Source organism: Ensifer sp. Root423 (assembly GCF_001426275.1).
In the GTDB taxonomy this organism is placed as follows: domain Bacteria; phylum Pseudomonadota; class Alphaproteobacteria; order Rhizobiales; family Rhizobiaceae; genus Ensifer; species Ensifer adhaerens.
Map to the genome: position 1 here is coordinate 114,481 of NZ_LMEG01000023.1, position 228,733 is coordinate 343,213.

At 63.1% G+C, this 228,733-nt stretch carries 205 protein-coding genes and 5 pseudogenes; 114 read left to right on the plus strand and 96 right to left on the minus strand.

Annotated elements, in window-relative coordinates; genetic code table 11:
- Window positions 1-74 precede the first annotated feature (74 nt).
- The 8 genes from ASD01_RS19995 to ASD01_RS20030 form a co-directional block, all read right to left on the minus strand.
- Window positions 75-365 carry a copper-binding protein gene (locus ASD01_RS19995; RefSeq protein WP_060644311.1) on the minus strand — a complete coding sequence of 97 codons (291 nt, stop codon included), beginning with the start codon at window positions 363-365 and terminating at the stop codon, window positions 75-77.
- A 27-nt stretch (window positions 366-392) separates the two neighbouring features.
- Window positions 393-878 carry a cupredoxin domain-containing protein gene (locus tag ASD01_RS20000; protein ID WP_034799273.1) on the minus strand — a complete coding sequence of 162 codons (486 nt, stop codon included), beginning with the start codon at window positions 876-878 and terminating at the stop codon, window positions 393-395.
- A 50-nt stretch (window positions 879-928) separates the two neighbouring features.
- The gene (locus ASD01_RS20005) at window positions 929-2,266 is read right to left on the minus strand and encodes a multicopper oxidase family protein (protein ID WP_060644312.1); all 1,338 of its coding nucleotides are present in this window, start codon (window positions 2,264-2,266) and stop codon (window positions 929-931) included.
- 68 nt (window positions 2,267-2,334) lie between these two features.
- Window positions 2,335-3,789 carry a TolC family protein gene (locus ASD01_RS20010; RefSeq protein WP_060644313.1) on the minus strand — a complete coding sequence of 485 codons (1,455 nt, stop codon included), beginning with the start codon at window positions 3,787-3,789 and terminating at the stop codon, window positions 2,335-2,337.
- Entirely contained in the window at window positions 3,786-4,016 is a 231-nt protein-coding gene (locus tag ASD01_RS20015; RefSeq protein WP_060644314.1) for a hypothetical protein, read from the minus strand. Before ASD01_RS20015 ends, ASD01_RS20010 begins: the two co-directional genes overlap by 4 nt.
- A 198-nt stretch (window positions 4,017-4,214) precedes the next feature.
- The gene (locus tag ASD01_RS20020; RefSeq protein WP_060644315.1) at window positions 4,215-4,604 is read right to left on the minus strand and encodes a hypothetical protein; all 390 of its coding nucleotides are present in this window, start codon (window positions 4,602-4,604) and stop codon (window positions 4,215-4,217) included.
- A 93-nt stretch (window positions 4,605-4,697) separates the two neighbouring features.
- Window positions 4,698-5,168, minus strand: coding sequence for a Cu(I)-responsive transcriptional regulator (gene cueR / locus ASD01_RS20025; protein WP_034799282.1), 471 nt, complete (start codon window positions 5,166-5,168; stop codon window positions 4,698-4,700).
- A gap of 99 nt (window positions 5,169-5,267) precedes the next feature.
- A complete protein-coding gene (locus ASD01_RS20030; protein WP_060644316.1) occupies window positions 5,268-7,742 on the minus strand; it encodes a heavy metal translocating P-type ATPase in 2,475 nt (824 codons plus the stop codon).
- A gap of 362 nt (window positions 7,743-8,104) precedes the next feature.
- Between ASD01_RS20030 and ASD01_RS20035 the strand changes: the two genes are divergently transcribed.
- Together ASD01_RS20035 and ASD01_RS20040 are read left to right on the plus strand one after the other, a co-directional pair.
- Window positions 8,105-8,404, plus strand: a complete 300-nt coding sequence (locus tag ASD01_RS20035) for an antibiotic biosynthesis monooxygenase family protein (RefSeq protein WP_060644317.1) — start codon at window positions 8,105-8,107, stop codon at window positions 8,402-8,404.
- A 276-nt stretch (window positions 8,405-8,680) separates the two neighbouring features.
- The gene (locus ASD01_RS20040; RefSeq protein WP_060644318.1) at window positions 8,681-9,619 is read left to right on the plus strand and encodes an MYG1 family protein; all 939 of its coding nucleotides are present in this window, start codon (window positions 8,681-8,683) and stop codon (window positions 9,617-9,619) included.
- A gap of 66 nt (window positions 9,620-9,685) precedes the next feature.
- Here the strand turns inward: ASD01_RS20040 and ASD01_RS20045 are convergent.
- Window positions 9,686-10,682, minus strand: a pseudogene (locus ASD01_RS20045) (GlxA family transcriptional regulator).
- A gap of 627 nt (window positions 10,683-11,309) precedes the next feature.
- On the opposite strand from ASD01_RS20045, the gene ASD01_RS20050 reads away from it, so the two are divergent.
- On the plus strand, window positions 11,310-11,507 hold the full coding sequence (locus ASD01_RS20050) for a hypothetical protein (RefSeq protein WP_034799295.1): 198 nt from the start codon (window positions 11,310-11,312) through the stop codon (window positions 11,505-11,507).
- Window positions 11,508-11,690: 183 nt separating this feature from the next.
- Here the strand turns inward: ASD01_RS20050 and ASD01_RS20055 are convergent, their stop codons facing one another.
- Window positions 11,691-12,713, minus strand: coding sequence for a LacI family DNA-binding transcriptional regulator (locus ASD01_RS20055; protein ID WP_060644319.1), 1,023 nt, complete (start codon window positions 12,711-12,713; stop codon window positions 11,691-11,693).
- Window positions 12,714-12,968: 255 nt separating this feature from the next.
- On the opposite strand from ASD01_RS20055, the gene ASD01_RS20060 reads away from it, so the two are divergent.
- From ASD01_RS20060 to ASD01_RS20090, 7 genes are all read left to right on the plus strand, one after another.
- Window positions 12,969-14,303, plus strand: a complete 1,335-nt coding sequence (locus ASD01_RS20060) for an ABC transporter substrate-binding protein (protein WP_034799738.1) — start codon at window positions 12,969-12,971, stop codon at window positions 14,301-14,303.
- Between the two features lie 105 nt (window positions 14,304-14,408).
- Window positions 14,409-15,356, plus strand: coding sequence for a carbohydrate ABC transporter permease (locus tag ASD01_RS20065; protein ID WP_043613808.1), 948 nt, complete (start codon window positions 14,409-14,411; stop codon window positions 15,354-15,356).
- The gene (locus ASD01_RS20070) at window positions 15,353-16,294 is read left to right on the plus strand and encodes a carbohydrate ABC transporter permease (protein ID WP_043613810.1); all 942 of its coding nucleotides are present in this window, start codon (window positions 15,353-15,355) and stop codon (window positions 16,292-16,294) included. The genes ASD01_RS20065 and ASD01_RS20070 overlap by 4 nt, the downstream gene beginning before the upstream one ends.
- On the plus strand, window positions 16,291-16,479 hold the full coding sequence (locus ASD01_RS20075) for a hypothetical protein (protein WP_034799314.1): 189 nt from the start codon (window positions 16,291-16,293) through the stop codon (window positions 16,477-16,479). Before ASD01_RS20070 ends, ASD01_RS20075 begins: the two co-directional genes overlap by 4 nt.
- 3 nt (window positions 16,480-16,482) lie before the next feature.
- Window positions 16,483-17,580 (plus strand): ABC transporter ATP-binding protein, encoded by a 1,098-nt coding sequence (locus ASD01_RS20080; RefSeq protein ID WP_060601486.1) that lies wholly within the window; start codon window positions 16,483-16,485, stop codon window positions 17,578-17,580.
- Entirely contained in the window at window positions 17,573-18,568 is a 996-nt protein-coding gene (locus tag ASD01_RS20085; RefSeq protein ID WP_060644320.1) for an ABC transporter ATP-binding protein, read from the plus strand. Before ASD01_RS20080 ends, ASD01_RS20085 begins: the two co-directional genes overlap by 8 nt.
- A 9-nt stretch (window positions 18,569-18,577) precedes the next feature.
- Complete coding sequence (locus ASD01_RS20090) at window positions 18,578-20,248, plus strand: dihydroxyacetone kinase subunit DhaK (protein WP_060644321.1); 1,671 nt, start codon at window positions 18,578-18,580, stop codon at window positions 20,246-20,248.
- A gap of 86 nt (window positions 20,249-20,334) precedes the next feature.
- Here the strand turns inward: ASD01_RS20090 and ASD01_RS20095 are convergent, their stop codons facing one another.
- Entirely contained in the window at window positions 20,335-20,532 is a 198-nt protein-coding gene (locus ASD01_RS20095; protein WP_034799336.1) for a heavy-metal-associated domain-containing protein, read from the minus strand.
- Between the two features lie 421 nt (window positions 20,533-20,953).
- On the opposite strand from ASD01_RS20095, the gene ASD01_RS20100 reads away from it, so the two are divergent.
- Entirely contained in the window at window positions 20,954-22,246 is a 1,293-nt protein-coding gene (locus ASD01_RS20100; RefSeq protein ID WP_034799339.1) for an NCS2 family permease, read from the plus strand.
- A 155-nt stretch (window positions 22,247-22,401) separates the two neighbouring features.
- On the opposite strand, the gene ASD01_RS20105 is transcribed toward ASD01_RS20100, so the two are convergent.
- Window positions 22,402-22,722, minus strand: a complete 321-nt coding sequence (locus ASD01_RS20105; RefSeq protein WP_043613820.1) for a 2Fe-2S iron-sulfur cluster-binding protein — start codon at window positions 22,720-22,722, stop codon at window positions 22,402-22,404.
- A gap of 42 nt (window positions 22,723-22,764) precedes the next feature.
- A complete protein-coding gene (locus ASD01_RS20110) occupies window positions 22,765-24,018 on the minus strand; it encodes a cytochrome P450 (RefSeq protein WP_156623669.1) in 1,254 nt (417 codons plus the stop codon).
- A gap of 111 nt (window positions 24,019-24,129) precedes the next feature.
- Here ASD01_RS20110 and ASD01_RS20115 point away from each other — a divergent pair, with 111 nt between their 5' ends.
- Window positions 24,130-24,978, plus strand: coding sequence for a helix-turn-helix transcriptional regulator (locus tag ASD01_RS20115; RefSeq protein ID WP_162251020.1), 849 nt, complete (start codon window positions 24,130-24,132; stop codon window positions 24,976-24,978).
- A gap of 84 nt (window positions 24,979-25,062) precedes the next feature.
- Here the strand turns inward: ASD01_RS20115 and ASD01_RS20120 are convergent, their stop codons facing one another.
- The 3 genes from ASD01_RS20120 to puuE all read right to left on the minus strand — a co-directional run bounded on the left by ASD01_RS20120 (window position 25,063) and on the right by puuE (window position 28,065).
- Window positions 25,063-25,548, minus strand: coding sequence for an ureidoglycolate lyase (locus ASD01_RS20120; protein ID WP_034799348.1), 486 nt, complete (start codon window positions 25,546-25,548; stop codon window positions 25,063-25,065).
- A 71-nt stretch (window positions 25,549-25,619) separates the two neighbouring features.
- Window positions 25,620-26,639 (minus strand): allantoicase, encoded by a 1,020-nt coding sequence (gene alc, locus ASD01_RS20125; protein WP_060644323.1) that lies wholly within the window; start codon window positions 26,637-26,639, stop codon window positions 25,620-25,622.
- A 10-nt stretch (window positions 26,640-26,649) separates the two neighbouring features.
- Window positions 26,650-28,065, minus strand: coding sequence for an allantoinase PuuE (gene puuE, locus ASD01_RS20130; RefSeq protein ID WP_060644324.1), 1,416 nt, complete (start codon window positions 28,063-28,065; stop codon window positions 26,650-26,652).
- A 172-nt stretch (window positions 28,066-28,237) separates the two neighbouring features.
- Between puuE and uraH the strand changes: the two genes are divergently transcribed.
- Genes uraH through xdhC form a run of 4 tightly spaced genes read left to right on the plus strand, consistent with a single transcriptional unit; the run spans window position 28,238 to window position 33,330 of the window.
- Complete coding sequence (gene uraH, locus ASD01_RS20135) at window positions 28,238-28,609, plus strand: hydroxyisourate hydrolase (protein WP_034799357.1); 372 nt, start codon at window positions 28,238-28,240, stop codon at window positions 28,607-28,609.
- A 3-nt stretch (window positions 28,610-28,612) separates the two neighbouring features.
- Window positions 28,613-30,094: a xanthine dehydrogenase small subunit gene (gene xdhA, locus ASD01_RS20140; protein WP_060530276.1), complete on the plus strand. Its 1,482-nt coding sequence runs from the start codon at window positions 28,613-28,615 to the stop codon at window positions 30,092-30,094.
- An 11-nt stretch (window positions 30,095-30,105) separates the two neighbouring features.
- Entirely contained in the window at window positions 30,106-32,445 is a 2,340-nt protein-coding gene (gene xdhB / locus ASD01_RS20145; protein ID WP_060644325.1) for a xanthine dehydrogenase molybdopterin binding subunit, read from the plus strand.
- A gap of 18 nt (window positions 32,446-32,463) precedes the next feature.
- Window positions 32,464-33,330 carry a xanthine dehydrogenase accessory protein XdhC gene (gene xdhC, locus ASD01_RS20150; protein WP_082584672.1) on the plus strand — a complete coding sequence of 289 codons (867 nt, stop codon included), beginning with the start codon at window positions 32,464-32,466 and terminating at the stop codon, window positions 33,328-33,330.
- Between the two features lie 12 nt (window positions 33,331-33,342).
- Here xdhC and ASD01_RS20155 read toward each other — a convergent pair whose 3' ends face one another.
- Entirely contained in the window at window positions 33,343-34,152 is an 810-nt protein-coding gene (locus ASD01_RS20155) for an NAD(P)H-dependent oxidoreductase (RefSeq protein WP_060644327.1), read from the minus strand.
- 94 nt (window positions 34,153-34,246) lie between these two features.
- Between ASD01_RS20155 and ASD01_RS20160 the strand changes: the two genes are divergently transcribed.
- Together ASD01_RS20160 and ASD01_RS34865 are read left to right on the plus strand one after the other, a co-directional pair.
- Window positions 34,247-35,173 (plus strand): LysR family transcriptional regulator, encoded by a 927-nt coding sequence (locus tag ASD01_RS20160; RefSeq protein WP_060644328.1) that lies wholly within the window; start codon window positions 34,247-34,249, stop codon window positions 35,171-35,173.
- Window positions 35,174-35,442: 269 nt separating this feature from the next.
- Complete coding sequence (locus tag ASD01_RS34865; protein WP_200954160.1) at window positions 35,443-36,084, plus strand: hypothetical protein; 642 nt, start codon at window positions 35,443-35,445, stop codon at window positions 36,082-36,084.
- A gap of 189 nt (window positions 36,085-36,273) precedes the next feature.
- Here ASD01_RS34865 and ASD01_RS20170 read toward each other — a convergent pair whose 3' ends face one another.
- Window positions 36,274-37,188: a LysR family transcriptional regulator gene (locus tag ASD01_RS20170; RefSeq protein ID WP_034799367.1), complete on the minus strand. Its 915-nt coding sequence runs from the start codon at window positions 37,186-37,188 to the stop codon at window positions 36,274-36,276.
- Between the two features lie 147 nt (window positions 37,189-37,335).
- Between ASD01_RS20170 and ASD01_RS20175 the strand changes: the two genes are divergently transcribed.
- The gene (locus tag ASD01_RS20175; RefSeq protein ID WP_034799370.1) at window positions 37,336-38,574 is read left to right on the plus strand and encodes a urate hydroxylase PuuD; all 1,239 of its coding nucleotides are present in this window, start codon (window positions 37,336-37,338) and stop codon (window positions 38,572-38,574) included.
- Window positions 38,571-39,923, plus strand: a complete 1,353-nt coding sequence (gene guaD / locus ASD01_RS20180; RefSeq protein WP_060644330.1) for a guanine deaminase — start codon at window positions 38,571-38,573, stop codon at window positions 39,921-39,923. The genes ASD01_RS20175 and guaD overlap by 4 nt, the downstream gene beginning before the upstream one ends.
- A gap of 89 nt (window positions 39,924-40,012) precedes the next feature.
- Here the strand turns inward: guaD and ASD01_RS20185 are convergent, their stop codons facing one another.
- Complete coding sequence (locus ASD01_RS20185; protein ID WP_034799375.1) at window positions 40,013-40,834, minus strand: IclR family transcriptional regulator; 822 nt, start codon at window positions 40,832-40,834, stop codon at window positions 40,013-40,015.
- 171 nt (window positions 40,835-41,005) lie between these two features.
- Here ASD01_RS20185 and gcl point away from each other — a divergent pair, with 171 nt between their 5' ends.
- The 4 genes from gcl (at window position 41,006) to ASD01_RS20205 (ending at window position 46,080) form a co-directional block, all read left to right on the plus strand.
- The gene (gene gcl, locus ASD01_RS20190; protein WP_060644331.1) at window positions 41,006-42,790 is read left to right on the plus strand and encodes a glyoxylate carboligase; all 1,785 of its coding nucleotides are present in this window, start codon (window positions 41,006-41,008) and stop codon (window positions 42,788-42,790) included.
- 77 nt (window positions 42,791-42,867) lie between these two features.
- The gene (gene hyi / locus ASD01_RS20195) at window positions 42,868-43,683 is read left to right on the plus strand and encodes a hydroxypyruvate isomerase (protein WP_060530281.1); all 816 of its coding nucleotides are present in this window, start codon (window positions 42,868-42,870) and stop codon (window positions 43,681-43,683) included.
- 5 nt (window positions 43,684-43,688) lie between these two features.
- Window positions 43,689-44,573, plus strand: coding sequence for a 2-hydroxy-3-oxopropionate reductase (locus ASD01_RS20200; RefSeq protein WP_034799385.1), 885 nt, complete (start codon window positions 43,689-43,691; stop codon window positions 44,571-44,573).
- 238 nt (window positions 44,574-44,811) lie between these two features.
- Window positions 44,812-46,080 (plus strand): glycerate kinase type-2 family protein, encoded by a 1,269-nt coding sequence (locus ASD01_RS20205; RefSeq protein WP_060644332.1) that lies wholly within the window; start codon window positions 44,812-44,814, stop codon window positions 46,078-46,080.
- Between the two features lie 42 nt (window positions 46,081-46,122).
- Here the strand turns inward: ASD01_RS20205 and hpaH are convergent, their stop codons facing one another.
- The 3 genes from hpaH to ASD01_RS20220 all read right to left on the minus strand — a co-directional run bounded on the left by hpaH (window position 46,123) and on the right by ASD01_RS20220 (window position 48,480).
- The gene (gene hpaH / locus ASD01_RS20210) at window positions 46,123-46,926 is read right to left on the minus strand and encodes a 2-oxo-hept-4-ene-1,7-dioate hydratase (protein ID WP_060644333.1); all 804 of its coding nucleotides are present in this window, start codon (window positions 46,924-46,926) and stop codon (window positions 46,123-46,125) included.
- Between the two features lie 72 nt (window positions 46,927-46,998).
- On the minus strand, window positions 46,999-47,613 hold the full coding sequence (locus tag ASD01_RS20215) for a LysE family translocator (RefSeq protein ID WP_060644334.1): 615 nt from the start codon (window positions 47,611-47,613) through the stop codon (window positions 46,999-47,001).
- A 207-nt stretch (window positions 47,614-47,820) separates the two neighbouring features.
- Window positions 47,821-48,480, minus strand: a complete 660-nt coding sequence (locus ASD01_RS20220; protein ID WP_060644335.1) for a response regulator — start codon at window positions 48,478-48,480, stop codon at window positions 47,821-47,823.
- Window positions 48,481-48,668: 188 nt separating this feature from the next.
- Between ASD01_RS20220 and ASD01_RS20225 the strand changes: the two genes are divergently transcribed.
- Window positions 48,669-50,345, plus strand: coding sequence for an ATP-binding protein (locus ASD01_RS20225; protein ID WP_244495273.1), 1,677 nt, complete (start codon window positions 48,669-48,671; stop codon window positions 50,343-50,345).
- Here ASD01_RS20225 and pbpC read toward each other — a convergent pair.
- The 3 genes from pbpC to ASD01_RS20240 all read right to left on the minus strand — a co-directional run bounded on the left by pbpC (window position 50,335) and on the right by ASD01_RS20240 (window position 58,759).
- On the minus strand, window positions 50,335-52,416 hold the full coding sequence (pbpC, locus tag ASD01_RS20230; RefSeq protein ID WP_060530286.1) for a penicillin-binding protein 1C: 2,082 nt from the start codon (window positions 52,414-52,416) through the stop codon (window positions 50,335-50,337). The two genes, ASD01_RS20225 and pbpC, sit on opposite strands and share 11 nt — an antisense overlap.
- Before the next feature lie 8 nt (window positions 52,417-52,424).
- Complete coding sequence (locus ASD01_RS20235; protein WP_458574504.1) at window positions 52,425-57,881, minus strand: alpha-2-macroglobulin family protein; 5,457 nt, start codon at window positions 57,879-57,881, stop codon at window positions 52,425-52,427.
- A 212-nt stretch (window positions 57,882-58,093) separates the two neighbouring features.
- Window positions 58,094-58,759, minus strand: a complete 666-nt coding sequence (locus ASD01_RS20240; protein ID WP_051659493.1) for a GntR family transcriptional regulator — start codon at window positions 58,757-58,759, stop codon at window positions 58,094-58,096.
- A 253-nt stretch (window positions 58,760-59,012) separates the two neighbouring features.
- Here ASD01_RS20240 and ASD01_RS20245 point away from each other — a divergent pair, with 253 nt between their 5' ends.
- Window positions 59,013-59,912 carry a GNAT family N-acetyltransferase gene (locus ASD01_RS20245; protein WP_060530287.1) on the plus strand — a complete coding sequence of 300 codons (900 nt, stop codon included), beginning with the start codon at window positions 59,013-59,015 and terminating at the stop codon, window positions 59,910-59,912.
- Window positions 59,913-60,205: 293 nt separating this feature from the next.
- Window positions 60,206-61,237, plus strand: coding sequence for a trans-3-hydroxy-L-proline dehydratase (locus ASD01_RS20250; RefSeq protein WP_034799409.1), 1,032 nt, complete (start codon window positions 60,206-60,208; stop codon window positions 61,235-61,237).
- Between the two features lie 71 nt (window positions 61,238-61,308).
- Here ASD01_RS20250 and ASD01_RS20255 read toward each other — a convergent pair whose 3' ends face one another.
- Complete coding sequence (locus tag ASD01_RS20255) at window positions 61,309-61,929, minus strand: helix-turn-helix domain-containing protein (protein ID WP_082566307.1); 621 nt, start codon at window positions 61,927-61,929, stop codon at window positions 61,309-61,311.
- Window positions 61,930-62,156: 227 nt separating this feature from the next.
- Between ASD01_RS20255 and ASD01_RS20260 the strand changes: the two genes are divergently transcribed.
- From ASD01_RS20260 to ASD01_RS20330, 15 genes are all read left to right on the plus strand, one after another.
- Window positions 62,157-63,734: an ABC transporter substrate-binding protein gene (locus ASD01_RS20260; RefSeq protein ID WP_060530288.1), complete on the plus strand. Its 1,578-nt coding sequence runs from the start codon at window positions 62,157-62,159 to the stop codon at window positions 63,732-63,734.
- A gap of 63 nt (window positions 63,735-63,797) precedes the next feature.
- The gene (locus tag ASD01_RS20265) at window positions 63,798-64,739 is read left to right on the plus strand and encodes an ABC transporter permease (protein ID WP_060518297.1); all 942 of its coding nucleotides are present in this window, start codon (window positions 63,798-63,800) and stop codon (window positions 64,737-64,739) included.
- Window positions 64,736-65,605, plus strand: coding sequence for an ABC transporter permease (locus ASD01_RS20270; protein WP_082584662.1), 870 nt, complete (start codon window positions 64,736-64,738; stop codon window positions 65,603-65,605). The genes ASD01_RS20265 and ASD01_RS20270 overlap by 4 nt, the downstream gene beginning before the upstream one ends.
- A 1-nt stretch (window position 65,606) precedes the next feature.
- The gene (locus tag ASD01_RS20275; protein ID WP_060530290.1) at window positions 65,607-66,620 is read left to right on the plus strand and encodes an ABC transporter ATP-binding protein; all 1,014 of its coding nucleotides are present in this window, start codon (window positions 65,607-65,609) and stop codon (window positions 66,618-66,620) included.
- A gap of 2 nt (window positions 66,621-66,622) precedes the next feature.
- On the plus strand, window positions 66,623-67,645 hold the full coding sequence (locus ASD01_RS20280) for an ABC transporter ATP-binding protein (protein WP_063894882.1): 1,023 nt from the start codon (window positions 66,623-66,625) through the stop codon (window positions 67,643-67,645).
- 10 nt (window positions 67,646-67,655) lie between these two features.
- Window positions 67,656-69,461, plus strand: coding sequence for an aminopeptidase P family protein (locus ASD01_RS20285; protein WP_082584663.1), 1,806 nt, complete (start codon window positions 67,656-67,658; stop codon window positions 69,459-69,461).
- 220 nt (window positions 69,462-69,681) lie between these two features.
- Complete coding sequence (locus tag ASD01_RS20290) at window positions 69,682-70,413, plus strand: DeoR family transcriptional regulator (protein ID WP_060644418.1); 732 nt, start codon at window positions 69,682-69,684, stop codon at window positions 70,411-70,413.
- Window positions 70,414-70,586: 173 nt separating this feature from the next.
- Entirely contained in the window at window positions 70,587-71,600 is a 1,014-nt protein-coding gene (gene deoC, locus ASD01_RS20295) for a deoxyribose-phosphate aldolase (RefSeq protein ID WP_034799432.1), read from the plus strand.
- A gap of 5 nt (window positions 71,601-71,605) precedes the next feature.
- Window positions 71,606-73,990, plus strand: a complete 2,385-nt coding sequence (locus tag ASD01_RS20300; RefSeq protein WP_060644419.1) for an aldehyde dehydrogenase family protein — start codon at window positions 71,606-71,608, stop codon at window positions 73,988-73,990.
- A gap of 134 nt (window positions 73,991-74,124) precedes the next feature.
- Window positions 74,125-74,577 (plus strand): RbsD/FucU family protein, encoded by a 453-nt coding sequence (locus tag ASD01_RS20305; RefSeq protein ID WP_060518285.1) that lies wholly within the window; start codon window positions 74,125-74,127, stop codon window positions 74,575-74,577.
- A 103-nt stretch (window positions 74,578-74,680) separates the two neighbouring features.
- Window positions 74,681-75,613: a ribokinase gene (gene rbsK, locus ASD01_RS20310; RefSeq protein ID WP_060586191.1), complete on the plus strand. Its 933-nt coding sequence runs from the start codon at window positions 74,681-74,683 to the stop codon at window positions 75,611-75,613.
- Window positions 75,610-76,485: a carbohydrate ABC transporter permease gene (locus tag ASD01_RS20315; RefSeq protein WP_034799444.1), complete on the plus strand. Its 876-nt coding sequence runs from the start codon at window positions 75,610-75,612 to the stop codon at window positions 76,483-76,485. Before rbsK ends, ASD01_RS20315 begins: the two co-directional genes overlap by 4 nt.
- Window positions 76,482-77,510, plus strand: a complete 1,029-nt coding sequence (locus tag ASD01_RS20320; RefSeq protein ID WP_034799447.1) for a carbohydrate ABC transporter permease — start codon at window positions 76,482-76,484, stop codon at window positions 77,508-77,510. Before ASD01_RS20315 ends, ASD01_RS20320 begins: the two co-directional genes overlap by 4 nt.
- A 40-nt stretch (window positions 77,511-77,550) precedes the next feature.
- Window positions 77,551-79,005: an extracellular solute-binding protein gene (locus ASD01_RS20325; RefSeq protein ID WP_060644337.1), complete on the plus strand. Its 1,455-nt coding sequence runs from the start codon at window positions 77,551-77,553 to the stop codon at window positions 79,003-79,005.
- A gap of 85 nt (window positions 79,006-79,090) precedes the next feature.
- Window positions 79,091-80,182, plus strand: coding sequence for an ABC transporter ATP-binding protein (locus ASD01_RS20330; RefSeq protein WP_060644338.1), 1,092 nt, complete (start codon window positions 79,091-79,093; stop codon window positions 80,180-80,182).
- A 43-nt stretch (window positions 80,183-80,225) separates the two neighbouring features.
- Here the strand turns inward: ASD01_RS20330 and ASD01_RS20335 are convergent, their stop codons facing one another.
- From ASD01_RS20335 to ASD01_RS20355, 5 genes are all read right to left on the minus strand, one after another.
- Window positions 80,226-80,732 carry a GAF domain-containing protein gene (locus ASD01_RS20335; protein WP_034799456.1) on the minus strand — a complete coding sequence of 169 codons (507 nt, stop codon included), beginning with the start codon at window positions 80,730-80,732 and terminating at the stop codon, window positions 80,226-80,228.
- Between the two features lie 68 nt (window positions 80,733-80,800).
- The gene (locus tag ASD01_RS20340) at window positions 80,801-81,541 is read right to left on the minus strand and encodes an ABC transporter ATP-binding protein (RefSeq protein ID WP_060644420.1); all 741 of its coding nucleotides are present in this window, start codon (window positions 81,539-81,541) and stop codon (window positions 80,801-80,803) included.
- Window positions 81,538-82,371: an ABC transporter ATP-binding protein gene (locus ASD01_RS20345; RefSeq protein ID WP_034799458.1), complete on the minus strand. Its 834-nt coding sequence runs from the start codon at window positions 82,369-82,371 to the stop codon at window positions 81,538-81,540. Before ASD01_RS20345 ends, ASD01_RS20340 begins: the two co-directional genes overlap by 4 nt.
- A complete protein-coding gene (locus ASD01_RS20350) occupies window positions 82,371-83,276 on the minus strand; it encodes an ABC transporter permease (protein WP_034799460.1) in 906 nt (301 codons plus the stop codon). Before ASD01_RS20350 ends, ASD01_RS20345 begins: the two co-directional genes overlap by 1 nt.
- Before the next feature lie 13 nt (window positions 83,277-83,289).
- On the minus strand, window positions 83,290-84,363 hold the full coding sequence (locus tag ASD01_RS20355; RefSeq protein ID WP_051659494.1) for an ABC transporter permease: 1,074 nt from the start codon (window positions 84,361-84,363) through the stop codon (window positions 83,290-83,292).
- Window positions 84,364-84,492: 129 nt separating this feature from the next.
- Here ASD01_RS20355 and ASD01_RS20360 point away from each other — a divergent pair, with 129 nt between their 5' ends.
- The 3 genes from ASD01_RS20360 to ASD01_RS20370 all read left to right on the plus strand — a co-directional run bounded on the left by ASD01_RS20360 (window position 84,493) and on the right by ASD01_RS20370 (window position 87,330).
- A complete protein-coding gene (locus tag ASD01_RS20360) occupies window positions 84,493-85,176 on the plus strand; it encodes a helix-turn-helix domain-containing protein (protein ID WP_034799462.1) in 684 nt (227 codons plus the stop codon).
- 10 nt (window positions 85,177-85,186) lie between these two features.
- Window positions 85,187-86,776 (plus strand): ABC transporter substrate-binding protein, encoded by a 1,590-nt coding sequence (locus ASD01_RS20365; RefSeq protein ID WP_034799757.1) that lies wholly within the window; start codon window positions 85,187-85,189, stop codon window positions 86,774-86,776.
- A 125-nt stretch (window positions 86,777-86,901) separates the two neighbouring features.
- Window positions 86,902-87,330, plus strand: coding sequence for an OsmC family protein (locus ASD01_RS20370; RefSeq protein WP_060518277.1), 429 nt, complete (start codon window positions 86,902-86,904; stop codon window positions 87,328-87,330).
- Window positions 87,331-87,411: 81 nt separating this feature from the next.
- Here the strand turns inward: ASD01_RS20370 and ASD01_RS20375 are convergent, their stop codons facing one another.
- From ASD01_RS20375 to ASD01_RS20395, 5 genes are all read right to left on the minus strand, one after another.
- The gene (locus tag ASD01_RS20375) at window positions 87,412-88,707 is read right to left on the minus strand and encodes an MFS transporter (RefSeq protein ID WP_060644421.1); all 1,296 of its coding nucleotides are present in this window, start codon (window positions 88,705-88,707) and stop codon (window positions 87,412-87,414) included.
- Between the two features lie 185 nt (window positions 88,708-88,892).
- The gene (locus ASD01_RS20380; protein ID WP_060644339.1) at window positions 88,893-89,288 is read right to left on the minus strand and encodes a MarR family winged helix-turn-helix transcriptional regulator; all 396 of its coding nucleotides are present in this window, start codon (window positions 89,286-89,288) and stop codon (window positions 88,893-88,895) included.
- 69 nt (window positions 89,289-89,357) lie between these two features.
- Window positions 89,358-89,882 carry a GNAT family N-acetyltransferase gene (locus ASD01_RS20385; protein WP_060644422.1) on the minus strand — a complete coding sequence of 175 codons (525 nt, stop codon included), beginning with the start codon at window positions 89,880-89,882 and terminating at the stop codon, window positions 89,358-89,360.
- Between the two features lie 16 nt (window positions 89,883-89,898).
- On the minus strand, window positions 89,899-90,420 hold the full coding sequence (locus tag ASD01_RS20390) for a carboxymuconolactone decarboxylase family protein (protein WP_060644423.1): 522 nt from the start codon (window positions 90,418-90,420) through the stop codon (window positions 89,899-89,901).
- Between the two features lie 52 nt (window positions 90,421-90,472).
- Complete coding sequence (locus tag ASD01_RS20395; RefSeq protein WP_034799473.1) at window positions 90,473-90,898, minus strand: Lrp/AsnC family transcriptional regulator; 426 nt, start codon at window positions 90,896-90,898, stop codon at window positions 90,473-90,475.
- Between the two features lie 92 nt (window positions 90,899-90,990).
- On the opposite strand from ASD01_RS20395, the gene ASD01_RS20400 reads away from it, so the two are divergent.
- From ASD01_RS20400 to ASD01_RS20435, 8 genes are all read left to right on the plus strand, one after another.
- A complete protein-coding gene (locus ASD01_RS20400) occupies window positions 90,991-92,073 on the plus strand; it encodes an ornithine cyclodeaminase (RefSeq protein WP_060644340.1) in 1,083 nt (360 codons plus the stop codon).
- 1 nt (window position 92,074) lies between these two features.
- A complete protein-coding gene (gene ctlX / locus ASD01_RS20405; protein ID WP_034799479.1) occupies window positions 92,075-93,046 on the plus strand; it encodes a citrulline utilization hydrolase CtlX in 972 nt (323 codons plus the stop codon).
- Window positions 93,047-93,077: 31 nt separating this feature from the next.
- Window positions 93,078-93,881: a dimethylarginine dimethylaminohydrolase family protein gene (locus ASD01_RS20410; protein WP_060644341.1), complete on the plus strand. Its 804-nt coding sequence runs from the start codon at window positions 93,078-93,080 to the stop codon at window positions 93,879-93,881.
- A 27-nt stretch (window positions 93,882-93,908) separates the two neighbouring features.
- Window positions 93,909-94,709 (plus strand): transporter substrate-binding domain-containing protein, encoded by an 801-nt coding sequence (locus ASD01_RS20415; RefSeq protein ID WP_034799485.1) that lies wholly within the window; start codon window positions 93,909-93,911, stop codon window positions 94,707-94,709.
- Window positions 94,710-94,869: 160 nt separating this feature from the next.
- Window positions 94,870-95,583: an ABC transporter permease gene (locus ASD01_RS20420; protein WP_034799489.1), complete on the plus strand. Its 714-nt coding sequence runs from the start codon at window positions 94,870-94,872 to the stop codon at window positions 95,581-95,583.
- Window positions 95,583-96,284, plus strand: coding sequence for an ABC transporter permease (locus ASD01_RS20425; RefSeq protein ID WP_060530303.1), 702 nt, complete (start codon window positions 95,583-95,585; stop codon window positions 96,282-96,284). The genes ASD01_RS20420 and ASD01_RS20425 overlap by 1 nt, the downstream gene beginning before the upstream one ends.
- 14 nt (window positions 96,285-96,298) lie before the next feature.
- Window positions 96,299-97,063 carry an ABC transporter ATP-binding protein gene (locus ASD01_RS20430; protein WP_034799495.1) on the plus strand — a complete coding sequence of 255 codons (765 nt, stop codon included), beginning with the start codon at window positions 96,299-96,301 and terminating at the stop codon, window positions 97,061-97,063.
- A gap of 10 nt (window positions 97,064-97,073) precedes the next feature.
- Window positions 97,074-98,225: a M20 aminoacylase family protein gene (locus ASD01_RS20435; RefSeq protein ID WP_034799498.1), complete on the plus strand. Its 1,152-nt coding sequence runs from the start codon at window positions 97,074-97,076 to the stop codon at window positions 98,223-98,225.
- 26 nt (window positions 98,226-98,251) lie between these two features.
- On the opposite strand, the gene ASD01_RS20440 is transcribed toward ASD01_RS20435, so the two are convergent.
- A complete protein-coding gene (locus tag ASD01_RS20440; RefSeq protein ID WP_060644342.1) occupies window positions 98,252-99,628 on the minus strand; it encodes an FAD-containing oxidoreductase in 1,377 nt (458 codons plus the stop codon).
- Entirely contained in the window at window positions 99,625-100,092 is a 468-nt protein-coding gene (locus tag ASD01_RS20445; RefSeq protein WP_034799505.1) for a membrane protein, read from the minus strand. The genes ASD01_RS20440 and ASD01_RS20445 overlap by 4 nt, the downstream gene beginning before the upstream one ends.
- 335 nt (window positions 100,093-100,427) lie before the next feature.
- On the opposite strand from ASD01_RS20445, the gene osmF reads away from it, so the two are divergent.
- The 14 genes from osmF (at window position 100,428) to ASD01_RS20515 (ending at window position 113,084) form a co-directional block, all read left to right on the plus strand.
- The gene (osmF, locus tag ASD01_RS20450; RefSeq protein ID WP_060644343.1) at window positions 100,428-101,339 is read left to right on the plus strand and encodes a glycine betaine ABC transporter substrate-binding protein OsmF; all 912 of its coding nucleotides are present in this window, start codon (window positions 100,428-100,430) and stop codon (window positions 101,337-101,339) included.
- Window positions 101,340-101,438: 99 nt separating this feature from the next.
- On the plus strand, window positions 101,439-102,608 hold the full coding sequence (locus tag ASD01_RS20455; RefSeq protein ID WP_034799511.1) for an ABC transporter permease: 1,170 nt from the start codon (window positions 101,439-101,441) through the stop codon (window positions 102,606-102,608).
- Window positions 102,605-103,543 (plus strand): ABC transporter ATP-binding protein, encoded by a 939-nt coding sequence (locus ASD01_RS20460; RefSeq protein ID WP_034799514.1) that lies wholly within the window; start codon window positions 102,605-102,607, stop codon window positions 103,541-103,543. The genes ASD01_RS20455 and ASD01_RS20460 overlap by 4 nt, the downstream gene beginning before the upstream one ends.
- A complete protein-coding gene (locus ASD01_RS20465; RefSeq protein WP_034799517.1) occupies window positions 103,543-104,280 on the plus strand; it encodes an ABC transporter permease in 738 nt (245 codons plus the stop codon). Before ASD01_RS20460 ends, ASD01_RS20465 begins: the two co-directional genes overlap by 1 nt.
- A 79-nt stretch (window positions 104,281-104,359) precedes the next feature.
- Window positions 104,360-105,172, plus strand: a complete 813-nt coding sequence (locus tag ASD01_RS20470; RefSeq protein WP_060530304.1) for a pirin family protein — start codon at window positions 104,360-104,362, stop codon at window positions 105,170-105,172.
- Window positions 105,173-105,413: 241 nt separating this feature from the next.
- Window positions 105,414-106,571, plus strand: coding sequence for a Gfo/Idh/MocA family protein (locus ASD01_RS20475; protein ID WP_034799520.1), 1,158 nt, complete (start codon window positions 105,414-105,416; stop codon window positions 106,569-106,571).
- Between the two features lie 13 nt (window positions 106,572-106,584).
- The gene (locus ASD01_RS20480) at window positions 106,585-107,469 is read left to right on the plus strand and encodes a carbohydrate ABC transporter permease (protein ID WP_034799524.1); all 885 of its coding nucleotides are present in this window, start codon (window positions 106,585-106,587) and stop codon (window positions 107,467-107,469) included.
- Window positions 107,466-108,323, plus strand: a complete 858-nt coding sequence (locus ASD01_RS20485) for a carbohydrate ABC transporter permease (RefSeq protein ID WP_034799530.1) — start codon at window positions 107,466-107,468, stop codon at window positions 108,321-108,323. Before ASD01_RS20480 ends, ASD01_RS20485 begins: the two co-directional genes overlap by 4 nt.
- A 38-nt stretch (window positions 108,324-108,361) precedes the next feature.
- Entirely contained in the window at window positions 108,362-109,591 is a 1,230-nt protein-coding gene (locus ASD01_RS20490; RefSeq protein WP_034799533.1) for an ABC transporter substrate-binding protein, read from the plus strand.
- Between the two features lie 95 nt (window positions 109,592-109,686).
- Complete coding sequence (locus ASD01_RS20495; protein WP_034799536.1) at window positions 109,687-110,820, plus strand: ABC transporter ATP-binding protein; 1,134 nt, start codon at window positions 109,687-109,689, stop codon at window positions 110,818-110,820.
- Window positions 110,821-110,972: 152 nt separating this feature from the next.
- On the plus strand, window positions 110,973-111,749 hold the full coding sequence (locus ASD01_RS20500) for a helix-turn-helix transcriptional regulator (protein ID WP_034799539.1): 777 nt from the start codon (window positions 110,973-110,975) through the stop codon (window positions 111,747-111,749).
- Window positions 111,750-111,875: 126 nt separating this feature from the next.
- Window positions 111,876-112,271, plus strand: a complete 396-nt coding sequence (locus ASD01_RS20505) for a VOC family protein (protein ID WP_034799542.1) — start codon at window positions 111,876-111,878, stop codon at window positions 112,269-112,271.
- A gap of 55 nt (window positions 112,272-112,326) precedes the next feature.
- Window positions 112,327-112,731, plus strand: coding sequence for a VOC family protein (locus ASD01_RS20510; protein WP_060530306.1), 405 nt, complete (start codon window positions 112,327-112,329; stop codon window positions 112,729-112,731).
- Entirely contained in the window at window positions 112,728-113,084 is a 357-nt protein-coding gene (locus ASD01_RS20515; protein ID WP_034799548.1) for a DUF1801 domain-containing protein, read from the plus strand. Before ASD01_RS20510 ends, ASD01_RS20515 begins: the two co-directional genes overlap by 4 nt.
- Before the next feature lie 35 nt (window positions 113,085-113,119).
- Here the strand turns inward: ASD01_RS20515 and ASD01_RS20520 are convergent, their stop codons facing one another.
- Window positions 113,120-114,595: a M81 family metallopeptidase gene (locus ASD01_RS20520; protein WP_034799551.1), complete on the minus strand. Its 1,476-nt coding sequence runs from the start codon at window positions 114,593-114,595 to the stop codon at window positions 113,120-113,122.
- 122 nt (window positions 114,596-114,717) lie between these two features.
- Window positions 114,718-115,215, minus strand: coding sequence for a hypothetical protein (locus ASD01_RS20525; protein WP_034799555.1), 498 nt, complete (start codon window positions 115,213-115,215; stop codon window positions 114,718-114,720).
- Between the two features lie 114 nt (window positions 115,216-115,329).
- On the opposite strand from ASD01_RS20525, the gene ASD01_RS20530 reads away from it, so the two are divergent.
- From ASD01_RS20530 to ASD01_RS20555, 6 genes are all read left to right on the plus strand, one after another.
- Window positions 115,330-115,719 (plus strand): RidA family protein, encoded by a 390-nt coding sequence (locus tag ASD01_RS20530; protein WP_034799761.1) that lies wholly within the window; start codon window positions 115,330-115,332, stop codon window positions 115,717-115,719.
- 72 nt (window positions 115,720-115,791) lie between these two features.
- Entirely contained in the window at window positions 115,792-116,655 is an 864-nt protein-coding gene (locus tag ASD01_RS20535) for a MurR/RpiR family transcriptional regulator (protein ID WP_034799558.1), read from the plus strand.
- 21 nt (window positions 116,656-116,676) lie between these two features.
- Window positions 116,677-117,453, plus strand: coding sequence for an SDR family oxidoreductase (locus ASD01_RS20540; RefSeq protein WP_060644344.1), 777 nt, complete (start codon window positions 116,677-116,679; stop codon window positions 117,451-117,453).
- Window positions 117,454-117,477: 24 nt separating this feature from the next.
- Window positions 117,478-119,397, plus strand: coding sequence for a beta-N-acetylhexosaminidase (locus ASD01_RS20545; protein WP_060644345.1), 1,920 nt, complete (start codon window positions 117,478-117,480; stop codon window positions 119,395-119,397).
- Window positions 119,398-119,408: 11 nt separating this feature from the next.
- Window positions 119,409-120,851, plus strand: coding sequence for a M81 family metallopeptidase (locus tag ASD01_RS20550; protein WP_060530309.1), 1,443 nt, complete (start codon window positions 119,409-119,411; stop codon window positions 120,849-120,851).
- Window positions 120,852-121,032: 181 nt separating this feature from the next.
- Window positions 121,033-122,253, plus strand: a complete 1,221-nt coding sequence (locus tag ASD01_RS20555) for an MFS transporter (RefSeq protein ID WP_060644346.1) — start codon at window positions 121,033-121,035, stop codon at window positions 122,251-122,253.
- Window position 122,254: 1 nt separating this feature from the next.
- On the opposite strand, the gene ASD01_RS20560 is transcribed toward ASD01_RS20555, so the two are convergent.
- The 15 genes from ASD01_RS20560 to ASD01_RS20630 form a co-directional block, all read right to left on the minus strand.
- Entirely contained in the window at window positions 122,255-122,893 is a 639-nt protein-coding gene (locus ASD01_RS20560; protein WP_034799569.1) for a hypothetical protein, read from the minus strand.
- 268 nt (window positions 122,894-123,161) lie between these two features.
- The gene (gene hutU / locus ASD01_RS20565; RefSeq protein WP_060530375.1) at window positions 123,162-124,835 is read right to left on the minus strand and encodes a urocanate hydratase; all 1,674 of its coding nucleotides are present in this window, start codon (window positions 124,833-124,835) and stop codon (window positions 123,162-123,164) included.
- Between the two features lie 2 nt (window positions 124,836-124,837).
- Window positions 124,838-125,656 (minus strand): N-formylglutamate deformylase, encoded by an 819-nt coding sequence (hutG, locus tag ASD01_RS20570; RefSeq protein ID WP_034799571.1) that lies wholly within the window; start codon window positions 125,654-125,656, stop codon window positions 124,838-124,840.
- Window position 125,657: 1 nt separating this feature from the next.
- On the minus strand, window positions 125,658-127,193 hold the full coding sequence (gene hutH / locus ASD01_RS20575) for a histidine ammonia-lyase (RefSeq protein WP_060530312.1): 1,536 nt from the start codon (window positions 127,191-127,193) through the stop codon (window positions 125,658-125,660).
- Window positions 127,190-128,434, minus strand: coding sequence for an imidazolonepropionase (gene hutI / locus ASD01_RS20580; RefSeq protein WP_034799575.1), 1,245 nt, complete (start codon window positions 128,432-128,434; stop codon window positions 127,190-127,192). The genes hutH and hutI overlap by 4 nt, the downstream gene beginning before the upstream one ends.
- A 300-nt stretch (window positions 128,435-128,734) precedes the next feature.
- Entirely contained in the window at window positions 128,735-129,319 is a 585-nt protein-coding gene (gene phnN / locus ASD01_RS20585; protein ID WP_034799577.1) for a phosphonate metabolism protein/1,5-bisphosphokinase (PRPP-forming) PhnN, read from the minus strand.
- Window positions 129,316-130,455: an alpha-D-ribose 1-methylphosphonate 5-triphosphate diphosphatase gene (locus ASD01_RS20590; protein WP_060530314.1), complete on the minus strand. Its 1,140-nt coding sequence runs from the start codon at window positions 130,453-130,455 to the stop codon at window positions 129,316-129,318. The genes phnN and ASD01_RS20590 overlap by 4 nt, the downstream gene beginning before the upstream one ends.
- A gap of 1 nt (window position 130,456) precedes the next feature.
- Window positions 130,457-131,164, minus strand: a complete 708-nt coding sequence (locus ASD01_RS20595; protein WP_060518331.1) for a DUF1045 domain-containing protein — start codon at window positions 131,162-131,164, stop codon at window positions 130,457-130,459.
- A 127-nt stretch (window positions 131,165-131,291) separates the two neighbouring features.
- Window positions 131,292-132,809 carry a phosphonate ABC transporter, permease protein PhnE gene (gene phnE, locus ASD01_RS20600; protein WP_060586219.1) on the minus strand — a complete coding sequence of 506 codons (1,518 nt, stop codon included), beginning with the start codon at window positions 132,807-132,809 and terminating at the stop codon, window positions 131,292-131,294.
- A gap of 9 nt (window positions 132,810-132,818) precedes the next feature.
- Complete coding sequence (gene phnE, locus ASD01_RS20605; protein ID WP_060530376.1) at window positions 132,819-133,781, minus strand: phosphonate ABC transporter, permease protein PhnE; 963 nt, start codon at window positions 133,779-133,781, stop codon at window positions 132,819-132,821.
- 169 nt (window positions 133,782-133,950) lie between these two features.
- On the minus strand, window positions 133,951-134,856 hold the full coding sequence (gene phnD, locus ASD01_RS20610) for a phosphonate ABC transporter substrate-binding protein (protein WP_034799586.1): 906 nt from the start codon (window positions 134,854-134,856) through the stop codon (window positions 133,951-133,953).
- Window positions 134,857-134,940: 84 nt separating this feature from the next.
- The gene (gene phnC, locus ASD01_RS20615; RefSeq protein ID WP_034799588.1) at window positions 134,941-135,783 is read right to left on the minus strand and encodes a phosphonate ABC transporter ATP-binding protein; all 843 of its coding nucleotides are present in this window, start codon (window positions 135,781-135,783) and stop codon (window positions 134,941-134,943) included.
- A 247-nt stretch (window positions 135,784-136,030) separates the two neighbouring features.
- A complete protein-coding gene (locus ASD01_RS20620; protein WP_034799590.1) occupies window positions 136,031-136,414 on the minus strand; it encodes a YciI family protein in 384 nt (127 codons plus the stop codon).
- Between the two features lie 393 nt (window positions 136,415-136,807).
- Complete coding sequence (locus tag ASD01_RS20625; RefSeq protein WP_060530316.1) at window positions 136,808-137,935, minus strand: NAD(P)/FAD-dependent oxidoreductase; 1,128 nt, start codon at window positions 137,933-137,935, stop codon at window positions 136,808-136,810.
- Window positions 137,936-138,013: 78 nt separating this feature from the next.
- A complete protein-coding gene (locus ASD01_RS20630; RefSeq protein ID WP_060530317.1) occupies window positions 138,014-138,982 on the minus strand; it encodes a LysR family transcriptional regulator in 969 nt (322 codons plus the stop codon).
- A gap of 235 nt (window positions 138,983-139,217) precedes the next feature.
- On the opposite strand from ASD01_RS20630, the gene ASD01_RS20635 reads away from it, so the two are divergent.
- Both ASD01_RS20635 and ASD01_RS20640 read left to right on the plus strand, forming a co-directional pair.
- Entirely contained in the window at window positions 139,218-140,405 is a 1,188-nt protein-coding gene (locus ASD01_RS20635; RefSeq protein ID WP_060530318.1) for an acyl-CoA dehydrogenase, read from the plus strand.
- 11 nt (window positions 140,406-140,416) lie between these two features.
- Complete coding sequence (locus ASD01_RS20640; RefSeq protein WP_060530319.1) at window positions 140,417-141,601, plus strand: CaiB/BaiF CoA transferase family protein; 1,185 nt, start codon at window positions 140,417-140,419, stop codon at window positions 141,599-141,601.
- A 92-nt stretch (window positions 141,602-141,693) separates the two neighbouring features.
- On the opposite strand, the gene htpG is transcribed toward ASD01_RS20640, so the two are convergent.
- A complete protein-coding gene (gene htpG, locus ASD01_RS20645) occupies window positions 141,694-143,583 on the minus strand; it encodes a molecular chaperone HtpG (RefSeq protein ID WP_060530320.1) in 1,890 nt (629 codons plus the stop codon).
- A gap of 358 nt (window positions 143,584-143,941) precedes the next feature.
- Between htpG and ASD01_RS20650 the strand changes: the two genes are divergently transcribed.
- Genes ASD01_RS20650 through fabI form a run of 4 tightly spaced genes read left to right on the plus strand, consistent with a single transcriptional unit; the run spans window position 143,942 to window position 149,120 of the window.
- A complete protein-coding gene (locus tag ASD01_RS20650) occupies window positions 143,942-146,158 on the plus strand; it encodes a DUF3141 domain-containing protein (protein ID WP_060530321.1) in 2,217 nt (738 codons plus the stop codon).
- A gap of 15 nt (window positions 146,159-146,173) precedes the next feature.
- Entirely contained in the window at window positions 146,174-147,130 is a 957-nt protein-coding gene (locus ASD01_RS20655) for a phosphate acetyltransferase (RefSeq protein WP_060530322.1), read from the plus strand.
- A gap of 2 nt (window positions 147,131-147,132) precedes the next feature.
- Window positions 147,133-148,317 (plus strand): acetate/propionate family kinase, encoded by a 1,185-nt coding sequence (locus ASD01_RS20660; RefSeq protein ID WP_060530323.1) that lies wholly within the window; start codon window positions 147,133-147,135, stop codon window positions 148,315-148,317.
- 17 nt (window positions 148,318-148,334) lie between these two features.
- On the plus strand, window positions 148,335-149,120 hold the full coding sequence (gene fabI / locus ASD01_RS20665; protein ID WP_034799607.1) for an enoyl-ACP reductase FabI: 786 nt from the start codon (window positions 148,335-148,337) through the stop codon (window positions 149,118-149,120).
- A 20-nt stretch (window positions 149,121-149,140) separates the two neighbouring features.
- Here the strand turns inward: fabI and ASD01_RS20670 are convergent, their stop codons facing one another.
- Together ASD01_RS20670 and ASD01_RS20675 are read right to left on the minus strand one after the other, a co-directional pair.
- Window positions 149,141-150,616: an NAD-dependent succinate-semialdehyde dehydrogenase gene (locus tag ASD01_RS20670; RefSeq protein WP_060530324.1), complete on the minus strand. Its 1,476-nt coding sequence runs from the start codon at window positions 150,614-150,616 to the stop codon at window positions 149,141-149,143.
- A 257-nt stretch (window positions 150,617-150,873) separates the two neighbouring features.
- Window positions 150,874-152,142, minus strand: a complete 1,269-nt coding sequence (locus tag ASD01_RS20675; RefSeq protein ID WP_034799611.1) for a 4-aminobutyrate--2-oxoglutarate transaminase — start codon at window positions 152,140-152,142, stop codon at window positions 150,874-150,876.
- Between the two features lie 225 nt (window positions 152,143-152,367).
- Here ASD01_RS20675 and ASD01_RS20680 point away from each other — a divergent pair, with 225 nt between their 5' ends.
- On the plus strand, window positions 152,368-153,180 hold the full coding sequence (locus tag ASD01_RS20680; RefSeq protein ID WP_034799613.1) for a MerR family transcriptional regulator: 813 nt from the start codon (window positions 152,368-152,370) through the stop codon (window positions 153,178-153,180).
- 143 nt (window positions 153,181-153,323) lie between these two features.
- Here the strand turns inward: ASD01_RS20680 and fba are convergent, their stop codons facing one another.
- Window positions 153,324-154,367: a class II fructose-bisphosphate aldolase gene (gene fba, locus ASD01_RS20685; protein WP_034799614.1), complete on the minus strand. Its 1,044-nt coding sequence runs from the start codon at window positions 154,365-154,367 to the stop codon at window positions 153,324-153,326.
- 760 nt (window positions 154,368-155,127) lie between these two features.
- Between fba and ASD01_RS20690 the strand changes: the two genes are divergently transcribed.
- Genes ASD01_RS20690 through ASD01_RS20705 form a run of 4 tightly spaced genes read left to right on the plus strand, consistent with a single transcriptional unit; the run spans window position 155,128 to window position 160,430 of the window.
- Window positions 155,128-156,726, plus strand: a complete 1,599-nt coding sequence (locus tag ASD01_RS20690) for a peptide ABC transporter substrate-binding protein (protein ID WP_034799615.1) — start codon at window positions 155,128-155,130, stop codon at window positions 156,724-156,726.
- A 54-nt stretch (window positions 156,727-156,780) separates the two neighbouring features.
- The gene (oppB, locus tag ASD01_RS20695) at window positions 156,781-157,704 is read left to right on the plus strand and encodes an oligopeptide ABC transporter permease OppB (protein WP_034799616.1); all 924 of its coding nucleotides are present in this window, start codon (window positions 156,781-156,783) and stop codon (window positions 157,702-157,704) included.
- Entirely contained in the window at window positions 157,697-158,827 is a 1,131-nt protein-coding gene (locus ASD01_RS20700) for an ABC transporter permease (protein ID WP_034799617.1), read from the plus strand. Before oppB ends, ASD01_RS20700 begins: the two co-directional genes overlap by 8 nt.
- A 1-nt stretch (window position 158,828) precedes the next feature.
- Entirely contained in the window at window positions 158,829-160,430 is a 1,602-nt protein-coding gene (locus ASD01_RS20705) for an ABC transporter ATP-binding protein (protein WP_060530325.1), read from the plus strand.
- Between the two features lie 75 nt (window positions 160,431-160,505).
- On the opposite strand, the gene ASD01_RS20710 is transcribed toward ASD01_RS20705, so the two are convergent.
- A complete protein-coding gene (locus ASD01_RS20710) occupies window positions 160,506-161,867 on the minus strand; it encodes a sigma-54-dependent transcriptional regulator (RefSeq protein ID WP_034799619.1) in 1,362 nt (453 codons plus the stop codon).
- Window positions 161,864-163,690, minus strand: a complete 1,827-nt coding sequence (locus ASD01_RS20715) for a sensor histidine kinase (protein WP_034799620.1) — start codon at window positions 163,688-163,690, stop codon at window positions 161,864-161,866. Before ASD01_RS20715 ends, ASD01_RS20710 begins: the two co-directional genes overlap by 4 nt.
- Window positions 163,691-163,924: 234 nt before the next feature.
- Here ASD01_RS20715 and ASD01_RS20720 point away from each other — a divergent pair, with 234 nt between their 5' ends.
- Window positions 163,925-164,854 carry a VOC family protein gene (locus tag ASD01_RS20720; protein ID WP_034799621.1) on the plus strand — a complete coding sequence of 310 codons (930 nt, stop codon included), beginning with the start codon at window positions 163,925-163,927 and terminating at the stop codon, window positions 164,852-164,854.
- 155 nt (window positions 164,855-165,009) lie between these two features.
- Window positions 165,010-165,612, plus strand: a complete 603-nt coding sequence (locus ASD01_RS20725; RefSeq protein WP_034799622.1) for an alpha/beta hydrolase — start codon at window positions 165,010-165,012, stop codon at window positions 165,610-165,612.
- Here the strand turns inward: ASD01_RS20725 and ASD01_RS20730 are convergent, their stop codons facing one another.
- From ASD01_RS20730 to ASD01_RS20765, 8 genes are all read right to left on the minus strand, one after another.
- Window positions 165,613-166,725, minus strand: a complete 1,113-nt coding sequence (locus ASD01_RS20730) for an ABC transporter permease (RefSeq protein WP_060644347.1) — start codon at window positions 166,723-166,725, stop codon at window positions 165,613-165,615.
- Between the two features lies 1 nt (window position 166,726).
- The gene (locus ASD01_RS20735; RefSeq protein ID WP_034799624.1) at window positions 166,727-167,875 is read right to left on the minus strand and encodes an ABC transporter permease; all 1,149 of its coding nucleotides are present in this window, start codon (window positions 167,873-167,875) and stop codon (window positions 166,727-166,729) included.
- Window positions 167,872-169,602 (minus strand): ATP-binding cassette domain-containing protein, encoded by a 1,731-nt coding sequence (locus tag ASD01_RS20740; RefSeq protein ID WP_034799625.1) that lies wholly within the window; start codon window positions 169,600-169,602, stop codon window positions 167,872-167,874. Before ASD01_RS20740 ends, ASD01_RS20735 begins: the two co-directional genes overlap by 4 nt.
- On the minus strand, window positions 169,599-170,606 hold the full coding sequence (gene hlyD / locus ASD01_RS20745; RefSeq protein WP_034799626.1) for a secretion protein HlyD: 1,008 nt from the start codon (window positions 170,604-170,606) through the stop codon (window positions 169,599-169,601). The genes ASD01_RS20740 and hlyD overlap by 4 nt, the downstream gene beginning before the upstream one ends.
- Window positions 170,603-171,304: a CerR family C-terminal domain-containing protein gene (locus ASD01_RS20750; RefSeq protein ID WP_060530327.1), complete on the minus strand. Its 702-nt coding sequence runs from the start codon at window positions 171,302-171,304 to the stop codon at window positions 170,603-170,605. Before ASD01_RS20750 ends, hlyD begins: the two co-directional genes overlap by 4 nt.
- Before the next feature lie 180 nt (window positions 171,305-171,484).
- The gene (locus ASD01_RS20755) at window positions 171,485-172,651 is read right to left on the minus strand and encodes an HPP family protein (protein ID WP_034799628.1); all 1,167 of its coding nucleotides are present in this window, start codon (window positions 172,649-172,651) and stop codon (window positions 171,485-171,487) included.
- A gap of 169 nt (window positions 172,652-172,820) precedes the next feature.
- The gene (locus tag ASD01_RS20760) at window positions 172,821-174,179 is read right to left on the minus strand and encodes a sensor histidine kinase (RefSeq protein ID WP_060530328.1); all 1,359 of its coding nucleotides are present in this window, start codon (window positions 174,177-174,179) and stop codon (window positions 172,821-172,823) included.
- Window positions 174,176-174,850, minus strand: a complete 675-nt coding sequence (locus tag ASD01_RS20765) for a response regulator transcription factor (protein ID WP_034799630.1) — start codon at window positions 174,848-174,850, stop codon at window positions 174,176-174,178. Before ASD01_RS20765 ends, ASD01_RS20760 begins: the two co-directional genes overlap by 4 nt.
- A 270-nt stretch (window positions 174,851-175,120) precedes the next feature.
- Between ASD01_RS20765 and ASD01_RS20770 the strand changes: the two genes are divergently transcribed.
- From ASD01_RS20770 to ASD01_RS20785, 4 genes are all read left to right on the plus strand, one after another.
- Complete coding sequence (locus tag ASD01_RS20770) at window positions 175,121-176,833, plus strand: phosphoethanolamine transferase (protein WP_060530329.1); 1,713 nt, start codon at window positions 175,121-175,123, stop codon at window positions 176,831-176,833.
- A gap of 142 nt (window positions 176,834-176,975) precedes the next feature.
- On the plus strand, window positions 176,976-177,347 hold the full coding sequence (locus ASD01_RS20775; RefSeq protein ID WP_034799632.1) for a hypothetical protein: 372 nt from the start codon (window positions 176,976-176,978) through the stop codon (window positions 177,345-177,347).
- Window positions 177,348-177,561: 214 nt separating this feature from the next.
- Window positions 177,562-178,233, plus strand: coding sequence for a metallophosphoesterase family protein (locus ASD01_RS20780; RefSeq protein WP_034799633.1), 672 nt, complete (start codon window positions 177,562-177,564; stop codon window positions 178,231-178,233).
- 113 nt (window positions 178,234-178,346) lie between these two features.
- Window positions 178,347-179,021: an HAD family hydrolase gene (locus tag ASD01_RS20785; protein WP_034799634.1), complete on the plus strand. Its 675-nt coding sequence runs from the start codon at window positions 178,347-178,349 to the stop codon at window positions 179,019-179,021.
- 59 nt (window positions 179,022-179,080) lie between these two features.
- Here ASD01_RS20785 and ASD01_RS20790 read toward each other — a convergent pair whose 3' ends face one another.
- Window positions 179,081-180,670: an ABC transporter substrate-binding protein gene (locus tag ASD01_RS20790; protein WP_060530330.1), complete on the minus strand. Its 1,590-nt coding sequence runs from the start codon at window positions 180,668-180,670 to the stop codon at window positions 179,081-179,083.
- 154 nt (window positions 180,671-180,824) lie between these two features.
- A complete protein-coding gene (locus tag ASD01_RS20795; protein WP_034799636.1) occupies window positions 180,825-181,511 on the minus strand; it encodes a GntR family transcriptional regulator in 687 nt (228 codons plus the stop codon).
- A gap of 240 nt (window positions 181,512-181,751) precedes the next feature.
- Here ASD01_RS20795 and ASD01_RS20800 point away from each other — a divergent pair, with 240 nt between their 5' ends.
- The 4 genes from ASD01_RS20800 (at window position 181,752) to ASD01_RS20815 (ending at window position 186,645) form a co-directional block, all read left to right on the plus strand.
- The gene (locus tag ASD01_RS20800) at window positions 181,752-182,783 is read left to right on the plus strand and encodes an amino acid ABC transporter substrate-binding protein (protein WP_060530331.1); all 1,032 of its coding nucleotides are present in this window, start codon (window positions 181,752-181,754) and stop codon (window positions 182,781-182,783) included.
- 171 nt (window positions 182,784-182,954) lie between these two features.
- Window positions 182,955-184,103: an amino acid ABC transporter permease gene (locus tag ASD01_RS20805; RefSeq protein ID WP_060644348.1), complete on the plus strand. Its 1,149-nt coding sequence runs from the start codon at window positions 182,955-182,957 to the stop codon at window positions 184,101-184,103.
- A 3-nt stretch (window positions 184,104-184,106) separates the two neighbouring features.
- Window positions 184,107-185,213 (plus strand): amino acid ABC transporter permease, encoded by a 1,107-nt coding sequence (locus tag ASD01_RS20810; protein WP_082566304.1) that lies wholly within the window; start codon window positions 184,107-184,109, stop codon window positions 185,211-185,213.
- Window positions 185,206-186,645 (plus strand): amidohydrolase family protein, encoded by a 1,440-nt coding sequence (locus ASD01_RS20815; protein ID WP_060530333.1) that lies wholly within the window; start codon window positions 185,206-185,208, stop codon window positions 186,643-186,645. Before ASD01_RS20810 ends, ASD01_RS20815 begins: the two co-directional genes overlap by 8 nt.
- Window positions 186,646-186,661: 16 nt before the next feature.
- Here the strand turns inward: ASD01_RS20815 and ASD01_RS20820 are convergent, their stop codons facing one another.
- Window positions 186,662-187,249 carry a YqaA family protein gene (locus tag ASD01_RS20820; RefSeq protein WP_060530334.1) on the minus strand — a complete coding sequence of 196 codons (588 nt, stop codon included), beginning with the start codon at window positions 187,247-187,249 and terminating at the stop codon, window positions 186,662-186,664.
- A gap of 129 nt (window positions 187,250-187,378) precedes the next feature.
- Complete coding sequence (locus tag ASD01_RS20825) at window positions 187,379-188,284, minus strand: AraC family transcriptional regulator (RefSeq protein WP_060530335.1); 906 nt, start codon at window positions 188,282-188,284, stop codon at window positions 187,379-187,381.
- Window positions 188,285-188,381: 97 nt separating this feature from the next.
- Between ASD01_RS20825 and ASD01_RS20830 the strand changes: the two genes are divergently transcribed.
- A complete protein-coding gene (locus tag ASD01_RS20830) occupies window positions 188,382-189,125 on the plus strand; it encodes an SDR family oxidoreductase (RefSeq protein WP_034799642.1) in 744 nt (247 codons plus the stop codon).
- A 25-nt stretch (window positions 189,126-189,150) separates the two neighbouring features.
- On the opposite strand, the gene ASD01_RS20835 is transcribed toward ASD01_RS20830, so the two are convergent.
- The 3 genes from ASD01_RS20835 to ASD01_RS20845 all read right to left on the minus strand — a co-directional run bounded on the left by ASD01_RS20835 (window position 189,151) and on the right by ASD01_RS20845 (window position 193,179).
- On the minus strand, window positions 189,151-189,960 hold the full coding sequence (locus ASD01_RS20835) for a phosphate/phosphite/phosphonate ABC transporter substrate-binding protein (RefSeq protein WP_034799769.1): 810 nt from the start codon (window positions 189,958-189,960) through the stop codon (window positions 189,151-189,153).
- 127 nt (window positions 189,961-190,087) lie between these two features.
- Window positions 190,088-192,367, minus strand: a complete 2,280-nt coding sequence (locus ASD01_RS20840; protein WP_060644349.1) for a methyl-accepting chemotaxis protein — start codon at window positions 192,365-192,367, stop codon at window positions 190,088-190,090.
- A gap of 164 nt (window positions 192,368-192,531) precedes the next feature.
- On the minus strand, window positions 192,532-193,179 hold the full coding sequence (locus tag ASD01_RS20845) for a TetR/AcrR family transcriptional regulator (protein WP_060644350.1): 648 nt from the start codon (window positions 193,177-193,179) through the stop codon (window positions 192,532-192,534).
- Between the two features lie 133 nt (window positions 193,180-193,312).
- On the opposite strand from ASD01_RS20845, the gene ligD reads away from it, so the two are divergent.
- The 6 genes from ligD to ASD01_RS20875 all read left to right on the plus strand — a co-directional run bounded on the left by ligD (window position 193,313) and on the right by ASD01_RS20875 (window position 199,583).
- The gene (gene ligD / locus ASD01_RS20850) at window positions 193,313-195,790 is read left to right on the plus strand and encodes a DNA ligase D (RefSeq protein WP_060530338.1); all 2,478 of its coding nucleotides are present in this window, start codon (window positions 193,313-193,315) and stop codon (window positions 195,788-195,790) included.
- 26 nt (window positions 195,791-195,816) lie between these two features.
- Window positions 195,817-196,701: a non-homologous end joining protein Ku gene (ku, locus tag ASD01_RS20855; protein ID WP_034799645.1), complete on the plus strand. Its 885-nt coding sequence runs from the start codon at window positions 195,817-195,819 to the stop codon at window positions 196,699-196,701.
- Window positions 196,701-197,783, plus strand: a complete 1,083-nt coding sequence (locus ASD01_RS20860) for a tetratricopeptide repeat protein (RefSeq protein ID WP_060530339.1) — start codon at window positions 196,701-196,703, stop codon at window positions 197,781-197,783. The genes ku and ASD01_RS20860 overlap by 1 nt, the downstream gene beginning before the upstream one ends.
- A 1-nt stretch (window position 197,784) precedes the next feature.
- Window positions 197,785-198,426 carry an alpha/beta hydrolase family protein gene (locus ASD01_RS20865; RefSeq protein ID WP_060530340.1) on the plus strand — a complete coding sequence of 214 codons (642 nt, stop codon included), beginning with the start codon at window positions 197,785-197,787 and terminating at the stop codon, window positions 198,424-198,426.
- Between the two features lie 13 nt (window positions 198,427-198,439).
- Window positions 198,440-199,213, plus strand: a complete 774-nt coding sequence (gene xth, locus ASD01_RS20870) for an exodeoxyribonuclease III (protein ID WP_034799648.1) — start codon at window positions 198,440-198,442, stop codon at window positions 199,211-199,213.
- A gap of 163 nt (window positions 199,214-199,376) precedes the next feature.
- Window positions 199,377-199,583 carry a TOBE domain-containing protein gene (locus tag ASD01_RS20875; protein ID WP_034799649.1) on the plus strand — a complete coding sequence of 69 codons (207 nt, stop codon included), beginning with the start codon at window positions 199,377-199,379 and terminating at the stop codon, window positions 199,581-199,583.
- A 58-nt stretch (window positions 199,584-199,641) separates the two neighbouring features.
- On the opposite strand, the gene tsaA is transcribed toward ASD01_RS20875, so the two are convergent.
- The 4 genes and pseudogenes from tsaA to ASD01_RS20895 form a co-directional block, all read right to left on the minus strand.
- Window positions 199,642-200,163, minus strand: coding sequence for a tRNA (N6-threonylcarbamoyladenosine(37)-N6)-methyltransferase TrmO (gene tsaA, locus ASD01_RS20880; RefSeq protein WP_034799650.1), 522 nt, complete (start codon window positions 200,161-200,163; stop codon window positions 199,642-199,644).
- A complete protein-coding gene (locus ASD01_RS20885) occupies window positions 200,138-200,962 on the minus strand; it encodes an ABC transporter ATP-binding protein (RefSeq protein ID WP_060644351.1) in 825 nt (274 codons plus the stop codon). Before ASD01_RS20885 ends, tsaA begins: the two co-directional genes overlap by 26 nt.
- A complete protein-coding gene (locus ASD01_RS20890) occupies window positions 200,959-201,966 on the minus strand; it encodes a FecCD family ABC transporter permease (RefSeq protein WP_060530343.1) in 1,008 nt (335 codons plus the stop codon). The genes ASD01_RS20885 and ASD01_RS20890 overlap by 4 nt, the downstream gene beginning before the upstream one ends.
- Window positions 201,967-201,989: 23 nt before the next feature.
- Window positions 201,990-203,025 (minus strand): annotated as a pseudogene (locus tag ASD01_RS20895) (iron ABC transporter substrate-binding protein).
- A 225-nt stretch (window positions 203,026-203,250) separates the two neighbouring features.
- Between ASD01_RS20895 and ASD01_RS20900 the strand changes: the two are divergent.
- From ASD01_RS20900 to ASD01_RS20945, 10 genes are all read left to right on the plus strand, one after another.
- The gene (locus tag ASD01_RS20900; RefSeq protein ID WP_060644352.1) at window positions 203,251-205,020 is read left to right on the plus strand and encodes a cytochrome c biogenesis protein DipZ; all 1,770 of its coding nucleotides are present in this window, start codon (window positions 203,251-203,253) and stop codon (window positions 205,018-205,020) included.
- Between the two features lie 9 nt (window positions 205,021-205,029).
- On the plus strand, window positions 205,030-205,770 hold the full coding sequence (msrA, locus tag ASD01_RS20905) for a peptide-methionine (S)-S-oxide reductase MsrA (RefSeq protein WP_082573031.1): 741 nt from the start codon (window positions 205,030-205,032) through the stop codon (window positions 205,768-205,770).
- Between the two features lie 181 nt (window positions 205,771-205,951).
- Entirely contained in the window at window positions 205,952-206,146 is a 195-nt protein-coding gene (locus ASD01_RS20910) for a hypothetical protein (RefSeq protein ID WP_060530346.1), read from the plus strand.
- Window positions 206,147-206,209: 63 nt separating this feature from the next.
- Entirely contained in the window at window positions 206,210-207,535 is a 1,326-nt protein-coding gene (locus tag ASD01_RS20915) for an acetamidase/formamidase family protein (RefSeq protein WP_060530347.1), read from the plus strand.
- Between the two features lie 328 nt (window positions 207,536-207,863).
- Window positions 207,864-208,661: an SDR family NAD(P)-dependent oxidoreductase gene (locus ASD01_RS20920; RefSeq protein ID WP_060644353.1), complete on the plus strand. Its 798-nt coding sequence runs from the start codon at window positions 207,864-207,866 to the stop codon at window positions 208,659-208,661.
- 82 nt (window positions 208,662-208,743) lie between these two features.
- Window positions 208,744-210,087 (plus strand): epoxide hydrolase family protein, encoded by a 1,344-nt coding sequence (locus ASD01_RS20925; RefSeq protein ID WP_034799663.1) that lies wholly within the window; start codon window positions 208,744-208,746, stop codon window positions 210,085-210,087.
- 53 nt (window positions 210,088-210,140) lie between these two features.
- Entirely contained in the window at window positions 210,141-210,779 is a 639-nt protein-coding gene (locus ASD01_RS20930) for a VOC family protein (protein ID WP_060530350.1), read from the plus strand.
- Between the two features lie 88 nt (window positions 210,780-210,867).
- Window positions 210,868-211,809, plus strand: coding sequence for a GlxA family transcriptional regulator (locus ASD01_RS20935; protein ID WP_034799667.1), 942 nt, complete (start codon window positions 210,868-210,870; stop codon window positions 211,807-211,809).
- Between the two features lie 154 nt (window positions 211,810-211,963).
- Window positions 211,964-213,016 (plus strand): alpha/beta fold hydrolase, encoded by a 1,053-nt coding sequence (locus ASD01_RS20940; protein ID WP_060644354.1) that lies wholly within the window; start codon window positions 211,964-211,966, stop codon window positions 213,014-213,016.
- Between the two features lie 306 nt (window positions 213,017-213,322).
- A complete protein-coding gene (locus ASD01_RS20945; RefSeq protein ID WP_060644355.1) occupies window positions 213,323-213,739 on the plus strand; it encodes an organic hydroperoxide resistance protein in 417 nt (138 codons plus the stop codon).
- A 186-nt stretch (window positions 213,740-213,925) separates the two neighbouring features.
- Here the strand turns inward: ASD01_RS20945 and ASD01_RS20950 are convergent, their stop codons facing one another.
- From ASD01_RS20950 to ASD01_RS20975, 6 genes are all read right to left on the minus strand, one after another.
- A complete protein-coding gene (locus ASD01_RS20950; RefSeq protein WP_060644356.1) occupies window positions 213,926-215,254 on the minus strand; it encodes a sensor histidine kinase in 1,329 nt (442 codons plus the stop codon).
- Complete coding sequence (locus ASD01_RS20955) at window positions 215,251-215,991, minus strand: response regulator (protein WP_034799675.1); 741 nt, start codon at window positions 215,989-215,991, stop codon at window positions 215,251-215,253. Before ASD01_RS20955 ends, ASD01_RS20950 begins: the two co-directional genes overlap by 4 nt.
- Before the next feature lie 238 nt (window positions 215,992-216,229).
- Window positions 216,230-216,469, minus strand: a complete 240-nt coding sequence (locus ASD01_RS20960) for a tautomerase family protein (protein ID WP_034799678.1) — start codon at window positions 216,467-216,469, stop codon at window positions 216,230-216,232.
- A 65-nt stretch (window positions 216,470-216,534) separates the two neighbouring features.
- Window positions 216,535-217,248, minus strand: coding sequence for an SDR family NAD(P)-dependent oxidoreductase (locus tag ASD01_RS20965; protein ID WP_034799680.1), 714 nt, complete (start codon window positions 217,246-217,248; stop codon window positions 216,535-216,537).
- 142 nt (window positions 217,249-217,390) lie between these two features.
- Window positions 217,391-218,323 carry a LysR family transcriptional regulator gene (locus ASD01_RS20970; protein ID WP_060644357.1) on the minus strand — a complete coding sequence of 311 codons (933 nt, stop codon included), beginning with the start codon at window positions 218,321-218,323 and terminating at the stop codon, window positions 217,391-217,393.
- 107 nt (window positions 218,324-218,430) lie between these two features.
- Window positions 218,431-219,459 (minus strand): NAD(P)H-dependent flavin oxidoreductase, encoded by a 1,029-nt coding sequence (locus ASD01_RS20975; protein WP_060644358.1) that lies wholly within the window; start codon window positions 219,457-219,459, stop codon window positions 218,431-218,433.
- A gap of 237 nt (window positions 219,460-219,696) precedes the next feature.
- Here ASD01_RS20975 and ASD01_RS35685 point away from each other — a divergent pair, with 237 nt between their 5' ends.
- A complete protein-coding gene (locus tag ASD01_RS35685; RefSeq protein ID WP_156623672.1) occupies window positions 219,697-219,888 on the plus strand; it encodes a hypothetical protein in 192 nt (63 codons plus the stop codon).
- 15 nt (window positions 219,889-219,903) lie between these two features.
- Here ASD01_RS35685 and chrA read toward each other — a convergent pair whose 3' ends face one another.
- The 4 genes from chrA to ASD01_RS20995 form a co-directional block, all read right to left on the minus strand.
- A complete protein-coding gene (gene chrA / locus ASD01_RS20980; protein WP_060644359.1) occupies window positions 219,904-221,310 on the minus strand; it encodes a chromate efflux transporter in 1,407 nt (468 codons plus the stop codon).
- Between the two features lies 1 nt (window position 221,311).
- A complete protein-coding gene (locus ASD01_RS20985; protein WP_060644360.1) occupies window positions 221,312-222,133 on the minus strand; it encodes a chromate resistance protein ChrB domain-containing protein in 822 nt (273 codons plus the stop codon).
- A 287-nt stretch (window positions 222,134-222,420) separates the two neighbouring features.
- The gene (locus tag ASD01_RS20990) at window positions 222,421-223,179 is read right to left on the minus strand and encodes an alpha/beta hydrolase (RefSeq protein WP_060644361.1); all 759 of its coding nucleotides are present in this window, start codon (window positions 223,177-223,179) and stop codon (window positions 222,421-222,423) included.
- A gap of 190 nt (window positions 223,180-223,369) precedes the next feature.
- Window positions 223,370-223,636: a hypothetical protein gene (locus tag ASD01_RS20995; protein WP_060530360.1), complete on the minus strand. Its 267-nt coding sequence runs from the start codon at window positions 223,634-223,636 to the stop codon at window positions 223,370-223,372.
- A gap of 151 nt (window positions 223,637-223,787) precedes the next feature.
- Here ASD01_RS20995 and ASD01_RS21000 point away from each other — a divergent pair, with 151 nt between their 5' ends.
- Complete coding sequence (locus ASD01_RS21000; protein WP_060644362.1) at window positions 223,788-224,117, plus strand: YciI family protein; 330 nt, start codon at window positions 223,788-223,790, stop codon at window positions 224,115-224,117.
- Here the strand turns inward: ASD01_RS21000 and ASD01_RS21005 are convergent.
- From ASD01_RS21005 to ASD01_RS37635, 6 genes and pseudogenes are all read right to left on the minus strand, one after another.
- Window positions 224,114-225,475, minus strand: coding sequence for a TOBE-like domain-containing protein (locus ASD01_RS21005; protein ID WP_082584665.1), 1,362 nt, complete (start codon window positions 225,473-225,475; stop codon window positions 224,114-224,116). The two genes, ASD01_RS21000 and ASD01_RS21005, sit on opposite strands and share 4 nt — an antisense overlap.
- Window positions 225,476-225,506: 31 nt before the next feature.
- The gene (gene cysW, locus ASD01_RS21010; protein ID WP_112773461.1) at window positions 225,507-226,427 is read right to left on the minus strand and encodes a sulfate ABC transporter permease subunit CysW; all 921 of its coding nucleotides are present in this window, start codon (window positions 226,425-226,427) and stop codon (window positions 225,507-225,509) included.
- Window positions 226,417-226,503, minus strand: a pseudogene (locus ASD01_RS37630) (molybdate ABC transporter permease subunit); the annotation flags it as partial. The pseudogene ASD01_RS37630 and the gene cysW, both read right to left, overlap by 11 nt.
- 12 nt (window positions 226,504-226,515) lie before the next feature.
- Window positions 226,516-227,035, minus strand: a 520-nt coding sequence (gene cysT, locus ASD01_RS36895) for a sulfate ABC transporter permease subunit CysT (RefSeq protein WP_244495274.1), incomplete at its 5' end; no start/stop codon positions are given.
- Between the two features lies 1 nt (window position 227,036).
- Window positions 227,037-227,343, minus strand: a pseudogene (locus ASD01_RS36900) (ABC transporter permease); the annotation flags it as partial.
- A 100-nt stretch (window positions 227,344-227,443) separates the two neighbouring features.
- Window positions 227,444-227,581, minus strand: a pseudogene (locus ASD01_RS37635) (molybdate ABC transporter permease subunit); the annotation flags it as partial.
- A 419-nt stretch (window positions 227,582-228,000) separates the two neighbouring features.
- On the opposite strand from ASD01_RS37635, the gene ASD01_RS21020 reads away from it, so the two are divergent.
- Window positions 228,001-228,606, plus strand: a complete 606-nt coding sequence (locus tag ASD01_RS21020; RefSeq protein WP_034801968.1) for an RBBP9/YdeN family alpha/beta hydrolase — start codon at window positions 228,001-228,003, stop codon at window positions 228,604-228,606.
- Window positions 228,607-228,733 lie beyond the last annotated feature (127 nt).

A 228,733-nucleotide genomic window follows, 5' to 3' on the forward strand; every position in this document is an offset into this window, starting at 1 on the left:
CCTTTCCATTCTTGCCTGATCTCAGGATTGTGGCGCCCGGGCCGCGCAAAGTCGACCCGGGCAGTTTGTCGCTGCTACTTGATCTCGGTCACGGTCAGCTTGCCGTTGACACGGTCGGCGACGAATTCGATCGACGCGCCTTCCTTGAGCTTGGCAAGCACCGCGTCATCGACGCGGAACACCATGGTCATGGCCGGCATGTCGAGGTTCTTCAGATCCTCATGGTCGATCGTCACCTTCTTGGCCTTGGTGTCGATCTTCTTGACCACGCCCTTGGTGAACTCCGCGGCCTGGGCGGGTAGGGAGAACGTGGCGGTGGAAACAGCCAATGCGAGCGCTGCGAGGAGTTTGCCTACGGTTTTCATGGTTTCATCCTTTCCTGTTTTCTCGGGTTACTTCTTCACTACGTCGAGTGGGCCGTGCATGCCGGCGTCGTAATGGCCCGGCACCAGGCAGGCGAATTCGAAGGTGCCGTCGTTGGTGAACGTCCAGTAGATGTCGCCGGACTTGCCCGGCTCGAGCCGGATGGCGTTCGGGTCGTCGTGCTCCATGTCGGGGAACTTCTCCATGGTGATCTTGTGTTCCTGGATCGTCGCCTTGTCGTCGAGCACGAATTCGTGGGCGAGTTCGCCGGCGTTCCTGATGGCGAAATGGACCGTCTGGCCCTGGCGAACCTTGATGGTTGCCGGGGTGAAGATCATCTTGCCGTCGTCGGTTTCCTTCATGGTGACGCGGATCGTCTGCGTCGACTTCTTGCTGTCGCCGGGCTCGCCGATCGACACCTTGTCGTGGCCGCCGGCGTGGCTGCCGCTGGCGAGCGCCTGGGAGGAAAGGGCGGAGGCGATAACGAGCGCCAGAGCGAGTGCTGATTTCTTCATCGTAATGTTCCTGATGGATTTGAAAGAGGTCATTGCAGTCGGCCGCCCTCTCACGGTTTGGGCGTGAGCACGGTCTTGGCATCCTTGGCCCGCGTCGGTTCCGGCAATGCGCCGGTCCATTCCCAGGCCTGTGTTCCCGGCGGGTTTTCGTACCAGCCGGGATCGCTGTAATCGCCGGCGGAGATGCCTTCGCGCACCTTCACCACCGAGAACATGCCGCCCATCTCCAACGCGCCGTGCGGACCCCAGCCGGTCATCATCGGGATCGTGTTGTCGGGGAGCGGCATTTCCATTTCGCCCATGTCGGCCATGCCGGCCGTACCCATGGGCATGTAGTCGGGCTTCACCTTGCGGATCTTTTCCGCGACCGATTTCTTGTCGGCGCCGATGAAGGTCGGGATATCGTGGCCCATCGCGTTCATCGTGTGGTGCGACTTGTGGCAATGGATCGCCCAGTCGCCCTCGTACTTGGCGTCGAATTCGTAGGCGCGCATGGCGCCGACGGGAATGTCGATCGACACTTCCGGCCAGCGTGCCTCCGGCCGCACCCAGCCGCCATCGGTGCAGGTCACCTCGAAGTCGTAGCCGTGCATGTGGATCGGATGGTTGGTCATGGTGAGGTTGCCGACCCTGACCCGCACGCGGTCGTTCTTGGACACGACCAGCGGGTCGATGTCCGGGAAGATCCGGCTGTTCCAGCACCACATGTTGAAGTCGGTCATTTCCATGATGCGCGGCACATAGGTGCCGGGATCGATGTCATAGGCATTGAGCAGGAACACGAAATCCCGATCGACACGCATGAAGTTCGGATCCTTCGGGTGCACCACGAAGAAGCCCATCATGCCCATGGCCATCTGTACCATTTCGTCGGCATGGGGGTGGTACATGAAGGTTCCGGACTTCACGAGGTCGAACTCGTAGACGTAGGTCTTGCCGGCCGGAATATGCGGCTGCGACAGGCCGCCGACGCCATCCATGCCCGAAGGCAGGATCATGCCGTGCCAGTGAATGGTGGTGTGTTCCGGCAGTTTGTTGGTGACGAAGATCCGCACGCGGTCGCCTTCGACCGCCTCGATTGTCGGGCCTGGCGACTGGCCGTTATAGCCCCAGAGATAGGCGGTCATGCCGTCGGCCATCTCGCGTTCGACCGGCTCCGCGACAAGGTGGAATTCCTTGACGCCGTTGTTCACACGGTGCGGCAATGTCCAGCCGTTGAGGGTGACGACCGGGCTGTAGTCCGGTCCGCTCGTCGGCACGAGCGGCTTCTGGGTCGAGGCATTGTCCATGCTTGCCGCTTCGGGCAGGCCGGAATTTGAGGTTTGGGCCCAGGCGGCGGTCGAAACGAGAGCAGCACCGGCGCCGAGGAAGTTTCTTCTGTTGAACATATCTGATCCTTTTTTGAGTTAGGGCGGGATGCGTACGGAAAACCGCACACACTTTTCCTGCTCCCGCCCTAGTGTCCGGCGCCGGCTTCCGCTGCCGCGGGCGCTGCCGCGCCTCCAGCCGAGCCGCCCGATCCGCCGCCGTGGATTGCGGTCATCAGATCGGCATCGGCCAGCCAGAAATCGCGCTTCGCGTTGACGGAGAGCACGGTCGAATTGACCTTGGCCCTGACGTCGGCAAGCAGCTCGAAGGTGCTGGTGATCATGCCGTTGTAGCTGAGCGTCGCTTCTTCCTCGATCTTGGTGCGCAGCGGCACGACGTTGTTGCGGTAGTGCCGGGCGATGTCGTAGCGCGAGCGATAGGCCTCGTAGGCTGAGCGTGCTTCCGAGCGGATGTTGACCGCCTTTTCCGCCAACAGGTTCGCCGAGCGCATATGGGCAAGCTCGGCCTTGCGCATGCGCGCATTGCCGCTGTCGAAGATCGGGATCACGAATTCGAACTCGAACTGGCCGGTCGTCTCGACCTTGGTGCCATGATCCTCCTTCTCCCGTTCCGCCTCCGCACCGGCGACGAGTTCCAGGTCGGTCACGTAGCGGGTCGCCTCGGTGAGGCTGTAGGACTTGGCCACGGCTTCGAGGTCGAGGCGGGCGATCTGCAGGTCGACGCGGCGCTTCAGCGCTTCGGCCTCGATGCTGTCCTTGCGGGCCAGCGTCTTCGGCAGGTTCGGCAGGCGGTTCGGCACCTGGTAGTCGACATCGCTACCCCAGAGACCCATCAGTCGCGTCAGATTTTCCTTGGCAAGACGGGCTGCAAGCCGGGCTTCGGCTGCCTGGCCGGCGAGTTCGGCGTTGAAGACGTGCTCGCGCGCCTGGTTGCCCTTGCCCATGGCGCCGGTCTCACCGAGTTTTGCGGCGAGTTCCGAGGAGGCGTCCGCAGCCGCCTGGGCCTGGTTCAGTTGCGCGACTGTTTCCCATGCGGCAACCGCTTCGATCCAGGCGCGGCGGGTTTCGGCGGCCAGCTGCAGCGTGCTGAGCGCGGCGTTGAGCTGCGCCTGGCGGAAACGCGCGTCGGCGACCGCGATGGTCTTGTCGCGGGTCAGGAGCGCCAGGATGTTGGTGGTGACCAGCCCCTCGATCGCCTTGTAGGCCTGCAGTTCCGGTGTGCCGATCCCGGTGGTGCCGATCGAGACAGTCGGGTTGAGAAACAACGTCGCCTGCCAGGCATCCGCCGACGCGTCGCCGAGATCGGCATAGGCGGCCTGCAGGCCCTTGTTGTTGAGGAGTGCGACCTGAACGGCGGTGTCGGCGTCGATTGTCTTGCGCTTCAGGAGCGCCTTGACCTCGGCATTGACCTTGTCTGCCTGTTCGCGGTTCTGGATCCAGACGCTTTTCTTGGTCGCGGCCGTCGAGACCTTGGCATCCACGGTGGTGAAGCCCGCGTCCTTGGCCGAGTATTCGGTCACGCAGCCGGCGAGCACGAGGGGCAGACCGATGGCTGCCGCGAGGTTGAGCTTGCGAAGCCTCATGACGCGTCTCCCTTGGCGGTCGACTGTTTTTCGTTGAGGGGGCCCCAGGCCTTGGGGCCGGTGGGTTCGCGGTGGGTGTAGCCCGAAATGGGGCTGCGATACTGCGTGCTTCGAATACCGCTCGTGCTATTGGCGGGATCGCCAAGGCTTGAGACCTCGGCAGGCAATGTGGCAGCGCATCCGCCCAGGATGATGGGCAGGAGCGCCATGGAAAACAAACGTTTCATGGTCAAACCTGAAATGTGAATGGCAGAGGCCGGCGATCGACCGGATGAAACCGGGCGGGCCTTGTCGCGGACGGCGCTAGAGGTGGTCGAGCGTCACATCGGACACGCGGAAACCACGGCAACGCTTCGCACCACTGCAGATCCTTCCGTCGGCCAAGACCAACGGAGACCCGCAGCAGCGGTCACGGATTCACGAAATCAGGCTCTTGGGGGACGATGAAGGCCGTCGAGCTCACCGGGGGTGAGCTGCGGGTGCGGGCCGAAATTGCGGATGGAGCGCGGGAAAGCCGGATGGCTTCCGTCGACATCGCCGAGCACCGCCACGGCGGCGCAGAAGGTCTTGCAGCAATCCTTCTTGTCCGACTTGCCGTTTTCCTGTGCCGGCTTCACCTTGCCCTTTTCTAGGCTCGGGCAATGCTCGGTCGCAGCTTGCATCGGATTGGCGGCTGCCTCGATCTGCATCGAGCCGTGCGCGGCCGCATGCATCATGCCGGAGGCGGTGGAAAAAGGCAGCACGGCCAGCGACAAAGCGATCGCCAGCTTCAGCACTATCAGCAAACGCAGATATGTGGTTCGCACCTTCTCCATGATCGATCCGTAGAAACGCCTTTGATTCCTGTCAATGATGCTTGCGCCTGGCGCCGTCACGAATGCGTGAGGCTCCAGGATGCGCACTCGTCGTCACCCGTGCCGCCGGTTGCGGACCGGATCGATGCCGGCCGTACCGAAGCGGGCGGGCTCGGTTGCCTTCGTCGGCGCGTTCGTGGCGTCTGCGAGATCTTCGAGAATGGGACAGTCCGGGCGGCCGTCGCCATGGCAATGGGCGGCGAGATGTTTCAGCGTCCGGCTCATCGCCTTCAGCTCCTCGGCCTTGCGCTCCAGGATCTCGACATGTTCGAGCGCGATCTTCTTGACCTCGCCGCTGGCGCGCTCGCGGTCGCGCCAGAGCGCCAAGAGGTCCGCCATCTGCTCGACAGTGAAACCGAGATCGCGCGAGCGGCGGATGAAGCGCAGCGTATGGACGTCGTTGTCGCCATAGTTGCGATAGCCGGCTTCGCTGCGGTCGGCCTGCGGGATGAGGCCGATTGTCTCGTAGTAGCGGATCATTTTCGTCGAGACGCCGGAGGCGCGGGAAGCTTCGCCGATATTCATGATGTCATCCTTTTTACCGCCGTGCGGCCATTCCCTTGAGAATATAAGGGCTCTCCCCGGCTTCCGCCATGCTGGCGAGAGCCGGGGAGACGATCGAACCTAGGCCGCCTGTGCTGCGGCAACCGGGCGAAAGGCCCGAAGCCGCAGGGCATTGCCCAGCACGAAGACGCTCGACAGCGCCATGGCACCGGCCGCAAAGATCGGCGACAGCAAGAGGCCGTAGACCGGGTAGAGCGCGCCGGCGGCAACCGGGATCAGTACCGCGTTATAGGCAAAGGCCCAGAACAGGTTCTCCTTGATGTTGCGGATCGTCGCCTTGGACAGCGCGATCGCATTCGGCACACCCAGGAGATCGCCGGACATCAGCACCACGTCGGCGCTCTCGATGGCGACGTCCGTACCGGTGCCGATCGCCAGGCCGACATCGGCTTCGGCGAGCGCCGGCGCATCGTTGATCCCGTCGCCGACGAAGGCGACCGCGCGTCCGCCTTGCTTCAGCTTCTTCAGAGCCGCGACCTTGCCATCTGGAAGCACTTCGGCGATTACCTCGTCGATGCCGAGCTTGGCCGCGATCGCCTCTGCGGTGCGGCGGTTGTCGCCGGTGATCATCGCGACCTTCAGGCCGAGATCGTGCAGCATGCGGATCGCCTGATGCGTCGTCTCCTTGATCGGGTCGGCAACGGCGATGATCGCCGCCAGCTTGCCGTCGATCGCGGCATAGAGCGGGCTCTTGCCTTCCGAGCCAAGGCGGGCCGCCTGGTCGGCGAAGGCCGACACGTCGAGCTTCAGCTGCGTCATCAGGCGGTCGGCACCGACATGGACGGTCCGGCCCGAGACTTCGGCGCTGGCGCCGAACCCGGGGATTGCTTCGAACCTGGCCGGTTCGGCGATCGCCAGTCCCTTTGCTTTGGCTGCGTCGACGATTGCTTCGGCGATCGGGTGCTCGGAGCGGGTCTCCACGGCGGCGACCAGCGTCAGCACGGTATCACGATCGAAGCCTTCGGCGGTTTCGAGGTCGGTCAGTTCCGGGCGGCCCTTGGTCAGCGTACCAGTCTTGTCGACGGCGATGACGGCGGCGTTGCGCAGCGTCTGCAGTGCCTCGCCCTTGCGGAAGAGCACACCCATTTCGGCGGCGCGGCCGGTGCCGACCATGATCGAGGTCGGGGTGGCAAGGCCCATGGCGCAAGGGCAGGCGATGATCAGCACGGCGACGCCGTTGACGAGCGCGAAGGTGAGCGCCGGATCCGGACCGAAGACCAGCCAGACGCCGAAGGTCAAAAGCGCAATCGCGATGACGGCTGGCACGAACCAGGCGGTGACGCGGTCGACCAGCGACTGGATCGGCAGCTTGGCGCCCTGGGCCTGCTCGACCATCTTGATGATCTGCGCCAGCACCGTATCGGCGCCGACCTTGGTGGCCCGGAAGGTGAAGGAGCCGGTTTTGTTGATCGTGCCGCCGACGACTTCGCTGCCGGCCACCTTTTCGACCGGAACCGGCTCGCCGGTGATCATCGATTCGTCGACATAGGAGTTTCCGTCGAGGACGCTGCCGTCGACAGGAACCCGGTCGCCCGGGCGCACGACGACGGTGTCGCCAGTCTGCACGTCGGACAGCGGCACCTCGACCGTCTCGCCGTTGCGGATGACGCGGGCGGTCTTTGCCTGCAGGCCCATCAGATGCTTGATCGCCTCGGAGGTCCGGCCCTTGGCGCGCGCCTCCAGGAACCGGCCGAGCAGGATCAAGGTGACGATGACTGCAGCTGCCTCGTAATAGACGTTGGCCGTACCGTCTGGCAGAAGCTCGGGCGCGAATGTGGCGACGACCGAATAGATCCAGGCGGCGGAGGTGCCGATCGCGACCAATGAGTTCATGTCCGGCGCCAGGCGGAAGAGGGCGGGGACACCCTTCTGGTAGAAACGCAGGCCCGGGCCGAAGAGCACCAGCGTCGTCAGCGCGAACTGCAGATACCAGCTTTCCTGCATGCCGATATTGTTCATGACGAATTCGTGCACGCCCGGGATGAAGTGCGAGCCCATTTCAAGCACGAAGATCGGCAGCGTCAGGACGCCGGCAATCAGCAACGCGCGCCCAAGCTTTCGCGTCTCCTGTTCGCGCTTCTCGCCTTCGCGGTCGACGCTTTCGTCGCCGGTGATGCGCTTGGCGGCATAGCCGGCAACGCGAACCGCCTCTTCGAGTGCGGCGGCGGTGGCGATGCCCCTGGTTATGCGCACCGACGCGCGCTCGGTCGCCAGATTGACGTTGGCTTCGGTGACGCCCGGCACGGTCTTCAGCGCCTTTTCAATGCGGGCGACGCAGGACGCGCAGGTCATGCCTTCGATGGTGAGCTCGACCGTGTCTTCGGCCGCACCATATCCGGCATTCTCGATCGCCTTGACGATGTCGGCCGACTTGGTGCTGGCATCGAAGCGGACGTCAGCGCGTTCCGTTGCAAGGTTGACCGAGGCTTCGGTCACACCAGGCACAGCGCGAATAGCCTTTTCGACGCGCGCCACGCAGGATGCGCAGGTCATGCCCTCGACGGGAATGCTGGCGCTCAATGCGGCGGCGGACATCGCTTCGAGGTCGTTTGTTCTAATGGGGGTCACAGATCCCATGATCGTGCTCCTTTCTCTGTCTTTTGTCACAACATGGGGCTTCCAACGATGGGAAGGTCAAGGGCGCAAAAGAGATTTCTGCACGCCATCTTCAGAGCGGCTGGGAGAGGTCTGCCACCGCAGCGATAATGGCCCGCGATGCACGATGAAGCCGCCTCGACCAAGTTCAGCCGCGAGGCCCGGCAGGTTTGTCAAAGCGCAGTTCGAATGGCTCCCGGTTTGCCGGCGATCGCAAGGCTGCGACCGTGCTTCGCCTGCCTCTTGCGAGTGAACTGCATCGGATCCATCCTGTAGAAGTTGCGTCCCATAGGGAGGTTAGGATGACGGCTTATAATTGTGTCCGTTTCCGCGTGAGACCCGGTCAAGAGGAACGGTTTGAGCAGCTGTTTCGCAGCGCTGGTCGCGACTTTGAAGGCTTGAGGAAGATGGCGCTCAGCAAGTCAGCGGATGGATCGTATTTCTCAATTGCCGAATGGGAAAGCCTTGAGGCGATCGCCGCGGCACGGCCCATGATGAAGGCGAACCTCGACACGTTCCGCGATACGCTCCTGGAACTCAGCCAGGATCTCGGGGTCACGGACCCGATTTCCGGCGAGGCGATCTTCGAAATGACGCGTTAGAGCAATATGCTGCGCAAGGCGTGACGGCAACAGCTCCGTCGGTTGGTTGACGGGGAGGTCGGCCTTGGCTGCTAAGGTCGCGGACCTGATGACAGTGATGTCGTCGGCTTGCGAACGCGTGGGGCAGCATCAGGACGGGCACGACATCTAGCGCCGGATTTTGGATAGCTTGAGGGCAGAACACTGCGACGAAGGCGCGATGACGGGTTGAGGTCACCGCGGGCAATGGCTATGTCGTGCCGCACACACGCGTCACGAACCATAAGGCCATTCGGAATGATCCCAGACTTTCTCGTTACCCATTCCGGTGGTTTCCACGCCGACGAGCTGCTTTCCAGCGTCATCCTTACGCGGCTTTTCCCTGAGGCTCGCCTCGTTCGCAGCCGGGCGTCGGAATGGCTGAAGCCCGGGGCGGACCGCATCATTTATGATGTTGGTGGCCAGTATGATGCCGGGGCCGGGCTGTTCGATCATCATCAGCGCGGGGCGCCGGTTAGAGAGGATGGCCAGCCCTACAGTTCGTTCGGCTTGATCTGGAAGCATTACGGTCGCGCCTATCTGGCAGCGTTCGGCGTTCCTGAGGCCCATGTGGAGGCGGTCCATGCGGCCTTCGATGCGCGCTTCGTGCTGCCGGTGGATCTGGTCGATAACGGCGCGCTCGACCCCTCCGTGGCCGGCCCCTTGGCGGGGCTGACGCTGTCGGCGCTGCTGGAAACCTTGAAGCCTGTCTTCGACGAATCCGGCCAGGAGGCCGAGGACCGCAGCTTCCATCAGGCCCTTTCGATCGCGCGCGCCTTCGTCGAGGCTGGCGTGTCGCAACGCGCCGCCAAGCTTCGGGCCGAGGCGCTCGTGCTGCAGCAGATCGCCCTTGCCGGTGAGAGCCGAGTGCTCGAACTGCCGCGGGGCATGCCGTTCCGCCCGGCGATCGTGAAAGCTGGCGCCGACCACCTGTTGTTCGTCGTTCATCCGCGCGAGAATGACTGGTGCCTGACGGGCATTCGCAAGGCCGATGAAGGGTTTGAGCTGCGCGCCGATCTGCCGGCTGCCTGGGCCGGCCTGACGAACGGCGAGCTGGAGGCGGCTTGCGGCGTGGCTGGCGCGCGGTTCTGCCACAACGGCCGCTTCATCGCGGCGGCAGCGACGCGGGAGGCAGCACTGGCCATGGCCGAGCTCGCCGTCAAGGAAGCAGTATCGGCGGGCAGCGGTCAGGCCTGAGGAAACTGATGAGCCGACGGCGGCGGCTATGGCCAGTGCGCTGTCGGCAGGATCGCCTGTGACGGGTCACGCCGAAAGCGTGGCCCTGAACTTGCTCGGCGATTGACCGTAGGTTTTTGCCAAAAATCCGCGAGAAGTGGCCGGCGTTCTCGAACCCGACTTCGAGCGCGATGTCGATCAACGGCGCCTTCGTCTGCGTCAGCAGATGCTTGGCGCGTTCCAGCCGAAACTTCCGATAGACGAGCGCCGGCGACATTTTCGCCTTGTCCATGAACAGGCGTTCGAGCTGCCGTCGGGACAAGCCGACGGATGCGGCCAGCTCCGGGATCGACAGCGTGTTGTCCGTGTGCTGCTCCATGATGATGAGAGCGGCATTCAGGCGTGGGTCGTTGCTCTCGATCGCCAGCGGTTTTCTCGGCTGGACATGAAGATGCGAGCGGGCCTTGTCGATCTGCAGCACTTCGAGCGCATTTCGCTCGGCTTCCTTGCTGATATGCAGGCGCACGATATGGGCCGCCATGTCGGCGGCACTGCTGCCGCCAGCGCAGGATCCACGGGTGCGATCGAGATTGAAGAGACGGTCCGAACGAACCTTGAGATCGGGGAACCGCTCGCGGAACGCCTGATAATGAAGCCAGCTCACGCAGACGGTGTGCCCCGTCATCAGGCCCGCTTCGGCAAGGACGAATGTCCCAGTACAGAGACCGATCAGAGGCACCTTGCGCGCCGCCGCCTTCTGGAGGAAGCGGACGGTGTCGTCGTCGATCGGCTGTTTGCTGTTGAGCAGGCCGCCGACCACGACGATGTAGTTGAACCCCGCTGGATCAACGAGGTCGGATGTCGGCGCCACCTGCACGCCGCAACTGGAGGCGATGAGATGCCGCGTGTTGCCCAGCACCTGCCAGTCGGCACGGATGCGGCCGGACTTGTCGAGCTCGTCGCTCGCAAGTCGCAGCGTGTCGATGAAGAGCGCGAATGCCGAAAGGGTGAAGGACCGCGCCAGAACGAAGCCGATCTTGAGACGTTCGGGCTGTGTCTCGTTGGATTTGATGGTCGTCGTCATGTGCCCTTCATGCTCGTGCCGCCAAGACCTCCCGTTCCCTATCGAGCATGCTCGGACATATCAGGAGAGGTAGCCGCTGGCGGCCGAGACTTGCCTTTCGCTGTCCATGGGGAGCCTGGGTTCCGTTCTTCCGGCACCCCATGGTGTGGCGCGGGAGGTCGACGCCCGGATGAAGGCGTCTTCGTCCGCATCATAACGAAGAGGACGGGCTCAAATTGCTCTCGTCACGACCTGCGCCGCTACGGTTACGAACATTGCGGCCAGTGTCAGCGCCGCACTGAACCGTGCGACCTTCATCCGCCGTTCGCGCGAGCCGCTCCAATCATACCCCATCACTTCCCTCCCTCCCGACCGGGCCAGAACGCGTTTGCTCGGTCTTCCGCCGAACTGCAGGTCTCGCCAAGTCACGGCTTTGAGTTACCCCTCATGCTGCCGCGATGCCGCCGATCGTGTCAAGTTTGCCTCGGCGCGAGCAATGTTCAGGTGCCCGTCATAGCTCTGCGCAAAGGCGGCTGCGCAAAGGAATTTGCTGTTCGAGGGCGCAAACCCCCTAGTTGTGCGGGGAGCCTCTTTCCGCCGTTGTGATAGTTTTCTCTTTGGTGTGATTTTTTAAAGGGAGGGCGAAGAATGCCCGGCACATTCTCTACCGCCGACATGGACGTGATCAAACAGCAGCACGAGGATTGGTGTCGCGCGAACGACACCGACCCGAACAGTCCCGCGGGAATAGAGAAAGCCATGCAGATGCTGGTGAATTATGGCGGCAGCGCCAGCCAGCAACCGTCCGCGCAGCCGCAGAAGGTGCGCGCCAAAGCGCGCGCCTGATCTCCGCATCCACCCACGTCATTTAGCGGTCCGCGCCTGTCCTCGATCGCCTTGAACGAAGGCGCCTGGTCATAGTCGGGTGCGTGGGGCGGGCCTCCTCACGCGCCTGTCGGCGGCGCCGTCGCGATCAGGCGTTGCCCCATCTGCTTGGGGTGCGCACGTCAAAGATGCACTCTCCGAGGGTCAGAGGTTCTCCTTGAGGAGGACCTCTATTCTGATCTTGTCCTGTGCGGCGTGCGGTTCGCGAAAATCCGTTCGCGCGCGCATGATGCGGATGGCACTGCGCACCGCGTGTCCCGGGTCCTGGGCGATGACGGCGTCAACGCTGGCGTCGCGCAGGCCACGTTCGCTGAAGGGGGTGCGTTCGTGGACGACCACCGTGATCTTTTGCAGATCGGTGAAAGATGCGGCGCCCTCGAGCGGGATCCGGGCCTCGGAACTCAACACGTAGATCGCCGCAACCTCTTGATTGTTTTCAAGGACTCGCTGGAGGATCTGGGTGGCCCTGCGCTCGTCGCCGTGGGTTTCGACCGAGGGCAGACATTGCAGGTGAGGGAACTGTGAGTTGACGATATCGTCGAAGCCGAAGCGTCGCTGGATGCTGTCGAGCGACTGCATCGTCTCGGCCACGATCAGGACCTTTCCCGCCCTCTTGCCGACAAACCGGCCGATGATCTTGGCCGCCGTCGCGCCGGCGGCGTAGTTGTCGACGCCGACGAAATCGGCGGTCGGGAGCTTTTCCTGGCCGGACAGAAACTGCACGAACTTGACGCCGCGTTCGATCAGACGGCCGATCGCGTCGCGCACTTGCGGCGATTCCGGCGCCATCATCGCGATCCCGTCGAATTCGTTCTCGTCTATATCTGCGAGGTATTTGGCAACCTTGTGCGGGTCGTCGATCGGGATCTGGACGACGTCAAGGTCGATGAGATCCCCCTTCATCGACACCCGCGCCTCTTCCACCCGGTGGATGAGTTCCGCCAGATAGAGATCGCCGCTCGTCGGCAGCACGAACCGGAACCGGTAGCTCTTGTTGCGGGCAAGGCTGACGGCTGCCGGGTTTCGAATAAATCCAATGCGCTCAATGGCTTCGTTAACACTGCGAACGGCCTTCGGGCTGACATTCGGCCTGTCGTTCAGCACGCGGTCGACGGTTGCGAGGCTCAAGCCCGCTGCCTCAGCAAGATCTTTGGCTGTTGGCCGCATGCGGAACTCCCAGTGTGTATCGTTCCCAATCTACTCCACCAAAATCGCCGCGAAATCAAGAATTGATGTGCGCACCTCAAAAATCGCTTGCGTTGAGGTGCGCACCTCAGTTATGAATCCTTCAGCGAAGAACGCAGGCCCTGAATGCGGCCGCGCCCACCGCTAGTGCCAAGAGGATTTAGGTACGCCAACCGCCCGGTCAGGGCGCTTTCCTTCTGATGGAGGTCAGAAGGTACAAGGGGGAGGAACCCAATGATGAAACGGATTCTGTTGAGCTCGACAGTCATGGTCGGAGCGTATTTTGCCATTGCGGGTGCGTCCGGTACGCACGCTTCCGCAGCCGAACTGACCCTTTGCTGGGCCGCCTGGGATCCGGCCAATGCGCTCGTCGAGCTCAGCAAGGATTTCGAAGCAAAGAGCGGCAACACGATGAAGTTCGAATTCGTGCCGTGGCCGAACTTCGCCGACCGGATGCTGAACGAGCTGAATTCCGGCGGCAAGCTCTGCGATCTGATGATCGGCGACAGCCAGTGGATTGGCGGCGCCGCCGAGAATGGCCAGTACATCAAGCTCAATGATTTCTTCGACAAGGAAGGGATCAAGATGGACGACTTCATTCCCGCAACCGTCATCGGTTACGCGGAATGGCCGAAGAATTCGCCGAACTACTGGGCTCTGCCGGCGTTCGGTGACGTGGTCGGTTGGACCTATCGCAAGGACTGGTTCTCGCGTCCCGAACTCCAGGCGGAGTTCAAGCAGAAATACGGCCGGGATCTCGCCGTGCCGAAGACCTTCGCCGAACTCAAGGACATCGCCGAATTCTTCCAGAAGCGCCAGGTCGACGGCAAGACCGTCTATGGCGCTGCCATCTATACGGAGCGCGGCTCAGAAGGCATTACCATGGGCGTGATGGACGTGCTCTACAGCTACGGCTTCGAGTACGGAAATCCGAAGAAAGCCTATGAGCTCGACGGCTTCGTCAACTCGGCGGACGCGGTCAAGGGTCTGGAATTCTACAAGGCGCTCTACGATTGCTGCACACCGCCCGGCCATTCCGACGCCTACATGTCGGAGGATATCGACGCCTACAAGTCCGGCCAGGTCGCCCTGCAGATGAACTTTGCCTTCACCTGGCCCGGCATCCATGCCGACGCCAATGTCGGCGGCGACAAGTCCGGCTACTTCCCCAATCCTGCTGGTCCGACCGGTGTGCAGTTCGCCCAGCTGGGCGGCCAGGGCATCTCGGTCGTCGCAGCGTCCGACAAGCAGAAGGAAGCGCTGGATTACATCAAGTGGTTCGCGCAGCCTGAAATCCAGAAAAAGTGGTGGGCGCTCGGCGGATACTCCGCGCTGCGCTCGGTGGTCGAGGACCCGAGCTTCGCCACGAGCCAGCCCTATGCGCAGACCTTCCTGGATTCGATGGCAATCGTGAAGGACTTCTGGGCCGAGCCGTCCTACGCCTCGCTGCTGCAGGCCTCGCAGAAGCGCTTCCACGATTACGTCGTTGCCAACCAGGGCACGGCGAAGGATGCGCTCGATGGTCTCTCTGAGGACTGGAAGGACATCTTCGAAGACGAAGGCAAGTATTGACGCAAACACCCGCCGCCTCCCGGCGGAAGCGTCCATGCGGGGCCGGCCGGCCGATCTCTCGCGCCGGCCCCGCATGCCCATTCGTCAATGCCTTAGGGGAATACCATGCTCCATTCTTCGATCGATCGCGCTGCGCACGCGACGCCGCCCGTGCTTGCACGGCGCATCAGAGGGTTGTCGGACCGCGCGATCGCCTGGATCTTCGTCGCACCGTCCATTGTGCTTTTGCTTGCGATCAACATCTTTCCGCTGATCTGGACCGTCCGGCTGAGCTTCACCAATTTTCGCGTGAACCGCCCGAATGAACCTGTTCAGTTCGTCGGTCTGCGCAACTACCTGAACATACTGACCGACAAGGATATCTGGCTGACGATGCAGGCGACGGCCCATTTCCTGATCTGGACGATCGTCCTGCAGGTGCTGATCGGCTTTGCTCTCGCCTATCTCATCAACAAGAAGTTCCGCGGCAATGACCTGTGGACGACCATCATCGTGCTCCCGATGATGCTGAGCCCGGCCGTCGTCGGAAACTTCTGGACCTTTCTCTACCAGCCGCAGATCGGCCTGTTCAATTACGCGATCGGGTTCCTGACCGGAGCAGACCCGTCCAGCTTCTCGATGATCGGCGACACGTCGCTGGCGCCCTGGGCGATCATCATCGTCGACACCTGGATGTGGACGCCGTTCGTCATGCTCATCTGCCTTGCCGGGCTGCGCTCCATTCCGAGCAGCATCTATGAGGCGGCGGAGTGCGACCGGGCCAGCAGCTGGCGCCAGTTCTGGACCATCACCATCCCGATGGTGCTGCCGTTCCTGATGCTGGCCATCCTTTTCCGCGGCATCGAGAACTTCAAGATGTTCGACCTGGTCGTGCAGCTGACGGGCGGTGGCCCGGGCTCGATCACGGAGCTGACGTCGATCAACCTGAAGCGTGAAGCCTTCGAGAAATGGCGCACCGGATACGCGTCCGCCTATGCCGTCATCCTCTTCGTGACCGTCTTCGGCCTTGCGTCGATCTATGTCAAAGCACTCAACAAGGTGAAGCAAAGATGAGCAGCTTTTCTGTAACGGAGCCATCCGCACGGCAGAAGTGGTTCGCAGGCGCCCTGGTCGTGCTTTATGCGGTGATCACCATTCTCCCGTTGCTCTGGATCATCGGAACGGGTTTCAAATCGCCCTCTGACGCGATCGCCTATCCGCCGAAGACCTTCTTCGAGCCGACGCTCGAAGGCTATGTGAACCTCTTCACGACGCGCACTCGCGTTTCGGAAGAACAACTGAAGGAAATGGGCGAACCGAAGACCTGGTACGAGCGTCTCGTTCGCAAGGATGGGCTGATCATCGCCGGCCCGTCGCGGTTCCCGGAGCGCTTCTACAATTCCGTCATCATCGGGTTCGGCTCGACGGTGCTGTGCATCGTGCTCGGAACGGCCGCGGCCTATGCCTTCTCGCGCTTCAAGGTGCCGCTCAAGGACGACCTGCTGTTCTTCATCCTTTCCACGCGCATGATGCCGCCGATCGCGGTCGCCATTCCGATCTTCCTGATGTTCCGCTCGCTCGGGCTGAACGACACCCATGCCGGCATGATCCTGCTCTATACGGCAGTCAACCTGTCGCTCTCGGTCTGGCTGCTCAAGGGCTTCATCGACGAGATCCCGATCGAGTATGAAGAGGCAGCGCTGATCGACGGCTACACTCGCTTCCAGGCTTTCTACAAGGTCGTGCTGCCCCAGGCGGCGACCGGCATCGCGTCGACGGCTATCTTCTGCCTGATCTTCGCCTGGAACGAATACGCCTTCGCCGTGCTGCTCACGTCGGGCACCGCGCAGACCGCACCGCCCTTCATCCCGACGATCATCGGCGTCGGTGGGCAGGACTGGCCGGCGGTAGCGGCCGGTGCGACCCTCTTCCTCGTCCCCGTGATGGTGTTCACGATCCTGCTTCGCAAACACCTCCTGCGCGGCATCACCTTCGGAGCGGTAAGAAAATGACAGCTTTCCTCAACCAGTTGCTCCGCCTTCGCCGTGGCGCATGGGAAATGGTGGCATCGGTGCTCATCGCGCTCGGCGTGGTCATGCTCATGCAGCCAGTGTCGCTCACGCTCTACTCCTTCTCCTTCCTCGTGACGCTGCTTGGAACAGTCATGTTCATCATCGTCAGCCATTTTCCGGAGTGACCCATGGCACAGATCAGAATTGAAAATGTGCGCAAGGAGTTCGGAGCGTTCACGGCTGTCCAGTCTTCGAGCTTCACGGTGGAAGACGGCGAGTTCTTCATGCTGCTCGGCCCATCGGGATGCGGCAAGACGACTACGCTTCGGATGATGGCGGGACTGGAGCTGCCGACGAGCGGCCAGATCTATATCGGCGGCGAAGAGGTCGGCATGAAGCGGGCGAGGGAGCGCGATATCGCCTTCGTCTTCCAGATGTTCGCCCTCTATCCCCACATGAACGTACGCAAGAACATCTCCTATCCGCTCGTCAGCCAGGGGATGAAAAAGGCGGATGTCGCGGCGCGTGTCGCCGAGGTGGCAAAGATCCTCAGAATTGAAGGCATTCTCGACAAGCCGGTCGGCGGGCTCTCGGGCGGTGACCGCCAGCGTGTTGCGCTCGGCCGGGCGATTGTCCGCAACCCGAAGGCCTTCTTCATGGACGAGCCGCTCGGCGCGCTCGACGCGGAGTTCCGCGAACATATGGCGGGGGAACTGCGGGCGCTGCACGATCGCATGGGCGCCACCACCGTCTATGTGACCCACGACCAGCTGGAAGCGATGCAGATGGGTGACAAGATCGTCGTCATGAACCACGGCGTCATCGAGCAATTCGGCCGGCCGCAGCAGATCTACGACTGGCCGGCGACGAAGTTCGTCGCCAAGTTCATCGGCTCCCCGTCCATGAACTTTCTGGAGTTCGAGGGCATGATCGGTATCGGCGGCGACAGCATCGATCTCGGTGGGAAAAAGGTGGCGGTGCCGGCGTCGCGTGAGGGCAGGGCCGGCACGCTGTCGCTCGGTGTGCGTCCCGAGCATGTCCGTTTCGTCGACGACTCCAGCTACAGAGGCCGCGTGATCGCCGTCGAGTATCTCGGCACGACACAGATCGTCACGATCGAAACGCCCAACGGCGAGATCAAGGCGCGCACGCCCTCCAGTCAGGCAGCCCGTACCGACGAGCTTCTCGGTCTCGATTTCAACGCGCGGACCTTGACGCTCTTCAATGCGGAGACGGGTCGTGCTCTTGTCTCCGAAGCCAACGAGGGAGTGCTGCGCCGTGGCTGAAGTCATCCTAAGAAACGTGACGAAGACATTCGGCACCCACACAGCGCTGGACGGTGTCTCGATGACGATCCCGGACGGGTCGTTCGTGGTTCTCCTGGGCCCGACAGGCGCCGGAAAGACGACGACGTTGCGCATGGTCTCGGGGCTCGACACGCCTAATAGCGGCGAGATCTTTATCGGCGGGATGTCCGTGCAAGGACTGACGCCGGCGCAGCGCAACGTGGCGATGGTATTCCAGCAATATTCGCTCTACCCGCATCTGTCCGTCCGGCAGAACCTGGAATTTCCGCTGAAATCCCCGCTCTTGAAAACGCCGCAGAAGACGATCGACGAAAAGGTGAACGCCATCGCCGAGGTCTTGCAGATTTCGCACAAGCTCGACAACAAGGCGACCGCCTTGTCCGGTGGCGAAATGCAGCGCGTGTCGATCGGGCGTGCGCTTGTCAGAAACCCGCAGATATACCTGATGGACGAGCCCTTGAGTTCGCTCGACGCGAAGCTTCGAGCCGATCTGCGCGTCGAACTGAAGAACATTCAGGCAAAGTCCGGGGCGACGCTTCTTTACGTCACCCACGACCAGATCGAAGCGATGACCATGGCAACGCATATCGGTGTGCTCGAAGAGGGCAGGCTTGTTCAGTTCGGATCACCAAGAGAGGTCTACGAAGCGCCGGTCAGCGTTTACGCCGCGACCCGCCTCGGCCAGCCGCGCATCAACGTCCTGCCTGCCAAGCTTTTTGCGGGCGCGCCGGACAAGGCGCAGTCGATCGGCCTTCGCCCCGAAAATATCGTCCAGGGCGCCGGAGAAGATGCACTCGTGACCCGTGTCGAACATCTGGGCGACCAGACGCGCCTGCATCTCACGTTCAAGCAGCACAACCTCGTGACGGTCACGGACCCCCATACTGGGTTCCGCGGCGGCGAGACTATCAAGATCCAGCCAGACAAGCCGCTCTTCTTCGACGCGGCCGGAATGCGCATCGCTTAGGAGGCGAACATGAATCAGTTTATCAACCGCAAGGAAAATGCGGTTACGGAAGCGATCGACGGGGTTCTTGCCGCATCCGGCGGCGCGCTCAGCCGCCTCGACGGATATCCGCACATTCGCGTCGTCCTGCGCTCCGACTGGGACAAGGGCAAGGTCGCGCTCGTCTCCGGTGGCGGCTCGGGACACGAGCCCGCGCATATCGGCTTCGTCGGCAAGGGCATGCTAACGGCCGCCGTCTGCGGCGACGTCTTCGCATCGCCGAGCGTGGACGCGATCCTCGCCGGTATCCTGGCGGTGACGGGACCTGCCGGCTGCCTGCTGATCGTCAAGAACTACACCGGTGACCGGCTGAACTTCGGCCTCGCGGCCGAACGCGCCCGCGCCTACGGCCTCAATGTGAGCATGGTCATCGTCGATGACGACATCGCGCTGCCGGACCTTCCGCAGGCGCGCGGTGTCGCCGGTACCCTTTTCGTCCACAAGATCGCCGGAGCGCTCGCAGAAAGCGGGGCGGACCTCGATACGATCGCCAATGCGGCGCGCAAGGTCATATCCGGCACGAGCACCATCGGCATGTCGCTCGATACCTGCACCGTTCCGGGTTCGCCGAAGGAACATCGCATCCCCGAGGGCCATGCGGAACTCGGCCTCGGCATCCATGGCGAAGCTGGCGTCGAACAGATTGTGCATTCCGATGCGAGAAGCGCTGTTGCCGCCATGGTCGAGCGCCTGCAGGCGGCGATGGAGGACAAGCCGCACGTGGTGCTCGTCAATAATCTCGGCGGAACGTCTATCCTGGAAATGTCTATTCTCATGCACGAACTCGCCCAGTCGGCGATCGCCGATCGGATCGTGCATCTGATCGGACCTGCGCCGATGATGACGTCGCTGGACATGCGCGGCTTTTCCGTCTCCGTCTACCCGGCCGACAAGGCCGAGCTGGAGCTGTTGTCCCGGCCCGTGGCGCTTCCGGCCTGGCCAGGCGTGACCGCCGTCAGGCCGGTGAATGTTCTCGCCCTGCCTGATGGCCTGACGCCGATTTCACCTCTGCCTTCGCGGCACGATGCGACGCGGCAGTTCCTGCTTGCCTGCTGCAACCTGCTGATCGATGCGGAAAAGGACCTGAATGCACTCGATGCCAAGTCCGGAGACGGAGACACCGGCTCGACACTCGCCGGCGCCGCACGGGCACTCATTCAGGCCCTCGATCGCCTGCCGCTATCCGACCACACGCAGCTCTTCCGCGCCATCGGGCAGGAGTTGAGCCAGACGATGGGCGGCTCTTCGGGCGTGCTTCTGGCGATCTTCTTTGCCGCCGCCGGGGATGGCGCCTCGAGCGGGCTTTCGATCCGCGAAGCGCTGAAAGCCGGGTTGGCGCGCATGCAGGAAATCGGCGGGGCGCAGATCGGCGACCGCACCATGGTCGACGCGCTTTCTCCGGCACTGGACGCGCTCGACGCGAGCATCGGCGCGGCCTCCAAGGCGGCGCGCGACGGCGCCAATCTGACCGCGACGCTGGTGCGGGCAAGGGCAGGGCGTGCCGCTTACATCAATGCCAAGCAACTCGAAGGGCACATCGATCCCGGCGCCGAAGCGGTCGCTCGCCTGTTCGAGCACCTGGCACGGCATCCGGATATGCTCGGGCGCCAGCCGGAGGGGGCTGCAGCCGTCGCCGGCTGACGGTGACCGAAACATTGCCCTGACAACAAAACGCCCCGGAAAGCCGGGGCGTTTCGTGACGGGAGGTGTCGGAGGGGAGCGTGCGCTCAGAGCGCGCGGCTCTCGTATCCGGCCGCCTTCAGGGCGTCTGCGATCGGCCCTGCCGCTGCGGCGGTCTCGACGCTGACTTCCCGATTGCCGAGATCGACCTTGATCGTTGCCTGCGGGTCGACGCTCAGGATCGCCTTCTGGACGACGCCGGCGCAGTGGCCACAGGTCATGTTGTCGATCTTGTAGTTCTGCATGCTTGTCTCCTTGGTTCGGTTGTGAGACAAACATGGCGTCTCCCACCGTTGGAAGGTCAATAGGCCTTCAAGATATTTGTTCACGGCATTTCCAGTCGCGCGAACGGTGGAAAATACCCCCGCAAGTGTAGGCCAGCGGCCCCTCAAATTCTCCGAAAAATTTGAAAGTCTTTCATCATCGATCCCGGGAATGGACGGCTAGCGGTCTGCGTCCGGAAGTCGCACAATCCAAAGGCTGTGCAAGAGGCATTCGCGTCGTCCGAAAGAGGGCGGACGATCGCCAGCCGGCACGAAGCCTAAAGCGAAGCGATCGTTCCGGACTGTCCGGGCGTTCGAAATGCACTGGTCGGGAACTGGAGGAGACGGTTTCCCGCTCACTGTCGTTCGGCTGCGTCGTGGTGACGCCGCCAAGGGAGGAAAGATGTTTGAACGACTATTCAAGCTGAAAGAGCATCAGACGACGGCGCGCACCGAGGTGATCGCCGGTATCACGACATTCCTGACGATGTCCTACATCATCTTCGTCAACCCCGACATCCTGTCGAGCACGGGCATGGATAGGGATGCCGTCTTCGTCGCAACCTGTATTGCCGCGGCACTCGGCTCTGCGGTCATGGCGCTCGTCGCCAACTGGCCAATCGGCATGGCGCCGGGCATGGGCCTCAACGCCTTCTTCGCCTTCACCGTCGTTGCGGCGCTTGGCTTCACCTGGCAGCAGGCGCTGGGTGCTGTCTTCATCTCGGGCGTGATCTTCCTGATCCTGACCGTGACGGGGGTCCGAAGCTGGCTGATCGCCGGCATTCCGCATTCGCTTCGAAGCGCGATCGCCACCGGTATCGGCCTCTTCCTTGGCATCATCGCCCTGAAGAACGCCGGCATCGTCGTCGACAACCCGGCAACGCTCGTCGGTCTCGGCGACCTCAAGCAGACTGGCCCGCTGCTCGCGATCCTCGGCTTCTTCGTGATTGCCGTTCTGGACTCGCTAAAAGTTCGCGGCTCGATCCTGATCGGCATCCTGGTCGTCACCGTCCTGTCGATGATCCTCGGCGTCAGCGAGTTCAAGGGCATCGTCTCGGCACCGCCGAGCATCGCGCCGACCTTCCTGCAACTCGACATCATGGGCGCCCTGCACGGCGGCCTGCTGCATGTCATCCTCGTCTTCGTGCTCGTCGAAGTCTTCGACGCCACCGGCACGCTGATCGGTGTCGCCAAGCGCGCCAAACTGGTGGAAGAAGGCAAGCCGAACCGTCTGGGCCGCGCGCTTCTCGCCGACAGCACCGCGATCGTCGCCGGCTCGCTGATCGGTACCAGCAGCACGACCGCCTATGTCGAAAGCGCCTCGGGCGTCCAGGCCGGCGGCCGCACGGGCCTGACCGCGCTCACCGTCTGCGTGCTCTTCCTGGCCGCGCTGTTCTTCTCGCCGCTGGCAGCTGCCGTTCCGTCCTATGCGACGGCCCCGGCTCTGCTCTACGTTGCCGGCCTGATGATGCGCGAACTGACGGAAGTCGAGTGGGACGACCTGACGGAAGCGGCTCCGGCAGCGCTTACAGCACTCGCCATGCCCTTCACCTACTCGATCGCCAACGGCCTCGCCTTCGGCTTCGTCAGCTATGTCGTCTTGAAGGTCTTCACCGGTAAGTGGAGCGTCATCCACCCGGCAACCCAGCTCGTGGCAGCGCTCTTCATCGTGCGCTTCGCGTTCTTCGCCGAATAACGAAAATCGGCCGGGGCATGCCGCCTCGGCCGATCAGAACTTCCCCGTAAGTGCTGGCCGGAGCAACGAAATGTTGCTTCGGCCTTTTTGCCTCGATCTGGCTTAAAGAGCGCAAATCCGAACGGAAAGCCGCTTCACACTTTTCCTGGATTTGCTCAGTATTGCCCGGCGGGCAGATGCACCACAAGGCCGTCGAGTTCAGCCGACACCGTGATTTGACAACTCAGGCGGCTGCGCTCGTTCGGATTGACGACGCACTCGATCATGTCCTGTTCCTGGAACTCGGGCGCCGGCAGGCGGTCGCTCCATTCGCCGTCGATGTAACAGTGACAGGTGCCGCAGGCGCAGGAGCCGCCGCATTCGGCAGCAATGGCGTCGATGCCGTTCTGCACGGCGGCTGACATCAGCGATTGGCCGATCTCCGCCTGAATTTCTTTCGTCGTGCCGTCCGCGTCGATGAAGACGATCTTGGGCATGGGTATTCTCCGATTGCGTATGTTGGTGTCGAGGATATGGGATCAAGCCGGCCGGATGGCGATCTTCAGCCGCTTGGGTCCACGGACAGAAAGACCGCGCTTGTATTCCGGCTCCCGGTCGACGAGTTCGATGGTTGGGAAACGGCGAAGCAGGGTGCTGAAGATGATATCCATGTCGAGGCGCGCGAGGTGGTTGCCGAGACAGAAATGCACGCCGCCGCCAAAGGCGAGATGACGGTTGGGCGTCCGGCCGATGTCGAACGTGTCGGCATTCTCGAACTGCTTGGGGTCGCGGTTGGCGGCGCCATAGAGCAGGCCGAACTTGGTGCCGCGCTCGAAGCGACGGCCGAAGATCTCGATGTCCTCGACGCAATGGCGGTGGAAGAACGGAAGCGGCGACTCGTAGCGGAACATCTCCTGCACGCCGGTCTGGATCAGGCCGGGTTCGCTCCGCAGCCGCGCCATCTGCTCGGGGAAGCGCAAGAGTGCGTGCATGCCGCTGCCAAGCACATCGATCGTGGAACCGTGGCCGGCCATCAGGATCAGCATGCAGGTGGAGATGAATTCGTCGAAGTTCATGGCGCCGGAGCGCTCCGCCTCGATCAGCACCGAGATGAGGTCATCCTTCGGCGCCCGCTCACGTTCGGCCTTCAACGCTGTCAGGTATTCGTAGAACTCGGTCGTATTGCGCTCGGCGAGCTCCTTGCGCGCGTCGGATCGGTCGACGTCGAAGAACTGCACGATGTTTTCCGACCAGATCCGCAGCTGCGGACAGTCCTCGTCCGGCACGCCGAGCAGGCGGCCGATGATATGGCCGGGAACATGGGCGGCCAGATCATCGACAAAGTCGATCTCGCCGCGATCGGCGAGGCTATCGATCAGCCGGTCGACATAGGCCTGGATCTGGTCGCGGAGCTTCGCAATCATAGCCGGTGTGAATAGTTTGAAGACCTGCTTGCGCAAGCGGTCATGCACGGCACCATCGCTGTCGAGAAGGCTGAACTGCACGAAACGCTCGTGGTATGGCATGTCGTGCCAATTGGCGGCGCGCTGCAGTTTTGAGAGCTCTTCCTTGGTCGCGAGGTCTTCGAGCGAGCGCACCATGCGCTTGTCCATGACGATCGCCGAGACGTCCTCGAAGCGCGAGGCAAGCCAGATGTCGAAATCCGCAAAGTAGTGCAGCCCCTCTTTTTCGCGCAGCGCGCGATAGGTCGGATAGGGATCGCGAGCAAAATCCGGGGACAGCGGCGCGAAGGTGAAATTCGCGGCATCGCCATTCGGCGCGGCTTCGGTCATGGGCAATTCTCCGTGCATAAAGCTGCATGATAACGTCACTGCCGTAGCTCTGTGAATGGCGCCCTGTCGCAAGATGATGGACAAAACTCGCATCGGATGCCAGAAAATGGCATGCTGACCGAAAGCGAAGAGATCCATTTCCACACCCCGGCAAAATTCGCAGGTGCGTTTCCCTATCTGGCGCTAGTGGCCGGAAGCCGGACGGCGCGCCCTGACGAGGCGCCGATCCGCAAACGGTTCCACCAGCACGTCTTCGTCTACACAACAGGCGGACGCGGGTTGATCGAGGTGCACGGTCAACGTTTCCCGACCGAAACCGGCAGTGTTGCCTGGCTCGATACCTCTCAGGCCTATGCGCATAGCTGCGCTGCCGACAGCGAAAGCTGGCGTTATCTCTGGATGGGGATCGAGGGACACGGGCTTGATGCGCTCTACCAGTTTCTCGGCGTGCAGCAGTCGCCATTGTTCGTGCCGAGAGACCCGCGGAGGGCACAGGCGGCGTTCGAAAGTGTGAGCGGATTTCTTGCCGAACGCTCGCCGGCGACGGACGCCCTGTCGAGCGCCGCGATCGCGGGGCTGATGGCGGACATGATCGCGCCACGGCTGATCGGAGCCGAACCGGCCGAGGACAGGTCCGGTGAAGACCGTTTGCTTCAGGTGCTGTCGGTGATGCGCGGCGATCTCGCCAGGCCCTGGACGATCGACGATCTTGCGGCGCTTGCGCGGCTGAGCCCGTCGCAACTCTTTCGTCGCTTTCGCGATATGGTGGGAACGACGCCGATGGACTGGCTGCGCCACGAGCGGATCAACCAAGCGAAACGCCTGCTGGTTGGACCCGATGCCAAGGTCTCGGCGGTGGCCGCCGTCTGCGGCTATCCGGATCCCTATCATTTCTCGCGCGATTTCCGCCGCGTGACCGGATACACGCCGACGAAATTCCGGCGGGATGGCGGCTATTGAGGTCGCAGTCTTCGTCCGATTTCGGCGGCCAGCGAGGCCCTGGCGCACCGATAACCCGACCGGACGACCGGGTCATGCATTGATTCACACGATCAGGAACGGCTCCTTGAAGAAATGTTCCTCGAGATTGACGCCTTCGCCGCCGCGATCGACCACCGCGAAATCCGAGACGTCATCGAGCGGCGTCAGGATGCCGTGCCAGACATTGCGGGCGATGTTGACGCCCTGGCCCGGGGTGGTCTTGAAGGCGATCGGTTCACTCGGGCCTTCGTCGGTTTCCCGGGAGACGACGATCAGAAACGGGTTGTCGCTCAAGGGGATGAAGGCCTGGCTGCCGAGCGGATGGCGCTCGACCATGGTGAGTTTCAGCGGCAGCGGATAGGGTACGCCGCGCACCAGGCTGATCATGGGCCGGGCCTTTTCGCCTGTTGTATCGATCTTGGCGAGGTCGTGGTAGCGGGTTGCATTGCCCCCGTTGATGGGGAAGTTGTTGGCATTCTCCGTTTCGATCACGTCGCCGAAAGGCGCAAAGGCCTCCCGGGTCAACGGCTGTATGACGATCTCCTTCATGTGACGCTCCTCCGTCCAATGTTGATGGGTTGCCTGGAAGTTTGATCGCTTCGCCTCCTCGGAGAAACGATCTAGATGCCGGCATTCGCAATACGCCCGAAGACACGCAGCCGGCTGACGCCGCCGTCGGGGAAGATGTTGAAGCGCACGTGGGTTACCGGACCCGCGATCGCGAGTGCGCTTGCTTCATAGGTGTGGATGCTGTCGGCGGCGAGTTTCTGCGGCGGCAGGACCTCGCGCCAGAACATCGACGATGCCGTAACGGATGCGGCCACTTCGCAAGCGGTCGCTCCAAGGTCTGCCGCCTGCAGCGAACAGGCGTCCGGGTAGTTGCCCTTGAAGTGGGCGGTATCGACCACGATCCGGTCGATCTCGCCGCGCGCGGCGAGTTTCACCACGATCCAGTCGTTGCCGGGCTCGCGCCGCCGGCGGGTCTCCCAACCGTCGCCCATGTTGATGCCGCGTCCGGGCGCAAGCAGCCGCTGGTGGCCGTAGTGTCCGTTGGAATAGGCGATGATGCGCCCGCCGAGCAATGATGAGGCCAGATCGACCACCGCGTCGCCGATCGCTGCCCGGTCTAGCGCAGGCGCGCCGTAAACCCGAAGGCGGGCGACGCCGCCGTCGGGATAGATGCGCAAGCGCACATGGCTCCAGACAGAATCCGACCGCGCTTCGAAGTGATGCAGCGCGCTCGGGCCAAGCGGCCGAGGGCAGACCAGCTCCGTCCAGACCGTCCGATCGTCGGGGCCATCCGGTGCCAGGCAGGCGTCGATGGCGCAAGCGCTCGGGTAGTTGCCGGTGAAATGAGCGGTATCAACCTCGAAGCCCCGGATGAGGCCGTTCGTCGCGAGTGCCACGATGGCGTGGTCGTTGCCGGGGCCGCGGCGTCGCCGCGTCTCCCAGCCGTCCATCCACTTGCCGTTCTCGTCATAGACACCGGGATGATAGACCGGCGGCGCGTCCTGCAGCATGCGTTCGAGCGGCGCGAAGAACTCGTCGGTTGCAAAGACCGGCCGCGCGCCGAGACCGGCGGAGGCAAGGTTGATCGCGTTCAGCGCGAATTCGGGCGGGTTCACGCCGTCGATCGTCATCGCGAGACCCTCAGCTCGGCAGCATGTCCTTGAGGCGCAGATAGGCGATCCGCTCCACCTGCCGGCACGCGGTCTCGAACTCCGTATCGCGATCGTTGCCGATCCGGCTTTCGAAGGCGGCGAGGATCTCGTCCTTGCTGCGCCCCTTGACCGCCATGATGAACGGGAACTTGAACTTCTCGACATAGGCGGCGTTGAGCGTGGTGAAGCGTTCACGCTCGGCATCGGTCAGCGCATCGAGGCCGGCACCGGCCTGCTCGTTGGTCGAGCTTTCGGTCAGGCGCTTGGCCTGTGCCAGCTTGCCGGCGAGATCGGGGTGGGCGATCAGCACGGCAAGCCGCTCCTCGGCCGAAGCTTCGCGGAAGACTGCGGAAAGGGCGGCGGCAAGGCCGATCGCGGTGTCGTTGGCCGGCGAAAGTTCGCCCTGGAAGGCGCGCTTCGCGATCCACTTCGAATGTTCGAAGACGCCGCCGAACCTGGCGACGAACGCCTCTTCGCCAAGCCGCGACGGACGATCGTCCCAGGCCTTGTACGGGTAGTTTTCGGCCCAATGGCGGGCGATATCGACGCGTTTTGCGAGCCACACCTTCTCGTGGCCCTGCACATAATCGAGGAAGCGGGCGAGTGCCGCGGCGCGGCCGGGCCGGCCGACGAGGCGGCAGTGCAGCCCGATGCTCAGCATCTTCGGCGCACCGGCCGCACCTTCGGCGTAGAGCACGTCGAAGCTGTCCTTGAGGTAGCTGAAGAACTGGTCGCCGCTGTTGAAACCCTGCGGCGTGGCAAAACGCATGTCGTTGCTGTCGAGCGTGTAGGGGATGACCAGCTGATGGCGCCCCGCATGCTCATGCCAATAGGGCAGGTCGTCGGCATAGGCGTCCGATACGTAGTCGAAGCCGCCGGCTTCCGTCACGAGATCGAGCGTGTTGTCGGAACAGCGCCCCGTGTACCAGCCGCGCGGGCGCTCTCCGGTGACGATGGTGTGCAGCCGGACCGCTTCGGCGATCTCCTGGCGCTCGCGCTCCGGCGAAAAGTCCTTGTGTTCGATCCATTTCAGGCCGTGCGAGGCGATTTCCCAGCCGGCGTCCTGCATGGCGGCGACCTGTTCCGGCGAGCGCTTCAGCGCGGTAGCGACGCCATAGACGGTCGCCGGCACGCCGCGCTCGGTGAACATGCGATGCAGCCGCCAGAAGCCGGCGCGTGCGCCATATTCGTAGATCGATTCCATGTTCCAGTGGCGCTGGCCCTGCCAGGCCTGCGCACCGACGATTTCCGACAGGAATGCTTCGGAGGCTGCGTCGCCGTGCAGCACGCAGTTCTCGCCACCTTCCTCGTAATTGATGACGAATTGCACGGCGATCCGCGCGCCGTCGGGCCATGTGATCTTGAAGTTCGGGCCGTGGCCGTGAAGATCGCGGGGGTATCTCATCTAAGCAGCTCCTCCAGACATTTTCGTCTCTGCATCCAATTTCTAGCGGCATTTGTTTCGAGCCATTCCCCCCAAAAAATTTGAAAGTCTCGAATGATCCGGTCGCTACCAAGCGGGTGGGAATGCCGGAATACTGCGAGGTGGAAAGCTGACTTCGGGAGGAGCGAAAACTATGCAATCTCAGGGTGGAAACGCCGGCCGTTTGACGACGCACGTGCTGGATACGGCCAGCGGCAAACCGGCCGAAGGGCTGCGCATCGAGCTCTACCGGGTCGATGGCGATCGCCAGACGCATATCAAGTCCGTCAAGACCAATGACGACGGCCGCTGTGACGAGCCGCTTTTGAGCGGCGAGCGCATGCAGACCGGCACCTACGAGCTGCAGTTCCATGCGGGCGATTATCTCGGCGGCGCAGCCAAGCGCGGTGACAACCCGTTCCTCGACGTGATCCCAATCCGCTTCGGCATCGATAACCAGGGCGCGCACTATCACGTGCCGCTGCTGCTTTCGCCCTATGGCTACTCCACCTATCGCGGGAGCTGAGCAATGACGATCCAGATCCGCAACACCATCCGCTTCATCCTGAACCACCGCCTCGTCGAACTTGCCGATGTTTCGCCGGTTCAGACTCTGCTCGATTTTCTGCGCATCGACCGCAATCTGAAGGGCACGAAAGAAGGCTGCGCCGAGGGCGACTGCGGTGCCTGCACCGTGCTTGTCGGCCGCCTGCTCGACGGCAAGCTCAAGTATGAATCCGTCAATGCCTGCATCCGTTTCGTCGGCTCGCTCGACGGCTGTCATATCGTGACGGTGGATAGTTTGGCGCAGCCGGCTGGCCCGTTGCATCCGGTGCAGCAGGCAATGGTCGACACGCATGCCTCGCAGTGCGGTTTCTGCACGCCGGGCTTCGTGATGTCGCTCTATGGCCTCTGGATGGAGAACTCGAAGCCGTCGATCGCCGAAATCGAAAAGGCGCTGCAGGGCAATCTTTGTCGCTGCACCGGCTATGCCGCGATCATTCGCGCCGCCGAGGCGATCTCGACGATCGGCGATATCGGCAAGGATCCGCTGGTGGCCGAACGCGACCGGATCGCAGGCGAACTGGCAGCACTTCAGGACGGCCGTCGCGTGGAAATCGGCTCCGAGACCGAGCGCTTCATCCTGCCGGGCTCGGTCGATGATTTCGCCGCCGTGCTCGAAGCCAACCCGAAGGCGACGATCGTTGCCGGTTCGACCGATGTCGGCCTCTGGGTCACCAAATTCATGCGCGACATCTCACCGGTCATTCACCTGACCCATCTTGAAGAACTGCGCCGCATCACGGTCGATGCCGACGGCGTGACGCTCGGCGCCGGCGTCAGCTACGCCGAAGCCTACCCCGTTATCGTCGCGCACTTCCCTGAACTGACCGAGCTTTGGGATCGCATCGGCGGCCAGCAGGTCCGCAACATGGGCACCGTCGGCGGCAACATTGCCAACGGCTCGCCGATCGGCGACACGCCGCCGGCGCTGATTGCGCTTGGCGCCGCGATCACGCTGCGCAAGGGCGATCGCCGCCGCACGGTGGTGCTCGAGGACTTCTTCATCGCCTACGGCAAGCAGGACCGCGAGCCGGGCGAGTTCGTGGAAAGCGTGCGCATTCCTTTCGTTTCGGATAAGGCGCGCGTGGCCGTCTACAAGGTGACGAAGCGTCTGGATGAGGACATTACCGCCGTCTGCGGCGGCTTCAACATCGCCTTCGAGGCAGGTCGGGTCAGCGACGCCATCATCGCCTTCGGCGGCATGGCCGCTACGCCGAAGCGAGCCGCTCATGTGGAGGCGGTGCTAAAAGGCGCCGAGTGGAACGAGGAGACGATCGAGCGCGCTGTCGCTGCCTTCGATCAGGACTTCACGCCGCTGACGGACTGGCGCGCCTCGGCGGAGTACCGCCAACTGGTGGCGAAGAACCTGCTTCGCCGCTTCTATCTCGAAACGCAGTCGAGTGGCGGCCAGCTCCGTCTCGATCGCACCATTGCTGTCGCGGTTTAAGGGAGGAAGCCATGAACGTGATGCAGCCCATCGACCGCATCCGCGGCGGCGTACACGAAAACGAACGGCACGAGTCCGGCCACAAGCATGTGTCCGGAACGGCCGAATATATCGACGATATTCCTGAGCCCCAGGGCACCCTGCACGGCTATCTCGGCCTCTCGCAGCGGGCGCACGCCGACATCCTGTCAATTGACTTTGAGGCCGTGAACGCCAGCGAAGGCGTGATCGGCGTTCTGACGGCCGCCGACATTCCCGGTGAAAACGACATCAGTCCGGCGCACAAGCACGACGAGCCGATCTTCGTCACTGACAAGGTGGAGTTCCACGGCCAGCCGATCTTCGCAGTCATTGCCACTTCACGCGAGGCCGCCCGTCGTGCCGCAGCCAAGGTCAAGATCGAATATCGCGATCTGCCGCATGTGACCGACGTGCTCGAAGCGGCTGCCGCCAACTATCCGCTGGTCATCGATCCCTTGAAGCTCGAGCGTGGCAACATCGACGCCGGCTTTGCCAAGGCGAAGAACATTCTCGAAGGCGAGATGCGCATCGGCGGCCAGGACCACTTCTATCTGGAAGGCCAGATCTCGTTTGCCATTCCCGGTGAGGACGACGAGGTGCTCGTCTATTCCTCGACCCAGCACCCGGCCGAGACGCAGCACATGGTCGCGACCGTGCTTGGCGTTCCGTCGAACGCGGTCACCGTGAATGTGCGCCGCATGGGCGGCGGTTTCGGCGGCAAGGAAACCCAGGCCAACATTTTCGCCGCCGTTGCGGCCGTCGCGGCCAAGAAATACCGCTGCCCGGTCAAGGTCCGACCGGACCGCGACGACGACATGAGCGCCACCGGCAAGCGTCACGACTTCCACGTGGACTACAAGCTCGGCTTCGACGACGAGGGGCGCATCGAGGCGGTGGACGCTGTCTTTTCGGCACGCTGCGGTTACTCGGCTGATCTCTCGGGTCCGGTCACCGACCGCGCGCTCTTCCATGCCGACAACTGCTATTTCTATCCGAACGTGCGCCTGCGTTCGCGTCCGCTGAAGACCAACACCGTTTCCAACACCGCGTTCCGCGGTTTTGGCGGCCCTCAAGGGATGGTCGGTGGCGAACGAATGATCGAGGACATCGCCTATGCCGTCGGCAAGGATCCGCTGGAAATCCGCAAGCTGAACTTCTACGGCGGCGAGGGACGAAACCTCACGCCCTATCACCAGACCGTGGAAGACAACATCATCGGCCGCATTATCGAGGAACTGGAAACCTCGGCGGATTATGCCAAGCGTCGCGAAGCGGTGATCGCGTTTAACCGCGAGAACAATGTGGTGAAGCGCGGCATCGCGCTGACGCCGGTAAAGTTCGGCATCTCCTTCACCAAGACCGAGTACAACCAGGCCGGCGCGCTCGTGCATGTCTATACGGATGGTTCGATCCATCTGAACCATGGCGGCACCGAGATGGGGCAGGGGCTCTATACCAAGGTCGCCCAAGTGGTGGCCGACGAGTTCCAGGTTGATCTCGACCGGATCAAGGTGACGGCGACGACGACCGGCAAGGTGCCGAACACGTCTGCAACCGCGGCGTCCTCCGGCTCCGATCTCAACGGCATGGCCGCTGCCAATGCCGCCCAACAGATCAAGGAACGGCTGGTCAAGTTTGCTGCCGAGCGCTGGAACGTCGCCGAGGCCGATGTCGCCTTTGAACCGAACGTGGTGCGGATCGGAGCGGAACGCTTGAGCTTCAACGAGTTCATCAAGATCGCCTATGGCGCCCGCATCCAGCTTTCGGCCGCCGGTTTCTACAAGACGCCGAAGATCCACTGGAACCGCGCCGAAGGCCGGGGCCGGCCGTTCTTCTACTACGCCTATGGCGCCTCGTGCTCCGAGGTCAGCGTCGATACGCTGACCGGTGAATATCAGTTCGACCGCACCGACATCCTGCACGATGTCGGCCGCTCGCTGAACCCGGCGCTCGATCTTGGTCAGGTCGAAGGCGCCTTCGTTCAGGGCATGGGCTGGCTGACGACGGAAGAGCTCTGGTGGGATGCCAAGGGCCGGCTGCGCACGCACGCGCCCTCGACCTACAAGATCCCGCTGGCTTCGGATCGGCCACGCGTCTTCAACACCCGGCTTGCCGAGTGGTCGGTCAACCGCGAAGAAACGATTCGCCGCTCGAAGGCTGTCGGCGAACCGCCTTTCATGCTCGGCATCTCCGTGCTGGAAGCCTTGTCGATGGCGGCCGCGAGCGTTGCGGAGTATCGTATAGCACCGCGCCTTGATGCGCCGGCAACGCCGGAAAGGGTGCTGATGGCGATCGAGCGGCTGCGGGCGGCCGCACGGCAGAAAGGGTAACAGGGGCTGATTGTCATGGTGGCGAGCCGCGAGGATATCAGGGACTTTCTCCGACGCGAGCGCGCCTGCGTGCTTGTGGAGGTGACCGCTGCCGCCGGTTCGACGCCACGCGATACCGACGCCTGGATGCTCGTCGCCGCCGATAGCCTGTTCGGCACGATCGGCGGCGGGCAACTCGAATACATGGCGATCGACCATGGCCGGCGGGCGCTGAAGCGCGGCGACGCGCCGGAGGCGATGACGATCCCGCTCGGACCGGAGATCGGCCAGTGTTGCGGCGGGCGCGTGGCGCTTGCCTTCACACGAATCGATCGGGAGAAAGCCGCCATGCTGATTGAACGCAGCGACCTGGAAATCGCCAGCCGGCCGCATGTCTATGTCTTCGGCGCGGGCCATGTCGGCGATGCACTGGCGATGGCGCTCTCCCTGGTGCCGGTGCGCACCGTTCTCGTCGATACCCGCGAGAACGAGCTTTCGGCCGTTGCCGACATTCCCGGCATCGAGACCTGCCTGACGGCGATGCCGGAGGCAGTGGTGCGCGACGCGCCCCCCGGCAGCGCCTTCGTCATCCTCACCCACGACCACGCGCTCGACTTCCTGATCGCGGCAGAAGCGCTTCGCCGCGACGATGCCTCCTATGTCGGTATGATCGGGTCGAAGACGAAGCGCTCCACTTTCAAGAACTGGCTGTCGCGCGAGATCGGTCGACCGGACCTCTTCGACCGACTGGTCTGCCCGATCGGCGGCACGACGGTGAAGGACAAGCGGCCAGCGGTGATCGCTGCGCTTGCCGCCGCCGAAGTCATGGCGGCTGCGCTCAATTTTCGCCAGCCGGTGCAAGCGGACATCTCGCGTCGGCCGGCTGCCGCCAAGCTTGTTCGTTAGCAAATCCGCCCGTCAGCGGAGCGCCGTTTCGCCCCGGTGCGCACCGTTGAGGTGGAGCGCAAAGCCGTTGATGCGCGGGTCACCGACCTCCGGTCGGAGTTCAAGCGTCGGGATCGCATAGTCCCCGCCGTTCTGCCGGCGATAGGGAATGGGCGCAGTTGTCGCGAGCGTGTGCATTCTTTCTTTCAGTTGATCCGCTGTGGCTTGAAAACCAGCGTCGTCAAGGCTGTCGACGCGGTAGGCGACGAACGGCGGGAGCACGTCGTAACCGGGATAGAAGAGGATCCCGTGGTTGATCGGGAAGAGCAGGTCGTCGATCGGCCCGTTCACGCCCCGCGGCGAATAGTGCTCCTCCCAGCCGCCCGTCGTCACGACAAGCATGGCGCGTTTGCCGGCCAGCGTTCCCTCGCCGAAGCGCCTGCCCCAATATTTGTCGCTGTGCTCGCCGACGCCATAGGCAAAACCATAGGCATAGACGCGATCGACCCAGCCTTTCAGGATTGCCGGCATTGAATACCACCACAGCGGAAACTGCAGAATCAGCGCGTCGGCCCAGAGCAGCTTTTCCTGCTCGGTCTTGACGTCGGCGGTCAGCGTATCGGTGGCAAAGGCCTCCTTCGACGCGCGGCTTGGCTTGAACCGGGCATCGGGGGCAAGGGCCGGAAAATCGGAACGACCGATCTCGGACTTCCATCCCTCGGCATAGAGATCGGTGACACGAACCTCGTGGCCTTCGGCTTCAAGCGTCTTGACGGCGATATCGCGCAGCGCGCCGTTCAGTGAACGCGGTTCGGGGTGGGCATAAACAAGCAGAACTTTCATGGTCGATATCCTTGGTGCCATCAACTGAGACTCTAGGTAGACCGCCGCAGCCATATGCGCTAGATATTCGAAATGCATAGGATCATGCCGAAAAATGGATAAGTCTGATGTTACGCTTGAACGCATGCGCACCTTCGTGCGCGTCGCCGAGCGGGGCAGTCTTTCGGCTGTTGCGCGTGAGTTCGGCATCGGCCAGTCGACGGTGACGCGGCAGCTGCGAGAGCTCGAGGAAGCGATCGGCGTGCCGCTGCTTAGCCGCACCACCCGTCGCGTCACGGTGACCGACGAAGGCAGCCGTTACTACGCCGATAGCGTCCAGATCCTGCGACTGGTAGAACAGGCCGGCGACGAAGCGCGCGGTGCGCGTGGGGCTGCTGCCGGTACCATTCGTGTGTCCTGCACGTCCGCATTCGGAGTGCTGCACGTTACCCGGCTGATCTTTGCTTTCCAGGACAGGCATCCCGACATCGGCGTCGATCTGAGCCTGACCGACGAGCGCATCGATCTCGTGCGGGAAGGCATCGACGTCGCGTTGCGGCTCGGGCCGCTTAGCGACAGCTCCATGAAGCTTAGGCCGCTTGGGCAGAGCCGGCGTCTTCTGGTGGCTGCTCCGGCCTACCTGGCCGCGCGCGGATTTCCGCGCGCCCCAAGCGACCTCTCGGCGCATGAGGGGATCCGCATGTCGAACATTGCCGGCAGTGACAGGCTCAACTTCGAAGCCACAGACGGGCGGCATCTGTCCGTGCCCTTCGGTGGACGCCTTCGCATCGATCATGGGCTTGCTGCACGTGAGGCCCTCGTCGCCGGCCGGGGCATCGCGCCTGCCCACCGATGGCTCGTCGACGATCTGATCGAGGCCGGCCTGTTGGTGCCGCTGCTTCCGGACTATTCGTTGCCTGCGGTGCCGCTCAGCCTGCTGATCGTGCCGGAACGCTCTGGCATCGCCCGTGTTCGCCTGTTGGTTGATTTCCTGGTCGAGGCGATCGGCAACCTTCCGGGGATCGAGAGGTCCAGAGCCTAGCGGCCTCGGCCGTCCGCCAGCTGCGACAGCGTGATCCCTAACCCGAATGGATCGGTCGCATGACCCGTGCGCCGTAAGCCATACCACAAATGTGTCGCTTACCCTTTGCTTCCGGATCTGTCTATCATCAGTAGTTTCTAAAATAAGGTTGACGCTGAGGTCGACCTTAGCGGAAGTAACGCGTCCAGGATTTTCTTTAGTGCTTTTCAGACAAATCGCGTTTTACGCAATTGCACAGAGACGGGGACGCATCAGATCGGGAGACGACTATGAAGAAACTGACGCGTGCTCTGCTCTTATCCACGGCATTCGCGGTGCTGACGCACTATAGCGCGCCGTTCATGATCGGCGTTGCCCACGCCGATGGGGGTACTACCAGTGGTGAAGGCAGCACGGGCGGCACCGGTGGCGACGGCGGGACGGGCGGCACCGGAGGAACCGGTGGTGATGGTGGTACGGGCGGTGATGGCGGTACGGGTGGTACCGGCGGTGACGGTGGAACGGGGGGCGATGGCGGCACGGGCGGCACCGGTGGTGATGGCGGCACGGGCGGCGATGGTGGTGGCACCGGCGGCGATGGCGGTGGCACCGGTGGTGACGGTGGTGGCACGGGCGGTGATGGCGGCGGCACCGGTGGCGATGGCGGCGGCACGGGCGGTGACGGTGGTGGCACGGGCGGTGATGGCGGCGGCACTGGTGGCGATGGCGGCGGCACCGGTGGCGACGGTGGTGGTACCGGCGGCGATGGCGGCGGCACGGGTGGTGACGGTGGCGGCACCGGTGGCGATGGCGGCGGCACCGGCGGTGACGGCGGCGGTGGCGGCAAGCCCAAGCACGCCAACAACGGCTTCGGCAACGGCGGCGGTGACGGCGTTCCCGGCAAGTCGAAGCACAGCGACGTGAAACGCTGATCTCTGAAAAATATTGAGGGCGCGCCGCATCGGCGCGCCTTCTTTCTTTTGCAAACCACGTTGAGATCGCCCGGTGCCGGGCGAAAGAATCGGCTCTCCGTCGATAGGAGCCGCCGGCAGCCCCCGGCGATGCCTAGGGCGTGCAGTCTTGCTCCTTGGTCCAGGCCGAAACGGCCGGAAGACGAATGGTCAGGCCAGCATTCCGTTGATCAGGCGCTGACAGCGCTCGGCCATGTAATCGATCATCAGTCGCACCTTCGGGTCCTGGAACCGCTTGTGCGGATAGATCGCCGCAAGTTGCACGCTGAGCGGCGGCGTGTCGACGAGGATCGGCACGAGTGCGCCGGAATTGATGTGTGCCTTCACCTCGAACAGCGGCTTGTTGATAATGCCGCGGCCGTCGAGCGCCCACTGCGTCAGCACGTCGCCGTCGTCGGAATCATAGGGTCCGGTGACTTCGAGCTTGCGCACGCCTTCCATGGTCTGGAGCGTCCAGAAATACTCTTTCGAACCGGGATACCTGAGCAGCAGACAGTCGTGCTTGTCGGCGATCAGTGCGTCGGGCGTCTGAGGGATGCCCCGCTTCTCGAAATAGGCAGGCGCACCGCAGACAACGCGCTCGCAATTCATGATGCCGCGCATGCGCAGGTTCGAATCTTCGAGGATGCCGAGCTTGAAGGCGACGTCGACGCCTTCCGACAGGATATCGACATTGTGGTCCGACAGGCGAAGCCGCACTTCGATGTCGGGATACTTGTCGTGAAACTCCGGAATGCCCGATGCAATCAGCCGCCGACCTATCCCCAAAGGAGCGGTAATCTTCAGCGCGCCCTTCGGATTGCGCGAGAGATCGGCGATCGCATTTTCTGCTTCGTTGACAGCCTCGAGGATCTTCACCGCGCCGTCGTAAAAGACGCGACCGTGCTCCGTCGGGGTCAGCTTGCGCGTCGTCCGATTGAACAGGCGAACGCCCATATGGCGTTCCAACTCTTTGATTCTATTGCTTGCAACCGCCGGCGTCACGCGCTGGTCGCGACCCGCTGCCGACAGGGTTCCAAGCTCTACGACGCGTACGAAGACGCGCACATTGTCCAGATAAGACATGCCTCCGTCCCACTCCTTCAGGCTCTCTCTAGCCTATCCATTCCGTCGCTATTTTATAGATTTTTTTGAAAGTGTTGGTGAAGCAGCGACGTTCCCGCGACCTCCAGCAATGACACATAATGGTCCGAGGAGAAATGGGAGAATTTCATGTACGACTATGCCATCGCCTGGGATTGGCTGACCTTTGCCGTGAGATGGCTGCACGTCATCACCGCCATTGCATGGATCGGTTCGTCCTTTTACTTCGTCGCCCTCGACCTCGGTCTGAAGAAACATCCCGGCCTGCCGGTCGGCGCCTATGGCGAAGAATGGCAGGTGCACGGTGGTGGCTTCTACCACATCCAGAAATACCTGGTTGCCCCGGCCAACATGCCGGAGCACCTGATCTGGTTCAAATGGGAGTCCTACGTCACCTGGCTCTCCGGCTTCGGCATGCTCTGCCTGGTCTACTACGCCGGCGCCGACCTCTACCTGATCGACCCGAACGTGCTCGACGTCTCGAAGCCGGTGGCGATCGCCATCTCGCTCGGCTCGATTGCCTTCGGCTGGCTCGCCTATGATACGATCTGCAAGTCGCCCTTCGGTCGCGACAACACCCGACTGATGGTGCTGCTCTACTTCATTCTGGTCGGCATGGCCTGGGGCTACACGCAGCTCTTCACCGGCCGCGCAGCCTTCCTGCATCTCGGTGCGTTTACCGCAACGATCATGTCGGCCAACGTCTTCTTCATCATCATTCCGAACCAGAAGGTGGTCGTCGGCGACCTGATCGCTGGCCGCACGCCCGACGCCAAGTACGGCGTGATCGCCAAGCAGCGCTCGACCCACAACAACTACCTGACGCTGCCGGTTCTCTTCCTGATGCTGTCGAACCACTATCCGCTGGCGTTCGGTACCCAGTACAACTGGATCATCGCCTCGCTGGTCTTCCTGATGGGCGTGACCATCCGCCACTATTTCAACACCCGTCACGCGAACAAGGGCAACCCGACCTGGACCTGGCTGGTCACTGCGCTGCTCTTCGTCGTCATCATGTGGCTGTCGACCGTGCCGAAGATTCTTGCCGGCGGCGAGGAGGCGAAGATTTCCGCCGCGCAACAGCCGTTCGTCACCGCGGAAGCCTTTCCGAAGGTCCGCGACACGGTGCTTGGCCGCTGTTCCATGTGCCATGCCAAGGAGCCGGGCTGGGAGGGCATCGTCGTCCCGCCGAAGGGCGTGATGCTCGAGACCGACACTGAGATCGCCAATCACGCGCGTGAAATCTACCTGCAGGCCGGCCGCAGCCACGCGATGCCGCCCGCCAATGTCACCGGCGTATCGGACGAGGAGCGGCAGCTGCTCGTCGCCTGGTACGAATCCGTCGTGAATGGAGGAAAGACCCAATGACCGATCTGCTGATCCGCGGCCGTGTGCTGACCTTCGTCGAGGAACCGAAGGGCATCGACGACACCACCTCCTATCGCTACTTCGAAGACGGCGCCGTGCTCGTGCGCGGCGGCAAGGTCGCCGATATCGGTGATCACGCCGATGTCGCCCGTCGTGCTGGTGCCGGCGTCAAGGTCGCCGACCATCGCCCTCATCTGGTGTTGCCAGGCCTGATCGATACGCATCTGCATTTCCCGCAGACGCAGGCGATCGCCTCCTACGGCGCCCAGCTTCTCGAATGGCTGAACACCTACATTTTCGTCGAGGAGCAGAAGTTCCGCAAACCGGAGCACGCCGACTTCATCGCCGGCCGCTTCCTGGACGAACTGCTGGCGAACGGCACGACGACGGCGGCCGCCTATTGCTCGGTGCATCCGGAGAGCGTCGACGCCTATTTCGGGGCCGCCGAAGCGCGCGGCATGCTGATGATTGGCGGCAAGGTGATGATGGACCGCAATGCGCCCGATGCGCTGCGCGACACGGCGCAGCAGGGCTATGACGAGACGAAGGCGCTGATTGCCAAGTGGCACGGCCGTGGCCGCGCGCACTACGCCATCAGTCCGCGCTTTGCCATCACCTCGACGCCGGAGCAGATGGAGGCGAGCCGCACGCTCGTCGCCGAGCATCCGGAGTGCTACGTCCAGACGCATCTCTCTGAAAACAGAGACGAAATCGCCTTCGCCACGTCGCTCTATCCGGAAGCGAAGGACTATACCGACATTTACGCGCGCTACGATCTGCTGACGCGCAAGACCTTGCTCGGCCACTGCATCTATCTGAGCGACCGCGAGATTTCGGTACTCGCCGAAACCGGTGCCGTCGGCAATTTCTGCCCGACCTCGAACCTGTTCCTCGGCTCGGGTCTCTTCGATCGCGATCGCTTCGACAAGCTCGGCGCCCGCTGGTCGGTCGCGACCGATGTCGGCGCCGGCACCAGCTTCTCGATGCTGGAGACGATGGACGAGGCCTACAAGGTTCTGCACCTGCAGGGCCAGCGGCTGACGCCATTCAACTCCTTCTACCGCATGACACTCGGCAACGCCCGGGCGCTCGATCTCGACGACCGTATCGGCTCGCTGCATGTCGGCGCCGATGCCGATATCGTGGTGCTTGATAGCCGCGCCAAGCCCTCGATGGACTTGCGCATGCGGGTTGCCGGTTCGCTTGTCGAAGAACTCTTCATCCTGCAGACGATGGGTGACGACCGATGCGTGGCCGAGACCTATGTCGCCGGCAAGCCGATGAAGGGAGCTGCACGCGCTGCGAAGGACGCAGTCACCTCGGCAGTAAAGAGCCTCGAAACGGCCTAAGGCGCGTCCGCCCCTGCTGGCTCGCCAGCATTGCTTATTATAACGCCGCGTGTCCGGATCGGAAGCGCGGCGTTTCTGTTGGTCGGGGTTTAAAGCTCTTCCGGTCGCTTGCCGCCCATCGCCTTGGTCAGCGCATCCGCGCGTTCGCGCACGATGGGGCCGAAGGTCGAGAGCTTCTGATCGCTGACGCGGACCGACGGGCCTGAGATGGATATGCCGGCGATCGTTTCGCCATATTCGTTGAAGATCGGAGCGGCGACGCAGCGCATGCCGAGCGTGTGCTCCTCGTCGTCGACCGACCAGCCGCGGTGGCGGATCTCCTGGATATCCTTCAGCAGCGCCGGCAGCGTATCGCGCGTCTTGTCGGTGAAATGCGCGAGTTCGCGACCGTGGAGCAGTTGGGCGATCTCCTTGTCGGACCAGGTGGACAGGATGGCCTTGCCGATGCCGGAGGCATGAACCGGACCGCGGCGGCCGGGACGGAAGAAAGCGCGCATCGGCGCGTGGCTTTCGACCTGCGAAATGAAGACGACGTCGCCGCCTTCCTCGATGCCGATATTCGCCGTCTCGCCGCTTTCCTCCATCAGTCCTTTTAGAAACGGCCGACTGATGGTGCCGAGCTTGCGGAAGCGCAGATAGGCGTTGCCGATCTCGAACGCCTTCAAACCGACTGTCCAGGCGCCCGTGTCCGGGTCGTGCATCACCATGCCGTGGCCGGCAAGCGTTGCCAGCAGCCGGTGCACGGTCGACGGCGCCATGCCGGTCTCGTCGGCGAGCTGGGTGAGGGTTGAGCCGTCGCCTTCGGCCACGACCGTCAAAAGGGCGAGACTGCGATCAAGCACCTGGACGGATGAAGGGGCGGCGTTCTCGCCCGCCTTGCGTCCGCGTTTTCCCCTGCCGTTGCCGTCCATAAAAGCCTCTCTGCAAATCACGTGTCTCGCCCATCATCCTCTATCAGGCCATGCCGCGATTTTCTCCGAATTATTGAAAATCTTTATTTCCACATGATGGAAATGAATTCCATTTGCGTGTTGCGTATCGACGATAATGGATTATTGTTTCAGGAAATTGGAGGAGTTCCCATGGCTAAGATGCGTGCCGTTGACGCGGCTGTTATTGTTCTGGAAAAGGAAGGCATCGACTGTGCCTTCGGCGTACCGGGTGCCGCCATTAATCCGTTCTACTCGGCGCTGAAGGCGCGCGGCTCGGTTCGTCATATCCTGGCGCGCCACGTCGAAGGCGCTTCCCACATGGCCGAAGGCTATACGCGCGCCAAGCACGGCAATATCGGAGTCTGCATCGGCACGTCGGGCCCGGCCGGCACCGACATGATCACCGGCCTCTATTCGGCCTCGGCGGATTCGATCCCGATCCTCTGCATCACCGGCCAGGCGCCGCGCGCCCGTCTCGACAAGGAAGATTTCCAGGCTGTCGATATCGCCAAGATCGCAGCACCGGTCACCAAGTGGGCGGTTACCGTCATGGAGCCGGCGCTCGTTCCCTTCGTCTTCCAGAAGGCGTTTCACATCATGCGCTCCGGCCGTCCCGGCCCGGTGCTGATCGACCTGCCGGTCGACGTCCAGCTTGCCGAGATCGAATTCGATCCGGACACCTACCAGCCGCTTGAAGCCTACAAGCCGAAGGCGACGCGGGCCCAGGCCGAGAAGGCGATCGCGATGCTGAACGAAGCGGAACGCCCGCTGATCGTTGCCGGCGGCGGCATCATCAACGCCGATGCATCGGACCTTCTGACAGAATTTGCCGAAATCACCGGAATTCCGGTTATTCCGACGCTGATGGGCTGGGGCACGATCCCGGATGACCATCCGCTGATGGCCGGCATGTGCGGCCTGCAGACCTCGCATCGCTACGGCAATGCCAACATGCTCGCCTCCGACTTCGTGCTCGGCGTCGGCAACCGCTGGGCAAACCGCCACACCGGCAACGTTCCGACCTACACGGAAGGCCGCAAGTTCGTTCACGTCGACATCGAGCCGACGCAGATCGGCCGCGTCTTCGCGCCCGATTTCGGTATCGTCTCGGATGCCGGCGCTGCGCTGAAGCTCTTCCTCGATGTCGCGACGGAATGGAAGACGGCGGGCAAGCTGCGTGACTGGTCCGCCTGGGCGGAAGAGTGCCGCGAGCGCAAGCGCACCATGCTGCGCAAGACCCACTTCGACCAGACGCCGCTGAAACCGCAGCGCGTCTATGAAGAGATGAACAAGGCCTTCGGCCGCGACACCTGTTACGTTTCGACCATCGGCCTCAGCCAGATCGCCGGCGCCCAGTTCCTGCACGTCTACAAGCCGCGCAACTGGATCAATTGCGGCCAGGCCGGACCGCTCGGCTGGACCTTGCCTGCGGCACTCGGTGTTCGCGCTGCCGATCCGGACCGGACGATCGTGGCACTCTCAGGCGACTACGACTTCCAATTCCTGATCGAGGAGCTGGCTGTCGGCGCCCAGCACAAGCTGCCTTACCTGCATGTGGTCGTGAACAATTCCTATCTCGGCCTCATCCGCCAGGCGCAGCGCGGTCTCAACATGGACTTCGAAGTCAGCCTCGCCTTCGACAACATCAACGCGTCGGGCGATGCGGAGAAGGATTACGGCGTCGACCACGTCGCGGTTGCCGAAGGTCTCGGCTGCAAGGCGATCCGGGTGCGCAGTCCGAACGAATTCCAGGAAGCCTTCGACCGGGCGCGCGCGCTGATGGACGAGCACCAGGTTCCCGTCGTCATCGAGTTCATCCTCGAGCGCGTCACCAACATCTCCATGGGCGCCGACATCAATGCAGTCGTCGAGTTCGAGGAACTGGCGCTGCGCGGCGAGGACGTGCCGACCGCGATCACGGCCCTGCTCGACTGAGCCTTGAATGACTGAGGAGATGCGGGCGCTCCGCCGCCCGCATCGCTCACAAGACAAACACACGGAGGAAACATCGCATGGCGAAGTTCGCTGCGAACCTGACAATGCTGTTCAACGAGGTGCCGTTTCTCGATCGTTTCGCCCTTGCTGCCAAGGCCGGCTTCGAGGGCGTGGAATATCTGTTTCCCTACGAATTCGAAAAGGTGAGCCTGCGCGCAGAGCTTCAGCGCCATGGCCTGACCCAAGTTCTGCACAACCTGCCGGCCGGCAACTGGGCGAGCGGCGAACGCGGCATCGCCATCCTGCCTAACCGGGTCGACGAGTTCCGCAAAGGCGTGGCGAGCGCCATCGACTACGCGACGGCGCTCGACTGCAAGCAGGTCAACTGCCTGGTTGGCATCGCGCCTCACGGTGTCTCTGAACAGGTGCTGCGCGACACGCTGGTCGCCAATCTCAAGCTTGCTGCAAGCGAACTCGGCAAGCAGGGCATTCGCCTGCTCATCGAACCGATCAACGACTTCGATATTCCGGGCTTCTATCTCAACACGGTCGAGCAGGCGGCTTCGATCATTGAGGAGGTCGGCAGCGACAACCTGTTCATCCAGTACGACCTCTACCACCAGCAGCGCACGCAGGGCGAGTTGATCGGCACCTACAAACGCTTTGCCGATCGCATCGTTCATGTCCAGCTTGCCGACAATCCGGGCCGCAACGAGCCGGGCACCGGCGAGATCAACTATCCCTTCGTCTTCGACGCGCTGGAAGCGGCCGGCTACGACGGCTGGATCGGTTGCGAATATAAGCCGCGCACCACGACGGCCGAGGGCCTTGGCTGGCTCGGCGCCGAGCGCCAGCGCACCCAATCCGCAGACATCATCAAGATCAGGAGCTAAACACCATGGCAACAATCGGTTTCATTGGACTGGGTATCATGGGCACGCCGATGGCGCGCCACCTGCAGGATGCCGGCCACACCATCGTCACCTCGAAGTTCGTCATCCCGCCGCGCCAGGAGCTGCTCGACAACGGCCTCAAGTTCGTCGACTCGCCGAAGGCGTTGGCCGAAACCGTCGACACCATCATCCTGATGCTGCCGGATACCCCTGAGGTCAAGGATGTTCTCTTCGGCGAAAACGGCGTCGCCTACGGCCTTTCCAAGGGCAAGCTCGTCATCGACATGAGCTCGATCTCGCCGATCGAGACGAAGGAATTCGCCAAGAAAGTTCGCGAGACCGGTGCCGAATACATCGACGCCCCGGTTTCCGGCGGCGAAGTCGGCGCCAAGAATGCTTCGCTCTCGATCATGGCGGGCGGCGCCCAGGAGAGCTTCGACCGCGCCCTGCCGCTCTTGAAGTTGATGGGCAAGAACATCACGCTCGTCGGTGATTGCGGCGACGGCCAGGTCACCAAGGTCGCCAACCAGATCATCGTTGCGCTGACGATCGAAGCGGTCTCGGAAGCGCTTGTCTTCGCCTCCAAGGCGGGTGCTGATCCGGCGCGCGTCCGCGAAGCGCTGATGGGCGGCTTTGCCTCCTCGCGCATTCTCGAAGTTCACGGCGAGCGCATGATCAAGCGCACCTTCGATCCGGGCTTCCGCATCTCGCTGCACCAGAAGGACCTCAACCTGGCTCTCCAGGGTGCCAAGTCGCTCGGCATCTCGCTGCCGAACACGGCGGCAACGCAGGAACTCTTCAACAACTGCGCAGCCAACGGCGACAGCGGCCTAGACCACTCCGGCCTCGTCCGGGCGCTGGAGCGCATGGCGAACCACCAGGTTGCCTAAGCAATTCCAGGGAACGTGCGAAGCGGTTTTCCGTTAGGAATTGCGCCGCTTTGAAAAGATCAGGCGACGACCTTAAATGCGCATGACTCGTCCGGCGTCCCATTGTGCCGGACCGGTCATGCGTCCGGGCGGCGGTTGGAGGAACCGCCGCCCGAGACTTTCATGCAGTTCCAACCGCGATTTGCGCTGGGATGACATATAAGGATGGAGCGACGCGACATCCTCCAGGGGGAGACCAATGCCAACCATCACCGATCCACGCCGTTTCCTTGAAGCGCTGTTCACCTCGGCCGTTGCCGCGGCTGATCCGGAGAAAGTGATCGCGGCCAACCTGCCGGCGCGACCGAAGGGGCGGACGGTGGTGGTTGGGGCCGGCAAGGGTGCGGCCCAGATGGCAGCCGCCTTCGAACGCCATTGGGATGGTCCGCTCTCGGGCGTGATCGTCACCCGCTATGGCTATGCTGCCCCATGCGAGACGATCGAGGTGCTGGAAGCGTCGCACCCCCTGCCTGATGAAAACGGTTTGCTGGCCTCGAAGCGCTTGCTCGCCGAAGTCGGCGGCCTGACGGCGGACGATCTTGTCGTCGCGCTCGTCTGCGGCGGTGGCTCGGCGCTTTTGCCCTCGCCACCACCCGGCTTGACGCTGGAAGACGAGATCGCCGTCAACCGGGCGTTGCTTGCCTCCGGCGCGCCGATCAGCGCCATGAATGCCGTGCGCAAGCACGTCTCGATGATCAAGGGCGGTCGGCTGGCTGCCGCGGCCTATCCGGCCAAGGTCGTTTCGCTGATCGTTTCCGATATTCCGGGCGACGATCCGGCGCTGGTCGCCTCCGGCCCGACACTGGCGGACGCCAGCACGCGCGAGGATGCGCTGACGCTGATCGAGCGCTACTGTCTGAACCTGCCGGCAAAGGTTATGGCGTGGATCAATAGCCCGGAAAGCGCCGCGCCATCTCCTGATGACCCGCGTTTTGCCCGTAACGAAGTCCGGCTGATCGCATCCGCATCCGTCTCGCTCGAGGCCGCGGCTGCAGAGGCGCGTGCCGCCGGCATCGACGCGATCATTCTTTCCGATGCGATCGAGGGCGAGGCGCGCGACGTTGGCGGTGTGCATGCGGCGATCGCCCGGGAAGTCGTCGGCCGCGGTCGACCGTTCACCAAACCGGTCGTCGTTCTCTCGGGCGGCGAGACGACCGTCACCATCCGCGGCAAGGGCAAGGGCGGACGCAACAGCGAATTCCTGCTGGCGCTGGCGCTCGGCATCGACGGTGCCAAAGGGGTCTCGGCGCTGGCCGCAGACACCGACGGCATCGACGGCTCCGAGGACAACGCCGGCGCTTTCGCCGACGATACCACCATCGCCCGTCTCGCGGCGCAACGGCTGGATGCCGCGGCATTCCTGCAGAAGAACGACAGCTGGTCGGCGTTCGATGCGCTCGGCGATCTCTTCAAGCCCGGCCCGACCGGCACCAACGTCAACGATTTCCGCGCCATCCTGGTGCAGTGATATCCGCGCGGCGGGTGTGTAGCTTGCCTGTCGTTATACACTTCACGCGAAGTGGCAACTGACCGAGCCGTAAGCGCCGAAATCGGCGACGATCGTGTCGCCGCTCCTGGCTTCGAGCGTGCGGATGAAAGAGCCTGAGAGAACGATCTGGCCAGGCTCGATCGCGTCGCCGCATTGCGCGAGACGATTGGCGAGCCAGGCGATGCCGCGCGCCGGATGGTTGAGCACGCCGGCCGCAAGCCCCGTTTCCTCGATCACCGCATTGCGCGACACGATCGCCCCCATCCAGCGCATGTCGACCGTATCGGGGCGCACGGCGCGGCCGCCGAGGATGAGGCCGCCATTGGCGGCATTGTCGGCGATCGCATCGACGAGGATGCGCGCCTTCTTTGTTTTCGGATCCGTGCGGACGATCCGGCTGTCGAGAATTTCCAGCGCCGGCATGACATAATCCGTGGCGTTCAGGACCTGGACGATGTTGACCCGCGGGCCTTTGAGCCCGGTTTTCATGATGAACGCGATCTCCGCTTCGACCCGTGGCTGGATGAAGCGATCGGCGGGTATGCTTGCGCCGTCGTCGAACAGCATGTTGTCGAAGAGCACGCCGGAATCGGGCGTGTCGATGCCGAGCGCCTGCTGCATGGCATTGGACGTCAGCCCGATCTTCCAGCCGATGATGCGGTGGCCGTCGTCGCGTTTGCGCCGGACCAGAGCCGCCTGGATCGCATAGGCGTCGTCGACCGTCATTTCGGGATGCTTGAGCGAGAGGAGCCCGATCTGTTTTCGATCGCGTTCGGCCTGATGCAGGCTTTCGGCGGCCTTGGCGATCTCGGTTGCATTCAGCATGGCGCCCCCCGACTTCAGCGTCCTTAAGGATACACCAAGGTCGGACCCGGCGCGCGCACCGTCTTTGGGCGATCAGATCGGCTGACTTGCCAGCATCAGGCCGAGGCCGATGAGGATCGAACCGCAGGCGCGCGGAACAAGATTGCCGGCGCCACCAACCAGCCGACCGAGCGTGAAGGAGGCGAGGAAGACGGCTGCGATATCGGCGACCGACAGGGCAAGGTTCACCAGCAGGCCGAACATCAGGAACTGCAGCGACATCGGCATCGCCGCGGCCGGATCCACGAACTGCGGCAGGAAGGTCACGAAGAACAAGGCGGTCTTGGGATTGAGGACTTCCACCACGATGCTGTCGCGCAGGACGCCGGGTTTCGCAGCCTCGGCGTGGGCGGCATGTTTGCCGACCCCGAGCAGCATGGTCGCGCCGAGCCAGACCAGATAGACGGCGCCGGCAAGCTTGATCGCCCCATAGAGAAGCGGTGCATGGTGAAGCAGGGCGGCAAGCCCGAGCGTCGCGGCGGCGATGTGGACGTAGCAGCCGATATGGATGCCGAGCGCCGCCAGGAGGCCGGCCTTGCGGCCATGCGCCAACGTCTGCGCCGTCATATGGAGAATGGCAGGACCCGGCATGAAGGCGAAAATCGCCGTTGCCAGTGCGAACGAAATCCAATGCTCCAGCGACGGCATGGGGGCTCCTCCCGAAGTAGCCGGAACGCCCCGGGCCGACGTCTTGGCGTCGAACCATCTCGGTGGCGCGATAGAGCGGGAGAACTACGCTTGGTTGTATCCGATTGACATACGGCAGGTGCCGTATTTCGGCGTTGTGGCAGGATCGCCTGTTTTGCCGTGGTTAAGGGAAGGTGATTTCCGGAAAGACCGGCGAGGACTGCGATATCAACCGATCGGCAGGCCGATGCGCAGCGCATAGGCCGCGATCTCTGCCGTGTTGTGCAGACTGAGCTTGCGCATCAGGTTCTCGCGATGCTTGCGGGCCGTGAGCGGGCTGATACCGAGGCGATCGGCGGTCTCGCGCGCGGTCAGCCCCTGGGCGGCGAGAGAGAGGATCTGCATTTCGCGGCGGGTGAGGGGGATGGGGGAGAGCGCCGTATCGGTTGTCGGCGGCGGCTGGTGGCTGCGGGGATCGTCGATGGCGAAACGAACCGATTGGCTGAGATAAATTTCGTTTCGCAGCATTGCGTCGAGTGCTGCATTCAGTTCGGCCGGGTCGCCGGTCTTCGTCAGGTAACCGCTGGCCCCGGCGGCGATCACGGCCCGCACGGTTCGCGGCTCGATGTTTGCGGTCAGCGCCAGGATCTTCATGCGCGGCGCGACCGCCCGGAGTTCGTTGATGAACTGCACGCCGGCAACCCCCGGCATGCCGAGGTCGAAGATCACCAGGTCAGGACTGCTGGCGCGAACGATGGTCGTCAGCGTCTCGCCGTCGGCCGCTTCCGCAACCACCGATACGTGGTCCATGGTGGAGAGCAGCAGCTTCAGGCCCTCGCGAACGATGGCGTGATCGTCTGCCACCACGATCGTCAGCAGTTTGCGCATGTAAGCAATCCTTCATCGAAATCGGCAATTCTCCGCGGACATGGCGTTGCATCGAGACAGGAGCGGCAATGGAGACTCGCGAACACCTGCAACCTCTCCTGATAGGCTTATTATTTCGTCAATCTTACGCGGTGCTTTTTGCCAATTTCGCAATTCCACTGCCGGTTGCTTATGTCCTGCGCGATCTTGTGTCGTGGGACCTGCTGTTTTCATGGGGCGCCGCACTCTATCTGCTGACGTTCGCCCGCATTCTTCTCGACTGGCGATATCGGCGGCAGACGGATGAAGGGCGGACGCGGGACTGGCGGCGATGGGCCTGGCGCTTCACGCTGCTTTCGTGGGTTTCCAGCGGTCTCTGGGGCGCGCTTGGCTGGTTTGCCTTCCATCCGGACGAGCCGCAGACGCTTGCCTTCGTCTGCATCGTGATCACAGGCATTGCCAGCGGTGCGGTGCCGTCGCTGTCTGCCTTTCCGCTCGCCTATGCCGGCTCGCTGGTTGCGATCCTCCTGCCCTTCGCGATCCGCTGCTTCCTTGGCGAAGGGCCGATCTACGACACCTATCTGATTTTCACCATCTGCCTCTTCGGCGTCGACCTCTACTACAGCCGCGTCACCCACAGGACGCTTGCCGAAACGGTGCGGCTGCGTTTCGAGAATCTGTCGCTGATCACCAGCCTTGAGGCAGAGCGCGACAAGGCGCAGAGCGCCGATCGCTCCAAGTCGCGGTTCCTCGCTGCCGCAAGCCACGACCTGCGTCAGCCGATCCACGCCCTCAGCCTTTTCACCTCGACGCTCGCAGCACTCGGTCGCAACGGTGACGTTCCGGCCAAGAACGCCCGCGACCTCGCCGATCGCGCGCGCTCGGTCATCGGTAATCTCGGCGGTCTGCTCGATGCGCTGCTCGACATTTCCAAGCTTGACGCGGGAATCGTGACCGTCGCGCGAGAACCGGTGTCCCTACGGCGACTGTTCCACGACCTCAAGGCGGAGTTCTCCGGCATTGCGAAGGACCAGGGCCTCGGATGGCGCGTGGTGATGACGGATGTCTGGGTCGATACCGACCCGATGATGCTGAAGCGTGTCCTCGACAACCTCATTTCCAATGCGTTCCGTTACACACGGACCGGCAAGGTGCTGATCGGTTGCCGACGCCGCGGTGCGGCGGTGGAGGTGCAGGTCTGGGACACCGGTGTCGGCATCCCCGATTCAGAGCAGGAAGCGATCTTCGAGGAGTTCGTGCAACTGCAAAATCCTGCACGCAACCGGGCGCAGGGGCTCGGGCTCGGCCTTGCCATCGTCCAGCGTACCGCCGCTCTGCTCGGCCACCCGATCAAGGTAGTCTCGACGGAGGGTCGCGGTTCGATGTTTTCCATCACTTTGCCGGTGGTCGCGCCGCCTTCGCTGGCAAAGCCCGGACGCGCCCATCCGACCGCTGCGACGCAGCAAGGGGGTATCGTCGTCATCGACGACGAGCGCGACGCGCTGGATGCAACGGCGCTGTTGCTCCGCACGCTCGGCTATGCGGTCTATGCCGGGCGTTCGGCTGCCACGGCCCGAAAGGAGCTGGCGAAGGCTGCGCGCCTGGGAGAGGCGCCGGTCGATCTTGTCATCACCGATTACCGTCTCGACGCCGGCAAGACCGGGATCGATGCGATCCGGGAGATCAGGGCCCATCTCGGGCGGGAGGTGCCGGCGCTGATCCTTTCCGGCGATACGTCGCCGACACGGCTGAAGGAAGTGACCGCAAGCGGCCACCGTCTTCTCCACAAGCCGCTCGATGCGGTGCGGTTGGAGGAGGAGATCGAAGCGCTCCTCGCCGAGCGGCCTGAAGATGCGGCACGCGAGATCCGCACTGTTACTCGATGAAGACGCGCACGCTGGCGGCGCGGCCGACGGAATCGATCACCGTCAGCGTCGAATAGCCGGCACCATCCGGTTGCCACTGCGTGACCCGCCGGCGGGTGAGCTCCGGCAGAGGCTTGCCATTGGCAAGCCAGCGGAACGGCGCGCGTCCGCCCTGGAGCTTGAGTGTCAGCGGCGAAAGCGCCTGATGGTTCGCACTGAGCTCGACGCGTGCGCCCTCGGGCGGAAACACGATCTGCGGTGCCGGCTCGCGGGCCGAAGCGTTGACGAGGCCGCTTGCCGTCAGCGAGAAGCGGCGCTGGCTGATCGGCAGTTCGGCTTGAGAAATGCGGATCGCGCCGGCCGGCGCATCGGGCAGCGGTGTGATGCCGAAGCCGGATTTGGCGAAGCCTTCGAAGAGAATGGGGGCGGCGCTGCCATAGCCGGTGAGGCCGGGAACCGCCCCATTGTCGGGCCGTCCGACCCAGACCCCGAGCACATGGCGGCCGTCATAGCCGACCGACCAGGCATCACGGTAGCCATAGCTGGTGCCGGTCTTATAGGCGATGCCGCGCTGGCGACTGCCAGCGGGCGGCAACACGCCGGAGAGCGCGTCGGAGACATTCCAGACGGCGACCGGCGAAAGCACCGGTTCCGCTTCGATCAGGCCCGCCTTGCCCTCAACGCCGTCGCCGAGCCGGAGCGGGAAGCCGCGGTTGGCAAGCGCCGCATAGAGCTGCACGAGATCGCGCAGGGAAAGTCCGACGCCGCCAAGACCGATCGCAAGGCCGGGTGCTTCGCCGGCAGGAAGTGCCGGCTTCACCTCGCCGCGGCGAAAGCGCATCATCAGCTCGGCCGGGCCGACCGCGTCGAGCAGGCGGATCGCCGGAACGTTCAGAGACAACTGCAGCGCCTCGCGCACGCTGACATCGCCCTGGTAGCTCATGTCGAAGTTGCGTGGGCGGTAGCCGAAGAAGTCCGCCGGCCGGTCCTCGATGATCGTTTCCTGGCTGACGAGTCCTTCTTCGAAGGCAAGGCCATAGATGAAGGGCTTGAGGGTGGAGCCCGGCGAACGCGTGATGCGCGTCATGTCGATCCAGCCGGAGCGGCTCGCATCGAAATAGTCGGCCGATCCGACCGAAGCGACGATCTCTCCGGTCTTCGCATCGGCCATCACCATGGCGACCGAAACCTTCGGTCCGAGCTTGGTTGCCCCTTCCCTTGCCACGGCTTCGAGGCTGCGCTGGACGGCAAGGCGCAAGCTCGTCTCATGCCGAACCGCCCGCGGGTCCTTGCGCAACGCCCGTTCGGCGAGGTGCGCGGCATAGGCCGGGAGTTGCAGCCTGCGCGACGGAACGGACGTGGCGATCGCGCGTTCCGCTTCGCCGTCGCCAATCACGTCAGCAACGGCGAGACGCGTCAGCACCCGTTCGCGGGCGGCGACAGCGGCGGCATGGTTGCGGTCCGGGCGGCGCTTCTCCGGCAATTGCGGTAGTGCCACGAGCAGGGCCGCTTCGCCGGCCGTCAGCCGTTTCGGCTCCTTGCCGAGCCAGGAGAGGCTCGCGGCGCGCACACCCTCGATATTGCCGCCATAAGGCGCATGGGTGAGATAGAGATTGAGGATCTGGTCCTTCGATAGCCGTCGCTCGATCTGGATCGCGCGTGCGATTTGCAACAGCTTGGCGGTTATCGAGCGCTGCTGCCGCGGCTCGATCAGCCGGGCGACCTGCATGGAAAGCGTCGAGGCGCCCGAGACGATGCGGCCATTGCTGACGAATTGAAGCGCGGCGCGGCCAAGCGCCAGGATATCGACGCCGGAATGCTCCTCAAAACGCTGGTCTTCGTAGGCGATCAGCATCTTCAGGAACTGCGGATCGACATCGTCGACCGTGGTCTTCAGTCGCCAGAGGCCATCCGGCGTTGCGAAGGCGCGCAAGAGCTGTCCGTTGGCGTCGTCCACCTCGCGCGAGACGACGTCCGCCTCCGCAAGCGGCGGCGGGAAGGCCTCGTCAGCCTTTTCGATCGCAAAGCCCGTCAGCCCCGTCACCAGCAGGCAGACGGGCAAGGCGATCAGCAGTTTGCGCCCAATCGACATGATCTTGCCTATTGCGCGGCCAGCACCTCCATGCGCCCGGTCGCGGTGCGGGCCGAAAGCTGCGGCCGGTACATGTCCTCGACAGTTGCGGCCGGATGGTCATAGGTGCCCGGCGTTACCGCGCGCACGACATAGGCCAGCGTGACCTCGCGGCCGGCGCCGATGCTGCGGTCGAGTGCTGCGACGAAGCGGTCGTTGCGGAACTCCGTATGGGTCGCGGTGATTTCGCCGAGCCACTCGAAATTGCTGAGCTGGGCACTGTCGACGAGGCTCGGATTGTCGATCTGGAAACCGGCCGGCAGCAGGTCAGTGACCAGCACGCGCGACGGCCAGTCGTTGGCCTCCGTGACTTTCAGCACGACGACGTAGCGTTCGTTCTGCCGCGCTTCCATGACGTTCGCCTCGGCTCCGTCGAGCGTGTAGTAGGTGCGCTCGATGGTGAAGCCGTCGCCGCCGGCCGAAAGCGGCTGGGCGGGGGCGGCGACCGTGGTGACCACGGCCGAAACCGGATCGGCACCCTGGTTGCGGATCACCACCGGGTGGGTGATGAGCGCGTCGCCGGTCATCTGGGCGGCATAGCTGCCGGACTTCGATGCGCCGTTGACATCGAGCGCCATGTCCTCGTCGCCATTCTGGATGGCGCGGGCGGCAAGCAGCATCCAGGCCTGTTCCTGGGTGCTGGTATAGGTCTTCTGTTCCCATTCGCGGGCGACCATTTTCGATAGCTCTGGAACGATCGGCGGGACCGGTCGGCTTTCGGCCGCAAGCGCCAGCACCGCCGCGCCGTCACGCAGCGACGAGCCGTAGTCGGAGCGCGACAGGCTGACATTGACGAGGTCCGTCGACATGTTCGCCGCGTTGGCAAACGTGTCCTGCGCCCCTTGAGCATCGCCATACAGCGAAAGCGCTGCGGCGATATGAGCCTTGGCGAGCGGCGTCGGGAAATCGTTGATCAGCGTGTTTGCGTAATAACGCAGGTCGTTGATCGCCGCCTTGCGATTGCGGGCAAGCACGTAGAGCGCATAGGCGATCTCGTTGCCGCGATCCTTGGCGTTGGTGTCGTAGCTGACGCCGTTCTGCAGGTTTTCCAGCGCCTGAACCATTGCGGCCTCGGGCACGTCATATTTCTGCTCGCGGGCGCGGGTCAGGAAGTCGGTGACATAGGCATCGAGCCAGAGGTCGCCGTAGCCCGGCCCCCAAAGACCGAAGCTGCCCGACGAGGACTGGTTGGAGAGCACGCGGTAGATCGCCTCCTGCACCCGTTTCGTCACGCCCTCGTCATCGGCAAGGCCGGACTGCTTGGCGAGTTCGCTCAGGTAGAGCAGCGGCAGCGCGCGGCTGGTCGTTTGCTCCGTGCAGCCATAGGGATAGCGATCGAGGGTCATCAGCAGTGCCGGCATATCGAAGGCGGCAGAGCGGGTGACGCTGAGGTTGACGGAAGCGCCCTGCAGGATGCTGTCGGCAAGCAACTGCCCGTCGACCGTCAGGCTGCTTCCTGGCGCGATTGTAACCACTTGCCGCTGTGTCACCGGCAGGGTTGCCGGACGCACAAGCAGGTCGAGCGACTGCTCGAGCGAAAGGCCGTTGGCGCCGGTCAGCGCCACGGTGACGACGCCGTTGCCGGGATATTGCCCGACCACCGGCAAGGTGATGGAGGAGCGACCGCCCTGGTCCAGGGTGACCGTGCTGCCCGTCCCCGGTTGCTCGACGGTGGCCTGGCCACTGGTCGTCACATGGATCTGGTAATCGCCGGCCGGTGCGTCGGTATTGGCGATATCGAGCCTCAGGTCCGACCGGTCTCCGGGCGCCAGGAACCGCGGCAGGCTGGCGGTAACGACGACGGGGTCGCGGATCACCACGTCGCGCGTGGCGTGGCCGACACCGGATTTCGTCCAGGCAACGGCCATCAGTCGCGCCGTTCCGTTGAACTGCGGGATGTCGAAGCTGACGGTTGCCTTGCCGTCGCCGTCGAGCTGTACCGGTCCTTCGAAGAAGGCGACCAGCTTTTCCGTGGGCGGGCTGCCCTGAAGCGCGACCTGGCCGCCATCGCCGCCGGTGCGCAGTTTTCCGTTCGCGCCGAGCGAGCCGTCGATCAGGCGACCGTAAAGGTCGCGGATTTCAAGGCCGAGCTGTCTCTGGCCGAAATACCAGGCTTCCGGGTTCGGCGGCTCGTAGCGGGTGAGATTGAGAATGCCGACATCGACGGCGGCGATCGTCACATAGGCTTCCTCATTGGCACCGGCACCGGCGACCTGGAGGCTGATGTCGAGCGGCTGGCGCGGCTCCATCTTTTCGGGCGCGTTAAGCGTGACGGCGAGCTTGCGCTCGGCCGGATCGACGGTGAGCCATTTGATGCCGATGGCGCGCATCGGCATGCGGCTTTCCTGGGCATCGCCCGGCCGGTAGAGCGTGGCGGTGACATAGGCGCCGGCGCCCCAGGCGTCGGTGACCGGCAATTCGACTTCGCCGCCTTCAGCCGCAATCGATGCCGTCTCGGTCGTGATCAGGTTCTCTGTGCCGACGGTGACCAGCAGTTCGCCGGCAAAACGCGGCGAGACCTTCAGCTTGGCCGTGTCGCCGACCGCATACTTCTCCTTGTCGAGCGCGATCTCAAGGCCGTCAGGCGTTTCCGTCGAGGTGGCCGCGACATACCAGCCGGCGTCGAATTCGACGCTCGAAGTCGGGCCATCGACCGCGGCCGTCTCGACTTCCAGGCGATAGCGGCCCCAGCCGACGGGCACGGAGATATCGCCGCCGTCTTCCGTCAGGTCGACGCTGCCGTTGGCCACCTGTTTGGTGGTAACGACGGGCTCGTATTTCCAGGCGCTGCCGTCGCGATACCAGTGATAGTTCCGTTCGACGCTGATCAGCTTCCAGAGGAGCCCCTGCATGGCGATCTTGCTGCCGGCCGGATCGACGGCGATGACGCGGAACTTGCCGACGGAGTTTTCGGCGAGCTCACCCTCGAATTCCGGCTTGATGCCGAGCATCGGGCCCTCGGCGCGCACCGGCAGTTTTAGCGAGCGCTCGACGGCGCGGCCGCCGGCTTCACGCATGCGAACGGTCACGGTGGCATTTAGCAGCTGCGTGGTCGAGGGCACTTCGTCGATGAGGACGTCGAAGCTGGATTTGCCTTCTTCGTCGAGCGACGAAAGCTCTTCGAGCGGCAGGCGCGTGTCTTCGCTCGCCTCTTCGTCGGCAAGACCGAAGGAATAGCCCTTGAAGGCGGCGTTTTCGCGCGTCGGCTTGATCGTCACTTCGCCTTCAAGTTCGAGGCCGGCAGCCGGTGCGCCATAGAGATAGCGCCCGTCGACTGCCACGCTTGCCGTCTCACCGACGGCGATTTCCTTGGCGTCGCTGGTGAGATCGAATTCGGTGCGATCCGGCACGAAGTCATCGATCAGGAACTGCTTCTCGCCGATCGCAGGCGACTTCGGGTCAGTGAAGATCTGCATCGTCCAGGTGCCGCGCATGGCGTTTGCCTGGGTGTCGAGGTCGAGCGTATGGCCGCCGAGCTTGCCGCCGGCACTGGTCATGCGGCGATATTCGACACCATCCGGGCGGAGGAAGACGAAGGTCAGCGGCAGGTTCTCGATCGCCATGCCGTCAACGTCACGGGCAAGCGCTGCCGCATGCACGGTTTCGCCGGCACGATAGATGCCGCGCTCGGTCCAGGCGAGAATGTCGATGGCGCCAGGAGCCGCGCGCCCGGTGACGCCACGATCCGAAAGGTCGAAGCCGGCGCGGCTCATGTCGAGGAAGACATAGTCGTCCTCGCCCTTCTTGGCGGTGATGACGGCGGGCGTGAGCCCGGCCGTGCCACGGATCAGTCCAGCAGTGAAGGTCACGCGGCCGTCATCATCGCTCACCGCCGTGCCGAGGATCTCGTTGTTTTTGGCGACGAGCTGCAGTTCGACGCCTTCGATCGGCTCGGCAGTCGCAAGCGAGCGCACGAAGACGTTCAGCCCGTCTGTGCCGGCATAGGTGGAGATACCGATATCGGAAACGACGAACCATTGCGTCGCGCGCGCATCCCATTCCTGGCTGATACCGGTGGTCGGTGCGGCGGTCAGGACGTAGACGCCGGGCTTGCGTTGAGGCAGTGCCTCGTCGACCGGGAAGCTTGTGACGACCTCTTTGTTGACGTCGCGCTCGATGTCGATCGAGCCCTGCCAGACGAGTTCGCCGATCTCATCCTCGATGCGCTGGGCGCTGTAGCCGTCGAGCTGGGTCAGGAACTGCGAGCTCTGCAGCACCTGGGCGATGCTGCGGTCGCCGACGCGGTAGAGTTTCAGCTTGGCGCTGTCGGTGTTGACGGAAACGAGCGGGATGCCGCGGCGCGCGGTCGACGGCAGCACGAAGCTGTCGCCGGTGAAGCGCACCATTTGGGCGCGGTCCGCGACATAGATATCGAGGGTGACGGGCGCTTCGAGCATTTCGTCGACGGTGGACGGCAGGCCGGCGCGAAGGGTCAGCTTGTAGCGCTCGCCATGCGATAGGCCTTCGATGCAGATCTGGTCGCCCTTCGCCTCAAGCGCCTTTGGCGCAGCACCATTGACGGTGACGAAGGAGGCATAGTCGGCGCCGCTCTTCAAAAGCTGCTCGGAGAACTGCACGCAGGCGCGCGGCGTCGCAGCGTCGGAATCGATCGTATGTTCGACGACGCGGAAGCCCTTGCGCTGCTTAAGGTCGAGATAGGCTGCCTCGACCGATTTTGCCTTCACCAGTTCCAGGCTCGCCTTGTAGGCGTTCAGTGCGGCGCGGAAATTCTCGGCGCCTTCCAGCGATTTGGCCATGACGGCAAGCGCATGCGCCCGGCTCTCGGTGGTGCGGGTCAGCTCGTAGCCGTTGATCGCGGCGATCGCCGCCTGGATCGATACGCTTGAATTGTTGGTGATGCGGTTCGCGGTTCGCGCCGCCTCCAGCCAGAGTTCGGCGTCATCAGGATTGATCGCCAACGCGCCCTGGAAGGCCTTCAGCGCATTTTCGATATTGCCCATGCCGGCCTGGCCGCGTGCCATGTCGATGAGCGTATTGACGCCCATGCCCTGCTGATCGTCGGCAAGGGTAAGATTGGCCTTGGTGTTGCGGGCGTCCTGCAGCAACTGATCCGACAGGAATTTCAGGCGCGGCGGCGCCCCGATGTCGGCTTGTGTGACCTGCGGCTGCACGACCTTGCCGGCGATGGCGCCGGGGAAGGTGTTGAGCTGGTTATAGTCGGACTTGAGGAAGCACCACTTCACCTTGGGATTGTAGGTGAAGGCGCGGCAGGCCTGGTCCGCGATGCATGTCTGCTGGCATTCGTCGAGCGAGACGTTCTGTTCGGTCCTGAGGTCGAAACCGAAATAATCGCCGTCCTGAGTGATCTCGATCTGCCGTCCACTCTCCTGGGCAACGGCGGGGATGCCGGCGGTCAAAAGCGATAGGAAGAGGGTGGAAAGGCCGAAAAACGCGCGCACAGACATCAAGTCCTCCCAACGCTGCCGGTCTCGATAGAGGCTTCACTTTTCAGGCTTCCGCCCCGCTTGTCAACCGGAGAGCAGTCGACGTGCGGCGCAATTTCAGCGGGAGCACTGCTGTGAAGGATCGAGCATCGATCCGGAATGAAACACGATAAAACGATATGTAAATCAAACTATTATGACGGTCAGCCAAAGCCGCGGGAGAAACCGCGCCGCTAGCCTCTTTGTTCTCTCAGGAAGACGGTCAGCGAGCGACCGGCATCGAGGATATGATCGCGCGTCAAGGCGCTGGCCCGCTCGGCGTCGCGCGCCACACAGGCGTCGAGGATGGCCTTGTGTTCGCGGCGCGCACGCGCGACGCCCGAGGTTAGCGTCAGCTGCGCCCGCAGGTAACGGTCGATGCGATCGAGAGAGGCGCGAACGATCTGCAGGTAATAGGGGCGACGTGCTGCCTCGTAGAGGCTGTAGTGGAAGTTGCGGTTGATTTCGCCCCAGCGGTCGGAATTTTCCTCCTGCTCGAATTCCTCGCAATGCTGGCGTGCAAGGTCCAGAGTACGGCGGTCGAGACTGGGTACGGCAAGCCGAATGACCTCAGCCTCGATCAGTGCGCGAAACTCGAAAATCTCCTCGATTTCCTCAATCGAGAGGCCGGCGACAACGGCGCCCTTATAGCGCTCGGTGGTAATCAGCCCATGCTGCTCCAGCCGCGAAAGCGCCTCGCGCACCGGAATGCGGCTGGTGTTGAACATCTGGGCGATGTGGTCCTGGCGCAGGTTCTCGCCTTCGGCAAGGTCGCCTTCGATGATCGCCTTGCGCAAGGCCTCATAGACGATATCGGCCGCTGAGGCGGCTTGCCTGACATCGACGGCGTCGAGTTTCATCCTGTTCAAACCCCGCTGGCCAAGCCTCTCGGCACGGCGAATTCGGAAGCGTTTTCGCGCTGTTGGTCAACGGTCATAGGTCCAATCCGGGCGCCGGGCAACAGAGCTTTGGAAAGTAGGCGCGACGATCTCGTCGCCGGAGCCGGAAATCGTCTGACGGAGGAAAGGTCTCTGATGAAGCGGAGCGGCAGAGCGTGATATGGTCGAGCCTGCGAAGCCAGCCTTGTCCTGGAAACCTCTCGTGGTGTTACCAATGCCGCTCGTTTACAGGCCCGCTCAAGCCGACGAATTGGCTGCGACCGATGCACTGGTCGTCTCAAGCATCAACGATCTTACCATTCGGCACGGCTTCGGCCCGATGGCGGCGACAAGCCCTCCCAATTTTCAGCTTTTTTGCCTTAGGAACGATCCGGACGGCCTCTGGGTGGCCGAAGAGGGCGGGGGCATCGTCGGATGCGCCTGGAGTTGGACTTGCGGGGATCTCTGGTTTCTCGCCCAGTTGTTCGTCGATCCCGCTCAACAGGGCCGGGGCATCGGAAATTCGCTGCTGGAACGAACTCTGGAACATGCGCGCAAGTCAGGCGCAGCCCACAAGGCGCTGATCACCTTCACCTTCAATCGGGTGTCGCAGGGGCTCTACATGCGACACGGCTCTTTCCGCGCACGCCGATCTATTTTTTTCGATGCCAGGCGGGAGGCAGTGCGGATGTTGCCGGAGGCGGTCCTGCGCGCCGTGCCGATCGAACCCGATGCAGCGACCATGGAGACGCTGGCGACGGTCGATCGCTGCGCCATCGGCGTATCGCGGGACAAGCACCATCGCTACCTGCTTGGCGATCTGGCAACCCGAGGGTTTCTGTTTTACGCCGGCAGCGATCCTGCCGGATACGGCTATATCGGCGCCAACGGGCACATCGGCCCACTCGCCGTCCTGTGGCCCTACAATGTTCAAGATGCCTTCGCGGCCGCGTTGCGATTGGCCGCCGCGGGCACGTCTGAGAGGATTTCGGCCTTCTTGCCCGGGGCATGCGACGGCGCTTTGAGCCTTGCGGTCAATCAGGGGATGCGGATCACGTTTCCAATGCTGCTGATGGCGTCTCCCGGTTATGGCGACTGGACGCGCTATCTGCCCCGCAATCCGGGGTTCATGTGAGCTCTTGAGGTGTGCTCGAGGCGCTTCCATGTCGCTGATCGAACTCAAAGCGCAACTATTTCGACGTCGCTGCCGACAAGCCGGTCGGCGGACTGTCACGGCGTACGTTTGCAGGCCTCTCTGGCCGGATTTGGATTATGAGTATTTTCAGATTGTATATTGGATCCAATTTTTCTAAGAGTCGTTTCGTCGACGGGCGACGCCATCGCGTCACCCAGTGAAATGGGGGAGCGGCCGCAAGTGAAGGGCGCGCCCGGGTGGCGTCCGTCCACCGTCACGGAAGGAGAAAGCGCATGCGCAGCAACAAGGTCGTTCATATCGTTTCCTGCCACGCGGAAGGGGAAGTCGGCGACGTCATCGTCGGCGGTGTCGCGCCGCCGCCTGGAAACACGCTCTGGGAACAGCGCCGCTTCATCGCCGAAGACCAGGCGCTGCGCAATTTCGTGCTCAACGAGCCGCGCGGTGGCGTCTTCCGCCACATCAATCTGCTTGTGCCGCCGAAGGACCCGCGCGCGACCATGGGCTTCATCATCATGGAGCCCGAAGATACGCCGCCGATGTCCGGCTCGAATTCGATCTGCGTCTCCACCGTTCTGCTCGACAGCGGCATCGTACCGATGCAGGAGCCGGAAACGCGCATGGTGCTGGAAGCGCCCGGTGGACTGGTCAACGTCGTTGCCGAGTGCCGCAACGGCAAGGCCGAGCGCATCACCGTCACCAACGTGCCGTCCTTTGCCGACAAGCTCGACGCCAAGCTTGAAGTCGAGGGTCTGGGCACGTTGACGGTCGATACCGCCTATGGCGGCGACAGCTTCGTCATCACCGACGCTCGCGCTCTTGGTTTCTCGGTGACGCCAGACGAGGCGCGCGAGCTTGCCGAAACCGGCATCAAAATCACCCGCGCGGCCAACGAACAGCTCGGCTTCACCCATCCGGAAAATCCGGAATGGGATCATATCTCCTTCTGCCAGCTGACGATGCCGGTCGAAGAAAAGGACGGCATCCTGCATGGCCGCAACACCGTGGTCATCCAGCCGGCCAAGCTCGACCGCTCGCCGACCGGCACCGGCTGCTCGGCGCGCATGGCGGTGCTGCACGCGCGTGGGCTGATGAAGGTCGGCCAGCGCTTCAGCGGCCACTCGATCATCGATTCGACCTTCAATTGCCGCATCGTCGGCGAAACGACGGTCGGCGGACGCCCGGCGATCGTGCCTGAGATCTCCGGACGCGCCTGGATCACCGGCACGCACCAGGTGATGCTCGACCCGGCCGATCCGTGGCCGGCCGGCTATCGCCTTGCCGACACCTGGCCGCGCAAGCAGTAAGGTCTGCCTTTGCGGGCCGCCTCGTTGCGGCCCGTACCTTTCGGCCCAGGCCTTTGGATTGTTCTGCCGGTTCAGTCTTCCTTGATGATCCGGGTGGTGCCGACCCAGAGTTCGCGGGCCGGTCCCGCGCCGACATTGCGGGCGCGGTGCGGCAGCGAGGCGGGGAAGTGCAGCGTGTCGCCGGCCTTCAGCAGATAGTCCTTGCCATCGATCTGGTAGAGCATCTCGCCCTCGATCAGGTAAAGGAAGTCCTCGCCCTCGTGGCTGGTCAGTTCCGACGCATAGCCCGGCGGCATATGGGTGATGCAGCCGTTGAGCGCCGCGCCCGGAAAGCCGCGTTCGATCAGTTCGTAGACGCGCTCCTTGGTCTCGACATTGTAGCCGGGGCGTTCCCCTGCGTGCGAGACCATCGAATGCGAATGCTGCGGCGGCTGCGACAGGAAGGTGTCGACGCTGGTGCCGAGCGCATTGGCGACGTTGTACAGCGAGATTAGCGACGGGGTAGAAATGCCGCGCTCGATCTGGCTGATGAAGCCTTCCGTAAGCCCGGCCTCGCGCGCCACGTCCTTCATTGTCTTGCCGATTTCCTTGCGGCGGGCTCTGAGCATTTGCCCGAGCGAGGCGGGTGTCGAGGCTTCGGGGAGGGAGGCGCCTTCATGGGCTCCGGGCGCCTCTTCGATCTTCAGGGGCATGACTTTCTTTCCGCTTGACTCACGTCTATCGATGTACTTTAGTCCAGCTAAAGTTGGTTCGGCAAGCCGATCAGATCGTATGCCAGCCTTCTTGAAAAGGGGAACTACAAGAACGTCTTCGCGGCAATCCGTCGGCGGCAAAAAACACTAAGAAAAATTGGATCCAATATCCAATAAACGTGTTCAGCGCGCGATCGATGTCGGCTGCGGTCAAAAGGAGGAGTGAGATGAAACCTATATTGCCTATTCTGCTCGGCACGACGCTGGGTCTGCTTGCGGCCACCTCGGCGTTTGCGATCGAACGCGGTGGCGCGATGACATTCGCCCGCTACGACGACTCGACCGTCATCGATCCCGTTTACGCCGACCGCAATCCCGATCTCTGGATGGTGAACGGTCTCTACGAAACGCTGCTCCGCAACGGTCCTGATGGTTCGATCGTGCCGGGTCTCGCCGAGGCTCACGAGGTTTCGGCAGATGGCAAGACTATCACCCTGACGCTTCGAAGCGGCCTCAAGTTTTCCGACGGCTCCGACCTTACCGGCGCCGATGTCGTCTTCTCGCTGGATCGGGCACGCAATGCCGAACTCGGCCCCTGGGCGGGGCTGCTCGGCGCCGTCGACGCGGTCACGGCCGATGGCAACAAGATCACTGTGTCGCTGAAAAATCCCGACCCGACGATCATCTCGATCCTTGCAACTTTCAACACCGGCATCATGCCAAAGGCGGCCTTCGAAAAGGCGGCCGGCGCGACCGACCAGGAAAAGGCGCGCGCCTTCTTCTCGGCCGGTCCGGTGACATCGGGGCCCTTCGTCATGAAGAGCCATGTGCAGGGCTCGAGCATGAGCTTCGAGCGCAACCCGAACTACTGGCGCCAGGGCGAAGACGGCAAGCCGCTGCCCTATCTCGACCGGGTGGAATTCCTCGTCATTCCGGATGACGCGACCCGCATCCTCAAGCTTCAGGCCGGCGAAGTCGACGCCGCCGAGTTCATTCCGTTTGCCCGCGTCGGCGAGCTCGGCGCCGATCCGAACCTGAAGATGGAGCTCTTCCCCTCGACCCGCATCGTCTACGCGCCGATCAACACGCGCGAAGCGAAGAAGGACGGCGCGAAGAACCCGCTTGCCGACGTCAAGGTGCGCCAGGCGCTGAACTATGCGACCGACAAGAGCGTGCTGATCAAGCTCGTGACCTTCGATACCGGCAAGCCGATGACCTCGCTGATGTCGGCTGCGACGCAGCTCCACTATGGCCCCGAGCCGCTCTACCCCTACGATCCGGAAAAGGCCAAACAGCTGCTGTCCGAAGCTGGCCTCAGCGGTGGTTTCGAGGTGAATCTGACGACGCTTGCCGGCAGCGCCGACGATGCAACATTGTTTACCGCACTTCAGCAGATGTGGGCGCCACTCGGCGTCAACCTCAAGGTCGAGCAGGTCGACAACCCGACCCGCGGCGAGAAGAACCGGTCCGGCGATTTCGACATCCATACCTATGGCTGGGCGAACGACGTCAACGACCCGGCGCAGGTGACCGGCTGGCTCGGCTACTACAAGCAGCGTCAGGCCGTCGGCACCGGCTGGAACAACCAGGAATTCAACACGCTGTTCGAGGCCTCCAACGTCGAGACCGATCCGGCCAAGCGCAAGGACGAATACAAGCGCATGCAGGAGATCTACGCGGCCGAGGCACCGTTGCTCTTCCTGTTCGAAACGCCGTTTGCCGTCGCCGTCTCGAAATCGATCGAAGGCTACGTCCAGACGCCGCTCGGCGCCAATGACTTCTCTGAAGCCTGGCGCGCCGACTGATAGCGGAACGATCTGCGAAAGCCGGGCGGCAAGCCGCCCGGTTCTCCGTTGAAGGTTGGAATCATGCCCTCACTTTCCTATCTCGTTGCACGGCTGCTGCAGATCATCCCGACGTTCCTGTTGGTGATGATCTTCATCTTCCTGCTCGTGCGCCTTTTGCCGGGAGATCCGGCCATCGCCATGGCCGAGGCCAAGGCGACCGATGCGCAGCTTGAACAGATCCGGCACAATCTCGGTCTCGATGAGCCGTTGCCGGTGCAGTTCCTCGTCTTCGTCAAGAACACGCTGACCGGCGATCTCGGCCGCTCGATCATGTTGAAGGCGCCGGTGACCGAGGTCATTCTCAGCCGGTTGCCGACGACGATCTTCCTGGCGCTCTATGCGGTCGTGCTTGCTGTGTTCCTCGCCGGGCCGCTCGCCTTCCTCGCGGCAGCGCGCGTCAACAGCCCTGTCGATGTTGCCATCCGCAGCGTCTTTCAGGTCGGTCTTTCCATGCCCGTCTTTTACATCGGGCTCCTGCTGCTCACCGTGCTTGCGGCGCAGTTGCGCTGGTTTCCGGTCGGCGGCTACGGCAAGACCTTTTTCGCCAATCTCTATCACCTGATCCTGCCCGCACTCAGCGTCGCGCTCTATACGTCGGCGATCATCCTGCGCAATCTGCGCGCCTCGCTGATCGAGGTGCTCGACGCCGACTATGTGCAGTTCGCGCGGGCCAAGGGCCTGTCGCCGCGCATCATCATGACCCGGCACGTGTTGCGCAATGCGCTCGTTTCGACGGTCACTCTGCTGGGTTTGTCAATCGGCAACCTGATGAGCGGCACGCTGGTGACCGAGACGGTTTTTGCCATTCCTGGTGTCGGCCGGCTGATGCTGGAGGCGATCTTTGCCCGCGACTATCCGCTGATCCAGGGCCTGACGCTCACCTTCGCCGTGCTCGTCTCCGTCGTCTTCCTCTTGACGGATGTCGTGCAATCCTGGCTCGACCCGAGGCTTCGCCAATCATGACGGTCCTGACCGAAACCCATTCGCGGACGCGGGGACGGCTGGCGGCCTTTCTGGCACGCGCCTTCGCCCGTCCTTCTTTCGTGATCGGCATTGTCATTCTCGGCCTGTCGCTGGCGCTTGCGGTGTTCCCTCAGCTCTTTGCTCCTTATGACCCGCTTGCCTTCGACCTCCAGGCGATCCAGCAGGGGCCGAGCCTTGCGCATCCCTTCGGCACCGACAACTTCGGCCGCGATGTGCTCTCGCGCGTCATCTGGGCCTATCGCGTCGACATGCAGATGGCCTTCTTCGCGACGATCTTCGCACTTTTGATCGGCCTCACCGTTGGCGCCTTCGTCGGTTACTACGGCGGCATTGCCGACGTGATCTTCGGCCGTTGCGTCGACGCGATCATCACCTTTCCCTTTCTGGTGCTGGTGATCGCGATCGTCGCGGTGCTGGGCCCTGGCCTCGTCAACATGTATGTGGCGATCACCGCGGTGAACTGGGTCTATTACGCCCGGCTGACGCGCGCCGAAATCATGGCGCAGAAGGCCAACGACTATGCCGCGGCCGGCCGGGTTCTCGGCTACTCCGATCGCCGCATCATCTTCCGCCATCTGCTGCCGAACGCGATCTCGCCAATCCTCGTCTACTGGATGACCGATATGGCGCTCGCGATCCTGCTCGGCTCGTCGCTCGGCTATCTCGGCCTCGGCGCACAGCCGCCGGCTGCCGAATGGGGCGTCTTGATCGCCGAGGGCCGCAACTTCCTGATGACGGCCTGGTGGATGAGCCTGATGCCGGGCATCGCCATCGTCCTGACCGGGCTCGGCTTCAGCCTCGTCGGCGACGCGCTGGCCGATCTGCTTCGGCCGAAGGGGCGCTGAGATGAAAAGCACAGAAAAACCGGTCGTGCTCGACGTCAGGCACCTTCGAACCGAGTTCGGCCCGCAAGATCGCCCACTGGTCGCGGTGGACGACGTCTCGTTCCAGGTGGGGCAGGGCGAGATCCTTGGGCTGGTCGGCGAATCCGGCTCGGGCAAGAGCATCACGCTGCGCTCGATCCTCGGCATCATCCGGCCGCGCGGCCGGGTCGCCGGCGAAATCCTCTGGAACGGCCGCGACCTCGTTCCGCTCGACGAGGCGCGTCTCCGGCGCATCCGCGGCCGCGAGATCGCGATGATCTTCCAGGAGCCGATGTCGTCGCTCAATCCACTGCTGACGGTCGGCCTGCAGATCCAGGAAAACCTCGTGGCGCATACGAACCTCGACGCCAAAGCGCGGAAGGCACGCGCGATCGAACTGCTCGATCTCGTCGGCATCCCCGGCGCCCGCAATCGTCTCGACGATTTCCCGCACGAGTTCTCCGGCGGCATGCGCCAGCGGGTGATGATCGCGATTGCGCTTGCCTCCAATCCGAAGCTGCTGTTGGCCGACGAGCCGACGACAGCGCTCGATGTCACCATCCAGGACCAGATCCTCAGGCTCATCCAGTCGCTGAGCCGCGATCTCGGCATGGCGGTGATCCTCGTCACCCATGACATGGGTGTCGTCGCCGAGACCTGCGATCGCGTGGCCGTCATGTATGGTGGCAGGCTTTGCGAAGTCGGTACGACGACGGATGTGATCGCCGATGCGCGCCATCCCTATTCCTTGGGGTTGTTGCGCTCGATCCCGCGCGACGTTGCGCCGCGAACGCCGCTCTATTCGATCCCCGGCGCGCCGCCGGCGTTGAACGCGCTTCCAGGCGGCTGCGCCTTCAGCGCCCGCTGTCCGGTCGCAGGACGCGAATGTCCTGACATTCGGCCAGCGCTCGAAGAGATCGGTTCGTCGCGGCTCGTTGCCTGCCATCATCTTGAAGATGCCCAAGCGCATTTCGGACCGCGGGAGGCGGCGCAATGATCATGCCCACTTCAGCAAGCACAACGCCTTTGCTTTCGCTGCGTGCGCTGTCGATCCAGTTCGAGAAACGGCGCTCGCTGTCCGACACGCTCGCCCGCCGTCCGCAGCAGGTCGTCTCGGCGGTCAACGGCATCGATCTCGATGTGATGCCCGGCGAGACGCTCGGGATCGTCGGCGAATCCGGCTGCGGCAAGTCCACGCTTGCGCGCCTGATCGCCGGCCTGCACCGGCCGACATCAGGCGATATCCTGTTCGAGGGCGAGAGCGTCGTCGGCCTCAAGGGGGCACGGAGGCGCGCCTATAACCGGCGCGTCCAGATGATGTTTCAGGACCCCTATACCTCGCTCAACCCGCGCATGACCGTGCGCGATACTTTGCGAGAGGCGATCACGGTGCATCGCATGCGCGATGGAGCGGCGATCGATCGTCGCGTCGACGAGCTGCTGGATCTGGTGCGGCTGCCCGAAGGGGCCGCGGATAAGTTCCCGCACGAGTTCTCCGGCGGCCAGCGCCAGCGCATCGGCATTGCGCGGGCGCTGTCGCTGGAACCGACCTGCCTGGTCGCCGACGAACTCGTTTCCGCGCTCGACGTTTCGGTGCAGGCGCAGGTCGTCAATCTCCTGATCGAGCTTCAGGACGAGCTGGGCCTGACGGTGCTGTTCGTTGCCCACGACCTTCGCCTCGTACGCCATGTCTCGCACCGCGTCGCCGTCATCTATCTCGGCGCCATCGTCGAAATCGGCCCGTCGGAGGCGCTGTTTTCGAAGCCGATGCATCCCTATTCCAAGGGACTGCTTGCTGCCGCGCCGTCGCTTGACCCGGGCGCCAGGCGTCGCACGCCGGCACTGTCGGGTGAGCTGCCGAGTCCGCTCGCCATCCCGCCCGGCTGCCCCTTCCACGTGCGCTGCCCGCACGCGACCGAACGCTGCCGCCGCGAAAAGCCGGCGTTGCGCCCGGTCGGATCAGGCATGACCGCCTGCCATTTCGCCGAGACGATCGGCGGCGCCTCAAACTCCACTCGATAGGAAAGACATCATGGATACGAGAGCAAGGCCGGATATCTCCGGCCGCATCGGCGCGCTGCGGCGCAAACTTGCGGAAGCGGGGCTCGACGGCTACGTCGTGCCGCGCTTCGACGAACATCAGGGCGAATACTGCGCGCCACACGACCATCGACTGGCCTTTGTCACCGGCTTCACTGGCTCGGCCGGCGTGGCGATCGTCATGCGCGACCGCGCCGCGATCTTCGTCGATGGTCGCTATCAGGTGCAGGTGCGCGACGAAGTGGAGCTCGGCACCTTCGCGATTGAGCATTTCTATGATGCACCGCTCAAGGATTGGCTGAAGAACAATCTGCGCAACGGCGAACGCGTCGGCTTCAATGCAATGCTGCTGCCGTCCACATGGGATGCGGATTGCAGCCGCTCGGTCGAGCTGGCGGGTGGTGTCTGGACGCCCGTCGACGGGGATCTTGTCGACGCGATCTGGACCGACCAGCCGGAAAAACCGCTCGGCAAGATTACCGCCTTCCCGGTCGCCAATGCCGGCGAAAGTGTTGGAGAGAAGAGGCGCCGCATCGCCGCCATGCTGGCGAAGCAGGGGGCCGATCTTTTGATCGAGGCGCAGCCGGACAATATCGCGTGGTTCCTCAATGTCCGCGGCCGCGACGTCGCCTTCAACCCGATGCCGCAGTCCTTCCTGATCTTCGACCGCGCCGGGCAAACGGAATGGCTGGTCGATCATCGCAAGCTTCCGAACGACCTCTCGGACTTCGAGCTTGACGATGTTGCCATTGCCGAGCCTGGCAAGCTGCTCGACCGCGTCAGGGCGATGGCGGCCGGACGCACGGCGCTGATTGATCCCGGATTTGCCCCGTCGGCCACGGCCCATGCCACACGTGCCGCAGGTGGCACCGTGCAGCTCGCGAAGAGCCCGATCACGCTCGCCAAGATGCACAAGAACGCGACCGAGCTCTCGGGCTTCCGCGATTGTCACCGTCTGGACGGCGCCGCCTGGGTTCGCTTCTTTGCCTGGCTCGAGCGGAACGCCGCCGAACGGGAGGCGAGCGGCAAACCGGTGACCGAACTGGAAGCGGAAGAGCGTATCCTCGCCTATCGCCAGATGGCCGAAAGTTTCGTCGAGCCGAGCTTCCGCTCGATTTCGGCAGCCGGCGGTCATGCCGCCATGTGTCACTATGCAGCCACCGAGGCGAGCAACGGGCTGATCCGCAAGGACGGTGTCTATCTGCTCGATTCTGGCGGGCAGTATCTGACCGGCACCACCGATGCCACGCGCACGACGGCGATCGGTCCGGTCAGCGACGAGATCCGGCGGGCCTACACGGCCGTCCTTAAGGGGTTGATCTCTATGGCATCGCTGAAATTCCCCAGGGGAAGCTTCGGCCACCAGCTCGACGCCTTTGCCCGCCGCCCGCTCTGGGATCTTGGTCTCGACTATGACCACGGCACCGGCCATGGGGTCGGTCACTTTCTCTCGGTCCACGAACAGCCGCAGCGCTTCGATCGCCGCGTCAACGAGATCGAGTTGAAGCCGGGCATGGTGACGACGATCGAGCCGGGCTACTACAAGGCCGGCGCCTACGGCATCCGCATCGAAAACCAGGTGGAGGTGGTCGACGACGGCGACGGTTTCCTGAGCTTCCGCAGCCTGACGCTGGTGCCGATCGATCTGCGGCTGGCCGATTTCGGCTTGCTGACGGCGGCTGAGCGGACCTGGATCGATGCCTATCACCGTCGCGTCGCGCAGGAACTGGACGGCTTGCTTGAACCGGAGACGGTGGGCTGGCTTTCCGACCGGACGGCTCCGATCAGCGCGCGATAGCGCCTCGTCCGCTTCTTCTCGCGGATTGATATGACGACAGTGGAGCGGCGGGCCGGTTGGTCCGCCGTTGTCATTTCTTGGCGATGGGCTCCCCGGCCGCGATCAGGTCGCTTTCAATCAATGTGACTCCTCTTGCTTGGGGGAGATGGTTTGTGATATTTTTCACAAAACCTGTTCACGCCATGAACGGCTGCAGAACTCGTCGGACACGGAAGAAATCATGGTCAGCCGCAAGACAGCCCGCATCATCCAGCTCGCCGATGCCCTTTCAGGACGGAGAGTCCTGCACTTGCGCGACGCCGCGGCCCTGCTCGGCGTCTCTGAAATGACGATCCGTCGTGACGTTGCCGACAATCCCGGACAGTTTGCTTTTCTCGGCGGACATATCGTGCCGGCGTCGGAGATCGAAGGCGATACGCCCTACGAGCTGGCACGCGAGGCCGACAGCCACGCTGCCGCCAAGCGCGAGGCCTGTGTCCACGCGGCGCGCCATATCCGCCCGGACGAGACGATCTTCATCGATTGCGGCACCACACTCGAATATCTCGTCGACCTCGTTCCCGAGAATTATTCAATAACAGCAGTATGTTATTCCCTGAACGTGGCGGAGAAGCTGACCCATAAGCCGAATGTCCGGATCGTCATGCTTGGTGGCGTCTATCACCCTTCGTCTGCGTCTTTTTCCGGCAACTCCGGTCTGGAGACTCTCGATTCGCTCGGCATCAACGTCGCCTTCCTGTCGGCCGCCGGCATCGATCCGGCGCGTGGTGCGACCTGCGTGCATTTCCACGAGGTGTCGGTGAAGCAGAAGGTCATCTCGCTGGCGCGCGAGAGCCATCTGGTCGTCGACCTCAGCAAGATTGGCAAGCTGAAGCCGGCTTTTTTCGCGCCAATCGGCGTTTTTCGCTCTATCATCACCGAAGAGGGCGAAACGCAGCTGCCGGGCCTGTGAAGGCGGCATCCGCAAAAATATTACGAAATCGTCAAAACGGCGGTGTCTCGCTTGACACTCTCTGTTCTTGATGGAATAGTCACAAAAAATCGATAGAAAAATAACAAAAATGAGTTCTCGGCGGCTGTGCTCGAGTGCGGCTGGTCGTGACAGGGAGTTCAAGGAGCCATCGCTTGGAAGACCTTGCTGTGAAAACTGGCGCGCCGAAGGCCGCGCATTCGCCGGCGGCGGGCCATAACTGGCCGCGCAACAACGGCATCGATCTCGATCTTGGCTGGGTGCTGGACCAGCGCGTCAACCTGTCGGCCGCCGAGCGTCGCGTTGCGACGCTGCCCGGTCGCCGCACGGTGAAGAAGGACGCGCAGGCCGCCTGGCTGTTGAAAGCCGTTACCTGCATCGATCTGACGACCCTCAATGGCGACGACACGACGGAGCGCGTCAAGCGGCTCTGCGCCAAGGCGCGCCAACCGGTGCGCCAGGATCTGCTCGACGCGCTCGGCATGGGCGGTCGCGGCATCACGACGGGCGCTGTCTGCGTCTATCATCGCTTCGTCTCGACCGCCGTCGAGGCGCTCGAAGGGTCCGGTATCCCCGTTGCTGCCGTCTCCACCGGATTTCCGGCCGGCCTCATCCCGCATGATGTGAAGCTGCGGGAAATCGAGGCATCTGTCGCCGATGGCGCCAAGGAAATCGACATCGTCATCACCCGCGAGCATGTGCTGACCGGCAACTGGCAGGCGCTCTACGACGAGATGCGCGATTTCCGAGCCGCCTGCGGTGACGCTCATGTGAAGGCTATTCTTGCGACCGGCGACCTGAAGACGCTGCGCAACGTCGCGCGTGCCTCGCTCGTCTGCATGATGGCTGGCGCCGATTTCATCAAGACCTCGACTGGCAAGGAAGGCGTCAACGCCACGCTGCTGGTGACGCTCATCATGCTGCGCATGATTAGGGCCTATCAGGAGCAGACCGGCCTCAAGGTCGGCTACAAGCCGGCGGGCGGCATTTCTGCGGCAAAGGACATCTTGAACTACCAGTTCCTGATGAAGGACGAGCTCGGGCGCGAATGGCTCGAGCCGGATCTCTTCCGCATCGGCGCATCGAGCCTGCTTGCCGATATCGAGCGCCAGCTCGAACACCACATTACCGGCGCCTATTCGGCCCTCAACCGTCACCCGATTGGATGATCCCGATGACTGTCGCAAGGTATTTTGACGAAATGTCCTATGGTCCAGCACCGGAAGCCGACACGGAAGCCCGCCAGTGGCTGGCGCGCCACAAGGGCGAATTCGGCCACTTCATCAACGGCGCCTTCGTCGCCTCCGCGTCCGGCAAGACCTTCGAGACGAACGAGCCGGCAACCGGCAAGCTGCTCGCAAAGATCGCGCTCGGCGGTGCCAAGGATGTTGACGATGCCGTCGCCGCTGCCCGCAAGGCGCAAGCCGCCTGGGCGAAGCTGCCGGGCCATGCCCGCGCCCGCCATCTCTATGCGCTCGCCCGCGTGATCCAGCGCCATGCGCGCCTGATCGCCGTGGTCGAGGCGATCGACAACGGCAAGCCGATCCGCGAAACCCGCGACATCGACGTGCCGCTGGCCGCCCGCCACTTCTATCACCATGCCGGCTGGGCGCAGCTGCAGGAAACCGAATTTGCCGATCAGGTTCCGGTCGGCGCCGTCGGCCAGATCATTCCCTGGAACTTCCCGTTCCTGATGCTCGCCTGGAAGGTCGCGCCCGCTCTGGCGCTCGGTAACACGGTGATCCTGAAACCGGCGGAATTCACGCCGCTGACGGCGCTGCTCTTTGCCGAACTGGCCGCTGCAGCAGGTCTTCCGGCCGGCGTGCTCAACGTCGTTACCGGCGAAGGTGAAACCGGCGCGCTTATTGTCGAGCATGCGGACATCGACAAGATCGCTTTTACCGGCTCGACCGAAGTCGGCCGCCTCATCCGTGAGCGCACCGCCGGCACCGGCAAGTCGCTGACGCTCGAACTCGGCGGCAAGTCACCCTTCATCGTCTTTGACGACGCTGATATCGACGGCGCCGTCGAAGGCGTGGTTGACGCCATCTGGTTCAACCAGGGCCAGGTCTGCTGCGCCGGCTCGCGCATCCTCGTGCAGGAAGGCGTGGCACCGCTGTTCTACGAGCGCCTGAAGCGCCGCATGCAGACGCTGCGCGTCGGCCATCCGCTCGACAAGGCGATCGACATGGCGGCAATCGTCGCGCCGGTGCAGTTGCAGCGGATCGAAGACCTGGTCGCCAAGGGCGTCGCCGAAGGAGCAGCGCTGCATCAGCCGAAGATCGAACTGCCGAAGGGCGGCAGCTTCTATCCGCCGACCCTGCTCACCGGCGTGCAGCCGACCTCGATCGTTGCGACGGAAGAGATCTTCGGGCCCGTCGCCGTCTCCATGACCTTCCGCACCCCGGAAGAGGCGATCCAGCTTGCCAACCATACGCGCTACGGCCTTGCCGCCAGCGTCTGGAGCGAGACCATCGGCCTGGCATTGCATGTCGCGGCCAAGCTCGCCGCCGGTGTGGTTTGGGTCAATGCGACTAACCTCTTCGATGCGTCTGCCGGTTTCGGCGGCAAGCGCGAATCCGGCTTCGGCCGCGAGGGTGGTCGCGAGGGCTGCTACGAATATCTGAAGCCGAAAGCTTGGGCCGGCCGCAAGCCGCGTCCCGCCGCCGTCGAACCGGCATTGAAGCCCGTAGCTGGCGATTTCGCCATGCCTGACGTCGACCGTACCGCCAAGCTTTTCATCGGCGGCAAGCAGGCACGGCCGGATGGCAACTATAACCGCAACGTGCTCTCGCCCAAGGGCAAGGTGCTTGGCGAGGTCGGCGAGGGCAACCGCAAGGACATCCGCAACGCAGTCGTCGCAGCGCAAGCCGCATCCGGCTGGTCGTCGGCAACGACGCACAACCGCGCGCAGATCCTCTACTACATCGCCGAAAACCTGAGTGGCCGTGCGGGCGAATTCGCCGATCGGATCGCCGACATGACCGGCGCGTCTGCCGCCAACGCCAAGGCGGAAGTCGAAGCCTCGATCGCACGCCTCTTCACCTATGGCGCCTGGGCCGACAAGTACGAAGGCGCGATCCACCAGCCGCCGCTTCGCGGCGTAGCACTTGCGATCCCCGAGGCGATCGGTGTCGTCGGCGTCGTTTGCCCGCCGGAAGCGCCGCTGCTTGGCATGATCAGTCTGGTCGCGCCGCTGATCGCCACCGGCAACCGTGTCGTCGTGGTGCCGAGCGAACAGCATCCGCTGGCGGCCACCGATTTCTATACGGTGCTCGAAACATCAGACGTCCCGGCCGGTGTCGTCAACATCGTCACCGGTTCGACGATCGAACTGGCAAAGACGCTCGCAAGCCACAACGACGTGGATGCGCTCTGGGCTTTCGGCTCGGCGGAACTTTCGACCCTCGTGGAGAGGCTCTCGGTCGGCAACCTGAAGCGCACCTTTGTCGACTACGGAAAGGCGACGAACTGGCTCGATCGCGAGGCGGCAGAAGGCCCGGCCTATCTGCGCCGCGCGACGGACGTCAAGAACATCTGGATCCCCTACGGCGAGTAGGAGAGCCACCACGCGCGGGGCGGGGGGAGCCGGCCCGCGCTGTGGGACAAGTGAACAGTAGGGAGACGCGTTCGCCTGCAAGGGGGAATGCATTGCGCGCCACGGAAACCGGAGCGCGCCAGGAGGAGGACTGTATGCTGAAGAATATCGATCCGGCGCTGAACGCCGATGTGCTGCACGCGCTCAGGTCCATGGGACACGGCGACACGCTGGTCATTTCCGACACCAACTTCCCGTCCGACGCCATTGCCCGCAAGACCACGCTGGGCACGCTGTTGCGCATCGACAACGTCTCGGCCGCGCGTGCCGTCGAAGCGGTGCTTTCCGTGCTGCCGCTCGATACGCCGCTGCAGCCTTCGGCCGGGCGCATGGAGGTGATGGGTGCGCCCGACGAAGTGCTGCCCGTGCAGCAGGAAGTGCAGGCGGTAATCGATCGCGCTGAGGGTAAATCGGCGCCGATGTACGGCATCGAGCGCTTCAAGTTCTACGAGGAAGCCAAGAAGGCCTATTGCGTCATCACCACGGGCGAGACGCGCTTCTATGGCTGCTTCCTGTTCACCAAGGGCGTCATTCCGCCCAAGACCTGACGGACCGCGCGGTCGCCGCGCGGCACGAGACGACAGATGAAATCGCGAGAGATTGCCTGGGCACGCCGCTTTGCTTGCGGTGCGGTCGCAGGGGGAGGCTTGAATGAAGACTGGTGTTTCGATCCTTGGCATCTTCGTGGCCGACACGGCCTATCTGGCGCGGCGCATGCCGGTTGTCGGTGAAACGATTACCGGCAGCGGCTTTTCCGTCGGGCCGGGTGGCAAGGGCTCGAACCAGGCGGTCGCCTGTGCTCGGGCGGGAAGTCCCGTTTCCTTCATCTCCAAGCTCGGCCGCGACACCTTTGGCGAGATGGCGCTGCGCACCTATGCCGAGGCCGGCGTGACGCCGAAGATCGTTGAGATGGACGATCTGCCGACGGGGGCTGCCTTCATCTATGTCAACGACCAGAACGGCGAAAACGCCATCATCGTTTATCCGGGAGCCGCCGGCTCGATCGGGATCGACGATGTCGAGGCCGCGCGCGAGACGATCGAAGGTTCGCGCATCTTCGTCACCCAATTGGAGCAGCCGGTGGCCGCCGCTCGGCGGGCGCTCGAAATTGCCCATGCGGCCGGCGTCATCACCGTCTTCAACCCGGCACCGGCCGAAGCCTTTCCGGATGCGATCTATCCGCTCTGCGATTATCTTGTGCCGAACGAGACGGAAGCCGCAGCCATCGTCGGTTTTGCGCTCGCCACGGAAGACGACGTTCGTCGTGCCGGTGACGCGATCCTGAAGAAGGGTGCGAAAACGGCGCTGATCACGCTCGGTGAACGCGGCGTGCTCTATCACAACCACGAGCAGTCGGTGCTGGTGCCGGCGATCGCCAGCGGGCCGGTAATCGACACGACCGGGGCGGGGGACGCTTTTGTCGGAGGCTTCTCCGCAGCGCTCGCCCGCGACCTTTCACCGGTTGACGCTGTACGCTTCGGCTGCGCCACCGCCGGCATCGCGGTCACCCGCCGCGGCACCGCGCCCGCCATGCCGACGCTGGCCGAGATCGAGGCGCTGCTTGCGCGCGGGGCGTCCGCATGACGCGCAACGACCCGATCAAGCACTTCTTCATCTGGCCGGCGCTGATCATCGTGCTGATGATCTCGATCTTCCCGCTCGTCTATTCGCTGACGACCAGCTTCATGAGCATGCGGCTGGTGCCGCCGACGCCGGCCCGCTTCGTCGGCTTCGGCAACTATCTCGATCTCCTGCAGAACCCGCGTTTCTGGCATGTGGCGGGTACGACGACGCTGATCGCCTTCATCTCCGTCGGGCTGCAATATGTGATCGGCCTTTCTGTGGCGTTGGCGTTGAATTCAAGAGTGCCGGGAGAGGGCATCTTCCGCGTCAGCTTCCTGCTGCCGATGCTGGTGGCGCCGGTCGCCGTCGCGCTGATCGCCCGCCAGGTGCTGAACCCGACGATGGGCCCGCTCAACGAACTGATGACGGCAATCGGGTTCCCCAACCTGCCGTTCCTCACCCAGACCAGTTGGGCACTCGGCTCGATCATCGCCGTCGAGGTCTGGCAATGGACGCCTTTCGTCATCCTCATGCTGCTTGCCGGGCTGCAGACCTTGCCCGACGACGTCTACGAGGCGGCCGCGCTCGAAAATGCCACGCCGTGGCAGCAGTTCCGCGACATCACCTTTCCTATGCTCCTGCCGATCTCGGTTGCCGTCGTCTTCATCCGGCTGATCGAGAGCTACAAGATCATCGACACGGTCTTCGTCATGACCGGCGGCGGGCCGGGGATATCGACCGAGACGCTGACGCTGTTTGCCTATCAAGAAGGCTTCAAGAAGTTCAATCTCGGCTACACCTCGGCGCTTTCCTTCCTGTTCCTGATTGTCATCACGGTGATCGGTCTCGTCTATCTCGCCATCCTCAAGCCCTATCTGGAGAAGCACAAATGAGCGTGCGCACTCTCAAAGGGAAACGGCGCTGGCTGGCGCTCGGCGGCTGCCTCGTCTGGCTCGCCATCACCTTCTTTCCGCTCTATTGGGTGCTGATCACCTCGTTCAAGACGCCGATCGCTGTCGTCGGCGGGCCGACCTATCTACCCTTCGTTGATTTCGAACCGAGCTTGACGGCCTGGAGCGAGCTGTTGTCGGGCCAGCGTGGCCAGTTCTTCAACACCTTCCTGGCCTCGACAATCATCGGCCTTTCGGCGTCGATCGCCGCGACCTTCATCGGCGCCATGGCAGCCTATGCGCTGGTGCGCTTCACCTTCCGCTTTCGCCTGCTCTCGGCACTGATCTTCGTGGTGATCGCCTTCGGCGGCTTCCTGCTCGGCCGCCATGTGCTTGGCTACGGCCAGGGCATCTCGCTGGTCTATGCCTTTGTCGCAGCGCTCGCGCTTGCGGTGATCTCGAGCCGCTTTCGCCTTCCGGGGCCGGAACTTGGCAACAACGACATCGTCTTCTGGTTCGTCAGCCAGCGCATGTTCCCGCCGATCGTCGCTGCCTTTGCGCTCTACCTGATGTACACCGAGATGGGCAAACTCGGCTTCAAGCTGGTCGACAGCTATATCGGCCTCACTTTCGCCTATATCGCTTTCTCGCTGCCGATCGTCATCTGGCTGATGCGCGACTTCTTCGAGGCGCTGCCGGTGGAGGTCGAGGAGGCGGCGATGGTCGACAACGTGCCGTCGTGGCGGATCTTCTTCGGCATTGTGCTGCCGATGTCGAAGCCGGGTCTGATCGCCACCTTCATGATCACGCTCGCCTTCGTCTGGAACGAGTTCCTGTTCGCGCTGTTCCTGACCAACTCCAAATGGCAGACGCTGCCCATTCTCGTTGCCGGCCAGAACAGCCAGCGCGGCGACGAATGGTGGGCGATTTCCGCTGCCGCCCTCGTTGCCATCATTCCGATGATGGTCATGGCCGGGCTTTTGAGCCGGCTCATGCGCTCCGGCCTGCTTCTTGGAGCGATCAAGTAACCAACCGCTTTGGCATGCATTCATTCACAGGGAGGATAGAATGAGGAAATTGCTACTGGCATCTGCATCTCTCGCCGCACTCGCATCGGGGAGCGCGGGAACGGCGCTCGCCTGCGACCCGGATTACACCGGCGTCGAGCTGACGGCGACCACACAGACCGGTCCTTACATTGCCTCGGCGCTGCAGCTTGCGGCCAAGGGCTGGGAGGAAAAGACCTGCGGCAAGGTCAAGGTCGTCGAGTTCCCGTGGTCGGAGCTCTATCCGAAGATCGTGACCTCGCTGACCTCTGGCGAAGACGCTTTCGACGTGATCGCCTTTGCACCGGCCTGGGCCCCTGATTTCACCGACTTCCTGTCGGAAATGCCGGCCGACATGCAGAAGGGCGCCGACTGGGACGATATCGCGCCCGTCTACCGCGAACAGCTGATGGTCTGGAACGGCAAGGTGCTGTCGCAGACGATGGACGGCGACGCCCATACCTACAGCTACCGCATCGACCTCTTCGAGAACGCCGACAACCAGAAGGCCTTCAAGGAAAAGTACGGCTACGATCTGGCGCCGCCCAAGACCTGGAAGCAGTACCTGGACATCGCCGAATACTTCAACCAGCCGGCCAACAACCTCTGGGGCACGGCGGAAGCCTTCCGCCGCGGCGGCCAGCAATTCTGGTTCCTGTTCAGCCACGTGGCCGGTTATACCAGCCACCCGGACAACCCGGGCGCCATGTTCTTCAACCCGGAAACAATGGATGCGCAGGTCAACAATCCCGGCTGGGTCCGTGGCCTCGAGGAATACATCCGCGCCTCAAAGCTCGCGCCGCCGAACGCGCTGAACTTCTCCTTCGGCGAAGTGAACGCCGCTTTTGCCGGCGGCCAGGTGGCGGAATCGATCGGCTGGGGTGATACCGGCGTCATCGGCGCCGACCCGAAGCAGTCGAAGGTGGCCGGCAATGTCGGCTCGGCATCGCTGCCGGGATCGGACGAGATCTGGAACTACAAGACCAAGAAGTGGGACAAGTTCGACCACGTCGTCCAGACCTCCTTCATGGCCTTCGGCGGTTGGCAGGCCGCGGTTCCCGCGACCTCGACCAAGCAGGAAGCGGCCTGGAACTACATCCAGTATCTGACGAGCCCGGCCGTCTCCGGCCAGGCGGCGATTGCCGGCGGTACCGGTGTGAACCCTTACCGCATCTCGCACACGACCAATCTCGATCTCTGGTCGAAGATCTTCTCCGAGCGTGAGGCGAAGGAATATCTTGGTGCGCAGAAGGAGGCGGTGACCGCCAAGAACATCGCGCTCGACATGCGCCTTCCCGGCTATTTCTCCTATACCGAAGTGCTGGAGATCGAGCTTTCCAAGGCGCTTGCCGGCGAAGTGACGCCGCAAGAGGCGCTCGATAGCGTCGCGGAACAGTGGAACAAGCTGACCGACGAGTTCGGCCGCGACAAGCAGCTTACCGCCTATCGCGCCTCGATGGGCTTGCCGCAGCAGTAACGAACCCACGCCCGCCCCGAAACGATCGGGGCGGGCGCCACCGTCCCCGGCGAGACCGGGCACAGACAGCATCAGAGGCTACAGCATGTCACAGGTCCGATTGCAGCAGATCACCAAGTCCTTCGGGAGCGTCACCGTCATTCCGCCGCTCGATCTCGACATTGCCGATCGTGAGTTCGTCGTGCTCGTCGGTCCCTCCGGCTGCGGCAAGACGACGACGCTCAGGATGATTGCCGGCCTCGAAACTGCGACTTCGGGTTCGATCCGGATTGGCGATCGCGACGTGACCGATCTCAGACCGGGCCTGCGCAATTGCTCCATGGTGTTTCAGAATTACGCGCTCTATCCGCACATGACGGTCGCCGAGAACATCGGCTACGGCATGAAGGTGCGCGGCACGCCGAAGGCGGAGATCGAAAAGGCGGTAACGGATGCCGCTCGCATCCTCAACCTCGGCGCCTATCTCAATCGCAAGCCGAGCGCACTTTCGGGCGGCCAGCGCCAGCGCGTGGCGATCGGCCGGGCGATCGTACGCCAGCCGGATGTCTTCCTCTTCGACGAGCCGTTGTCGAACCTAGATGCCAAACTTCGCATCGAAATGCGCACCGAAATCAAGCTCTTGCACCGGCGTCTTCAGACGACTGCCGTTTACGTGACCCACGATCAGGTGGAAGCCATGACCATGGCCGACCGCGTCGTCGTCATGAACCAGGGCCGCATCGAGCAGGCGGCCGATCCGATCACGCTCTATGAGGCCCCCGCCAATCTTTTCGTCGCCGCCTTCATCGGTGCGCCGAGCATGAATTTCCTCGAGGGGCGGCTGGAGCGCGGCGATGGAGGGATGCAGTTCATAGCTGATGGGGACGTGGCCGTGGCTATCCCGGAAAACCGCGCCGAAAAACTCGGCGCCTACGTCGGAAAAGCGGTCGTGCTCGGCATCCGGCCGGAACATACGATGGCGACGGACGCCAATGCGCCCACAGTCAGGCTGATCGTGCGCGATATCGAACCGCTCGGCCCGCATACGCTGGCTCTTGGCCGGGCCGGGCCTGCCGCTTTCACGGCGCAGGTTCACGCTGCGTCACGCATCGGCCCCGACGATCAGATCGCCGTGCCGATCGAGACGGAGAAAATGCATTTCTTCCTGAAGGAAACCGGTGGGGCGATCGGCCGCTGAGCGGATGGATGGCCGAAGGCGATGACGCCTCCGGCCTGCTGTCTTACTTCTTCTCGGCGCGTGCTGCGGCGAGGAAGGCGAGCTTCGCCGGCAGCTCCAGGTGCTTGGAGAGTGCCACGCGCTCCGGCGTGTAGTGATGCTCGACGTCGAGGCAGTTGACGGTGCCGAGCAGCTCGCCGCCGACAACGACCGGGATGTTGGCAACCGAGCCGCAGCCGAGCGACCAGATCGTCTCGTGGTCCGGGAAAACCTTGGCGATATCGGCGATGGTGTTGGCGACGAAGGTCTGGTGCGCCTTGTGCACGATGTCGAACCAGCTGTCGTAGCGGATCGGCTTGGTGCCCGAGGTCGGGTACTCCGCGGGGTGCGAGGTGTAGGCGCGGCGCGCGACTTCGTTGACCATGTCTACGGTCATGATGGTGAAGAGCTTGGCGCCGATCACCTGGCGGCTAAGCGTCTGCAATGCGGTCCATACCGCATCGGCATCGGTGGTCTTGGCAATGGCCGCGTCGAATTCCGCCAGCGCGGCAGCGATCTGTTCACTGTTCATGCTATGTCCTTGGGGTTACTCGATATCTTAGAATGGGACAGACGAGAAATCGTCGGTGTTGTCCCATCCTAGTTGGCATGCGCGGCGCTGATCTGCATCAGCTCGCGCGAATAGGGATCCTTGAGGTCACCGCGCTTGAGGTCGGCGACATCGGCAATCTCGACGATCCGGCCCTGGCGCATGACAGCGAGGCGATCGCAGAGGAAGGAGACGACCGCCAGGTTGTGGGTGACCATCAGGAAGGTGAGGTTCTGCTCGCGCCGGAGGCGCTTCAACAGGTTGAGGATTTCGGCCTGGACCGAAACGTCGAGCGCGGATGTCGGCTCGTCGAGTAAGAGCACCTTCGGCTTCAGCATCAGTGCACGGGCAATCGCCACGCGCTGGCGCTGGCCGCCCGAGAGCTGGTGCGGAAAACGGAAGCGGAACTTGCGATCGAGGCCGACCGAGGTCATGACCTCTTCGATGCGGGCGTTGCGGTCGCCGATGCCGTGGATCGTCAGCGCTTCGCCGAGCGTGGCGTCGACCGTCTTTCGCGGGTGCAGCGAGCCGTAGGGATCCTGGAACACCATTTGGCACTGACGCGAAAAGGCGCGGTCGATGCCGTGGTCGCGGGGCGAGCCGAGCACGGTGATCTCGCCGGTCCATTCCGGCGCGAGACCTGCGATTGCCTTCAGCACCGTCGATTTTCCCGAGCCGCTTTCGCCGACAAGGGCAAAGCTCTCGCCGTCGGCGATATCGAGATTGACGTCGTGGGTGATCTGCACGTCGCCGTACGAGATGTCGAGGTTCTTCAGAGAGAGCGCGGTCATGCCTTGGCCCATGCGCTGCGGTCGAGCACCGGCAGCTCGTCCCGTGTTTCATCGAGGCGCGGAATGGAGGCGATCAGCCCGCGCGTATAGGGGTGCTTGGCCGCCATCAGTTCGCCGGCCTTGCATTCCTCGACCACCTCGCCGGTGTTCATCACGAGGATGCGGTCGCAATAGCTGGAGACGAGATTGAGGTCATGGCTGATGAAGATCAGGCCCATGCCCTTGCGTTTCACCAGTTCGTCGATGATGTCGAGCACCTGGGCCTGGACGGAAACGTCGAGCGCCGAGGTCGGCTCGTCGGCGATCAGAAGGTCCGGCTCGGGGATCAGCATCATCGCGATCATCACGCGCTGGCCCATGCCACCGGAGACTTCGTGCGGGTAGAGCTTGGCGACGCGTTCCGGATCTGCAATGCGCACCGATTCCAGCATCGTAAGCACGCGCGCGTTGACCTCGCGGCGCGGCAGCTTCTGGTGCGTCAGCAACGCTTCGGCGATCTGCTCGCCGATGGTCATGACCGGGTTCAGCGAGAACTTCGGGTCTTGCATCACCATGGAAATGCGGGCGCCGCGGATGGCGCGCATCTGCCGCTCGGACTGCTTCAGGAGGTCGACGCCGTCGAAGACGAGCTTGTCGGCGGTGACCCGACCCGGTGCCCGGATCAGCTGCAGGATCGAGCGACCGGTCATCGACTTGCCCGAGCCGCTCTCGCCGACGATGCCGAGGCGTTCGCGGCCGAGGGTGAAGGAGATGCCGCGCACGACTTCGAGATCACCGCGGGGCGTCGGGAAGGTGACGCGCAGGTTTTCGACTTCGAGAAGATTGCTCATCAGCGCTGCTCCCCGCTCTTCGGATCGAGCACGTCGCGCAGGCCATCACCGAGGAAGCAGAAGCCGAGGCTAACGAGAATGATGGCAAAGCCGGGCATGGTCGCGACCCACCACTGATCGAGAATGAAGGAGCGACCGCGCGAGATCATCGCGCCCCATTCGGGAAGTGGCGGCTGAGCGCCAAGTCCGATGAAGCCGAGACCGGCGGCCGTCAGGATGATGCCGGCCATGTCGAGCGTGACGCGGACGATCATCGATGAGGTGCAGAGCGGGAGCACGTGGCCGAGATTGACCCGGAGGCTCGACGCGCCGAGCAGACGCACCGCCGAAATGAATTCGGAGTTCTTGAAGGTCAGCGTCTCCGCACGAGCGACACGGGCATAGCCGGGCCAGGAGGTGATCGCGATGGCGATGATCGCGTTCTCGATGCCGGGACCAAGGGCTGCAACGAAGGCAAGCGCCAGGATGAGCTTCGGCAGCGACAGGAAGATATCGGTAATGCCCATCAGGATACGGTCGACCCAGCCACCGAAATAACCGGCAGCCACGCCGATCACCAGGCCGGCAGGGGCTGCGAGCACTGCAACCAGCGTGACGATGGCCAGCGTGATGCGTGAACCGTAGACAACGCGGGACCAGATGTCGCGGCCGAGTTCGTCGGTTCCCATCCAGTGGGCGGCACTCGGCGGCAGCAGGCGTTCGCTCAGCGACTGGCGCAGCGGATCATGGGTGGCGAGCCACGGCGCAAAGAGTGCGGTCAGCACCAGAACGAGGATGATGACGGCGCCGACAACGGCGAGCGGATTGCGCATCAGCGCGCCGAAGATGCGATAGAAGCGCCCGAGGCGCGCCTGCATCGGCGAGGCGGGGCTGTCGTCGATCAGCCAGTCGCGAAGTGTGGTCATGGTCGCTCCTCCCTTAGCGTGCACGCGGATCGAGCACGCGATAGAGCACGTCCGAAATCTTGTTGATGCCGATAAAGACCGCGCCGATGACGAGGGTCGAGCCGAGCACGGCCGACATGTCGGCATTGAGCAGAGCGACGGTCAGGTAGTTGCCGATGCCGGGCCAGGAGAAGATCGTCTCGATCATCACGGAGCCTTCGAGCAGGCCGGCATAGGACAGGCCGATAACGGTGATCAGCGGCACGCGGATCGGCCGGAAGGCATGGCGCCAGATGACCAGGCGCTCCGGCACGCCTTTGACCCGGGCGGTCGTCACATATTCCTGGCTCAGCTGGTCGAGCATGAAGGAGCGCGTCATGCGGGCGATATAGGCGAGCGAGAAGAAGCCGAGGCAGGACGCCGGCAGGATCAGGTGCCAGACGGCGTTGCGGAAGATCTCCCATTCGCCAGCAATGATGCTGTCGACAAGGATCAGGCCCGTGACCGGCGACACCATGCCGTCGTAAAAGATGTCGACACGGCCGGGGCCGCCGACCCATTTCAGCTTCGCGTAGAAAATCGCCAGGCCGACGAGACCGAGCCAGAAGGCAGGCACCGAATAACCGAGCAGACCGATGACGCGGATGCCCTGATCGAGCCAGGAGCCACGGCGGGCGGCGGCAAAAACACCGAGCGGCACGCCGATCAGCACGCCGAGCATGATGCCGAGCGTCGCCATTTCGAGTGTTGCCGGGAAGACGCGAGCGAGGTCCTCGATAACCGGCTTGCCCGTCGAAACCGATGTTCCGAAATTGAAGGTGGCGACGTCACGTACGTAGCTGACGAACTGGGTGATCAGCGGCTGGTCGAGCCCCATTTCCTGGCGCACGCGCTCATAGACGGCGACGGGTGCGCGGTCGCCGACGACAGCCAGAACCGGGTCGATCGGCACGATGCGGCCGATGAAGAAGGTGATTGCGAGCAGGCCGAGGAAGGTTATCGCAAGCGTTACCAGGAAGCCTGCCAGTGAAAGAAGGCGCTGCCGTCCCCGACTGGGTCTGGCGGCGCGGCGCGCCGGCGCTGCTGCTGTCGTGCTGTCGTTTGCCACGTGGCGTCACCATCCCTCTTCGCTTGCGGTCTCACTTGTCGATACCGCAAAAATTTGCTTGGAGTATATAAATAAGTTTGCTTAAATCAAAAAAATTTTACTGGGGCGGAAACGGGAGGAATAACCGCTGTGAGCGATCCGTCAGAGGATACGCAGGCCGCGTCGGGCAAATCGGCCGGGGCAGGGCAACCGAAGGTGGGCGCGCTGGTGCGTGCGCGCCGCCGGCAGATGCATATGACCCTGCAGACGCTCAGCGACGCAGCGGGCGTTTCGGTCGGCTATTTGAGCCAGATCGAGCGCGATCTTGCCATGCCCTCGCTCGGCACACTGGCCCAGATTGCGCAAGGCCTGGGCGCCGAACTCAACCATTTCATCCTGGCACCGGCGATCGACACCGGGCTTTCGCGCGCCGAGGGGCGCATGGTGTTTTCGGTCGGCGGCTCGCCTGTTTCCTATGAGCGCATTGGCGCGGATTTCGCCGGCAACCAGCTTTCGAGTTTCGTCATCACCATTCCGCCGGGGCATCGCTCCGAGGTCTTCAGCCATGAGGGCGAAGAGCTCGTCTACATGCTCGAAGGCGAGATCCTCTTCGGGCTCGATGGCGACGACACCATGCTTTCGCCTGGCGACGGCCTGCACTTCCGCGGCATCCAGCCCCACTACTGGTGGAACAAGACAGACGCACCCGTGCGGTTGATCTGGACCGGCACCCTGCCGCTCTTCCGGCCCCGCGCTTCCCAATCCAACGAGACCGGTCAGCCGCAATCGGCGCTGAAGCCGGCACCGACAAAAACCAAGCCTCATCGAAAATAGGAGAATGATGATGAGAATGTTCAAGGCCGCGGTCTTCGCGGCGTCCCTGATGATGAGCGTGGCGCCGGCCGCACTCGCCGAAACGCCAGCCGATGTGTTGGTCGTTGCCCAGAATATCGACGACATCGTCAGCATCGACCCGGCCGAGGCCTACGAGTTCTCCTCGGGCGAATACGTCACCCAGACCTATGACCGCCTGGTGCAGTACGATGCGCCCGACGTGAAGAAGCTGGCGCCGGGTCTTGCCTCCGAATGGACGGTCGACGATGCGGCAAAGACGATCACCTTCACGCTGCGTGATGGCGTTACCTTTTCCTCCGGCAATCCGCTGCGTGGCGAAGACGTCGTCTACTCCTTCAAGCGCGTCGTCGTTCTCAACAAGGCGCCGGCCTTCATCCTGACGCAGCTCGGCTGGACGCCCGAAAACATCGACAAGATGGTGACCGCCGAAGGTAACAAGGTCACGGTCAAGTATGACGGCGACTTCTCGTCGGCCTTCGTTCTCAACGTTCTCGCCGCTCGCCCGGCTTCGGTGATCGACGCGGAAACCGTCAAGGCCAACGAGGCCGATGGCGACTTTGGCAATGCCTGGCTCAAGGCCAATTCGGCCGGTACCGGCCCGTTCGTGCTCAAGGCCTTCCGCGCCGGCGAGCTGCTCAACCTTGCGAGCAACCCGAACTACTTCGGCGGCGCTCCTGTTATCAAGGGCGTCATCATCCGTCACGTGGCCGAAGCCGCAACCCAGCAGCTGATGCTGCAGACCGGCGACGTCGACATGGCGAAGAACCTGACCCCGGACCAGGTTTCGGGTCTTGAAGGCAAGGACGGCGTGAAGGTCGAATCCTATCCGCAGGCCGCCGTACACTTCCTGTCGTTCAACCAGAAGGACGAAGCATTGCAGCCGGAAGCCGTCTGGGAAGCCGCTCGCTACCTCGTCGACTACAAGGGCATGACCGACAGCTTCCTCAAGGGCCAGATGGAAGTTCACCAGGCCTTCTGGCCGAAGGGCTTCCCGGGCTCGCTCGACGAGACCCCCTACAGCTACGACGTCGAGAAGGCGAAGAAGATTCTCGCCGATGCCGGCATCAAGACGCCGATCAAGGTGACCCTCGACGTCATCAACTCGACGCCGTTCACCGACATGGCGCAGTCACTGCAGGCGTCCTTCGCCGAAGCCGGGATCAACTTCGAGATCATCCCGGGCACCGGTAGCCAGGTCATCACCAAGTACCGCGCGCGCACCCACGAAGCGATGCTGCTCTATTGGGGCCCGGACTTCATGGACCCGCATTCGAACGCCAAGGCCTTCGCCTATAACGAAGACAACGCCGACGACAAGTATCAGTCGACGACCACCTGGCGTAACGGCTGGGCGGTTCCGGCGGAACTCAACGAAGCGACCAAGGCAGCCCTCAAGGAAGCCGATCCGGCCAAGCGCGACGCGCTTTATGTCGACCTGCAGCGCAAGGTGCAGGAAAAGTCGCCGATCGTGATCATGTTCCAGGCCGCGACCCAGGTCGCGATGAAGGACAAGGTCGAAGGCTACGTCAATGGCGCCATCTCGGACTATGTCTTCTACCGCCTGGTGAAGAAGAACTGATCCGCCAGCGATCGCCCTTGCGCCGATGAGAAAAAGGCGCACATATCAAAACGCCCTGGGCCTTCCGGCCCGGGGCGACGTGTTTCTACCGATCGGTTTGATAAGTTCTGGGAAGGTTTTACGACATGGCGGATGTGAAGGTGAGAACGCGGGAAACCGGTGCGACGGCTGTGGTCGGCAAGACCGGCTTTCCGCATGTGACCTCGGTCACCGGTGGTGAACTCGATATCGTCACCGGCCCGTCGCAGGCGGGCTACGGCCCGCTCGATCTGCTCTATGCGTCGCTCGCAAGCTGCCTGGTGCTGAGCGCCCGCATCGCCGCCAGCCGTTTTGGCGTGCTCGACCGGCTGACGGAAGTGAGTGCCAAGGTGACGGGCGAGAAAGCCCATGACGAGCCGTCCCGCGTCGCAAAATTCAACATCGTCTTCGACATCAAGGGTGATTTTGACGACACGGTCCGCCATGCGATCGCGGAAGCCGCCGAAAACGAGATCTGCACCGTTAGCAATACGATCCGCGGCAATCCGGAATTCGTGACCGAGTTTGCCCACTGACGTTCATTGGGTCTCAGCGTCCAACAAAAGGGCGGGCTGCCATTGGCAGCCCGCCCTTTTCGATGCAACTGGCAGAAGGACTCAGGCCGGTTGCGGCGTAAGCGCCTCCGGTTGACGCCGACCGATCGTCAGCACCAGCAGGGCCGCGACAATGCAGAGCATCCCGGCGGCAATCAGCGCCGGCGTATAGGTTTCAAGCGACGTCCGGCTGGCGCCTGCGAGGAAGGTCGCACTGGCCGCACCCAGCTGGTGACCGGTGAAGACCCAGCCGAAGACGAGGGCGGCGCGTTCCGGACCGAAGCGTTCGGCCGAAAGTTTCACCGTCGGCGGTACCGTCGCGACCCAATCCAGGCCGTAGAAGATCGCAAAGATCGACAGCGTGTAGATGTTGAAGCCGCTGAACGGCAGGAACATCAGCGACAGGCCGCGAAGGCCGTAGAACCAGAAGAGCAGCCAGCGGTTGTCATAACGGTCCGAGAGCCAGCCGGATCCGATGGTGCCGATCAGATCGAATACGCCGATCAGCGCCAGCAGGCTGGCTGCTGCGACGGGGGCAATACCAACATCGCCGCAGATCGAAACCCAATGGGTCTGGATCAGCCCGTTGGTGCTGAAGCCGCAGACGAAGAAGGTCGCAAACAGCACCCAGAAGGTGTTGGTCTTGGCGGCGTCGGAAAGCGCCCGGATCGGTGCCATCAGCAGAGCCCCGAAGCTCTTTGCCTTCGGCGGCGCCGCCACCATTTGCTTGCCGCCGAAGGGCGCAAGGCCAAGGTCCCCAGGGCGATCCTGCATCAGAAGCAGGACCAGGGTGAAGGCCGCAAGCAGGATGACGATGATCAGCGTCAGCGCCGAGCGCCAGCCGATCGTTTCGGTGAGAGAAGCGAGCAACGGCAGGAAGACCAGCTGGCCGGTGGCGTTGCTGGCGGTCATCAGTCCGACGACGAGCCCGCGCCGTTTGTCGAACCAGCGCGTTGCGACCGTCGCGCCGAGCACCAGCGCCGTCATGCCGGTACCCACGCCGAGCACGACGCCCCAGATCGCCACCAGGTGCCAGAGTTCCGTCATGTAGAACGAGGCGGCGATGCCGGAGATGATCAGGATCAGCGCCGCAGACACGACAGGGCGCACGCCGAAATGGTTCATGAACGAGGCTGCGAACGGACCGAGCAGACCGAAAAGGCAAAGCCGGATGGCGAGCGCCAGCGAGATTTGCGCATTGGTCCAGCCGAATTCGGTCTCGAGCGGTTTGATGAGCACGCCGGCCGAGCCCATGGCGCCGGCTGTCGAAAGCATGACCAGGAAGGTGACGGCGGCGACAGCCCAGCCGTAGTGGATATTGCGTCTGGCAAGATAACGCGCAAGCGCCGGACCGAGCATCGTCGACTTCCTTTCGTCGGTGTTTTTAGGGCGTGCGACAGCGCTGCGCGGGCTTTCGGAGCGCAAGTCGCAGATTGAGCTGTTGTTTGGCAGTTTTCTGCCGGTTCCTGGCGGCTTAGGCTGCCCGGATTCTTCTGGTCTCAAGTCGCAGCCTGCGACCAGAAAGTTGGTCTGGAAACGACGCGCTAGAGCGCCAGCAGCAGGTCCTCCAGCTGGGCGGCGGCGTCGGCTCCCAGCCGCGCCTCGATCTTGTCCTGAGCGGCCAGCCAGAGCGGCGCGCCGTCAGCCAGTATCCGGTGGCCGCTCTCCGTAAGTTCGACAATGGCCTCCCGCTGATCCTTTCCGCTTCCAGTTGCGGCCAATCCGATTCCCTCCAGCACCTTGACGTTGCGGCTGACCGTCGATCGCTCGAGTTCGATCTTGCGGCCAAGCTCGGTCATCGAGATCGGTTCATCGCGTGCGATGTGCCGAAGCAGGCTGAACTGGGCAAGGTTAAGACCAATCGGCTGCAGCGCGTCGTCATAGACTGACGTCACTCGCCGGGTGGCTTTGCGTAAGAGGGCACAATAGCAACGAGACATAATGTGTGTATATACACGCAATCGATCGGCGTCAACCGTTTCGTGGTGTGAAGGCGCTGTTCGAAGCGATCAGCGGTCCAAGCGAAACTGAAGAACGTGGTTGGGGTAAACCTGGTCGCCGATCGTGAAATGGGTTTGTCCCGCCATCTCAAAGCCACTCGCGAGGTAGAAGGCCGTGGCTTTTTCGTTTTCGGCGTTCACCGCCAACCAGGTGCCTGGCTGGCCCGTGTCCAGGAAGAATTGCAGGCCGGTCTTCAGAAGAGCTTTCCCGAGGCCGCGACCATGGTGGTGGGGCTGGGCATAGAGCGTCGTGATTTCCAGGTCGGAGGCGATATCGACCGGTGCCGGCGAATTCGCCGACATGCGCAAGAAGCCGTCGATACCGACAACGTTCTGCGAAACCCAGACGGTCTCGTTGCGGTCGCCCAGAATTTCTTCGAAGCGCGCGGTGGTAAAGTGCTCCAGCGCATAATCGGCAAAGAATGCGTTGACGCCATCCCTGATATACGTGTTCAGCCAGACTTCCAGGCTGATCGCCGCAAGGCTTGACGCATCCGCGACGGTCGCGCGCCTGATCGTCATATCGTTTGTCACGCTGCTCTTCACTGTCTCAATCGACGAAGGGTTCCAGTTCCTTGTCGAACTCCACTTCGACGACATTGTTGAAAAGCGCCGTCGCCACCATGATGCCGGAGAAAGCGACGAGGTCGACCAGTGCCTTGGCGTCGTAGCGTGCCTTGAGGCCAACCCAGATTTCCTCCGGAACGGCATTGCTGTCGGCGACGATGGCGCGGCCGAAGGCGATCAGGCGCTGTTCGTCCTCGGTCGGTTGAACGGTGTGAAAGTCGAGGCCGGCGTTGGCGAAGGCGCGGCGGAAGAAACCCATGGCGATCGGGGATTTCATGGCCTCCGAAATGGAATGGGAGAGGAACCAGATCGCCCTGTCGTCGAGGGTAGGGCGTAGTTCCTCGCGGAGCGTGAACCATTCCGCATAGATCCGGTGCGCGACCGGCGAATGTAAAAGCGTGCGCTTCATGTTGGTCATGCGGCCACGCACGCGCACCTCCTCGTCGTGGGCGGCGCGGATTTCATCCGAGGCGGTGTCGTAGTCGATCTGGGGGATATGGCTCATGGTCATGCCTGTCTTGGTCGTGCGCGAGCTGCGCAGATGATGGGTAGGAGCGTTAGACGGTGCTGAGCAGAATGCTCGTTTCGCTGTTCGACACGCCCTCGACGTCGCGCACTTCGCGCAGGATGCGGTCGAAATCGCTAAGACTGTTAGCGCGGATTTCGGCGACCAGGTCCCAACCGCCGTTGGTGGTGTGCAGGGCATAAAGTTCCGGCAGGCCGCGCAGGTATTTGATCACCTTGGTGGTGTTTCGGCCGCTCACCTCGATCATCATGATCGCACGGATGGCGCGATCGTCATAATCCTGCCGCACGCGCAGCGTGAAGCCCAGGACCGCGCCGCTTTCGAGCAGCCGGTCGATGCGAGTCTGCACGGTCGCCCTCGATATGCCGAGCACCGCAGCTATCTTGGAGTAGGGCGCGCGCCCGTCTTCTCGCAGGAGCGAAATGAGCTGGTGGTCGAGGTCATCGAAGATATGCATGAAAGGTGTATATTGCGATTGCGCAAATTGCTCAATATGCCCTGTAATTTTGCGCAGGTTTAAAATTTCAACTCACTTCTTGCAAGCCTAGGCTGACTTCATCGAATTTCTCCGATGGAGTTTTAAACGTGGTTCAGTATGTCGGTGTCGGCAACGTAATCGAGCTGGTCAAATCGATCGGCATTGAGACGTTTCTTGTGGGTCTTGCGGAATACATCGAAGACGATTTCCGCCGGTGGAACGCATTTGAGAAAACCCCGCGGCTTGCGAGCCACTCGAAGACCGGCGTCATCGAGCTGATGCCGACCTCGGACGGCGAGCATTACGGCTTCAAATACGTCAACGGCCACCCGAAGAACCCCAATGTCGGCCTGCAGACGGTGACCGCCTTCGGCGTTCTTTCCGACGTCAGCACCGGCTACCCCTGTCTCGTTTCCGAAATGACGATCATGACGGGACTGCGCACGGCGGCGACATCGGCGCTTGCCGCGAAGTACCTCGCCCGTCCTGATGCCCGCTCGATGGCGATCATCGGTCTCGGCGCCCAGTCCGAATTCCAGGCGCTCGCCTTCCGCGCCCTTCTCGGCGTCAAGCGCCTTCAGGTCTTCGATATCGATGCGGAAGCCGCCGCCAAGTTCTGCAACAACCTCTCGGATATGGACTTCGACATCGTCGTCGCTGCCACGGCTGAAGAAGCCGTATCCGGTGCGGACATCATCACCACCGTTACCGCCGATAAGCGCAATGCCACGATCCTTTCCGACAACATGGTCGGCGCCGGCGTGCACATCAACGCGGTCGGTGGCGACTGCCCCGGCAAGACGGAGTTGCAGGGGGACATCCTGCGCCGCGCCGACGTCTTCGTCGAATATCCGGAACAGACCCGCATCGAGGGCGAGATCCAGCAGATGGCGCCGGACTTCCCGGTCATCGAACTCTGGCAGGTGATTGCCGGCGAGGCCGAAGGCCGTCGCTCGAGCGCCCAGATCACCATCTTCGATTCCGTCGGTTTTGCTACCGAAGACTTCTCGGCCCTGCGCTTCCTGCGCGACAAGATCCAGGGTACCGCATTCTACACCGAGCTCGACCTGACGACCCAGCCGGACCATCCGCGCGATCTCTACGGCCTGTTCCGGCAGCAGCCGGCGGTCCCTGCCGAGCGGAGTGCCGCATAACATGAAGAGACTGTCCGTACAGGCGCCGAAGGGCGTCGTGATGATCCGCCCGCACCACTTCGGCCCCAACCCGATGACGGCCAAGGACAATGCCTTCCAGGCGACCGACGCGGCGCGCCAGCCGACTGCGATCGCCAAGGCCGCCTATGACGAAGTGAGCCGCATGGCCGACGGGCTTTCGAACGCCGGCGTCGCAGTCCATCTCTTCGAAGATGAGACGACGACGCGGCCGGACTCGGTGTTCCCCAACAACTGGTTCTCGACCCATTCGGGTGGCCATGTCGCGATCTATCCGATGTATTCGGAAAGCCGCCAAAGCGAGCGCCGCTCCGACATCATCGAGATGCTGAAGAACGAGTACCGCGTTCAGGACGTGATCGATTACTCCGGCCTTGAAAAGGACGGCGTCTATCTCGAAGGCACGGGCGCCATGGTGCTCGACCATATCGGTCGCGTCGCCTATGCCGCACGTTCCAACCGCACCAATGAAGTGGCGCTAGAACGCTTCTGCACCCACTTCAATTTCGAGCCGATGATCTTCGGCGCGGTCGATCGCCAGGGCAACTCGATCTACCACACCAACGTGCTGATGTGCATCGGCACCGAGTTTGCGCTGATCGGCACGAGCATGATCCCGGATCTCGCCCGTCGCCAGGAGATCTGCTTGCGGCTTGAGGAAACCGGCCGCCAGGTCATCGATCTGACGCTGGAGCAAATCGAGAACTTCGCCGGCAATGCCATCGAACTCGACGGTGCCGATGGCCGCGTCGTGGTCATGTCGGCTCGCGCGCTCGCTTCGCTCCGCGCCGACCAGATCAAGGCGCTCGAAGTCTCTGCCCGTGTTCTCGCCTTCGACGTTCCGACCATCGAGCTCGCGGGCGGCTCCGTGCGCTGCATGCTCGCTGGCGTTCACCTGTCACGTCGGGAAAACGTGAACAAGCAACCGCTTTACGCCGCCATGTCCGATCGATAGAAGCACCTCATCCAAGCCAAAGGTACTACAAATGTCGCAGTCACGCCCCGTCTACCAGTTCAACAACATCATCGTCCGCACCCCGTCGAAGTCGGTCGTCAACGGCCTTCGCGCCGATGACCGCGGCAACCCCACCTTCGAAGGTGTAAAGGCAGAACACGATGCCTATATCGCGGCGATGAAGGACGCGGGCGTGAAGGTGACGGTGCTGCCGGCGCTCGAAGTCTTCCCGGACTCGATCTTCGTCGAAGATCCGGCGCTGGTCTTCACCGAAGGCGCGATCCTCTTGCGTCCGGGTGCCGAAACCCGCGTCAAGGAAACGCCGGAGATCGAGCCGACGCTTCGCGCCATGTTCGAAACGGTTCTCGATCTGCCAGGCACCGGCTTTGCCGATGGCGGCGACGTTCTGACCACCCGCGAAAGCGTGATGATCGGTCTTTCGGCCCGTACCAACAAGGTTGGCGCCGAAGCCCTTCAGGCCTGCCTGACCAAGCTCGGCCGCAAGAGCGAGATCGTTGCGACGCCGGAAGGCGTGCTGCACTTCAAGACTGATTGCTCGCTGCTCGACGACGAGACCGTGCTTTCGACCGCGCGCCTCGCCAAGTCCGGCGCCTTCGAGCGCTTCAAGCAGGTGATCATTCCCGAAGGCGAAGAGCCGGCAGCGAATGCGCTGCGCGTCAACGACGTCGTCATGGTCGGCTCGGACTTCCCGCGCACGATCGAGATGCTCGACAAGCTCGGCTACAAGGTCGTGCCGATGAAGACGACGGAGATCGGCAAGATCGACGCAGGTCTTTCCTGCATGTCGCTACGCTGGTTCAGCAACACGCTCTGATCCGACGCAATCCCCGAGGAGGAACATATGAAGACGTTGAAGACCGCCCTGTTCGCAGGGATCGCCCTTTCCATGGCTGCCGGCAGCGCGTTTGCCGAGGAGACGCTGCGCCTCGGCATGACGCCGGAGCCTTACATGCCCTTCACCCAGGTGAACGCCGGCGGCGAGTGGGAGGGCCTTGAAGCCGATCTCTCCCGCGCGCTCTGCGAGAAGATGGCCGTCAAGTGCGACATCAACCAGATGGCCTGGGACGGTCTCATCCCGTCGCTGAAGGAAAACAAGGTCGATTTCATCATCGGCGCCTTCTCGATCACCGACGAGCGCCGCCAGGTCGTCGATTTCTCGACGCCCTATTACACCGAAGGCACGTCCTTCGTTGGCTCCAAGGGTGACACGAGCGAGATCAAGACGGCCGACGCCGCCGACGGTTCTGGCAAGATCATCGACCCGGCAAGCGTCGAGGGCAAGATCATCGGCGTGCAGACGTCGAGCGTGCAGTCGGCCTATGTCGCCAAGTACCTGACCGGCGCCGAAGCCAAGAGCTACGACACCGCCGACAACTCGGTCGCCGACCTCATCGCCGGTCGCGTCGACTACGTGCTCATCCCCGACCTCTACATCCAGACCTTCCTGAAGACGCCTGAAGGCGCCGACTACGAGGTCAAGGTCGAAGTGCCGAAGAACGTCACGCTCGGCGAAGGCGTCGCCTATGCCGTCCGCAAGGGTGACGCTGCGACCCTCGACAAGGTCAATGCCGGCCTTGCCGCGCTCGAAAAGGACGGCACGACGCAGAAGCTCGTCGACAAGTGGATCTTCGGCAAGAAGTAAACCGGATTTCGGAGGGCGGCGGCCAGCGTCGCCGCCCTCATTCGCCAAAACCGGCCGCAGCGCCGGGGCACCATCGCAGCAACCGCTACAGCCACCTTGCCCGCACCGATCGGGCAGCGGCGTAGGGGCTGACGAGACAATCGGGAACAGGTAACGACGGATGGATTATTACTGGCAATTGCTTGCCTGGGGCGGCGAGGGCTGGGGCGACGATTTCGCCTGGGGCCTGGTGATGACCCTTCAGGTCTCCGTGGTCGCCTATGCGGTTGCGGTTCTCTTCGGCTTCCTGGGCGCTGCCGGCAAACTGTCGAAGCACCGGATCCCGCGTTTCCTTGCCGATATCTACACGACGGTCGTGCGCTCGCTGCCTGAGTTGCTCGTCATCCTGCTTCTTTATTTCTCGGTCGCGAGCGGTGCCGAGCGGCTGTTGAAGCACTTCGGGCTCGTCGCCGAAACCTTCCAGTTCAGCTCGTTCTGGGCGGCGATCATCGCGCTCGCCTTCGTCTCCGGCGCCTTCATGACCGAGGTGCTGCGCTCGGCCTTCCTCTCCGTGCCGCCGGGCCAGATCGAGGCGGCGGTTTCGATCGGCATGAACAGGCGCAAGGTCTTCACCCGCATCATCTTCCCGCAGATGATGCGCCACGCGGTCCCCGGCATGGGCAATCTCTGGCTGTCTATCACCAAGGAAAGCGCCATCATCAGCGTGCTCGGCTCCTTCAGCGAGCTGCTCTACACGGGCTATCGCGCGGCGGCAGGCACCAAGCAGTACATCTTCTTCTACGGGCTGACGGCCATTCTGTTTCTGGCAATTACGCTCGTGTCCGTCCTGGTGATCGCCCAGATCGAGCGCCGCCTCAATCGGGGGCACAACTGATGGAAACGATCTCCAACGTCGTCGGCTTCCTGCCGGCGCTGATCAAGGCGACACCGCTCACGCTGCTTCTGACGGCGGTCGCCGGCGTCTTCGGCCTCGTCATCGGCACGCTCGTGGCGCTCGCCCGGCTTTCCGGTCGCCGCGTGCTTTCGGTTCCGGCCTATGTCTTTACCTTCGCCTTCCGTGGTACGCCGCTTTTGGTGCAGATCTACCTGATCTATTACGGCCTCGGGCAAATCCTACCCGGCACCTGGGTGCGCCATAGCTTCCTCTGGCCCTATCTGCGTGACGGCCTCTGGTATGCGATCTTTGCACTCAGCCTCAACCAGGCGTCCTACAATGCCGAGGTCATCCGCGGCGCGATCAAGGCGATCCCGCGCGGCCAGATCGAGGCGGCAAAATCGATCGGCATGCGCTCGTCGATGGTCCTGCGCCGCATCACCCTGCCGCAGGCGTTCCGCTCGTGCCTGCCGGTTTTGACGGGTGACCTGATCATCCTGCTGAAGACGACGTCGCTTGCCTCGACCATCACCATTCTTGAGGTCATGGGCACCGCCCGCATGCTGCAGCGCCAGTCGCTGCTGATCTTCGAACCGCTGATTGCCGCCGGCATCATCTATTTCACCGTCGTGTTCATCCTGACGCGCGTCATGGGCGTGGTCGAGAAGCGGCTGACGCGCTACCGCACGGCGAAGGCATAAGAGGAGGAACGGACATGGCTGCATCAGCGCTTTCCGTAAACAACATTCACAAGAGCTTCGGATCCGTCGAGGTGCTGAAAGGCGTCTCCTTCGAGGCGAAGTCCGGCGACGTCATCTCGCTGATCGGCAGCAGCGGCTCGGGCAAGAGCACGCTTCTGCGCTGCATCAACTATCTGGAGACGCCGGACGAGGGCGAGATCTCCGTCTCCGGCGAGGTGATCCGCACCATCAAGGGCAAGGACGGCAAGTTCCATGCAGCCGACAAGCGGCAGCTCGAACATATCCGCACGCGCCTCGGCATGGTGTTCCAGAGCTTCAATCTCTGGTCCCACAAGACCATTCTCGAAAACATCATCGAAGGGCCGATCCACGTGCTCGGCATGACCAAGAAGGATGCGATCGGCGAAGCCGAACTGCTGATGGAGAAGGTCGGCATCACGCCCAAGCGCGACCACTATCCGAATCAGCTCTCGGGCGGTCAGCAGCAGCGCGCGGCAATCGCCCGCGCGTTGGCAATGAAGCCTGAGGTGATGCTTTTCGACGAGCCGACCTCGGCGCTTGATCCGGAACTCGTCAACGAGGTGCTGCTCGTCATCAAGAAGCTTGCCGAAGAGGGCCGCACCATGGTGATGGTCACCCACGAAATGTCACTCGCCCGTGATATCTCCAGCGAAGTGATCTTCCTGCACAAGGGTTTGGTCGAAGAACGCGGCGCCCCCCAGCAGATGATGCGTGACCCGCAATCGGCGCGCCTGCGCCAGTTCCTGCAGATGGCTTGAGGAAACCCCGATGCGCGACACCAATTTTTCCGAGTTCCTGCCCGAACTCGTCGATATCCGCCACAAGCTGCACGAAATGCCCGAGATCGGCCTTTCCGAGGTGAAGACCTCGGAGTTCGTTGCGGGACTGCTGCAGTCCTGGGGTTTCGAGGTTACGCGCGGTCTTGCGATAACCGGCATCGTTGCAACGCTGAAGCGTGGCAACAGCAACCGCGCCATCGGCTTTCGCGCCGACATGGACGCGCTCCCGATGCACGAAGAGACCGGTCTTGCTTACCAGAGCAAGCATCCGGGCGCGATGCATGCCTGCGGCCATGACGGCCACACCAGCATGCTGCTCGGTGCCGCCTGGGCGCTGTCGAAGGACGAAAGCTTCAACGGTACGGTTCATTTGATCTTCCAGCCGGCCGAGGAAAACTTCGGCGGCGGCAAGCTGATGATCGAAGACGGCCTTTTCGAGCGCTTCCCTTGCGAGCGGGTCTATGCGCTTCACAACTGGCCGGGTCTTCCGGTCGGCCAGTTCTCCAGCCGCGCCGGTGCCATGGCGGCATCGATCGACGTGCTGACGCTGACGATCAAGGGTAAGGGCGGCCACGGCGCCCAGCCGGAACTGACGGTCGACCCGGTCGTCGTCGGTTCCAGCGTGGTGATGGCGCTGCAGACGCTGGTGTCGCGCAATGTGTCGCCGCACCAGCCGTCCGTGTTGACGGTCGGCTCGTTCCAGGCGGGTTCGGCCTCGAATATCATTCCGGATACCGCAGTGCTGGAAATCAGCATGCGCGCGATGGATCCTGTTGTCCGCAAGCAGTTGCAGGAGCGCGTCGAGCAGGTCGCCCGCCTGCAGGCGGAAAGCTACAACGCCGAAGCCGTCTTTGACTGGCAGGTCGGGTATCCCGCGACGATCAACGATGCTGAGGCGGTCGAGGATGCGCGTGCGGTGATCGCCGACACATTCGGCGCGGATGCCTATGTCGAACTGCCCGAGCCGCTGATGGGCAGCGAGGACTTCTCCTTCCTGCTGGAAAAGGTGCCGGGCGCCTATGTGCTGATCGGCAATGGCGACAGCAGCGGGCTGCACACAACCCGCTACGATTTCAACGACGACATCCTTGAGCGCGGCGCGACCTATTTCTACCAGCTCGCACGCGCAGCGCTCGTTTAAGCGCGCGGCATCAATTGCCCGGCCGCTCAGGTGGCCGGGTGCAGGTCGCCGAAGACCGTCGGGATCAGTTCCGACACGGTTGGGTGGATATGAACCGCGTGCGTGATCGTCGTGTAGGGCTTGCCCGCATACATCACGTCGAGGATGCTCTGCACAGCCTCGTCGCCGCTCGTTCCGAGGATCGATGCACCGAGGATCTCCTTGCTGTCGGCGTCGACGATCACCTTCATGAAGCCTTCAGTCTCGCCCTTTTCCACGGCGCGGCCGACGCGGGTCATCGGCCTCGTACCGATGAGCAGCTTGCGCCCCGACTTGCGCGCCTCGGTCTCGGTCATGCCGGCGCGGCCGAGCGGCGGATCGATGAAGAGGCCGTAGGTTGAAATGCGATCGCTGACCTTCCGCGCCTCTCCGTCGAGCAGATTGGCGGCGATGATCTCGAAGTCGTTATAGGCCGTGTGGGTGAAGGCGCCGCCACCGTTGCAATCACCCATCGCGAAGATGTGCGGCACGTTGGTCTTAAGCGTCTCGTCGACTTCAACATAGCCGCGGGCGTCAGTCTTGACGCCGCTCCGGCCGAGATCGAGGTCGTCCGTGTTCGGCCGGCGGCCGGTTGCCAGCAGCAGGTGAGAGCCGACGATCTCGGGTGCGCCCGCCGTGCAATCCACGCCGGCGACGACATCGTCGCCGCTCCTGGCAAAGCGGATGCATTCGGCATTGAGGCGAAACTGGATGCCCTCTTTTTCGAGGATCGCGAGAATGGCGTCTGAAACGTCCGCATCCTCCCGGCCGATCAACCGCGGCCCCTTCTCGATTACGGTGACCTCGGAGCCGAAGCGACGGAACATCTGCGCAAACTCGAGTCCGATATAGCTGCCGCCGACGACGATCAGGTGGCGGGGCAGGGTGTCGAGATCCATGATCGAGACGTTGGTGAGATAGGGCACCTCCGCGACACCAGGGAAATCCGGGGTTGCGGCGCGTCCGCCGACATTCAGAAAGATCTGGTCGGCCGAGAGCAGCGCGGCGCCGACTCGGATCTCATGCGGGCTTTCGAAGCGCGCATGGCCTTCGAAGACTGTGCAGTTCTCCATGCCTTTCAGCCAGTTTTCGATGTTTCCCCGGGACGTGAACCGCACCGTGTCCTTGCGCGCCATGACGCGGGTAAAGTCGATGGTGATGGGACCGGTCGTCACGCCATAGTCCGCGCCCCGTCGCGCCAGATGCGCGGCATAGGCGCTCGCGACCATCGCCTTGGTCGGCATGCAGCCGGTGTTGACGCAGGTGCCGCCGAAGTGCTTGCGCTCGATCAGCGCGACGGTTTTGCCCGCTGCCGTCAGCCGGCCGGCAAGCGATGGGCCGGCCTGGCCGGCACCGATGATGATTGCGTCGAAATGTTTCGTCATGAGACCGAGGACACCACCCAGAGTGCGAGGAGAACGGCAACAGCATCCTCGAGAAGGGCGATCGGCAGGTCCTTGCCGCCGATGGCCGCGACGAGGCGCTTGCGGGCTTCATAGCCGCCGAGCGTGCCGATGACGGCACCGATGACGCCGGCGACCAATCCTTGGAGCATAGCATGTCCGGTCAATCCGAGCGCGGCCCCGCAGAACGCGCCGCTGACGATGCGGGCGCCGAACTGTTGCGGCACCTTTCGGCTCGGTGTGCTCGGCAATTGGTCGGTGACGAACTCAACTAGGGCCAGGAGGCCGAAGATGTAAGGTGTGAAGCGAAAGCCCATGAAGGCCGCCCAGGTACCGCTGAGCGGCAGCCATCCCGCGGCTGCGCCAATACTGACGGCGGCGGGTGCGGTCATGGTGCGCAGGCCAGCGACCACGCCGATAATGAGCGTCAGAAAATAGATCGACATCGTGTCCCCGAACGTTCGCCGGGCGAACCCAAGCCACCAGCCCCCAAGCGGTTCGGGTCGAGCGGCATCGCAACCAAGAGTGAAAGCGGATGTTTCTGGCGGGCCGCGATCAGAGTGGCCGACAACGCCGGCGATTGCAACGCCCAATCAGCTACCGCCATAAACGGTAGTCTATGCTTTCGATCGTGTTTATCAATGTAGGAAAATATTCGCCTGCCACAGTCTCTGGATGCAACCCTATTTTTTGCCGGGGGCTGACATATATGGAATGGCTTGCCCCGACGGAGCGGACGTTCCGTGATCAAACTTGCGCATCGAAATCCGAGGAGAAACCTATGCGCCTGACCAGACTGCTTATCGGAACTGCCCTTGCCTTGACCATGACTGCCGCGGCGGCGAGCGCCGATGTGGTCGTATCCTCGAAGATCGACACGGAGGGCGGGGTGCTTGGCAACATCATCCTTGCCGTGCTCAACGCCAACAACATCAAGACGGTCGATCGCGTCCAGCTTGGGGCGACGCCGGTCGTACGCAAGGCGATCGCCGCCGGCGAGATCGACATCTATCCGGAATATACGGGCAATGCCGCCTTCTTCTTCGAAAAGGCCGACGATCCGGTCTGGAAGGATGCTGCCAAGGGTTACCAGACGGCCAAGAAGCTAGACTACGATGTCAACAAGATCGTCTGGCTGACGCCATCGCCGGCCAACAACACCTGGGCGATCGGCCTGCGCAAGGAAGTCGCCGACGAAAACAAGCTGAAGACGCTGAGCGATTTCGGCAAGTACATCGCTGGCGGCGGCAAGGTCGTGCTGGCGGCGTCGTCGGAATTCGTGAATTCGGCCGCCGCACTGCCGGCGTTCCAAACCACCTACGGCTTCACCTTGAAGCAGGACCAACTGATCACGCTTTCCGGCGGTGATACCGCGGCGACGATCGCGGCCGCGGCAAACCAGACCAACGGTGCGAACGCAGCCATGGTCTATGGCACCGACGGCGGCATCGCCCCGTCCGGCCTCGTGGTCCTGGAAGACGACAAGGCCGTCCAGCCCGTCTATCAGCCGGCCCCGATCATTCGCGAAGCGGTGCTCAAGGAAAACCCGCAGATCGAGGAACTCTTGAAGCCCGTGTTCGAGAAACTGGACCTGGTGACGCTGCAAGACCTGAACGGTCGCGTGCAGGTCGGCGGCGAACCGGCCAAGGCGGTCGCCGAGGACTTCCTGAAGAAGAACGGCTTTCTGAAATAAGTTGACGGAGATCCGGGACGCTGGTCGGATGGCTGGCGTTCCGGGGATAGGCCTGCAGGTGCCGGAGATGCGCCGGCACAGGCGGGGAGGGAATGTGGTTTGAAAGCACTCCGCTTTGACAAGCTCGGAGCGATCATTGCGGCCCTGGCGCTCGGCGGCGCCTTCATAGCGCCTTTTGCAACGTTTCGTGCTAACCGTATCGTCGCCGGTGAGGTCAAGTCGGTGGCCGACGCCCTGCCTGCGGGGTGGAGTGCCGTGCTGCTGGGCATCGTGGTCTGCGCGGTCATCGTCGCGCTGGTCCGATCGCCCGCTTACCTGCGTCTCGCTGCCGCCTTTGTCGCGCTCGCCGCGCTGGCGCTCGGCATCGGCGTTGCCGCCACGCATCTGACACCCGAAGCCAACACCTATGCCCGCGTCTCGCCGGCTTCGGGCTTCTGGATCATGCTCTTTGCCTTCGGGTTGCTCGCCGCCGACGCCTTGACGCGACTGCGCCCGGCGCCCTTCGTGCGCATCGTCGTTCTCGCCGTCGTGCTGGCCTTTGCTTCGGCCATCCTTCTCGCCGGCGCCTGGGACGGCCTGTCGATTCTCAAGGAATATGCAAGCCGGGTGGACACGTTTTGGGCGGAGGGCCGCAAGCATGTGACCCTGGCGCTCGGTTCGCTCGTGGCTGCGACCCTCGTCGGCATCCCCCTCGGCATCCTCTGCCACCGCGTCACGCGGCTGCGCGATGGGTTGCTCGGCGTCCTGAACGCGATCCAGACGATCCCGTCGATTGCGCTCTTCGGCATTCTCATCGCGCCGCTCGGCTGGATCGCCCTCCATGTGCCGGGTGCGGCTGCCATCGGCATTCGTGGCATCGGTGTTGCCCCGGCCTTTGTTGCGCTCTTTCTCTATTCGCTGCTGCCTGTCGTCGCCAACACCGTCGTCGGTCTGGCAGGCGTTCCGCGGGACGCGAATGATGCCGCGCGTGGCATCGGCATGACCGATTGGCAGCGGCTGGTCGGCATCGAATTTCCGCTGGCCTTCCCGGTGATCCTCACCGGCATCCGCATCGTGCTCGTCCAGAATATCGGCCTTGCGACCATTGCCGCGTTGATCGGCGGCGGCGGCTTCGGCGTCTTCGTCTTTCAGGGCGTCGGTCAGACCGCGATGGACCTCGTGCTGCTCGGCGCCGTCCCGACGGTCGTGCTGGCGTTCGGCGCGGCGATCGTGCTCGACGCGGTGATCGAGATGGCCACACCCAACACCAGGCAGGCAGAGGCCGCATGATCGAGATCGAGAACATCACCAAGCGATATGGCGAAAGCACCGTTGTCGACGACGTCAGCCTGACGATCGCGCCGCGCACCGTCACCGTCGTCGTCGGCACCTCCGGCTCCGGCAAGACCACGCTCTTGCGCATGGTCAACCGGCTGGTTGAGCCGACCTCGGGCGCGATCCGTCTCGATGGCGAGGACAATCGTTCGCTGCCCGGTTATGAGTTGCGCCGGCGGATCGGCTACGCAATCCAGGGGCACGGTCTGTTTCCCCATCGCACCGTCGCCCAGAACATCGCGACCGTGCCGACCTTGCTCGGATGGGAACGGGCGCGCATCGATGCGAAGGTGGAAGAACTCCTGCGCCTTTTCCAACTCGATCCCGCAGATTTCGGTCCACGCTTCCCACACGAGCTTTCCGGCGGCCAGCAGCAGCGCGTGGGCGTTGCCCGGGCGCTTGCCGCCGAGCCGAAGGTGCTCTTGATGGACGAGCCCTTCGGGGCGCTCGATCCGATCATCCGCGCCAAGGCGCAGGACGACCTGCTTGCCATCCAGAAACACTTCCAGACGACGATCATTCTCGTCACCCACGATATGGAAGAGGCCTTTCACCTCGCCGATCGCATTGCCGTCATGGACAAGGGCAAAGTGGTGCAGTACGCGACCCCCGCCGAAATGCTGCTGAAACCGGCCACGCCCTTCGTCGAAAGCCTGATCGGGGCGGGCGAACGGCCCTACCGCCTGCTCGCGATCGCGCCGGTCTCGAGCGCGGTTGAGCCCGGGGCCGCCGAAGGCGCGCCGATATCGAGCGATGCCAGCCAAAGGGAAGCCCTGGCCGAACTCCTCTGGTCCGGACGAGATGCGTTGCCGGTGGCAGGTCCCGACGGCGCCGTAATCGGCAGGGTCAGCCTGGAGGGGTTGGCCAAACGCGCGGCCGGTCCAGCCTGATGCCGAAGCTCGCCACTCTCATTCGCATCGCGGTTTTCCTGGTTCTCGTCGCGTTCCTGCTGCAGCCCCATTGGTTCGAGCCGCTGCTGCGGCCGCTGGTGCAGGACAACGCCCCTGTCATCTACAACCAGGGAAGCCTGCTGCACCTGACGTTCTTGCATCTGCGCACGGTGGCGCTGGCGGTGGCAGCGGCCGCGCTGGTTGCGCTTGCGCTTGCCATTCTCGTCACACGCGCGTCCGGAGCAGAATTCCTGCCGCTGTCGCGCAGCCTGGTGAATATCGGTCAGACCTTTCCGCCCGTCGCGGTTCTTGCGCTCGCTGTTCCGATCTTCGGTTTCGGCGAAAAGCCGACGCTGATCGCGCTTTTTCTCTATGGCCTGCTGCCGATTTTCGAGAATGCGCTGACGGGGCTGACGACCTTGCCTTCGTCCGTCATGGAGGCGGCGCGCGGCGCCGGCATGACCAGCGGCCAGCGGCTTCTCAAGGTGGAGTTGCCGCTGGCGATGCCGGTGATCCTGGCGGGTATCCGGCTTTCGGTCGTCATCAGCCTGGCAACCGCCACGATCGGATCGACGGTCGCCGCAAAAACACTCGGCGAAGTAATCATCGCCGGGCTGCAATCGAACAACCTTTCCTTCGTCGTCCAGGGCGGCCTGATCGTCGCAACGCTTGCGGTGCTTTTGCACGATGGGTTGCAGGCGGCGGAGCGGAAGCTTGCCGCGCGGATGGGGCGCTAGGCGCAGGCGGTGGAGATGCGCAACCGGGCAATCGGCCGGCTGTCTCAGCAAACTGCCGTTACCCGTGTTAGGATGGCCGATGCTCTACCGCGGCGCCAAAAGTCCTGTTGTCAGGGACATGGGTGGATTCAAGGTCAGGCTCAACATGCCCGGCTGGCTGTTGCCATGGCCGCGCGACCATGGCTACGGACCGCTCGCGATGGTCGCCGAAACGATATTGGATCCTGGCAGGCTGGTCGCCATGCACGAGCACAGGAACGACGAGATCCTGTCATGGGTGCCGGAAGGGGTCATGCGCCACGACGACCGGGCGACCGGCAGACTGGTCACCGATCGCGCGCATCTGATGGTGATGAACGCCGGGCAAAGCTTCTGGCATTCGGAGGAAACCTTGTCTGGTGATCCTCCGCTGCGCATGCTGCAAATTCTCGTGCGCCCCCACAGCGTCGATCTCCCGCCAAACATTCAGTACGGTCCGATCGAGCCGGCGCCCCTCAATTGCTGGCGGCATCTCGTTGGGGCCGAGGGGGAGGGAGCGCCATTCTACGTGCGCAACGCCATCGATTTCTTCGATCTCCGGCTCGAGGCGACGGCAAAGGTGGCGTTTCCCCGGAAGGAGGGGAGGCACCTTTACTTCTATGTGTTCTCCGGTTCGGTGGAAGTCGGGGGCGTCCGGTTTGACGAGGGAGATCAGGGGCTCCACCAGTCGGACGGACCATTGGACCTCGTCGGCATCGGCAACGCGCTGATCGTCGCGTTCCTGATCGATCCGCGGGCGCCGGCAGCGCGCAAGGGGACGGTCGGCGATCATCCCAAGATCCCGTCACCCGTTCTGGCGCGGACCTTGCTGACACTGCTACGCTTGCGCGATCGTCTCCGACGGAGGAGCTAAGTGGATCAGCGACCCCTCACGCAACGTGCAGTGGTCTGGACCGCTTTCCTCCTGCCGTAGAGTTGCGATGCGTGCACCCTTCTTGGTTGTCTGTAGAATGCCTGCTTTGTCGGCATTTGCCTGAGATATGAAAATGAATTTCACAATTTTACAAAATATGCGGATTTGAGTTGACGGCCTGAAAAAACTGTCCCAGTCTGCGAAAATAAATTACGCCAAAAGGCAGGGGAACAGGACGAGCATGAAAGTTGGCATCATCGGACTCGGATTCCGTTTGGGTTATCTCGGCTATGTCTTCAAGGCCATGGACGAGAGCTTCGAAATCGCCGGATACGTCGATCCGAACCCGGCCGGTCTGGCCACGCTCACCGAAAAAGGCATCTCGCCTGGCAAGGCCTACGCGACGCCCGAAGAACTGATCGCCAACGAGAAGCTCGATCTCCTGATGATCGGCTCGCCCAACCACATGCACCTCGACCACATCCGGATCGGCCTTGAAGCCGGCCTGAAGGTCTTCAGCGAAAAACCGATCGTCACGACGATCCAGGAAAGCCTGGAACTCGCAGCGCTGATGGCGAAGTTTGGCCATGAACGGCTGATGGTCGGTCTCGTGCTGCGCTACGCGCCGATGTACCGCGACCTCCGCCAGGCGCTTGCCGAAGGCAAGCTAGGGCAGGTGGTCTCGATTGAGGCTTCCGAGCATATCGAGCCCTATCATGGCGCCTTCTTCATGCGCGACTGGCGCCGCTACGAGCGCTATTCCGGCAGCTTCATGCTGGAGAAATGCTGCCACGACCTCGACCTCTACAATGGCGTCGTCGGAGCCCGGCCGGAACGCGTCGCAAGTTTTGGCGGCCGCAAGAGCTTCATCCCTGCCAACGACCCGGCCCGCGAAGGCATCAACGACCTCGAACTCTTCCATCGCAAGCCGAGCGGCTGGATGGGGTCCGACAAGGTGTTCGACAGCGACGGCGACATCATCGACTACCAGGTGGCGATCGTCGAATACGCCAACGGCGTCGGCATGAACTTCCACACCAATCTCAACGTGCCGGATCAGTTCCGCCGCTTCTGCATCATGGGCTCGCGCGGCATGGCCGAGGGCGATTTCATCCGCGGTTACTTCGACGTACACGAGATGCTGACCGGCAAGAAGGTCATCGAGAACAAGTACAAGGCCACCGAACTGTCGCAGCACTATGGTGCCGACGAGCAGATGGCAACCGACATCATCGGCCACGTCCGCGACGGCCGACCTCTGCCGGTTTCGACGCGCGATGCGCTGGAAGCCGGCATTCTGGCGCTCTCCATGGACGAGGCTCGGCGCAAGAAGAGCGTCATAGACCTCCGGCCCATATGGGACCGTTTCGACGAAGCCCTGCATTCCCGCGCGGCGTAAGGGGAGGCGACGGATGAGTGTTCAACGCAGCACAGTCATCTTCGCCTGGATCCTGCTTCTTCCTGCTGTTCTTTACGTCACGGTGATCGTCGCCTATCCGCTGGTCGACACCTTCATCCTGTCGTTTACGGACGCGTCGCTGAAGAAGACGACCAATTGGGTCGGCTGGACCAACTACGACAAGATCTTCAACGAGACCTTCGCCGAGGTCATCTTCCGGACCTTCATCTGGACGTTCTTTTCGGTGTCGATCAAGATGATCATCGGCGTTTTCGGCGCAACGATGCTGAACGCGGCCGTTCCCGGCCGGGCGCTTTTCCGTCTGCTCACCATGCCGCCATGGATCGTGCCGATGGCCATCGGCATCTTCATGTGGGGCTGGATGTACAACGGCCAGTTCGGGATGATCTCCGGCGTGCTGCAGAACATGGGGTTGTCGAACGGGCCGATCGCCTTCCTCGCCCGCGGAGAGACTGCCTTCTGGGCGACGATCATCACGGACGTGTGGATCGGCGTGCCGCTGGTGACGCTCTATATGCTGGCAGCCATGCAGGCGATCCCGCAGGATCTCTATGAGGCCGCGTGGACCGATGGGGCAGGGCGTTTCTATCGCTTCCGCCGCATCACGTTGCCTCTGCTCGTGCCGTCGCTGATCACCATGTCGATGCTGTCGCTGATCGCGACCTTCAACTCGTTCGATATCATCTGGATCCTCACCCAGGGTGGACCCAACGGTGAGACGACGACGATGATCATCGACACCTATCGCACCGCGATCGGGTCGAAGAAGTATGGCGAAGGGGCAGCGCGCGCCGTGCTGATCTGCATCTTCCTGTCGATCTTCTGCTTTGCCTATTTCCGGGTGACGAGCCGCCTTTCTCAGGGGGAACAGAAATGAGCCAGCCTGCCCTGATCAATCGCTACCGCTGGTACGAGCTTGTCGGAATCTATGCCGGTATCTTCGTGTTCCTGTGCTTTATCCTGGCGCCCTTCGTCGAGGGCTTTCTGGTGTCGCTGAAGCCGCTCGGGCTGCTGTTCTCGTCACCCTATCGCTTCTGGCCGGAAAACGGCTCGTTCGCCGCCTACTTTACGATGTGGGAGAGCGTGCCGGGCTTTGCCCGCTACATCTTCAATTCCTTCTTCATCTCCACCATCGTCACGGCCATCGTGCTGGTGCTGGTCATACCCGCTGCCTATGCCTTCGCCCGCTTCAACTTCCGTGGCGCCGGCGTGCTTTTGGGGGCATTCCTTGCCGTCAACATGTTTTCGGGCGCGGTGCTGCTGATCCCGCTCTTCCGGCTGATGCGCACCTTCGGCGTCCTCAACACCTATCTGGCCATGATCGTGCCGGGCGTTGCCTTCCTGATCCCGTCGGCGATCTGGCTGTTGCGCACCTACATGATGCGCATCCCGCGTGAACTGGACGAGGCCGCCTTCGTCGACGGAGCCAGCCACTTCTATACGCTGCGCCGGGTGATCCTGCCGATCGCCATGCCCGGCATCACCGTGGTGGCGATCACCACCTTCATCGGCGCCTATGCTCAGCAGTTTATCTACGCGCTGACCTTCAATTCCAAGAGCGAATACATGCCGCTTCCTGTCGGGCTGTTTGCCTATTTCGGACGCCAGGAAGTGGTCTGGAACGAACTGATGGCGGCAAGCTTCGTCGGCATCGCGCCGGCCGTCGTCGTGATCTTCCTCTTGCAACGCTATCTCGTCAGCGGGCTCACCGCGGGCGCGGTGAAACAATAAGACTTAAGTCAACCACCAGAGAACGGGAGCATAAAAACGTGTCTATTCAATTCAAGACGGGGGTGCTCGCCCTTGCCCTGCTCGGCTCGACCGCGCTGGGCGCCGTGACCGCCAAGGCGGCCGACCAGGAGATCAGCTGGATCTACTGCGGCGACACCATGGATGCGGTCCACCAGAAGTACATCAAGCAGTGGGAAGAGAAGAACCCGGGCTGGAAGGTAACGCCTGAAGTCGTCGGCTGGGCCCAGTGCCAGGACAAGGCAACGACCCTTGCCGCCGCCGGCACACCGGTCGCCATGGCCTATGTCGGGTCGCGCACGCTGAAGGAATTTGCACAGAACGACCTTATCGTTCCCGTGCCGATGACGGACGACGAAAAGAAGACCTACTACCCCAACATCGTCGATACCGTGACCTTCGACGACAACCAGTGGGGCGTTCCGATCGCCTTCTCGACCAAGGCGCTCTACTGGAACAAGGACCTGTTCAAGCAGGCCGGCCTCGATCCGGAAACGCCGCCGAAGACCTGGGCTGAAGAGATCGAATTCGCCAAGACGATCAAGGAAAAGACCGGCATTGCCGGTTACGGCCTGCCGGCCAAGACCTTCGACAACACCATGCACCAGTTCATGCACTGGGTGTACACCAACAACGGCAAGGTCATCGACGGCGACAAGATCGTCATCGACAGCCCGCAGGTGCTCGCAGCGCTGCAGGCCTACAAGGACATCACGCCTTTCTCTGTTGAAGGCGCCACCGCCTACGAACAGAACGAAATCCGCGCCATCTTCCTTGACGGCAAGGTCGGCATGATCCAGGCGGGCTCGGGTGCCGCAACGCGCCTGAAGGAAACCAAGGTCAACTGGGGCGTAGCACCGCTGCCGCTCGGCCCGGAAGCAAAGGGCGAGGGCACGCTGCTCATCACCGACAGCCTGGCGATCTTCAAGGGCTCGGGCGTTGAGGAGAAGGCGATCGAATTCGCCAAGTTCATCACCTCGCCAGGACCGCAGGGCGAATACGAGCTTCAGGGCGGCGCTGGCCTGACGCCGCTGCGTCCGTCGCCGATGGTCGATGAGTTCGTCAAGAAGGATCCCTATTGGAAGCCGTTCATCGACGGCATCACCTATGGTGGTCCCGAGCCGCTCTTTACCGACTACAAGGGCTTCCAGAACGTCATCATCGAGATGGTTCAGTCGGTCGTGACCGGAAAGGCTGAGCCGGCCGACGCCTTGAAGAAGGCGGCTTCCAGCCTCGAAGAGTACAAGTAAGGCCACCGGGGCCGCGCGCCGACAAGATCGGTTCGCGGCCCCACCTAACTCTGCTATAAATGAGCCGCTTCTCGCCGGTGGCCGGAGACAGTTTCTTGGGACAGCTCAATCTCAATCGGGTTCAGAAATTCTACGGGACGTTCGAGGTGCTGAAAAGCATCGACCTCGAAGTCAGGAACGGTGAGTTCGTCGTTTTCGTCGGGCCCTCCGGTTGCGGCAAATCGACCTTGCTCAGGATGATCGCTGGTCTCGACGAGACCAGCTCGGGGGACATCCTGATCGAGAACAAGCGCGTCAACGATCTGCCGCCGGTCAAGCGCGGGATCGCCATGGTCTTCCAGTCCTACGCGCTCTATCCGCACATGTCGGTCTTCGAGAACATCGCCTTTCCGCTTCGCGTGGAAAAGATGGCCGAGGAGAAATTGAAAGCCAAGGTGGAGCATGCCGCGCGCATCCTGCACCTGGACCAGCGGCTGCAGCAGAAGCCGGGCATGCTTTCGGGTGGCCAGCGCCAACGTGTCGCGATCGGGCGGGCGATCGTGCGCGAGCCGAAGATCTTCCTATTTGACGAGCCGCTCTCAAACCTCGATGCGGCCCTTCGGGCCGACATGCGCATCGAACTGGCGAAACTGCACCGGCAACTGAAAGCAACGATGATCTACGTCACGCACGACCAGGTCGAAGCGATGACGATGGCGGACCGGATCGTCGTTCTCAATGCCGGTGAGATTGCCCAGACCGGCGCGCCGCTCGAGCTCTACCACAAGCCGGCCAATACCTTCGTTGCCGGCTTCATCGGCAACCCGAAGATGAACTTCCTGCCGGTCACCTGCAAGGGCGTCAGCGATGCCGGCGTCGAGGTCGATTACAAGGGGCAGACGGCGGTCATCCCCGTCACCCCGCAAAGCGGCCTTGCCGGGCGCACGCTGACGCTTGGCGTGCGGCCGGAGCATATCATGCTCGGGTCCGGCGACCTGACCCTCAAGGTGACGCCAACGGTCATCGAACGGCTCGGCGCCCATACGGTCGCCTATGCGGCTATCGGTGGTGAGGGCGAGAACTTCTGTGCCATGCTGCCGGGAACAGCAGCTGTGCGACCGGAGGAGACCATCCAGACAGGCATCAAGGCAGTCGATTGCCACCTGTTCGACGAGGCTGGCCTCGCGCTCGAACGTCGCGTCGAGTTGACCGACATCGATATGGGCGTGCTCGACCCCGCGGCTGCCTGACGTCGTCGAAGCCAGGATCATGGTCGCGGCCAATCAGGGCGCGGCCAGTGTTTGGCCGTTGTGGCTGGATATCCGGCAGCTCTACCTGTAAGGATTGCCGGTCGCCGACGCCCTCTATTCAAAGGCGATCAAGCGCACTTGGATAGAGCATCATGACGCTTGGCCGCTATACGGAACTTCCCCATCTGGCCGACGCCAATGCCGGGATCGAAGCCGTCTGGGCGTCTGTCAGTCGCAACGAGGGCAGCTACCGGGTCCTGCCGGATGGGCGATGCGACATCATCCTCCGATTTGCGCTGAACGCCCTGCCACTCCGCGAGCTGACGCCGATCGTGACCGGTCCAACCACGGGCTATTGCGATGTTCCGCTGGAACCCGGCGCCGCCTTCGTCGGCGTGCGCCTGCGACCTGGCCATTTCCAGAGAATTCTGGGCCTGGAGCCGATCCGGTTGCACGGTGACGCCCTGATCGGCGCAGCGGTTCTGGGTCAATGGCCCGACATGGCCGCCCTTTGCGTGCCGGCATCGGACCAGCAGGAGCTTGCCGGCCGCCTGGTGCGGTTTGTCCGCAAGCGTGATGCCGAGAGCGACTTTGAAGTGGCGCCGCTCGGCCGCAACATCATAAGCGCGCTGCACGCCTCGGGCGGGCGGCTGCGCATCGCCGAGCTTGCCGCGATGCACGGTGTCTCCGAGCGCACCGCCAGACGCGTTCTCCTTCGCGCAACTGGGCTCACGCCGAAGGCGTTTGCCGCCATCATCCAGTTCCATCGCGCCTTGCGGCTGTTGCGGGATCACCATCTCAGTCCTGCGGATGCCGCGTTCGAAGCCGGTTTCGCCGACCAATCCCACATGACCCGGGTCTTCCGGCGCCTGGGCGGGTTCTCGCCGGCGCGCTTGCCCGAAGTCACACTGGTGACGATCTCGGACTGATGTCCGAATTGTTCAAGATCAGAGCCTGGCAATGAATGATGATCGCCCGTAACCGTTCGCGCTGCTTCGGGTAGCGCGCTTAGCGCGTTGCCGACTTCGGCGGCGAGTAACCCTTGGAGACGAACCATGGCCGTCCGTTTCGGATACACAATCCTCTATGTTCCCGATGTGCCGGCAACGGTCTCGTTTTATGAGGCTGCCTTTGGTCTGAAGCGCAGGTTCGTACACGAAAGCAGCCTCTATGCGGAGATGGAGACGGGTGTGACGGCTCTGGCCTTTGCCAGCGAAACCATGGCGGAGCTGAATGGTCTTGCTGTTCGCGCGAACCGCAGGAGCGATCTTGCCGCCGGGTTCGAAATCGCGCTGGTCTGCTCTGCACCGCACGAGGCCTATGAAAAGGCTGTTTCGGCCGGAGCATCGCCGGTGAAGCCGCCGGAAGAAAAGCCGTCGGGGCAAGTGGTCGGCTATGTTCGCGATCTCAACGGCTGCCTTGTCGAACTCTGTTCCGCCACGCCCGCCTAGCCGCCCGGCCCGACCACGCAACCCACGAACGCCATGACTCAGGAGGAGCCCACCTGTGCGCCCGACCACTGCCTCGCCCTGCATCACGACCACCCAGATCGCCGCGTCGCGAGACTTCTATCAGACATATTTCGCCGCACGGCTGACGTTTGACTGCAGCTGGTACATCAGCCTGGAACTCGGCCAAGGCCTGTCCCTCCAGTTCATGGAACCGCAACAGGGGCAGCCTGTGTGCAACACCGAAGGCCTCACCTACAATTTCTGCGTCGCAGACGTCGACGGCGAGTATAGCCGGATCAGGGCAGCAGGCCTTGCCCCGGCGTTGCCGATCGAGGATCACCCATGGGGAGATCGTGGCTTCGCCGTAAAGGATCCGAACGGTGTCCTGCTCTATATCTACTCGAATCGCGAACCCGCGCCGGAGTTCAAGCCGTTTGTCATCGCTTCGGGTGCGGCATGATGGATGACCGGATCCAGACCCTTCTGCGGGAGATCGAGCTTCATCGCGGCGATCAGTTCGTGATCGTCACCCGACTACGGGAAATCGCGCTTGCCTCGGGTCCTGCAGTCACCGAAGAGGTAAAGTATGGCGGCATCCTGTTTTCGTCCAAGGACAGCTTCTGCGGCGTCTTTTCCTACGCCCAACACGTGACGCTGGAGTTTAGCCGGGGCGCCGCTTTGCCCGATCCACATGCCGTCCTGGAGGGTTCAGGCAAGCTTCGCCGCCACATCAAGCTCCTGGGCCCGGCGGATATAGATGAGAAACAAGTCGCGCTATACATCAAGATGGCTCGCGAGGCTGCCGATCGCTGAAGGGTCGGTTGCGCCCGGCGACGGTGCCGCAAACCTCAGGCCGCGCCCTTCTCGGTTCCGTGCGGGTTGTCGACCTTCGGCCAGATGTTCTTCGGCGCGCGCTTGTAGTCGGTCTTGGCGGGATTGTTCGGGTAAGGCGTGCCGGCCGAACAATAGAGGATTTCGGACGCGATCTTGGAGAACGAGGCGTAGAAGTGGTTGGTCGACTTGATGACCAGGATCTTCTTGCTTGTCGGGTCGATGCCCATCACCGAAAACAGGCTTGGATCGAAGCTCTGCGCGCGGGTCGAGTTGAGGATGATGTCGATGCCTTTGAAGCGAATGTGGGCCGCATCGCCGAAGGGGGCGAAGCTCTCGCCGAAGCGCATCTCGGCGTCGCGCACCAGCTTGACCACCTTGACCGTGCCATCGACCGGATTGCCGGTTCCCGGCGCCGACTTGGCGCCGAAGCGCAAGGGGATGTCGGCGCCTTCGCCGGCCGCCATGCAGATCTGCACCGCCATCGGGTCCCAGATCGTGCCGACCGCAACGTCGGTTGCGCCGCGAGCCAGCAGTTCTTCGAGCAGAACTGTCGCGTCGCCGGCCGTACCACCGCCCGGGTTGTCCCAGACATCGGCGATGACGACGGGACCTTTGGTTGCTGCGAGTGCCTCATCGACCGCCTGCCTCTCGTCGATCTGCGGCATGATGAAGGTGCCGCGGTGGGAGAAGAGTTCCAGACCCAATTCCCGTGCGAGGCTCGCGCCTTTCTCCGGCTTGCCGTCGGTGACGGCGAGCAGCTTCGTTCCCATTTCCGGGACGTCGCCGGCCATGAAGCCGTGGATCACGGAGAGCGAAAGCACGTCTGCGTCTTCCTTCTCGATCCGCATCAGCTTGTCGACGAAGGAGCGCATCGGATCGCGAGATGTCGGGTAGACGTCGATCATCCGACAGTCGAAGATCGACATGACGGGCGTGATGCGGCCTTCGAGCGTGTCGACAGCGATCTTCCAGAGGTCCTCCGCGCGGTCGACGAAGTCGGTGTGCGGGAATTCCTTGAAGTAGACGAAGAAGTTCGATGCGGCGGCGCGGTTGGCCGTCAGGTGGCTGTGGGGATCAAGCTCGGCGCAGACGAGGATATCGGGACCGACGATCGCACGGACGCGCGTCAGCAGGTCGCCTTCGGGGTCTTCGTAGCCGTCGGCGACCATGGCGCCGTGCAGGCCGAGCACCACGGCATCGACGGGCATGGCGGCGCGCAACTGGCCGAGGATCTCGTCGCGCAGGCCCTCATAGGTCTCGCGGTTGACGAGGCCAGCCGGGTCCGCCCAGGTCGCGGTTCCCTCGATCAGTTCCCAGCCCTTCTCAACGCAGACGCGCCGGCCGACGGTGATCGGCGCCGTGCAAAGCGTCGGTGTCTCCGGGTGTTCTCCCGGCGGGGCGTAGAGCGAGGCTTCGAAGGCCCGGCGGTCGATGCAGATCGGGGAGAAGGTATTGGTCTCGGTCGCAAGCGCCGCTGTGAAGATCCGCAATGCCGTTGCCTTTTCTATTGCGTCACGCCTGCAGCGCCGCTCATCCGGCCGGATGTGCTAAGGTCGCTGCGGGCTCTAAGTCTGGCGCATGATTTTTCCCGGATGCATGGCGATCCAGGAAACTACGCGGAAGCCGCGCCCATCGGGTTCGGCAGGTAGCCGGTAAAGCCGGCAATCTTCCAGCGTCCTTCGTGCAGACGGCAGTAATAGACCGTCTGCCATTTCAGGATGTCGACGCTGCCGTCCGTCTTCTTCAGGCTGCCATCGAACTTCTTGCGCGCCAACGCCTGGTCACCGTTGATCTCGATGTCCTCGAGCGTCGTCGTGGTGAAGATCGCCGTGCGCGGGTCTTCGGCGAAGCTCTGTGTGGCGAAATCCTGCGCCTGGCGCAGCCACTCTTCGCGATAGGCGGCCAGCGACGGGAAGGTCAGCCGCCAATTGTCCGGATTGGTTTCGCGGCGGCCGTCGATGCCGATGAAGCTCTCCCCGACGAAATCGTCTGCAACCATCGACCAGTCGGCTGCCAGAAAGGCAGTGATGTCGCGGGAGACCAGCATCTCCCAGATCGAGTGGCGTGCAGCATCGGAAGAGGGGAATGGATTGAGAAAAGGATCCCGCATATTCGCGCCCTGGATTGAAATTCTTTTCATGAATGGCGTTTTTCGCTAGCCAAATTCGGCTTTCTATGGTCACTTGTCAACGATCAAAGAAAATAATTTGCAAGAAGGCTCATGATGACGATCAAGCGCTATGGTGCGGAACAGGTCGGCGCTGGCGGCAAACCTTTGCCCTTCGCGCGCGCTGTCGAGGCGGACGGCTGGCTCTATGTGTCCGGTCAGGTTGCCATGGAAAACGGCGAGATCATCGAGGGCGGGATCATCCCCCAGACCCACAAGACGATCGCCAATGTGATGGCCATCCTGACGGAAGCCGGCTACGGTCCGGAGCATGTGGTTCGTTGCGGCGTCTGGCTCGACGATCCCAGAGATTTCTGGACATTCAACAAGATCTACCAGGAGTATTTCGGTGCTCATCCGCCGGCGCGGGCCTGCGTCCAGTCGTCGATGATGGTCGATTGCAAGGTCGAGATCGACTGCGTCGCCTATAAGCCGAAAGAAGGCTGATCCTGGAGCGGGAGCGGTTTTCTGCCCGCATCCCGCTCTCACTCGTGATCCGAAGCAAGGCATAAGCGGGCGATGGACATCTTCGCGACATTGCAGGAAGAAAAGGGGCGGCTCTCCCAGTCGGAAAACCGCATCGCCGATATTCTCCTGAACGATTTCGAGTTCGCGGTAAACGCCTCCATCATCGAGCTCGCGAGCAAGGCGGACGTTTCGCCGCCGACCGTCACCCGCTTCTGTCGGCGGTTGGGTTGTGACAGCTTCTCCGATTTCAAGGTGCAGCTCGCGCGGACCGCCTATATCGGCATGCGCTACCTGAAGCCCGAGCCGAAGAGCCGGGAGACCGGCGATGTCGCCCAGGACATCATCACCAAGTCGCAGAACGCGCTGTTTCTTCTGCATCGCTCGCTCGATCTCGCCGCGATCGAGCAGGCGGTCGAGCGGATTGCCTCAGCGGAAATGATCTACGCCTTTGGTTCCGGCGGCAATTCGTCGATGATCGCCGGCGAGCTTCAAAACCGGCTCTTTCGTTTCGGCCTGCGCATCACATCGAGCTCGGATCACAGCATGCAGTTGATGATGACGGCGGCGGCCCGGCCGACGGACGTGCTGATCGGCTCCTCCTTTTCCGGCCGCAACGCCGAACTCGTGCGCGCCTTCACGCTTGCGCGCGAACTGAAAGTGCCGACCATCGCGCTGACGCAGAGCGGCAGCCCGGTGGCCACCGCTGCCAGCATCACCGTTCCGGTCGATCTGCCCGAGGGCAACAATATCTACCGCCCCACCTCCACCCGCATCGCCTATCTGGCGCTGCTCGACATCCTCTCCAGTCTCGTCGCTTACCGGGTTCAGCCGCAGGCGACAGCCACACTTCGGCGCATCAAACAGCAGCTGGTGACCCACCGCGACGGTGACGACCGCCAGTTGCTCGGAGACTGACGTGCCGCGAAAGGTCAACGCATGACGCAATCTCTCGCGATCGTCACCGGCGCCGCCGGCGATATCGGCCGTGCTATCGCCCGCAAGCTTGCCGACGGCCATGACGTGGTTCTGCTCGTCGACATCGATGCGGAGGCCGCCGAAAAGGCAGCGCGGGCGCTTGGCGACGGCAAGCGCTTCGTCGCAGTCGCCTGTGACGTCACCAATGCCGAAAGCGTGGCGGCGATGGCAGCGAAGGCCGCAGAGAAGGGCGCTGTCCGCACCCTCGTCAACAATGCTGGTGCTGCCCGTGCCGTCAGCCTGCACGACACGACGCCGGAGATCTGGCGCATGGACAATGCGCTGAACCTCGAGGCGGCCTTCCTCACTTTTCGCGCCGTCGAGGACATGCTGAAAGAGACCCACGGCTCGGTCGTCAACATCGCCTCGGTCAACGGCATGAACGTCTTCGGCCATCCGGCCTATAGCGCCGCCAAGGCCGGGCTCCTGCACCTGACCCGGCTGATTGCGGTCGAATACGGCAAGTTCGGCATCCGCTCGAATGCGGTGGCACCCGGCACGGTTCGCACCCAGGCCTGGGAGGCGAGGGCGGCATCGAACCCGGATGTCTTCGAAGAGGCGCGCCGCTGGTATCCGCTGCAGCGCATCGTCAATCCGGATGACGTCGCCAATGCCGTGCATTTTCTCGCAGGCCCGCTCGCGGCCGCCATTTCGGGCGTCTGCCTGCCTGTCGATTGCGGCCTGACCGCCGGACAGGCTGAGTTGGCCCGCACGTTCTCGCAATCAAACCACTACTGACATAGAGCATTCTGGAGGAAGAGCATGCACCCGGTTTCCTACCGTCTCGAGGCGTCCTGGCAGCCGGATGGCGGGCCGTTCGGGCGGTTTACCTTCACGCTGTTCAATTTCTCCGGCGCGCCACTTTCCGGCTTCAGGATCGTCTACACCTCGCTCACCCGGGTGATCGATCCCAAGGCCTGCGACAATGCCGTGTTCCTGCGCCGTAACGCCAATTTTCACGAATTCGCGCCGCCTGTGGGGCTGACGATCGAAAACGGCGGGAGCTGGACCTTCACCGTCAGCGGCCTGCACCGCAACGCGCGCCACTGCACCGACGGTGCCAAGTCCGCCTATCTGACGCTTGCCGATGGCGGTCACGTGCCGGTCGCTGTCTCCGATCTGTTGCTTGAAAATGCCGTCAGTGAACCGCCGCCGGTGCGGCTACCGGACGGCAAGCTCGATCAGCCCTATGCGTTGCAGCCCTGGCCAGCGAAGCTTGAGCTTCGTCCTGGAGACGGTTTTCCAGTGGTGCTCTATCCGGCGGTCGGCTCGACGGGCGAGGATGTCGCTGCCATCGATACGGTTCTGGCGATGTACCATCGGCTGTTCCCTGCGGGCCACGCCCCCTTCAGCCTGGCAGCCTCGAAGCAGGGGCGGGCGATTGTCTTTACCGCCGACGCTGGTCTTAAGGCTGAGGCCTATCGGCTCGACTTCTCTGAGACCGAAATCCGGCTTAGCTTTGGCGGCAGCGCCGGCCGGCAATATGGTTTGACCAGTCTGGCCCAGCTTCTGGATGGGGCACGCAACCATCCGGAAAAGTTCCGCTTTCCGGCGAGCGGCAAAATTTCGGATGCGCCGCGTTACAGCTGGCGCGGTTGCCATCTCGACGTCTCCCGCCAGTTCTACCCGACGGCGGATGTGGCGCGGCTGATTGACATTCTCGCCTGGTTCAAGCTCAACGTTTTCCACTGGCACCTGACCGACGACGAGGCCTGGCGCCTGGAGATCAAGGCCTACCCGCAGCTGACGACGCTTGGCGTCCTGCGCGGGCCGGATGAGCCGCTTCTGCCGCAGCTTGGTAATGGCGCTGAGCCTGTCGGCGGCTTCTACAGCCAAGCGGACGTGAGGGCGATCGTCGCGCAGGCGACGGCGCTGCATGTCGATGTCGTGCCGGAGATCGATATCCCTGGCCATAGCACGGCGACCTTGGTGGCGCTGCCGGATCTGACAGACGGTCAGGAGGCCCCGGAGAGCTACCATTCGGTTCAGGGCTATCCCAATAACGCGCTCAACCCGGCCGTTGCCTTTACCTACGAGTTTCTGGAGAAGGTCCTCGACGAAATGGTCGAGCTTTTCCCGAGCGCCTACATCCATATCGGCGGCGACGAAGTGGCGAACGGTTCTTGGCTCGCTTCGCCGCTGGCCAAGAAGCTGATGGAGCAGGAGGGCATCTCCGGCACCTTCGCGCTGCAGTCCTATTTCCTGAAGCGGGTGAAGCAGATGTTGACGGCGCGTGGCCGCAAGCTCGCCGGCTGGAACGAAGTGGCGCATGGCGGCGGTGTCTCGACCGAAGATACGCTGCTGATGGCCTGGGAGCGGCCGGAGGTCGGCATCGAGCTCGCCCGCGAAGGCTATGACGTGGTGATGACCCCCGGCCAGGCCTATTACCTCGACATGGCGCAGGCCGATGCCTGGCAGGAGCCAGGTGCAAGCTGGGCCGGCACGGCGACACCCGCCCACACCTACGGCTACGAGGCCGAGGGCGAATTCCCGGACGAGCTGAAGGCCCGCCTCAGAGGCGTGCAGGCGTGCATCTGGTCCGAGCATTATCTTTCGCGCGGCTACTTCAACCGGCTCGTCTTCCCGCGGCTTCCGGCGATCGCCGAGGCGGCATGGACACCGAAGTCGGCGAAGGACTGGCTGCGCTTTGCGGCCATCGCGCCGCTCAGCCCGAACCTCTGAGAGGAACGCTCATGCGCATCGCCGTTGGTGGCATCCATACCGAATGCAGCACCTATTCGCCTGTTCTGATGACAGAGGAAGATTTTCGCGTTCTGCGCGGCCAAACGCTGCTGGACGCCGAGTACTTCAGTTTCATGAAGGCCGAGGGTGTCGAGCATCTGCCGCTTTTGCATGCCCGCGCCGTGCCCGGCGGCCCCGTGTCGCGCCCAACCTACGACGCCTTCAAGGCCGAGTTCCTCGAAATGCTGCGTGACGCGCTGCCGATCGACGGGCTTTATCTCGCCATGCATGGCGCCATCAAGGTCGACGGGATGGACGACGCCGAAGGCGACTGGATCTCCGCCGCCCGCGCTGTCGTCGGTCCCAATTGCCCGGTGGCGGCGAGCTACGACCTGCATGGCAATGTCAGCCAGGAGATCATCGACCAGCTCGATATTTTTGCCGCTTACCGCACCGCGCCGCATATCGATACGCCGGAGACCATGACCCGTGCCTGGTCGATGCTGGTATCTGCGCTGAGAGACGGGACGCGCCCGGGCATCGCCTGGGCACCGGTCCCGGTCCTGCTTCCCGGCGAATGCACCTCGACCGAGGACGAGCCGGCAAAGTCGCTCTACGTGCAACTGCCCGAGATCGATAAGCGGCCAGGCGTTCTCGATGCCAACCTGATGGTGGGCTACGTCTGGGCCGACGAGCCGCGGGCGACCGCCTGTGCGGTCGTAACGGCCACCGACAGGGCGGCGGCCAAACGGGCAGCGGAAGAGATTGCCGCGGGCTACTGGTCGAAACGTCGAAACTTCCGCTTCGGTCCGGTCACCGGACCGCTCAACGAAATGCTGGATATCGCCGAGCGGGCGACGACGACGCCGATCATTCTTGCGGACTCCGGCGACAACCCGACCGGCGGCGGCGTTGGTGATCGCGCAGACGTGCTGAAGGCGCTGCTCGCCCGCGGCTGGCGGGGCGCGTTGATCGCCGGCATCACGGACCTGCCGGCGGTCGAAGCCTGCTTTGCCGCTGGGGTCGGCGAAACGTTGATGCTCAAGATCGGCGGCAGCCTCGATCCGGCAAGCCCCCGTGCGGAGATGCTGGCCGAGGTCGTCACGCTGGATGATCCCGGGCCTGCGAAAGAGCGGCAGGCGGTGGTGCGGGTCGGCGCGATCGATGTCGTTATCGCGGCACGGCGCAGGCCCTACCACAACATCGAGGACTTCCGGCGGCTGGGCCTCGACCCTGAGGCGGTGCGGCTGCTCGTCGTCAAATCGGGCTACCTGTCGCCCGAACTGGCGCCGATCGCCAACCCCAACCTGATGGCCCTGACTGAAGGGGTCGTCAATCAGGACATCCAAGGGCTCGCGAGCCTCCGCCGTCAGCGGCCGGCCTACCCCTTCGATCAGGACTTTTCCTTTGAACCCGTCGCCCGCTTTTCGGCGCGTTGGTCGAGCGGCGCCTGAGACATGCTTCGCACATTTCCTACCCGAGTTTCGGGTAGGGGCTTCCCTCAAATCACCGCGCGTCGTTCGACGCGCATGGGCGCTGAAACGCCTTAGCCTTCCGCATAACACCGTCCTTAAATCGATCACAATTTAAGCGATTGTGCGATATCCTCCACCCGCTTCGCGGACACATTCTAGCATGACCTCCACCATTCTCAGCGCCATGCGCAACCCGGCCATGCGGATCAGCATGCTGGCAATCTTCCTGTTCGGGTTTGCCGGTGCGGCCACCTCGCCCTACCAGTCCGTCGTCGGCATCAACGAGCTGGGGCTCAGCGATGCCGTCTATTCGCTGCTGATCCTGCTTGCCTCGACGGTGAACGTCATCGTCAGTGTTTCGATCGGCATTCTGGCCGATCGCGTCGGCAACTACCGGCTGCTGATGTCGACGGCGATCTTTTTCGGCGTTGTCGGCTACGGCATCGTCTATGTGCTCCCGCATCAGATGAGCTTCGTCGTTAGCGTCTTGTTGCTGTTGCCGATCTACGGCGCGGTCTACACGCTGCTCTTTGCCAATGTGCGCAGCATCGCCCGGCGGATGAGCGGCCATGACGCCGCCTCGCTCACGACGGGCGCCCGCGCGGCCATATCAGTGTCCTGGGTTCTGGTGCCAGGACTGGTCGGCTTTGCACTCGCCGGCGGCGAAAGCATGCTGCCGGCCTATCTGCTCGCCTGTCTCGGCTGCCTCGCCAATCTGCTGATCGTCTATTTTAAACTGCCCAACGAAAGCGGGGCCGACGCATCGCTCGGCAAGCGGCTTTCTTACTGGACGTCTTTTCGGGAGATCCTGGCGCCAGGGATTTTCCTGCGCGTCATCGCCGTTGCGATCATCACCTCGTCGCTGCACGTCAACGCCGCCGTGCTGCCCCTGATCATGACTGACGAGATCGGCGGCAGCGTCACCGATATCGGCATCATCGTTGGGATCGTCGCTTTCCTCGAAGTTGTGTTCATCTTCGTCTGGGCGCGCATCCAGCTGAGCCTTGTTCCATTCAAGGCGCTGGCGCTCGGAACCGCGATCTACATCGGCTACATGGTGCTGCTCGGCTTCTCGACGGCGACCTGGCAGATCTACGCGCTCACCGTGATCAGTGCCTTTGGTGCCGCCGCGTTGATCACGATCCCGATCAGCTACCTCCAGGACCTGATTGCCGACCGCCCGGGCCTCGGAAGCTCATTGCTCGCCGTGAACCTCTTCCTGAGCGGCGGCCTTTGCGCCGGGCTTTTTGCGCTCGGCACGCGGATCAGCGACTATTCGGGCACGGCGCTGCTTGGCGGCGCCGCAGGCCTTGCCGGGCTGGTGCTGCTGCTCGCGCTCGACGGCGATAAAACAGGGAAGAAAACATTCCGCCGCTCGTGAATTAGTCCCAGGGCTCATCGACAAAACTGCAGGTGAACTTTGTCTGGTTGTCCTGGAGACATCTCTTCTTTTGATCGGCGAGGATCATGATCCTCGCGAAGAAGCGCGAAAAGTCGGCCTTGCTGGAGGTAAACGTGGCTATCCCCAAAGCGTGCGCCTGGGCCTGCGCCACGCAGGTCGCCAATTCCTGATCGGGGACATCGCTGTTTGCAACGATGACAGCGCGGTCAAATCGCCCTTCCGCGGAATAGTTCACGGCGGAAGCGCAATTTGGTACGCCAGTTGCTGCAGTATCGTTCAGCAGCCGCTCGTAGTAGGGGTCGAAGCCGAAATCTTCAATTTTGCTGACGTCGACCCGGCCATTCTTGACGACATCCTTTCTGAAGATCACGCCGATGGTGTTTCTTCCGAGGCCCGGTTGGGCCTTGGTCTCAATTCCGGCGGCCATGGCGATCATTTGAATTGTCGAGAAGACCACGTCCCTCTTCTTGGTCTCCCCTTGGCTCATTCCGACGCCAATAAATTCCGGGAAGGCGGTAAAGTGCCGTTCTCCGTTGCGAACAGGGCCGAAGAAACTCACGTTTTGAGCGACCGCAGACGAGGCAACAAAGACGCTCGCAAGAAGCCCGGTGGCAAACATAAGATGTCTAATGGTTCTTCTCCCGTACCCGCCCCAGCGCATGAAGCCTTCTCATAAAAAACCAGCGCTCGCGTGAGCGAACAGAGATGTTCTGCAACGCGTCGCCAGCAATGCGATGGCATCTCGATTTTTCTAGCATTGCTATCAACAGCTGCAAGGCGCCGGAGCGAGGAAGACGCAGTCCTGACGCTAGTCTCATCAAAAAGTGATTGGGGCGCCTTTCGGCGCCCCAATCAGTATGTCCGTGAGTATGTCGGTCGAGAGCGGATCAGTTGCCGAGAATGCCCGGCAGGCGCAGGCCCTTTTCCTTGGCGCAATCGAGCGCAATGTCGTAGCCCGCATCGGCATGGCGCATGACGCCGGTTGCCGGGTCGTTCCAGAGCACGCGTTCGAGGCGCTTGGCCGCATCGTCGGTACCATCGGCGCAGATGACGACGCCCGAATGCTGCGAGAAGCCCATGCCGACGCCGCCGCCGTGGTGCAGCGACACCCAGGTGGCGCCCGATGCGGTGTTGAGCAGGGCGTTGAGCAGCGGCCAGTCCGAAACAGCGTCCGAGCCGTCCTTCATCGCTTCGGTCTCGCGGTTCGGCGAGGCGACCGAGCCGGAATCGAGGTGGTCGCGGCCGATGACGACCGGCGCCTTCAGTTCGCCGTTCTTGACCATTTCGTTGAAGGCGAGGCCGAGGCGGTGGCGATCGCCGAGGCCGACCCAGCAGATGCGCGCCGGCAGGCCCTGGAAGGCGATGCGCTCACGTGCCATGTCCAGCCAGTTGTGCAGGTGCTTGTTGTCGGGAAGCAGTTCCTTGACCTTGGCGTCGGTCTTATAGATGTCTTCCGGATCGCCGGACAGGGCCGCCCAGCGGAACGGGCCGACGCCGCGGCAAAAGAGCGGGCGGATATAGGCCGGAACGAAGCCCGGGAAGGCAAAGGCGTTTTCGAGGCCTTCTTCCTTGGCCATCTGGCGGATGTTGTTGCCGTAGTCGAAGGTCGGGATGCCCATGTCCTGAAAGGCGATCATCGCTTCGACGTGGTCGCGCATCGAGGCGCGCGCGGCCTTTTCGACGGCCTTCGGATCGCTGACGCGCTTCTCCTTCCACTGGCCCATGGTCCAGCCCTTCGGCAGGTAACCGTTGACCGGGTCGTGCGCCGAGGTCTGGTCGGTGACCATGTCGGGACGGATGCCGCGGCGGACCATCTCCGGCAGGATTTCGGCGGTGTTGCCGAGCAGGCCGACGGACTTGGCTTCGCCGTTCTTCGTCCAGCGGGCGATCATCTCCATCGCTTCGTCCAGCGTCTCGGCCTTTTCGTCGAGGTAGCGGGTGCGCAGGCGGAAATCGATCGAGTCCGGGTTGCATTCGACGGCCAGGCACGAAGCGCCTGCCATGACGGCGGCGAGCGGCTGGGCGCCACCCATGCCGCCGAGGCCGCCGGTCAGCACCCACTTGCCCTTAAGGTTGTCGCCATAGTGCTGACGGCCGGCTTCAACGAAGGTTTCGTAAGTGCCCTGAACGATGCCTTGCGTGCCGATATAGATCCACGAGCCGGCCGTCATCTGGCCGTACATGGCGAGACCCTTCTTATCCAGCTCGTTGAAGTGATCCCAGGTCGCCCAGTGCGGCACGAGGTTGGAGTTGGCGATGAGAACGCGGGGCGCATCCTTGTGGGTGCGGAACACGCCGACCGGCTTGCCCGACTGCACCATCAAGGTTTCGTCGTTGTTGAGGTCCTTTAGCGTCTCTACGATCTTGTCGAAATCGGCCCACGTGCGGGCGGCACGACCGATGCCGCCGTAGACGACCAGCTCGTGCGGGTTTTCCGCGACGTTCGGGTCCAGATTGTTCATCAGCATGCGAAGCGGCGCTTCGGTCAGCCAACTCTTGGCATTGAGCGTGGTGCCCTGAGGGGCGCGCACGTCGCGAATATTGTGGCGCGGATTGTTGATGGTCATGCCTCGCTCCCTGTCAGTGTCTTGAGGTCAAATGCGATGGTTTCGATGCGGTTCAGGATCGCACCCAGCGGCTTTCGCAACAGGGCGGATCGTGTGGCGTCGAGCGCGAAAGGCGGCTCTTCGGCGGCGAGATGGGTCGATTGCGCGAGCTCCATCTGGATGGCATGCACGCCGGTTTCCGGGCGGCCATAGTGGCGGGTGGTCCAGCCGCCCTTGAAGCGGCCGTTGAGAATGCTGCTGTAACCTTCCGCAGCGGCAGCGATTGCGGCCGTCGCCTTCTCGATGTCAGGCGCGCAGGTCTTGCCCATGTCGGTGCCGATGTTGAGATCCGGCAGCTTGCCTTCGAACAGGAACGGAATGCGCGAGCGGATCGAGTGGCAGTCATAAAGCACGACCACGCCATGGATCGCCTTGACCCGCTCGATCTCGGCGGCAAGGGCCGCGTGATAGGGCGCATGGAATGACCGGAGCCGTTCGGCGATATCCGCTTCAGTCGGTGCCTCTCCGTCCTTCCAGATCGGCTTGCCGTCGAAGTCCGTTTCCGGGATCAATCCGGTCGTGTTCTGGCCGGGATAGAGGCTGACGCCCTCGGGATCGCGGTTGGCGTCGATCACGTAGCGGTGGAAGGTGGCGCGAACGACGGTCACCTCCGGCAGCAGGCCATCATAAAGTTGATGGATATGCCAGTCGGTATCGGCGAGGATCCGACCGTTATCGTTCAGCCGATCCCAGATCGCAGCCGGCACGTCGGTGCCGGTATGCGGAAAGCCGAGAATGACCGGCGAGTTGCCTTGTCTGACTTCGACGACCGCCATTTCAGGCCTCCAGGCTTGGCAGGATGCCGGCGGAGACGGCGGCGTTCAGACGGCCCGAGGCGATGAGGTCGCCGGCGGCCTTGAGGTCGTTGGCCATGTAGCGGTCCTCTTCGATCGTCGGCGAGACGGCGCGAAGGGCGGCAGCGGCCTTCTGTAATTCAGGGCTCGTGGCGAGCGGCGCGCGGAATTCGACGCCTTGGACGGCGGTCAGTGCTTCGATGCCGACGATTGAGAACAGGTTCTCGGTCATCTGCAGCAGGCGGCGCGCGCCGTGGCAGGCCATGGAAACGTGGTCTTCCTGGTTCGCCGACGTCGGCGTCGAGTCGACAGACGCCGGATGCGAGAGCTGCTTGTTCTCCGACATCAGCGCCGCCGAGGTGACTTCCGCGATCATCAGACCAGAGTTCAGGCCCGGCTTCTTGGCGAGGAAGGCCGGCAGGCCGTAGGAGAGAGCCGGGTCTACGAGCAGCGCGATGCGGCGCTGCGAGATCGCGCCGATCTCGCAGACGGCAAGGGCGATCTGGTCGGCGGCAAAGGCAACCGGCTCGGCGTGGAAGTTGCCGCCGGAGACGACCGAGTTGTCTGAAAGAACGAGCGGGTTGTCGGTGACGGCGTTGGCTTCGGTTTCAAGCACGCGGGCGACCGAGCGCAGCAGATCGAGGCAGGCGCCGTCGACCTGCGGCTGGCAGCGGATGCAATAGGGATCCTGCACGCGCTCATCGCCTTCGATGTGGCTTTCGCGGATTGCCGAGCCGGCAAGCAGCGCGCGGAGAGCCGCGGCCGTATCGATCTGGCCGCGATGACCGCGCAACGTATGGATATCCGGATGGAAGGGCGCTGACGAGCCCATGGCCGCATCGGTCGACATGGCGCCGGTGATGAGTGCCGCCTGTGCGGCACGATGGGCGCGGAAGAGACCGGCGAGTGCCAGCGCCGTCGACGTCTGGGTGCCGTTGATCAGCGCAAGGCCTTCCTTGGCGGCCAGCACCACCGGTTTGAGGCCGGCGGCGGACAGCGCTTCGCCGCCGGACATGCGACGGCCTTCGAAATAAGCTTCGCCGTGGCCCATCATGACTGCGGCCATATGGGCGAGCGGGGCGAGGTCGCCGGAGGCGCCGACCGAGCCCTTTTCGGGAATGACAGGGATGACGCCCTTTTCGAGCATGGCTTCGATCAGCCGCACGAGTTCGAGGCGGACGCCGGAGGCGCCGCGACCGAGGGAGACGAGCTTCAGCGACAGGATGAGGCGAACGACGTTCTCGGCGAGCGGCTCGCCGACTCCGCAGCAATGTGACAGGATCAGGTTGCGCTGCAGCGTTGCAACGTCGGCGCTGTCGATCTTGATCGAGGCGAGTTTGCCGAAGCCGGTGTTGATGCCGTAGACCGGCGCGTTACCGGCGACGATCTCGGCAATGCGGGCGGCAGCCTTGTTGATGCCGGCGTCAAAGGACGGATCGAGGCGGGCCGGCTCGCCGGTCCAGTAAATGGTTTCGAGATCGCGGAGGGGCACGGAGCCCGGGTGTAGAGTGATGGTCATTGACCGATCCTTTGCCCTCTAAAGATGCGTTCATGAAGCGGATTGAAGCCGATGCGGTAGACGAGCTCGGCCGGATCCTCGATGTTCCAGATTGCCAGATCGGCGGATTTTCCGACTTCGATCGTGCCGGTTTCGGCCAGTAGGCCAAGCGCGCGGGCGGCTTCGCGCGTCGCACCGGCAAGGCATTCGGCAACCGTCAGCCGGAAGAACGTCGCCGACATGTTCATGGTGAGAAGCAGCGAGGTCAGCGGCGAGGTGCCGGGATTGCAGTCGGTGGCGATCGCGATACGCGCGCCGGCATCACGCAAAGCCTGGACCGGCGGCAGGCGCTCTTCGCGCAGCGCATAGAAGGCGCCGGGCAAAAGCACGGCGACCGTACCTGATTTGGCCAGGGCCGCAGCCCCTTCGGCGTCGAGATATTCGAGGTGGTCGGCCGAAAGCGCGCCGTAGGAGGCCGCGAGCTTTGCGCCGCCAAGGTTGGAGAGCTGTTCTGCGTGCAGCTTGACCGGCAGGCCGAGTGCCTTGGCGCGGTCAAAGACGCGGGCGATCTCGGCAGTCGAAAACGCGATGCCCTCGCAGAAACCGTCGACCGCATCGACCAGGCCTTCGGCATGGGCGGCGTCGAGGCCGGGCAGCACGACATCGGTGACGTAGTCATCGTTGCGGCCCTTGTAGTCCACAGGCGTTGCGTGTGCGGCGAGATAGCTCGTCATAACGCGCACCGGCCGCAGCGTTTCGAGTTTGCGGGCGGCACGCAGCATGTTGAGCTCGGCCGTGACGTTCAGTCCGTAGCCGGATTTGATTTCGACGGTCGAGACGCCTTCGGCAAGAAGCGTGTCGAGCCGCGGCAGGGTGCTTTCGACAAGCTGGTCGACGGTCAGCGCATTGGTCGCCTTGACCGAGGAAACGATGCCGCCACCGGCACGCGCAATCTCTTCATAGGTGGCGCCTTCGAGGCGCATCTGGAATTCGCGGGCGCGGTTGCCGCCATGAACGAGATGGGTGTGGCAGTCGATGAGAGCGGGCGTCACTACGCGGCCCTCGTAGTCCGTCGCTTCAAGGCTGCGTGCGAGGTCGGCGGGCAGTCCGCTCTCCGGCCCGGCATAGGCGATACGCCCATCGACGACCGCAACGGCCGCATTCTCGACGAGGCCAAGACCGTCAACGGTTTCGCCAAGCGTCACGAGACGCACATTGCGCCAGATGCCGGATGTCTGCCTGCGGGTCGAGAGTTCGTTCATCAGGTCGCCTCCACTGAATATAATGTATATACATATTAATTCGCTCCACAAGGGGAAATTTATGGAGCCTGCGGAAAAGGAAAGGGTGATCGGCCGAGTGAAACAGAACGGGGGCTTTGAGGAGATGACCGTAGAACTCTGATTTCTCGGGAATTTCTCACCCCCGGTTCGTCATCACCGCAGGCAAAAAGAAAAGGCCCCGAGCCATGAGGTTCGGAACCTTTGTCTGTGTCCTTGGAATGGGGATCGCGACGCGTGCCCGCGACCCGAAATCCTGCCGGGCCGCGAAAACAGATCACGCTAAACCGCGTGATCCGCCTTAGTGCGCAGCCGTTCAACCACCTCGACGAAGCGATTTCCGGCAATGTCGAGGCGACCGCTGTTGTCGATCACGCTGACATCCGGGCCTGAGGTCACGTCTGGAGCCTGGCGGCTGAGGCGTCGCAAAACTTCCTCTTCACTTTCGCGACCGCGTTCGGCAAGCCGCTTTGCAAGCACAGGCGTCTCGGCTGTAACAACGACGACGGCGATCTCGCCGAAGGCTTCGCGGAACGCCGGCAGGGCACCACGGCTGCCATTGACGATCGCCGTCATGCCGTCCCTGACATTCCTGAGCACGACGACGGGGATGCCGTATTTCAGCCCATGCGCATCCCAGAAAACGGCGAAGGCGCCGTCCTTCTGCATCTCGACGAACTCGTCTTCCGAGACGCTTTCATGTACCTCACTGCCGGCATCCGACGGACGGGTAATGACGCGGCGGACGAAATGCACGTCGTGACAATCCGCGAAATGCCGGGCGGCAAAGCCCATGACGCTGTCCTTGCCGGCGCCGCTCGGTCCAACAACGACGACAAGCGCGCCGCCCTGGTTGTTCGCGCTCATGCGACACGCCGTCCTTCGCGCCAGACGGAGCGCACGACCGGGATGCCTTCCTTGCGATGGACGCGAGCGATATCGGCGCGAAGGCCGACGCCGATGCGGCCGCGGTCATCGAGACCGACGGTACGCGCCGGCGTCGACGTCACCATGGCGATTGCCTTTGGCAGGTCGACGGCGTCGAGTTCGTCGGAGAGCACGAAGGGGGCGTGGATCAGACTGAAGGGCACATAGTCCGACGACAGCACGTCGAGCACGCCGCGCTCGGCGAGATCGCGGGCGGCGATGTTGCCGGAGTGCGACTTGCCGCGCACGATGTTCGGCGCGCCCATCAGAACGCTGAGGCCCGCGCGGTGCGACGCCTCGGCGGCCTCGAAGCTCGTCGGGAACTCCGCAAGCTTGATGCCGAAGCCGATCGATTCCTCGACGTGGTCGACGGTCGCGTCGTCATGGCTGGCGATCGTGATGCCGCGGGCCGCACAGGCCTCGGCGAGCGCGGTGCGGTGCGGACCGGCATACTTGGCCGACAACGCCTGCTGCCGCTCGACGAAGCGCGCGAATTCTTCGTCCGAGAAGCCGCGCTTGGCTTTGTAGTAGAGCGTGTACTGGTCCATCGTCTGGAACTGGCGCTGGCCCGGCGCATGGTCCATCAGCGAGACGAGCTTGACCTGCGGATCGTTCTGGAAGTCCTCGTAGTGATCGAGCACGTCGGACGTTGAAACTTCGCAGCGCAGGTGGATCAGGTGATCGGCGCGAAGGCGACCCTCTTCCTTGGCCTGGGCCAGCGCGTCGGCCATGCTGCGCATCTCGCCCTTCTGGAAGCCGCCATCCTCGTCGGAGCCGAGACGCAGGCAGTCGAAGACCGTGGTGATGCCGGAGGTGACCACCTGTGCGTCATGGGCCTGGATTGCCGCGATCTTCAGCCAGCGCACGCCCGGGCGCGGCGAGTAGTGGGCTTCGAGGTGGTCGGTGTGCAACTCGATGAGGCCGGGGATCAGATAGTCGCCTTCAAAGTCCTCGCCGCTGGCAACCGTGCCCTCGGAAATGTCGGCAATCTTGCCGTCGCGGATCAGCACCGAACCGTCGAGGATACTATCCTCGAGGACGATGCGGGCGTTGGTCAAAACCTGTTCTTTGCTCATCTCATGCGATCTTTCGTTGGGTGTCGCTGCCGAGCGGCAGCAGGGAGCGGACAGTAAAGGGTGCGCCGCGCTCCGGTTCGACGAAGAGCGCGACTGACGTGACGTGAAGTGGCTTGCCGATATGCTCGGCAAAGGTGGTTTCGAGCGCGGTACGCATCACGCCGCTGGTTTCCGTGGGCACCGGGCCAGTCAAGGTCAGGTGGAACTGGAACTCTTCGAAAACATAGGGATAGCCCCATTCTTTGAGGTAGCGCCTCTGGCGCTCAGGCAGGCTGTTTGGCTTGCGGCGGGCAAAGTCGGCGTCCGACAGCGGCGCGCGGAACGGGTCGAAGCGGTGAACGGCGTCTTCGGCCAAATCCAGCAGGTCGACGCAAGGCGCGGACGGCACGAGTGCGAAGAACGGGCCCAACTGGTGCAGCACGATTTCGGGGATCTCGAACGGGTCGAGGTCGGCGGCAAAGCACTCGAAAATACTTAGGAGCTCGTCTTCGTCCCGGCCTTCGGCAAGCTCGAAGGGAGCCTTCAGCGTACCGTGGAAACCGTAGCGCCGCGGGTCAGCCGTCAATGTGCGTTGCGTCTCTTCGTCAATCCCGGCGATCGTCGGAAGCGTGAGGTCCTCACCGGTAAAGGCGTCGCGCCCCAGCCAACGGGACGCGACCTGCGACAGCCGGTCGTCCGCCGGCGGCGCGAAATAGATGGCATAACGCACGGTCTTCACTTTCTTGTAGCGACCGGCCCGCCAGGGCGGCGGGTCGATTGTTTGCGGGATGCGATGCGCAGCTAGCCGATTTCCATGACAACATCATGATGGCGGACACGCAAATGCTTGGCTGTCGTCAATGTGCCTTGCTGCCCATCAGGCGCGAACGGCACGCGTTCGAGATGCTGTCGAAAATAAAGACAACCAGCAAGATCAGAAGCACCATATAGGCGACATTTTCCCAATCGGAATTGGTACGCATCGCTTCCCAGAGTTTGAGGCCGATACCGCCGGCGCCGACGGCGCCGATGATCGTCGCCGAGCGAGTGTTCGATTCCCAGAAGTAGAGCGCCTGGCTGGCAAAAACCGGCAGCACCTGCGGAAGCACGCCGAAGCGCTGCACGGCAAGCGGCGTCGCTCCGACCGACTTCACGCCCTCGCGCTGCTTGTCATCGATGTTTTCCAGCGCCTCGGAATAGAGTTTGCCGAGCGTACCGGTGTCGGTGAAGAAGATCGCGGAGATGCCGGCAAGCGGTCCGGGGCCGAAGGCGCGGGTGAAGAACAGTGCCCAGATGAACATGTCCACCGACCGCAGGAAGTCGAAGAAGCGCTTGACCACCTGGTTGGTCAGGAAGCTCGGCGTGATGTTTCTGGCGGCAAGGAAGCAGAGCGGGAAGGCGATCAGCGACGCAAAGAGCGTGCCGACGAAAGCCATGACAACCGTCTGCAACAGCTTCGTCCAGACGTCCAGATGCTGCCATTCGGCGTTATAGAGGATGTTGTTCCAGGCGAGCGAAAGGTTCGAACGCGTCGGGTCGATCTGTTCGCCGGATGTGATGAGCGCGACGACCTCGCCATAGCTTTTGCCGAAGAAGGGCGAGTTGGTGTCGAACAGGAAGTTCGCCCAACCGAAGAAGCGGTTGCGGACGGAAACCTCGTCGCCTTCCACTTCGGCCCACCCGGTGGCGCCAAAGGCAAGCACGATCTTTTCGCCTGGCCGCTTCTGTGTCGCCCAGGCGGGCAGTTGGCCCTGCGGCCTCACCGTGTCGGCGCCGTCGACGGTCATCACAAACGTGTCGCCGCCGTGGGTAGCCTTCACCAGACCATCGGCGATCTCGATCCTGGTCGAGCGGTCGTAGGTTACGACGACGCGCGTCAGCACGTCTTCCGTCCGGGTTTCGACACGGTTCTGCGTTTCGGCGGCGGCTGTGCCACCGAGCGCGGAGCCGGGCGCCATGAAGCTGAACGACGAGCTTGCCTTCGGCTTGACCGCCTGCGCGGTGGAGGCCGGTATCTCGACCTGGCGCGTCACCGTCTGCCTGTCGAGCTCCACCCAATCCGGATTGGGATTGGGCCCGAGCGGCGAATTGCGCTGATAGTTGAGACGCATCGTCCGGTCGGGGGCGACGTGGATTTCCGGGCGTACCTCATAGGAAACCCAGTCGGCGAGGTAGGTGCCAGCGATGCCCCAGTTGGCATTGCCGAGCACGTGGCCGATCGAGAAGAACCACCAGCTGAAGATGAGGTAGGCGACGACGCCGCCGGCGATGGCTGCGGTGCGCACGCGGCTGGAGGTCGAGGATTTGAGGAGGTCGGGATGGCGGCTCGCGATCGCGTCCATTTCCATCGGGTTCAATCGTGTGGTCGTGGTCATGGTACGCACCTACTGGGCAAGCTGGAAGGCCTGCTCGCCAACGAGGCGGCGGCGAAGCCAGGCGGAAAACTGGTCGACGGCAAAAATGGTCGCAAACAGCAGGAGGACGATTGCAAGGGTCTTGGCCTGGTGTCCCTGGCCGATCGAAAGGCGCAGCAATTCGCCGATGCCGCCGCCACCGACGGCGCCGATGATCGTCGAGGCGCGCACGTTGATCTCGAGGCGCAGCAGGAAATAGCTGGTGAAATTGGGCAGCACCTGCGGCACCATACCAAACCAGACGCGCTCGATCCAGTTGCCGCCGGCAGCCCGCAGGCCCTCGTCCGGCTTCATGTCGGCGTTTTCGACCACTTCATAAAAGAGCTTGCCGAGCGCGCCGATCGTGTGGATCGAGACAGCGGCGATCGCCGGAATGGGGCCGAGCGAGAGGATCGCGAGGAAGAAGCCGGCTATCACCACCTCCGGAAAGGCCCGGAGCACCTCCATGATGCGGCGAACGATGCCGCGGATCCATGGATTGGGCATCAGGTTGCGCGCGGCAAGGAAGCAGAGCACGAAACCGAGGGCCGTACCGATCACCGTCGAGAAGATCGCGATGTTCACGGTCTCCAGCATCTTGTGCACGTATTCGGGGATGTAGAAGCTTTCGGTCAGGTACAGCCGGCCCTCGGGGTAGTTGTACTTGAAGCTGCCATCGTCATAGGGCGAGGGCAGGTCGAACATGGCGCGGAAAATTTCTAGCCCGTCGCGCGGCGCGAGATCGCCGACGAAATCGAAGAAATGCGGCAAACGGTCGAAGAACTTGCCGGCATTGGAATCGTTGGCGAACCAGAGCGAGCCCGATAGCGCCAGGAGGAGAACGCCGAAGCCAAGCCAGGAATAGAGCCGGCGGCGGGAACTGAGTTCCTGCCAGTGACGCTCGATGACGGCGCCGTTGTCGCTCAGATGTCGCGGGAGCAGGGAAGTTGCCATGACCGTTCCGGCTTTCGCCGGCCTCTTGAGCATTTCCAGGTAAAGTGCGAAGCGGTTTTCCGCCCCGGAAATGCGTGAAAACAATGCGGCGAAGGATGCGAAAGCACCCCTTCAAACAGTGAAACGCTGGCCGTTTGGGCGGCCAGCGTTCCCGAGTGGTGCGGGTCTATCAGCCGCCGATCGTCGCCTTGCGGGCGTCGATGATCGGCTTGTAGAAGTCGGCGTTGACTTCGGTGTAGCCGGTGAAGTCACCGCCCTGGATGGCCGAGAAGCAGGCCGCGTCGGTCTTCGGCAGGTCCAGCATGAACTGCTTGAACTTCGCCTTCATGTCGTCGTTCATCGTGTTGCGCACGACGATCGGGCCGTTCGGGATCAGCGGCGACTTCCAGAGCTCGACCAGGTCGTTCATGTCGAGGATGCCCTTGTCGACCATCTTCTTCAGGTTGCCCGAGGTGTAGCCGTCCTTGAATTCGCCGACGCCCGAGCCGAAGGTCGTGCCGGCATCGAAGGTGCCCTTGACGACTTCGAGAACGAGGTTTTCGTGACCGCCGCCGAAGCCGGTTTCACCGAAGAATTCCTTGACCGGGGCGCCGATCGCTTCCGGGAGCGTGACGAGCGGGACGAGGTAGCCCGAGGTCGAGTCCGGGTCGGCAAAGCCGAGCTTCTTGCCCTTCAGGTCTTCGATCTTGGTGATGCCGGAATCCTTGCGGGCAACCATGATCGAGTGGTAGCCGGTCGAACCGTCGGTCTGAACGGTCGTCAGGATCGGCTCGACGGCGTCAGCCTTGGCGAGGTAGATCTTGGCGTAGCCGGAAGCGCCGAGTTCGGCGTAGTCGAGCGTGCCGCCGAGCAGGCCCTGGATGACGCCGTCATAGTCGGCGGCCGGGAACAGCGAGACCTTCTCGACGCCAATGGCGGCCGGCAGCTTGTCGACCAGGCACTGGAAGTTGCGCAGGCGGTCGGCTTCGTTTTCGCCGCCGAGGATGCCGATGCGGAATTCCTTCAGGTCTTCAGCCTGGGCGTGGCCGACGAGGGCGAGGAGCGCTACGGCGCCCAGAAGAGCTTTCTTCAGCATAAGGTTCTCCCGTGTCCGGCTTGGCCGGATCCTATTGGGTTTCAAAGAGGTGCCCTTGACGCGGGCTTTCGATCATGGCGGGCGTCAGATGCCGGCCAGTGCCAGCGGCTTGAGGCCGGCCGATGCCGTTTCTTCCTGCGGTACTGCCGCCGGGATGTTGATGCTGGTGGAGGTCATCGATTCCTCGATGCCTGTGTCGGCGCCGTAGATCTCGGCAACCGCTGCCGCGGTCAGATCCTTGGGTTGGCCGTCGAAGACGACGCGGCCATGCGCCATGCCGATGATGCGTTCGCAATAGTTGCGGGCGGTATCGAGCGTGTGGAGGTTGGTGATCACCGTGATGCCATCGCGCTCGTTGATATCGCGCAGCGCATCCATGACGATCTTGGCGTTCAGCGGGTCGAGCGAGGCGATCGGCTCGTCGGCAAGCAGAACCTTCGGCTGCTGCATCAGCGCGCGGGCGATCGCGACGCGCTGCTGCTGGCCGCCGGAAAGCGTGCCGGCCGGCTGGAGCGCGGTCTGCTCGATGCCGAGGCGCTCAAGTGCGCCGATCGCCATGATGCGTTCTTCACGGGTAAACATGTTGAGGATGCTCAAAACGGTCGAGCGGTGGTTGAGACGCCCGAGCAGCACGTTGGTGAGCACGTCGAGGCGCGGCACCAGGTTGAACTGCTGGAAGATCATCGCGCAGTCGCGCTGCCAGGTGCGAAGGGCAGCACCGCGCAGCGACGAAACTTCCGTGCCGTCGAAGACGATCGAGCCGGATGACAGATCGACGAGGCGGTTGATCATACGCAGAAGCGTCGACTTGCCGGCGCCCGAGCGGCCGATCACGCCGACCATCTGGCCCTGGGGGATGTCGAAGGTAACCGAACTCACGGCTGTCTTCTTGCCGAACTGGCGGGTTACATTCTTCAACTGAAACATGTCTAGCAGGTCCTCTTCCGGGGAGACCGGTCATCGGTATGACCCTGCCATATCGGCGCTTCATGAAGCCGGAATGTCAGTTTGTTGTAAGTTCTGTTACAGTTCACAGCCCCGCATGTTTGGTTAACAAAATTTGAATGGCTGCGCGCAGGCGCCTGCGCTCCCGTCAACTTCAAGGGGCGCGCATCAACATCGAGCGGATATCTGTGGTCGGAGCCGCCGTCGCGGCGCAGGACCGGCGCAGTTGCTAGCTCTGTGGACCGGGGTCCAGCGTCGCGCCGGGAATATAGAGCGCAATCGGCCGGATCTCGTAGATCGCGGTCGGATTGGAGCGGCGCAATTCGCGCGCGGCGTCAACTGCCGCGTCGATGGCCGGGAAGTCGACGACGTAGAGGCCGAGCAATTGCTCCTTGGTTTCGGCGAAGGGGCCATCGGTGACAATGCCTTCGCCCTTGCCCCTCAGCGTCACAGCACCTTCGGTAGGCCCGAGCCGTGCGGCCGGGCCAAAGGCCTTCTGCTGGACGAACCGGTCATGAACTTCAAGCAGGTCGGACATCAGCGCTGCGTCCTCCTCCTCGGTCCAGGATTCGACGACGCCTGCTGTATGGTAGGCCAAGATTGCGTAATACATGAACCGTCCTCCCGCGCGTATTCGTGTCAGGTTTTGCCGGCCGCATCAACGCCTCGTCGTGCGGACGGCGTCACCGAGCGTGCCACCGGAGTGGGGCGCGTGTTCAGCGGATCAGCCCCAGGCCGCCGCAGCCCAGCGACAGGCCTGCCTGGCAATCCGAGAACGGCGCTTGATCTCGCCGCGGGCTGCTGCGTCGCGGGCCCTCCAGACGGGGCCGCGCGCGAGCGAGCGGGCAACTTCGCGCCCGGGTAGATATCTTCGGCTGAGCGCGCGAAGGCCTTCATCGATCGCGGCATTGCCGAAGACCTCGTCACAGTCGTATTTCGACCCCGGCGCGGCCCGCAGTATCGTGCTGGGCGTGGCCTTCCTCGCCTGCGGCCAACTCTGCTCGGGCTAGCGTTCCAATCGAGCCGGGCTGAACTTTACGGCATCGAGGCCGATCGCTTCGAAGGCCTCGGGCGCTGGTGCACCGACGAGGAGGCTTGCGGCGAATGCGCCGAGCGCCGGTGAGGTGAGGATGCCGTAGCCGCCCTGGCCGGCGAGCCAGAAGAAGTCCGAACGCTCGCGGGCAAAGCCGATCACTGGAAGCTTGTCCGGCGAGAAGCTGCGCATGCCGGCCCAACTCTTGAAGATACGGCGCACCGGCACGGTCGTTGCCTCCTCGACGTAGTGCGCAGCCCAGGCGACGTCGATCTCCTCCGGCTGGACGTCGGTCGGATCGCACGGCGTTGCGTCGGCGGGCGAGGAAAGCAGCCGCCCGCCTTCGGGCTTCATGTAGAAGTCTTCATCGATCTCGTTGATTTCGGGCAGCGTCAGCGCGTCGATGCCTTCGGGCAGGTCGACGGTGATTGCGGTGCGGCGATGCGGCACGATGCCGATGGGGGCGACGCCGAACGATTGTGCGACGGGATCGGCCCAGCCGCCGGCAGCATTGACGATCGTCTTTGCACTGACTTCGCCGGCACTCGTCGCCAGCACCCAGCGGTCGCCGTTCCGGCGCGGCGCCAGCACGTCCGAGCGCTCGATAATTACCGCGCCATGGCGACGCGCGCCCCGGACGTAACCCTGCAGCAGGTTCTCGACTTCGATGTCCCAGAATTGCGGATCGTAATAGGCCGCAGCCACATAGTCGCGGCGCAGGATCGGCACACGCGCGATCGCCTCGTCGACGGTCAGCCGTTCAATTTCGGCGTTGGCACGGCTCTCCGCGGCAAACACCTCTTCGAACCGGGCAACTTTCTCGGCATTGGCGATCATGACGCCACCGCGCTGCTTGAGCAGCGCCACTTCGGAGAAGCCCTCAGGTGGATTATCGAAAAAGCCCTTGGATATCGCCGCCAGCGCACAGACCTCCGGCGCGTTATAGCGCAGCACGAACTCTGCCGCCGAGCGGCCGGTGCTGTGGTAGCCGAGCCCTTCTTCCCGCTCGATCACCACGACGGAGCGATGCGGTGCCAGGAAATAGGCAAGCGACAGGCCGGCGATTCCACCGCCAATGATCGCCACGTCGTAGTCTTGCATGTCCGCCTCCGTTAGTTGTCGGCCGGACCATAGGCAAGGCGTCATCTGTGTTCAAATTTATAACTGGAAAGGTGGCTATCAATCCTGATGATGGTCGGCCCGATCGTCGAGGCAGTGGTCCAGCGGCTCCGTATCGGCCACATGGGCAAGAAATGCGGCCTCTGCCGGATTGAGGATCGCATTCGGATTGGAGATGCGGAAGACATCGGTGCTGGGCAGATCGCTATAGGGCGGCAGCTGCCACAGTTGGCCCGCCGCGACGGCTGGCGATGCCAAGTGATCCGGCAGCATGCCGATGCCGACATTGGAGGCGATCAGCCGCATCACCTCCTCGACATTGCAGGAGACGGCGCGGACCTGCTGGCCAAAAGACCCGATCGCGCGCACGGCGGTTACCGAGTTCATGTGCTGGCCGCCCAAAACGTCGGCGATGAAAGCGATATAGGGATTGCCCCTGAGGTCGTTGAAGTCGACACCTTCGACCCCGAAAAGCGGATGGCTTCTGCCGCAATAGAGCGCATAGCGCTCGCGCACGTGAAACCGCCTGTTCAGCCAGTCGGGAATGTTGCCGTCGCATAGGCCCATGGTCGCAACATTGCGCTCGACGGCGCTCAACACATCCACGGTAGTTGCGACCGTGACCGACAGCGTGACCTTGGGGTGCAGGCGAAAGAAGCTTTCGAGCTTGCGGTCCCAGGCGGGATTATGCGCGTGGCTGACCGAGTGGATGTTGAGATGGCCGGTGATCTCCTCGCCGGCGGTTTCAAGAACATTCGGCAGGCGGATGACGGCTGCGAAGATATCGCGGCACTGCGCATGCAGGCGCGCACCGGCGTCGGTCAGGTTGAAACGCCCGGGACGCCGGTCGATGAGTTTCTGGCCGACGGTTTGCTCCAACCGCTTCAACGCCATGCTGACGGCCGGCTGTTGCAGGAGCAACCGGTTGGCGGCGGCCGTGATGCTGCCTTCCTCGACGAGCACGACGAAGGTGCGCAGCAGATTCCAGTCGAGATTGTGGGCAAAGCGTTCGAGGCGGTCATTGGCCATGGTCGTGGCTTGCTTCTGATCTCTGGCGTTGAACTGGCCCTTTGTTCTGCAAGGAGGGAAGCGGAGCGAAGGACGTCCGTTCTTGTCGTCATATTCCAGCGAATTTGCAACATGGGCTGCTCGATGGCGCACGAGGGGCCATTCCCCGGACGCATGAGGCGGTGCCTCAATTTCGTTTGAAACGGCATGCACCCCTTGCGATAACGTGAGCCGAATAATCCGATGGGAGAGAAACATGGCCGGCAAGACGCAATTTCAATGGGATGATCCGTTCCTCCTCGACGATCAGTTGACCGAGGACGAGCGTATGATCCGCGACACCGCGCGGGCCTATGCGCAGGACCGGCTGCAGCCGCGCGTCATCGACGCCTACCGCGAAGAATCGACCGATCCGGAGATCTTCCGCGAGATGGGCGAGCTCGGTCTGCTCGGCGTCACCGTTTCCGAAACCTATGGCGGCGTCGGCGCTTCCTACGTCGCCTACGGCCTCGTTGCTCGCGAAGTCGAGCGCGTCGATTCGGGCTACCGCTCGATGATGAGCGTGCAGTCGTCGCTGGTGATCTATCCGATCTATGCCTATGGTTCTGAGGAGCAGAAGCAGAAGTACCTGCCGAAGCTCATCAGCGGCGAGTGGATCGGCTGCTTCGGCCTGACCGAGCCGGACGCCGGTTCTGACCCGGCCGGCATGAAGACGCGCGCGATCAAGACCGAGAGCGGCTACCGCCTCGTCGGCTCGAAGATGTGGATCTCTAACGCACCGATCGCCGATGTCTTCGTTGTCTGGGCAAAGTCGGAAGCGCACGGAGGCGCCATCCGCGGTTTCGTGCTCGAAAAGGGCATGAAGGGTCTGTCCGCCCCGAAGATCGCCGGCAAGCTGTCGCTGCGGGCGTCGATCACCGGCGAAATCGTCATGGACAGTGTCGAGGTCGGCGAAGAAGCGCTGCTGCCGAACGTCGAGGGTCTCAAGGGCCCGTTCGGCTGCCTCAACCGTGCCCGCTACGGTATCTCCTGGGGTGCGCTCGGCGCTGCCGAGTTCTGCTGGCATGCGGCGCGTCAGTACGGTCTCGATCGCAAGCAGTTCAACCGGCCGCTGGCGCAGACGCAGCTCTTCCAGAAGAAGCTTGCCGATATGCAGACGGAGATCACGCTCGGCCTGCAGGGGTCGCTGCGCGTCGGCCGCCTGATGGACGAAGGCCGCATGGCCCCGGAAATGATCTCGATCGTCAAGCGCAACAATTGCGGCAAGGCGCTCGACATCGCCCGCATGGCCCGCGACATGCACGGCGGCAACGGCATCTCGGAGGAATACCAGGTCATGCGCCACATGGTGAACCTCGAGACCGTCAACACCTACGAGGGCACGCATGACGTCCATGCGCTGATCCTCGGTCGCGCCCAGACCGGCCTTCAGGCCTTCTTCTGAGCGGTGCCGTCATGGAAACGCCGCTGAAGGGCATTCGTGTCCTGGAATTGGCCCGCATTCTGGCGGGCCCATGGATCGGCCAGACGCTGGCCGATCTCGGTGCCGACGTCATCAAGGTGGAAAGCCCGGCCGGCGACGACACCCGCACCTGGGGCCCGCCCTTCGTTGCGGACGAGGAAGGCGAGAAGCTCGATGCCGCCTATTTCCACGCCTGCAACCGCGGCAAGCGCTCGGTGGTGCTCGACTTCACGACCGAGGAGGGGCAGGAGGCCGTGCGCCGCCTTGCCGCCCAGTCGGACGTGCTGCTTGAGAACTTCAAGGTTGGCGGGCTTACGAAATACGGGCTCGACTACGAGAGTCTGAAGAAGATCAATCCGCGGCTGATCTACTGCTCGGTCACTGGCTTTGGCCAGGATGGTCCCTATGCGCACCGCGCCGGCTACGACTACATCGTCCAGGGCATGAGCGGCATCATGGACCTGACCGGTGAGCCCGATCGCGAGCCACAGAAAATCGGCGTCGCCTTCGCCGATATCTTCACCGGTCTTTACGGCGTGATTGCCGTGCAGGCAGCACTTGCCCAGCGCGAGCGCACCGGCGAGGGGCAGCAGATCGACATGGCGCTGCTCGACTGCATGACGGGCGTGCTTGCCAACCAGGCGCTCAACTTCCTCGTCTCGGGCAAGGCGCCGCGCCGGCTCGGCAATGCGCACCCGAACATCGCGCCCTATCAGGTCTTCCCGACCTCGGACGGTCACCTGATCGTCGCTGTTGGTAACGACCGGCAGTTCGTGAAGTTCTGCACCCTGCTCGGGCGTTCGGATCTTGCGACCGACGAGCGTTATCTGACCAACGCGCTTCGCGTGCAGAACCGGGACACGTTGACGCCGGAACTCGCCGCCGAAACCGCGAAGATCGAGCGCGATACGCTGTTGAAGTTGCTGGAAGATGCAGGCGTGCCCGGCGGACCGATCAACACCGTTGCCGACGTCTTTGCCGATCCGCAGATCGAGCATCGGCAAATGCGTGTGGATACGCCGCATTCGGGGGCCGCTGCCGGTACGTCGCCCGGGGTCCGGACGCCGATCCGGTTTTCGGCCGCCGAGCTTGCGCTCGAGCGTGGCGTGCCGCGACTTGGAGAGCATACGGCCGAGGTGTTGGCCGAAATCGGGATGGACGCGTCGAAGAGCTATTAACGCGACGTGAGACGCTGAGTGTCTCGTTTAGGCGTGACCTGAAGAAAATAGCGAAAGCCCTGGAAATCGGAGAGATTTCCAGGGCTTCTTTGTTAAGCCTTGAGGGCGCGATCAAAGACGCGCGACAGCCGTTCGGCGAAGCCGCGCGGGTCCTGCGGCTTGTCGCCATCGAGCACGCGCGCCTGGTCGAGCAGGAGTTGGACGGCGTCCGTGCGGAACGCCGTATCGCCGGCGGGGCTCGCGGCCATGGCGGTGATCAGAGCGTGGCTCGGGTTGATCTCAAGGATCGGCTTGGGGGCGTCGTCGAGACGGCCAGCACCTTGCAGCATCTTTTCGAGCTGGCGGTCGGGGCCGTGTTCGGGTGCCACCAGGCAAACGGCGCTTTCTGTCAGGCGGTCGGAGGTGCGCACGTCCGAGACGGACGCACCGAGCGTCTCCTTGGCGAACGCGACGAAGTCGATGACCAACTGGCTGGCCTGCGGCGCTTCTTCCTTGGCCCCCTCGGCCTTGGCGATGGCGCTGAGATCGGCCGCACCCTGCGTGATCGACTTCCACGGTTTTCCGTCGAAATCGGGCGCGGATGTGACCCAGAAGCTATCGACCGGATCGGTCAACAGCAACACCTCGATCCCGCGGGCGCGAAAACCTTCGAGCTGTGGTGAGGCCTTGAGCTGGGCGAGGTTGTCACCGGTCAAGTAATAGATCGCCGACTGGCCGTCCTTCATGTCCTTGACGTAATCGGCAAGGCTGCGCTGGCTCTCATCCGAAGTAGTGGTGCGGAAGCGCGACAGCGCCACCAGCTGCTCGCGGCGCTCGTAATCCTCATAGATGCCTTCCTTCAGCACGCTGCCGAAGTTTTCCCAGAGCTTGTCGAAGGTCTCTGTCTCGTTTTCCGCAAGCTTCTCGATCGCCGTCAGCACGCGATTGGTGACGCCCTTGCGGATGCTGGCGAGCAGCGGGCTTTCCTGGATCATCTCGCGCGAAACGTTGAGCGGCAGGTCCGACGTGTCGACGAGGCCGCGCACGAAACGCAGGTAACGCGGCAGCAATTCCGCTTCGTCGGTGATGAAGACGCGCTTGACGTAGAGCTTCATCCGGCCCTTGCGGTCGGGGTCGAACAGATCGAATGGCTTGGAGCCGGGCACGAAGGCAAGGGCCGTATATTCATGGCGGCCTTCGGCGCGGAAATGCACGGTCAGCGCTGGGTCGTCATACTGTCCGGCGACGCCGCGGTAGAAATCGGCGTAGTCTTCCTTGCTGATCTCGCTCTTCTGCTTGGTCCAGAGCGCGGTGCCGTCCCCGACCTGGACAGGCTCGGCATCGGGCTTTTCGAGAATCGAGATAGGCACCGGCACGTGGCCGGATTGGTCCTTGACGATGCGCTCGACGGTCCAGCGCGACGTGTAGGTCTTGGCGTCTTCCATCAGGTGCAGCGTGATGCGTGTGCCGCGCGCCGGGGCGTCCGCAAGTTCGGCTGCGGAAACGGTGTAGCTGCCCTTGCCGTCGGACGACCACAGGAAGGCGTGCTCCGAGCCGGCGCGGCGCGATACGACATCGACCTTGTCGGCGACCATGAAGGCGGAATAGAAGCCGACGCCGAACTGGCCGATGAGCTGCGCGCCCTCCTTGCCCTGGGCGGCTTCAATGCGCTCCATGAAGGCGCGTGTGCCCGAGCGGGCGATGGTGCCGAGCGCTTCGACAAGCTCGTCGCGACCCATGCCGATGCCGTTGTCCTCGACGATGAGCCGGTTATTTTCCTCGTCCAGCGTCAGGGTGATGCGGGGTGTCGGGTCGCCGGCCAGAAGCTCCGGCGAGACGATCGCCTCATAACGCAGCTTCTCGCAGGCATCCGCCGCGTTCGAAATCAGTTCGCGGAGGAAGACGTTCTTGTCGGAATAGACCGAATGCACCATCAAATGGAGCAGTCGCGCCACATCGGCTTCGAAGACATGTTTCTCTACGGACATTTCGGTTTCGCTCATTGCCTGGCAACTCCTTTGGGTTTCGCCCCAATTGGCAAGCTATGTCCTGAATTTCAAGGCCCGACTTGCGCACTCCCCATTTCTGGACAATGCTGCACTGCGAAAGATCACTGAACACCAGCGAAACGATGCTTCTTCAACGGGGTCGAAGGCGAGGAATTCGCAAGGGCGACAAGTCGCCGTAACACTCCGCTGTTATGTTCCTGCGACCCGGGCAGATGGTCTTGGGTCATCATGCCGAGTTCATATCGCGCTCTGCCGCCAGTCGATTTGACTAAGGTCAATGCGCGACGAATTGCGTTGCTCTATTGGCCTTGGCGACGGGGCTGACCTTCAATCGCACCGAGGAGTGGACATCATGCCCAAGCATTCCACGAGCCCGACAATCCCGACTTTCGCAGATGCCTATTCCTTTTCGCTCGATGCTTGGCAACGTTCGATCCTTTTTCTCGATGTCATGCGTCAGCGCGGCGCGCAATACGAGGAACATCGCACGCAGACCGCGCCGAACGTGCTGGAGTTCGAGGCCCAGCTTGTTACCGATGGGCGCACGCTCGCCCGGCCGGTGAACTATGCGCTGGTCAGCATCGTTCCGCCCGAGGGCGTCACGGTCGATCCGGCCAAGCGTCCCTTCGTCGTCGTCGACCCCCGGGCCGGCCACGGCCCCGGCATTGGCGGCTTCAAGGCCGACAGTGAAATCGGTGTCGCGCTGAAAGCGGGCCATCCCTGCTACTTCATCGGCTTCTTGCCGGATCCGGTTCCTGGACAGACGATCGAGGACATCGCACTGGCCGAAGCCGGCTTTCTCGAAACCGTCATCGCCCGCCATCCGGAAGCGGACGGAAAGCCCTGTGTGATCGGAAACTGCCAGGCGGGTTGGGCGGTCACGATCGTCGCCGCGCTGCGTCCCGAACTCTTCGGCCCGATCATCATTGCCGGCGCGCCGCTGTCCTATTGGGCAGGCGTGCACGGGCAGAACCCGATGCGCTATTCCGGCGGGCTTCTCGGCGGCAGCTGGCTGACGGCGCTGACCGGCGACCTCGGCGGCGGCATATTCGACGGTGCCTGGCTGGTGCAGAATTTCGAGAACCAGAATCCGGCCAACACCCTCTGGACCAAGCAATACAATCTCTATTCGAAGATCGACACGGAAGCCGCGCGCTACCTCGGGTTCGAACGCTGGTGGGGTGGCCACGTCACGCTCAATGCCGAGGAGATGCAGTTCATCGTCGACGAACTCTTCGTGGGCAACAAGCTTGCCGCGGGCGAAATCCGAACATCGGACGGCACGGCGATCGATCTTCGCAACATCCGCTCGCCGATCGTGGTCTTCTGCTCCAAGGGCGATAACATCACCCCGCCGCAGCAGGCGCTCGACTGGATCCTCGACCTCTATGACAGCGTCGACGAAATCCGGGCCTACGGCCAGACGATCGTCTACACCGTCCACGAGACCGTGGGACATCTCGGCATTTTCGTCTCCGCCGGCGTCGCGCGGAAGGAACATGACGAATTCGCCTCCAATATCGAGTTGATCGACGTGCTGCCGCCTGGGCTTTACGAGGCGGTGCTGACGCCGGCGAACGAGGCGGCCGAGGGCAGGGCGCTCGTCTCCGGAGAATGGCTGATGCGCTGCGAGCCGCGCACCCTCGAGGACATCCGCGCTCTTGGCGGCAACGACATCGAGGATGACAGGCGTTTTGCCACCGCGGCGAAGCTTTCGGAGATCAATCTGGCGCTCTATCGCACCTATCTGCAGCCGATGGTCAAGGCAGCGGCAACGCCGCCCGTGGCGGAGGCGATGCGCAACATGCACCCGCTGCGTCTGCAATACGCGCTTTTCGGGCCCGACAACCCCTTCATGGCCTGGACGTCGGCGCTCGCGGACTATGTCCGTGAAAACCGCGAACCTGCTGCCGCCGGCAACCCGTTCATCGCCTGGCAGGAGGCGCTGTCGCAGCAGATCGTGGACGGGTTAGAGACCTGGCGACGGACGGCTGAATATCTTTCGGAGCAAAGCTTCCACGCCATCTACGGCGCTCCGACCCTGCAAGCGGCACTCGGCATCGACACCAACTCGGACCAGCCGCCGCGCAAAGCGGAGAAGAGCCTCTTGCACCGCGAGCTCGTCAAGGCGCGGATCGCCGAACTCAAGGCCAGAATGGCCGTGGGCGGAACCTGTGAAGGTCTTGCCAGAGCCCTGACCTTCGTCGGCATGGCGCGCGGAGGCGCGGACGAACGCGGCTTCGAGGCTGTGCGCCGGCTCCGGCTTTCCCATCCGGAAGCAAAGCAACTGAGCCTGGCCGACTTCAAGACCGTTATGCGGGAGCAGTATTTCATGCTGCTGATCGACGAGGCTGCGGCGCTCGCCGCCCTTCCGAAGCTGCTACCGGAGGCGGTCGAGGAGCGTCGCAGTGCCTTTACGGCCCTTCGTGAGGTACTGGAGGCATCCGGAGCCGTGACGGGCGTGGCTGCCGAGCGGTTGCAGCAGGTTGCCGCGCTCTTCCGCCTGGACAGCGAGCCGCCGGTTCCGATCGCGGCGGGCAAGATCATTCGCAATCGAACCGCTACCTGATGGGGGAGTATCGACGTGTCCGAGGTAACCGAACTGCCGATTGAGCAGTCCAAATACGATCTCCTGATTGCCACCGCGCGAGACGAAACGCCGGCGGTCACCATTGTCGCGCATCCCTGCGACGAGACCTCTCTGCGCGGTGCGTTGGAGGCCGCGCAAATGGGGCTGATCGCGCCCGTTCTCGTCGGGCCAGAGGCAAAGATCCGCAGCGTGGCCGCCGAACACGGCCTCGACCTCGGTCGGTGCGAGATCGTCGACGCGCCGCATAGCCATGCGGCCGCAGCGAAAGCGGTGGCGATGATCCGCGAGGGTCGCGGCGAGCTGCTGATGAAAGGCAGCCTCCATACCGACGAACTGATGAAGGAGGTCGCGGCGTCGGCGACTGGGCTCAGGACCGATCGAAGGATCAGCCACGTCTTCATCATGGACGTGCCGGGGCATTCAGAGACGCTCTTCATCACGGACGCCGCCATCAATATCTTTCCCGACCTCGAAGCCAAGCGCGACATCGTGCAGAATGCCATCGATCTCTGGGTGACGATCGGCCTCGGCGAGCCGCGCGTCGCCATCCTTTCTGCGGTCGAAACGGTAACGACGAAGATCCCGTCAACGATCGAGGCGGCAGCACTCTGCAAGATGGCCGAACGCGGCCAGATCACCGGCGGCCTGCTCGATGGTCCGCTTGCCTTCGACAACGCGATCGACCCGGAGGCAGCAAGGATCAAGGGCATCACGTCGCCCGTGGCCGGCCGCGCCCAGATTCTGGTGGTGCCGGACCTTGAGGCGGGCAACATGCTCGCCAAGAACCTGACGTTCCTGTCCCATGCCGACGCTGCCGGCATCGTGCTTGGAGCGCGCGTGCCCATCGTGCTGACGTCGCGGGCGGACTCCGTGCGCACGCGCCTCGCCTCCTGCGCGGTCGCCGCGCTCTATGCGGCGCGCCGGCGGGCCTCGCAAGTTGCGGCGGTATGACCATGGATGCGCTTCTCGTCGTCAACGCCGGCTCGTCGAGCTTGAAGTTCCAGGTTTTCGGGATCACGGATCAAGGGCTCGAACGCCAGATCAAGGGCCAGATCGGTGGCATCGGCACGCGTCCCCGCCTGCAGGCGAAAGCGGCCGACGGCACCATTCTGATCGACAAGAGCTATGATGCCGACGTCGTTGGCGATCTGCCGGCGGCGATCGCGGCGGCACGCGACTGGTTGCTGACGCTCGAAGGCTTCACCTTACGGGCGGTCGGCCACCGCGTAGTACATGGTGGCCCCGATTATGCGGCGCCGGTGCTGATCGATGCGAACGTCCTTGATCGCCTCGCGAGCTACCAGGATCTGGCACCGCTGCACCAGCCCAACAATCTTGCTCCGATCCGTCAGGCGATGGCGATCAACCCGGATGTACCGCAGGTCGCCTGTTTCGATACCGCCTTCCATCATGGCCACCCGGAAGAGGTGAACTGCTACGCCATGCCGCGCAGCTTCTATGAGGATGGTGTGCGGCGCTACGGCTTCCACGGCCTTTCCTATGAGTACATTTCAGAGCGTCTGCGGGATGTGGCGCCTGCGGTCGCAGGTGGTCGCGTCATCGTCGCCCATCTCGGCAGCGGCGCCTCTATGTGCGCCTTGCGCGATGGTCACAGCATCGAGAGCACCATGGGCTTCACCGCGCTCGACGGCCTGCCGATGGGAACGCGGCCCGGTCAGCTTGATCCAGGCGTCGTGCTCTATCTGATCCTGCAGCGCGGCATGAGTGCCCAGGCCGTTTCCGACCTGCTCTACCACGAGGCCGGCCTCAAGGGGCTCTCCGGCGTGTCGAACGACATGCGCGACCTGCTTGCAAGCGCAGACGCCCATGCCAAGCTCGCGATCGACCACTTCGTCTATCGCGCAGGGCTCAATGTCGGGATGCTTGCAGCCGCGCTCCGTGGCGTCGACGCCTTGGTTTTCACGGCGGGCGTCGGGGAGAACTCCGCACAGATCCGCGCCCGCATCGCCGAGAACATCGCCTGGCTCGGGGCCGAACTCGACCCAGCCGCCAACGAGGCCGGCGCGACGCTGATTTCGACGCCTTCGAGCCGCGTTGCGCTTTACGTCATCCCGACCGACGAGGAACTGATGATCGCCCGCCACACGCTTGCACTGCTTAAAACCCGCGCAGCCTGATCCATCGGAGACAATTGATGTCCATTCCTGTCGCAAAGGCCAAACTTCTGGACGGCCGCAAGGGCCTGATCGTCGGCATTGCCAACGATCGATCGATCGCCTGGGGCTGCGCCCGTGCCTTCCGCGCCTTCGGGGCGGAGGTGGCGGTCACCTATCTGAACGACAAGGCGAAACCTCACGTCGAACCCCTGGCGCGTGAAATCGAAGCGCCGATCTTCCTCCCGCTCGACGTGGCCGTGCCAGGGCAAATGGAAGCGGTGTTCGAGGAGATCGAGAAGACCTGGGGTGAACTCGACTTTGTCGTCCATTCGATCGCCTTTTCGCCGAAGGATACGCTCGGCGGCCGCGTCGTCGATGTCCCGCGCGAGGGCTTCCTCAAGACTATGGACATTTCCTGCTGGTCCTTCATCCGCATGGCGCATCTCGCCGAGCCGCTGATGAAGAACGGCGGCACGCTCTTCACCATGACCTATCATGGCTCACAGGTGGTGGTGGAAAACTACAACATCATGGGTGTCGCCAAGGCCGCACTCGAAAGTGCCGTCCGATACCTCGCCTCCGAACTCGGCCCGAAGGGGATCCGCGTGCACGCCATTTCGCCTGGCGCGCTGGCGACGCGCGCCGCTTCCGGCATTCCGGAATTCGACGCGCTGCTCGAAAAGACCAAGGTCAAATCGCCGAGCCGCGAGCTGATTGACATCGACGACGTCGGCGCGGCCACCGCCTTCCTTGCGCATGACGCCGCCCGCCTGATCACGGGCCAGGTGCTTTATGTCGACGGCGGCTACCACATCATCGACTAACCGCCGGGTCTCCGCATGGGTCAGATATTGCCCATGCAGAGATACTTCATCTCGAGATAGTCTTCGAGCCCGTGGCGGGAGCCTTCGCGGCCGATGCCCGATTGCTTGATGCCGCCGAAGGGCGCGGCTTCGGAGGACATGCGGCCGGTGTTGATGCCGACCATCCCGTATTCCAGTGCTTCCGCCACATGCCAGACGCGCTTCAGATTTTCGGCGTAGAAATAGGCAGCAAGACCGTAGATCGTGTCGTTGGCTTCGGCGATCACCTGCTCGGCGGTCTCGAAGCGGATGATCGGGGCGATCGGACCGAAGGTCTCTTCCTGGGCGACGCGCATGTCTGTCGAAATGCCTGTTAGCACCGTCGGCTCGAAGAAGGTGCCAGACGTGCCGATCCGGTGGCCGCCGGCGCGCACCTTGGCACCCTTCGAAACGGCGTCGGCGACATGGGCCTCGATCTTTTCGATCGCGTGCTTGTCGATCATCGGTCCGATGGTGATATCAGGCGTGAAACCGTCGCCGACAGTCAGCTCGGCGACGCGCCTGACGAACTTTTCGGCAAAGGCGTCGTGCACGCCCGCTTGCACATAGATGCGGTTGGCCGAGACGCAGGTCTGGCCGGCATTGCGGAACTTCGCCTGGACAGCGCCATCCACCGCCTCGTCGATGTCGGCGTCGTCAAAGACGATGAAGGGGGCGTTGCCGCCAAGCTCCAGGCTGACCTTCTTGATCTGGTCGGAGCATTGCCGCATCAAAAGCCGACCGACCTCGGTCGATCCGGTGAAGCTGATCTTGCGCACCTTCGGGTTGCTGCAAAGTTCGCGGCCAATTGCAGCGCCTTCTGCGGCATAGAGCAGGTTGACGACACCGGTCGGGAAGCCTGCCTTTTCGGCGAGCAAGAACATCGCGCCGGCAACGAGCGGTGTCTGTTCGGCGGGTTTCAGCACGATGGTGCAGCCGGCGGCTAGCGCCGGCGAGATCTTGCGGGCGACCATCGAGGCCGGGAAATTCCATGGCGTGATCGTGCCGACGACGCCGACGGGCTGCTTGATCACAAGCATGCGGCGGTCGTTGGCCGGGGCGGGGAAGGTTTCGCCATAGATGCGTTTCGCCTCTTCCGCATACCACTCGACATAGGCCGCGGCATGCAGCACTTCACCCTTCGATTCGCCGATCGGTTTCCCCATCTCGGCCGTCAGGATGGCTGCAAGGTCGTCGGCATGCGCGACGATCAGGTCGTACCAGCGGCGAAGCACGGCACTGCGGTCTTTGGCAGGCTTTGCCGCCCAGAGAACTTGCGCCTTGGCCGCAGCTTCGATTGCCGCATGGGCTTCGTCGATGCCCATATCCGGCAGCGTCGCCAGCTTTTCGCCGGTCGATGGATTGAAGACGTCGAAGGTTGCGCCAGCCCAATTCTTGCCGGCCGCGGGGATGGAATGAAGCGAAGCGAACAGGTCGGCGTCGCGCAAGTGCTTGGTCAAGGCGGGGGTCAAGGTCATGGCGGGCATCCTCCGGCGATGGCCTGCCGCGAGACGGCAGGCCCGCTTTTGCTTGTTCTTGCGGGTGCCGATCAATCCCGGCACCCGAGCATTGCGCGTCTGAATTGGCGCGCAGCACCTACAGCGCCGCGCATCCCTCAGGATGCGCGAAGGCCGCCATAGCACTTTGAATTGCTGCATAATTTTGCCCTCAAGTCGATCCTGAATTGAGGAATTATGCACCGGGCAACCCGCGTTGCTGGTCGCCCGGTCGAGGATCAAGCACGCGCTGCGAGGATCGACGCTTCGAGAATGTCGAGCGCTTCGGCGAACACTTCGTCCTGGATGGTGATCGGCGCCAGGAAGCGGATGACGTTGCCGTGCACACCGCAGGTAAGCAGGATCAGGCCCTTTTCCAGAGCGATCAGGCGCACCTTGTTGGCAAAGTCAGCGCTCGGCAGGTTGGTCTTCACGTCGTTGAACTCGACGGCGTTCATGAAGCCGGGGCCGCGGATGTCGGCGATTTCGGGCGCCTGCTCGCGGATTGCGGCAAGCCGCTGCTTCAGCCGGCCGCCAAGCTGCTCGGCGCGCTCGCAGAGCTTCTCCTCAGCGATAACGTCAAGGACGGCGTGCGCTGCGGCGATGCCGAGTGGGTTGCCGCCATAGGTGCCGCCAAGGCCGCCCGGCGCTGGAGCATCCATGACTTCGGCGCGGCCGGTAACGGCGGCAAGCGGGAAGCCGCCGGCAAGGCTTTTCGCCATGGTGATGAGATCGGGCGCGACATCATGGTGGTCCATGGCAAACATCTTGCCGGTACGGGCAAAGCCGGTCTGAACTTCGTCGGCGATCAAGAGAATGCCGTGCTGGTCGCAAATTTCGCGCAGCGCCTTCATGAAGGCGGCAGGCGCCGGATAGAAGCCGCCTTCGCCCTGCACGGGCTCGAGAATGATCGCGGCGACGCGACCCGGATCGACGTCGGCGGCAAAGAGCTTCTTCAGCGCAGCGAGCGACTGTTCGGTGGTGACGCCGTGCAATTCGATCGGGAAGGGGGCGTGGAAGACGTCGCCCGGCATCGCGCCGAAGCCGACCTTATAGGGAACGACCTTGCCGGTGAGCGCCATGCCCATGAAGGTCCGGCCGTGGAAGCCGCCACTGAAGGCGATAACCGCCTGACGGCCTGTCGAGGCGCGGGCGATCTTGACGGCGTTTTCCACGGCTTCGGCGCCGGTGGTCACGAAGATGGTCTTCTTGGCGAAGTCGCCGGGCGTCAGTGCATTGAGGCGCTCGGCGAGATGCACGTAGGATTCGTAGGGAACGACCTGGTGGCAGGTGTGGGTGAAGCGATCGATCTGCGCCTTGACCGCCTCGATCACCTTCGGGTGGCGATGGCCGGTATTGACGACCGCGATGCCGGAGGCGAAGTCGATGTAGCGATTGCCTTCCTTGTCCCAGATTTCCGAATTTTCCGCGCGGTCGGCGTAGATCTGGGTGGTCATGCCGACGCCGCGCGAGATGGCGGCGTTCTTGCGGTCGGGGAGGCTGGTCATGGCGCGTTCCTGTCGTCTGGAGTTAATATATTGCATTTTTTCTGCAAGTTTATTGTGGAAGTGGTACACCTTTCACTGTCGATTGCAAATCAAATTTGGTGATCGAGACACCACGGTTGCTGATGCGCCGTTCTTGTCAGATCTCGATCGCGGCGGCTAAGGTTGCGGACACGCCGGAATTGCAAGGATTCGGGCAGCGCCGCTGGGCGGTAAAGGGAAATTGGAATGGGCGCAGTGCGCTACAAGGTCGCTGAAGCGGCGCGACTGGCGGGGGTTTCCGCCTCGACGCTGAGGCTATGGGAGACGCAAGGTCTCGTCGTGCCCGAGCGCTCGCCGACGGGGCATCGGCAGTATACCGAGAACGATCTTGCCCGATTGAAGCGCATCTCCTGGTTCCGGGCCGAGCGTGGTCTCAATCCGGCTGCGATCCGTGAGGCGCTGGACGCCGAAGCAGCTGCGGACGACCAGCCCCCATCGGCGACGAGCGACGGGCCTGAAAACCAGATCGGGCGCAAGCTACGCAGCCTCAGGCACGCCGCCGGCAAGACGCTGGAGCAGGTCGCCGGCGAGATCGGCATCGCCGCCTCGGTGCTCTCGACGCTGGAGCGCACGTCGCAGGGCGTCTCGGTCGCTGTGCTGCACAACATCGCGGAATTCTTCGGAACCACCGTTTCCAGCCTTGCTGGTGAAGAGGAGGCGGATACGCGCGCCGTCGTTCGGGCCGGCGAATGGCGGACATGGCCGCGCACGACCCCCGGCGTCACGGTGCAACTGCTTGCCGATGGCCGCAACCAGATGGATTGCCACCGCTTCGTGCTGGAGCCGGGCGCGTCCAGCGAAGGCGCCTACGGGCACGAGGGCGAGGAGTTCGTCTATGTGCTTTCCGGCCGCGTCGAGTTCATTCTCGACAGCGACCAGTTCTACGATCTCGGTGTCGGCGACTCGCTCTATTTCGAGAGCAAGAGGCGACACGCCTGGACGAACCGGCATGACGGCGAAACCGTGCTGCTCTGGGTCAACACGCCGCCGACGTTCTAATCGTCGGCCGATCACGCGGCATTCCCAATTGAAACGAAATCGGCGCGCGGTGCGAATAGAACCGCGCGCCGATTGGTGTTGTGAGCCTAGGCAAGCCGTCTGCTCCCCGATCCGGTGGCCCGGAGCGGGGAGGGATTGTCGGATCAGCCAGCCGCGTAGCGCTTTGCCATTTCCGGCAGGCGCAGCGTGCGGATCTTCGAGGCCTTGCCAGCGGTGCGGAAGGCTTCGAAGCGCTCCTTGCAGACTTCGGTCATCAGCGCGGTTGCCGGCTTCAGGTAGGTGCGCGGGTCGAAGTTTTCCGGGTTCTCGGCGAAGTTCTTGCGGATCGTGCCGGTCATGGCGAGGCGCAGGTCAGTGTCGATGTTGACCTTGCGAACGCCGAGCGGGATCGCCTTCTGGATTTCCGAGACCGGAACGCCCCAGGTCGGCTTCATCTTGCCGCCATAGGTGTTGAAGAGATCCTGCAGATCCTTCGGCACCGACGACGAGCCGTGCATGACGAGGTGGGTGTTCGGCAGCTTCTTGTTGATCTTGGCGATCGTTTCGATCGACAGGATGTCGCCATCGGGCTCGCGGGTGAACTTGTAGGCGCCGTGGCTGGTGCCGATGGCGACGGCCAGTGCGTCGACGCCGGTCTTGGTGACGAAGTCGAGCGCCTGCTCCGGATCGGTCAGCAGTTCTTCACGCGACAGCTTGCCTTCGAAGCCGTGGCCGTCTTCCTTGTCGCCGGCGCCAGTTTCGAGGTTGCCGAGGCAGCCGAGTTCGCCTTCAACCGAAACGCCGGCCGCATGCGCGATCTTCACGACTTCTGCGGTGACGGCGACATTGTATTCATAGCTGGCAACGGTCTTGCCGTCCTTCTCCAGCGAGCCGTCCATCATGACGGAGGTGAAGCCGTTGGTGATGGCCGAAATGCAGGTCGACGGCTGGTCACCGTGGTCGAGGTGCAAACAGACCGGGATATGCGGGTATTCTTCCGCCGCGCCAAGGATGAGGTGGCGCAGGAACGCGTCACCGGCGTAGGAGCGGGCGCCACGGCTTGCCTGAAGGATGACCGGACTGTCGGTCGCATCGGCGGCGCGCATGACGGCCTGAATGTATTCCAGATTGTTCACATTGAACGCCGGCAGCGCGTAGTCGTTCTCCGCCGCATGGTCGAGCAGTTGCCGCAATGTGATCAATGCCATTCGCTATCTCCCTTTGGATACTCGGTGCAACCTATGCGGCGCACCACAAAAACAATCCGGCCGTTGAACCGCACGAAATGCATCGATGGCAAAGTCGATGGCCGGCTTTTTCGTGCGGCGTGACGGCGCGCGCGAATTGGTCGCGCCCACCGAAGTCAGGCGCACAATAGTTCATCGAAGTGGTTTGACAACCGGGCAAAAGGCAGGTTGCCAGAGGTCGAAACTCGCTTCAATCGATTTTACTGTGGACTGGATGCAACACCTTCAGTCTGAAGTGTTTTCACTTTCTGGTGGTGCCTGAGAGGAGGGGGAGTCAAGGGCAGTGGATGCAACCATTGGGCGCTGATTTTGTCTGTTACACCATCGTGGTGGATGCCCTCTCGGAAACAGTCTGTCGACAGGAGGTGAACGTCCCGCAAGAAGATTGCGGCAACGCCCCTCTTTCTTTGCGCAGATTACGTAAACTGCCGCTAAAATTCACAAACTTTGCATCGCGGATGATTCGAGGCCCAATCCGGCCGACAAAAAGCGCGGACCTAAAACGTTGCAGTAGATTTCGCAAAAATGCCCTGTTCACGTCATATGCCCGTCGCAAAGGCGACGAAAAGAATCGCAAACAAAATACAACCTATGGGATAGGTCGATTCCCCTCCTATAGATAAAGATGCAGACAGCCGCAGAATCCGCCTTGCGTTCGCGAACGATTTGCACTTCTCTCCTGCGATCACAAACCCAAAACAAGGGGAAGGAGAGAAACAAAATGGCATCACTGAAACTCAACCTCCGCGCTGCCGCGCTGATTGGCTCGCTGCTCATCGGAGCAAGCCCGGCACTTGCCGAAGCTGTCCTGCATCGCGGCAACGCAGGTGAGCCGCAGACGCTCGACCAGCACCACACCTCGATCAACATTGAAGCGTTCATCCTCAAGGACCTCTACGAAGGCCTGACGATCTATGACGCCTCTGCCAAGATCGTCCCCGGTGTTGCTGAGACGTGGGAGCTTTCGGACGATGGCACGGTCTACACCTTCAAGCTGCGCGCCGATGCAAAGTGGTCGGACGGTTCGCCGGTAACGGCTGAAGACTTCGTCTTCTCCTTCCGCCGCGTCGAAGATCCGAAGACGGCTGCCGGCTACGCCAACATTCTCTTCCCGATCAAGAACGCCGAAAAGGTAAACAAGGGCGACCTGCCGACCGATCAGCTCGGCATCAAGGCGATCGACGAAAAGACCGTCGAAATCACGCTCGAGCGTCCGACCCCGTTCTTCCTGGAGCTGCTCGCACACCAGACGGCACTTCCGGTCAGCAAGGCCAGCGTCGAAAAGAACGGCGCGGACTTCGTCAAGCCGGGCGTCATGGTATCGAACGGCGCCTTCACGCTGCAGGCCCACGTTCCGAACGACAGCCTGACCGTCGTCAAGAACGCCAACTACTGGGATGCGGCCAACGTCAAGCTCGACAAGGTCATCTTCTACCCGATCGACGACCAGGCTGCTTCGGTTCGTCGTTTCGAAGCCAAGGAAATGGACCTCGTCTACAACTTCTCGGCTGACCAGATCGACCGTCTGCGCACGTCCTATGGCGAGCAGGTCCATGTCTCGCCGTCGCTTGCGACTTATTACTACGCCTTCGACACCCGCCAGGAGCCCTATAGCGACGTTCGCGTCCGCCAGGCTCTCTCCATGGCCGTCGACCGCGACTTCCTCGCCAAGGAAATCTACGCCGGTTCGCAGCTCCCCGCCTATTCGATGGTTCCTCCGGGCATCGAGAGCTACGGTGAGCCGTCCAAGGCCGAGTTCGGCACGCTGTCGCAGCTCGACCGCGAAGACAAGGCCATCGCCCTGATGAAGGAAGCTGGCTACGGCGAAGGTGGCAAGCCGCTCGACATCGAGCTGCGCTACAACACCAACCCGAACCACGAGCGCGTCGCAACGGCTGTCGCCGACATGTGGAAGAACACCTTCGGCGCCAAGGTGTCGCTGGTGAACCTCGACGTGTCCTCGCACTACGCCTACCTGCAGGAAGGCGGCAAGTTCAACGTTGCCCGCGCCGGCTGGCAGGCTGACTACGCGGATGCCGAGAACTTCCTGGCGCTCAGCGTCGGCTCCAACAAGACCTTCAACTACGGCCATTTCGAAAACGCCGAGTTCGACGGCCTGATGAAGAAGTCCTACGACGAGCAGGATCCGGCCGCTCGCTCGAAGCTGATGCATGAAGCCGAAGCGCTGCTGATGAAGGAACAGCCGATCGCTCCGCTTCTGACCCAGGCCGACCTGTGGCTGGTTGCCAGCCGCGTCAAGGGCTGGGCGGACAATGCTCCGAACGAGCACCTCAGCAAGTTCCTGAGCATCGCCGAATAACGAACAGAGACGACGCGCGGTCATAAGGTCGCGCGTCGCCTCCGGAGCACGTCCATGATTTCCTTCATCCTTCGCCGATTGGCGAGTGCGGTGCCGACCTTGTTTATCGTCGTCACCATTTCGTTTTTCTTGATGCGGTTCGCCCCTGGTGGCCCCTTCAACCTCGAGCGTCCTCTTCCGCCACAAACGATGGCGAACCTGATGAAGACGTACCAGCTCGACCAGCCTCTTTGGCGCCAATACACGCACTATCTCAGCAATGCGGTGACCGGCGACTTCGGCCCGAGCTACGTCTACAAGGACAACAACGTCGCTGAACTGATCGGCAAGGGTCTGCCCTATTCGATGGAACTCGGCTTCTACGCGTTGCTTATTGCGCTGATCGGCGGCGTCACCGCCGGAACGATTGCCGCGCTTCGGCAAAACAGCGTCCTCGATTTCACCATCATGTCGTTTTCGACGATAGGGGTCACCGTGCCCAACTTCGTCGTCGGCCCGGTGCTGACACTGGTCTTTGCGATCGTGCTCGCATGGCTGCCGGCCGGTGGTTGGGGGGATGGATCGCTGCGCTTCCTGATCCTGCCGATGATCGCGCTGGCATTGCCGCAGCTTGCAGTTTTTGCGCGGCTCACGCGCGGCTCGATGATCGAGGCGCTGCATACCGACCATATCCGAACAGCCAAGGCCTATGGCCTGCCATCGCGAACGGTCGTCGTTACCCATGCGATGCGTGGTGCGATGCTGCCGGTCGTGTCCTATCTCGCGCCCTGTGCTGCGGCCCTTCTTACCGGCTCGGCCGTCGTTGAGACGATCTTCACCATCCCGGGCGTCGGTCGCTACTTCGTCCTTGGCGCCATCAACCGTGACTACACGCTGGTGATGGGCACAGTTATCCTCGTTGCCATCTTCGTCATCGTTTTCAATCTCCTGGTCGACATTCTCTACGGCCTGCTCGATCCGAGGGTTCGCCATGACTGATATCGCCCAGACCCCGGCGGCGACGCCGGAAACAAAGGGGCGCAGCCTCTTCCAGCTCGCCGCCATGCGTTTCAAGCGCAACCGCGCCGCCATGGCCGGCTGCTTCATGCTGGCGCTTATCGCGCTGTTCTCGTTCCTCGGCCCGTTCTTCGTCCCGCACACCTATGATCAGGTGTTTCCGTCCTACGTCTCGATCAGCCCGAGCCTGGAGCCGCGTCCAGATACGTCGACGCTTCAGGACGTGATGGAAGGCGTCGCCACACGGGCACGCGTCACGCTCAAGGAGTTCAATCTCGAGGGTGAAACCTTCACCGCGACGATTACCTCCGAACAGCCGATCGATTCCCGTGCCACGCGCTACTTCGACCGCGCCAACGAATTCCGTGACACCCAGGTGGTGGCAACGGAAAACGACGGTAAGACGCTGAAGGTGACCGGTCAGGTCGACCGGGAATACTTCCCCTTCGGCACGGATTCCAACGGCCGCGACCTCCTGGTTCGCGTCATGCTCGGCGGCCAGATCTCGATCGCCGTCGGCCTGCTTGCGAGCCTCGTGTCTCTCGGGATCGGCGTCGTCTACGGCGCGACATCGGGCTACATCGGCGGTCGCGTCGACAACGTCATGATGCGTCTGGTTGAGATCATGTATTCTCTGCCCTTCGTGTTTCTGGTCGTCGTTCTCGTCGTGTTCTTCGGGCGCTCGTTCATCCTGATCTTCCTGGTGATCGGGGCAGTGGAATGGCTCGACATGGCCCGTATCGTGCGCGGTCAGACATTGGCGTTGAAACGTCGAGAATTCGTCGGCGCCGCGCAGGCGCTCGGTCTCACGGATTGGCAGATCATCCGCCGGCACATCATCCCCAACACGATTGGCCCGGTCATCGTTTTCGTGACCGTCGTCGTGCCCAAGGTGATCCTGCTCGAGAGCTTCCTCTCCTTCCTCGGCCTCGGCGTTCAGGCGCCGCTGACGAGCTGGGGGGCGCTGATCTCGGAAGGCGCAAACAACATCCAGTCGGCGCCATGGCTTCTGATTTTCCCGGCCATCTTCTTCGTCCTGACGCTGTTCTCGCTGAACTTCGTCGGCGACGGCCTGCGCGACGCGCTCGACCCGAAGGATCGCTGACATGGCAGATACCAAGGAAACCATCCTGGCCGTTCGCGGTCTCAAGGTGAACTTCTCGACGCCTGACGGCACGGTCGAAGCGGTCAAGGGCATCGATCTCGATGTGCGCACCGGCGAAACGCTCGCGGTCGTCGGCGAGTCCGGCTCCGGCAAGAGTCAGACGATGATGGGCATCATGGGTCTGCTTGCCAAGAACGGCACCGTGACCGGCTCGGCAACCTACCGCGGGCAGGAGCTCGTCGGACTGCCGGCTAAGGCCTTGAACCAGGTCCGCGGCGCGAAGGTCACCATGATCTTCCAGGAGCCGATGACCTCGCTCGATCCGCTCTATCCGGTCGGTCGCCAGATCGCCGAGCCGATCGTTCACCACCGCGGCGGCACGTTCAAGCAGGCGCGGGCGCGCGTGCTCGAACTGCTGGAGCTCGTCGGCATTCCGGAACCGGCACGCCGCATCGACAGCTATCCGCACGAGCTATCGGGCGGCCAGCGCCAGCGCGTGATGATCGCGATGGCACTTGCGAACGACCCGGATCTGCTGATTGCGGACGAGCCGACGACGGCGCTCGACGTGACGATCCAGGCGCAGATCCTCGATCTCCTGAAATCGCTGCAGAAGCGATTCGGCATGGCGATCGTGCTGATCACCCACGACCTCGGCATCGTCAAACACTTCGCCGACCGTGTCGCCGTGATGCGTCGCGGCGAAGTGGTTGAAAAGGGCACGACGGCCGACATCTTCGAACGGCCGCAGGCCGACTATACGAAGATGCTGCTTGCCGCCGAACCGAGCGGCCGCAAGGCGTCTCCGCCCGACAGTGCGCCGATCATTCTTGAAGGTCGCGACGTCTGCGTCGACTACCAGATCGGTGGCGGCCTCTTCCGCGGCGGCAAGTCCGTCTTCCGTGCGGTAGACAGCGTCAATCTGCGCCTGAAGGAAGGGCAGACGATCGGTGTCGTCGGCGAGTCCGGTTCGGGCAAGTCGACGCTCGGCCGCGCGCTTCTTCGGCTCCTGCCGAGCAGCGGCCACTACCGCTTCGGCACGACGGATATCTCCGGCTTCGACCGCGGGCAGATGCGGCCGTTGCGGCGCACCCTGCAGCTCGTCTTCCAGGATCCCTACGGCTCGCTTTCGCCACGGCGCACCGTCGGCGAAATCATCACCGAAGGCCTGCACGTGCACGAGCCCGAGCTCACCCGCGCCGACCGCGACCGCCGGGCGTCGGAAGCGTTGAAGGAAGTGGGCCTCGATCCCGCCTCCCGCAACCGCTACCCGCACGAGTTCTCGGGCGGCCAGCGCCAGCGCATCGCCATTGCTCGTGCCATGATCCTGAAGCCCAAGGTCGTCATCCTCGATGAGCCGACGTCGGCGCTCGACCGTTCGGTCCAGGGGCAGGTGATCGAGCTGTTGCGCGACCTGCAGCGCTCACACGGGCTCTCCTACATCTTCATCAGCCACGACCTTTCGGTGGTGAAGGCGATGTCGGACTATGTGATCGTCATGAAGAACGGCAAGATTGTTGAGGAAGGCGAGACCGATGCGATCTTCGAGGCGCCGAAGCAGCCCTATACCAAGACGCTGATCGGCGCTGCCTTCAACGTTTGAGCAGGCACAGGCCTTCAAAATTTGGCGGGGACGCGAGCGATCGCGTCCCCGTTTCCGTTCTCGGGCTCGGAAACGTCAGGTCTCGTTCTCTGCGGAGAAATCGGAAGCGACGAGTTTCTTGTCGAGCCCGAACTTCTGCATCTTTTCGTAGAGCGTCTTCCGCGAGATGCCGAGGGTCTCGTAGACCGGCTTCAGCGCGCCGCCATGGGCGGCGATTGCGCTGGCGATGAGGCCTTTTTCATAGGCCGCCACCTTGTCGGCGAGGCGGTTGCCGTTTTCCGATCGCGCGCTGTCGTCGGGAGCCGCATCGAGCCCGAGCACCAGCCGCTCGGCGGCATTGCGCAACTCGCGCACGTTGCCCGGCCAGTCGCGCTCGGCGATTTCGGCCAGCATCGATTGGGAGATCTCCACCTCATCCCGGCCGTAGCGAGCGGCCGACTCCCTGACCAGTTGCAGAAAGAGCAGCGGAATGTCGGCGCGCCGCTGGGCAAGCGAGGGGACGCGGAGCGTCGCGACGTTGAGGCGATAGAGGAGGTCCGCCCGGAAGCGCCCGGCGGCGACTTCCTTTTCGAGATCGACCTTGCTGGTGGCGATGAAACGGACGTCGAGCGGGACCTGCTCGTTCGATCCGAGCCGGGTGATGACGCGTTCCTGCAGCACCCGCAGAAACTTTGCCTGGAGGTCGAAGGGCATCGAGCCAATCTCGTCGAGCAGGATCGTACCGCCGCGACCATGTTCGAACTTGCCGTAGCGTGGACGGATGGCGCCGGGAAAGGCGCCGGGCTCGTGGCCGAAGAGCTCGCTTTCGATCAGGTTTTCGGGCAGTGCGGCGCAGTTGATGGCGATGAACGGGCTGTTGGCGCGGGTGCTCAGATCATGCAGCGTGCGGGCCAGCACCTCCTTGCCGACGCCGGTATCGCCGATGATCAAGGTATCGGCATCGGCCGCGCCGAGCGCGCGGATGCGGTAGCGCAGATCGACCATGACCTGGCTTCGACCGGGCAGCCGCTGTTCGATGTCGTCGCGTTTGCCGGCAACCGCCTTCAGCCGGCGGTTTTCAAGAACGAGCGCGCGCCAGTCCAGTGCCCGGCGGATCGTGCCGGCGAGCATCTGCGCTGCGAAGGGCTTCTCGACGAAGTCATAGGCGCCTTCGCGCATGGCCCGGACCGCGAGTTGCACATCGCCATGGCCGGTGACGAGGATAACCGGTACCTCCGCATCGATTTCGCGGATGCGCTGCAGGAGGGTCATGCCGTCCATGCCCGGCATGCGGATATCGCTGATCACCACGCCAGGAAAACTGTAGCTGATGAATTCGAGCGCGTGTTCGGCGGCCGAGAAGGCATCGACGCGGAAACCGGCCAGCTCCAGCGCCTGGGCGCTCGAATGGCGCACATCCTCTTCGTCATCGACGAGCAGGATCCGGCTCTCGATCATTCGGCGGCCTCCCGGGCATTGCTGTTGTCGGCAGCGAGTTCGATGCGGAACTCGGCGCCGCCTTCCGCGAGGTTAGTGGCGACAAGGCTTCCGCCGAAATCCTTGATAATGTTATAGGAAATCGAAAGGCCAAGGCCCAGCCCCTTGCCGACGCCCTTTGTGGAAAAGAATGGGTCGAAGATACGTTCGGCAATCGCCGGCGCAATGCCGGGGCCGCGGTCGCTGACGGTCAGCACGACTTTGCCGTCTTCCTGCTTCGCACGCAGGCGGATGGTGCGGTCGTCAAGGCCCTCGACGGCATCGGCGGCATTGGAAATGATGTTGACGAGCACCTGCTGCAGGCGGACCGAGCCGGCCCGGACGACGAGCGGTTCGTTGCCGAGATCGATGTCGATGGTCGCCGCCGCCGCCTTCAGCCGAACCGACACGATCTCCATCGTGTCGCGCACCACTTCCTCGACCGGGACCGGCCCGAGTTTCTCGTTCGGTTTGCGGGCGAAATTGCGCAGGTGCTTGCTGATCGCCGCCATGCGGTCGACAAGCCCGGAGATGCGGCGGATATTGTCCGTCGCCTCGTCGGACCGACCCCGCTCGATCAGCAGTGCGGCGCTGTCAGCATAGGTCTTGGCGGCGGCGAGCGGCTGGTTGAATTCGTGCGAGAGGGCGGCGGACATCTGCCCGAGCCCTGCCAGTTTTCCGGCCTGGATCAGATCGGCCTGCGTCCGTCGCAGTTGCTTCTCCGTCAGCCGCCGTTCGGCGATCTCTTCCTCGATCTGGCCGTTGACGCGGGCAAGGTCAGCGGTGCGTTCGTCTACGCGGCGTTCCAGCTCGGCCTGTGCTTCCGCCTGCATCGACAGGCGCTCGTTGAGCCGCGCGCGCCGCTGGAGAATGATGGCGACGCCGAGACCGGCAAGGCAGAGCAGAAGCAGAGCGGCGATAACAGTCGTCAGCGCCTGTGTTCGCACCGACGCGGTGTCGACCAGCACATTCACCGTCCAGTCGGCGTCGGGCATCCGCTGCGAAAGCATCAGGTATTCGCGGCTCGAGTTTTCGGCCGAGACGGTGAGGAAATGACGGTCGGACGAAACGCGCTCCGACACGGGAAGGGCATGTACGGTCGCATCGGCGTAGCGCCTGGAGGCCTCGGTTCGTGCAAGCCGGTCCGACGTCAGCGGCAGGATCGACGCGTAGCGCCATTCCGGATCGCCGGACATGAAGACGATGCCTTCCGGGTCGGAGACGAAGATCTTGTACTCGCCGCCCTGCCAGGACGCTTCGATGCGCTCGACATCGACCTTGAACACCATGACGCCGCGGATCTCGTTGCCGACCCGGATCGGGGAGCCGAAAAAGTAGCCGCGTTTCAACGACGTGGTTCCGAGTGCATAGAACCGCGATTGCTCGCCGCGAAGCGCTTCCTGGAAATAGGGCCGGTAGCTGAAATTCTGCCCAACGAAGCTCGTCGGCCCGTCATAGTTGCTGGCGGCGATGGTGTTGCCATCCGGCGTGATCACGTAGATGTCGGAGGACTGCAACAGGCCGTTGATGTCCTTGAGGTAGCTGTCGACGGCCTCCCGCAGTCGCCGGTCCCGTGGGCGGGTGACGAGCTCGCGGACATCGTCATGATCCGCGATCAGTGCCGGCAACGCCTGGTAGCGGTTGAGGTGGCCGTCGAGCGCGGTGACGGCGAGGCGCAGCGCCGTGGTCGCCTGAGCACCTGCCTCGCGCAAATAGCTGTCGGTCGTGACCGCATAGCCTTTCCATGCCAGCATGGTTGCAAGCAGCGGCAACAGCAGGAACGCAAGGACCAAGCGATGTTTCACAGATATGCGCGCCCCTCCTCGCGTCGTTGCAGCAAATGCCGCCCGCCGATCTTAAGCATCGGGGCGAGGGCTCACAAGTCGCCGCTGCAACTCGCTTCTGTTGACGAGTTTTAGGCGTCGTCAATGATCTGTTGACAATGCGTTTGGTTGCGGCCGTCTTTCGCCGAGAAGCGGATAGGCGCATCTAAGACCCAACGGAGCGCCCGGTGGCGCCGGAGAGAAAGGATCACGGCAATGCTCAATCAGATCAAGGGTCTGCATCACGTCACCTCGATGGCGGACGATGCGCGCGAGAACAACCTGTTCTTCACCAAGTCGCTCGGCCTGCGCCGTGTCAAGAAGACGGTCAACTTCGACTCGCCGGATGTCTACCACCTCTATTACGGCGACGAAGCCGGCACGCCTGGTACCGTCATGACCTATTTCCCGTTCCCGCAGATGCCGCGTGGCCGCGCCGGTACTGGCGAAGTCGGAACCACCGTCTTCTCCGTGCCCGAAGGTTCGCTCGGTTTCTGGAAAGAGCGGCTGGCGACGCTCGGCGCCACCGGTCTCAAGGATGAAGAAACCTTCGGTGAAAAGCGCCTGAACTTTGCCGGTCCTGATGGTGACGGCTTTGCGCTTGTCGAGGTCAGGGACGATGGGCGCACGCCCTGGACGGAAGGCGGCATTTCCGCTGATCATGCGATCCGCGGGTTCCATTCGGCAGCACTGCGCCTGCGTGACGAAGGTGCGACGGCGGAACTTCTGAAGTTCATGGGCTACGAAGAACTTGACCGCAAGGATGGTGTAACTCGTCTAATCGTGCCCGGCGGCAACGATGCCCGCGTCATCGACCTCGAAACGATGCCGAATATCGGCCGCGCCTCGCAAGGGGCAGGCTCGGTGCACCACATCGCCTTCGCGGTCGATAACCGCGAAAAGCAACTCGAGGTGCGCAAGGCACTGATGGACACGGGCTATCAGGTGACGCCGGTCATCGACCGCGATTACTTCTGGGCGATCTATTTCCGCACGCCGGGCGGCGTCCTGTTCGAGATCGCGACAAACGAGCCTGGCTTCGACCGGGACGAGGACCTCGCCCATCTCGGCGAGGCGCTGAAGCTGCCGCAGCAGCACAAGCACCTGCGCCCGATCCTCGAAAGTCACCTGCAGAAGATCGACTAAGACGCCAAGAAGGCTCGCCGCGGCGGCGAGCCTTCGCTACCCGATCTTGCACAGGTCGGTTCACAGTTTCGTCGAAACCGTGAAGTCAACGCTTTGAAATCAGGCAGGTTCGCACGAGGCTTCGACCCGTCGGAGGCCTGCCCCAGGAGACAAAAATGGTAGATCATGGCTATGTTCACAAGCTGAAGGCCGGAAAGCCCGGCCAGCCGATTTTCTTCGTGTTCCACGGGACCGGCGGTGACGAGAACCAGTTCTTCACTTTCGCATCCGAGTTGCTGCCCGACGCGACGATCGTTTCGCCACGAGGCGACGTTTCGGAATTTGGCGCCGCACGCTTCTTCAAGCGCACCGGCGAGGGTGTCTACGATATGGCCGACCTTGCTCGCGCCACCGAAAAGATGACGGGCTTCGTCAAGGCGCTGGCTACGGAGCATCAGGCTTCTCAGGTGATCGGCCTTGGTTATTCCAACGGCGCAAACATCCTTGCCAACGTGCTGATCGAAGGTGGTGTTTTCGACAAGGCGGTGCTGATGCATCCCTTGATCCCGTTCCGCCCGAAGGACAATGCGGGGCTGAAGGAGCGTAGCGTCCTGATCACCGCCGGCGAGCGTGACCCCATCTGCCCGGCGCCGCTGACCCAGGCGCTCGCGGACTATTTCCAGGGGCAGGGCGCGGCAACCGAGATCGAGTGGCATTCGGGCGGGCACGACATCCGCCAGAATGAAATCGCGGCGATCGCGCGCTTCCTGAAGGATTGATCACTCCAGCCGGCGACGGAAGAGCCAGGAGGCGGCCGAGAGGGTGACGATGGCGATCAGAAACAATGGGATCGTCTGTCGCGCCACCTCGACCGCCGGAATGTCCTTGAGGAACACGCCCTTCACGATCACGAGGAAGTAGCGCAGCGGATTGACATAGGTGATCGGCTGCAGCCAGGAGGGCATGTTCTCGATCGGCGTGGCGAAACCCGAAAGCAGCATCGCCGGCACCATGAACAGGAACGCGCCGAGGATCGCCTGCTGCTGCGTCATCGACAGGGCAGAAATGAACAGGCCGAGGCCGACGACGGAGGCGAGGTAGAACACCGCGCTGCCGTAGAGCAAAAGCAGCGAGCCGCGCAGCGGCACGCCGAAGATGAAGACGGCCGCCAGGATGTAAATGCTGATGTGGAAGAGGCCGATCATTATCGGCGGGATCAGCTTGCCGATCAGGATCTCGTGGGTTCGAAGCGGCGAGACCATCAGTTGATCGAAAGTGCCGATCTCCCGTTCGCGCGCGATCGATAGCGCCGTGACAATAAGACCGATCAACAATGCGATGCTGGCGACGAGGTTCGGAACCATGAACCACTGGTAGGTAAGGTTTGGATTGAACCAGTTGCGGGCAACGACGGTGACCGCCCCCGATGCCACGCGCTTGCCGGCGGGCGTCTCGGCGGCAAGCGCGCCGACGATACGGCCGAGATAACCGGAGACGATCTGCGACGCATTGGAGCGGCGGCCGTCGAGGATGACCTGCACCTCCGCCGGCCGGCCGGCCTCGATATCGCGCGAGAAGGTGGGGCCGATTTCGATCGCCGCAATGACCTGCTGGGTGTCGATCGCCAGGCGTACCTCCTGCTGACTGTCGGTGAAGCGGATGCTTCGGAAGGTTGGCGAGCCGTCGATCCCCTCGATCAGATCCTGGCTCCAGTGGCCGTTGTCGCGGTTCAGCACCAGCACGTCGACATTCGTGACCTCCAGCGTCGCAGCGTAGGAGAACACCAGAAGCTGCAGGATCGGCGGTACGATCAGCACGGTGCGCCCCTTGGGGTCGCTCAGCACCGCCAGCAACTCCTTGACGATCAGGGCCTTCAGTCTCGTCCACCACATGTCAGCCGATCCTCTTGCGGGTACTGCGGGCGGCGAGCGCGAAGAACACGCTGCCGATCAGGAGCATGGCGGCAATGGACTTGCCGAACATCGGCCAGATGTCGCCAGCCAGAAACACCGTCTGCAGGCTCGGGATCAGATAGCGCGCCGGCACGATAAAGGTGATCCACTGGATGACCGTCGGCATCGAATTGATCTCGAAGAGAAATCCCGAAAGCAGAAAGGCCGGAAGAAACGCCGAAATCAGCGCGAGCTGCGAGGCGAGGAATTGGTTCTTGGTCGCCGCCGAAATCAACAGGCCCTGACCGAGCGCCGGCATCAGGAAAGTCGCTGACAGCGCGTAGAGCGCTGCGACCGAACCGCGAAAAGGAACGCCGAAGAGGAAGACGGCAAGGAGGACGCAGAGCGTCATCGAGGTGAGCCCGAGAATAAAATAGGGCAGCAGCTTGCCGGCAAGGAGTTCGGCTGCCGAAACCGGCGTCGCCATCATCGCCTCCATCGTGCCGCGCTCCCATTCACGTGCAACGACGAGCGAGGTGAGCAGCGTCCCGACCAGCGTCATGACGATGGCGATCGAGCCCGGCACCAGGAAGTTCCGGCTGGTCAGCTCCGGGTTGAACCAGAAGCGCTGCTCGGCCGAGATCGCCGGCGGCCGGCCGGCGCTGTCGCTCAACCGCTGGCGCTCCCAATTGGCTACGGTCGCCTGCGCATAGTTCTGGACGAAGTTCGCGGTGTTGGGATCGGAGCCGTCGACGAGCACCTGCAAGGCGGGGTGCCGACCGGCCGAGTAGTCGGCCACGAAGCTCTTGGGGATTACAACGATGCCGCGGACCCGGCCAAGCACTAAGTCTTCCTCGAACTCGCGGCGGTCCCGACCGACCGCCACCGTGAAATAACGCGAGGCCTGAAATCCCGCAGCGAGATCGCGCGTCAGCGGGGCCTCTTCTTCGACGACGAGGCCGATGCGGGTCTGCGTCGTGTCGAGCGAAACACCATAGCCGAAGAGAAACAACAGGATCATCGGCAGCACGAAGGCGATCAGGATGCTGCTCGGGTCGCGAACGATCTGATAGCTTTCCTTGCGCACCAACGCGGCAAAGCGTCTGGCTCTCGTGGCCCGGCCCTCGGTCGTTGCGGCGCGCGCGCTCATGCGGCCTCCTTCTCCTCCGAGCCTTGAACCAGAGCGATGAAGGCATCCTCCATGGTCGGGTCCGGAAGGTCGGGGCTGGCGACCTGCGCCTTCAATTCGTCTGGTGAGCCGAGCGCGATCGACCGGCCGCGATAAATCAGCGAAATGCGGTCGCAATATTCGGCTTCGTCCATGAAGTGGGTGGTGACGAGTACGGTGACGCCCTTTTCGACAAGGCCGTTGATGTGGGTCCAAAATTCGCGCCGGGTGATGGGGTCGACACCGGAGGTCGGTTCGTCGAGAAACAGCGCTTCCGGTTCGTGCAATACGGCGCAGGCGAGTGCCAGACGCTGCTTGAGGCCGAGCGGCAGATCTTTCGCCGACATGTCGAGCAGGCGGGCGAAGCCGAAGATTTCCGTCATCAACTGGATGCGTTCGCGTTTGCGCGCGCCGGCAAGACCGTAGACGCCCGCAAAGAAGCTGAGGTTCTGGCCGACGCTCAAATCGCCGTAGAGCGAGAATTTTTGCGCCATGTAGCCCAGCCGGTTGCGTGCTTCCGCTGCGTCTCGCCGTAGATCGAAACCGGCGACGCGGCCTTCGCCGGCTGTGGGCTTCAACAGCCCGCACAGCATCTTGAAGGTCGTGGATTTGCCGGCGCCGTTCGGGCCTAAGAGCCCGAAGATCTGACCGCGCGGTATGTCGAAGGTGATCGCATCCGCGGCGGTGAAATCGCCGAATCGTTTCGTCAGTCCGCGCGCTTCGATGACCGGGCGTTCGCCGTCGGTCGGGAAGGGGGTCTGGGTTTCCGCGAGCTTGGAGCGGCCACCGGGACCGCCGCCGAGCATGTCGATGAACGCATCCTCGAAACGCGGCGTGGTCGTCGCCACGCCCGATGCGGACGAATGTCCCTCCGGGGTTGGCGGTTTGGTCCCTGGCTTCATGACCAGGCGGATCGCTTCGCCCTGGATGACCCCGTCGACGACATCGTCGTCGTCGAGATAGCTTGCGAGCTTCTGGCGCCGCCCATGGGGAATGCCGGAAACCTTGAAGACGCGATCGGCGACCCTGGCGGTCAATTCGGCGGGACTGCCCGTGAACAGGAGCTTGCCTTCGTTCAAGAGCAGAACGCTGTCGCAGGCCTCCGCCTCGTCCAGATAGGCCGTCGACCAGACGACGCCGATGCCTTCCTTCGTCAGGTTTTCGACCATCTTCCAGAGATCTCGGCGCGAGATCGGGTCGACGCCGACGCCCGGTTCGTCGAGGAGAAGCAGCCTCGGCTTGCGCAGCAGGGCGCAGGCAAGGCCAAGCTTCTGCTTCATGCCGCCGGAGAGCTTGCCGGCAAGGCGGCTAGTGAAACGCTTGAGGTCGGTAAATTCGAGCAGTTCGTCGAAGGTCGCTGTGCGCTCGCCAAGCGGCAGGCCGCGCAGATCGGCGTAGAGATTGAGGTTTTCCTGAACGGAAAGGTCCTCATAGAGGCCGAAGCGTTGCGGCATGTAGCCGATGGCCGCCTGGATATCGGCAGCATTCGCCACCGTATCGAAACCGAGAACCTCGACCTTGCCTTCGTCCGGCACCATCAGCCCGGTCATCAGGCGGATCAGCGTGGTCTTTCCGGCGCCATCCGGGCCGACGAGCCCGGTGATCCGCCCGCCCAAGATTTCGCCAGCGATATGGTCGAGCGCCGGCGGGGCATCGCCGAAGCGCTTGACCACATCCGCGATGCGAACGAACGGCACCTCGTCGCTCATTGCGCGGCTCCAGCCTTTTCCGGCAGATGCACGGTCACGGGCATGCCCTGCCGGAGATCGGGGCCCGGCTTGTCGACCACGATGCGCAGGCGATAAACGAGATCGGTGCGCAGTTCCGGCGTTTCCACCGACTTGGGCGTGAATTCGGCGACCGGTGAAATGAACCCGACCGTCGCCTTGTAGCGGTGGTCCGGGGCGCTGTCGGACGTGACCTCGACGGCCATGCCGGGATGCACCCGGCCAAGGTCCGGTTCCGCCACATAGGCGCGCACCCAGACGGGTTCGTTCAGCGAGACGACGTAGACGGTGTCGGAAGGCGCGACGATGGCACCAGCCTCGCGCACCCGTGACAGGACCGTGCCGGCGCTCGGCGCGAACAATTGGGTATCGGCAAGCGAGGTGCGGGCGCTTTCGAGCTTGGCTTCGGCGGCGAGCACCTGCGCCTGGGCGGCGTCAATATCCTCGATCCGGCTTCCCTCTTCGATGAGCGCCAGGGCCTCGCGGGCGGAGGTGGCGCGCGCTGCGGCTGCCGCCCTGTTGGCGTTCGCCTCGTCGAGATTGGCCTGGGAGATGGTGCCGTTCGGGCGCAATTGCCGGGCGCGTTCATAAGCGAGATTGGCGTTTTCGAGATCGGCCAGACGTTCCTCATGGGTCGCGCGCGCCTGGGCGATCTCGGTCGGGCGTGCCCCCGCCCTCAGCTTTGCAAGGTTGGCCCTGAGCGCACCGAGATCGGCCTGCGCCGCGGCGACCGCCTGCTCGAACGGGGCGGCGTCCAGCGTCGCCAGAACGTCCCCGGGCTTGACCACGTCTCCTTCGTCGACGCCAAGGCTTGCGATTCGGCCGCTGACGCGGAAGCCGAGTGAAACCTGCCGAATGTCGACATTGCCGTAGAGCACCGAGGTCTGCTCCGTGCCGATCCAGCCGAGCCGCTGCGGCACGTCGAACCACCAGGCACTGGCCGCGGCTCCGGCAAGCAATACAAGGGCTACTGCCGGCTTGTTCATGACCGGTCCTCCCGCTTGCTTCCAATGGTCGCGACCAGCTCGGCAGCATGTCGGCGCAAGAGGTCGAGCTCGTCAGGACCGACCGCCTGCCATTTCATCTGCCGAAGCACGGCTGCGTGGGCCATGCGGAAGACCAGGATGCTGCCGACGAAGGACAGGGTTTTCAGCCGGACCTGTTCCGATTGAGGAGGCTCGCCAAGGATGGTGGCAACCAGCCTGGCGGCCATGCCGATCATCGGGCCCATGACGTTGGAATAGACGCGCTCAAAGGCTTCCGTCGGCTCCATCTGTTCGCGGATGATGAAGCGCGCCCAGCTTTCGGACTGGCGGCTCACAAAGAGGGCGACCATGTGCTGCGCCAGCTGGGTGAGCATGTCGCGGGCTTCCTGGGGTTCCAACGGCTGGCCTTGGCTGTCGAGGTGGGCAAGGCGAGCAAGAACCGCGTTTCGAAGGTCTGCGACGTGGTCGATGATGATCGAGGCAAGGTGCTCCGCAGCGGCGATATGGAGGCCTTCCTTGCCGCCAAAGTAATAGGGGATTGCCTGGAGGTTCACGCCTGCCGTTTCGGCGAGCATGCGAGTGGTTGCGCCGTCAAAGCCGTAGCGGCCAAAGACGTCGATGGAACTGGTCAGCAGTTTCTCGCGGGTGACATCTCCGCGGTCCTGCTTGGTCGGACGGGGCGAGGTTTCTTTTTTCATGACATACTGAAATTAGATCATTCCATTGATTAAGTCAATCGAATGAATTTACGTGACGGATGACGACATGCCTTGCATCGATGAGGTCGTGTTGCAGAATGCAAGTCGCACAAAGGCGCACAGCGGTTTTGCCGTGGCGCTCTATTTTGCGGGCGAGGAACCTCCGGTGAACCTTTTGGCCTAAGCGACGTCGCGCTCTTCGCCCCGTTCGAGGCGGCGCTGAAAGAGGGCGGCGATGAGATCCGATTGGGTGACGACGCCGAGCAGCCGGTTATCCGGATCGACCACGGGCATATGGTGCAGCCCCATGTCGGACATCGGCGGCACGAGTTTGGCGATCATGGTTTCCGGCAGGGCGGATTGCACCTTGCGGGTCATGATGTCGGATACGAGCCGCGGCGTTTTCGGCCCGAAGCCGATAACGTTTCCGAGCCGCTGGCGGATGCCGCCCTGCGGCGTGAGCATCGCGTGTTTCATGAAATCGGTTTGCGTGACGATACCGACGAGGCCGTCCTTTTCAGTCACGACCGGTAGCGCCTTGATGTGATGCTTGATCAGGGTCTGCCAGGCCTGGCGCAAGGTCGTCTCGGGCGTGGCCGTGGCGACGTCGCGCGACATGATCTCGGCGCAGGTGATTTCGCCGGAGCGGCGGTTGAAGGCGCGGATCTGCGCCTGGTGGATCAACGCGTCGAGCTCTTCGGGACTGACGTCGACCACTTCACCATATTGGGCGAGAACGGCCTGCAGGTCTTCGGGGACGATGCCGAGCCTGTGCGTCGGCGCGGGGTCGCTCGTTCCATGCAGCGTCGGCGCCTGCGCAAGATGCGGGTAGCGGCGACCGGTCACGTTGTTGAACGCCAGCGCGATCAAGAGGATGACGACCGAATTGATGGCGACCGGCGACAGGACGAACCAGTAGCCCGCCTCGTGGATCGCCGGGCCACCGAGCACGGCGGTCAGCGCAACCGCCCCGCTCGGCGGATGAAGGCAGCCGAGCAGCAGCATGATCGCGATGGCGAGCCCGACGGCGACTGCGGCTGCGACGACCGGATCCGGGATCAGCAACGCCGCGGTCACGCCGATCAGCGAAGAGATGGTGTTGCCGCCGACGATCGACCAGGGCTGGGCGAGCGGGCTGGCCGGGGCGGCAAAGAGAAGGACGGCCGAGGCGCCCATTGGCGCGATCAGCAGCGGCAGGCTGGCGCCCGCCCCGAGGGCATAGCTGCTGATCAAGCCGGTAAGCAGGATGCCAAGAAGAGCGCCCAAAGACGCACGCAGGCGTTCCAGATGGCTGATCGGAACGAGCGATGGGATGAAACGCTTGATGTACGCGCGGGCCTTCGACATGGAGCCTCTCGGGAGGGGAGGTACGGACTTGGGCACGCCATTAGCACATGGCGCAGCATTGGGCATGAAATCCGCATCCAAAAACCGGCGTTGGATTGAAATATATGCATCGCGCCTAAAAAATGTGCGATGCACACGCGGGCGCGTGCTGTCCCTATAGTCGGGCTCGTCAGCCCGACAGGGCGGCGGAAAAATCGATCGAGAACCGGGTGCCACGGCCAGGCGTCGTATCGACCGCGACGGTTGCCTGGTGCAATTCGCTGATACGCCGCACGATCTTCAGGCCGAGGCCGAGCTGCCCGGAGCTTTTTACATAGCCGAGGTCTTCGTTGTGCTCCGGAAGGTCGATCAGCCCCTTGCCGTCATCCTCGACACAGACGACCGGGCCGGGGCCACAGGTCAGGACGATCCGGGTTCCCGGCGGGTTGTGCTTGACGGCGTTCTCGATGAGGTTGCGCAGCATGTTTTCGACGAGCGCCGGAATGGCGGTTATCTGTGGCGTGCCTTCGTCTACGAATTCGAGGGACTTGTCGTGGTCGAAGACGAAAGGTGCAATCGCCTCCGCAACGGCGGCGCCGATCTGAGACAGGCTGGTGCGCTGGTAGGCGGAGGGATCGACGGCATCGGCGCGCGCGAGCGAGGTCAACTGCTCCAGAATATGGGTGAGTGCGTCCAGGTCGCGCTCCGCATTGCGCGCCCGCGGGTCGTCGATGCGGCTCAGTTCCATCTTGGCGATCGACACCGGCGTGCGGATTTCATGGGCGATCGACGACGAGAACAGCTTTTGCGACTGGATGAGATCGGCAACCCGGGTCAGCATCCGATTGACTGCGGTGACGAGACGGGCGATTTCCTGCGGCATCCGCGTCAACGGCAGGCGCGCATTGCTGTCGCGCGGGTCGAGGGCGTCGGCGGCCTGCGCGGCCATGGCGACCGGCCGCAAGGCGCTGCGCACCGACCAGATCGTCGCGCCGATCACGAGACAGAACATTAGCGTCATCGGCACGATCATCGAATCGAACATCTCGTGCAGCAAGGCGCCGTACATGAAGCCGTTCGGATCGTTGAGGATCGCGAGTTCGACCAGGACGACCAGGCCGCCCCGTTCGAAAGTCTGGCCGCCGGCAACGCTGAAAGGTTTGCCCGGCGCGATCAGGCGTTTCCAGAATTGCGGCGCGTCGACGTTGAGCGGCAGGAAGTGCTGGGCACATTCGGCCGTGCAGTTCGAATGGATCATCTCGCCGGACGCAGTGCGGATACGCAGGAAAATCGCGCCGTTGTCGTCGGACCGGTCGAGATAGCGTTCGCGCACGTCGCGATTGGGCTCGTAACGCGCCACGCCGTCGCGCACCTGGACATACTCGATCAGGTTTTCGGTTTCCTGCTGCAGCATGAGCACGCTCAGCTTGTCGTCGTCGAACCAGTAGTCGGCGAAGACGACGCCGATCTGGATCGCCATGGCCAGCAGCGAGAAGGCGATGATGCGGCGGGCTACGATACCGATCAGGGAAGGGTTTCGGCTCCTCATGGAGCTTGCCTGAGGAGGTAGCCGATGCCGCGCACCGTCTCGATCTGAACGCCGCTATCGAGCGGCTGCAGGCGTTTGCGCACCCTTGAAACAGCCAGTTCCAGGGCATTGGGCGTGACTTCCTGGCCATATTCCGAAAGGGCCGTTTCGAGCTTCCGCTTCGGCACGACGCGACCGACCTCGCGCATCAGGATCTCGATCAACGACCGCTCGCGCGGCGGCAAAGGCACCACCGTGCCGTCGCAGGTGAGGTCGGCGGTTGCCGGGTCGTAGCGCAATGTCCCGGCTTCCAGTACCGGCTGTACGGCCTGGGGATTGCGCCGCAGCATCGCGCGACAGCGCGACAGCAGCTCGCGATGGTGGAACGGTTTTACGAGATAGTCGTCGGCCCCGGCGTCGAGCCCGGCGATGCGCTCGTCGACAGAGCCCTTGGCCGTGATGATCAGCACCGGCAGCCCGGGATACTCCAGGCGGACGCGGCGAAGCAGCGACAGGCCGTCGCCATCGGGCAGCCCGAGGTCAAGCAGCACCAGGTCATGCTCGCGCGCCGCGATCGCCGTTTCGGCATCGGCCACGCTTGAAACCGCATCGAGGCGCCAGCCCGCATCCCGCATGGTTTCACCGACCAGTTCAACCAGTCGCGGACTGTCTTCGACCAGGAGCAGGCGCATTGATTCGTCTCGATATTACAGGGCCACCGCCGACCATATGGGCTTTCGCCGGGACTGCCAACTGCCTGCGCGACACCTACCAGCGCGCGTATCGGCGCAACAATGAGCAATCTTGACGGGGTTTGGACAGCTTGTCCGTCGTATCTCAACGGCTGAGGGGGAGGCTGCAACCTAGCAGGTGGCCGCCACGCGGCCTCCATCTCGATTGAATGCCCGTGCCTGCAGCGCCCCTCCCAGGCGCTCTTGCAGTCACCGCAGGAGACTACAGTTTTGAGATTTTCAGGTATTCGCCGCCCCGAAATCGGCAGTATTGCGCTCAGCGCTCTTGTCAGTGCCTATCTGCTCCTTGCCACCAACAAATCCTTCTGGACACACACGGTCGCCTATTTCGACGATTCCCTCACGGCGCGTCTGTCTTTCAGCGCGGCTCTGTGTCTGCTGACCTTCGCAGGCCTGACGCTGGCCTCCGTCAAATATGTGATGAAGCCGGTGATGATCTTCCTGATCATGGTATCGGCCGCCGCCTCCTACTTCATCGATACTTTCGGCGTCATCATCGACAAGGACATGATCGGCAACGCGGCGGTGACGACGCAGGCCGAAGCCAGCCACCTCCTGACCGGCAGTCTGGCGACGCATCTGCTGCTTTACGGGGTACTTCCGTCGCTGCTGGTGATCTGGTTCAAGCTCCGCTACCGGCCCTTCCTGTCGAATGCTGCGGTCAACCTGGCGGTGATCATTCCCTGCCTCCTGGTCAGCGGGGGGCTGGTCTACGCGAACTTTGCAAACGTCGCCTACGTGATCCGCGAACACAAGGACCTGATGAAGCGGTTCAACCCGACGGGGCCGGTTTCGGCTGCCGTGCGATATGCATCCTCGACCTATAAGCAGCGCAACATCGTCGTGCAGCCACTCGCAACCGATGCCCGACAGGGTGCGCGGATTGAAGCTGCCGGCAAGCCCGTGGTTGTCGTCGTCGTTGCCGGCGAAACCGCGCGCGCGATGAACTTCTCGCTGAACGGCTACGGGCGCGAGACCAATCCGGAACTCAAGGCTCTGGGCGTCGTCAACTACACCGACACCACGAGCTGCGGCACGGCGACGGCAACGTCGCTCCCCTGCATGTTCTCCGTCTACCCGCGTGATGAGTACAGCGACTGGAAGGCTCGCTCGACAGAAAACCTCATGAACGTGCTGACGCGCGCCGGTGTTTCGACCACCTGGTGGGACAACAACACCGGAAGCAAGGGCATTGCCGACCTCATCAACTTCGCCAGCATGACCGACCAGAAGAACAGCCCGCTCTGCAAAAACGGGGAATGCCTGGACGAGATCTTCCTCGGTGAGCTCGACAAGAAGCTCTCGGCGACCAAGAAGAACAGCGTGATCGTGCTCCACCAACTCGGCAGCCACGGACCGTCCTACTACCTGCGCTATCCCGAGAAGTTCCGGCGTTTCACGCCCGATTGCCGCACGGCCGAACTGATGAAGTGTTCGGTTGAAGAAATCACGAACGCCTATGACAACACGATACTCTACACCGACTACGTGGTGGCGAGTGTCGCCCGGTTGCTGGAAAAGCATCAGGACCAGATCGCCGGCGCGATGATCTATATGTCCGATCACGGCGAGTCGCTCGGCGAGAACGGCATCTATCTGCACGGCGCGCCCTATGCCATCGCCCCGCGCGAACAGACGCAGGTGCCGTTTATTGCGTGGTTCTCGAAGCCCTACCAGGCGGCAATGGGTGTCGATACGGCGTGCCTCGCCAAGGATACGGCGCAGCCGAAATCCCACGACAACCTGTTTCATACCGTGCTCGGCATGATGAATGTCGAGACCAAGGTCTACAAGCCGGGCCTTGATGCCTTTGCGAGCTGCACGAAGAAGCCGGGCGGCGGGTCGGCGTTCCAGGCCGCGGATACGACCAACGACTTGCCGGCAAGCCCCGTGCGTTCCTCAGGGTTTCCAGGCGCCCTTTAACGGCCCGTAAATTTGCCCACGGTCGGAACAAAACCCGGCCTCGACGCTTCCTTGAAAACACACCCCGATTTCGTTCCCGCCACGGCCGAGACGGCCAACGCGGCCTCGGCCCTTCGGGACAGCCCAAGGAAGGAGAGGTCCGATGCGCATCGTCGGTCTGCAGGTCACTGCCGAAAGAGCCGGTCGTTCAGGGTTTACCGTCGAATTCATAGGCGATGGCGATGAGGTGGTGACAGTGATGTGTCCCCAGGACAAGGCCGGATCCCTTAACCGGCTGAACGCGATCGCGAAGGCAAAGGAAATTCTGCATGCGGCCATTGCGGCCGACGAAACGGTCGCGGCCGCCGGCGACCAGGCAGGGGTGCGTCGCGGCACCCTGCCGAACGCGCGCCGGGCGCATGATCGCGATGCGATGGAAGAGCAACTCGACGAAGGGCTCGAGGATACTTTTCCGGCAAGCGACCCGGTGTCGATCGCCAGCTCGACCATCGCCAAGGGCCATTCCCGACGCTGACATCAGGACGGCACAATAGTGGCTCCCAAGTGCGGGCATTTTGCCCGTCGCTCCTTACACGGCGGCCCTCATTCTTAATTGTCGCACGGGTCCGCGTCGCGGCCGCGGCATCTTGCATCCTTTCCGCAAAAGGCATGTTATAGCGCCTTGATCTGGCGATATTTTCGGCCTCGAAGCGGCCGGCGCCCGCTATCGGAATTTGGAGAGTGAATGCATGGCCGTCCGGCATCTGACGTTCGCCGTCGGCGATATTCACGGCTGCCTCGACCAGCTGCGCGCGCTGCTGGATGAAATCGAAGACTATGCGCCAACGGGGCGGGTGATCTTTCTCGGCGACCTGATCGATAGGGGGCCGGACAGCCGCGCCGTCATTGAACTGATCATGGCCGGCCCGACGAAGCCCGGCTGGACCTGGTTGACCCTCAAGGGCAACCACGAGGAAATGCTTTGGGGTGCCAGCAGTGGTGAAAGCGATGTCGACTGGTGGCTGGTCAACGGTGGCCGCGAGACGCTGATCTCCTATGACGGCACGGTTCCCGGGCGGCACCTGAAATGGATCAAGGAGCTGCCGACGATCCTGGTCGAGCGCTTTCGCATTTTCGTTCATGCGGGCGTCGACGACACGCGGCCGCTGGAACAGCAGGACGACGGGGTTTTCCTCTGGATCCGGCCGCCCGACGACTATTCCGGCGAGTACTGGGGCCGGCACCTTTGTCATGGCCACACGCCGAGCACGGCCAATCCGCGCACGGTCGGAAACCGCACCAATGTCGATTCCGGCGCGGTGTTCAGCGGCATCCTCTCCTGCGCCATCTTCGACGACGATCAGGCGGGTGGGCCGATCGACTTCCTGACGGCGAGCAAGGCTGCCTGGCGCGTCGAGTGAGCGTTAGCATCGGTGGCGTAAATGGCATTGTGCGGGCGGCTCTCCGGTAGTAGGTGTGGCTTCTCCGCTGGGCGAAGCCTTTGCCGCCCGTCTCATCATCTCAGGGGATTGCCTTGGACGCCGCGCCTTCATCCGTTTTCACGAAGAATTTTGCTGCCCTCCTGTTCGATATGGATGGCACGTTGCTGAACTCCATGGCCGTGGTCGAGCGTGTCTGGGGCGCATGGGCGGAGCGCAATGGTCTCGACCCAGTCGAGTTTACCAAAACCGTACATGGCGTGCGCGCCGTCGATACGATCCGCAATCTCGAGCTGCCGGACATCGATCCGGAGAAGGAAGCCTACGACCTGGCGCTGGCCGAGATCGCCGACGTTGAAGGTATTGTCGAGATCCCCGGTGCGGTTGATTTCCTGAATTCTCTGCCGCCGGAAAGGTGGGCGATCGTAACGTCCGCGCCGCTGGATCTCGCCGTGCGCCGTCTCGCGGCCGCCGGCATTCCGATGCCCCAACTGATGATCACCGGTGAGGATGTTTCCATCGGCAAGCCCGATCCACAGGGCTACCGGATGGCGGCCGAGCGGCTGGGCGTGCGTGCGGAGGATTGCCTGGTGTTCGAGGACGCGCCGGCCGGAATTCTGGCCGGGCTCGCAGCCGGGGCCGATGTCGTCGTCGTCACCGGTGCGCATGCGGCCGCCGAGGGAACGCCGCACATGACGCTTGCCCGCTACCACGACATCGCGGTGGAGCGCGCAACAGACGGCACGGTATCACTGCGCCGGACCGCTTGAAAACCCGTCGATGAGAACGGGAGGCCGCGTGCCGACCTCCCGTCATTCGCGTCGCTGGTTTAGGCGTTGAGCCAGCATTTCGTCAGCGCGTGCCCGCCCATCAGTTCGCCGTTCGGATCGTCGATCCAACCGCCGACCTTGTCGTTGGTCGCGTCGATATAGTTGTTGAACATCGGTACGATGACGCCGCCTTCGTCGCGCAGCATCATCGCCGCCTGATGATAGAGTGCCTTGCGCTTGGCGTTGTCGAGTTCACCACGCGCCGCAAAGATCAGCTTGTCGAAGTCCTCCCGGAGGAAGCGGGTGTCGTTCCACTCGGCCTTGGAGAGATAGGCGATCGAATAGACCTGGTCCTGCGTCGGCCGGCCGGTCCAATAGGACATGCTGAAGGGCTGCTTGTTCCAGACGTCCGACCAGTAGCCGTCGCCCGGTTCGCGCTTCAGGTCGATGGTGATCCCGCATTTGGCGGCGCTCATCTGGAAGAGTTGTGCCGCATCGACAGCGCCGGGAAAGGCGACATCGGAGGTCCGAAGCAGAACCGAGCCGCTGTGCCCGGATTTCTTGAAGTGGAACTTCGCCTTGTCCGGATCGAAGACGCGCTGCTCGATATCGTTGTCGAACAGCGGATAGCCCTTGATCATCGGCGTGTCGTTGCCGACGGTGCCATAGCCGGCGAGCACCTTTGCCACCATCTCCTCGCGGTCGACGGCATATTTCAGCGCCAGGCGCAGGTCGTTGTTGTCGAAGGGCGCCGTGTTGCAATGGGCGATGAAGACATAGTGACCCTTGCCCGGCACATTCCGTATGACGACGCCGGGAAGGCGACTGATCAGGGCGACCACCTTGGGCTCGATGCGGTTGATCATGTGGATCTGGCCGCTCTGGAGGGCCGCGGTTCGAGCGGTCGAGTCATTGATGACAGCGATTTCGATCTGATCGGCATGGCCGCGCTCGGCCGAGCCCCAATAACCTTCGTGCCGCTCTGCGATATGTTTGACGCCCGGCTCGTTGGACACGACCTTGTAGGGGCCGGTGCCGATGCCCGCCGTCGGGTCGTCCTTGCCGCCGTTCGGCTGGATCATCAGGTGGTAATCGCTGACGATATAGGGCAGGTCGGCATTGGGCGCGCGCAGCGCGATGACCACGCTGTCGCCATCGACTTTGATCGTCTCAAAGTCCTGAACGAAGGGCAGGGCCGCAGACTTGGAGTCCGCGTCGCCATGACGCTCGAACGTCGCCACCACGTCGGCCGGGGTCAGCTCCTTGCCGTTGTGGAAGGTCACGTCCTTGCGGATCTTGAAGCGCCAGGTCTTGGCGTCCGGCGTCGCCTCGTAGGCTTCCGCAAGCCGGTACTCGATCTCGCCCGTCGGCGAGACTTCGACGAGCTGTTCGCCCCAGCAGCGCCCGAGCGTGTAGGGGACCTGACTTGCCCAGGTTGCCGGGTCCAGGCTGTTCGTCGATTCCCCGCCGACGAGGCCCGCCTTGAGTGTTCCGCCCTTGACCGGCCCTGCGGCGCGGGCCGCTTGGCCAAGCAGCAGGTTCGCCGAGGCGGCGGTTATCCCGAGTGCCGCGGCGCGTCCGAGAAACTCCCGTCGCGACAGCCGGCCCGCGGCAACCTGCTTGCTCATGAATTCCAGTTCAATTGGCATGTCTTACTCCCTCTCTTGCAAGACCCACCCGGTGTAACCGGTATCGTTGCAGATATTGGAGACAGATGCCGCGCCTGGTGTGTTGCCGCGCGACAGATGGTGGCGCAGATCGGCGAAAGAAAGTCGTATTCTCGACCGAATAGTTGAGGCGCCGTCACCCCTTGCGGGCGTAGCGTTGCAGGATCGCGGAGATATCCGGCTCGGTCTTGTCGGTGTCGAGTTCGGCGCGAAGCTCGACCGCGTCGAGGTGTTCGAGCATGATCCGTTCCGCCGTGGCGGTGTCGCGCGATTGCAGGGCGCGGATGATCTGGACATGCTCGTCGACGGCACATTCCGGCGAATGCAGCCGCGCGAAGCGAGCGAGGATCAGCGAACAGCGTGAGACGATCTCGCGGACGAACCGCGTCAGCGCCTGTGAGCCCGTAAGCTCGGCAAGCAGGATGTGAAACTCGCCAGCGAGCCGGATCGAAAGCGGGCCGTGATCTGTAAGCGCCGTCTCCTCCTGCCGGACATGCTGCTGCAGCCGCTTGACGCCGGCGGCGTCGAGATCGGCGACGAGCCGTCGGATCACCTCGGCTTCGAGCATGCGTCTCAGTGCGAAGATGTCGCGGGCTTCCTCCAATGTCGGCTCGGCCACGCAGGCGCCCTTATTGGCGCGTAAATCGACAATGCCTTCTGCGTTGAGCCGGACCAGGGCCGCCCGAACGCTGGTACGGCTGACCTTGAAATGGTCGGCGATCGTATCTTCGGAAAGTTTCGTTCCGGGCCTCAGGGCCTGTTCCAGGATCGCCTGGCGCAAAAGCTTGTAGACCACTTCGCTGCGGCTAGATTTCTCAGACAAGGTTGCCTCCCCAACGGGCCGATCGGGGACCGGCCGAACATGTCCCTTGTCTTCGATAGCGCCCGTCCAAATGGTCGTCAATATTGTATACAATAATGTTGATGTTTGTATTCTCTTGTCGTATGCAATTGCAGGCGCCGACAAAAAAAGGCCGGTGCCGGCCGGTTCGGGAGGAGGCGTGCGGAGAGGACCGCGCGACCTGAGAAGGCCTGAAAGGGAACAGCCAATGGGAGGGAATTCATGAACAGCAGGATTCTGCAGCTCTGTGCGACAGTTGCCGGCATCGCCGTCGGCCTGGTGGCCACGACCACTGCCAACGCCGCGACGACGCTCGAAACCGTCAAGGCCCGCGGCAAGCTGATCTGCGGCGTCTCGATGAGCACGCCGGGCTTTGCGACGGCCGATGCCAAGGGTCACATGGAGGGCTTCGACGTCGATGTCTGCCGCGCCGTGGCGGCTGCCGTATTCGGCGATCCGGAAAAGGTCGACTTCGTCCTGACCAACATCAATACGCGCTTCCAGGCGCTTCAGTCCGGCGAGATCGACATGCTGTCGCGCCAGACGACCATGACCTTTTCGCGCGAAACCTCACTCGGGCTCGATTTCGGCCCGACCGTGTTCTACGACGGCCAGGGTCTGATGGTGCCGAAGTCGCTCGGCGTCAGCAGCGCCAAGGAACTGACCGACGCGGCGATCTGCACGCTGCCGGGCACCACGACCGCCCAGAACCTCAGCGACTTCTTCCGTACGATCGGCGGCAAGTTCGAGCTGGTCGTCTTCGAAAGCCCGGACGAAAACCGCAACGCCTTCTTCTCCGGCCGCTGCGAGGCGATCTCGTCCGACCGTTCGGACCTTGCCTCGATCCGCGCCGTTGCCAACAACCCGGACGATTACGTCGTGCTGCCGGAAACGATCTCCAAGGAGCCGCTGGCGCCGGCCGTTCGCCAGAACGATTCCAACTGGCGTGACATCGTCTCCTGGTCTGCCTGGATGCTGATGGCTGCCGAAGAGCGTGGGATCACCCAGGCCAATGTCGACGAGATGACCAAGAGCGAGGATCCGGAGATCCAGCGCATGCTCGGCGTCAGCGAAGAACTCGGCAAGATGCTGAACCTCGACAACAAGTGGGGCTACAACATCATCAAGGGCGTCGGGAACTACGGCGAAGTGTTCGAGCGCAACCTCGGCACCAAGACCGCGCTTGGCCTGACGCGTGGCCCGAACACACGCTGGAGCGAAGGTGGCCTGCTCTACGCACCGCCGTTCCGTTGAGAATTGACGGGCCCGCGCGTTTCGCGCGGGTCCACGTCTCCACATGGTGCCTAATCGGCCCGTGGAGAGTGCGCGCGGTATGCCGCCGTACTATAAACGATAGAAATCGATCAAGTTATGATCTTGGGTCGCGCCGGCCCGAGATCATTGTGCTCCAAGGGACGGGTGCCGATGCCCCTGTTTTATGACGCGCGCATTCGCGCCTATCTCTATCAAGCGATCGCCGTCGGCGTCGTGCTGCTCATCGCCTGGGTGATGTTCAGCACCGCAAGCGCCAATCTTGCCAAGCAGGATATTGCGACCGGGTTCGGCTTCCTGGCGCGCCAGGCCGGATTTGTCATTACCGAATCTGCCATCACCTATGAGCCGACGGATACGATCGGCCGCGCGATCCTCGTCGGCATCACCAACACGGTCAAGGTTTCGCTGCTCGCTGCCCTGTTCGGCACTGTTCTCGGGCTGTTGGTCGGCATCGGGCGGCTGTCGCACAATCCGGTGTTGTCGCGGCTGATGCTTGCCTATGTGGAAGCGCTGCGCAACGTGCCGCTGCTGCTTTATCTTCTGCTCTGGTATTCGCTGATCATCTCCGTGTTTCCGCCAGTCAAGCAGGCGATCGAGATGCTTCCCGGCGTCTTTCTGTCGAACAGCGGTCTGGTCACGCCGGCGCTGCACTGGCAGAGCGGTTTCGCTGCGCTGGTCACGGCCTTTGTTGTCGGCGTCGCTGCCGCCGTCGCTACCGCGCGCATTCTCGGCCGCCGCCGCATCGCAACCGGCAAGGAGCGGCCGATTGCCCTGTTCGCGACGATCGGGTTTCTGCTGCCGCTTGCCGCAACCATCCTCTTCGCAAACATCTCGGTCACTTGGGACGTGCCGGAACTCGGCCGCTTCCGCCTGAGCGGCGGCTATCATTTGCGCCCCGAATTCGTGGCGCTTCTGCTCGGGCTGACGCTCAGCGTGTCGGCCAATGTCGCGGAAATCGTTCGCGCCGGCATCCAGGCAGTCAGCAAGGGGCAGTGGGAAGCGGCGACGGCACTTGGCCTGTCGCGCGCACGCACGCTGAAGCTCGTGATCCTGCCGCAGGCGCTACGCATCATCATTCCGCCGCTCACCAACACCTATCTGACCGTGTTCAAGAACAGCTCGCTCGCGATCGCCATCGGCTATCCGGATCTGGTGATGGTCTCAAACACGATTATGAACCAGACGGGCCAGGCGATTGAAGCCATTGCCATTTTCATGGGCGTCTATCTCGGCCTGTCGATCCTGATCTCGCTGGTGATGAACTGGTACAATGCGCGGGTCGCGCTGAGGGAGCGCTGAGCCATGACACAGGTCGACACCCTCGTGAGCAATGCGACGCTTGCGCCGAGCCGCGAAGCGCCACCGGCATCGCGCAGCCGCTGGTTCAGCGCCTATTTCGGCACGCCCGGCAATGCGCTGATCACCATCCTTTGCCTCGGCACGGTCTTTGCGCTCGCCAAGCTCGCAATCGGCTGGCTCTTCGTCGACGCCACCTTTGTCGGCACGCCGGCGGAATGCAAGGCGACGAGCGGCGCCTGCTGGCCGTTCCTGTCGGCGAAGATGCGCTACATCTTTTTCGGCTTTTATCCCTTTGAAGAGCAATGGCGTCCGCTGACGGCGATGCTTCTGTTTCTCGGCGCCTGCCTCGTCTCGATGATGCCGAAGGTCTGGGGGCGGGGACTGCTGATCGCCTGGGTCGCCGTCGTCCTGCCGGTGCTCTATGTGCTGATGGCGGGCGGCTATTTCGGGCTCACGGTCGTGCCCACGACGCAATGGGGCGGGTTGCCGCTTTCCTTCATGCTCTCCTTCATCGGGCTTGCCTGCGCGCTCCCGCTTGGCATTGCGCTGGCGCTCGCCCGCGCATCGAGCCTTCCGGCAATCCGCGTCCTCGGCGTCGGCTTCATTGAGATCGTACGCGGGGTGCCGCTGATCAGCATCCTGTTCATGGCGACGGTCATGCTGCCCCTGTTCATGCCCAATGGCATCACCATCGACAAGCTCGTCCGGGCGCAGGTGGCGATCATCCTCTTTGCCGCCGCCTATATCGCCGAGATCGTGCGCGGCGGCCTGCAGGCGGTTCCCAACGGGCAGGTCGAGGCCGGCCATTCGCTGGGTCTGCATTACTGGCAGATCATGCGTAAAATCGTGCTGCCGCAGGCGCTGAAGAAGGTCATTCCGCCCTTGGTCAGCCTGTTCATCGGCTTCTTCCAGGATACAACGCTGGTGACGATCGTCGGTCTGCTCGACTTCCTCGACACCGTCCGCACCGCCATGCGCGACCCGCAATGGCAGGGCATCGCGGTGCTGGAGGGCTATGTCTTCGCGGCTGTTGTATACTTCGTTTTCAGCGCTCTCATGGGGGCTTACAGCCGTTTCCTCGAGCAATATTTCAGGACCACGCATGACTAAAGAGATCCACGTCATCCGCAAAGCGCATACGCTTGTCGCCTTCGACCGCAAGCTTAATGGCAATGTCTATCTCAACGACGCCGACGTCGCCTATGACGAGAAAGGCTTCGTGCATGTCGGCGGCCACTATGACGGTCCGTTCGTCAGCGAAAGCTCCGGCCGCGATCGCATGATCCTGCCGGGCTTCGTCAACGTGCATTGCCATTCCGGCGAGGAGCCGATCTCCAAGGGCATCTTCGAGGACATGGGGACGGCAGCGCTCTGGGGCAATGCGCTCTATGAATACTCCAACCTTCTGGAAATCGATGACGATGCGATCGAGGCGTCGCTGACGGTCATGGTCGGCGACCTGATGCGTAGTGGCGTCACCACGTTGCTCGATATTGCCGGCCCGCATACGAGCTGGCTGCCGACGCTTGCCAAAAGTGGTGCACGCGCCTTCGTCGCGCCGGGTTTCCGCGAAGCGCAATGGCACGTCGAAGACAGCCATCGTCTTGACTTCCGTTGGGACAGGGCGCGGGGACGCGATGCCTTTGCGCGAGCGCTTGAGGTCGTCGATACTGCGAATGCACACCCATCGGGCCGCCTTGGCGGCGTCGTCGCACCGTCGCAGATCGAGACCTGCTCGCCGGAACTGCTGCAGGATGCGGTGGCGGCAGCGCGTCAGCGCGGCATGCCGATCACCATTCATGCTGCCCAGACCATGACCGAGCACGAAGAACTCTTGCGCCGGAACGGGCTGACGGCCGTACAATATCTCGAAAAGCTGGGTCTGCTCGGCAAGGACATGATCCTTGGTCATTGCATCTTCGTCGACAGCCATTCCTGGACGCGACAGCGCACGGAGATCGACTTGCGTCTGCTCGCCGATCGCCAGACGACCGTCGCCCATTGCCCGGTCACCTTCTCGCGCAGCGGCATGGCGCTGGAATCGGTCGGCCGCTACCGCCGCGCCGGCGTCAACGTCGCGCTCGGAACCGACAGCTATCCGTTCAACATGCTCGAAGAAATGCGCCAGGCGATGATCTGCGCGCGGCTCTCGGGCAAGTCCGTCTTCGACGTATCCACCGGCGACATCTTCGAGGCGGCGACGACCGCCGGCGCGCGGGCACTTGGCCGGGACGACATCGGCCGGATCGCCGTCGGCTCGAAGGCGGATTTCCTGGTGGTCGATCTCAGGCACCACGCCATGCAGCCGGTCTACGACCCCTTGCGCAATCTCCTGCATTGCGCGGCGGAGCGGGCGATCGAGCGTGTCCACGTGGACGGCACTTGCGTCGTCAGTGATGGCCGCCCGACCTTGATCGATTATGACGGCGCGCTCGCAAAGCTCCAGGAAGCGCAGGACTACGCTTGCCGCAAGGCGGCTGAGAACGACACGAAGGGTCGCGCAATGGGGACACTTGCGCCGCTCTCACTGCCGCGCAGGTAATTCCGGCCGCGGTCCGTCAGGACAGAAAGCGGTGTGCGGCGAAGAGGCAGATCAGGAATGTCGCCGCCGCGCCCGCCAGCGCGCCAAGACGCCTTTCGAGGAAATCCCGGATCTCTTCGCCGAAACGGCGCAGCAGCCAGGCGAGCAGGAAGAATCGCGCGCCGCGGGCAATGATCGCCGAGACGATGAACAGGCCGAGATTGATGTTGGCGGCGCCTGAAAGGATGGTCACGACCTTGATCGGCGGCAGATGCGCCAGTCCCGAGGTGACGAGCAGCAATGCCAGCATCTCACTGTCGACCGAGGACTTCAGATGCTCGAAGGTGTCGAGCTTGCCGTAGAACTCGAGCAATGGCCTTGCGATGGTGTCGAAGGCATAATGGCCGAGATACCAGCCGGCGATGCCGCCAAGTACCGAGCAGACCGTCGCCACGAGCGCATAGCGCCAGGCCCGTTCCGGGCGCGCCAGCGCCATAGGGATCAAGAGAAGATCGGCCGGAACCGGGAAGATCGAGCTTTCGACAAAGGCAATGATGCCAAGCCAGACAATGGCGGTTTCCCGTGTCGCGAGCGACATTGTCCAATCGTACAGGCGTCGGAGCATGAGGTGCGGTTCTCTGTTGGCCCGGGGTCCGTTTACGGCCCCCAAAGCTCGTCTATAGGCCAGAGAGCAGGGTGTAAATGTGGCTGACTTCTGTATTTGAGACAATTCTCACGAGAAGCCGTGCCGGCGTTATTGGGCAGCCGCCATGCGCGCGTAGCGCCCTGGCGGTTGCCCGACATGGCGGCTGAAGGCCGTGCTGAAGGTGCTTGCCGAGCTGTAGCCGACATGTTCGGCGACGGCGGCAAGATCCAGTTCGCGTTGCCGCAGCAGGTCCTTGGCGATCGCCATGCGCCAGACGAGCAGATACTCCATCGGTGGCACGCCGACGGCGCGCGTGAAGCGCTCGAAGAAGACGGAGCGCGACAGTGCGGCCTCGTGCGCCAGCTCAGTCACGGTCCAGGGATGGGCGGGATCGGCGTGGATCTGGCGAATGGCCACCGCCAGCCGCGCATCTCCCAGCCCGCGCAACAGGCCGGGTGCCGCGCTCTCCCCTTCAATTGATCGAAGCGCCTCGACAAGCATCACTTCCACAAGACGTGCGAGAACCAGGTCGTGGCCCGGGCGTTCGTCGCGTGCTTCTTCGCCCACAATGCGGACGAGCGTCGAAAGCCGCTCTATCCCGCGCAGATGCATCAATGCCGGCAGCAGCGAAACGAGCAGTCCGGCGTCGGACGAGTCGAGGACGAAATAGCCGCCGAGCAGGCGCACGTCCGGTTCGCCGTCCTGCCTGCCATGGCGAACTTCGCCGACCGGTGACGGCGCCGCCTTGGGATCGATGAAGGTCGGCTGAACCGGATCGAAGCCCGAGATGGTGAAGCCGGGCGTGCGAGGCAACAACACGAAGTCGCCCGCCTGCAGCGTCACCGGCGCCTCGCCATCGACTGCCAGCCGGCACGATCCCTCGATGGCGGTACAAAAGCTCGGATGACCGAATTCGGAGTAGCGAACCGCCCAGCGGCCGGCACCGCTGATGCCTTTGGTGAACACTGTGCGTGGGCGGAGAAGCTGAATAAGCTGCGAGAGGGGATCGGTCATTTCAGGATGCTAGCAAATAAAATCAGGACTTCAAGCCGTAGAACGTCCGCAGTCCGCGCAGTACTCCGTTTCCATCGCAACCACGAAGGATACCGCTATGAAGACCGTACTGATCACTGGCTGCTCTTCCGGCTACGGGCTGGAGACTGCGCGCCGCTTTCATGCCGAAGGCTGGAGCGTGATTGCCACGATGCGCTCGCCCCGACACGATATTCTGCCGAATTCGAAGCGGCTTCGTTTGCTGGCACTCGATGTCACCGATCCCGACAGCGTCTCAGCCGCCATCGCGGAAAGCGGTCCGATCGATGCGCTCGTCAACAATGCGGGCATCGGCGTGGTGGGTGCCTTCGAGGCAACGCCGATGTCCCATATCCGCAAGGTCTTCGACACCAATACCTTCGGCGTGATGGCGATGACCCAGGCGGTGATCCCGCAGTTCCGTGCTCGCCGGTCCGGCGTCGTCGTCAACGTCACCTCCAGCGTGACGCTTGCTTCCATGCCGCTGGCTGCCGCCTATACCGCCAGCAAGACGGCGATCACTGGCTTCACCGGTTCGCTTGCCCACGAGCTTGCCGCCTTCGATATCCGTGTCAAGCTGGTCGAGCCGGGTTACGCGCCAACCACGCGCTTTGCTCACAACACGACGATGCGGGTCGAGGACCTGATCCCCGAGGCCTATGCCGAATTCGCAGCGCCGATCTTCGCCCAATTTGCAGCACCGTCTCTGGTGACGACCGAGGCCGACGTCGCGGAGGCCGTCTGGCAAGCGGCGAACGATTTGTCCGGCCAGCTCCATTTCCCGGCCGGCGACGATGCGGTGGCGCTGGCACAGGCAGGCTGACGTACCTGAACTCAACTGCGCGTCTTCAGGCGATCTCGGGGTAGCCGAGACGATGCGCGAACCGCGCCAGTTCCGCCACAGGCTCGTAATCGGCATCCGACAGAACCGCGAAGTCTTTTAGGGAAAGCACAGCGCGGGCCTCAGCCAAATTGGGCTCCGTAATCGCCCGTCCGAGTGAACTGCACAGCAGCAAAAGCTCGTCGTCCGAGGCGTCGCCGCGGGTGACGAGAGGCAGGCCCGGCGTGCTGGCAGTGGCGGTCAAGACCCGCAGACCGGCCACGCGTTCCGGATCAAAACGTTGCGTATTGCCATAGGTCACGCAGTCGATGGCGGCCACGTCGGCAGTGTCCGATGCAACCGCATCGATGCTTGCCAAATGGCTGCCGGTTTCGGCAACAGAGGAGAAGAACCGGCCATTGCGGCTGCGGGGCGCGATCGCCGCGCGCAACAGGTTGGTTCCGGAATTGCTGATCGGATCGTTGATGGCAGCCCGTGTCCCCCGGAGATCTTCAAGGGAACGGACCGGTGCGTTTGCTCGCACGATGACGAAGCTGCACATGTCGGGCCCGTCGCAGCCCGGGTGCCCGTAGACCGGCGTAGCGACAAGGCGAACCTTGCCGCGCAAATGCCGCACGTAGGGATAACCGCACGTCTGCGCGAGCAGCAGCGCCGGATGAAGCCAGGCATCGGCATGATGGAGGACGGCGTCCAATCGGTCGGGCACATCCGTCAGGCCCTCGCGCCGCAGGTCGTCGCGCAGGAACGCCCAGAGCGTTGCCGTTGCGGCCGCGAGCGGCTGAGGGCTGACATACATCGCAAGGCTGGCTATCCGCATGATTTCCCCGCGCTCCATGAGCACTCCCGCCATGGCGTAAAATGCGTTCGGCGAAGCGTCAAGGCCGTGGTCGCGGCGCCAAAGCGGTGGCAGCCATGCGTCTGGATGGCGGCGCCGATGTGCGGTGCTAGGCCGTGCGGCGAAGGCCAGCCCGCTCCACCGCGGCCGTTTCAGATCGACGTCCGCTGGATGTCGTGCGGAAGCGCTCGACCAGATCGAACAGGGCGGATGCCTGGCCTGAGAGCCTGTGGGTCATGGCGGTGCTGTCCTCGACCATCGCATTGTTCTGCTGGGTCACGGCGTCCAGCGACAGCATGGTCTGGTTGATGTGCTGCAGGTCGGTTGCCTGGTTGCGCGCGTCGCCCGCGATCTGCAGCGTCTGCTCGTTGATCGCGTGGATCTGACCGGAGATTTCGTCGAGCGCGTCGCCAGCGGCCCTGACGAGAGAAACGCCCTTCGCCACTTCCTCGGCCGACGCGGTGATGATCGCCTTGATCTCCCGGGCGGCCTGCGCCGACTTCTGCGCGAGTTCCCGCACCTCATGGGCAACGACCGCAAAGCCCTTACCCGCTTCGCCGGCACGCGCCGCCTCGACCCCTGCGTTCAGCGCCAGGAGGTTGGTCTGGAAGGCGATATCGTTGATCGTGCCGATGATCTGAGAGATGGCGACCGATCCCTTCTCGATCTGGGCCATGGCGCAGACGGCGTTCATCACCACCTGACCCGAACGATCGGAACTCGCCTTGGCAGCGGCGGCGATCGTGGTTGCGGATGTGGCGTGTTCTGCGGTGCGGCCGATGGTGGCGGTGATTGCGCCGAGCGCCGCGGTCGCTTCCTCCAGCGTCGCCGCCTGATGTTCGGTGCGCTTGGCGAGTTGGCCGATGGCGTGGCGCATCTCGCCGGTTTCGCCGTCGATCTCGGCGCTTCTCGCCTTCACGTCACCGAGCGTGACCGCCAGGCTCTCCAGCGACAGGTTGAAGTCCGAGCGCAGGCGATCGAAGCCGGCGCCGAAGGGGCGGTCGATGCGGGCCGTCAGATCGCCGTGGGACAAGCGTTCGAGCCCCGAGGCCAGCATTTCGACGGCCTCGTTGATCTGGCGCGATACCTCGGCCTGGGTCGTCTCGCGGCCGTGCCGTTCCTCCTCGATCATGGTTCGCGTCTCCGCTGCCTCGGTTTCGAGGCGGGCACGGTCGCGAAGAGCGTCCCGGAAAACAAGGACGGAGCGGGCCATGTCACCGATCTCGTCCTTGCGGGTACCGCCAACACCGCTGATCGTCGTGTCGCCATCGGCGAGCCGGCTCATGTCGCGGACGAGACCGGTAATCGGGTGTGTCAGTCGGCGCGAGTACCAGATGGAGATCGCCAGCGCAGCCGCGAGGACGGCAAGCGCGGTCGCGAGCGTCCAGTTGCGCAAGGCGGTAACCGCGGAAAAGGCCTCCCGCGAGGTCATGACCGCAGCAATGGTCCAGCGCGTGCCGAAAGCATCAAGGTTGGTGGCCGCCATCTGGGCTTCCTCGTCGCGGAAATCCGCAAGCCTGCTGCTGACGATGCCGTCTTCCGCCGGCTGCTCAACCACGATCCGGGCCTTCAGCATATCGTTGCCGGGTGTGGCGGCGCTGTCGGCGAGGAAGAACCCGTTACTGTCGAGCAAAATCGTTTCGCCGGTTTCGCCAAGGCCCGTGCGGTTGCCGACGATTTCGCCGATGCGCCCATCCGGCATTTCAAGGATCAGCGTGCCGATCTTGCCGTCAATCGATTCCAGGGGGATGGCGACGAACGCAGCGGGGCTGCCGCCAAGCGGGGCATAGGCTTCGTAGGACGCAAAGGCGAGCTTGCTCTTGTCCGTTCCCTCGGCCGTTTCCCGGAAGACGCGGCCAAGCCCGGTGTCCTTCCAGGCCACGTCCTTGAGGCTGACGCCAAAATCCCCTTTCTTGTTGAGGGCGTATACGACATCGCCGCTGAGATTGGCGAGCAGCACGTCGCGATAGCCGTGGGCTTCGGCGAAGCGCCGGAAGAACGGGTGATAGCGCGCATGCAGCGCGTCGTAGTCGTCGACGCCGGCGGAGCTGTAGAGGGCGCGCTTGTCTTCGGCGTTGGGGTTTTCCGCCAGGTAGCGGCGCTGCAATTCGCTTTCGGTCTTTTCCCCGAACTTGGCGGCTGCGCCATTGAGGTCGGTTAGCGCCTTGGCGACGGACTTCTGTGCTTGCAGATTGCGCAGGTCGTTTTCCACGGTGGTGAGGTAATGGCGTAGCTCGTTGCGGCGGGCATCGGCGAGCGCCTCCAGCTTTTCAATTGCCGCGCGTGACGAGAGATTGCCGCTGACGGTCAGGCTGGCAAGACTGGTGGCAGCAATGGAAAAAGCGGCCAGAGCCGCCGCAGCGAGAGGAAGCTTCGCGGACAAACGCATAACAATCACCGGACGTGCAAGGGGAGGAGGCCATGCCGAAGGCTGGTCGCGACGCCTCATGCGTCCGGCGGAAGGGCTTCCGCGCGGAGAGTTATACGGCCTCACGTTACAGCTTGATGACAGCTGGATGACATCGCCAAAGTTTGCCGTGGAGAGCGACGGCTCTATCTCGGCAAGGCGCCTGTCAGGAAAATGTCGGCGCAGCTTTCTGCTCGCGCCGTGATCGTCGCCTCGTCGATGGTGCCAAGGCAACCCATCATGACGGCGCGTTGCGGCTCCATCGCCATCATGCCGCGCAGCATGCCTGCGGTCAGACGCGGGTCTGCCACCGCGAGCCGGCCGTGGGCCACCTGCGTCCTCAGCCATCGCTCCAAGGTGGCACTTGTCCGCTGGATCGCCTGTTCCCAGAATGTGGCAGCAACTTCGGGAAAGCGTTCTGCCTCGGCGAGCACCAGGCGGATGATCGAGATCGTGTCGTGCGAGAGCACGAGATGTCCGTAGGCGGCAAGCAGGTGCACCAGGCCACCCCTTACGCCCAGATCTTCCAGGTTCTCGTCATCGGCTTCCACTACGAACTCGGCGATCCTGAGGGAGATGACGCGCTCGAAGAGATCGGCCTTGGTGGGAAACAGCCGATAGAGCGTCTTGGTGGAAACGCCGGCATTCTGAGCTATGACGTTGATGTTCGCCGCCTCGTAGCCGAAGTCGCAGAATTGCCGTTCGGCGGCGAGGACGATCACCTGGCGCGTCTCGTCGTCCGGTCGGACCTGGGGACGGCCACGGGAGCGTGGCGTCTTCTGCTTTTCGATCATGGCGGCTTTCCAAATTCATCGAATTTTTAGGTGAGCCGAGTTGAGAAAGCAATTGTTTTCCGAAATTTCTGTGCCGCGTGTCCTGGCCGTGGCGGATATTGCGACCTTTGCGAACACGTTCTAGCTTTGCTGCATGGCGACGTCGAAACTCACGACCTATCGTGCGAAGCGGGACTTTTCCCGGACGCCGGAGCCTGCCGGAAGAAGTGGCGCGGAGGGCAATCGTTTCGTCGTGCACAAGCACCATGCCACTGCCGATCACTATGATCTCAGATTACAGGTCGGCGACGTGCTGAAAAGCTGGGCGGTCCCCAGGGGGCCGTCGCTCAACCCCGCTGACAAACGGCTGGCTGTCGAGACCGAGGATCATCCGCTCGACTACATCGACTTCGAGGGCGTCATCCCGGAAGGCGAATATGGCGGTGGACCGATGATCGTCTGGGACACCGGCGTCTGGGCACCGATGGACGATATCGAAAAGAGCCTGAGAACCGGCGCGTTCAAGTTCCGTCTAGCCGGCGAGAAGCTCAATGGCGGCTGGATGCTGACGCGGCTGAAGCCGAAACCGGGAGACGACGATACGCGCAACTGGCTGCTGTTCAAAGAGCATGATCCAGCCGCCGATCCTGATGTCGACATTCTGACGGCACGCCCGGAGAGCGTGAAAAGCGGGCGGCGCATCGAAGAGTTGGTCGAGCCGCCAAGGAAACCGGCTAAAGCGGCGAAACCGGCCGTCCTCAAGCCTGGTTCGCTGCCGGGCGCTGTGAAAGGTCCGAAGCCGCAGCGGATCGAGCCGCAGCTCGCCAGCCCTATCCCGAAACCGCCCGGGGCCTCACCGGGAGAACAGACCTGGCTGCACGAAATCAAGTTCGATGGCTACCGCACGATGGCGGATCTCTCGGATGGTTCCGTACGGCTGATCACGCGCAGCGGGCTCGACTGGACGAAACGCTACGGCGATCTGCCAGACGCATTCCGCAAGTTGCCTTGTCGGGAAGCGATGATCGATGGCGAGATCGTCGCTCTCGACGACAAGGGCATCAGCCGCTTCTCCCTGTTGCAGGAGGCTCTTTCATCCGGGACCGATGGCAAGCTCGTCTTCTATGCCTTCGACATCCTCCATCTCGACGGCTGGAATCTCGCCGAAGTTCCATTGGAAGAGCGCAAGGGTCTGCTGGCGCAGCTGCTTGAAGAGCAGATATCGAGCCGTTCCGCCATTCAGTTCAGCGACCATGTGGAAGGTGACGGGCGCGGGCTCTACGATCAGGCCGCCGAGCTGGGGCTGGAAGGGATCGTATCAAAGCGTGCCTCCGCACCCTACCGCAGCGGACGCACCCAGACCTGGACCAAGACCAAAGCGCTCAAAAGCGAAGACTTCGTGATCGCAGGCTACACCGTCTCCGAGGCGGCCGAGGGGCTGGCGGCACTGGCGCTCGGGGAGTGGGTGGGCGGCGAGCTGCACTACCGCGGCAAGGTCGGCACCGGCTTCGATGCGGCGACAGCCAAGCAATTACTCGCCCGGCTGCAAGCCTTGCGCGGGGGTGAGACCGCGCTGGACGGTGCGCCCAAGGAAATCCTCTGGGTGCGGCCGGTGCTATCCGCCCGCATCCACTACTCCAACCGCACGACCGACAATGTCTTGCGGCATGCGGTGTTCAAGGGGCTTCGCGATGTCGAGCTTTCGGCCCCGGCGACGGCGACGGCGCCGCGCAAGCGGCTGATCACGGACGCCGACCTGGCGACGATCCAGGTGACCAATGCCGACCGCCGGGTGTTCGGAAGATCCGGACCGACCAAACTCGACATTGCCGTCTACTATGCGCTCGTCGGCGATTTCATGCTGCCGCATATCCTCGGTCGCCCGGTGTCGCTTTTCCGCTGCCCGACGGGGAAGCGGGCCGATTGTTTCTTCCAGCGCCATCCCTTCACCGGCATGCCGCCCTCCATCGTCAGCTTCAACGCGACCAATTCCGAGGGCGAGAGCAAGTCCTTCCTCTCGATCGAGGGCACGAAGGGTTATCTGGCGCTCGCTCAGTTCGGCGTGATCGAGCTTCATAGCTGGGGTTCGCGGCGCACGCGCTTGGAGAAGCCCGATCGCGTCGTCTTCGATCTTGATCCCGGCGAGGGGATCTCATGGCGCGACGTGGTCGAGGCAGCGGTCCATATTCGCGGCGAGCTAGAAGCAATCGACCTCGTTCCTTTCGTCAAGACGTCTGGCGGCAGCGGCATCCACGTCGTGGTGCCGGTCAAACCGAAGCTGGACTGGAAGAAGACACACCAGGCAACGAGCGCGATAGCGACGCGGCTGGCGGCGACCGCACCCCAGACCTTCACCACGACCATGGGCAAGGAAAACCGCAAAAAGCGCATCTTCATCGACTTCCATCGCAATGCGCGCAGCCATACGGCGGCCGCTCCCTATTCGCTGCGGGCACGCACCAATCTGCCGGCTTCGGCCCCGCTTCAGTGGGCGGATCTGGAGACTATCGACGCTCCGGAGGATTTGAACTATTCTTCGCTGCCTGGACTTCTGGATACTTTCGGCGATCCCTGGGCGGATATCGACGACTTTGCCAAGGATCTGCCGCTTCTGTCCGAAACGAGGACGTAATGCGTTTGGCCGCGTAGGAGACATCAATGGCGCCCAGGGCAAGTTGGAAAGGTTATCTCAAACTCAGTCTCGTCAGTTGCCCCGTCAGGCTCTATCCGGCGACCAGTTCGAGCGAGCGCATCAGCTTCAACCAGCTGCACAAGGACACCCACAACCGGATCAACATGAAGCCGGTCGATCCAGAACTCGGGCTCGTCGAGCGCTCGGATCTGGTCAAGGGCTACGAGTACGAGGACAAGAAGTACATCATCATCGAGGACAGCGATCTCGACAGCGTCAGGATCGAATCCAATCACACGATGAACATCGAGGCCTTCGTCGATGAAGGCTCCGTCGACGTGATCTACCAGGACGCACCCTATTATCTCGCGCCCGACGGCGCGATGGCCGAGGAAACCTTCGTCGTCCTGCGCGAAGCGCTGAAAAAGAGCGGCAAGGTGGCGATCGCGCGCCTGGTGCTTTCGAGCCGTGAACGCGTCGTGACCATCGGCGCGCGCGAAACCGGAATGTTCGTCTGTACGCTGAGAAACCCGAGCGAAGTGCGCGGAACCGCTGAATATTTCGGCAATGTACCCGTTGGTCATCCGGACCCTGAAATGTTGCAGCTTGCCGAAGCCTTGATCCAGCAGAAGATGACGGTCTTCGACCCGAAGAACTATGAGGATCGTTATGAGATCGCGCTGATGAAGATGATCCGCGAGAAGCTCAAAGGTCATAAGCCGATCATTGCGGCAGCCCCTGAGCGCGGCAATGTCATCAACCTTATGGATGCGCTGAAGGCGAGCCTGTCGCAGTCGAAGCCGCCTGCAAAGAGCAAGCCCAAGGCCGAGCCGGCAGCCAAGCAAACCACCAAGGCGGCAGCGCCAGCCAAGCGGACGGCGGCAAAGCCGGCCGCGAAGAAGAAAGCCTGATGGCTGTTGCAGGCCAGACATTCGGTATCGTCGGGGCGTTGTCGGCCTTCCCGCGCCGGCTTGTGGCGCGCGAGGTCGAGCGCCAGCACGGCCACGTGCGTCGCGGCGTGACGCGCCAGACGACCTATCTGGTGTTCGGCCGCAGCCTGCTTGCCAAATCGAGCGAGGCGGAGATCGAAGCCCGCTTCGATGCCGAACATTCGTCCGGGCGGTGGCTTATCAGCGAGAACGGCTTTCTTCGCCTATTGGGGTTGATGTCGGTGCCGGCTGCGTCCGCGCTTAGTCGCCAGTCGCTGATCGATCAGGCGAGGCTCTCGCCGCGCATCTTCGACCTGCTCTCGCTGTTCGACGCTTTCGAGCATGACAGCGAGCCCTACTCGTTCCGCGACCTCATCCTCGCCAGGAAATATGCCGAGCTGATTGCCAGCGGCGCGAGTTGGAGCGCGATCGCCCGGTCCGTTCATCGCTCCGGACCGGTCGCCTCGTTGACGGCGCTTTCGCTGCACCACGGTGGCACCGATGCGATCTATGCCCGCAGCGCCGAGGGCCTGAGCGAGCTGAATGGGCAATTGCTCTTCGATCTCGACACACCCGACGATGCCGCCCTGGAAGATCTCTTCGATCTGGCCGAGGAGGCGGAAGCCAATGGCGACTACCTGGAGGCTGCGGCCTTCTATCAACGCTATCTTGCCATGGACCGGACGGATTCGGTCGCGGCCTTCAACCGCGCCAATTGCCTGAAGGCAGCCGGACGGGAGCTAGATGCGGCCCATGATTACGCCCGCGCCATCAAGCTCGATCCATCCTTCGTCGAGGCCTGGTTCAACCTCGCGGGGCTGATGAACGAACGGGGGCGGATCGACGCCGCGCGCAGGCATCTCGGGAAGGCGATCGAGATCGACGGCGACTATGCCGACGCCGTCTTCAACTTGGCGAAACTCGAATTCGATGCCGGCGATCTCGCGGAGGCGAAGCGTTGGTGGACCCGCTATCTCGAACTCGATAGCGATAGCGAATGGGCGCGAACGGCGGAGCGCGGCGTGCAATATGTCGACCTGCAGAGCCGCCCGAGAACAGGCTGATATGGGCGACAAATTTCTCTTCGACGGACCCGACGATGCCGCGGTCACCATCCTTCTTGCCCATGGCGCCGGCGCGCCGATGGATTCGGCTTCGATGACCGCGACCGCAGGGGCGCTTGCGACGGCAGGCTTTCGCGTTGCACGCTTCGAGTTCGGCTATATGGCGGCAAGGCGCACCGTTGAGGGGCGCAAGCCGCCGCCTCGCGCCGACACGCTCAATCCGGAATATCTCGCCGCCATCGAGGATCTGGACGTCAAAGGCCCACTTATCATCGGCGGCAAGTCGATGGGGGGACGCGTCGCGAGCATGATCGCCGATCCGCTGCATGCGGCCGGCAGGATCACCGGGCTGCTCTGCCTCGGTTATCCCTTCCATCCGCCAGCCAAGCCCGAGCAACTGCGCACCAAGCACCTGGCCGGCCTCAAGACGCCGACGCTGATCTGCCAGGGAACCCGCGACGAATTCGGCACGCGCGAGGAAGTGCAGAACTACGGGCTTTCCGATGCGATCGAAGTCCTGTGGCTCGAGGACGGAGACCATGATCTCAAACCGCGCAAGAGCATTTCCGGCTTTTCGACCGCCGATCATTTAAGGACCTTGGCCGATGCGGTGGCAGCCTGGGCTGCCCGGCTGACACGCTGATCCGATCGCCGGAATGAAGATCGCCACCTTCAATATCAACGGCATCAACAGGCGGCTCGACAACCTGATCGCCTGGCTGGGCGAGGCGGAGCCGGACATCGTCTGTCTGCAAGAGTTGAAGGCGCCCGATCGGCAGTTCCCGCGCTCGGCGATCGAAGCGGCCGGCTACGGCGCCGTGCGGCAGGGACAATCCGCGTGGAACGGTGTCGCGATCCTCGCCCGAGACAGCGAGCCGGTGCTGACCCGTGTCGGGCTCGACGGCGACCCGTCGGATGCCGAGGCGCGCTATATCGAGGCTGCCGTCAGCGGCATCCTGGTCGCCTGTCTCTACGCGCCCAACGGCAACCCACAGCCAGGCCCCAAGTTCGTCTACAAGCTTGCCTGGCACGAGCGTCTGGCCAAACATGCCGCCGAACTCTTCGCCCTAGATCTGCCTGTCGTGCTTGCCGGCGACTACAACATAGTTCCGGAGCCGCGCGACATCTACCCGACAACCTCCTACGACGACAATGCGCTGGTCCAGCCCGAAAGCCGCGCCGCATTCGGCGAACTTCTCGACCAGGGCTGGCTCGATGCGCTGCGCAAGATCCACCCGAAGGACCAGCTTTTCACCTTCTGGGACTATCGCCGGAACCGTTGGCAGCGCAACGCGGGGCTTCGGCTCGATCATATGCTGCTCAGCCGCAAGCTTTCTCGCAAGCTTACCGGTGCCGGCATCGACCGGGAGGTTCGTGGCATGGAGGGTGCGAGCGATCATGCGCCGGTGTGGATCACGCTCCGCGATTGACCTGACAATGCTGCGGGGAGACTGCACGTCCATGCGCGACGGTGATACTGTTTCGCCTCGAACGCCGCTATTCGCAGCCGCGATCCGGGGTAAACCCCGTCCGGCCTAGCGGCTGAATGCGGTGACCGCGACATTCAGCCTGGTCAACACGAAGGAGAACCGCATGAAAATCAGCGCGCGCAACCGCCTCAAGGGCAAGATTGTCGAAGTCATCAAGGGCGCCACCACCGCCCATGTCCGGATCGACGTCGGCGGCTCGATCGTGACTGCAGCGATCACCAACGAGTCGGTCGACGAACTTGGCCTGAAGGTCGGTGGCGAAGCCTATGCGGTCATCAAGGCCTCGGATGTCATGGTCGGCATCGACTGATACGCTTGCGGCAAGGGCGCGTGGATCGACCGTCGCGCCCTGCCAAATCGCGACCGGATCACGCCTTCTGGCAGTAATGCGCTTTGCCGTCGCCGGTCTCGAAGTCGCCGCGTTGCGGCGGCGCAATCGGCTTGAACAGCGTCCGGTCGGGCTTCAGATCGATGAGTGGCGTACCGTCGAGGCAATCAAGGCCGCGCACGAGAAGGCTCGAGCCTTCCACGGCTTCGAGCTTGACGATCGAGGTGCCGATCGGGTTCGGCCGAACCGGCGAGCGCAGTGAAAATGTTCCGTGCACTTCGCCGTTGCTGGCTGGGCTTTGCAACACCAGATCGCGCCGCGAACGGTCGAGCCAGTAGAGGATTTCCAGCCGCTCGAACGCCTCCACGCCTTTCAGCGCCAGGACCCAGGGTTCGAAGATTTCGATACGGCAGACCGGGCCGTCATGCCGACCCTGGCGAGGGGTTTCCATGCGCGAGGTCCAGGGCGTGGAAATGCGGCCGATAAAGACGAGACCGGCGTCGGTTGCCGCGGGCGGTACCACGGCCACCTCGTTCTCACGGATTTCGTTCTGGCGGACCATGGTCAGTTCCTTTCCTTATAGAGGGGGTCGTGAGGCGCGGCGCACAGAGACGGGCGTCGCTGCCGTCGATCGAGCCGATCACCACATCGATGTCGTAGAGTTGTTTGAGAGCGGCGGGCGTCAACACGTCCTTGGGTAAGCCGAGCGCGATGAGTTTCGAGGCGTGGAGAAGGGCGACGCGGTCCGCGACCAGGAAGGCGTGATCCGGATTGTGCGTCGAAAGCACGACTGAAAGCCCGCGTGCCGCCAGCGCTCGGACATGCGAAAGCACCCGCATCTGGTTGCCATAGTCGAGATTGGCGGTCGGCTCGTCCATGACGAGGATGGCGGGTTCCTGCGTCAGTGCGCGGGCGATCAACGCCATCTGGCGTTCGCCACCGCTGGTCTCGGTATAGGGGCGCATGGCAAGGTGGGCCATGCCGAGGCCGCCAAGCGCTTCCATGGCAATCCGACGGTCGCGAGCGCCAGGCGATGAGAACGGCGCGAGGTGAGGGGCTCGCCCCATCAACACCACCTCCAGCACTGTAAACGGGAAAAGTGCCGCATGCGCCTGCGGAACATAGGCGATCTGCCTGGCGCGTTCGCGCCGCGACCAGGCGGAAAGCGGTCGACCGTCCAGGATAATATCGCCGGCCTTGACCGGCAGGAGACCGAGGACGGTCTTGAACAGCGTCGTCTTGCCGGCGCCGTTGGGGCCAAGCAGGGCCAGAACCTCGCCGGACTCAAGCGACAGGGAGGCATTCTCGCCTACCGTGCGTCCGCCATAGCCGAAGGCGAGATTCTTGATGTCCAGCGTCATAGCCAGGCCCTCCGGCCGGAGGCGAGCAGCCACAGGAAGAAGGGCGCGCCAACGGCAGCGGTCAGGATGCCGAGCGGCACTTCGATGAGCGCAATGCTGCGCGCCAGCATGTCGACAACAAGCAGATAGGCAGCACCAGATATCATCGAGGCCGGCAGCAGGCGGCGGAAGTCCGGGCCGACCAGCATGCGCGCGATGTGCGGGATCACGAGGCCGATCCAGCCGATGACGCCGCTGACGGAGACGGCCGCCGCCGTGATCAGCGTTGCCGCCGCGATCAGCAATGCGCGGGTAAGACGCGTGTCGACGCCCAAGGTCTGGGCTTCCTCGTCGCCGAGCGTCATCAGGTTCATGCGCCAGCGAAAAAGCACCAGCGGCACCAGCCCGATCAAAAGCGACGGCAGGATCGAAACGACGTCGAGACGCGTGATCGCAGTGAGGCTGCCGAGCAGCCAATAGGTGATCGCCGGCAACTGGTCATAGGGATCGGCGAGGATCTTGATCAGCGATATGCCGGCACCGACGAGAGCGCCGATGGCGATCCCTGCCAGAACGAGCGTCAGGGCCGGATCGCGTCCGCGGATTGCCATGCCGACGGCATAGACTGCGGCGACGGCGAGCAGCCCGCCTGCGAAGCTGATCGCCTGGATTGCCAGGACCGGCAGCGACAGAAAGATGCCGATGACGGCGCCGAGACTGGCACCGCCGGAAACGCCAAGGATATCCGGCGAGACGAGGGGATTGCGGAAAAGCCCCTGATAGGTGGCGCCGGCTGCGGCAAGTGCTGCGCCGATCAGGATCGCACCCCCCACCCGAGGCAGCCGCACGTTCCAGAGCACGGTTGAAAGAACGGGGTCGCTCGGCTGTCCCGATAGGGCCGCGTGCAGCGCCCCGGCGATCTCCGACGGGCCGGCATATTTGCCGACCGACATCGACACCAGGGCGAGCAGGAGGAGGGGGCCGACGAGGAGCCAGAGATTGCCTTTGCGCCCTTCGGCTAGCATGTCCGATGTTTCCTGCCTCCGATTCATTTCGAAGCCGGCACCGCCCCCTTCAGGAGCGTGGCCACTTGTTCGTCCGTCAGGTCGACCTGGTAGAACAGCTTGTAGAAATCGCGGGTCTCAGCCTTCAGGTCCCCCTTGAAGCGGTCGGGATAAAACAGGTTCTGCAGCCAGACGACGCCGATCACTCGGTTGATCGCAGGCGGCGAGTCGAACCAGCCGTAAGGCAGGGACGGCGCGGTTAAGACTCGACCGGTCGTGATTGCCTTCACGTCGGCCCAGAGCGGGTCCTTCTTTGCCGAGGCTGAACTTTCCGCTTGCTGCGATGACGACGTCCGGGTTCCAGGAGAGAATCTGTTCGAGCGACACCTGGGTCAGGCTGCCCTTGCCGGCTGCCGCCGCGACGTTTTCGGCGCCGACGGCTTCCAGGATCTCGACATTGATCGAGCCGGAAAGCCCCGTTTCTAGCCCTTCCGGGCCGCGGCCATAATAGACGCGCGGCCTTTGATCGGCCGGTATCATGGCGAGACTGTCGTTCAGATCCTTGATCCGCTGGTCGGCATAGGTTGCGAGCGTTTCGGCGCGTTCGGCCACGCCAAGCAGCGCGCCGACGTCGCGCAGCGTCTTGCCGCTATCGGCGAAGCGTCCATCGATCAGCACGTAGGGAATGCCGGTCTGCGCCTGCACCTTATCGGCCAGCGAGCGGTAGGTGTCGTTGACGGTTCCAACGTCGAGAATAATGTCCGGCTTGGCGGCAAGCACCGCCTCGACATTGGCGCTACCGCCCTTGCCCGTGAGTTGGCCATAGGTCGGCAGGTCGCGGACCGACGGTAGCAGATATGCTTTTTGCTCCTCCGTCGGCTCGCGCACCCAGCCGGCGAGCTTGTCCGGTGCCAGAACATAGGTGAGCACCGAGGCCGGCGGGCCGGCAGCAAGCACGCGGGTGATGGTATCGGGAACCTCAACCGTCCGCCCGGCGGCATCGGTGATCGTACGCGCCTCGGCTGCGCCTGAGGCAAGGCCGAGCACGGCTGAGAAGATTATCGCAAGAGATTTCAACATGAAGGCCACGATAGCGAGAGGGATCGGTCAGGCCGCACTATGGCATGTCGTTATATTTCATGGAATATATTGATTGCGCGATTTGCGACGATCGGGAGCCACCCTGATGCACTGAGATACAATTCCGCTCCTGTCGGAAACATCCGCGATACGTCGCGATGGTCCTCTGCCGCACGTGACAAGCGATCTGTGCCTCGGGCATTGATCCCATGCGGAGAGACGGTGATGATCCTCTTTGTTGTAGCCTATCTTGCCGGCGTGCTGACGATCGTCAGCCCGTGCATCCTGCCGGTGCTGCCATTCGTGCTTGCCCGCGCCGGCCAACCCTTTTCCACCAGCATTCTTCCGATGCTGCTCGCCAAGATCGTGACCTTTGCGGGTATCGCCTCGCTTGCAGCCCTAGGCGGCAACTGGGCGGTGCAGGCGAACGCCTATGGCCGCTACGCAGCGATCGCGATGCTCGCAGTCTTCGGCGTGACGCTGCTCTCGACGCGGGCTGCCGCCTTTGTGACCGGTCCGCTCGTGGAACTCGGCAACCGATTGTCGAGAAAGGCTGCGACCGGGGAGAAGGGCAGCATCGGCGGCTCGATCCTCCTTGGCGTTGCGACCGGATTGCTCTGGGCGCCCTGCGCCGGACCGGTGCTCGGTCTGGTGCTGACCGGGGCGGCGCTGAACGGCGCGAATGCGCAGACCACGCTGCTGCTTGTGGCCTATGCGGCCGGTGCTGCGACCTCGCTGGCGCTCGCCGTCCTGGCCGGTGCCAGAGTATTCGCGGCGATGAAGCGCTTCCTCGGCCTTGGCGACCGCATCCGCCAGGGTCTCGGCGTTGCGGTGCTCGCCGGTGTTGGCGCGATCGCGCTGGGCCTCGACACCGGTCTTTTGGCGCAGCTTTCCTATGCCAGCACGTCGGGCGTCGAACAGTCGATCCTCGATCGCCTGCGCAGCGGTGCTTCGCCCGTGGACGTCGCAAGCACCCGCATGACCCTTGCCGCAAAGGATACGCGACAGGCGGCCTATCGCAGCGATCTTCCGGTGGAAGGGCAATTTCCGTCGCTCGACGGCGCGGTTCAGTGGCTGAATTCGAAGCCGCTGACGCCGGCCGAGCTTCGCGGCAAGGTCGTTCTCGTCGACTTCTGGACCTATTCCTGCATCAACTGCATCCGCACCATCCCTTACGTTCGGGCCTGGGCGGAGAAGTACCGCGACCAAGGTTTGGTCGTCATTGGCGTGCACGCCCCCGAATTCGCCTTCGAAAAGCAGATCGGCAACGTCGAGAAGGCGGTGCGCGACTTCAAGATCACCTATCCGGTGGCGATCGACAACAACTTCGCCATCTGGCGCGCCTTCTCCAACAGCTACTGGCCGGCCCACTACTTCATCGATGCCGAGGGGCAGATCCGCTACACCCATTTCGGCGAGGGCGACTATGAAGGATCCGAGCGGGTGATCCAGGACCTGCTGGCGGAAGCCGCCGGCAAGAAGAATGCCGAAGGCGATCTGGTCAAGCCGGAGGCAAAGGGTGCCGAGGCCTCGCCGGACCTGGCACGCCTCGGATCCGGCGAGACCTATGTCGGTTATGCGCGAGCCGCAAACTTCGTCTCGCCCGAGGGCGTCTCGGCCAATACGTCCGCGCGGTACACGGTCGGCAAACCGGGGCTCAATGAATGGGGGCTGACCGGCAACTGGACGGTCGGCGCCGAAGAGGCGCGCCTCAACGAGGCCGGCGGCGGCATCACCTACCGGTTCCGCGCGCGGGACCTGCACCTGGTGCTCGGCACTGGCGCCGGCGGCAGGCCGGTTCCGTTTCAGATAACCATCGATGGGGTGGCGCCGGGCGCGGACCATGGCGCGGATATCGATGCGGCCGGCAAAGGTACCGTTACGGCGACCCGCCTTTATCAACTCGTCCGCCAGTCCGGAGCAGCCCGGGAGCGGACCTTCGAGATCCGCTTTCTCGCACCCGGCGCAGAAGCCTTCGTTTTCACCTTTGGATGAGAGTTTGCCATGAGCGACAATGAAAAACGGCGCAGGCGCACCTGGTCCGCCTTCACGCGACGCCTTCTCGTCGCCGCGACCATGGTCGGTGGCGGATTGACCTTCGTTTTCAACGGGCCGCCGTCGGCGGCACAGGAGACCAGGCCTGTGCCGAAGGCGCTCCACGATATCGCGCCGACGGCCGGCCGCCAGACGGCGGTCTTTGCCGGCGGTTGCTTCTGGGGCGTGCAGGCGGTGTTCCAGCACGTGGCTGGCGTCGCGAGCGTCACGTCAGGATACGCGGGCGGCATCGCCGCGACGGCGACCTACGAAGAGACGGAGACCGGCGCCACAGGGCATGCCGAAGCGGTGGAGATCACGTTCGACCCGAAGCAGGTGAGCTACGGCAAGCTGCTCGAGATCTACTTCTCCGTCGCTCATGATCCGACGCAGCTTGGTGGGCAGGGACCCGATAGCGGACCGCAATATCGATCGGCGATTTTTCCGCGCGATGAAAAGCAGGCGAAGGTTGCCACCGACTATATCGCGCAACTGGATGCGAGCGGCGTTTTCAGCCGCTCGATTGCGACGACCATCGAGGACGGGAAGACCTTTTACCCGGCCGAGGCGTATCACCAGGATTACGTCTACAACAATCCCGGCCAGCCCTATGTGGTCATCTACGAGAAACCGAAGATCGGCGCGCTGCATCGTCTGTTTCCGGGCCTCTATCGGCAGAAGCCGGTGCTTGTGGCGGACAGCGCTTCTTAGCTGATGAGGCGCCGTGAGGCGTCCCAGAGGACCGAGCCAGATCCGCCTTTTACAAAGGATACAGTTTCGCGGCCTGCTGCACACATCCGCGATACGCCCAAGAGACACTCTGGCCGCGAGCACGTTTCGAGCCTTCGGCGACGAAACGCCGCTGCTGACATCAATAACGGAAGGAGCCATCATGCGTATCTTCGCGACAGTTTTCGCCATCGCCGCGCTCGCGGCGGCACCATGCGCCTGGGATAGCGACCCGAGAGAACCCTCGCTTCTTGCCGCACTCGTCTCCGGTTCCGGATCTGCAACGGTTGCTGAGAAGGGAGCAGGATTGCTGCAAGAGGCGCCGCACGAGGAGTTTGCCGATCCGTTCTTCGACTGACGATAGTACCGCCGAGACGGGCGGCCCGAACCTTTGATGCCAATCAACCTGGAGGAAAGTGACATGCTGGAGAAAACGAGAGAGCGCCAGACGACCGGGGCTCGGACAGTATTTGTCAACGAGTTGACCAACGGGATACTCGACCCCGCCGAGCCGATGCTGGGGCCTGTCGCCGATGGCGGTGTCATCATCGCGAACACGGCGCCGGGATGTTGGGGGCCGATGATCACGCCGGAGATCCGCGGCGGACATGAGGTGACGCGCCCTGTGGCGGTCGCGGGCGCTGAAATCGGCGACGCCGTTGCCATTCGGATCCGATCGCTGATCGTCACGTCCGCGGCGACGGCCTCGGGCAACGACGAGGTGGTGGCTGGTCGCTTCAACGGTGATCCCTTCTGCGCGGCCGTTTGCCCGGGCTGCGGCACGGAATGGCCGCGCACGCGCGTGGAGGGCATCGGCCAGACTGCGATCCGCTGCGAGAAGTGCGGCGCGGACGCGACGCCCTTCATCTTCACCAACGGCTACACGATCGCCTTCGACGATGAGCGCCAGGTGGGGCTGACCGTCGGCAAAGCGACTGCCGAGACCTTTGCCACGGATGCGGAACGGCTGCTGGCCCTGCCGGACGGCTCGATCCAGCATCCGATCCTGACCTTCGCGCCAGCGGACCTCATCGGTGTTGCCACAAGGCTTCGGCCATTCCTCGGCCAATTGGGCACGACGCCGTCGAAGGCGATGCCGGACTCGCACAATGCCGGCGATTTCGGCCAGTTTCTGACCGACGCACCACATGCTTATTCCCTGACCGCGGACGAACTCGTCCAGCATAAGACTGACGGCCACATGGACGTGAATACCGTGCGGGAAGGCGCGATCCTGATCTGCCCGGTCAAGGTACCGGGTGGTGGCATCTATATGGGGGACATGCATGCCCTGCAGGGCGACGGCGAAATTGCCGGCCATACCTGCGACGTCGCCGGCACGGTGACGCTGGAGGTCCATGTCATCAAGGGGCTCAATATCGACGGGCCGATCCTTCTGCCGGTGCTGGAAGATGTACCGTTCCTTGCACGTCCGCTTGACGAGGCGGAACGAACGCGGGTGGCGGCACTTGCCCGCAAGCACGGTGTCCGAGAGGTCGAAGCTGACGCCCCGGTCACCTTCATCGGCACGGGCGCGAACCTCAACGATGCGACCACGAACGGGCTGGAGCGGGCGGCGGACCTGCTCGGTCTCAGCGTTCCCGAAGTGATGAACCGGGCAACGATCGCAGGTGCAATCGAGATCGGCCGCCATCCGGGCGTGGCGCGGGTAACGTTTCGTGCCCCGCTCAACCTGCTCGACGCAAAGGGCATCGGCGCGTTCGCGCGCAGTCTCTACAATCTCTGAGCCTCCTGTATTTTCAAGGAGTTGCTTGCAGACGATAGCGGGGCCGACGTCATGTCGGCCCCGTTTCGCTTTCTGACGCTAAGGCGCAGTGGCAGAAACCCCAGGGCATTTCGTATCGGTTTGCCGCCGTCCGCGGCCGTTCAAACATTGCGATACACAGACGCCGCTTCCGAACACATCGCGGATACACAGCACACGCATGGTCACGGCGAAATTTGGTTCGCGTCCGCCCAGGCGGGTTATGTCCTGAAAAGACGGAATTACGACATTTGAGACGCGATCTTTCGGCCGTACCATTGAGGCTCCAACCCAAGCAAAGGAGCTTGAAATGAGCAAATCAAAAGGCACTGCACTGATCACCGGTGCTTCGTCCGGTATCGGCGCGATCTATGCTGACCGCCTGGCACATCGCGGATATGACCTCATTCTCGTCGCGCGTAACCGCGTACGCCTCGACGATCTAGCCCGCCGGCTGGCGGACGAAACCGGCCGCGCCATCGAAGTCGTCGCCGCGGACCTCGGCAACAGGGATGATGTCAGGCGGGTCGAGAAGATCCTCGAAAGCGATGCGAGCATCACGATGCTGATCAACAATGCCGGGGTCGGCGCGACGGCGCCGCTGCTTGCCTCCGATGTCGACAAGATGGACGAGATGATCACGCTCAACGTCAGCGCGCTGACGCGGCTGACCTATGCGGTGGCACCCGGATTTGCGGCGCGCAGCACTGGCACGATCATCAACATCGCCTCAATCGTCGGCGTGGCGCCGGAAGTTCTGAACGGCGTCTATGGCGGCACCAAGGCCTTCGTCCTGGCCTTCACCCTGTCGTTGCAAAAGGAACTTGCCGAGAAGAATATCCGCATCCAGGCCGTGTTGCCGGGTGCGACCGCCACCGATTTCTGGGGCATTGCCGGCACCCCCATCGAACACGTGCCGAGCGAGATCGTCATGCGCGCCGAGGACATGGTGGACGCGGCACTTGCCGGCCTCGACCAGGGCGAAGTGATCACTATCCCAGCGCTGCCGGATGCCGCTGACTGGGCAGCCTATGAGGCCGCACGGCAGAAGCTGATGCCGAACCTTTCCAGGAAAACGCCGGCCGCTCGCTACCGTATCGGGAGCTAGCGCCCGCTCACCTTCCGGCAACCTCCCAACCCGGACTTTCGAGGCGGTTCCTCGCCTCGCCAATCGAACCAGGAGAATGATGATGTTCAGACGTTCTATGCCCATTGTCCAAAACCGCCGACTGGCCGCCTTGGCATTGTCGGGCGCGATCGCGATCCTGCTTCCTCCGCTCGCCGCTCAAGCGGCGGGCGTCTCCGCCGGCGGCGACGTCCAAATCACGTCGGCTGCCAAACCGGCCACGGACGAATCCATCCGCCCTTTCCAATTCCACGCCAGTGATGCCGCACTTGCCGACCTCAAGCAGCGCATCGCGGCGACCAAGTGGCCGGATCGCGAACTGGTGGCGGACGGCACCCAGGGCGTGCGGCTTGCCACCATGCAGAAGCTCGCCGACTATTGGGCAACAAACTACGATTGGCGCCGCGTGGAGAAGACACTCAACGACCTGCCGCAGTTCGTGACCAACATCGACGGCGTTGACATCCACTTCATTCACGTGCGCTCCAAGCATAAGAACGCGATGCCACTCATCGTCACCCACGGCTGGCCGGGCTCGATCATCGAGCAGTTGAAGATCATCGATCCCCTGACCAATCCGAACGCGCATGGAGGCACGGAAGCCGATGCTTTCGACGTGGTCATCCCCTCGCTTCCCGGCTACGGCTTCTCCGGCAAACCGACGGAGCGCGGCTGGGACCCTGTCCGGATCGCGCGCGCCTGGGCAGTGCTGATGCAGCGTCTCGGCTATTCCCATTACGTCGCGCAGGGTGGCGACTGGGGCGACGCTGTTACCGAGCAGATGGCGCTGCAGCAGCCGGCGGGCTTGCTCGGGATCCACACCAACATGCCGGCGACCGTGCCTGACGAGATCCAGAAGAGCCTCGATGCCGGCCAGCCGGCACCAGCGAACCTTTCGGCCGACGAGCGCCGCGCCTATGAGCAGCTCGACTTCTTCTACCGGAACGGGCTGTCCTATGCGCAGGAGATGAGCAAACGTCCGCAAACGCTTTATGCGATTGAGGATTCGCCGATCGGGCTTGCGAGCTGGATGCTCGACCACGATGCCCGCAGCTACGAGTTGATCGCCCGCGTCTTCGATGGCAAGCCGGAAGGGCTGACGCGCGATGACGTGCTCGACAATGTCACGCTCTACTGGCTGACCAATACCGCCGTGTCGTCGGCACGGCTCTATTGGGAAAACAAGCTTGCCTTCTTCCAGCCGAAGGGCGTGCAGATCCCGGTGGCCGTCAGCGCCTTCCCGGACGAGCTTTATCAGGCACCAAAATCCTGGGCGGAGAAGGCATTCCCCAAGCTCATCCATTATAATCGTCTCGCCAAGGGCGGGCACTTTGCAGCCTGGGAACAGCCGCAAGCCCTAGTCGACGAGTTGAGGGCTTCATTCAAGTCACTGCGTCAACCGAGCTGACAGGAAGAGGCGTGCGAAAGCGCGCCCCACCGTCGCAACAAAGGAGAAGTGTCATGACAGGTGCAGATAGCAACAACAGAGCACCATCGGTCGATCTGAAGTTCGAGGTCGCCGTCATTCCGGTCGCGGATGTCGATCGCGCCAAAAATTTCTACGGTCGCCTCGGTTGGCGGCTCGATGCCGACTTTCCCGTCGGCGATGCGTTTCGCGTTGTGCAGTTCACTCCCCCGGGCTCGCCGGCATCGATCCACTTCGGCACCGGGCTGACCTCGGCTACGCCCGGTTCGGCGAGCGGCCTCTATCTGGTCGTTTCGGATATCGAAGCCGCGCGTGCGGAACTCGTCGAACGGGGCGCCGAGGTCAGCGACATCTTCCACCGCGAGGGCCCCGGAAAGCCAGCGATCAGCGGACGCGATCCCGCGCGCCGCAGCTACCGCTCCTATGCCACCTTCAGCGACCCCGACGGCAACGGCTGGCTGCTGCAAGAGGTGACCGAACGTCTGCCCGGGCGTGTGGATACCGAGGTGACGGACTTTGCTTCCGTCGGTGACCTTGCGGCGGCCCTGCGTCGCGCTGCCGCCGCCCATGGCGAGCACGAGAAGCGCAACGGTGGTGAGCACGACCATAACTGGCCGGATTGGTATGCGGCCTACATGGTGGCCGAACATGCGGGCAAGCCGCTTCCCGAATGAGCGCCGGCCATGACCGTCGCGTTTCCTCCATGGCGTAAATCTGCTATAAGCGGCCATTCCAGACAGAGTCGGACAGGGGTGGTGTGAGATGCACAGGATCGGCTACGTCGTCTTTCCGGGATTTCAGCTCATGGGGTTCGCGGCGGTCACCGCCTTCGAGATCGCCAACCTGACGCTTGGCGAACCAGCCTATGCGATCGAATTGCTGTCGGAGGCCGGCGGCGAGATCAAGGCGTCCGCCGGCTTCGGCGTGCTCACGAAGGCCTTCGACGACGCGGTCTATGACACCGTCATGTTCGGCGCGGGCACCGTGATCGAGCCGGTAACGCCGGGACTCGCCGCCTTCGCGCGCCATGCCTTGGAGGTCTCGCGCCGGGTGGCAGCCCCTTGCACAGGCGCCTTCATCCTCGCCGAGTCCGGACTGCTCGACGGTCGTCGCGCCACGACCCATTGGGTGTTCGCCCGTCAACTGCGCGAGCGATTTCCCGAGGTCAAGGTCGAGGAGGATCGTATCTTCATCGTCGATGGCAGCGTGTGGACCTCGGCCGGCATGACGGCAAGCATTGATCTCGCGCTGGCGATGATCGAGAAGGACCATGGCGAGGATGTCGCCCGTCAGGTGGCACGCAAGCTCGTCGTCTATCACCGGCGCGCCGGCGGCCAGTCGCAGTTTTCCGCCCTGCTGGAACTCGATCCGAAGTCGGACCGCATTCAGAAGTCGGTCAATTACGCCAAGGCCAACCTGCGAAACGTCCTCTCGGTAGACGAACTCGCGGACGCCGCGGGCTTAAGTGCGCGCCAGTTCAGTCGCGCCTTCCGTTCGGAGACCGGCCAGTCGCCGGCAAAAGCGGTCGAGCATCTGCGGGTGGAAGCCGCGCGGCTCTTGATGGAGCAGGGGCGTCACTCGATGGACGTGATTGCCGAGCAGACCGGTTTTTCCGATAGCGACCGCATGCGCCGGGCCTTCCTGCGCACGCTCGGGCAGCCGCCCCAGACGATCCGACGCAATGCGCGCGAAGGCGTTGCCTGACGGCAATAACCTGCCTTGAAAATGCGATTGTATCGCCGTGTATCCAGCCCCTGCGGTTTCTACACGTGCTTTCAATAGGACGCCGCCAAGCACACGCCCCAGATACACCAGCACTCCATTCGTGATGCCAGTTCAGTTCCCCGGAGGGTAGTCAATGTCGGACGAAATCAACCACCCGCGCCGTCGTTTCATCGGCGCAATCGCACTCTCGCTGGCGGCAACGCAGTTCGCATCGGCTGGCGCGGTGAGAGCGCAAGCGGGAGCCGGTGAGGCGCCGCGCCTACCCGCCGTCGCCCCGGGCACGAACAAGTCCTTCCCCGTCCTCAAGCAGATCGATGCGGGCGTGCTCAACGTCGGCTACGCCGAACTTGGCGCCAGCGATGCTCCTGCCGTGATCCTGCTGCACGGCTGGCCCTATGACGTTCACACCTATGTGGACGTGGCGCCGGTGCTCGCCAATGCCGGCTATCGCGTCATCGTTCCCTATCTGCGCGGCTATGGCACGACCCGGTTCCTGTCCGCCGAGACTCCAAGGAACGGCCAGCAGGCTGTGATCGCAACGGATATCATTGCCCTGATGGACGCGCTCAAGATCGAGAAGGCGGTCATCGGCGGCTGCGACTGGGGTGCGCGAACCGCCAACATCATCGCGGCCCTGTGGCCCGAGCGCTGCAAGGCGCTGGTCTCCGTCAGCGGCTATCTCATCGGCAGCCAGGAGGTGAACAGGAAGCCGCTTTCGCCGCAGGGCGAGCTTGCCTGGTGGTACCAGTTCTACTTCGCCACCGAGCGGGGCTATGAGGGCTACAAGCAGAACCGCAAGGAGTTCGCCCGGCTGATCTGGAAGCTTGCCTCGCCCAAGTGGAACTTCGACGACGCCACTTTCGACAGGAGTGCCGAGGCGCTTGAAAACCCCGATCATGTCGATATCTCGATCCACAACTACCGTTGGCGGCTCAGCCTGGCCGAGGGGGAAGCACAGTACGACGACCTCGAAAAGCGGCTGGCGCAGTTCCCTACCATTACCGTCCCGACCATCACGCTTGAGGGCGACGCCAATGGCGCGCCGCATCCCGATCCCGCCGCCTACGCCAAGCGTTTTTCCGGCAGATACGAGCATCGGCTGATTGCCGGCGGCATCGGCCATAACCTGCCGCAGGAGGCGCCGCTCGCTTTTGCCGAGGCAATTGTCGCCGTCGATCGTTTCTAGTTTTTCTCCCGCAGATTGCGTGGAGGCGCGGGGCTCCGGTTCGCCGGCCCCGCGTTTTTTTGTGCGCGGTGATTGGAGACAGGGCCCGCCGGATGCGGCGCCGCGTCATGCTGGTGTGGCGCAATGGGCGACAACCACTTTCGGATGGACTTCGTATCAGCGTGTATCGGCGCCGGCACCTGGGCAGGTTTCCATACATTTTCGGGCGTCGGTGAAACATCCGATACATCTTGAGGGCGCCAGATGCGTCTCGACAGTCGCAGGGCAATCGGGCCCGGACGGCAAACCTGTCGAAAGGAAAACACCATGAGCGCAGCTGAAAAGGTACTCTACACCGGCAAGACCCACACGACCGGCGGCCGCGACGGCGCTGCCCGCAGCGACGACGGACGCCTGGACACCAAGCTTTCCACGCCCGGCAGTTCGGGGCCGGGGACGAACCCGGAGCAACTTTTTGCCGCCGGTTGGTCCGCGTGTTTCATCGGCGCGATCGGTCTGGCGGCCGGCCAGTCGAAGGTCGCGCTTCCCGCCGACGTCGCCGTTGATGCCGAAGTGGATCTGCTGAACCGCGACGGCGGCTACTTCCTGAAGGCACGGCTGAATGTCAGCCTACCGGGGATCGACGCCGACGTCGCGCGTCGGCTCGTCGATGCCGCGCACCAGACCTGCCCCTATTCCAAGGCGACCCGGGGCAACATTGACGTGACGATCAATCTCGTCTGATCAGCACTAGCTCTTGTCACCTCCGGAGCGGCGACCATCAGGGTCGCCGCTCTTTGCATCGGCCATGGGCTGGCCGAGCCCGGTAAGCCTTGGCTTCTTGAGCTTTTGACCTCAATTTTTACATCAGAAAAGTACGATATATGATTGTTCTATATCGTATTATATGGCGTTTTCTGAAACGCTCCACTACTGAGGACTGATCACCAACTCGCCCAAAAGGCCGCCGCCGTCTCGATTGCGCAGGGTCAGCGACGCGTTGATGGAGACTGCCAACTGCTGGGCGATGGCGAGACCAAGGCCGGTCCCGCCGGTCTCGCGATTGCGGGAATCCTCCAGCCGGACGAACGGTTTCAAAACGGCGCCCAGTTGATCATCCGGGATGCCCGGCCCGCGGTCGAGCACGCTGATAACCACCGTATCGTCAGCAAGCCGCCGTGCCTCGATCTCGGCGCTGCCTGCGAATTTGAGCGCGTTGTCGACGAGGTTGGTGAGAATGCGCCTGAGCGCCTGTGGCCGGGTCGCGATCGTGCCGCCATCAATGTCGCTGGCGCTGACGGACTTGCCGGTGTCCTGATAATCGTAGACGAGGCTTTCGATAAATGAGGCGAGATCGACGCGCGTCGATTTCTCGACATTGCCGTGGGCGCTGCGGGCATAGGCAACCCCCTCCTTCACAAGGCTCTCGATCTGGCCGAGGTCTTGGATCAGCTTCTCCCGATCGGCGAAATCCTCGGCCATTTCCGCGCGCAGCTTCATGCGGGTGATCGGCGTCTGCAGGTCGTGGGAAATGGCTGCAAGGATCTGGACACGTTCTTCAAGATACTGGGCGATGCGGTCGCGCATGGCATTGAAAGCGGTTGCCGCATAGGCGACCTCCGTCGGGCCGGTCTCACTGAGCCGCGGCGTGTTGCGGTTTGGGTCGAGCGTGTCGGCCGCTGCGGCAAGGTTGACGAGCGGGCGGACGGCCTGCCGCATGGCAAACCAGCTGCAGAAAAGCAGAAGCGCGAGTTGCGCCAGCAGCACGTAAGGCAGCCAGTCGGCGAGCGGCATGACCCCCTTGGGATAGACGTCGATCGTCAGCGGCGAGCCGTCGCTCAATGTCAGATGCGCCTGCACGTGGCGGCGATCGCCGGGGATCGTCTCGATGGTGACCGGATATTTCGGGCCAGTCGCGCGCTGGATGTTGGCGGAGAGCTCCGCGGTGGCCGGATCGACCGACGCGTTGCCGGGCACGCCCGGTCCGAGAATGAAGCCGTAGTTGTCGCGGCTGAGGCGATTGAGCCAGGAGGCACGCTCGTTAGCGGGCAGGCGGTCGAGGATTGCGATCGAGGTCGCTATGTCGTTTTCGAGCGTGTTGAACATGACAGACTTGGCTGACATGTAGCGCTCGAAGAACAGAACTGTGAACGACATCACATGTGCGATGGCGAGGCCGGCCAGCAGAATAACAAAGAGCCGCGCCCTGAGCGTGCGCGGCCATAGTCGAAAGCCTCTTTCAGCAGCGTTCGCGGTCATTCGCGCGCCTCCACGATCTCGATCGGCACCGAGAAGACATAGCCTTCGCTGCGCACCGTCTTGATGTAGGCCGGCTCGCGGGCGTCGTCGCCGAGTCGCTGGCGGACCCGGCTGACGAGCAGGTCGATCGAGCGGTCGAAGAGATCGGCCTCGCGGCCTTGCGTGAGATTAAGCAACTGGTCGCGGTTGAGCACGCGCTGGGGGTGGTCGATGAACACCTTCAGCAGCCGATACTCCGCTCCGCTCAGCGCGATCACGGTGCCATCAGCATCGATCAGGTGCCGCGCCGTCGTGTCGAGCTTCCAACGGCCGAAGCGCAGCAACTGCCCGGCCTCCGAAATCTGCAGGTTGGGCGGCAGCATGCGCGCGCGCCGAAGCACGGCCTTGATACGGGCCAGCAGTTCGCGCGCGGAAAATGGCTTGGAGAGATAGTCGTCGGCACCCATTTCGAGCCCGAGAATGCGATCCATCTCGTCCGAGCGGGCGGTCAGCATGATGATCGGGATCGCTTTATGCTTGCCGGCGCGCAGCTCGCGGCTGAGCACCAACCCGTCGTCGCCCGGCATCATCACATCGAGGACGATCAGATCGACGGTATCGCCTTCGAGGAAGCTGCGCATCTGTCGCCCGTCGGCGACCGCGGTCGCGCGCAGGCCGTTTTTCTTCAGGTAGCTCGACACGAGTTCCCGGATCTCTCGGTCGTCGTCGACAATCAGCACATGGTCGATATGCTCCATCGAGCAAACTCCTCAAGTCGGTTTGGTCTTCGCACGGTGCCGCCGCTTCTGGGCGAGGGGGCTGTGCCACTTGCTCTGTCTGGTTGACGCTCTGGATATGTCGTCGGTGTGTTCGCAACATCCAGACTTGCATGCGAATGTAATGCAAGCGCCTGCAGATACATTTCGACACAATTTCACAAAGGAAACCCGCCGCTTGCTGTCAAGCGGCGGGTCGTGGGAACTGTGGCTGATCGCGTCAGGCTTTAGCTTTTGCAGCAAGCTGCGCGCGATACTGGGCGGTGGGCAGGCCGCCCCAGCCCCAATTGTCGAGATCGACTTCCTCGATGACCACATAGGTCGATTCCAGCGGCTTGTTGAGCACGTCGAGCAGCACTTGGCTGACGCCTTTGATGATCTCGGCCTTTTCCTCCGCCGTCACCGTTTGACGCTCCGGCGTGGTGCCCTCGCGGGTCACCTGAACTGTTACGATCGGCATTGCCGTCTCCTTTCTGGAACTTGATGGCACCCAAAGGTGCCGCGTTTGTTTGGAGAGTTACTGGCCTACCAGCGTCCGGCGTTCTGGCCGCCGTCCACATGCAGGATCTCGCCCGTTACGAAGCCGGCACCCTCCAGGTAGAGAACGGCGTCGACGATATCGCGGATCTCGCCCATTCGTCCGACCGGGTGAAGTGTCGAAAGCGCCGCATGCGTTTCCGGCGCGTGCATCGGCGTCTTGATGATGCCGGGCGAAACCGCGTTGACGCGAACGCCTGAAGTCGCGAATTCGATCGCGAGCGCCTGGGTTACCGAATTCAGGCCGCCCTTGGTGATGGAGGCGAGCGCGGCGGGCACGCCGGCGATCGGCTGGTTGACGAGGCTGGTAGTGATGCTGACGATGTGGCCGGAGCCCTGCTTCAGCATCTCGCGGGCGGCGTGCTGGGTAATATGGAAGAAGCCGGCGACATTGACGCTCATGTTCAGGTCGTAGTCTTCCTGGGTGAAGTCCGTGAACGGCTTGGCGGTGAAGACGCCGGCATTGTTGACCAGGGTGTCGATGCGGCCGAACCGTTCGAGGCCCTGGCGCACGACGCGCTCGGCGGTCTCGGGATTTCCGATATCGCCTGCAACGGCGAGGATGCCAGCGTCCGCGCTCTCCCTAATCGAGCGCGACGTGGCGATGACACGGTAGTTGCGATCGCGGTAGGCCTGCACCAGGGCGGCGCCGATACCCTGCGATGCACCGGTGATGATGGCGACCTTCTGTTCGTTGCTCATAGATGTGATCCTTCTTCGATTGCAACGGGCGTTCGTGCAGCCCGTCCTTCGCCCTCGGCGTTGGTGCAATCAGATTTAGACCCATCCGAGCTGTGGGAGAATTGACGATAATAGGCGGTCAATCAACCGAAATTCGGCATAATCAGTCAAGCGTGCCAGCTTCCATCGCCATGCGTGCGAACTCGGTCCTGAGCCGCGGCAAGGCGAAATCCGCGAAGGCGCGAACTTTGGGAACCGACATGCGGCCCTGCGGTGCCAGAAGATGAACCGGCATCGGCGGATGCTCGGCATCGGCCAGCACGATCTTCAACTGTCCGTCGTGGACATGGCGCGCGACATGGTAGGAGTAGAGCCGGGTAAGGCCGGTGCCCGCAACGGCGGAATCGACCGCTGCGCGCACGCTGTTGACGATGTAGCGCGGCGTGAACTGTACCGTGCGCGGGATCAGCGAACCTTCGGCCGGCGTAAAGGCCCAGGAATCAAGGCCGAAATTGGTGAAGGCGACGATCTGGTGCTTGGCGAGGTCTGCCGGCTCGTCGATGCGGGGATGACTGGCGAGATAGCGTGGGGAAGCGACGACGACGCGCCTGATATCGCCGCCGATGCGTGTTGAGATCAGCGAAGAATCCGCGAGGTGCCCTATGCGCAGCGCGATATCGACGCCTTCGTCGACAAGGTTCACGAAGCGGTCGAGCAGCAGCAACCTGGCCGAAACCGCCGGGTAGAGATTGAGGAAGTCGTCGAGGATCGGGCGCAGCATCTCTTCACCGAGGATCGGCGGCGAAGAGATCGTTACCGTGCCGCGCGGAGCCGCGCGCTCGCCGCCTGCGAGCATATCGGCCTCTTCGAGATCGACCAGCACCCGCCGGCAGGCTGCTGCATAGCGCTGGCCCGCTTCACTGAGTTTCAGCGAGCGGGTCGTCCGGTGCAGCAGTTCGACACCGACATGGGCTTCGAGCAGGTTCAGCGCGCGGCTGACGGCCGTTGGCGATCGCTTCAGCCGACGGGCCGCACCCGCAAGGCTGCCTTCGTCAATCGCCGTGACGAAGACCTTCATCGCATCGATACGATCCATTCTGCCGACTTTCGCAAGAGATGACGTCAATCAGCAAGAATTCGTCTGCAAGACGGCGGAAGTAAAGGGCCGACAGCACTGCATAGGAGAGTGCTGTAACTTCTGAGCTACGCCGGAAAGAGGCGAGCGATCAAATCGGACGCGGAGCCCTGCCAAAGCTCGCCCTTGCCGGTTCCCGACCACAAGGACAGAAAGTCTGGCGACCCCTTCGCCGTGGACGCCGCTCTGATGTCACGCGTGAACTTGTTCTGGGCCGGAAAGGGCATTACGGCGGCGGCATCCACCTCGTTCATGAAACGGTTTTCGACGCCGCGCGCAAACCGGCCGGAAAAGGCCCGCGTCGTTCGCGTCTTCCGCTCCGTGCCCTCTAGCGCCGCGCGATAGGGGGCCGACGTCCCAGCTTCGGCGGTCTTGAGGAAGGCCGTACCCATCTGCACGGCGCTGGCGCCTTTTGCGAGAACGGCTTGGATGTCGGAACCCGTCATGATCCCCCCCGCGGCGATGAGCGGTACCTTGACCTTTCCCAGGCTCCAGGCGAGCAGGTCTTCAAGGCCGATTTCGCTGTCTTCCGCGGACGGGTCGAAGATACCCCGATGCCCGCCGGCCTCGTACCCCTGCAGCGTGATGGCATCGACGCCGCTCTCTTCGAGTGCCAGGGCTTCCTCGGGCGTCGTTGCCGTGCCGATGATCAGCATTCCTGCGTCACGAGCAGCGCGCATGTGCTCGGCGGGCAGAACGCCAAAGACGAAGCTCAGCGCCGCAGGCTTTGCCCGCAGCACCGCCTCGAACTGCGCGTCGAAATCCTCTTCGTAGGGCGCTGCAAATTCCGGCGTGGGCAGGCCGAGTTCGACGCGGTATCCCGCCGTCGCGCGCCGGGCGCGCTCGAGCGCCGCCGCGTCGATCTTCGGCTGCGGATGCTGGATGAAGAGGTTTATGGCGAAGGGACAATCGGTTCGGGCACGCACGGCCTGGGCGAACTCTGCGATCGCCGGCGGGCTCGAATAGGCCGCGCCGATCGAGCCGAGCGCGCCGGCGGCGGAAGAGGCTGCCACGAGCGCCGGCGACGAAGGACCTCCGGCCATCGGCGCAACGATCAGGGGATGTCTCAGGCCGAGTTTCGAAAGGGTGCCTTGCATAGTCGTGTCCTCGCTGCGTGTTGCCTGCCATCTGGCAGCGCTGCAGAGGTAGGGTGAGCGGTTACGGACGCAAGGGCAGGCGCCACAGTTCACCCGAATATCTTGTGCGTCGCTCGCGGCAGGTATGGCGGAGGCGATGGCCCCCTCGGGACCGTCGATCGCGCGGCAACTGTTGCAACACAGTCGGTTGACTGGCACTGTCGCTCGGTGGCGAGAGACCTTTCCAAGGAGCCCGCGATGTCGCGACAGACGGACAAGCAAGAGACACTTCCGAGCCTTGTCGAACACTACCGGCCCGTGCAGCTGAAGGCCGTGCTTGCGGCTCGCGCAATAAAGCACCGCGAGCCTCCGCCGCCACCGGAAGAGCGCCAATACGGATCGCAATTGCCGGAGGGATTTCACCTGCCGCAATCTGTCTACGACGACTGAGCGCCGGCTCCGCCCTCAGTTCGTTGCCAGCGTCCAGGCCATGCCGGCGAGCGCGCAGGCAAGCAGCGTGGTTATGACCGACACATTGAAGCGGAAGATCGCCACGCCGGCCGCGAGCGTCAGCAGCAGCGACGGCAATACCAGCGACCCTAGGACCGGAATATCGAGCGCCAACGGCCCGAGCGTCCAGGGGGCGACTTCGGCAAACAGCGTGTGCAGGCCAAACCAGACCGCAAGGTTGAGGATGACCCCGACGACGGCGGCGGTGATCGCCGACATGGCGCCGGTCAGCGCGACGTTGTTGCGCAACCGCTCGATGAAGGGCGCGCCCAGGAAGATCCAGAGAAAGCAGGGAACGAAGGTGACCCAGGTCGTTAGCATCGCTCCGAGGGTCGCAGCCGCCATGGGCGAAAGCGTGCCGGGATCGCGATAAGCACCCATGAAGCCGACGAACTGGACGACCATGATCAGCGGCCCAGGTGTCGTCTCGGCCATGCCGAGCCCGTCGAGCATCTCGCCCGGCTTCAACCAGCCGTAGTGCTGCACCGCTTCTTGGGCGACATAGGCAAGTACGGCATAGGCGCCACCGAAGGTGACCACCGCCATCTGGCTGAAGAAGAGGCCAATCTGGCTGAAGACGTTGCCCGTGCCGAGAATGGCGACGAGCAACGCCAGCGGCACCAGCCACAGGGCAAGCAGGATCGCCGAGATCCGCAGCGACCAGGCGAGGCTCGGGCGCGCATGCGCGGGAATTTCGTCGCCGAGCACGGAGTCTTCGTCCTTGAGTACCGGACCCGTGCCGGCCTTGTGGCCTCCGCCGATGCGAAAGAAATCCGAGCCGGAACGTGCACCGATGTAGCCAAGCACCCCGGCTGCAAGAATGATGAGCGGGAAGGGGACCCGGAAAACGAAGATGGCGATGAAAGCGGCTGCGGCAATGCCGATCATCACCTTGTTCTTCAGCGCTCGCCCGCCGATGCGGAAGACGGCCTGAACGACGACCGCGAGCACCGCGGCCTTCAGACCGAAGAAAAGGCCCTCGACGACCGTGACATTGCCGAAGGCGGCGTAGATGTAGCTCAGGCCCAGGATCGCGAGGAACCCCGGAAGCACGAAGAGGATGCCGGCGACGAGACCGCCGGCGGTGCGATGCAGGAGCCAGCCGATATAGACGGCAAGCTGTTGCGCCTCGGGTCCCGGCAGAAGCATGCAGTAGTTGAGCGCGTGCAGGAAACGGTGTTCGCCGATCCAGCGCTTTTCATCGACCAGGATGCGGTGCATGACGGCGATCTGTCCAGCCGGCCCGCCGAAGCTCAGCGCCGCAATCCGCGCCCAGACCCGGACCGCTTCGCCGAAGGAGATGCCGTGGCTTTCCCGTTGCCGCGCCGGTCCCGGCGCGGCCCTGTCTGCGATGTCGGTCATCTCAGGCGTCCTTCTTGGCCGAGGGCCAGTTGTGGGTCTCGTTGGTAGCATCCCGGCACCAGCGATAGAAGGCGTCGTAGAGCAGCATGCCGGCGTCCAGTTGATCCAGATCGTCCGCATACATGCGCGAGAGCCCGAGCGAGGCGGCAAGCAGGCCCGATGCCTCCGGCGCGAGTTCCAGGCGGGCGGTATCGGCAGCACGCACGATCGTGGCGAGCCGCAGCAACGGGGCCGTGGCAAGCCCGAATTCCTCGACCATGACGTCGAAGGTGCAGCGCTCGCCGCGGTGGCTCCAGCGCACGGACGCGTCGATGTCGAACGGTGTCGCCCGGAAGCGCTCGCCGACCATCTCCACTTCCGACGGCGCTACGTAAAGGAAAACGGCATGCGGATCGACGAAGCGCCGGATCAGCCAGGGGCAGGCGATGCGGTCGACCTTCGGCCGCGCCCGGGTGACCCAGACCGTGTGCCCTTGGGCGTTCCGTTCCGGTAGAGCCGAAGACGGCACGGCGGGGCTGCCGCCTTCGACCCACGCCTCGAACCCGCCTTCGAGCACATCGGCGGAGATGCCGGCATTGCGCAGCCAGGCGGCAACGCCGTGGCTGAGCTTCTTGCCCTGCTGGCAGATGACGATCGCCGACGCTTTGTCGACGTCGTGTGTCCAGTCCTGCACAGTGCGATAGTCGCGCCGGACGGATCCCGGGACGAGACGTGGATCGGCGTCCAAGTCCTCGTCGACGCGAACGTCGATCAGCGCGGGACAGTTCGGCGTGCCGATGAGGCGAGCGAGTTTTTCCGATGATATTTCGAGATACGACGACATGACGCGTCCTCCGGATGAGCGGTTCTATGGACGCGATGCTTCGGCTGGCGCCTCATGGGGTGATCGCACCCCCATCAGCAAAGTTTGCCGCCGTTGGCCGCACGCTGTCAAGCCGCGCTTCGGCGGCGACTTTACGGGACATGGCGAAAGCGCTTCGCGCTGAGGCGTGATCCGAGGCAAACTACCGAAGGATTGTTACAGGTCTTTGGCGCCAGATCTCGGTTGCCGTTAAGGAAGCGACCTGAGTGCCGAAGGTCACACTCAGGTCGCGGAGGACGGCATTCGGGCTATTTGCCGGCCTCGTTGGCTGCGGCCTCGATGACGCCCGCAACCTTCTCCGGTTGCGAAGCAAAGACAGCGTGGCTGGCCTTGATTTCGGTCACCTGGCTGCCGGCGCGCTTGGCCATGCTTCTCTCCAGGTCCGGGTTGATGGCGCGGTCATCGGTCGCGACGATCGACCAGCTTTTCTTGGTGCGCCAGGCGGGGTCGCCGACCTTGGCGGCGAAGACCTCCTTGGCGGCAAGGACCTGCGATTTCGCCGCAAAGGCCGCCTCCGCCGCAGGCAAATCGGCGGCGAAGTCGGCCGGAAACGCCTTTGGGTCGAGATAGAGATACTTGCCGTCCGGGGTTTCGCGCACGCTCATGGCGGCCGCAGGTTTCGATCCGGCGAGCGTTGCAAGGTTTTCGCCCTTGTCGGGCTGAAAGGCGGCCACATAGACCAGGCCTTCGACCTTGCTATGGTGTCCGGCCTCGGTGATGACCATGCCGCCATAGCTGTGGCCGACGAGCAGGGTCGGGCCGTCCTGGAGATCGAGGATGCGGTTCGTCGCCTCGATGTCCGCGCCGAGCGACGTCAGCGGCTCCTGGACGACGGTCACGTTGAAGCCGCGGCGCCCGAGGATTTCGGAGGCTTCTCTCCAGCCGGAACCGTCGGCGAAAGCGCCGTGAACGATGACGATGTTCTTGATCTCGGCTGCTTGCGCTGCGAAGGCGACGACGCTTGTCGCCAAGGCAAGCGCGATGGTCGGGAGGATGCGGTGGCTCATGCGATCGTTCCTTCTTCTGTTCGTGAGGCAACGATGGCAATCTGTTCAGGCGAGGTATCCCGGATGTGTCGGTCTTCGCCGCAATATGTACCGCATTGTAGCGGCTCAATCTCGACGCCATGGCGAAAGGCCGAAGCGCGGTCTTTCACCCTACATGGCAAGGTACAGAGGCACGCCGCGCGAAGGCGCGCTACGATTCAACCAGGATCACAAGCGATGACGGCACAACCCCGTCATAGGCCATGGCGTCCGCCGCAGCCTGGCTTTGCATCGCCTGCGAGAGGGCGCCAATATCGGGAACATCCATCATGACGGCCACGCGCGTCGGGTCCTTTGGGTCGACGAAGGTCCGGATGTTGGTGATGCCGAGCGCGCCGAAGAGTTCCTTGCGTCTCGGCGATTTCAGCCAGTGATCGGCGCCTTTGGTAATGTTGTGATGGGCGATGATGGTCGGCATCGGATCCTCCCTCTTTTGACGCTGTGCACCGGCGTCGCAACTTTCCCGGCGCATCCGCGTTCCTTCAACGGAACGGCCTGAAGGCCGGGCTGTCAATTAGCCCGTCAGAGCTAGACGCGTTTCTCATCGAGCAACTTGAAGGAAGAGGTTCATGCCGAAATTCATCACCATCGGATACGGCGATCGCGCCGGCTACGATCGCACGGCGGCGGTGGTGCGCGATGCGGCGCATGCGCATGACGCGCGACTTCAGGCCGATGGCGTGTTGATGGGGATTGCCGGCGCGCCCGTGCAGGTGCGCAATGCGGATGCGGCGCGGGTCGAAACCAAGAATGGTCCGTTCCTGTCATCCCCGTTGCCGGTGGCCGGTTTCGCGGTGATCGAAGCGGCCGATCTCGACGAAGCCATCGCCCTGGTTTCGCAGACACCCTGCGCCGTTGCTCACGGCGTGGTCGAAGTCTGGCCGCTTGAACTTCCTTAGGGAGTCGCCCAGGAGACCTGAGCGGCGAGCATGGATTCGGCCTCATCGGCCGTCTGGCGCTGGGATTCCGTGGCTCCGGCCGGAGCGATCTTCATCTCCGGTCGACCTTCCCTGAAGATCTTCCACTTTGTCGGTCGGAAGGCGATGCGGCTGTGGTCGCCGGCAGCGGCGCGTTCGGGCGAGAGTTCGATCTCGACATGCGGATGGTTGCGGCCAAGGTCGAGTTCGAGATGGCGGGTGCCGGCGACGCGGCGGCTGGCGGCAACGAGGCCGGCAAGGCAACCGCCGCAGCCGTCGATCAGTTCGATGTCGTGCGGGCGGAAGTGCAGTTTCTTCCACTTTGTCGGTCGGAAGGCGATGCGGCTGTGGTCGCCGGCAGCGGCGCGTTCGGGCGAGAGTTCGATCTCGACATGCGGATGGTTGCGGCCAAGGTCAAGTTCGAGATGACGGGTGCCGGCGACGCGGCGGCTGGCGGCAACGAGGCCGGCAAGGCAACCGCCGCAGCCGTCGATCAGTTCGATGTCGTGCGGGCGGAAGTGCAGTTTCGCGGGGCCGTCGGGCTCGGACGGGGCGCGCAGCCCGATCGGCCGATCCTCGAACCAGATCTCGCCGTTCTGCAGCGTAACATTGAGGCAGTTCGACTGGCCGATGAAGCCGTAGACGAAGGGCGAGACCGGATGGTCGTAGATCTCGTCGGGGGTGCCGACCTGTTCGATCACGCCCTTGCTCATGACGACGACGCGGTCGGCGAGCTCCAGCGCCTCGTCCTGGTCATGGGTGACGAAGATCGTCGTGTGGCCGGTGCGGTCGTGAATGTCGCGCAGCCACTTGCGCAGTTCCTTTCGGACCTGCGCGTCGAGCGCGCCGAAGGGCTCGTCGAGCAGAAGCACGTTCGGTTCCACCGCCATGGCGCGGGCGAGCGCCACGCGCTGGCGCTGGCCGCCCGAGAGCTGCGCCGGATAGCGCTTGTCGAGGCCGGAGAGCTGCACGAGGTCGAGCAGATCGAGGGCGCGCTTGCGGATCTCGGCCGACGGCGGTCTGCGGTTCGACGGGCGGACCTTGAGGCCGAAGGCGACGTTGTCGAGCACGGTCATGTGGCGGAACAGGGCATAGTGCTGGAAGACAAAGCCGATGTTGCGCTCCTGCACGGTCTTTTGCGAGGCATCCTCGTCGCCGAAGAAGATCGTGCCTTCGGTCGGGCTTTCGAGCCCGGCAACGAGACGCAGAAGTGTGGTCTTGCCGGAGCCGGAGGGGCCGAGCAGCGCGATCAGCTCGCCGGAGCGGATGTCGAGCGAGACGTCGTCGAGCGCCGGGAAGCGGCCGAATTCCTTGCGGATGTTGTGAACGCGCACGTCCATGACAATACCTTTCGAATGCCGGCTTTCCCGGTCAGTGCCTGCGGCTGGCGGCGATCTCGGCGCTGTAGCGGATCTCCAGCGCCGTCTTCAAAATCAGGGTGATCAGCGCCAGCAGCGCCAGCAACGCCGCCACCGCGAAAGCGGCGACGAAGTTGTATTCATTATAGAGGATTTCGACCTGCAACGGCATGGTGTTGGTCTCGCCGCGGATATGGCCGGACACCACCGAGACGGCGCCGAACTCGCCCATGGCGCGGGCGTTGCACAAAAGCACGCCGTAAAGCAGCCCCCATTTGATGTTGGGCAGCGTCACATGCCAGAAGGTCTGCCAGCCCGATGCCCCGAGAGACAAGGCTGCCTCCTCGTCGCTACTGCCCTGTTCCTGCATCAACGGGATCAGCTCGCGGGCGACGAAGGGGAAGGTGACGAAGACGGTGGCGAGCACCAGGCCCGGCACGGCAAAGAGGATCTGGATGCCGTGGCTCTGCAGCCAGGGACCAAGGACACTGTGCGAGCCGAACAGAAGCACGAAGACGAGGCCGGAGATCACCGGCGAGACCGAGAACGGCAGGTCGATCAGCGTCGTCAGGAAGGCCTTGCCCTTGAACTCGAACTTGGCGATCGCCCAGGCGGCGGCCACSCCGAAGACGAGGTTGAGCGGCACGGCGATGGCGGCGACGATCAGCGTCAGGCGGATGGCGGAAAAGGTTTCGGCATCGCCAAGSGCCAGCACGAATTCCGTCACGCCCTTGCGCAGCGCCTCGGTGAAGACGGCGGCGAGCGGCAAAAGCAAAAACAGCGCGACGAAGGCGAGCGCGGTGATCGTCAGCGTCAGTCGGGCAAAGCGGCTTTCGGAGGTGGCRGCGGCCAGTTCCGGCAGGGCGGCGCGAGGGCCGGAGGCCGGACTGAGGCCGGGACTGGGTGCTGAGGCGGCGGTCAGGTCATGCGACATAGACATATCTCCGCCGGCTCCAGGCCTGGATCGAGTTGATGAGGAGCAGCATGGCAAACGAGATCGCCAGCATGACNCGGCGGTCAGGTCATGCGACATAGACATATCTCCGCCGGCTCCAGGCCTGGATCGAGTTGATGAGGAGCAGCATGGCAAACGAGATCGCCAGCATGACCGCGGCAATTGCTGTCGCAGCCGCATAGTTGAACTCTTCGAGCCGGATGACGATCAGCAGCGGCGCGATCTCGGAGACATAAGGAAGGTTGCCGGCGATGAAGATCACCGAGCCGTATTCGCCGACACCACGGGCAAAGGCGAGCGCAAAGCCGGTGAGGCCGGCCGGCAGCAACCCCGGCAGCAATACCCGGCTGATCGTCTGGAAGCGGCTGGCGCCAAGGGTGGCTGCAGCTTCCTCCACCTCCTTGTCGATCTCCTCCATGATCGGCTGCACGGTCCTGACGACGAAGGGCAGGCCGACGAAGATCAGGGCAATGACGATGCCGGCCGGGGTGAAGGCGATCTTGAGGCCAAGCGGCTCCAGGAACTGGCCGATCCAGCCGTTCGGGGCATAGAGCGTCGTCAGCGCAATGCCGGCAACCGCGGTCGGCNCCGGTGTGAAGGCGATCTTGAGGCCAAGCGGCTCCAGGAACTGGCCGATCCAGCCGTTCGGGGCATAGAGCGTCGTCAGCGCAATGCCGGCAACCGCGGTCGGCAGCGCAAAGGGCAGGTCGACCATCGCGTCGATCACCCGCTTGCCGGGGAACCGGTAGCGCACCAATACCCAGGCGAGGATGACGCCGAAGACGAGATTGATAACGGCGGCGATAAAGGCCGTGCCGAAGGAGATCTTCAAGGCATTGAGCGTGCGCGGATCAAGCGCCAGCGCCACGAACTGCGCCCAGCCGAGCCCGCTGGCNGGCGGCGATAAAGGCCGTGCCGAAGGAGATCTTCAAGGCATTGAGCGTGCGCGGATCAAGCGCCAGCGCCACGAACTGCGCCCAGCCGAGCCCGCTGGCCCGAAACACCAGTCCCGACAACGGGATCAACACGATCAGAACCAGCCAGCTCAGCGTGATCCCGAGCGACAATCCAAATCCAGGCAAAACACTCGGCTGGCGAAATTGCCACCGGTCCCCATTGCGTCGCTCCGTCACCTTTCGGTCACCTCTTAGCCCCGCAGCCGCGAGCGGCTGCGCTATCCCCTCATCCAAACCGATCTTCAAACCGCCGGTTGGCCGGCTTGTTCGAGCGCCGGTATCTTTCGGCACCAAACTACCAATTTCATGGGCTCCAACAACGCAAATTTTTGACGCTTCGGCGGCCGGAAGGGAAACTGATTTTCGCTTCTGACCGCGTCTCAAGAAACACTCTGCTCCCAACTTTGTTCCATGCCTGACATCTAAAATGATGGAAGGCAAACGATGCAGCTGAAAAGTTATGCTATAGAATTTATAGATATTGAATGTTCCTTGCTTACGCGCTGTGTCCCGCTCTTCCATAATCAAGCCATGAATCGGGCGCGGCAGAATGCGCGGCCCGTTACTTTGAAACATTCTTGTAAGCGGCTGATGTCATGGCAACAACGCTCATCATTCCCGGGCTGTTCGGATCGGGCAGCGGCCACTGGCAGCGCCATTGGCTCAATGACAATCCGCAGGCGGTTCTTGTCGAACAGGACGATTGGGATCGCCCGAGGCTCGATCTTTGGCGCGACAGGCTCGAACACGAGATCTTCCGGCATGGAACAGTCGACCTCGTGGCCCACAGCCTCGGCTGCCTTCTGGTCGCCAATCTCGTGCGGCGCCCGCTCGCCCGGCAGGTGCGCAGCGCCTTGCTCGTCGCGCCGTGCGATCTCGGTCCGACCGATCGGCTTCATCCGGGTGCCATCGATTTCGGGTCGATGCCCGACCTGCCCTTGCCTTTTTCGAGCCTCGTCGTCGGCAGCCTGAACGACCCCTATATGCCTTTCGACCGCCTGCGTCATTTTTCGACCCGCTGGGGCAGCCGCCTCGTCGATCTTGGCCATGCCGGGCACATCAACATTGCCAGTGGTTTTGGCCGCTGGTCGCATGGCTATGACCTATTGAGGGTGTTGAACGGGATTTCGCGTCGGGAGTTTGCACGTGCGCAGCCGGGCGAATTTTCAGAGCAGTTACCCTTGCCAAACGGCGTGGCTTGAACGCTCCAGGGCATGGCGAGGGAGACCGCTTTGCGTGGTCGTGTCACACGGCCCTTGATGTCGGCGCCGTTTCGCGCTCTAATAACGCACAAAGTTTATAGAATATACCGTCTAGGGATGCGCATGC

Bases quoted from the DNA above. Each gene is read 5' to 3' on its own strand.
- ASD01_RS20185 (WP_034799375.1), bottom strand. From the start codon at position 40,834: ATGGACGGCAACGGCAGGGGAAAACGCGGACGCAAGGCGGGCGAGAAC.
- ASD01_RS20015 (WP_060644314.1), bottom strand. From the start codon at position 4,016: ATGAAACGTTTGTTTTCCATGGCGCTCCTGCCCATCATCCTGGGCGGA.
- ASD01_RS20160 (WP_060644328.1), top strand. From the start codon at position 34,247: ATGGATAAGTCTGATGTTACGCTTGAACGCATGCGCACCTTCGTGCGC.
- fabI (WP_034799607.1), top strand. From the start codon at position 148,335: ATGTCCATTCCTGTCGCAAAGGCCAAACTTCTGGACGGCCGCAAGGGC.
- ASD01_RS20790 (WP_060530330.1), bottom strand. From the start codon at position 180,670: ATGCCAATTGAACTGGAATTCATGAGCAAGCAGGTTGCCGCGGGCCGG.
- hpaH (WP_060644333.1), bottom strand. From the start codon at position 46,926: ATGCTGAATGCAACCGAGATCGCCAAGGCCGCCGAAAGCCTGCATCAG.
- ASD01_RS20240 (WP_051659493.1), bottom strand. From the start codon at position 58,759: ATGAAACTCGACGCCGTCGATGTCAGGCAAGCCGCCTCAGCGGCCGAT.
- ASD01_RS19995 (WP_060644311.1), bottom strand. From the start codon at position 365: ATGAAAACCGTAGGCAAACTCCTCGCAGCGCTCGCATTGGCTGTTTCC.
- ASD01_RS20465 (WP_034799517.1), top strand. From the start codon at position 103,543: ATGCCGAAGCTCGCCACTCTCATTCGCATCGCGGTTTTCCTGGTTCTC.
- ASD01_RS20300 (WP_060644419.1), top strand. From the start codon at position 71,606: ATGACTGTCGCAAGGTATTTTGACGAAATGTCCTATGGTCCAGCACCG.
- ASD01_RS20275 (WP_060530290.1), top strand. From the start codon at position 65,607: ATGAAAAGCACAGAAAAACCGGTCGTGCTCGACGTCAGGCACCTTCGA.
- ASD01_RS20985 (WP_060644360.1), bottom strand. From the start codon at position 222,133: ATGTCGTCGTATCTCGAAATATCATCGGAAAAACTCGCTCGCCTCATC.
- ASD01_RS20325 (WP_060644337.1), top strand. From the start codon at position 77,551: ATGAGGAAATTGCTACTGGCATCTGCATCTCTCGCCGCACTCGCATCG.
- ASD01_RS20285 (WP_082584663.1), top strand. From the start codon at position 67,656: ATGGATACGAGAGCAAGGCCGGATATCTCCGGCCGCATCGGCGCGCTG.
- ASD01_RS20075 (WP_034799314.1), top strand. From the start codon at position 16,291: ATGACAGCTTTCCTCAACCAGTTGCTCCGCCTTCGCCGTGGCGCATGG.
- ASD01_RS20805 (WP_060644348.1), top strand. From the start codon at position 182,955: ATGCCCCTGTTTTATGACGCGCGCATTCGCGCCTATCTCTATCAAGCG.
- cueR (WP_034799282.1), bottom strand. From the start codon at position 5,168: ATGAATATCGGCGAAGCTTCCCGCGCCTCCGGCGTCTCGACGAAAATG.
- ASD01_RS20530 (WP_034799761.1), top strand. From the start codon at position 115,330: ATGACGATCAAGCGCTATGGTGCGGAACAGGTCGGCGCTGGCGGCAAA.
- ASD01_RS20090 (WP_060644321.1), top strand. From the start codon at position 18,578: ATGAATCAGTTTATCAACCGCAAGGAAAATGCGGTTACGGAAGCGATC.
- ASD01_RS20750 (WP_060530327.1), bottom strand. From the start codon at position 171,304: ATGAAAAAAGAAACCTCGCCCCGTCCGACCAAGCAGGACCGCGGAGAT.
- ASD01_RS20515 (WP_034799548.1), top strand. From the start codon at position 112,728: ATGATGGATGACCGGATCCAGACCCTTCTGCGGGAGATCGAGCTTCAT.
- hlyD (WP_034799626.1), bottom strand. From the start codon at position 170,606: ATGAACAAGCCGGCAGTAGCCCTTGTATTGCTTGCCGGAGCCGCGGCC.
- ASD01_RS20550 (WP_060530309.1), top strand. From the start codon at position 119,409: ATGCGCATCGCCGTTGGTGGCATCCATACCGAATGCAGCACCTATTCG.
- htpG (WP_060530320.1), bottom strand. From the start codon at position 143,583: ATGAGCGAAACCGAAATGTCCGTAGAGAAACATGTCTTCGAAGCCGAT.
- ASD01_RS20975 (WP_060644358.1), bottom strand. From the start codon at position 219,459: ATGCAAGGCACCCTTTCGAAACTCGGCCTGAGACATCCCCTGATCGTT.
- msrA (WP_082573031.1), top strand. From the start codon at position 205,030: ATGAGCGACAATGAAAAACGGCGCAGGCGCACCTGGTCCGCCTTCACG.
- ASD01_RS20480 (WP_034799524.1), top strand. From the start codon at position 106,585: ATGAGTGTTCAACGCAGCACAGTCATCTTCGCCTGGATCCTGCTTCTT.
- ASD01_RS20920 (WP_060644353.1), top strand. From the start codon at position 207,864: ATGAGCAAATCAAAAGGCACTGCACTGATCACCGGTGCTTCGTCCGGT.
- ASD01_RS20380 (WP_060644339.1), bottom strand. From the start codon at position 89,288: ATGTCTCGTTGCTATTGTGCCCTCTTACGCAAAGCCACCCGGCGAGTG.
- phnE (WP_060586219.1), bottom strand. From the start codon at position 132,809: ATGACCACGACCACACGATTGAACCCGATGGAAATGGACGCGATCGCG.
- ASD01_RS20840 (WP_060644349.1), bottom strand. From the start codon at position 192,367: ATGCGTTTGTCCGCGAAGCTTCCTCTCGCTGCGGCGGCTCTGGCCGCT.
- ASD01_RS20970 (WP_060644357.1), bottom strand. From the start codon at position 218,323: ATGGATCGTATCGATGCGATGAAGGTCTTCGTCACGGCGATTGACGAA.
- fba (WP_034799614.1), bottom strand. From the start codon at position 154,367: ATGGCATTGATCACATTGCGGCAACTGCTCGACCATGCGGCGGAGAAC.
- ASD01_RS20500 (WP_034799539.1), top strand. From the start codon at position 110,973: ATGACGCTTGGCCGCTATACGGAACTTCCCCATCTGGCCGACGCCAAT.
- ASD01_RS20320 (WP_034799447.1), top strand. From the start codon at position 76,482: ATGAGCGTGCGCACTCTCAAAGGGAAACGGCGCTGGCTGGCGCTCGGC.
- ASD01_RS20060 (WP_034799738.1), top strand. From the start codon at position 12,969: ATGAAACGGATTCTGTTGAGCTCGACAGTCATGGTCGGAGCGTATTTT.
- ASD01_RS20590 (WP_060530314.1), bottom strand. From the start codon at position 130,455: ATGAGCAAAGAACAGGTTTTGACCAACGCCCGCATCGTCCTCGAGGAT.
- ASD01_RS20755 (WP_034799628.1), bottom strand. From the start codon at position 172,651: ATGTCGAAGGCCCGCGCGTACATCAAGCGTTTCATCCCATCGCTCGTT.
- ASD01_RS20700 (WP_034799617.1), top strand. From the start codon at position 157,697: ATGACTGATATCGCCCAGACCCCGGCGGCGACGCCGGAAACAAAGGGG.
- ASD01_RS20950 (WP_060644356.1), bottom strand. From the start codon at position 215,254: ATGACCGCGAACGCTGCTGAAAGAGGCTTTCGACTATGGCCGCGCACG.
- ASD01_RS20420 (WP_034799489.1), top strand. From the start codon at position 94,870: ATGGATTATTACTGGCAATTGCTTGCCTGGGGCGGCGAGGGCTGGGGC.
- gcl (WP_060644331.1), top strand. From the start codon at position 41,006: ATGGCTAAGATGCGTGCCGTTGACGCGGCTGTTATTGTTCTGGAAAAG.
- chrA (WP_060644359.1), bottom strand. From the start codon at position 221,310: ATGACCGACATCGCAGACAGGGCCGCGCCGGGACCGGCGCGGCAACGG.
- ASD01_RS20350 (WP_034799460.1), bottom strand. From the start codon at position 83,276: ATGACCACACTTCGCGACTGGCTGATCGACGACAGCCCCGCCTCGCCG.
- ASD01_RS20635 (WP_060530318.1), top strand. From the start codon at position 139,218: ATGGCCGGCAAGACGCAATTTCAATGGGATGATCCGTTCCTCCTCGAC.
- ASD01_RS20965 (WP_034799680.1), bottom strand. From the start codon at position 217,248: ATGAGCAACGAACAGAAGGTCGCCATCATCACCGGTGCATCGCAGGGT.
- pbpC (WP_060530286.1), bottom strand. From the start codon at position 52,416: ATGTCGATTGGGCGCAAACTGCTGATCGCCTTGCCCGTCTGCCTGCTG.
- xdhB (WP_060644325.1), top strand. From the start codon at position 30,106: ATGAACGTGATGCAGCCCATCGACCGCATCCGCGGCGGCGTACACGAA.
- ASD01_RS20425 (WP_060530303.1), top strand. From the start codon at position 95,583: ATGGAAACGATCTCCAACGTCGTCGGCTTCCTGCCGGCGCTGATCAAG.
- ASD01_RS20475 (WP_034799520.1), top strand. From the start codon at position 105,414: ATGAAAGTTGGCATCATCGGACTCGGATTCCGTTTGGGTTATCTCGGC.
- ASD01_RS20375 (WP_060644421.1), bottom strand. From the start codon at position 88,707: ATGCTCGGTCCGGCGCTTGCGCGTTATCTTGCCAGACGCAATATCCAC.
- ASD01_RS20070 (WP_043613810.1), top strand. From the start codon at position 15,353: ATGAGCAGCTTTTCTGTAACGGAGCCATCCGCACGGCAGAAGTGGTTC.
- ASD01_RS20415 (WP_034799485.1), top strand. From the start codon at position 93,909: ATGAAGACGTTGAAGACCGCCCTGTTCGCAGGGATCGCCCTTTCCATG.
- ASD01_RS20670 (WP_060530324.1), bottom strand. From the start codon at position 150,616: ATGACCTTGACCCCCGCCTTGACCAAGCACTTGCGCGACGCCGACCTG.
- ligD (WP_060530338.1), top strand. From the start codon at position 193,313: ATGGCGACGTCGAAACTCACGACCTATCGTGCGAAGCGGGACTTTTCC.
- phnC (WP_034799588.1), bottom strand. From the start codon at position 135,783: ATGTTTCAGTTGAAGAATGTAACCCGCCAGTTCGGCAAGAAGACAGCC.
- hyi (WP_060530281.1), top strand. From the start codon at position 42,868: ATGGCGAAGTTCGCTGCGAACCTGACAATGCTGTTCAACGAGGTGCCG.
- ASD01_RS20120 (WP_034799348.1), bottom strand. From the start codon at position 25,548: ATGAAGGAGATCGTCATACAGCCGTTGACCCGGGAGGCCTTTGCGCCT.
- phnN (WP_034799577.1), bottom strand. From the start codon at position 129,319: ATGAGCGCGAACAACCAGGGCGGCGCGCTTGTCGTCGTTGTTGGACCG.
- ASD01_RS20910 (WP_060530346.1), top strand. From the start codon at position 205,952: ATGCGTATCTTCGCGACAGTTTTCGCCATCGCCGCGCTCGCGGCGGCA.
- guaD (WP_060644330.1), top strand. From the start codon at position 38,571: ATGACCGATCTGCTGATCCGCGGCCGTGTGCTGACCTTCGTCGAGGAA.
- ASD01_RS21005 (WP_082584665.1), bottom strand. From the start codon at position 225,475: ATGGACGTGCGCGTTCACAACATCCGCAAGGAATTCGGCCGCTTCCCG.
- ASD01_RS34865 (WP_200954160.1), top strand. From the start codon at position 35,443: ATGAAGAAACTGACGCGTGCTCTGCTCTTATCCACGGCATTCGCGGTG.
- ASD01_RS20675 (WP_034799611.1), bottom strand. From the start codon at position 152,142: ATGACCAGCCTCCCCGACCGCAAGAACGCCGCCATCTCGCGCGGCGTC.
- puuE (WP_060644324.1), bottom strand. From the start codon at position 28,065: ATGAGATACCCCCGCGATCTTCACGGCCACGGCCCGAACTTCAAGATC.
- ASD01_RS20095 (WP_034799336.1), bottom strand. From the start codon at position 20,532: ATGCAGAACTACAAGATCGACAACATGACCTGTGGCCACTGCGCCGGC.
- ASD01_RS20280 (WP_063894882.1), top strand. From the start codon at position 66,623: ATGCCCACTTCAGCAAGCACAACGCCTTTGCTTTCGCTGCGTGCGCTG.
- ASD01_RS20525 (WP_034799555.1), bottom strand. From the start codon at position 115,215: ATGCGGGATCCTTTTCTCAATCCATTCCCCTCTTCCGATGCTGCACGC.
- ASD01_RS20065 (WP_043613808.1), top strand. From the start codon at position 14,409: ATGCTCCATTCTTCGATCGATCGCGCTGCGCACGCGACGCCGCCCGTG.
- ASD01_RS20255 (WP_082566307.1), bottom strand. From the start codon at position 61,929: ATGCCCCTGAAGATCGAAGAGGCGCCCGGAGCCCATGAAGGCGCCTCC.
- ASD01_RS20155 (WP_060644327.1), bottom strand. From the start codon at position 34,152: ATGAAAGTTCTGCTTGTTTATGCCCACCCCGAACCGCGTTCACTGAAC.
- ASD01_RS20335 (WP_034799456.1), bottom strand. From the start codon at position 80,732: ATGAACAGTGAACAGATCGCTGCCGCGCTGGCGGAATTCGACGCGGCC.
- ASD01_RS20865 (WP_060530340.1), top strand. From the start codon at position 197,785: ATGGGCGACAAATTTCTCTTCGACGGACCCGACGATGCCGCGGTCACC.
- ASD01_RS20725 (WP_034799622.1), top strand. From the start codon at position 165,010: ATGGTAGATCATGGCTATGTTCACAAGCTGAAGGCCGGAAAGCCCGGC.
- ASD01_RS20710 (WP_034799619.1), bottom strand. From the start codon at position 161,867: ATGATCGAGAGCCGGATCCTGCTCGTCGATGACGAAGAGGATGTGCGC.
- ASD01_RS20220 (WP_060644335.1), bottom strand. From the start codon at position 48,480: ATGCGCAAACTGCTGACGATCGTGGTGGCAGACGATCACGCCATCGTT.
- ASD01_RS20260 (WP_060530288.1), top strand. From the start codon at position 62,157: ATGAAACCTATATTGCCTATTCTGCTCGGCACGACGCTGGGTCTGCTT.
- ASD01_RS20000 (WP_034799273.1), bottom strand. From the start codon at position 878: ATGAAGAAATCAGCACTCGCTCTGGCGCTCGTTATCGCCTCCGCCCTT.
- ASD01_RS20175 (WP_034799370.1), top strand. From the start codon at position 37,336: ATGTACGACTATGCCATCGCCTGGGATTGGCTGACCTTTGCCGTGAGA.
- ASD01_RS35685 (WP_156623672.1), top strand. From the start codon at position 219,697: ATGTCGCGACAGACGGACAAGCAAGAGACACTTCCGAGCCTTGTCGAA.
- ASD01_RS20105 (WP_043613820.1), bottom strand. From the start codon at position 22,722: ATGCCCAAGATCGTCTTCATCGACGCGGACGGCACGACGAAAGAAATT.
- xth (WP_034799648.1), top strand. From the start codon at position 198,440: ATGAAGATCGCCACCTTCAATATCAACGGCATCAACAGGCGGCTCGAC.
- ASD01_RS20800 (WP_060530331.1), top strand. From the start codon at position 181,752: ATGAACAGCAGGATTCTGCAGCTCTGTGCGACAGTTGCCGGCATCGCC.
- ASD01_RS20885 (WP_060644351.1), bottom strand. From the start codon at position 200,962: ATGACGCTGGACATCAAGAATCTCGCCTTCGGCTATGGCGGACGCACG.
- ASD01_RS20860 (WP_060530339.1), top strand. From the start codon at position 196,701: ATGGCTGTTGCAGGCCAGACATTCGGTATCGTCGGGGCGTTGTCGGCC.
- oppB (WP_034799616.1), top strand. From the start codon at position 156,781: ATGATTTCCTTCATCCTTCGCCGATTGGCGAGTGCGGTGCCGACCTTG.
- ASD01_RS20690 (WP_034799615.1), top strand. From the start codon at position 155,128: ATGGCATCACTGAAACTCAACCTCCGCGCTGCCGCGCTGATTGGCTCG.
- ASD01_RS20940 (WP_060644354.1), top strand. From the start codon at position 211,964: ATGTCGGACGAAATCAACCACCCGCGCCGTCGTTTCATCGGCGCAATC.
- ASD01_RS20505 (WP_034799542.1), top strand. From the start codon at position 111,876: ATGGCCGTCCGTTTCGGATACACAATCCTCTATGTTCCCGATGTGCCG.
- alc (WP_060644323.1), bottom strand. From the start codon at position 26,639: ATGACGATCGACGGCGTGAACCCGCCCGAATTCGCGCTGAACGCGATC.
- ASD01_RS20545 (WP_060644345.1), top strand. From the start codon at position 117,478: ATGCACCCGGTTTCCTACCGTCTCGAGGCGTCCTGGCAGCCGGATGGC.
- ASD01_RS20470 (WP_060530304.1), top strand. From the start codon at position 104,360: ATGCTCTACCGCGGCGCCAAAAGTCCTGTTGTCAGGGACATGGGTGGA.
- ASD01_RS20915 (WP_060530347.1), top strand. From the start codon at position 206,210: ATGCTGGAGAAAACGAGAGAGCGCCAGACGACCGGGGCTCGGACAGTA.
- ASD01_RS20170 (WP_034799367.1), bottom strand. From the start codon at position 37,188: ATGTCTTATCTGGACAATGTGCGCGTCTTCGTACGCGTCGTAGAGCTT.
- xdhA (WP_060530276.1), top strand. From the start codon at position 28,613: ATGACGATCCAGATCCGCAACACCATCCGCTTCATCCTGAACCACCGC.
- ASD01_RS20735 (WP_034799624.1), bottom strand. From the start codon at position 167,875: ATGAGCGCGCGCGCCGCAACGACCGAGGGCCGGGCCACGAGAGCCAGA.
- ASD01_RS20925 (WP_034799663.1), top strand. From the start codon at position 208,744: ATGTTCAGACGTTCTATGCCCATTGTCCAAAACCGCCGACTGGCCGCC.
- ASD01_RS20935 (WP_034799667.1), top strand. From the start codon at position 210,868: ATGCACAGGATCGGCTACGTCGTCTTTCCGGGATTTCAGCTCATGGGG.
- ASD01_RS20890 (WP_060530343.1), bottom strand. From the start codon at position 201,966: ATGCTAGCCGAAGGGCGCAAAGGCAATCTCTGGCTCCTCGTCGGCCCC.
- ASD01_RS20200 (WP_034799385.1), top strand. From the start codon at position 43,689: ATGGCAACAATCGGTTTCATTGGACTGGGTATCATGGGCACGCCGATG.
- ASD01_RS20780 (WP_034799633.1), top strand. From the start codon at position 177,562: ATGGCCGTCCGGCATCTGACGTTCGCCGTCGGCGATATTCACGGCTGC.
- ASD01_RS20995 (WP_060530360.1), bottom strand. From the start codon at position 223,636: ATGCCGACCATCATCGCCCATCACAACATTACCAAAGGCGCCGATCAC.
- ASD01_RS20485 (WP_034799530.1), top strand. From the start codon at position 107,466: ATGAGCCAGCCTGCCCTGATCAATCGCTACCGCTGGTACGAGCTTGTC.
- rbsK (WP_060586191.1), top strand. From the start codon at position 74,681: ATGAAGACTGGTGTTTCGATCCTTGGCATCTTCGTGGCCGACACGGCC.
- ASD01_RS20810 (WP_082566304.1), top strand. From the start codon at position 184,107: ATGACACAGGTCGACACCCTCGTGAGCAATGCGACGCTTGCGCCGAGC.
- ASD01_RS20555 (WP_060644346.1), top strand. From the start codon at position 121,033: ATGACCTCCACCATTCTCAGCGCCATGCGCAACCCGGCCATGCGGATC.
- ASD01_RS20265 (WP_060518297.1), top strand. From the start codon at position 63,798: ATGCCCTCACTTTCCTATCTCGTTGCACGGCTGCTGCAGATCATCCCG.
- ASD01_RS20535 (WP_034799558.1), top strand. From the start codon at position 115,792: ATGGACATCTTCGCGACATTGCAGGAAGAAAAGGGGCGGCTCTCCCAG.
- ASD01_RS20410 (WP_060644341.1), top strand. From the start codon at position 93,078: ATGTCGCAGTCACGCCCCGTCTACCAGTTCAACAACATCATCGTCCGC.
- ASD01_RS20830 (WP_034799642.1), top strand. From the start codon at position 188,382: ATGAAGACCGTACTGATCACTGGCTGCTCTTCCGGCTACGGGCTGGAG.
- ASD01_RS20315 (WP_034799444.1), top strand. From the start codon at position 75,610: ATGACGCGCAACGACCCGATCAAGCACTTCTTCATCTGGCCGGCGCTG.
- ASD01_RS20650 (WP_060530321.1), top strand. From the start codon at position 143,942: ATGCCCAAGCATTCCACGAGCCCGACAATCCCGACTTTCGCAGATGCC.
- ASD01_RS20290 (WP_060644418.1), top strand. From the start codon at position 69,682: ATGGTCAGCCGCAAGACAGCCCGCATCATCCAGCTCGCCGATGCCCTT.
- ASD01_RS20945 (WP_060644355.1), top strand. From the start codon at position 213,323: ATGAGCGCAGCTGAAAAGGTACTCTACACCGGCAAGACCCACACGACC.
- ASD01_RS20620 (WP_034799590.1), bottom strand. From the start codon at position 136,414: ATGTATTACGCAATCTTGGCCTACCATACAGCAGGCGTCGTCGAATCC.
- uraH (WP_034799357.1), top strand. From the start codon at position 28,238: ATGCAATCTCAGGGTGGAAACGCCGGCCGTTTGACGACGCACGTGCTG.
- hutG (WP_034799571.1), bottom strand. From the start codon at position 125,656: ATGGCGGTCGTCGAAGTCAGACAAGGCAACTCGCCGGTCATTCTCGGC.
- ASD01_RS20440 (WP_060644342.1), bottom strand. From the start codon at position 99,628: ATGACGAAACATTTCGACGCAATCATCATCGGTGCCGGCCAGGCCGGC.
- ASD01_RS20460 (WP_034799514.1), top strand. From the start codon at position 102,605: ATGATCGAGATCGAGAACATCACCAAGCGATATGGCGAAAGCACCGTT.
- ASD01_RS20835 (WP_034799769.1), bottom strand. From the start codon at position 189,960: ATGCGGATAGCCAGCCTTGCGATGTATGTCAGCCCTCAGCCGCTCGCG.
- ku (WP_034799645.1), top strand. From the start codon at position 195,817: ATGGCGCCCAGGGCAAGTTGGAAAGGTTATCTCAAACTCAGTCTCGTC.
- ASD01_RS20340 (WP_060644420.1), bottom strand. From the start codon at position 81,541: ATGACCGCGCTCTCTCTGAAGAACCTCGACATCTCGTACGGCGACGTG.
- ASD01_RS20540 (WP_060644344.1), top strand. From the start codon at position 116,677: ATGACGCAATCTCTCGCGATCGTCACCGGCGCCGCCGGCGATATCGGC.
- ASD01_RS20395 (WP_034799473.1), bottom strand. From the start codon at position 90,898: ATGCATATCTTCGATGACCTCGACCACCAGCTCATTTCGCTCCTGCGA.
- ASD01_RS20625 (WP_060530316.1), bottom strand. From the start codon at position 137,935: ATGCAAGACTACGACGTGGCGATCATTGGCGGTGGAATCGCCGGCCTG.
- ASD01_RS20370 (WP_060518277.1), top strand. From the start codon at position 86,902: ATGGCGGATGTGAAGGTGAGAACGCGGGAAACCGGTGCGACGGCTGTG.
- ASD01_RS20825 (WP_060530335.1), bottom strand. From the start codon at position 188,284: ATGACCGATCCCCTCTCGCAGCTTATTCAGCTTCTCCGCCCACGCACA.
- ASD01_RS20100 (WP_034799339.1), top strand. From the start codon at position 20,954: ATGTTTGAACGACTATTCAAGCTGAAAGAGCATCAGACGACGGCGCGC.
- ASD01_RS20445 (WP_034799505.1), bottom strand. From the start codon at position 100,092: ATGTCGATCTATTTTCTGACGCTCATTATCGGCGTGGTCGCTGGCCTG.
- ASD01_RS20010 (WP_060644313.1), bottom strand. From the start codon at position 3,789: ATGAGGCTTCGCAAGCTCAACCTCGCGGCAGCCATCGGTCTGCCCCTC.
- ASD01_RS20815 (WP_060530333.1), top strand. From the start codon at position 185,206: ATGACTAAAGAGATCCACGTCATCCGCAAAGCGCATACGCTTGTCGCC.
- ASD01_RS20005 (WP_060644312.1), bottom strand. From the start codon at position 2,266: ATGTTCAACAGAAGAAACTTCCTCGGCGCCGGTGCTGCTCTCGTTTCG.
- ASD01_RS20245 (WP_060530287.1), top strand. From the start codon at position 59,013: ATGCCGCTCGTTTACAGGCCCGCTCAAGCCGACGAATTGGCTGCGACC.
- ASD01_RS20390 (WP_060644423.1), bottom strand. From the start codon at position 90,420: ATGAGCCATATCCCCCAGATCGACTACGACACCGCCTCGGATGAAATC.
- ctlX (WP_034799479.1), top strand. From the start codon at position 92,075: ATGAAGAGACTGTCCGTACAGGCGCCGAAGGGCGTCGTGATGATCCGC.
- ASD01_RS20990 (WP_060644361.1), bottom strand. From the start codon at position 223,179: ATGAGCCACCGCATCCTCCCGACCATCGCGCTTGCCTTGGCGACAAGC.
- ASD01_RS20640 (WP_060530319.1), top strand. From the start codon at position 140,417: ATGGAAACGCCGCTGAAGGGCATTCGTGTCCTGGAATTGGCCCGCATT.
- ASD01_RS21020 (WP_034801968.1), top strand. From the start codon at position 228,001: ATGGCAACAACGCTCATCATTCCCGGGCTGTTCGGATCGGGCAGCGGC.
- ASD01_RS20775 (WP_034799632.1), top strand. From the start codon at position 176,976: ATGCGCATCGTCGGTCTGCAGGTCACTGCCGAAAGAGCCGGTCGTTCA.
- ASD01_RS20660 (WP_060530323.1), top strand. From the start codon at position 147,133: ATGGATGCGCTTCTCGTCGTCAACGCCGGCTCGTCGAGCTTGAAGTTC.
- ASD01_RS20040 (WP_060644318.1), top strand. From the start codon at position 8,681: ATGATCCCAGACTTTCTCGTTACCCATTCCGGTGGTTTCCACGCCGAC.
- ASD01_RS20560 (WP_034799569.1), bottom strand. From the start codon at position 122,893: ATGTTTGCCACCGGGCTTCTTGCGAGCGTCTTTGTTGCCTCGTCTGCG.
- ASD01_RS20330 (WP_060644338.1), top strand. From the start codon at position 79,091: ATGTCACAGGTCCGATTGCAGCAGATCACCAAGTCCTTCGGGAGCGTC.
- phnE (WP_060530376.1), bottom strand. From the start codon at position 133,781: ATGGCAACTTCCCTGCTCCCGCGACATCTGAGCGACAACGGCGCCGTC.
- ASD01_RS20820 (WP_060530334.1), bottom strand. From the start codon at position 187,249: ATGCTCCGACGCCTGTACGATTGGACAATGTCGCTCGCGACACGGGAA.
- osmF (WP_060644343.1), top strand. From the start codon at position 100,428: ATGCGCCTGACCAGACTGCTTATCGGAACTGCCCTTGCCTTGACCATG.
- ASD01_RS20050 (WP_034799295.1), top strand. From the start codon at position 11,310: ATGCCCGGCACATTCTCTACCGCCGACATGGACGTGATCAAACAGCAG.
- ASD01_RS20680 (WP_034799613.1), top strand. From the start codon at position 152,368: ATGGGCGCAGTGCGCTACAAGGTCGCTGAAGCGGCGCGACTGGCGGGG.
- ASD01_RS20080 (WP_060601486.1), top strand. From the start codon at position 16,483: ATGGCACAGATCAGAATTGAAAATGTGCGCAAGGAGTTCGGAGCGTTC.
- ASD01_RS20875 (WP_034799649.1), top strand. From the start codon at position 199,377: ATGAAAATCAGCGCGCGCAACCGCCTCAAGGGCAAGATTGTCGAAGTC.
- ASD01_RS20270 (WP_082584662.1), top strand. From the start codon at position 64,736: ATGACGGTCCTGACCGAAACCCATTCGCGGACGCGGGGACGGCTGGCG.
- ASD01_RS20250 (WP_034799409.1), top strand. From the start codon at position 60,206: ATGCGCAGCAACAAGGTCGTTCATATCGTTTCCTGCCACGCGGAAGGG.
- ASD01_RS20115 (WP_162251020.1), top strand. From the start codon at position 24,130: ATGCTGACCGAAAGCGAAGAGATCCATTTCCACACCCCGGCAAAATTC.
- ASD01_RS20960 (WP_034799678.1), bottom strand. From the start codon at position 216,469: ATGCCGATCGTAACAGTTCAGGTGACCCGCGAGGGCACCACGCCGGAG.
- ASD01_RS20055 (WP_060644319.1), bottom strand. From the start codon at position 12,713: ATGCGGCCAACAGCCAAAGATCTTGCTGAGGCAGCGGGCTTGAGCCTC.
- ASD01_RS20215 (WP_060644334.1), bottom strand. From the start codon at position 47,613: ATGCCGTCGCTGGAGCATTGGATTTCGTTCGCACTGGCAACGGCGATT.
- hutH (WP_060530312.1), bottom strand. From the start codon at position 127,193: ATGACCATCACTCTACACCCGGGCTCCGTGCCCCTCCGCGATCTCGAA.
- ASD01_RS20035 (WP_060644317.1), top strand. From the start codon at position 8,105: ATGACGGCTTATAATTGTGTCCGTTTCCGCGTGAGACCCGGTCAAGAG.
- ASD01_RS20845 (WP_060644350.1), bottom strand. From the start codon at position 193,179: ATGATCGAAAAGCAGAAGACGCCACGCTCCCGTGGCCGTCCCCAGGTC.
- ASD01_RS20305 (WP_060518285.1), top strand. From the start codon at position 74,125: ATGCTGAAGAATATCGATCCGGCGCTGAACGCCGATGTGCTGCACGCG.
- ASD01_RS20720 (WP_034799621.1), top strand. From the start codon at position 163,925: ATGCTCAATCAGATCAAGGGTCTGCATCACGTCACCTCGATGGCGGAC.
- ASD01_RS20110 (WP_156623669.1), bottom strand. From the start codon at position 24,018: ATGACCGAAGCCGCGCCGAATGGCGATGCCGCGAATTTCACCTTCGCG.
- hutI (WP_034799575.1), bottom strand. From the start codon at position 128,434: ATGAACGAACTCTCGACCCGCAGGCAGACATCCGGCATCTGGCGCAAT.
- ASD01_RS20630 (WP_060530317.1), bottom strand. From the start codon at position 138,982: ATGGCCAATGACCGCCTCGAACGCTTTGCCCACAATCTCGACTGGAAT.
- ASD01_RS21000 (WP_060644362.1), top strand. From the start codon at position 223,788: ATGCCGAAATTCATCACCATCGGATACGGCGATCGCGCCGGCTACGAT.
- tsaA (WP_034799650.1), bottom strand. From the start codon at position 200,163: ATGGTCCGCCAGAACGAAATCCGTGAGAACGAGGTGGCCGTGGTACCG.
- ASD01_RS20030 (WP_060644316.1), bottom strand. From the start codon at position 7,742: ATGTCCGCCGCCGCATTGAGCGCCAGCATTCCCGTCGAGGGCATGACC.
- ASD01_RS20900 (WP_060644352.1), top strand. From the start codon at position 203,251: ATGATCCTCTTTGTTGTAGCCTATCTTGCCGGCGTGCTGACGATCGTC.
- ASD01_RS20740 (WP_034799625.1), bottom strand. From the start codon at position 169,602: ATGAGCGACGAGGTGCCGTTCGTTCGCATCGCGGATGTGGTCAAGCGC.
- ASD01_RS20930 (WP_060530350.1), top strand. From the start codon at position 210,141: ATGACAGGTGCAGATAGCAACAACAGAGCACCATCGGTCGATCTGAAG.
- ASD01_RS20955 (WP_034799675.1), bottom strand. From the start codon at position 215,991: ATGGAGCATATCGACCATGTGCTGATTGTCGACGACGACCGAGAGATC.
- ASD01_RS20730 (WP_060644347.1), bottom strand. From the start codon at position 166,725: ATGTGGTGGACGAGACTGAAGGCCCTGATCGTCAAGGAGTTGCTGGCG.
- phnD (WP_034799586.1), bottom strand. From the start codon at position 134,856: ATGCTGAAGAAAGCTCTTCTGGGCGCCGTAGCGCTCCTCGCCCTCGTC.
- ASD01_RS20760 (WP_060530328.1), bottom strand. From the start codon at position 174,179: ATGAGGAGCCGAAACCCTTCCCTGATCGGTATCGTAGCCCGCCGCATC.
- ASD01_RS20020 (WP_060644315.1), bottom strand. From the start codon at position 4,604: ATGGAGAAGGTGCGAACCACATATCTGCGTTTGCTGATAGTGCTGAAG.
- ASD01_RS20430 (WP_034799495.1), top strand. From the start codon at position 96,299: ATGGCTGCATCAGCGCTTTCCGTAAACAACATTCACAAGAGCTTCGGA.
- ASD01_RS20435 (WP_034799498.1), top strand. From the start codon at position 97,074: ATGCGCGACACCAATTTTTCCGAGTTCCTGCCCGAACTCGTCGATATC.
- ASD01_RS20345 (WP_034799458.1), bottom strand. From the start codon at position 82,371: ATGAGCAATCTTCTCGAAGTCGAAAACCTGCGCGTCACCTTCCCGACG.
- ASD01_RS20705 (WP_060530325.1), top strand. From the start codon at position 158,829: ATGGCAGATACCAAGGAAACCATCCTGGCCGTTCGCGGTCTCAAGGTG.
- ASD01_RS20205 (WP_060644332.1), top strand. From the start codon at position 44,812: ATGCCAACCATCACCGATCCACGCCGTTTCCTTGAAGCGCTGTTCACC.
- ASD01_RS20765 (WP_034799630.1), bottom strand. From the start codon at position 174,850: ATGCGCCTGCTCCTGGTCGAAGACAGTCCGCGACTGGTTGAACTGGTC.
- ASD01_RS20235 (WP_458574504.1), bottom strand. From the start codon at position 57,881: ATGTCTGTGCGCGCGTTTTTCGGCCTTTCCACCCTCTTCCTATCGCTT.
- ASD01_RS20365 (WP_034799757.1), top strand. From the start codon at position 85,187: ATGAGAATGTTCAAGGCCGCGGTCTTCGCGGCGTCCCTGATGATGAGC.